Origin of the sequence: Streptomyces sp. NPDC060366 (genome assembly GCF_042725135.1) — a bacterium.
GTDB lineage: Bacteria > Actinomycetota > Actinomycetes > Streptomycetales > Streptomycetaceae > Streptomyces.
In genome coordinates this window covers 116,276-344,686 of the sequence record NZ_JBHXDC010000005.1, presented here as the reverse complement: position 1 = coordinate 344,686, position 228,411 = coordinate 116,276, and the positions used below count along the sequence as shown (strand labels likewise).

Genomic DNA, 228,411 nt, shown 5'->3' with positions numbered 1-228,411 from the left:
TTGGCGCCATGATCCCCATGGTATCGCGGCAAAGTTTCAACCGAAGGTTCAACGATACCGTTGAAGGCATGGTCACTGACAGCAAAGACATCGCCCGAGCCGTCGACGCCGCCGCCGTCATGAAACTGCTTCCGTCCCGGCCCCGGGTGCTCGCCCTCGGCGAGCCCACCCATGGTGTGGACGCTCCGCTCGACCTGCGCAACGAGCTCTTCCGGCAACTCGTCGAGCAGGAGGGCTACCGGACGATCGCGATCGAGAGCGACTGCCTGATGGGTCTGGTCGTGGACGACTACGTCACCTCGGGCACGGGCACCATCGACGAGGCCATGGAGCACGGGTTCAGCCACGAGTTCGGCGGTTCCGCGGCCAACCGGGAACTGGTGCGCTGGGCACGCGCGTACAACGAGGGCCGCCCCGCGTCCGAGCAGGTGCGCTTCGCCGGCTTCGACGGCCCGCTGGAGATCACCGGCGCTGCGAGCCCCCGGCAGGCCCTCACCGCACTCCACGGCTACCTGGCGGCCGAGGTGGACCCGGACCTGCTGCCCTGTACCGCGGAGACGCTCGAGCGCCTGCTCGGAGCCGACGACCGGTGGACCGATCCGGCCGCGATGATGGACCCGGCCGCATCCGCGGGGGAGTCGGCCGAGGCCTACGAGCTGCGGGTGCTCGCCGACGATCTGTGGTCGCTGTTCCACGAGCGGACGCCGCAGCTGATCAGGGCGACCTCACGGGAGGACTGGGACCGCGCGCGCCTGTACGGGCGAACCGCCCTCGGGCTGCTGCGCTACCACTTCTGGATGGCCGACACCTCACCGGGCCGTATGACGCGGCTGCTCGGCGTGCGGGACCAGATGATGGCCGACAACCTCCTCGCCCTCGCCGAGCGCGGCCCGGTGCTGGTCCACGCCCACAACGCCCATCTCCAGCGGGAGATGAGCTCGATGCGGATGGGCGACCTGCCGCTGGAGTGGTGGAGCGCCGGCGCGATCGTGAGCGCCCGACTGGGCGAGGAGTACGCCTTCCTGGCCATGGCCATCGGCACGATGCGGCACCAAGGGGTGGACACCCCGCCGTCGGACACCCTCGAAGGCGTCCTGTACGCGCTCCCCGAGGACCGCTTCCTCATTGATCCCGCCCGGCTGACCACCGCCCTCGGTGACACGCGCCCCGACCCTCGGGTGTCCCCCTACTTCGGCTACTTCCCACTCCATCCGGCGCATCTGCCCTCGATGGACGGGATCGTGTTCCTGAAGGACGTTCCGCAGGACACCCTCTAGTTCCGCAGGAAACCCTCTGGAGAAGGCCCGCGTCCGCCCGCCGTCAACGGCGGGCCCGACGCCGTCCGGACGTGGTGAGACGCGTCAACGACCGCCATATCCGGGCCGACATCGGTGTCGACGTCCTGGCCGGGGGCCGCCGGTGCCGGGCGGCGTCCGCCGGTGGCTCCGTGAGCGCCCACGGCGCGGCGGCGACGAGGGTTCCTCCGGCGACGGTCAGTAGGAGGCGGTGTCCGGGTGGCTCCGGCGATGAGGCGGAGGACGCCGCGGGCGCGGGGAACTTGGGAGACGCGGAGGAATTCGGCATGTCCTCAGACTCGTCGCGCCCCTCGGTGGGCGTCCAACACCTGGTCAGCGGCCACTCACGCAATTCGGTTGTGAATCTCCGCCGGTGGACGAGGATGGGCGGGTGCGTCACGACACCGACCCCCGACTCCTGCGAGCCTTCGTGGCCGTGGCGGAGGAACTGCACTTCACCCGCGCCGCCGCCCGGCTGTTCGTCGCGCAGCAGGCGCTCAGCCGCGACATCCGGCGCCTGGAGCGCGAATGGGGCAGGCCTCTGTTCCAGCGGGACACCAGACACGTCTCGCTCACCGCCGAGGGACAGCGGCTGCTGCCGACCGTCCGTCAGGTCCTGTCGGCTCACGCGGAGTTGGGCGAAGACCTGGACGCGGCGCCCGGCGCCGGGAGCGACCGGCCGCTGGTGGTCGATGTCGCCGCCCACGCCTCCACCGGTCCCCGCGTGCTGGAAGCGGCCCGAGTGGCCGCCCCCGGAGTGGAGTTCGTCCTACGGTTCCACAGCGGCCTGGCGCGGGCCGCGACGGAGATCGCGGACGGCAGGCTGGATGTCTCCTTCGGTACGGTCGCCGGGCTGCCGCCCGCCGTTCGGGCCGCTCTGGAACACCGGCTGATCCGCTACGACCGGGTGGCGGTGCTGCTGCCGCCCGACCACCGGCTCGCGGCCCTGCCCCGCGTGCCGCTGGCCGCGCTGTCCGGCGAGACCGTCTACGCGGCGGCGGGCAACGAGGACACCACCGAGTGGACGGATTACGCGCGCGCCCTCTTCGCGGGGCGCGGTATCGAGCCGGCCCCGTCGTTTCCCAAGCTCCAGGGCGAGTTGGAGTTCATCCGGGTGGTGCGCAAGAAGGGCTGGTCGGTACTGGCCAACGTCGAGTTCTCCGATGTGCCGGAGATGGCGCTGCGCCCCTTGACCGATCCGGTGCCTCTCGCCCCCGTGTCCATGGTCTGGCGCCGCGGCCTGCGGCACCCGGGGCTGACGGCCCTGGCCGACGCCGCGCGGGCCATCGGCGCCGCCGAGCGGTGGCTCGAACGGCCGTCGGACTCCTGGCTCCCCGAGGCCGACCTGCGTACGACGTCCGGCACCGGCGCGACCGCCCACTGACCCACTCACGCGTCCGGATCGGCGCCGAAGAGGCTGTCCCCGAAGGCGGCGGCGAAGGCCTGCGCGATCAGATCGGGCAGGTCGGACCGCCCGTCGTCCTCGGCCCAGCGCATCACGGCCATGTGCATCGCGGCCAGACAGGCACTCGCCGCCGCCTGGGTGCGGAACATGGTGTCGGGATCGCCGACCTCGTCCCCGAGACCGTCGACGATCGCCCGCTGAAGGACGTACTGGTTGTCCAGGTGCTTGGCCCGCAGGGCGGGCGTCGAGATCATGAGCCGGAGGCGGGCGAGCAGGAACCGCTCGTCCGCCGTCGGGTCGTCCCCGTTGCCGCCGCCGGTCAAGGTCGTGGCCGACTCGATGAGCGCGTCGCCGATCCGGCGGACCAGCGGCCGCGCTGTGGAGGACGCGGCGATCCGCTCGCCGACGATCCTGCCGTTCTGGTCGAAGAGGACCAGGTCCTCCTTCGTGGGGAAGTGCCGGTAGACGGTCATGGGCGAGACACCCGCGGCCTCGGCGACATCGGTCACGGCCGTGGCGTCGTAACCCCGCTCGGTGAAAAGCCGTACCGCGTGCGCCTGAATCATGCGCTGCGTCTCGGATCGTCGCTGCGCCCGCAAGGTTGAGTGCTGGTCGGTCACGTGGTAGACACTACCGCAGTGGTAGTGACTACCAGATTGGTAGTCGCTACCGGAATGGGGTGGTTGTCATGAGTGATGATCTGACCGGCAAAGCGGCTCTGGTGACGGGGGCGTCGCGAGGTATCGGGCAGGCGATCGCGGCCCGGCTGGCGGCGAAGGGGGCGACGGTCGTCGTGCACTTCGGCACGGACAAGGACGGTGCGACAGCGACGGTCGAGGCGATCGAACGCGATGGCGGGACCGCGTTCGCCGTGGGGGCGGAGCTGGGCGTGGACGACGATGTCGAGACACTCTTCGCGGGAGTCGAGGCGGGCCTCGCCGGACGACCGCTCGACATCCTCGTGAACAACGCGGCGGCCGTGCCCGCGGGCAGGCTGGGAGTCACGACGCGGGCGGAGTTCGACCACCTCTTCGCGGTGAACGTGCGGGCGCCGTACTTCATCATCCAGCGAGCGTTACCCCTGCTCCCCGACGGTGGCCGCATCATCACGCTCTCGTCCGTGGCGACCCGGATGGCCAACGCCACGCAGACGTCCTTCGCCATGACGAAGGGCGCGGTCGAGACGATGAGCATGACCTTGGCCAACGAGCTGGGGGTCCGGGGAATCACGGTGAACGCGGTCGCTCCCGGCGCCACCCTGACGGCGACGAACGGATCGTCCTTCGACGGGCCGGGTGTGCCCGAACTCATCACGGGACTGACGGCGCTCGACCGGCTGGGCGGCCCCGACGACGTGGCCGACGTGGTCGCGTTCCTCGCCTCCGACGCCGCACGCTGGATCACCGGCCAGGTCATCGACGCGACGGGCGGGCTGTTCCTCGGCCCCCGCGTCTGATCGGGGGCGGCCGAGCGGACCGCGCCGGGGTCAGTTCGGCGCGGTCGCGGTCAACTCCCGCTCGGCGAAGGCGCGGAAGGCGGTCGGCGGGCGGCCGGTCAGACGGTGGACCGTGTCGGTGGTGCGGTCCTCGGACCCCTCGGCGATCGCGCGGTCCAGGCCGGCGAGCATCGCGGCGAACTCGACGGGCATCGAGGACGCCAGGTGGTCGCGCATCTGCTCGTACGTCAGCTGCCGATGGGTGACCGCCCGGCCCGTGACCTCGGTTACGGCGTCGGCGATGTCGCCGTAACTCAGCGCCTGCGGGCCGGTGATGACCAGATCGGTGTTCGGGGCCCGGTCGTCGGTCAGCGCGTGTACGGCCACGGCGGCGATGTCGTCCGCGTCGACGAACGCCACCCGGCCCGCACCGGTGGCCGTCGACATGGTCCCGTCCGCCCGGATGCTCTGTGCGTGCGGGTGGTCGCCGGTGAAGTTCTGCATGAACCACGAGGGCCGAAGCACCGCCCATTCGTCGAACAGGCCGGGCAGGGCCTCGTGGACCAGACCCGTGGCCGGGCCGCCGGCTGGGATCGCCGATGAGCTGAGCAGCACCGCGCGGCGCACACCGGCCGTACGGGCCCGCTCGAGGAAGGGCAGCATGACGGCGGCCGGCTCCGAGGAGCCGATCGGCGGTATGAGATAGACCCGGTCCGTGCCGCTCAGGGCCTCGTCGAACGTCGTGGGGTCGGCCCAGTCGAACCGGACGGCCCGCGCGTCGGCCACGGCGGTGGCGCGTCGGCCGGCGGCCTTGACGAGGTGCCCGCCTGCGGCGAGTTGGGAGGCGACGCGGCTGCCGGTGGTACCGGTGGCCCCGATGACAAGGGTCGTGCCGGGAGTGGTCATCAGTGCCTCAGGCCTTTCCGGTGAAGTCGCTCGCGGGGTCCTGGACGGCGAGGGGGTTCCAGTAGTCGCGGTAGTGGGTGATGAGGCCGTTCTTGACCGTCACCACGGCGATATAGGTCATGTCGAAGGGCCCGCCGGTCTCCACCAGACGGCCCACCCCGCGCATCTCGACCACGATGGTCTCCGCGACGGTCGTCCGGTGGATCTCCAGGGAGGGGAAGTCGTGGAGGTCGATGTGGTCGGGGTATCCGCGCATGTACTCACCGACCGCCGCCTTGCCCTCCAGCCGCTTCGGCCAGCCCTCGGGCGCGAACGGGAACTCGAACACTCCGTCGTCGTCCCAGAGGTCGACCCAGGCGGGGATGTTTTTCTCCAGCAGCAGCCGCAGACCGTGGCGGTACAGGTCCGCCGGGGCCGTGTCCTTGTTGACCGTAGTCGTATCGGTGTTCGTCTTCGTCTTCGTCTTCGTGGCCATGAGCGCTCCGTCCAGTACGATGCGGACCGTGGGTCCGCTTCCTGTCGAACAATACGGACCCAGGGTCCGTTTCGCAACCGGAGGAGCCTCATGACCGACCGCAAGCCCCGTAAGGACGCGGCCCGCAACCGTGCCGCAGTCCTCGCGGCGGCCGACGACCTCTTCGCTAGCGGCGCGAATCCCGAGTCCGTCACCATGGCCGACATCGCCGTGGCGGCAGGCGTCGGCAAGGCGACCCTCTTCCGCGCCTTCGGCGACCGCACCGGCCTGATCCAGACGCTGTACCAAGCGCGGCTCGAACCGATCAGGGAGGCCGTCGAGGAGGGGCCGCCGCCGCTCGGACCCGGCACCCCGCCGCTCCAGCGCGTACCCGCCCTGCTCGACGCGGTCCTCTGCTTCAAGCTCGACAACCGTCATCTCGCCCTGGCGCTGGAGGAGACGGGCAGCGACAGCCCCTACCGGGCCGAGCACTACCGGCGGTGGCACGGCACGCTCCGAGCCGTACTCGAACAGGTCCCCGGTCTCACCGACGGCGCCTTCACCGCCCACGCGCTGCTCGCCGCCACCCGTGCCGACCTTGTCGAACACCTCTTCGGCGAACAGACGCCCCGCGAGCGGATGCGTGCGGACCTGGCGGCCTTCGCCGCCAGAGTCCTGGGCGACGGCGGCCGGGCGACTGCCTGAGCCGGCCGAGACAATGGCCTGGGCCGGGCGAACTCAGGGCCGGGGGCCGCCGAGGAGCCGTTCCATGGCGGCGGTGTCCTCGCTGAACGAGTCGCGCCGGCGGTGGGAGCCGCACCCCCGTACCAGCCGGGCGTAGTCGGAAGCCGCTCGTGCGACGCGTTCGCCCAGGACCGCGCCGTTCGTCTGCGAACCGAAGTCGTCGGTGGCGGCGTAGACACCACGCGACGAGACGATGGCGTGCAGATACGAGAACATCGGCCGCAGCGCGTGTTCGAGAACGAGGGAGTGCCGTTCGGTGCCGCCGGTGGCGCCCATGAGGATCGGCATGTCCGACAGCGTCTCCTCCGGGAGTACGTCGAAGAACGACTTGAACAGCCCGCTGAACGAGGCATTGAACGCGGGCGTGACCGCGATGACCGCGTCGGCGTCCGCGACCGTACCGAACGCCTCCTCCAGCGGCGGGGCGGGGAATCCGCTGAACATCGCGTCGATGATGGCGTGTCCCAGGGGGCGGAGTTCGACGAACGACGACTCGACCGTGACGCCGGCGGCGGCGAGTTCCGAACGCACCGACGCTTCGAGGCGGTTGGCGAGCATGCGCGTCGACGACGGCTCCCGCAGTCCGCCGGAGATGATCGTGAGTCTGGTCGTCACCGCGTTCAACTCCCCACTCCGTTCAGCACTTCTGTCAGCCTTCCGTCGGCCGCGGCTTCGCCGTCGCCGCTCTCGCGTCGCGTTCCCGCAGGAGCGACTGATGTGTGGGAGCCGCCGGCGCTTCGGGGGACCTGCCGACCGCGAACTCCTTACGGAGGACCGGCACCACCTCTTCGCCGAGCAGGTCCAGCTGTTCCAGCACCGTCTTGAGCGGCAGTCCCGCGTGGTCCAGGAGGAACAACTGGCGCTGGTAGTCCCCCGCGTACTCGCGGAAGCCCAGCGTCCTGTCGATCACCTGCTGGGGTGAGCCGACCGTCAGGGGCGTGAGCGAGCTGAACTCCTCCAGGGACGGCCCGTGCCCGTACACCGGCGCGTTGTCGAAGTAGGGCCGGAACTCGCGGACCGCGTCCTGGCTGTTCGGACGCATGAACACCTGCCCGCCGAGGCCGACGACGGCGGCCTCCGGTGATCCGTGCCCGTAGTGCGCGAAGCGCTGCCGGTACGTTTCCACCATCTTCCGGGTGTGCGACGAGGGCCAGAAGATGTGGTTCGCGAAGAACCCGTCCCCGTAGAAGGCGGCGAGTTCCGCGATCTCGGGCGTGCGGATGGAGCCGTGCCACACGAACGGCGGGATGCCGTCCAGCGGGCGGGGGGCGAGGGTGAAGCCCTGGAGGGGCGAGCGCAGTTTGCCCTCCCAGTCGACCACCTCCTCACGCCACAGACGCCGCAGCAGGTCGTAGTGCTCGACGGTCAGGGGGATGGCCTGACGGATGTCCTGGCCGAACCAGGGATAGACCGGCCCGGTGTTCCCTCGTCCCAGCATCAAATCGGTCCGGCCGCCGGACAGGTGTTGCAGGACGCTGAAGTCCTCGGCGATCTTGACGGGATCGTTCGTGGTGATGAGCGTGGTCGATGTCGACAGGATGATCCGCTCGGTCCGCGCGGCGATGTAGCCGAGCAGGGTCGTGGGTGACGACGGCACGAAGGGCGGATTGTGGTGCTCACCCGTCGCGAAGACGTCGAGGCCGACCTCCTCCACCTTCCGCGCGATGGTCACGGTGGCCTGGATACGTTCCGCCTCCGTAGGAGCACCACCGGTGGTCGGATCGGGGGTCACGTCACCCACGGTGAAGATTCCGAACTGCATCCCGGTCATGTCACTGATACCTCCCTGCTCACGCGGGGCGCCGCCCTGGATTTCCGAGGGGTTCCGGGCGTTCTCAGGTCGACAGCCGCCTTCATTGCGGCGCAAACCACCTCATTTCTACCCTGCTGGGTTCGCCTTGAATCCGGACACGGTTGCGCGGCGGAGGCCCGGCACGCCGTGGACACGCGCCGCACGGGTCACCACGCCGGGCCCGGGGTCAGGTGGTCGCCGGGGATGCCCGACTTCTCGGGGCGGTAGTAGTCCCTGATCCCCTCGGCCCAGGTGCCCACCGGGATCCGATCGCCGTCCACGGGCCCGAAAGCGTCGAACAGCGCCTCGATGCGCGGCCGTTCGAAGCCGATGGCGATCATCAGGGCCACGAAGGCGGGCCGGGTGACGAGACCGTCGCCCTCGGGGGCGCCGAGCGCGGCGAGTGCTTCGGCGAACTCGTCGATCGTCGCCTCGAACCGCTCAGGGGTCAGTACGCAGGCGGTGAACTCCTGGAGGCTGATCCGTCCGTCGCCGTTCGCGTCCAGCTCCGTGACCAGCGTCCGCCAGTACCGGCGCGAGGCTTCGACCATCGCGCGTGTCGCGGCGCCATCGGCCCAGGGCGCCACCGCGACGACCCGGCTCCCCAGCAGCTCGAAGTCCTCGGCCTCCAGCACTCCGTTCCCGTCGCTGTCGAGCAGGGAGAACACGAGCTGGACACGGTCGGTCGCCTCGACAGTACGCATGGCGGTCACCTCTTCTTTCCGGCCTTCCGGCGGTCGCCCCAGGGCGGGGGACCAGGTGCGCCTCACTATCCGGTCGGCGCGCGGGCCATGGCGTGGAAAGCCGGTCGAGTGCACCCGAAGGAAGGCATTCCGCCGGTCGGTGCATGAACCATCGCGATCTGGAAATCGAAGGCGCCCTCCGCCCGGGGCCGCCTTCCGCCCAGGACCGGCCTCCCTACATTCCATTTACGACGTTTTGCCGAGATAAGGAGGAAAATAACAGGAGTAGAGCTCATGGAGGCGAGTGATGACACGAACCCGCTACACGCAGGACCGCGGCCTGACCACACGCATGGTGACCACCATGTTCCTGATCGGTCTGCTGTACGTGGTCCTGGTCGGTGTGCTGCTGGCCGTACTGGGGAAGTTCTGGCCGATCATCCTGATCCTCGTCGTGGGGATGTTCGTCGCGCAGTTCTGGTTCAGCGACAAGATCGCGGCCTTCGGGATGGGAGCGCGCGAGGTCACCCCGGAACAGGCACCCGAACTGCACGGCGCCGTCGACCGCATCTGCGCACTGGCCGACATGCCCAAACCCAAGGTGGCCATCTCGAACAGTGACATCCCGAACGCCTTCGCCACCGGCCGGAGCGAACGCAGCGCACTGGTCTGCGCCACCACCGGCCTGCTCCGCAGACTGGAACCGGAGGAGCTGGAGGGCGTACTCGCCCACGAGATGTCGCACGTCGCGCACCGCGACGTCGCCGTGATGACCATCGCGTCCTTCCTGGGCGTGCTCGCGGGTCTGCTGACCCGCATCGCGCTCTACAGCGGACTGTCGAGGAGCGCCAGGGACTCCGGCCCCGCCGGTCTCGTGATCCTCCTGATCCCGCTGGTCAGCGCGGTGGTCTACGCGATCGGCTTCCTGCTGACGCGGCTGCTCTCCCGCTACCGCGAACTCTCCGCGGACCGGACGGCCGCACTGCTCACCGGACGGCCTTCGGCGCTCGCGTCGGCGCTCACCAAGGTGGACGGCCAGATGGCGCGGATCCCGACGGAGGACCTGCGGAAGGCGGAGCCGTACAACGCCTTCTACTTCGTGCCGGCGTTCGCCTCCAAGGGAAGCTTCGGCCGACTGCTCGCCTCCCACCCCACCCTCGAACAGCGGCTGGAGCAGCTGGCCCGGATGTCCGCCGACCTCGGCCGCCCGTGACCCCGGCACCGACCCCGCCCGACCGTCAATGTGAGGAGCTGGTCCCGTGGGCCTTCTCGACACCATCCTCGGCAGGAGCAAACCGGTCCGCCCCGACCTCGACCAGCTCTTCGCCCTCCCGTCCGCCGCACTCACCCTCCAGGCCGGGGCCGGCTACACACCCACCGGCCTCGGCTCGGTCTGTTTCGCCGGCGTCGAGGGCGGTGGCTTCGCCCGGATCAGACAGGACGTGCAGGAGCTGCTCGACGCGGACACCGGAGACGACAGCCATCCCGTGGAGTTCAGCCAGGACTCGTACGGGTACACCTGGCTGCTCGCGCGACAGGCGCCCGACGACACGGCCACGCTGGTCAACGATCTGCACGCGGTCAACACACTGCTCCAGGACGGCGGCTTCGGCCCGCAGCTCCTCTGCTCACTGATGAGCTTCCGCGACGCGGAACAGCGGCCACTCGCCCTCGTCTATCTCTACAAGCGCGGCACCTTCTACCCCTTCGCGCCGGGGCCCGGCGATGTCGAGAAGCGGGACAACCAGCGGGAGCTCCAGGTCAGAGCAGTTCTGGAGGACGATCTGCGGATCGAGAAGGATCTTGCCCGCTGGTTTCCCGTCTGGGGTGCGCCGGGTCTCTGACCGGCCCCGTTCCCAACCCCGTTCCCGGCCCCGTCTCCTGCTCCGTCCCCCGCTCCGTGTCCGTCGCCGTGAGCTTCGGCGCGATGGGTTCCGGCAGCGTACGGAACAGCAGCCAGCTCAGGACGGGCATCAGGATCAGCGGCGTCAGCGCGGTGCGCAGCGACGTCGCGTCGGCGAAGCGCCCGATCAGCGGGGCGGCCAGGCCGCCGATGCTGACCGTCAGCCCGAGGGTGACTCCGCTCGCGGTGCCGACGCGCGTCGGCAGATAGTCCTGGCCGAGGGTGACCTGAAGTGAGAACGGGACGTACAGGCCCGCGGAGGTCAGCGCCACGAACAGATAGATCGCCGGGCCGGGGACGAACACGATCCCCGCGACGGCGGGCACGCTGACGAGGTACGACCAGCGGGCGACCGCGACCCGGCCCCAGCGGTCCGCCAGCTTTCCACCCAGCACGGAGCCCACCGCGCCACCGAGATAGAGCACGAACAGCGCCGCGGTGCCCGCCGCCTCACTGCCGCCCGGACGTTCCTGCGCGTAGAGCGCGACGAAGGTGCCGAGGCCGACGAAGACGACGGACCGGCAGACCACGGCCAGCGACAGCTTGACGAACGAGACCGTGTCGTCGACCCCCGAGACCACCGCCGTGCCGGACCTATCACCCGCCGTCCTCGCCGGCGCGCGCAGGACGGGCAGGCACAGCACGCTCCCGACGAGTGCCGGCACCACGAGCAGCGGCGACAGACGCAGACCGCCGGAGGCGACGACGGCGGTGACCATGAGCGGCGCGGTGGCGAAGCCGAGATTGCCACCGAGGGAGAACCAGCCCATCGCGCTGTGACTGCCCCTGCTGGCGAGCCGTGCGACGCGGGCGGATTCGGGATGGTACGCGGCGACGCCGACACCGGACACCGCCACGAACACCAGCGTCAGGGCGTACGAACCGCTCAGACCGCTCAGCGCGATGCCCACCCCGCCGAGGATCGTGCCCACCGGCAGGAGCCAGGGCATCGCCCGCCGGTCGGTGAGCGCGCCGAAGACCGGCTGCACGACCGAGGACAGCAGCGACGCGGCGAGCACGATGCCCGAGACCGCCGCGTAGCTGTAGGCGCGCTCGGCGACGAAGTACGGCACGAGCGAGGCGACGGCACCCTGGTAGACATCCACACAGGCATGGCCGACCGACAGCAGGAGGATCGATCTGTTTCTGGGCACACCGTCATGGTCATCGCCGAGTGACATGTCGCGCTTCCGATAAACTGCCAATCAATGAAGGAAATCCGCCACCAGCCGGTGGCGCCGACCCGCACCCGGTGGCTCGCGCCCGGAGCCGCCATCGACGCCCACCGTCACGACGACCACCAGATCGTCTACGCGGGCCGGGGAGTCCTGGCCGTCACGACCGACGCGGGTACGTGGATCGCGCCGGGCACGCGCGCCATCTGGGTACCGGCCGGCACCGTCCACGCCCACCAGGCCCACGGCGAACTCGAACTGCGGCTGGTCGGCCTGCCCGCGAGCGACAACCCGCTCGGCCTGGACGAGCCGACCGTGCTGACCGTCGGGCCGCTCCTGCGTGAACTGATCCTCGCCCACACGCACACCCCGCACGACGACAGCCCCGAACGCGCGCGGCTACGGGCCGTGTTGCTCGACCAGTTGCGGGCCTCGCCCCAGCAGCCCCTGCACCTGCCGACCCCCACCGGCGCCCGGCTGACCGCGGTGTGCGAGATCCTGCGTACGAACCCGGCCGACGCCCGCACCCTGGCCGCGCTGGGCAGGGAGGTCGGCGCGAGCGACCGTACGCTCTCCCGCCTCTTCAAGGCCGACCTCGGCATGACCTTCCCGCAGTGGCGCACCCAACTGCGGCTCTACCACGCCTTGGTCCTGCTCGCCGAGAACACCCCGGTGACCACCGTGGCGCACCGGTGCGGCTGGTCGTCCGCCAGTTCGTTCATCGATGTCTTCCGCCGCACCTTCGGACACACCCCGGGAACACATCTGCCGTGACGGCGCGCCGGTAGGAGCGGGCCGATCGCGACACCCGATCGCGCCACCGGACGAAGGGCCCGCCCGAAAGGGTGAATCGGCCCGCGAACACGGCGTGTTCCCCCACCCGAGGCAGCACTGTGCGGAGGCGGGCCGACCAGCGCCGTCGCGGAAGAGAGCGGGTGGGAGTGGCACGAATGACGGGGCGCCGGCCGAATTCGCTGCGGGACCGGGCGCGTTACCGGTTCGACCGTACGCTGGCCCGCAGCACCGGCACCCTGATGGGCTGGCTGGTGATCACCTGCCTGGCCGTCGTCGTCCCGGTGAGCGCGGTGCTGGTCTGGACGGACCCCGGATCACCGCGGTCGCTGTCGGGCCGGCTGACCGCGGCGTGGCGGACGAGCGCGGAGACGCTGCGCCTGGGCGCGATCTCCGGTACGCCACTGCGCATGGTGCTCTCCGCCCTCCTCGGACTGGTCGCCCTGCTGTGCGTCTCGACACTCATCGGTGTGATCACGACGAGTCTGGCCGAGCGGATGGCCGAGTTGAGCCGTGGACGGTCCACGGTCCTGGAGCGGGGCCATGTCGTGGTGCTCGGCTGGTCGGACCAAGTGTGCACAGTGGTAAGCGAGTTGGTCGCCGCCCAGGCCGCGCACCGGCCGCGGGCGATCGTCCTGCTCGCCGACCGGGACAAGACCGAGATGGAGCGTGCGCTGGCCGCCCGGATCGCTCCGGCCGGACGCACCCGGCTCATCTGCCGCAGCGGTCCGGCGAGCGACCCCGCCGTACTCGCGCTGGTCAGCCCACGCGCGGCGAGCACCGTCCTGGTGCTGCCGTCCGGGGAACCGGCGGGCGACGCGGAGATCCTGCGAATCCTGCTGGCGCTGCGGGCGCTCCTCGGCGAGGGACCGGGCGGGCCGCCGGTGCTGGCCGCGGTGCACGACGACCGGTACCGCGCACCGGCCCGGCTGGCCGCCGGTCCGCGCGGCACGGTCCTGGAGACCGACACGTTCACGGCCCGGCTGATCGCGCAGTGCGTCGGCCGCCCCGGTCTCTCCCTGGTACTGCGCGACCTCCTCGACTTCGCGGGCGACGAGTTCCACCTCGCCGACGCGACCGCGTTCCACGGCGGTCCCTTCGGCGCGACACTCCTCGGACACGCCGAGTCCTGCGTGGTGGGACTGCTCAGCCCTCTGGGACGTACGTGGCTGAATCCGCCCGCCGACACCGTCGTCGCACCGGGGAGCCGTCTGATCGTCCTCGCCCGCGACGACCGCACGACACGGCCGGCGGATTGCGGGCACCTCGTCGACCCGTCGGTGATCGCCGGCGGCCGGCCACCGGCGGAGGCCGCCGCGCGTCTGCTGGTGCTCGGCTGGAACCGGCGGGCGCCCCTCGTCCTGGGGCAGTTACGGCGCACGGCCCGGCCGGGTTCCGTACTGGAAGTGATCACGGACCGGGCCGTGCCGGGACCGAGGCAGCCGGAGCCCGACCACGCCCCGGAGCTGGATCTCACGGAGCCCGACCACCTTCCGGGGCCCGATGCCGCCCGGCCGGTCGTGCGGTTCCGGACCGCAGCCCTGTCTCGGCCCGAGACGCTGCTCGGGCTCGACCTCGCCCCGTACGACGGACTGGTCGTCCTCGGCCCCGACCCGGCCGACGGGCCGGACCACCCCGACGACTGGACGCTGGTCGCCCTGCTGGCCCTGCGGCTGCTGGAGGAACGGACCGGACGGGAGCTTCGCGTCGTCAGCGAACTCACCGACGACCGCAACCGGCCCTTGGCCGCCGTCAACCCCGGCTCGGACGTCGTCGTCAGCGGAGAGCTGACCGGACTGCTCATGGCGCAGATCGCACAGAACCGTCATCTGGCCGCCGTGTTCGACGAGTTGTTCTCCGCCGAGGGCAGCACGATCTGTCTGCGGCCGGCCGGGACGTACGTCCGCCCGGGCAGCGAGGCCACCTTCGCCACGGTCGTGGCCGCGGCGCGCGACCGCGGCGAATGTGCCATCGGCTACCGCCGTCACGACCTGCGGACGGCGCCGCCGGACCACGGGGTCCGGCTCAACCCCCACAAGGGTGAGCGGCGCGAGTGGAGCGCCGAGGACCAGGTGGTCGTGGTCGCGAGGGACCCGATCGATCTGAGCGATCTGACCGGACTAACCGATCCGACCGGACCGGCCGAACCGATCGACCTGGCCGACGGCGGTGGGAAACACCGGCCGGAACGGCCGCCGCGACGTACGGACACCGAACCCCGATGACATCGTCGGCCGCACCCGTGCCCCGTGCCTCACTCATGACTCACCCGCCCGACGCCGCCCCGCCCAACCACAGCATCACCTTGCTGCTTCCGCTCGCCGCCGCGACGCCCAGGGCCTCGTCCGCCCGGTCCAGGTCGAAGCGGTGGCTGATGACGGGGGACACGTCGAGTCCGTCCCGCATCGCGAGCAGCGCGTCGTCGATCTCCTCGACGAAGCGGTACGAGCCGACCCAGGTGATCTCCCTGGTCACCAGGTCCCCGAGCACCGCGGGTACGGCCGTGCCGGGGAGGTTCCCGACCTGGACGAGGGTGCCGCCGCGCGCCGTCGCCCGCAGGACCGGCCCCAGCGCGGCCGGGGCGCCCGAGGCGTCGAAGGACAGCTCGACGTCCTCGGGCAGCTCGGCGCCCGTGGAGACGTCGACCGTCCGGTCCGCGCCCATGGCTCGGGCGACGGCGAGTGACGTCTCGGAGATGTCCGAGGCGATCACGCCGGCCGCCCCGCGATACTTCGCCGCCGCCACGACCAGCGCTCCGATCGGGCCCGCGCCATTGACCAGGACGGTCTTTCCCCGCAGGTCACCGGCGCGGTGTACGGCGTGCAGGGCCACGGCGAGGGGTTCGGCGAGGGCGCCGTGCTCGGTGGTGACCCCCTCGGGCAGCGGCCGTATCCGCGCCGCGCGGACCACCCGGTACTCACTGAACCCGCCGTCGGTGTGCGGGTCGAAGGCGGCCGACCCGAAGTACCGGACGCGTCGGTGGAGGTTCGTGCGACCGGCGATCCGGTCGGGCAGCCGGTCGTCACCGACCGGCTCCGCCGGGTGGACCGTCACCGGCTGACCCTCCGTCAGATCGGCGACGTCCGGACCGAGTTCGGCTATCCGCCCGGCGACCTCGTGGCCCAGTACCAGCGGGTGGGCGAGCGAGGCGGTCCCTGAAGCACCGTGCTTCCAGTACGCGACGTCGGAGCCGCAGATCCCGCCCCACTCCATGGCGACAAGGACCTCCCCGGCGCCGGGAACCGGCCGCGGGCGCTCGTCGATCCGCAGATCGCGTGCCCCGTGGACGACGACCGCCCTCATGCCGCGTCCTCCAGCCGTACCAGGTCGCGCCCGCGTGTCTCGGGTGCGAGCAGAGCCGACGTCAGCGTGATGAGTGAGTAGACGACGAGCATCGCGGCGATCGGCCACCAACTGCCCGTGACCGCGGTGAGCGACGCGGCGATGACCGGACCGATGGCGGTGGCGAGGATGCCGCCGATCTCCTTGGACAGGGCGAGCTGGGTGAACCTGGTCCGGGAGCCGAACAGTTCGGCCATCGTGACGCTCTCCAGCGAGAACAGCCCCAGGACACCGATGTTGAGGGCGAGGGCCATCCCCAGCATCAGGGCGGAGGTGTTGCCGGAGGTGATCAGCAGCATCATCGGGAAGGCGAGGACCATGGTCAGCAGCGTGAGCGCGACGTACATCGGGCGGCGGCCGAAGCGATCCCCGAGCAGACCCACCACCGGCACGGTGACGAAGCCCAGCAGCGAACCGTAGAGGATCGCGTCGGTGGGGACCGCCCGGCCGGCGTCCAGGTTCGTGGCGATGTAGCCGACGAGGAAGGTCTGGATGAGACCCGAGTTGCCCGCCTGACCGAACCGCAGCCCGAGGGAGAGGAAGAACGCCTTGCCCTTGCGCTGCCGGATCCCGGCCTCCAGTACGCTCTCCTGCTTCTCCTCCAGGGAGGCGCTGTCGAGAGCCGATTCGACCTCTTCACGTGACATGGCGACGCCGTCCACGACATCCGCCCGCTCCTCGAAGACCGGGCTCTCCTTGAGGTTCCCGCGCAGCCAGACCGCGAAGATCATCAGCGCGAAGCTCAGCAGGAACGGCAACCGCCAGCCCCACGAGAGCAGTTGCTCCTCGCTGAGCACGGCGAGCAGGATCGCCCAGAGGCCCGAGGCCGCCAGCGTGCCGGAGTTGGTGCCGAGCGACACCAGCGACGAGATCAGCCCCCGGCGCTTGGCGGGGGCGTACTCGGCGAGCATGACGGTGGCCCCGGCGATCTCGGCGCCTGCCCCGAATCCCTGGACGAGCCGCAGAACGACCAGCAGGATGGGGGCGAGGATGCCGATCGTCGCGTACGTGGGCAGTGCGCCGATCAGCGTGGTCGAGGCGCCCATCAGCAGGATGGTCAGGTACAGCACCTTCTTGCGGCCGATCCGGTCGCCCATGCGCCCGAAGTAGACGGCTCCGGCGAGCCGGGCCACGTATCCGACGCCGTAGGTCGCCATGGCGGCGATCAGGCCGATGGCGGGGCTGACGTCGGGGAAGAAGATCTTGTTGAAGACGATGGCGGCTGCCAGCGAGTAGAGCTGGAAGTCCATGAACTCCATCGCCGTGCCGAGCCAGCCGGATACGGCGGCTCTGGTGAGATCGCGCGTGGTGCGCTTCGCGGAGCCTGTCGGCTCGGCACGCGTGGTGTCCGTCATGGTGAACTCCGTTGTTCAGGGCTGTGCTTGTACGGCGCTGCCTCGGGCGGGTGGGGTCAGATATCGATGTGGCCGGCGCGCGGTGCGGGGATCCGGGCGGCGATGCCGGAGACGAGAGCGTCGTCCCCGGCCAGGTCGGCAGCTCCGACGACTCGGAGCAGCCGCCGGACGGTGTCATGGAGACTTGTCGTGCCCTGCCAGCAGTTGGCCAGGGCCGTCGCGGCGGGGTCCGTCGTACCGAACAGCTGGCCGCCGCCGTCGGCGGCGCGGGTGGCGTTCGCCCATGCGGCCAGGGCGAGTTCGAGGACCGGGGTGGGCGACGGGGACGCGCGCAGTGTCCGCAGGGCGTCGAACCATCGTTCGGGAATCTTCAACGACCCGTCGGATCCGATCTGTTGGAGCAGATGCCGGACAGCGGGGTTCCGGAACCGCTCGACGAGATCGTCCGCGTAACGCAGGGGATCGGGCCCGCCGGCGGGCAGCGTCGGCCCGACCTCCGAGCAGAAGGCCCGTACGAGCCGTTCGCCCCAGTCGGTCGCCAGGGCGTCGGCGACGGTCTCACATCCCGCCGCCGCACCCAGATACGCGAGGGCGGAGTGTGCTCCGTTGAGCAGCCGCAACTTCGTGAGCTGGTACGGGACGACATCGGGGACGAACAGCGCGCCGTCCAGCTCCCACGGCGGTCGCGGGCCGGCGAAGGAATCCTCCAGGACCCACTGCCGGTACGGCTCGCCGACGACGGGCACGCCGTCGCGAACGCCGAGCGCGGAGTCGGCGGTACGCCGGTCCGCGTCCGTCGTCGCGGGCACGATGCGGTCGACGACCGTCGCGGGAAAGGCGACCGAGGCCGTCATCCAGTCGAGTACGGCCGGCCGGTCGGGCCAGGACGACGCTTCGACGAAGCCCCGGACGACCGTCGCGAGCGCGGAGCCGTTCCCGGCCATGTTGTCGCAGGACAGGAGGGTGACCGGGGCTCCGCCGGAGCGCATCCGCAGGGCGAGTCCGGCGGCGATCCGCCCGACGACCGTGGTGAGTTCACCGGTCTCCCGCGCCGCCAGATCCGCGGCGATCTCCGGTGCCAGGGTGTCGAGTTCGCCGCTGCCAGGCCGCCGGTGGTGGCCCTTCTCGGTGATGGTCGTCGTCAGCACGGTGACTTCCGGGGAGGCGAGCAGGGCGTCGATCCGTCCGGCGTCCGGACGCATGCCGAGCGCTTCGGTGAGCGACCCGATCACCCGGGTGGCGGGTCCGTCGGGGCGGCGTTCGGTCAGCGAGTAGAGACAGTCCTGCGCGCGCATCGCCGTCACCACGGGCAGCGAGCGAGGGGCGACGGCGACGATCCCCCACGGTTCACCGGAGAGGGTCGAGGCGCGTTCGGTGTAGAGGGCCTGATGCGCCCGGTGGAAGGCTCCCAGCCCGAAGTGGACGATTCGGGGGCGGAGTTCACGGGGATCGACGGCCGGGCGCAGCTCGGGCGCGATCCGGCCGAGCGTGGCACGTCCCAGCAGCGGTGGATCCGTGCCCGAGGGTGGGGTCGGGGTCATCTCGTTCACCAGTCGTGCACCGACCCGTCGAGACGTCGGGCGACCGGCAGATAGCGGGCCTGGTACGGGAAGCGCTCCGCCGCCTTCTCGTCGTACGTGACCCCGAGGCCGGGCTCCTGGGACGGGTGCAGCATGCCGTCCGCGAAGGTGACTCCGCTGTGGAAGACCTCGGCGGTCTCCTCGGGGTGCCCCATGTACTCCTGGATGCCGAAGTTCGGTACGGCGATGTCCACATGCACCGCGGCGGCCATGGAGACAGGGGAGAGGTCCGTCGCCCCGTGGGAGCCGGTCCGTACCTGGTAGAGGGCGGCCAGGTCGAAGATACGGCGCAGATGGGTGATCCCGCCGGCGTGGACGACGGTGGTGCGTACGTAGTCGATGAGCTGCTCGGTGATCAGGTGCTGTACGTCCCAGATCGAGTTCAGCACCTCTCCCACCGCGATCGGCGTGGTCGTGTGCTGCCGGATGAGCCGGAACGCCTCCTGGTTCTCGGCGGGCGTCGGATCCTCCATCCAGTACAGCCGGCTGTCCTCGACGCTCCTGCCGAAGCGGGCCGCCTCGATGGGGGTGAGCCGGTGGTGCACGTCGTGCAGCAGATGGAATCCGAAGCCGAAACGCTCGCGGACGGCCTCCAGGTAGGTCGGCGCGAATCGCAGATACGCCTCGGTGTCCCAGGGCTGCTCGTCGGGCAGCGCGGTCGCGGCCGGTTCGTACACCTTGCCCTTGCGGACTCCGTAGCTGCCGCCGACACCGGGCACGGCGGCCTGCGCGCGTACCGCCTTGTAGCCGAGGTCGAGGAACCGGTCGACATCGTCGAGCAGGGACGGGATGTCCGTACCGCTGGCGTGCGAGTAGACCGTGACGCCGTCGCGCGAGCGTCCGCCGAGCAGCTGGTAGACGGGCAGACCGGCGGTCTTGCCCTTGATGTCCCACAGGGCCGTGTCGACGGCGGCGATCGCGGTCATGGTGACCGGGCCGCGCCGCCAGTACGCGCCTCGGTACAGGTACTGCCACATGTCCTCGATACGGGCGGGGTCCTTGCCGATCAGCAGGGGCACGAGGTGGTCCCGCAGATAGCTCGCCACGGCCAGTTCACGGCCGTTCAGCGTGGCGTCCCCGAGGCCGGTGACTCCGTCCGACGTGGTGATGCGCAGGGTGACGAAGGTCCGCCCGGGGGAGGCGACGAACACCTCTACGCGCTCGATCTTGCTCACAGGTCCACTCCGGTCCACCAGGTCCATTTCGGTTGCCTCGGTTCACTTCTTCGGACGATCCATACGGTGCCTGACAGGGCGGAAGCGGGCCCTCCACTGGTCGACACGACTGGTATACAAGCATCGGTCGCGAAGGGATGCAATACTTGTGTGGTGTCGACCGTGGTGAGGTGGACGCAGCCGTCGAACGGGAGGCATCGATGGGCGCGGCGCCCCGATACGATGAGCGCATGGCTCAATCGAACCGGCAGCGGACCAGTCGCCGTTCCGTCTACGCGACGCTGCGGCGCAAGGTTCTGACGCTTGAGTTCCCTCCGGGCGCGGCCCTGTCGGAGAACGAACTTGCCGCGTCGCTCGGGGTGAGCCGCACGCCGATCCGGGAGAGCCTGATCCTGCTTTCCGAGGAGGGCCTTGTGCAGGTCTTCCCGCAGGTGGGGTCCTTCGTCTCCCGCGTCGACCCGGCGAAGGTGGCGGACGCTCAATTCCTCAGGGAGGCCGTGGAGTTGGCCTCACTCGAAGACCTCCCCGCCGAGCCGGACCCTGATCTGGTCGACGAACTGCGCCAGAACCTGGAGGAGCAGCGGCGGCCCGGCCTCGGCCTGGAGGACTTCTTCGAGCTGGACGAGGCGTTCCATCAGGGGCTGCTGCGGCTGAGCGGCCACGGCAACGCCTGGGCGACCGTCGTCTCGGCCAAGGGGCATCTCGACCGCGCGCGGCGGCTCGGCCTCTACGACACCGCGTCGTCGTCCGGCTTCGCCGACCAGCACGTCGACATCCTCGACGCGGTTCTCGCGGGCGACGTCCCCCTGGCCCGTGCCGCCATGCGCGCCCATCTGCGGGCGGTGTTCGACGATGTCGAGCGCATCAGGGAGCGCTCACCCGAACTGTTCGCCACGGACTCCGGCGCGGTCCCGGTGCGGCGCAACATCGTCGTCTGGGAGTGACGCGCAGCGGGCACCGGACCGCCCCACCGACGGTGTCCGTGTCGGTGGGGCGCGGCTGTGCCGCGGGGATGTCGGCCCTGCCGGAGGAGGACGCGACCGCCACGGTCCCGGTCTCCGCCGCCTGAGCCGACCCGGCGCGGATCAGGCCGTGGCGCGCATGTGCGCCCGTGCCCATTCCTCGAAGCTGGTGAGCGGGATACCGAGGTCCCTCGCGAACTCGGGGCGGCCCGGCTGGGGGACCGCGTTCATCCACTCGTGCGTGGCGCCCATCGGCGGCATTCCGGCGGCCAGAGCCTCCTCCTCCGTCATGTCCGGAGCCGACAGGTGCGTGCCCAGGGCGCGGGACAGGACCTCGGCGATCTCCGTCATCGACAGGTGGTCGCTCGCCAGCTCCAGTTCGACGCGGTCGAACCGCTCCGGCGCGTCGACGGCCGCGGCCGCCGCCCTGCCGATGTCGTCCACCGCCACCAGGGACAGCCGGGTCTCCGGCTTCAGGACGCTCACCAGACCGCCCTCCACGCCGCGGGGGAGCAGGAACGCCATGGACGGGAGGAAGTTCTCCATGAACGTGCCCGGCTTGAGCAGCGTCCAGTGGTGGAAGCCGGCCTCGCGGACCCGGTCCTGGATCGCGCTCTTGGCTCCCAGGGTGGGCTCCATCGCGGCCCAGCGGCCTTCGGCCCAGCCGGGGGCCCGCGTGTGCTGCCCGGCGCCGGTGACCGATGTGTGCACGAACTGCCGCACTCCGGCCGCCTTCGCACCCTCGACGAGGTTCACGCCCTGGGTCACCTCCCCCTCGAAGTCGAAGCCGTCCTCGTTCATGGCCGGCATCTGTACGGAGAAGACGGCGCGAGCACCCTTGGCGGCCCGCACCACGGAGTCGCGGTCGTGCAGATCGCCGGTGACCAGTTCGGCGCCGAGCGCTTCGACGGCCCTGGCCCTTTCGGTGGACCGGTCGCGCACCAGCGCGCGGACGGGTACGCCCGCCGCGATCAGGGCGCGGGCGGTGGCGCCGCCCTGCCTGCCGGTGGCGCCTGTGACCAGGACGGGTGCGGAATCTGTGGACATGCGGATCCTCCGGGGGACGCCGGGAAACGAAACGGCGGGGCCCGCCGTTTCTATTCGGGTACGATACGGCGGGGCGCGCCATTTAACAAAGCCGGAGGTGACACCAGCCATGCCCGACCACCAGCGCGCCGACGCCCGGCGCAACTACACGCGCATCCTCGCCGTGGCCGAGGAGGAGGTCGCCGCCCACGGGGCCGACGCCTCCCTGGAACAGATCGCCCGCACCGCGGGGGTCGGCTCGGCCACCGTGCGCCGGCACTTTCCCACCCGCCGCGCCCTGCTCGAGGCGGTCTCGCGGAAACGGATCGAGGCCCTGAGCGACCGCGCCCACGATCTGACCGGCGCGGACGACAGCAGGGCCGCGCTGCTGGAATGGCTGGGCGACGTCGTCGCCTACTGTGCCTCCGCCCGCGGACTGGCGGCCACGCTCGCCTACGACGGGCCCCCGCCCGACCCGGTGCACGACAACGCCTGCTCGGCGGCGCTGGAAGAGGCGGGAGTCCCACTGCTCCGACGCGCCGCGCGGGACGGCGCCGTCGCGGCCGGCGTCACCGTCGCCGACCTGATCACACTCGCCGTCGGCATCGCGCTGGCCACGGAGCACCACCCCGACCCGGCCGCCCGGGCGGACCGTCTCTTCCGGCTGACCGTGGCGGGGCTGAGCCCGCAGAGGTGAACGAGTGCCGGCCGGACAGGGCCTAGGCCCCGTCCGGCGGATCTTCGGGGGCCCGGGGCGCCTGGCACGGCACCTCGCTGCGTTGTCGAATCATTCAAGTACGTCCAGTACGAGCACGATCCTCCGCCTTGCGATGTACCGCACCAGACGCCCCGGGCCGATCCCCGAAGATCCGCCGGACAGGGCCTAAGAGGCCCGGTCGGCCGTTCCCAGCCACTCGCGGTACTCCCGCGCCGTGGCCATCAGCCCGTCGAGCGCCTCCCTGGTGCGTACGAGGTCGGCGATGTGCTCGGAGAGCCTGTCGCGTTCCTGCTCCATCCGCACCAGCGCCGCGTCGGAGTTCTCCTCGCTGGGCGCGTCGACGCAGGGCAGCAGCGCCAGGATGGTGCTGCTGGAGAGGCCCGCCGCGTACAGCCGCTGGATGAACTCGACCCGCTCGACGTCGGCTTCCGTGTAGTGCCGCTGCCCGCTGGGGCTGCGGGTACTGGCGACCAGGTGCTGCTCCTCGTAGTAGCGCACGGATCTGACGCTGACTCCGGCGCGTGACGCGACTTCACCGATCCGCACGGGTCCTCCTGGCTGTGTCCTGCGTCACAGGGCTTGCCTCTGACATCGATGTGAGGTTTTAGCGTAGCCGCAGTGCCCGACGCCCGGGCAGTGCGGATCACGAAGGAGTCCTGACGTGACGACCCTGTTCACCAGTTACCAGCTCGGTGGCCTCACGCTGCCCAACCGTGTCGTCATGGCGCCGATGACCCGGGTCCGGGCCGCCGCCGGCGGACTGGCGACCCCGTCGATGGCGGCCTACTACGCCCAGCGGGCCACGGCCGGGCTGATCGTGAGCGAAGGAGTGCAGCCGAGCGCCATCGGTCAGTCCAACCCGGGTACTCCCGGACTCCACACCGATGAGCAGGTCGCCGCCTGGCGCCCCGTCACCGCCGCCGTCCACGCCAACGGCGGACGGATCTTCGCCCAGCTCATGCACGGCGGGCGGGTCTCGCACCCCGACACCATCGGCGAGCTGCCGGTCGGTCCGTCCGCCGTCCCCGCCGTCGGTGACGTGTTCACCCCGGCCGGGCCCCGGCCCGCCCCGACGCCGCGCGCGCTGGAGACCGCCGAGGTGTCCGACCACGCGCTGTCGTACGCGCGGGCCGCCCGCCGCGCCGTCGACGCCGGCTTCGACGGGGTGGAACTCCACGGCGCCAACGGCTATCTGATCTCGCAGTTCCTCTCCCCCAACGCCAACCTGCGCACCGACAGCTACGGAGGCCCGGTCGCCAACCGGATCCGCTTCGCCGTCGAGGCGGCGGCCGCCACCGCCGAGGCCATCGGCGCGCACCGGACCGGCATCCGGCTCTCACCGGGCGCCACCTTCTGGGGAGTCGAGGAGAGCGACGTCCCCGAGATGTACACCGCGCTGCTGACCGAGCTGGCCCGGCTCGACCTGGGTTACGTCCATATCGAGGCCACCACCGACGAAGACGTCCTGATCGCCCTGCGCCGGGCATGGCCGGGCACCCTCGTCATGAACCCCGTCTATCCCATGGGGCCGAAGCAGACCGGAAAGGACGACGCCGACCACTGGCTCGGGCTGGGCGCCGATCTCGTCAGCTTCGGCCGGGCCTTCATCGCCAATCCCGATCTGGTCGAACGGCTGCGCGGCGGACTGCCGATCGCCCCGGTCGACGAGGCCACCTACTACCAGGGCGGTGACCAGGGTTATCTGACCTACTCACCCCACGCGTACGCGGCCTGACGCCGAGCCGGCCGCCACCGGGCCCCGCGCCACCGGGCCCGGTCGCCCCGGTCGGCTCGTCGCGCTCAGTCGGACGTGACCGCCTCCCACAGCAGTTGGACCGGATGCCACGCGTCGCGCGCGGTGCCGTGGAAGATCTGCTGACGGCAGGACACCCCGGTGGCGACCACGACCGTGTCCGGCGGCTCCGCCTCGATCGCCGGGAAGAGCCGGTCCTCGCCGACCGTCATCGACACGTCGTAGTGCTCGGACTCGAAGCCGAACGACCCCGCCATCCCGCAGCACCCGGCGTCGAGTTCGACCACCGAGACACCCGGTATACGGCTCAGCAGCGCGACCGTCGCGGCCGTGCCCACCTCCGCCTTCTGGTGGCAGTGGCCGTGGTAGACGAGCGTGCGCCCGGCGAGCCAGGAGTCCTCACGCGGTCGCAGCCGCCCGTCGTCGATCGCTTCGACGAGCAACTCCTCGACCTGGCGCACCCTCCCGGCGATGTCCTTGACCGCGGGGTCGTCCGGCAGCAGGGACAGATGCTCGTCGCGCAGTGTCATCAGACACGAGGGCTCGCAGCCCACGACCGGCGAGCCGGCCTCGGTCGACGCGCTCAGGGTGTCCGCCAGATGACGGGCCTTGTCCTTCGCGTCGTCCACCAGTCCCTTGGAGAGGCTGGACCGGCCGCAGCAGACGCCGCTCTCCAGCCGCACGTCCCAACCCGCCCGCTCCAGAAGCTGGATGGCCGCCCGGCCGATGTCCGGCTCGGTGAACGTGGTGAAGGAGTCGGCGAGATAGGTGACCGTGCCCTGGGTGACCGCGTGGGTGGCGGGCGTACGGCGCCGGAACCAGCGCGACAGGTTGTGGCGCACGAAGACCGGCAGCGGTCGCGCCGGGGCGATGCCCACCGTACGGTCCATCAGCCGGCGCAACAGTGTGCTGCGCCCCGGCAGGTTGGACAGCGGCGCGGTCGCGGATCCCAGCCGGTTCAGCAGCCGGATCGAACCGAAGAGGCGGGAGCGCAACGGCACCCCGTGGCTGTCGTGGTAGTGCGAGAGCGCCTCGCTCTTGAGGGTCGCCATGTCGACACCGAGGGGGCATTCGCTCTTGCACGCCTTGCACATCAGGCACAGATCGAGGACCTCGTGCAGACGCTCGTCGCCGAGCGCGGCCCGCGGGTCGGGTTCGGACAGGGCCTTGACGAGGGCGGCGGCCCGGCCGCGGGTGGAGTCCTCCTCCTTACGAGTGGCCATGTACGAGGGGCACATGGTGCCGCTGCCGGCCTTGCGGCACAGACCGATGTTCATACAGCGGTCCGCCGCCGCGCGCATGGCGCCGCTGCCGCCGTCCTCGCCGTTGCCCGCCCCGTGCGCCGCTCCCGCGCCGATGACTTCGAAGGAGAGCCGGGTCCGCAGCGGCTCGGCGGGCGGCAGTGCCGCGTCCCGCAGGTTCTCCGTCATCGGCCGCGCGTCCACGATCTTGCCCGGGTTGAGCACGTCGTGCGGGTCGAACAACCGCTTGACCTGGCGCATCGCCTCGTACAACCGGTCTCCGAAGATCTCCCGGTTGAACTCGCTGCGGGCCAGTCCGTCGCCGTGTTCGCTGGAGTTCACCCCGCCGTACTCGGCGACCAGATCCTTGATCTCGACGGCGACGCTGCGCATCCTCACCACGTCCGCCGGGTCGGCGAGGTCGAGATACGGCCGGATGTGCAGACAGCCGACCGAGCAGTGGCCGTAGAAACCGGCCGTCATCCCGTGCCGGTCGAGGACTTCCTTGAACCTGCGGGTGTAGTCGGCGAGATGGATCGGATCGACCGCGGTGTCCTCGACGAACGCCAGCGGGCGCCGGGTGCCCTCACTGGCCGCCATCAGCAGACCGAGACCGGCCTTGCGGACCTTCAGCAGGGACGACTGCTGGGCCGGGGTGACCGCTCGCAGGGTGTGGTAGCCGTGTCCGTGCCGGGACCACAGCGTGGTGAGCCGCTTCAACTGCCCCAGCAGCTCGGCCTCGTCGTCACCGCTGAACGAGACGAAGAGCAGGGCCTCGGGCTCCCCGTTCAGCAGATCGCCGAGCGCCGCGTACTCGATCTTGCGGCGGGACAGGTCGAGGATCGTACGGTCCATCAGCTCCACGGCCGCCGGGTCGCAGGCCAGCGCGTCCTGTGTCGCGTCGATCGCTCCGGCCACGGAGGTGAAGTGGCCGACGGCGATCACCGTACGGCTCGGCTTGGGCACCAGATCGACCAGCGCACTGGTGGCGACGGCCAGCGTCCCCTCCGAGCCGACGACGAATTTGGCCAGGTCGAAGACGCTGTCCTCGCGCGCCAGCCGGTCCAGCCGGTAGCCGCAGGCCCGGCGCCAGTGGGCGGGGAAGCCCTCCGCGATGGCGGCCGCGTTGGCCCGTACGATCTTTGGCAGCTCGCGGTAGAGCGCGCCCTCCAGCGTGGACCGGGTTGCCCGGAGCGCGCGTTCGGCCTCGTCGACGCGGTCCAGCCGGACCCGGCTCGCGTCCGAGAGCACCACGTCGAGTTCGCGTACGTGGTCGATGGTCATGCCGTGGCGCACCGATCCGCTGCCGGCCGAGTTGTTGCCGATCATCCCGCCGATGGTGGCCCGGTTGCTGGTCGAGGTGTCCGGACCGAACATCAACCCCCACGGACTCGCGGCCCGGTTGAGCTGGTCCTGTACGACTCCGGACTCGACCAGCGCCGTACGGCTGTCGGCGTCCAGCTCCACGATGCGGTTCATGTGCCGGGACAGATCCAGGACCAGGCCGGGGCCGACGGTCTGGCCGGCCAGACTCGTCCCGGCGCCGCGCGGCACCACCGGCACCCCGTGGGCCGCGGCGGCGGCGACCGCCGCGGCGACGTCATCGGTGTGCCGGGGGAAGGCCACCCCGAGCGGGGTGATCGCGTACATGCTCGCGTCGCGGGCGAACAACTGCCGTGTGTAGTCGTCGAACCCGACCTCTCCCTCCAGATCCTTGACGAGGTCCCGCCGGAGTTCGCGGGCCAGCTCCTGGTTCCGCGCGCTGTCATGGGTGGGGCGCTCGCCCCTGGTGACGGTCATGCTCGGCAACCTCCTCGATGATCCGTGTTCACTCCGCGCCCAGGACGTCCAGCGCCGCTGTCAGCCCGCCGGGATCCACGCGTACGCCCGCCAGCTGAAGGCCCATCTGCACCCCGGCGAGGGTGCCCGCGAGAGTCAGGTCGTTGAAGTGCCCGAGGTGGCCGATCCGGAAGATCCGCCCCGCAAGCCTGCCGAGCCCGGCGCCCAGGGACATGTCGAACCGGTCGAGGATGATCTGCCGGACCTTGTCGGCGTCCACACCCTCGGGCACGAGGACCGCGGTGAGCGCGGACGAATGCTCCCGCTCGTCGGCGCACAGCACCTCAAGTCCCCATCCGCGCACGGCTGTTCGGGTGGCTGCCGCATGCCGGTCGTGCCGCGCGAACACCGCGGGCAGTCCCTCCGCCTCAAGCATCCGCAGTGCCTCGTCGAGCCCGTAGAGGAGGTTGGTGGCGGGGGTGTACGGGAAGAAGCCGCGGCTGTTCGCCTCGATGATGGGCCCCCAGTCCCAGTACGAGGTGCGCAGTCGCGAGGTGCGGGAAGCGGCGATGGCCTTCTCGCTGACCGCGTTGAAGCTCAGGCCCGGCGGCAGCATCAGCCCCTTCTGGGAGCCGGCCACCGTGACGTCGACGCCCCATTCGTCGTGCCGGTAGTCGATGGAGCCGAGCGAGGAGATGGTGTCGACGAGCAGCAGCGCCGGGTGTCCCGTCGCGTCCATCGCCTGCCTGATCTCGGCGACCCGGCTGGTGACGCCGGTCGATGTCTCGTTGTGCACGACGCAGACGGCTTTGACCGTACGGGCGGTGTCGGCCGCCAGGCGTTCGGCGACGGCCTCCGGGTCGGCGCCGTGCCGCCAGTCGCCCGGCACGAAGTCGACGTAGAGGCCGAGTTCGGTGGCCATGCGCTGCCAGAGCGTGGCGAAGTGGCCGGTCTCCACGTGCAGGACCCGGTCGCCGGTGCTGAGGGTGTTGACGAGTGCGGCCTCCCAGGCGCCGGTGCCGGAGCCGGGGAAGACCACGACGGGTCCGGTGGTGCCGAAGACCGGTCCGAGGCGGGTGAGCAAGTCCGTGGTGAACGCGGCGAATTCGGGACCTCGATGGTCCATCGTCGGCGCCGACATGGCGCGGAGCACCTGGTCGGGGACGTTTGTGGGGCCCGGGATCTGCAAGAAGTGCCGCCCGGTGCGAGTGGTCACGATGGCCAACCCCCTTGGTGTGCCACGATGTGGCACGATGTATCGTCTGATGGCACACGGACTATAAGAGCCGACCACTCGGGAGTCAACGGATGCAGAGCGTTCTCAACGCACTTCGGGTGCTGGAAGAGGTCTCCGCACGTCAGCCGGTGGGTGTCGCCGACCTCGCCCGCGCCCTCGACCTGCCCAAGAGTTCGGCGCAACGGGCGCTGCGCACGCTGGACACCGCGGGCTGGATCCGCCCGGCCGGCGGTGAGGTCACCCGCTGGGTCCTGACCACCAAGGCCCTCCAGGTCGGCCGCCGCGCCACCGGGGAGCTGAGCCTGCGCGACGTGGCCGTGCCGCTCATGGAGGATCTGCGCAGACGCACCGACGAGACGGTCCATCTGACCGTCCCGGACGGCGACAAGGTGGTGCTGATCGAGCGCCTGGAGACCTCGAAGGCGGTACGGATCATCCTGGCCCTGGGCATCCATCTGCCCATCCACGCCTCGGCGAACGGCAAGGCCGTACTCGCCGCTAGCCCGCCGGAGGTGATCGAGCGACAACTCGCCCAGGGGCTGGAGGAGTTCACCGACGCCACCGTCACCGACCGGGACGTGCTGCTCGCCGAGCTGGCGCGGATCCGTGAGCGTGGGTACGCGACCAACACCGGCGAATGGCGCTCCGACGTCTCCGCCGTCGCGGCCCCGGTCCTGGGCGAGTCCGGTACGCCGGTCGCGAGCATCAGCGTCAACATGCCGACCAGTCGGATGACCCCGGAGTCGACCGCCGCGCACGGAGCGCTCGTGAGCGAGACGGCGCGGCAGGTCAGCGCGGCGCTGGGCCACTCGCGCGAGTGGTGAACGGCCTTGTCCGGCAACGGACTTGAGTGACACGAGGCGGTCCGCGCGACGAGGGCCGGACCGTCTCGTTCCCGCCGTACGGGGAGGGTGCCGAGCTCCCTGTCCGCCGCGCCGTCCGTCGAGAGGGATTCCGGCAGGACCCTTGACGCCGCCGGAAAATCCCTTCAATACTCCCGACTGCGGAAATCGATTTCCGTCTGGCGGAATGATTCACCCATCCCTGGGCTTCTCCGGGACCCGGTCCGGGACCTGGGCGGAACGTTCACGCGCCGCCTCCATTCCGGCATCTCCGGTGCCGCGCGCACCTCCCGTGACGCGCCGACGCGCCCTGATGCAACGCGACATGCCCTTCGGTCGACGGCAAGGGAGCCCTCGTGTCAGATCAAGTCATCTCCATCATCGCCCTGGTACTGATCTTCGCCATCGCGACCTTCTCCTCGGTCCACCTCGGCGTGCTCGCCATCGTGGCGGCGTTCATCGTCGGCTCCACGGTGGTGAACGAGTCCACGGACGACATCTTCTCCGGCTTCCCCGGCGATCTGTTCGTCGTGCTGGTCGGCGTGACCCTGCTGTTCGGGATCGCGAAGAGCAACGGCACGGTCGACTGGCTCGTCAACGCGGCGGTGAAAGCGGTACGCGGCCGGATCGCCCTCATTCCCTGGGTCATGTTCCTGGTCACCGCGGTCCTCACGGCGGTCGGCGCGGTCACGCCTGCCGCGGTCGGGATCGTGGCGCCCATCGGACTCGGCTTCGCCGCCTCGTACGGCATAAGCCCCGTGCTCATGGGCCTGTTCATCGCCAACGGGGCCAGCGCCGGAGGCTTCTCGCCGATCGGTGTGTTCGGCAGCATCACCAACAACGTGGTCGAACGCAACGACCTCCCCGGCAACCCCGCGCTGCTGTTCACCGCCTCGTTCCTCTTCAACGTCGGCCTGTGCGTCATCATCTTCCTGATATTCGGCGGCCGGCAGTTGCTCGGGCGAATCGCGACGACGGGTGGGGACGGCGCCGACGACGGTACCGACGAGCGGAGCGGCGCGGCCGAAACGGCAGGCAAGGCCATCACCCCGCCGGAGCCCCCGAGTCTCGACCTCCCGCGCGCGCTGACCCTCCTCGGACTCCTCAGCCTGGTCGCCGGCGCACTCTTCTTCGACCTGGACGTGGGCCTGATGGCGCTCACCATCGCGGTGGTCCTGTCCCTGGTCGCGCCGCAGTCGGCCAAGGGCGCCGTGGACCGCTGCGCGTGGTCCACCGTGCTGCTGGTCTGCGGCATCGTCACCTACGTCAGCCAGATGGAACGCATGGGCACCATCGACTACCTCGGTGAGCGGGTCGCGGACATCCAGGCCCCGCTCCTCGGCGCCCTGCTGATCTGCCTGATCGGCGCCGTGGTGTCGGCCTTCGCCTCGACCACCGGCATGCTCGGGGCCCTGATCCCCCTGGCGGTACCGTTCCTGCTCACCGGCCAGGTGGGAGCCGTGGGGCTCATCACCGCTCTGGCGATATCCGCGTCGGTGGTGGACGCGTCGCCCTTCTCCACCAGCGGTGCGCTGGTCACCGCGAACACCCCCGCCGATCAGCGCGACTTGGTCTTCCGCCGGCTGATGACCTGGGGTCTCGGGATCGCCCTGGTCGGGCCCCTGGTCACCTGGGGCCTGTTCGTCGTCCCCGGCTCGCTCTGAGGCCGCCCGCCGGACAGGGCCGGTGGCCGGCTCCCACAGACGGCCACCGGCCCCTCGCGGATCACCACGAGGGGCCGGCGACTGCGAGGAGTCTTAGAACTGGTTACCGAAGACGATGATGGTGTTGAAGCTGTCCTCGATCCACGTGTTGACGATCTCGCTGTTCACGATGTTGGTGCCATCGTGCTCCCCGCCCCGCTCGCCGGCTGTGGCAGCACTCGCGCTGCCGAGGAGGGTGAGAGCGGCGAGCGCGGTGGCGGCGACTGTCGTACGGAGACGCATGAGTCTTTCCCTTTCTGCAGGGGTACTTCGGACTCTGCGTCTATACACATCGGGCGCCCCCCGATAACCGGGAGGTGGGGGAGACCACTCCGTTGCCGTGCAGTGTCCGGCCGAATGCACCACAGGGCCGCCGTCGAAATTAAGTCAGTCGCTTGCATTAGAAGATTGGGCGAGGTTCACTGATCACGAACGCGGAAGCCGACCACGAGGAGGCGGGATGGATCCCCCCGCGCGGAGTGCCGGTACGCTCGTGCCCGTGACAGGGAAGACCGGCCGTGGGGAACGGGCCGACGCGACGCGCGAGTTGATCCTCGTCACCGCGGAACGGCTGTTCGCCGAGCACGGAGTGTTCGCGGTCTCCAACCGCCAGGTCAGCGAAGCGGCCGGACAGGGCAACAACGCCGCGGTCGGCTACCACTTCGGTACGAAGACGGACCTCGTGCGGGCCATCGTCCGCAAGCATGCCCTGCCGGTCGAACAGCTCCGGCTGCGCATGGTCGCCGAGGCCGGCGATTCCTCCGACGTACGGGACTGGGTGGCCTGTCTGGTGCGCCCGATCACCGATCACCTTGCCGAGCTGGGCAGCCCCACCTGGTACGCCCGGTTCGCCGCACAGGTCATGACCGATCCGGGTCTGCGCGAGATCGTGGTCACCGACTCGCTCGACGCGTCCTCGCTCCACCGGATCATCCAGGGGCTCGACGAGTGCCTGCCCGATCTGCCCGCCGAAGTACGGGCGGAGCGCGGAGACATGGCCCGTCAGCTGATGGTGCACATGTGCGCCGAGCGGGAACGGGCCCTCGCGCTAGGGTCTGTCGTTCGGATCTTGCCGGGGTCGCGGTCCCTGGCAAGATCCGAACGACAGGCCCTAGGCGCCGCCACTCCGCGGTCGAGCTGGCGCGACGCCGGGACGGGCCTGATCGACGCGATCGTCGGGCTGTGGCTGGCCCCCGTCACCCGCCCCTGATCAGCACCCCCGCTTGATCACCTGAGGGGCCTCGTCCGCCGAGGTATCCCGCTCCCGGGCCGCCGCATGCCCTGCCACCCCTGCGCACCCCCACGTTCCTTCCCGAACCGCAGACGGAGGAGTTCCGACGATGAGAGCACCAGTGGGCCGTCCGCCACACACCACGGTCCGCGCCGCCACCGACGTGCTGGTGGTCGGCGCGTCGGCGGCCGGCCTGAGCACGGTCGAAGCACTACGACGCCTCGGCTGCACGGGGGCGGTGACGGTCGTCGGCGCGGAGACACACCAGCCGTACGACCGGCCACCGCTGTCGAAGCAGGTCCTCGCCGGTACCTGGCAGCCCGAACGGACCCAACTGCGTCCGGGGGAAGCCCTGTCGGCGCTGGACGCCGAGTTCGTCCTCGGCGACCCGGCGGTCGGCCTGGACGCCACGACCCGCACGGTGCGCACCGCGTCGGGGCGGACACTGCGCGCCGACGCGGTGGTCGTGGCCACCGGAACGCGCCCCAGAACCCTGCCGGGCCAAGCCTCGCTGGCCGGGGTCCACGTACTGCGCACACTCGACGACGCGATCGCGCTCCGCGCCGGCCTGCTGGGCGCGGCGCGGCTCGTGGTCGTGGGAGACGGCGTACTCGGCGCGGAGATCGCCGCCACCGCCCGCACCATGGGTCTGGACGTCACCGTCGTGGGACCTCAGCACGCGCTCATGGCGAACCAACTCGGCCACGGCGTCGCCGAGTTGCTCACCGAACTGCACACCGGGCGCGGGGTCCGCCCGCGACTCGGCTCCGGAGTGCGCGAGTTGGTCGGCAGCGGGGGCCGGGTCACCGGTGTACGTCTGGACGACGGAGAGCTGCTGCCCGCCGACCTCGTCGTGGTCGCGATCGGCGCCGAACCGGTGACCGGATGGCTCCACGACAGCGGCCTGCCGGTGGAAAACGGCCTTCTCTGCGACTCCCGTTGCCGCGCGGGCGAGGGCGTGTACGCCGTCGGGGACGTGGCGCGGTGGCATCACGAACAGCTCGGCGAGCCGCTGCGGCTGGAGAACCGCACCAACGCCTCCGAACAGGCCATGACCGTCGCCGCCAACATCCTCGGCGCCGACCGGGCGTACACACCGGTGCCGTACTTCTGGACGGACCAGTACGACACGAAGATCCAGGTGCACGGTGTCGTTCCCGCCGGCGCCGGCGCCGAGATGACCGTCGTGGACGGCGACCCGGCGACCGGACGGTTCGTCGCGCTGTACCGAAGTGCGGGCCTGGTCACCGGAGTTCTCGGCTGGAACATGCCCAAGCAGACCCGTCTGCGCCGGGGGGACGTCGCCGACGCGCTCGCCGGCGGACCTGCCCGGACCCCCGCCCTGCGCTGACAGCCACCCCGCCACACACACCTCAAAGCCCCCACACCACACCCCCCTTGGAGCTGACTCATGACCAGCACCGTCGAATCGGCCGGCGAGAGCCCGGCCGCAGTGCCGCACTTCCCGATGACCCGGGCGGCCGGCTGCCCGTTCGACCCGCCCCCGACCGCGGTCGCGCAGCAGAAGGAGGCCCCGCTCACCCGGGTCAGGCTCTGGGACGACAGCACCCCGTGGCTGGTGACCCGGTACGCCGAACAGCGCGCCCTGCTCGCCGACCCCCGGGTCAGCGCCGACATCAACAGGCCCGGCTACCCGCTTCAGGTGGCGCTCCCGCCCGGCGGCGGGTCCGCCAGCTTCGTACTGATGGACGACCCCGAGCACGCCCGTCTGCGGCGCATGGTGACCGCGCCCTTCGCCATCAAACGGGTGGCGGCGCTGCGCCCGGCCGTCCAGGGGATCGTCGACGAGCTGATCGACGACATGCTGGCCGGTCCCAAACCGGTCGACCTGGTCGACGCGTTCGCCCTGCCGGTGCCCTCGCTGGTCATCTGCGAACTGCTCGGAGTCCCTTACGCCGACCACGACTTCTTCCAGGACAACAGCAAGATCGTCATCAAGCGCGACGCCGAACCCGAGCAGCGAACGGGCGCCCAGCGCGCGCTCCTCGGCTATCTGGACGACCTCATGGGCAAGAAGCTCGCCGATCCCGCCGACGACCTGCTCTCCGGCCTCGCCGAGCGGGTGAGGTCGGGGGAGCTGACCCGTAACGAAGCGGCCCAGATGGGGGTGCTGCTGCTGATCGCCGGACACGAGACCACCGCGAACATGATCGCGCTCGGCACGCTCGCCCTGCTCGAACACCCGGCCCAACTGGAACTTCTGCGTGACTCCGACGATCCCAAGCTGGTCGCATCGGCGGTCGAGGAGCTGCTGCGCTACCTCAACATCGTCCACAACGGCCGGCGCCGGGTCGCGCTCGAAGACATCGACATCGCCGGTCGACACGTCCGCGCCGGCGAGGGTCTGATCATCGCCAACGACATCGGCAACCGCGACCCCGACGCCTTCCCGGATCCCGACCGCCTCGACATCGAGCGCGACGCCCGGCATCACGTGGCCTTCGGCTTCGGCGTCCACCAGTGCCTGGGCCAGCCACTGGCCCGGCTGGAACTCCAGGTCGTCTACAGCACCCTCTACCGCCGCATCCCCACCCTGCGGCTCGCGGCCGATATCGAGCGGGTTCCGTTCAAGCACGACGGCAACGTCTACGGGGTGTACGAACTGCCCGTCACCTGGTGACCGGTCCGCCCCCGCCTTCCTCCACCCGACTCCACACGCGGTCTCCCGCCCCCATCCGGCCCCGACCCGAGCCATCGGGCCCACCACGGCCGGCCCCCACCGAAGGAGCCTTCATGAAGATCACCCTCGACCAGGACAAGTGCGTCGCGTCCGGACAGTGCGTGGTCGCCGCGGCGGACGTGTTCGACCAGCGCGACGAGGACGGCATCGCCGTACTCCTCACGGCCGAGCCCTCGGCCGACCAGGCCACCGACACCCGCCACGCCGCGTCCGTCTGTCCGGCGCTCGCCATCCACATCCAGGAATGACTCTCCGTAAGCACCGGTGCGCGTGACGCGAAAGCGGGTCCGCGTAGTCGCGCGGTACCGGTCCGTGACCGTTCACCCGAACGGACCAGTCCGGGTGGTCGTGGGGGCAAGGGCGGCGGATTGTCGGCCCCATGCCGGAGTGGTCCGGAGAGCGGGCCACGTACTCGGCCGAGGAGGCTCTCATGGCTCAGACCGCGTCCCCTTCGGGGGCTCATCACACACCGTCCCGCAGCGGGCACGGTGGCCACACGTGGGCGACCGGCGGGGCGATGTTCGCGGGGGTGCTGCTGTTCGTGGACGGCGTCATGGCCGTTCTGAACGGCGTCGTCAGCATCGCGCGGGACAACGTGTACACGCTCAACGGCAGCTACACCTACCAGTTCACCCTGACCTCGTGGGGCTGGATCCATCTCGTCGTGGGCGCGCTCCTGGTCCTCACCGGGCTGGGCATCATGAGCGGCGCGCCCTGGGCGCGGGTGATCGGGGTGGGCATGGCCTCCGTGAGCATCGTCGCGAACTTCATGTGGCTGCCCTACCAGCCCGTCTGGGCGGTGATCGCCATCGCGATCGGCGTCTTCGTGATCTGGTCCCTGCTGACCGACCGCAGCAGGACGCCCGCCCGGTAGGCCCGTACGCCGAGCGGTCGGGCCCGCCCGGCCGTCCCGCCGTCCCGCCGCCGGTCAGGTGCGCGGGCGGCGGGCCTCGTCGGCCCGCTCCGCGTTCTTCTCCTTGATGCGTACCGATTCCTTGCGGACCTCGGCCTGGGTGGCGCGCTCGCGCCGCAGCCACGCGGGAAGCTCCTCCTTGAGCGCGTCGATCTGCTCCGTCGTGAGGGCCTCGGTGACGCCGCCGCGGGCGAGACCCGCGATGGAGACACCCAGCTTGGCCGCGACCACCGGCCGCGGATGCGGGCCTTCGCGCCGCAACTCCACCAGCCACTCGGGCGGATCGGCCTGGAGAGCGTTCAATTCGCCGCGCGAGACGACGCCCTCCTGGAAATCGGCGGGGGTGGCCTCGAGGTACACACCCAGTTTCTTCGCCGCCGTGGCGGGCTTCATGGTCTGGGTGGTCTGGTGCGACGTCATGGTGCCAAGAGTATCGAGCCGGTGCGGGGCTCCTGACCACGGCCGGTAGCCTGGCGGCGTGACAGGCTCGGAGGTACCCCTCGCGTCCCCCACGTTCCGCCTCGCGTACGTCCCGGGAGTGATCCCCGGCAAGTGGGTGCGGATCTGGAACGAGCGGCTGCCCGACATCCCGCTGACCCTCACCACGGTGTCGGCGGCCGAAGCGGCCGGCACGCTGCGCGCGGGCGGCGCGGACGCGGGATTCGTACGCCTGCCGGTCGACCGGACCGATCTCAGCGCGATCCCGCTCTACACCGAGACGACCGTCGTCCTCGTCCCGAAGGACCATCTCGTGGCCGCGGTCGACGAGGTGTCCGTCGCGGATCTCGCCGACGACATCGTGCTGCACCCCCTCGACGACACCCTCGACTGGGAGGGGCGCCTGCCCGGACGGCCCGCGAACGAGCGCCCCGCCACGACGGAGGACGCCGTCGAACTGGTCGCGGCGGGCATCGGCCTGCTCGTCGTCCCGCAGTCGCTCGCCCGGCTGCACCACCGCAAGGACCTCACCTACCGCCCGGTCTCCGACGCCCCCGAGTCGCGTGTCGCCCTGTCGTGGCCGGAGGAGCGGACCACCGACCTGGTCGAGGAGTTCATCGGGATCGTGCGCGGGCGCACCGTCAACAGCTCACGGGGCCGCCGCCCGGCCCCGGCGCAGGAACAGCAGGCATCGAAGGCCAAGCCGAAACCGAAGCCCGGACGTTCCGACTCGGGCGGCGCGCGGCGTAAGCCCGCCGCCGGAAAGTCGACGGGGAAGAATCCCCGCGGCGGCGGCGGTTCGGGCGGGGCGAAAAGCGGCAGGCGCGGCAAACCCGGCCGCCGCTCGTAGCCACTCGTACCGCCGTGAGCGGTTCCGGGCCGCCGGCGGAGTCAACCGGCCGACGGCTCGTCCCCTTCGACGAGCCGGGCGAGATTGTCCAGAGCCATGCGCTGACCGGTCTCGTTGTCCGCCGCCGGCACCGTGTCCGGGATCCCCTCGTGCAGCAGGACCACCTCCGTACCGCCGTCCACGTCGTTGAGCGTGGTCGTGATGGTCATGCCGCCGCGCAGCGTGGGATCGGGAGACTCGAACTCGAGGACCTCCACCACCCGTTCGTCCGGCACGAGCCGCTCGAAGTGCCCGTGGTACGTGTCGGTGTTCGCCGCCGACTTCCCGGTGTCCGTCGGCGCGTCGTAGATGAGTGAGACACGGAACCGCCCGCCCTCACGGCCGTCGAACTCGTGCACCTGACTGCTCATACCGGCGGGCACCCGCCATTTGGCGACCGCGTCCCCGTCCAGCAGGGCGCGGTAGACAACCGCGCGCGGGGCCCGTACGAGCCGGGAGACCTGGGTGGAGTACATGGAGGCCAACTTAGCGTCCCCTCACGGGCGTCGTACGCGCCCCGACGGACTGTCGCGCCCCGACGGGCCGTCCCAGGTCAGGGTGTTGCTCCGGTGGAGCTCGACGAGGAGCCAGCTGAGCGAGACCGCCGCCAGGAGGAAGTACGTGACGCGTCCGGTGACGCCGTCCCACAGCGCGTGCAGGGCGACCGCGAACACGAAGGTGACCATCAGCCGTACGGTGGCCGCCAGCGACCACCGCGCCGCCACGGCCGCCCACAGCGCTCCGCAGATGAGGCCGGTCCACGCCATGTGGGCGGCGGGTGAGGTCAGTCCGCGCAGGAACAGGGTCTCCTCGACGTCCCCGATGTTCCCCTGGGACGCCAGCAGCGCCGTGAAGGCGTACCCCATCGTCTCCAGCGCGGCGAACCCCATACCCGCCGCGACCCCGATGAGCAGCCCGTCCCCGACGTGCACGGTGCCGCGTCGCCACTGCCACACCAGGATCAGTACCGGGACGATGAGCTTGCACGACTCCTCGATCAGGCCGATGCCGATCAGGGACGACGTGCCCAGGCCGCGGAGCGTTTCGAACTCCAGCCGCCCGGCGGTCACGATCCCGACCACGCCGCCGAACAGCGCCGCGATCGCGAGTACGAAGGGCCCGATCCGCCACTCACCCGTACGACCGGCGACGAAGGTCAGAAAGGCGAGAGGGACGACGACCGCGCCCAACAGGATCATGGACGGTACGTAGTTGATGTTGCCGGTGTCGATGAGGGTGCTCTGTACGAGGAAGTAGAGCCCGAGCCCAATGGCCAGAACGGGCAGCCATGCCCACTTGCGCATGGTCGTCGGCATTCCACAGCACCTCGTTCTCGCTCGACGGCAGTGAAGCCACCGCAGCGTAAGCCGCACCGGGCCGTACGAGGACGCAGCGACCCGGCCGCGTCGCAGCGGCGCCGGATGACCGCGAGAGGCCGTCGGCGGTACCGGTGCCGAGCACCCGTCGGGCGTCGGCACCGGTCACGAGTCGCCTGTTACGGGATGCGGGCCACGCCCGCGTAGATGCCGCTCATCTCCGCGGTGGGGGCGTCCGTGTCCTTGAACCACGCGGGCGCCGTGACCAGTCCGGGGTCGACCAGTTCGAGACCGTCGAAGAAGCGGCCGACCCCGGCGTGGGTACGGAATCCCAGCCTGATCCCGCCCTTCGCGTACTCGGCGACGACCTTGTCCGACAGCTCCGGCACGAGGTCGGACGCGGCGTGCGACAGGACGAGATAGCTGCCCGACGGCAGCACGTCCACCAGGCTGGAGACGATGTCGTACGGGGCCTGGTCGTCCGGGACGAAGTGCATGAGCGCGATGAGGGACAGCGCGATCGGCCGGTCGAAGTCCAGGGTGGCGCGGGCGTGTCGCAGTATTTCCTGCGGCTTGCGCACATCGGCCTGGATGTAGTCGGTCGAGCCCGCGGGCGTGCTGACGAGCAGGGCCTCGGCGTGCCGCAGGACGATGGGATCGTTGTCGGCGTAGACGATCCGCGCGGTCGGCATGGACGCCTGGACGATCTGGTGGAGATTGGGCTCGGTGGGGATGCCGGTGCCGATGTCGAGGAACTGCGTGACACCGGCGCCGGACAGCCAGGCGGCGGCGCGGTGCATGAACGCCCGGTTCTGGCGGGCGCCGTCCTTGGACTCGGGCGGCAGTCTCTCGCCCACCAGACGGTCGACCTCGTAGTGGTCCTTGCCGCCGAGCAGCCAGTCGTAGACCCGCGCCGGGTGCGGCTTGCTGGTGTCCACCTGAGGTTTGGGCGTCCCTGCCGTCATACGAAGCTCCGATGCGTGCGTGGCGAGCGACGGGAGGCGACACGGCGTGTTCGGACGTCGTGGCCGGGATCCCCGGACGTCACCGGCCGTCCGGGGAAGTCTGCCACAGCGGCGGCGAGTTGATCACTCCGCGGTGACCGGCCCGGCGGTCGCCGGCGCCGGGCGAGCGACCACCTGACCCGGCGTCACTCACGCCATCGACAGACCCAGCCCGTAGTACGTGACGCGGTACTCGCCCACGTCCCCGGCCTCGGTACCGATCAGCAGGTCCTCGGGAGACGCCACGCCCATCGCGCGCGCGGCCGCCACGATCGTCTCGGCCAGCGCCTGGCCGGAGGGCTCGCCCGGACCGCCCGCGTCGATGCGCAGACGCGGGTGCCTGGCGTCCGGCCAGGGGCGGCCGGTCGTCGGGTACTCGGCCGCCGTGCCCCAGCCCAGCGACGCCGGGTCGACCTCCTCGTCCGCGAAGGAGGCGATCATCAGCCGGTCCCCGCAGTCGATGTCGAACAGGATCGGTGCGCCCTTCCCCTCGATACGGCCGTAGATCGGCATCCACATCGGGGTCCGGAGCGCGGTCGTCTCCGCCGGCAGCGTGGTCAGGAAGGCGGCGAGCGCCCTGGTCACCGTCTCCCAGCTGTGGGCCCGCCAGCCGCCGGGGAAGGTCAGGCCCCCGTTCGACGGGTCGGACCGGAAGCCGAAGAAGCCGGTTATCCCGTGCTCCTCGCCGTTCCCCTGGCGTACGAACCAGCTCTCCGCCGGATCGGTGGGCTGAAGGACCAGCTCGGGCCCCGTCTGCCCCGCGCGTAGTTCGAGCGTGTCCGTCTCACCGCGCCAGCGAAGGTACGGGGAGCCCCAACTCGCCACGGTGCCGAGGAACGGCGCGAGCCTGCCGTACACACCCATGATCGACGGCTGGCCGAGCGCCCCCGTCAGCTCGTCCTTGGCCAGCCGGAAAGCCTCCGCCTGGGAGGCGGCGTCCGGCGCGGTGTGCCGTACGGGGACGGCCAGTTCGACGTACGCCTCGCCGCTCACGTGGCGCTCCTCGTACTTCCCGACCGGGCGCAGCCGCGCGTCACCGGTGGAGCGTCCGGTGGCCACGGTGGGGCCGTCGCTCCAGCCCCAGCCGAGCCGGACGACCAGTGCCCGTGTGGCGTCCCGCGTCCAGCCGCCGGTGTCCGACGCGCGGAGGCGGACCGCCAGGGCCGCGAGGGTCTCGTCCGTTGCGCTCTGTGTTGGTGCGCTGCCCCGTTGTTCGGTCATGCGACAGATCTTGCCGTATACGCGGACCGATCTCCGCCCATGGTTGCGGAGTTGGAACATCGGTCACGGACCGGGCAGGGGGCCGGGCGTCAGCCGTTCATGAGGTCGGGGTCGGGGCCGGTGCGCTCGTTCCGGTTCAGGGCCGAGATCTCGGCGATGTCGGCCTCGCCCAGCTCGAAGTCGAACAGGGCGAAGTTCTCCTCGACGCGCTTGCGGGTCACGGACTTCGGGAAGACGATGTCGCCGCGCTGGATGTGCCAGCGGAGCGTGACCTGCGCGGGCGTCCGGCCGGCCTCGTTCGCGATACGGGTGATGATCGGGTCGTCCAGCACCCTGCCCTTGGCGATGGGGGACCAGGACTCGGTGGCGATGCCGTGCTCGGTGTCGAACGCCCTGACCTCGTCCTGGGTCAGATACGGATGCACCTCGACCTGGTTGACGGCGGGAACGACCACGGAGCCGGCCAGGAGGCGGCGCAGGTGGTTCGGCTGGAAGTTGGAGACACCGATGGCCCGCACCCGACCGGACCGGTAGATCTCCTCCAGCGCCTTCCAGGTCTCCACGAAGTCACCGACGTCGGGCAGCGGCCAGTGGATCAGGAAGAGATCGAGATGCTCCAGCCCGAGGTCCTCGAGGCTCTGGTCGAACGCGGCGTGCGCGGCGTCGGGCGCGTGGAAGGGGTTGTTCAGCTTGCTGGTGACGAAGATGTCGTCCCGGTTGAGCCCGCAGTCGCGGACCGCCTGGCCGACCTCCTTCTCGTTGCCGTACATCTGCGCTGTGTCGATGTGCCGGTAGCCGATCTCCAGCGCGGTCAGCGTCGCCTCCCGGGTGTCGGCCGGCGGGATCTGGAAGGTGCCGAAGCCGAGCTGGGGGATGTCCACGCCGTTGTTCAGCGTGATGTCGGGTACCGAGGTCATGGTGGCTCCTTTTCGTGCTGCCTCGACAGCAGCGAGGGGTCGGTCCACAGGGCCGCCTTCCCGATCGTATTGCCGGTAAAACAGCCTAATGCGGCAAATGCTCCAGCGGCCCGGAGTGCGGTCCGCGTCCGACGGCGCGTCAGCCGGCCGGGTTACGGCAGGGCGCCTTTCTTCTTACCAAGGGGTAACGCGAGCAACCTTCATCGAGCGCGACCCGTCATGCACGGCATGAAGATCTCATTTCTAATACACAACGCGTATGGGATAGGAGGGACGATCACCACCACGTTCAACTTGGCCCGCGCGCTGGCCGATCGGCACGATGTGGAGATCATCTCGGCTCTCCGGCACCGGGAGCGGCCGAACCTCACACCCGACCCGCGCGTGCGGCTGCGGCCCCTGGTGGATCTGCGGCACGAGAAGAACGACCCGCGGCATCTGACACCGGCGAAGATCTTCCCCTCGTCCGAGTACCGCTACCGGCAGTACAGCGCGCTCACCGACGAGCGCATCGGCGAGGCGCTGGCGTCGCTCGACGCCGACGTCGTCGTGGGCACCCGCCCCGGCCTCAACGTGCACCTGGCCCTCCAGGCCCCCGAGCGGACGGTGCGCGTCGGACAGGAACACCTCACGCTCAACAACCACCCGCCGCGCCTGCGCAACGCGCTGCGCCGGGTCTACCCGCGCCTGGACGCGATCACACCCGTGACGGAGGCCGACGCCGCCGCCTACCGGCGCAAGATGCGGCTGCCGGGCGTACGCGTGCAGGCGCTGCCCAACAGCGTCCCGGCCCCGACCCTCCCGCCGGCCGACGGCCGCGAGCGCGTCGTGATGGCCGCCGGACGGCTGGTGCCGGTGAAGCGGTTCGACCTGCTGATCGAGGCCTTCGCCGCGGTCGCCGCCGAGCGCCCCGACTGGCAACTGCGCATCTACGGCAAGGGCGAGGAGCAGGAGCGGCTGCGCGGGCTCATCGACCGGCTCGGCCTCTACAACAACGTTTTCCTGATGGGCGCCGTGACCCCGATGGAAGCCGAGTGGGTCAAGGGCTCGATCGGGGCGGCGACGTCCAACTTCGAGCCGTTCGGCATGACCATCGTCGAGGCGATGCGCTGCGGACTGCCCGTCGTGAGCACCGACTGCGAGTACGGCCCCGGCGAGATCATCACCCCCGGTGAGGACGGCCGGCTGGTCCCCGTCGGTGACCGGGACGCGCTGGCCGGCGCCCTGCTGGACCTCGTACGCGACGACGAACTGCGCCGCCGGATGGGGCGCACCGCGCTGGAGAACTCCCGTCGCTACGCCCCCGCCCCCGTCGTGGCCCAGGCCGAGCGGCTGTTCGAGGAACTGCTCGCGGCCCGCAACGAAGGCCGGCCACCGGCGCGCGGAACGGACCACGCCCTGGTGAGCGGCGGTTACGCGGCCAGGGACACCGCGCTCGTCGCGGCGAGCAGCGTTGTACGGACCGTACGGAAGGCTCGGCGATGAGCGGCGACAACGGCGGTACGAGCGGACCCGTGGAGAAGCCCCGCGCGGACACGGCCGTGGACGGCGAGGGGCGGTTCGTCGTACATGTGACGCTGCCGCTGCCCGCCTCCGCGCGGCCCCGGCTGCTGCTCCAACTGCGCCCGCCGAAGGGGCAGTCGAAGGAGCAGGCGGATCGGTGGGCGGAGGAGAGCGGCCGTGTCGTCGCGCTGGAGCCCGCGGGTCAGGACCGGTGGCGGGCCGTCCTGGAGGCGGCACCCGCCCTTGAGGAGGGCCGCTGGGACGCGTACGTCCTGGGCGCGCCGGGGGAGGAGCGCGTACCGCTGCTGCCCGGCCTGCGCGATCTGCGCGTGCTGGTGTCCGGTGCCGGCGACGGCCCGAGGACGCCGCTGGCGGTCCGGATCCCGTACGCCACCAAGGACGGCCGTCTCGCCGTACGGGCCTGGCTGCGGGCCACGCACGCGGAGGCCGGCCGCATCGACTTCTCGGGCGGCTCGATGACCGTGAGCGCGCGGCTGTTCGGCGCCCGGCTGGGGGAGGGCGCCGCGGTGTCGCTGCACCGACGTGGCCCGGACGGCGCCGAACGACGGATCGCGCTCCGGCCCGAGGGGGACCGGGACTTCGCGTTCACCGTCGACTACCGGGATCTCCTGGCGGACGGCGGACAGGCCGGGGCGGGTGCGGCGCCGGCGGTCTGGGACGTGTACGTCCGACCGGCCGCCGACGTGGCGCGGATCCGGGTGGCCCGGCTGCTGGACGACGTCGCGGACCGCAAGGCGGTCTTCGTCTACCCGGCCGCCGCACTCGGCGGGGTGACGGCGCGTCCGTACTACACGGTCGACAACGACCTCGCGGTGGAGGTCACCCCGACGACCGGTGGATGAACACGGCCGCGCGGCAGAGGTGTTGGCGCGCCGTCAGGACGCGGAGAAATTCGTCGCCCCCGCCCCTGGACGGCGGCGCGTCAGCCTGCGGCGCGCAGCGCCGTGGACACCAGGGTCTTGGCCTCCTCCTGCACCTCGGCGAGGTGTTCCGGGCCGCGGAAGCTCTCCGCGTACACCTTGTACACGTCCTCGGTGCCCGACGGACGCGCCGCGAACCAGGCGCTGTCCGTGCACACCTTCAGACCGCCGATCGCCGCGCCGTTGCCCGGCGCCTCGGTGAGGACGGCGGTGATGGGCTCGCCCGCCAGGGTGTCGGCGGTGACCTGGTCGGCCGACAGCTTCGCGAGGACCGCCTTCTCCTGCCGGGTCGCGGGGGCGTCCACGCGGGCGTAGGCCGGGTCGCCGAAACGGTCGGTGAGCGCCGCGTAGTGCTGCGACGGGGTGGAGCCCGTGACCGCGGTGATCTCGGAGGCCAGCAGGGCGAGCAGGATGCCGTCCTTGTCGGTCGTCCACACGCTCCCGTCACGACGCAGGAAGGACGCGCCGGCGCTTTCCTCGCCGCCGAAGCCCAGACTCCCGTCGTACAGACCGTCGACGAACCACTTGAATCCCACGGGCACTTCGACGAGCGTCCGGCCGAGGTCGGCGGCGACCCGGTCGATCATCGAGGAGGAGACCAGGGTCTTGCCGATCCCGGTACCGGCCGGCCACCCGTCGCGGTGCGCGTAGAGGTACTGGATGGCGACGGCCAGATAGTGGTTGGGATTCATCAGACCGCCGTCCGGCGTGACGATTCCGTGCCGGTCGGCGTCGGCGTCGTTGCCGGTGGCGATGGTGTATTCGTCGCGCCGCGCGATCAGCGAGGCCATGGCGTGCGGCGACGAGCAGTCCATCCGGATCTTGCCGTCCCAGTCCAGCGTCATGAACCGCCAGGTCGGGTCGGCGAGCGGGTTCACCACCGTGAGGTCGAGCCGGTGCCGTTCGGCGATACGGCCCCAGTACCCGACGGACGCGCCCCCGAGCGGGTCCGCGCCGATCCGGATCCCGGCCGCGCGGACCGCGTCCAGGTCCAGGACCGACGGCAGGTCCTCGACGTACCGGCCCAGGAAGTCGTGGCGCCCGGTGGTGTCGGCGGTCAGCGCCCGCGCGTACGGGATCCGGCGGACCTCCTTGAGACCCGCCTCGATCAGCGCGTTCGCGCGGTCCTGGATCCAGGAGGTGGCGTCCGATCCGGCCGGACCGCCGTTGGGCGGGTTGTACTTGAAGCCGCCGTCGGCAGGCGGGTTGTGCGACGGCGTGACGACGATGCCGTCGGCGAGGCCCGTGGTGCGGCCCCGGTTGTACGTCAGGATCGCGTGCGACACGGCGGGGGTGGGCGTGTAGCCGTCCTCGGAGTCGATCAGGACGGTGGCGCCGTTGGCGGCCAGCACCTCCAGCGCGGTGACCCGGGCGGGCTCGGACAGGGCGTGCGTGTCGGCGCCCAGGAACAGCGGCCCGTCGGTCCCCTGACGGGTCCGGTAGTCGCAGATGGCCTGGGTGGTGGCGGCGATGTGGTCCTCGTTGAACGCCGCCACGAGGGCGGAGCCGCGGTGGCCCGACGTACCGAAGGTGACCCGCTGCGCGGGCTCGGCCGGATCCGGGTGCAGCGCGTAATAGGCCGTCACCAGCCGCGCCACGTCCACCAGATCTCCGGGCTGCGCCGGCTGCCCGGCCCTCGCGTGCACCATCGGCGAACTCCAAATCGTGTCGGTCGACCGGGCCCTACGTAACCCTATGAGGTGAGGCCGCGCCAGTGGGCGCCGCGGTGGCCGCGCGCGGCCAGTGCTCCAGCAGGACATGGAGGGCTTCGACGGTCCGTTCCCAGGACGCCTGGACGTCACGGTCGGCCGCGAATCCGCCGTTGGCCTCCAGCGTGCTGAAGCCGTGGAAGGTGCTGCGCAGCAGCCGTACGGCATCGGTCAGGTCCGGCTCCGCCAGGCCGTACGCCCGGAGCATTCCGTACGTCAGCTCGACGGTGCGAAGAAACGCCGGGGGAGGGGGCGTCGGCACCGGATCGATCCGCAGCTGGGTGGCCGCGTACAGACCGGGGCGTTCCAGCGCGAACGCCCGGTAGGCGTCGGCGAACGCGGTGAGCGAGTCCCTGCCGGCCCGGCCCGCCACCGCGGCGCCGATGCGCTCGGCGAACTCGTCCACGGCCACCAGCGCGATCCTGGTCCGCAGGTCCGCCGCGTTCTTGAGGTGGGCGTAGAGGCTCGCGTCCTTCACGCCGAAGCGGCGGGCGAGCGCGGCCACCGTGACGTTCTCGAAGCCCACCTCGTCCGCCAGCTCGGCCGCCGCCTCGGTCAGCCGCTCGGCCGTCAGTCCCGCGCGCGCCATGGGCGCCATCTCCTGTGCCCGACCTCGTTCGACATGGCTCCAGCATACCTAGGAGAAATAATTGTTTGCCTAATACGATTAGGCACTGTTAGCTTCGGAACCATGAAAGCCGTGACCGAGCAGGACATCCGTACGTCGTTCGTCAATTGCTCCAAGGGGGAGGCGGCGCGACTTCCGCTGCCGCGCGACCTCGACCAGCGGCCCTGGGGCGATCTGGACTTCCTGGGCTGGCTCGATCTCTCGGCGCCCGACCGCGGCTATCTCGTCGCCGAAAGAGAAGGCGCACTCGTCGGCGTGACGCTGCGCTATCCCGCGCGTCGCCGCGGTTATCTGCATCGCAGCATGTGCTCCCTCTGTCTGACCACGCATCCGGGCGGCGGTGTGTCGCTGATGACAGCGCGGAAACGCGGCAAGGCGGGCCGGGAGGGGAATTCGATCGGGCTGTACATGTGCACCGATCTCGCGTGCTCCCTGTATCTGCGCGGAAAGAAAGCCGCGGCGCCCGGCAGTCGTATGGAGGAGAGCCTGACCGTGGAGCAGCAGATCGAGCGCACCCGGGCGAATCTCCACGCCTTCCTCGACCAGCTCGGTTCCTGAAGAGGACGATTCGCTCCGGAGGGATACGCTCGGGCGCGTCCGGACGTCGAAAGCGCACCTCGCAGGGGTGGAGCGCGGCGTCGTACGCAGAGGAGGAAGCCCGACGTGACCACTTCGACGCCCGGGGACGCCTCCTTCGACGTGGACCGCGCCCTTCAGGACGCCCTGGACCGGCTGACCATCGTGGCCAACGCGTCCGAGGCGCTGTCCAGCACGCTCGACCTGGAACAGGGGCTGCGCCGGCTGTGCAGGGTGCTGGTCCCCGCACTGGCCGACTGGTGCGCGATCGACCTGGTCGAGAACGAGGGGCAGTTGCGCCGCGCGGTGGTGGAGCACCGGGAGCCGGATGTGCTGCCCTCCGGATTTCTGGAGGCGCTGCTCCCGCGGGCCGACGAATCCTCCGAGGCCCCGCTGGCGCGGGCCCTGCGGGGAGCCGGGCCCCTGCGTCTCGCGGACTTCCCCGCCCCGGACGAGGGTGCCGACGCCCTGCACCGCGTCGAGCTGCGGACCTTCGAGCAACTGGGCGCGCACCGCGCCGTACTGGTCCCCCTGCGCGCCCGCCACCAGGTGCTCGGCGTGCTGACCCTGGTGCGCACCGACCCGGACGGACTCGACGACGACGACCGGCTGCCGCTGATCGAGGACCTGGCCCACCGCATCGCCATGGCCGTGGACAGCGCGCGCCTGCACGGTCAGATCGCCCACACGGCCGAACGGCTCCAGCGTTCCTTGCTGCCCGATCTGCCCCACGGCGGCCCGCTGGAGATCGCGGCACGGTACGACCCCGCGCGGGCGAGCGCGGAAGTGGGCGGCGACTGGTACGACGCGTTCCAGCTCCCCGACGGTGCCCTCAGCCTGATCATCGGCGACGTCACCGGCCACGACCTCAGGGCCGCGGTCGCCATGAGCCAGATGCGCAACATGCTGCGGGGCATCGCCTGCGACCGCAAGGAACCGCCGGGCAAGATCCTCGCCCGGCTGGACGCCGCGAACGAGATCCTCTATCCGGGACAGACCCTCACCTGTCTGTACGGCCTGCTCGCCAAGCCCGAACCGGACAGCCCCTGGGTCTTCGAGTACGCCGTGGCCGGGCACCCCGCCCCGCTGCTGATCACCCGCGACGGCGACACCCGCTTCCTGGAGGGCGGCCGGAGCATACTGCTCGGCGTGGTGCCCGAAACGATCCGCCCCGACGCCACCGAACCCCTGCCGCCGGGCTCGACGGTCCTGCTGTACACCGACGGGCTGATCGAGCGCCGCAGCGAGACCTTCGACGACGGCATGACACGGCTGCGCCGACACGCGGCCGCGCTGGCCCGCGCCCCGCTGGAGACCTTCTGCGACGAACTCGTCGTGGCCCTCGGTGACGCCGGTACGGACGACATCGCGATGATCGCGGTACGCATCCCGCCCGGCATCGAGCCGTACACCGCCACCGCCGAATGAGCGAAGGGCCGTCGGCCCGCCGAGGGATTTCCCCGTGATTCCCGCAAGGCTCCCGCCCGGATTCCTTCCGGATTCCCGCAGGGGTTTTCCAGGTTTTCCCGCGCCGGACGGAGACGGCGCGCGGTGAATGTTCCCGAGGACCGGTCCGGCCGACCGCCCTACGATTGCCGGGAAAGCAGCTCCCTTCCACGCCAGAAGGTGCACCGCATGACGAAACTCGGCCTCCCGGACGGAATCCAGGCCTGTCTGTTCGACCTCGACGGTGTCATCACCAAGACGGCCGTCGTCCACGCGGCCGCCTGGAAGGAGACATTCGACGAGTTCCTGCGAGAGCGCGGTGACGGGGAATTCCGCCCGTTCGACGCCGTCGCCGACTACAACCGGTACGTCGACGGCCTTCCCCGCGCCGACGGCGTACGCACCTTCCTCGCCTCGCGCGGCATCGAACTGCCCGAAGGCGCGCCCGACGACCCGCCCGACCGGGCCACCGTCCAGGGACTGGGCAACCGCAAGAACGACCGGCTGCTGAAGAGGATCAAGGCCGGCGGCGTCGACGCGTACGACGGTTCGCTGCGCTACATCAAGGCCGTCCGGGCGGCCGGGCTGCGTACCGCCGTGGTCTCCTCCAGCACCAACTGCCGCGACATCCTCAGGGCGATCGACGCCGAGGCCCTCTTCGACACCCGTGTCGACGGGGTCGTCGCGGCGGAGCGCGGACTGCCCGGCAAACCCGACCCCGCGCCCTTCCTCGCGGCGGCGGGCGACCTCGGCGTCGAGGCGTCGGCCGCCGCCGTGTTCGAGGACGCGCTGGCGGGCATGGAGGCGGGCCGGGCCGGACACTTCGGGTACGTCGTGGGCGTCGACCGGGTGGGCCAGGCCGACGCCCTGCGGTCCCACGGCGCGGACACGGTCGTCACCGATCTGGCCGACCTCGCCGACCGGGAGCCCCGCGCATGATCACCGACTCGATGTACGCGGTGGAGCCCTGGTCGCTCCGGGAGACGGAACTCAACCTCGACGTGCTCCCGCAGAGCGAGTCGGTCTTCGCCCTCTCCAACGGCCATATCGGTTGGCGCGGCAACCTGGACGAGGGCGAACCGCACGGTCTGCCCGGCTCCTACCTCAACGGCGTCCACGAACTGCATCCCCTGCCGTACGCCGAGGCCGGCTACGGCTACCCCGAGTCCGGCCAGACCGTCATCAACGTCACCAACGGCAAGATCATCCGCCTGCTGGTCGACGACGAGCCCTTCGACCTGCGCTACGGGCACCTGCGCTCCCACGAGCGGGTGCTCGACCTGCGCACCGGCCTGCTGCACCGCACCTGCGAGTGGACCTCACCGGCGGGCAGCACCGTACGGGTGCGCTCCACCCGCCTCGTGTCCTTCACCCAGCGCGCGGTCGCCGCCGTCTCCTACCGGGTCGAGGCGGTCGACACCGAGGTGCGCATCGTGATCCAGTCCGAGCTGGTGGCCAACGAGCAACTGCCCGGCGCGGCGGCCGATCCCCGCGCCGCCGTCGCGCTGGAGTCACCGCTGGAGGCGGAGGAGACCTTCGCCTCCGGAAACCGGCTGCGGCTGGTGCACCGCACACGCCACAGCGGTCTGCGCGTCGGCGCCGCGGCCGACCACGTAGTGTCCGGACCCGAGCCGACCACGACGGAGTGCGAGTCCGACGACGACATCGCCCGGCTCACCGTCACCTCCGTCCTGGCCCCGGGCAAGACCCTGCGCCTCGACAAGATCGTCGCGTACGGCTGGTCCAGCACCCGGTCGCTGCCCGCCGTCTCCGACCAGGTGGACGCCGCTCTCGCCGGTGCCGCGAGCATCGGCTGGAAGGGACTCGCCGACGAACAGCGCACCTACCTCGACGACTTCTGGCAGTGCGCCGACGTACAGGTGGACGGTGACGAGAAGATCCAGCAGGCCGTACGCTTCGCCCTCTTCCACGTACTCCAGGCCGGCGCCCGCGCCGAGCAACGGGGCATCCCCGCCAAGGGGTTGACCGGCTCCGGCTACGACGGGCACGCCTTCTGGGACACCGAGGCGTTCGTCCTGCCGCTGCTCACCTACACCTCACCCGACGCGGTGTCACAGGCGCTGCGCTGGCGCCAGAGCACCCTGTCGGCCGCGCGTGAGCGCGCCGAGCAACTCGGGCTGCGGGGAGCCGCGTTCCCCTGGCGGACCATCGACGGCTCGGAGTGCTCGGCGTACTGGCCGGCCGGCGCGGCGGCCTTCCATGTGAACGCCGGGATCGCCGACGCGGCCCTGGGCTATCTGTCCGCCACGCACGACGAGGAGTTCGAGCGTGACTGCGCCGTCGAACTGCTGGTGGAGACGGCGCGGCTGTGGAGGTCGCTCGGACACCACGACCACCACGGCGCCTTCCACATCGACGGTGTCACCGGCCCCGACGAGTACAGCGCCGTCGTGGACGACAACACGTACACGAATCTGATGGCCCGGACGAATCTGACGGCGGCGGCGGACATCGTGGAGCGCAACGCCGACGTCGCGGCCCGGCTCGGTGTGGACGACGAGGAGAGCGCGACATGGCGCGACGCGGCCGACGCCATGAACATCCCCTACAACAGTGAGCTGCGGGTCCATGAGCAGGACGCCGGATTCACCCGGCACCAGGTGTGGGACTTCGAGAACACCCGGCCCGACCAGTACCCGCTCCTGCTCCACTTCCCGTACTTCGACATCTACCGCAAGCAGGTCGTCAAACAGGCCGACCTGGTCCTGGCGATGGTCAAGTGCAGCTCGTACTTCGACGCCGATCACAAGGCGCGCAACTTCGCCTACTACGAACCCCTCACCGTCCGCGACTCCTCCCTGTCGGCCTGCTGCCAGGCGGTCATGGCCGCGGAGACGGGACATCTGCGCCTGGCCTACGACTATCTGACCGAGGCCGCGCTGATGGACCTGGAGGATCTGGAGCACAACACGCGGGACGGTCTCCACATCGCCTCGCTCGCGGGCGCCTGGATGGTGCTGGTGGTCGGCTTCGGCGGGATGAGGCACGGCTGGGACAGGCTGGATTTCTCGCCGAGGCTGCCGGAGGAGATCAGCCGGCTCGCGTTCACGATGCAGTTCCAGGGCCGCCACCTCCGTGTGGAGATCACCCCGACGACCGCCACGTACACCCTCCCGACCGGTGCCCCGCTGCGGATCCACCACTACGGCGACGCCCTCACCGTCCACGGCGGAGTCGCCGAGGCCCGCGCCATCCCCGCCGTCGTGACTCCGCCCACCCCGGAGTACCCGCCGGGGCGCCCGCCCAACGCGGCCCGGTACCGCCGCTGACCTCACACGACGCGCACCACGGCTCGCACCTTTCGCATGCCATGGCAAATGATGTGAAACTGGACGGCAGTGAGTGGCATGCGCCGGCCACCGGGCGCACGACCCGCGGGGCGAGGAAGAAGACGAGGCCCTGACGCTCAACGGCCTCGTCGACGCGGAGCGGTTCACCGGGCCCGGCCCCGCCGTCGCGGCGGGCCGAATGTCTGCGGCCGAGCGCCTGGGAGCGGCAGTTCTGAGGAGTTCTTCCATGGCCAAGGCAGTAGGAATCGATCTCGGTACCACCAACTCGGTGATCGCCGCGTGGGAGGGCGGCGAGGCGAGAGTGCTCCCCAACGCGGAGGGCACCCGCACCACACCCTCCGTGGTCGGATACACCGACTCGGGGGAGCGCCTGATCGGGCAACTCGCCCGGCGCCAGGCGATCCTCAATCCGAAGGGCACCATCTACTCGGCCAAGCGTTTCATAGGCCGCCACTACGACGAGATATCCGACGAGGCCAAGGCCGTCGCGTACGACGTGGTCGAGGGCGACGGCGGCGTCGCCCGTATCGACGTACGGGGAAAGCTGTACGCCCCCGAGGAGATCAGCGCGCTCGTGCTGCGCAAACTCGCCGACGACGCGGGGAAGTCCATGGGCGAACGGGTCACCGAAGCCGTCATCACCGTGCCCGCCTACTTCAACGACGCGCAGCGCACCGCCACCAAGGACGCCGGCCGGATCGCCGGCCTCGAAGTGCTCCGCATCATCAACGAGCCGACGGCCGCCGCGCTCGCGTACGGGATGGACAAGAAGCAGCACGAGACCGTGCTCGTCTTCGACCTCGGCGGCGGCACCTTCGACGTGAGCGTCCTCGACGTCGGGGACGGGGTGGTCGAGGTGCGTTCCACCGCCGGTGACAGCCACCTCGGCGGCGACGACTTCGACCGCCGTCTCGTGGATCACCTCGCCGACACCTTCCAGCGGGAGAACGGCATCGACCTGCGACAGGACCCGCAGGCTCTGCAACGGCTCTTCGAAGCCGCCGAGAAGGCCAAGACCGAACTCAGCTCGGTCAGCCAGACGCAGGTCAGCCTGCCCTTCGTCACCGCGGACGCCTCCGGCCCCAAGCATCTGACCGAGACGGTCATGCGGTCCACGTTCGAGCAGATCACCGCCGATCTCGTGGAGCGCTGTCTGGACCCCGTCCAGCAGGCGCTCGCCGACGCCAAGGTGAGCGACCAGGACATCGACGAGGTCATCCTGGTCGGCGGCTCCACCCGTATCCCCGCCGTACAGGCACTGGTCCGCCGGCTCACCGGCGGCAAGGACCCCAACATGAGCGTCAACCCCGACGAGGTCGTGGCGCTCGGCGCCGCGATCCAGGCGGGTGTCCTCAAGGGTGAGGTCAAGGACGTCCTGCTGCTCGACGTCACACCGCTCTCCCTCGGCGTCGAGACGCGCGGCGGCGTCATGACGAAGATCATCGAGCGGAACACCACGATCCCCGTCCGCCGCTCCGAAACGTTCTCCACCGCCGAGGACAACCAGCCGGCCGTGGACGTCGTGGTGGTGCAGGGCGAACGTGAACGGGCCGCGGACAACCGGGTGCTGGGCCGCTTCCAGCTCACCGACATCCGCCCCGCGCCCCGTGGCGAACCACAGATCGACGTCACCTTCGACATCGACGCCAACGGCATCCTCGACGTCACCGCGAAGGACAAGGCGACCGGCAGGGAACAGTCCATCACCATCAGCGAGGGCTCCAACCTCGACCCCTCCGAGGTCGAGCGGATGGTCGGCGAGGCCGAGAGCAACCGTGGCGAGGACCAGGCACTGCGCGAGGCCGTCGACGCGCGCAACGAACTCGACACCGTGGCCTACCAGGTGGAGCGGACCCTCACCGAACTCGGCGACTCCGCGCCCGAACACGAGAAGGCCCGCGCGGAGATGCTGGTCACCGACGCCCGCCAGGCCGTCAAGGACGAGTCGGATCCGGCCAGGGCCAGGTCGCTGACCTCCGAACTCCAGCAGGTGTACGCGGCGCTGGCCGCCCGCCGGGCCGGACCTGCGCCGGGCACGGGTGACGGAGGCGGACAGGAGCGCGGGACCGAGGAGGACTCGCGATCCCGCGACGCCGACGACGACGTCATCGACGCCGAATTCGACAAGAGCTGAAGCCGCCGCCATGACCAACTCCCCGGAACCGGTGGACGAACCGCCGTCCGCGGGCGGTACGCCGAACGAGCCCGGATCACCCGGCTCCTCCGGCCCGTCCACCGAAGCCACCGAGTCCCCCACGCCCGAGCCGGCCACGCCCGAGTCCGCCGAGCCGTCCGAGTCCTCGGAACTGCGGGACCGCTGGCGACGCGCCCTCGCCGACCTGGACAACCTCCGTAAACGCCATACGAAGGAGCTGCCACGGGAACGCGAGGCGGAACGCGCCCGCGTCTGCACCGAATGGCTGCCCGTGCTGGACAACCTCGAACTCGCCCTGACCCACGCCGAGTCCGGCTCCGACTCCGTCGTCCAGGGGGTCAAGGCCGTACGCGACCAGGCCGTCGACGTCCTCCACCGCCTCGGCTACCCCAGGGACGACGAGACCGGCGTCCCCTTCGACCCGGCCAGACACGAGGTCGTCAGTGTCGTGGACGATCCCGGCACCGAGCCGGGCACGGTCGTGAAGTGCCTGCGCCCCGGCTACGGCACCCCCGGCCACCAACTGCGCCCGATGGCCGCCGTCGTCAGCAAGCGGCAGGAGTGACGAGCCCATGGCAGTCGACCTCTACGAGGCCCTCGGCGTGCCGCGCACCGCGACCACCGAGGAGATCCAGCAGGCGTACCGCGCCCGCGCCCGGAAGTACCACCCGGACATCAACAGGGATCCCGGCGCCGAGGAACGCTTCAAGGAACTCAACGAGGCGTACAGCGTGCTTTCCGACCCGAAGACCCGCGCGCGCTACGACCGGTTCGGCGCCGACTTCCGCCAGATACCGGAGGATTACGACGCATACGACGCATACGGCGAACGCGTGGCGGCCGGAGCGGGCGCGGGCGGCGGCGGATGGCCCGGCGGCCGGACGGGCCCCGGCGGCGGGGGACGGGTGCGTCACGTCCGGGGGCACGGCGACGGCGGCGATCCCTTCGGCGGCTCCGAAGGCCCCGGCGGCATCGACTTCGAAGACCTCTTCGGCGGGATGTTCGGTGCCCGGGGGGCCCGAAGCCGGGTGCCCGGCGCCGACCAGGAGGCCGAACTGACCCTCACCGTCGAGGAGGCGTACCGCGGCGGCCACCGCACCGTCACCCTCGGCGGGCCCGACGGACAGCGGACGTACGACGTCAACATCCCGCGCGGCGTCACCGACGGGCAGCGGATCCGCCTCGCCGGACAGGGCGGCCGGGGCAGCGGCGACGCACCCGCGGGCGACCTCTATCTGAGGGTGCGCCTCGCACCCCACGACACCTTCCGCGTCCAGGGCCGCGACCTCTCCGTCCAACTGCCCCTCACCCCCTGGGAAGCCGCGCTCGGCGCGACCCTTCCCGTCCCCACACCACAGGGCACCGCCAAGGTCACCGTCCCGGCCGGTTCCTCCAGCGGACGCCGGCTCCGGCTGCGCGGCCAGGGCCTGCCCAACCCGCGCGGACCGGACGGCGACCTCTACGCCGAACTGCGGATCACGGTGCCGCCGCACCCCACCGACCGCGAGCGCGACCTCTTCGAACAGCTCGCCGGAGCCTCCGACTTCGACCCGAGGAGGACACCGTGACCACCCCACGGCGCACCGTCTACGCGCTGGTGCCGCTCCCCGGCCTCTCCCTGGAAACCGTCGCCCGCCGCTCGGGGCTGCACCCCGACGTCGTCCGCAAGTTCGTCGCCCTCGGACTGCTGGACGCCCGCCGGGAGGCGTCCGGCCGGCTCCGGTTCGCCCAGAGCGCCCCGCTCGACCTCGCCCGTCTGGAACGGCTCAGGGTCGGCCTCTGCCTCAACTACGCCTCGCTCGGAGTGGTGGTCGACCTCCTCGACCGCATCACCCGCCTCGAAACCGCGCTGCGCCGCAGCGGTACCGGGAGTGATCAGCAGACATGGACATGAACCGGCTCACCCAGAAGTCCCAGGAAGCCCTCCAGGACGCCCAGACCGTGGCCCTGCGGCTCGGGCAGAACGAGACCGACGGCGACCATCTGCTGCTGGCGCTCCTGGACCAGCGCGACGGACTCGTACCCCGTCTGCTGGACCAGGCGGGCGCCGACACCGCCGCGCTGCGCACCGACGTGGAGGCCGAACTCTCCCGCAGGCCCCGGACCACCGGCCCCGGAACGACCCCCGGCCAGGTCTTCGTCACCCAGCGCCTCAGCCGGCTGCTGGACGCAGCCGAACAGGAGGCGCACCGCCTGAAGGACGAGTACGTCTCCGTCGAACACCTCGTGCTCGCCCTCGTCGACGAGGGCTCCGCCACCCCCGCCGGCCGCCTCCTCAAGCAGCACGGCGTCACCACGGACGCCTTCCTGGCCGCGCTCACCCGGGTCCGCGGCAACCAGCGCGTCACCTCCGCGACTCCCGAAGGGGCCTACGAGGCCCTGGAGAAGTACGGCCGTGACCTGGTCGGCGAGGCGCGCGCGGGCACACTCGACCCGGTGATCGGCCGCGATGCCGAGATCCGCCGCGTCACCCAGATCCTCAGCCGTAAACGGAAGAACAACCCGGTCCTCATCGGGGACCCCGGCGTCGGCAAGACGGCCGTCGTGGAAGGGCTCGCCCAGCGCATCCTGCGCGGAGACGTCCCCGAAGGACTGCGCGACAAGACCGTCTTCTCCCTCGACATGGGGTCCCTGGTCGCCGGCGCCAAATACCGCGGTGAGTTCGAGGAACGCCTCAAGGCCGTACTGAACGAGGTCAAGGCCGCCGCCGGGCGCATCCTGCTCTTCGTGGACGAGCTCCACACCGTGGTCGGCGCCGGAGGCGGCCCCGAGGGGGCGATGGACGCGGGCAACATGCTCAAGCCCATGCTCGCCCGCGGCGAACTCCACATGATCGGCGCCACCACCCTGGACGAGTACCGCCGGCACATCGAGTCCGACGGCGCCCTCGAACGGCGCTTCCAGCAGGTGCTGGTGGACGAACCGAGCGTCGAGGACACCGTCTCCATCCTCCGCGGGCTGCGCGAGCGGCTGGAGGTCTTCCACGGCGTACGGATCCAGGACACCGCCCTGGTGGCGGCGGCCACCCTCAGCCACCGCTACATCTCCGACCGCTTCCTCCCGGACAAGGCCATCGACCTCGTGGACGAGGCCTGTGCCCGGCTGCGTACCGAGATCGACTCCATGCCCGCCGAACTGGACGAGATCACCCGCCGGGTCACCCGCCTGGAGATCGAGGAGGCCGCGCTCTCCAAGGAGCCGGACCCCGCCAGCCAGGTCCGGCTCGACGAACTGCGCCGCGAACTCGCCGATCTGCGCGGCGAGGCCGATGCCGCACAGGCGCAGTGGGAAGCCGAGCGCCAGGCGATCCGCCGGGTCCAGGACCTGCGCCAGGAGCTCGAACAGGCGCGGCGCGAGGCGGCGGAGGCCGAACGGAACTACGACCTCGACCGGGCCGCCGAACTGCGCTACGGCAGGACCGTCGACCTGGAACGCCGGCTCACCGCCGAGGAGGAACAACTCGCCGTCAAACAGGGCGAGTCCAGCCTGCTCCGGGAAGTGGTCACCGAGGACGAGATCGCCGAGATCGTGGCCGCCTGGACCGGCATTCCCGTGGCACGGCTCCAGGAGGGCGAGCGCGAGAAGCTGCTGCGCCTGGACGAGATACTCCAGGAGCGCGTCATCGGACAGGACGAGGCCGTCCGGCTGGTCGCCGACGCCATCATCCGGGCCCGCTCCGGTATCCGCGACCCGCGCAGGCCCATCGGGTCGTTCATCTTCCTGGGGCCGACCGGAGTGGGAAAGACCGAACTCGCCAAGACTCTCGCCGCGGCCCTCTTCGACTCCGAGGAGAACATGGTCCGCCTCGACATGAGCGAGTACCAGGAGCGGCACACGGTCAGCCGGCTCGTCGGCGCGCCTCCCGGCTACGTCGGGTACGAGGAGGGCGGCCAGCTCACCGAGGCCGTGCGCCGCAAGCCGTACTCCGTCGTCCTGTTCGACGAGATCGAGAAGGCGCACGCCGACGTCTTCAACACCCTGCTCCAGATCCTGGACGACGGCCGTATCACCGACGCCCAGGGCCGCACGGTCGACTTCCGCAACACGGTGATCATCATGACGTCCAACATCGGGTCGTCCCACCTGCTCGACGGCGCCACCGCCGACGGCGAGATCAGGCCCGACGCGCGCGAACTGGTGACGGCCGAGCTGCGCGGCCACTTCCGCCCCGAATTCCTCAACCGGGTCGACGACATCGTGCTCTTCAAGCCGCTCGGCCTCGACCAGATCGAGCGCATCGTGGAGCTCCAGTTCAACGAACTGCGCGAGCGTCTGGCCGAACGCCGCATCGGCGTCGACCTCACCCCGCACGCCCGCGAACTCATCGCCCACCAGGGCTTCGACCCCGTCTACGGCGCCAGGCCGCTGCGCCGCTACATCTCCCACGAGGTCGAGACCCTCATCGGCCGGGCGCTGCTGCGCGGGGACGTCGAGGACGGCGAGACGATCCTGGTCGACGCCCAGAACGGCGAACTGGTTGTGACGTTCGCGGGGAGCCGGCCGCGCGAGACCGCGGGCGTCTGAACGGCGGAGCCGCTCAGCCCGTGAAGTCCGGCGCGTAGACCCACTTGGTGGTCTCCGCGATCAGTGTCACGTCCGTGGACAGCACCCCGGTGATCGACCTGATCGACGCGATCAGGTCGAGCAGGTGCGCGTCGTCCCGCGCCATGACCTCCACGATGAGGTCGTACGCGCCCATGCCCGTCACCACGTAGTACGCCTCGTCCAGCTTCGACACGCTCTCCGCGACGCTCCGGGTCCGTGAGTCGCACCGGATCCCCACCATCGCCGAGCGGTGGAGACCGTGTGTGCCCGGGTGGGTCATGGTGCCCACCGCGACGATGCGCTCCGCGATGAGCCGGTTGAGCCGCTGGCGTGTGGCCGCGTGCGACAGCCCCACCGTCCGTGCCAGTTCGGCGACCGGCGTGCGCCCGTCCGCCTGGAGGATGCGGACCAGAGTCCGGTCCGTCTCGTCCAGGTCGGCGGGCCGAAGGCCGCTGAATTGTCCGTGTCGCACGGTGCTCCTCGGGTGTGGAAGGCCGTCGGGTCCGCTGGACCCGCCACTTTCGTCAGGAGATTACTCGACAGGACTCATTGACACCATATCGATCGTGGAGCTAGCTTCCTGCCATCACTTTGACGGTAGAGGTGCTCCATGGCAACGAAAATACAAGCTCTCCATGCGTCCACACTGATCGACGGGACAGGTGCCGACCCGGTCGACAACGCCGTTCTCGTGATCACCGACGGCGTCATCACCGCGGTAGGCACCGAGGCCGAGGTACAGGTGCCCGGCACGGCGGAACACGTCGATCTCCACGACGCGACCCTCGTCCCGGGCCTCATCGACTGTCACACCCATCTCGGCGGCACACAGAGTTCCGACTTCACCCAGTGGGTCATCGAGGACGATCTTCAGCAGGCCGTCGAGTCGACCGTCCAGATGCGCGAACTGATGGTCCACGGCGTCACCACCATCCGGGACATCTCCCGCAACGGGCTGCGCCTGAAGCGGGCCGTCAACGCCGGCAGACTGCCCGGACCACGGATCGTGGCCTGCGGCCCCGGCATCTCCCGTACCGGCGGCCACGGCGACGCGCACAACCTCCACTGCGACCTCGTCCAGCGCAGCCACCCCTGGGCACTGCTCGCGGACGGCCCCGAGGAGATCCGCAAGACCGTCCGGCTGCTGAACCGCATGGGCTCGGACGCCGTGAAGATCTGGGCCACCGGCGGCGGCATGTGGGACAAGGAGCTGGAGACCGACCAGCACTTCGACCTCGACGAACTTCGCGCGGTCGTCCGGGAGGCGCGTATGGTCGGCGCCCCGGTCCTCGCCCATGCCGAGTCCCTGGCGGCGACCAAGGACTGTCTGCGGGCCGGGGTCGCCACACTGGAGCACGGCGAGGAGCTGGACGAGGAGTGCATCGACATGATGCGCGACCAGGGCGTCGTCCACGTACCGACGCTTCAGCTGTTCCTCGGCCCGTGGTTCGACCACTACCCGCCGCCGCCGCGTCAGGGCCTGGAGTCGTACCGGGGCGAGACGATGGTCGAGAAGGAGAAGAACCGCGTGGCCGACAACTTCAACGCCTCCCGCACGGCCGGCGTACGCATCGCCGTGGGCAGCGACAGCTTCTCCAGCGAGACCGTCCCCTTCGGGATCTCCACCCTCACCGAGGTCAGGACGATGATCGAGACGGGCATGCCGCCCATGGACGCCCTCGTCGCCGCCACGCTCAACGGCGCACGCGCGCTACGGGTCGACGACGTCACAGGCTCACTGACCGTCGGCAAGAGCGCGGACGTGCTCGCGCTCGGACTGAACCCGCTCGACACCGCGAAGGCATACGGCCGGGAGCACATAGTCCGCGTCCAGCGCGGCACACAGGTCTGGGTCGACCGGACGGACGAGAGAACGCAGCTGCCCGCGGGGGAGGACCGTCATGGCGAACTTGTCTGACACACGCGCCGAGGGGCAGGACACGGGCCCCGGCGCCGAGCCCCGGCCGGTCCGCCTCGCCAACGCCGGGCTGACCACCAAGGACCTGGTCTTCTTCGTCGTGGCCGCCGCCGCGCCCCTGACGGTCATGGCCGGCGTGGTGCCGCTCGCGATCCGTACGGGCGGCGAGTCGGCCGCGTACGGCTACATCGTGCCCGGCGCGATCCTGCTGCTCTTCGCCGCCGGGTTCACCGCGATGAGCCCGATGATCAAGAACGCCGGTGCCTTCTACTCCTACATCGCGCGTGGTCTCGGCCGCCCGCTCGGCATCGGCTCCGCGCTGGTCGCGCTCGTGGCGTACAACGCGATGGCCGTCTGTCTGCTGGCCGGCTTCGCCTACTACACGGCGAACACCTTCTCGTCCCTCTTCGGCGTGGACGTCCCCTGGCAGCTGATCGCCGTCGTCGGCACGGCGGCGGTCGCGTTCCTCGGCTACTCCAAGGTCACGCTCGGCGCCCGCGTGCTCGGCATCGCCCTCGGGCTCGAACTGCTCGTGCTCGTCATCTACGAGGTGTTCGTGCTGGTGAAGGGCGGCGCGAGCGGCCCGACGGTCAGCGTCTTCGCACCGAGCCTGATCACCCACGACGGCTTCGGGGCGCTGCTGGTGCTGACCGCCGGCGGATTCATCGGCTTCGAGGCGACCGCGCTCTACGCGGAGGAGGTCCGCGACCCGGCCCGTACGATCCCGCGCGCCACCTATATCGCCATCGGCTTCCTCGCGGTCTTCTACACCTTCTCGGTGTGGTGCGTGTTCGTCGCGTACGGCTCCGACGGGGCGCTCGCGTTCGCCGGCGGTGACGACGTGGCGAACATGACGTTCGCCTCGATCACCCACTACGTCGGCGCGTGGGCCTCCGACTTCGGTCAGATCCTGCTCTGTACGAGCGCCTTCGCCGCCGCCCTCGCCTTCCACAACGCCGCGTCCCGCTACTTCTTCGCGCTCGGCCGGCAGGGCGTACTGCCCACCTCGTTCGGCAGGATCCACCGGCGGTCCGGCGCACCGGTCGGCGGCACGGTCGCACAGACCGCCGTCAACGCCCTGGTCCTCGGCCTGGCGATGGTCCTGGGCGCCGACCCGTACCTCGTGGTCTTCCTCTGGTCGGCCGCGCCCGGTGTGCTCGGCATCCTCGCGCTCGAAGCGCTCACCGCGCTCGCGGTGGTCTGCTTCTTCGCCAAGAACCTCCGCGGACACTCGCCCTGGCGCGTACTGGTGGCACCCGCCATTGCCGCCGTCGGCCTGGTGGTGCTGGTGTGGCTCTCGATCTCCCAGCTCGACCTCCTCACGGCCGCCGGCCCGGCCGTCAACTGGTCCCTGCTGCTGCCGCTTCCGGTGCTGTTCCTGGTCGGAGTGGGGATGGCCCTGCGCATCCGCCGCCGGGACCGGGCGCGCTACGAGTCGCTCGGCACGGAGGACGTCGAGGGCTGAGCCGCATGCCGGACCACGCGCGGGGCCACGGCCGTCCGATGCCCTGATTCGGCTGCGGGTGATCGTCAACTCCGGGCAGACTCTGCGTGATCAGGGCCGCCATGAGCACGACATGGATGACATGTGTGCCATGGCGGCCCGGCCCTACCCGCTCCCCACGGCGGGTTCGACCAGGAGGACGCAGTGAAGAAGAGTTGGCCCTCGGCCAAGCGGACACGTTCGCCGCGACGGCTCGGGAGGATCGCCCTCACGAGTTTCGTCGGAGCCGTAGCACTGGTGGTGGCCGCACCGGCCACCGCCCACGCCGACCCCCCACGGGCCCTGCCCGGCAACGCGGGCGGACAGGAGCAGACGTTCCAGCCCGCCTACGACTACGACGGTGACGGCTGCTACGCCAGCCCCGCCATCGGCCCCGACGGCACCATCGCCCCCGGCCTGGGCATGGGCGGTGACGTCAACGGCAACTGCCGTGACCTGTCGGACCTGGAGAACACCAACGGCTACTCGCGCGAGAAGTGCAACAACGGCTGGTGCGCGATCATGTACGCCTCCTACTTCGAGAAGGACCAGGTCTCGCTCGGCGGCGGCAGTGCCGGACACCGCCACGACTGGGAACACGTCGTGGTGTGGGTGCGGGACAACAACGTCGAGTACGTGTCGACCTCCGCCCACGGCGGTTTCTCGGTCCACAACCGGTCCCAGATCCAGTTCGACGGCACCCACGCCAAGATCGTCTACCACAAGGACGGCGGCAGCACGCACGCCTTCCGCGCCGCGAGCACCGGCGACGAGCCGCCGGAGAACCACAAGGGCACCTGGCAGTACCCGACGCTCGTCGGCTGGGAGGGCTACCCCGCCGGTCTGCGCGACAAGCTGAGCGGGGCCGACTTCGGCAGCGCCACGCTCGGGATCAAGGACAGCACGTTCAACTCGCATCTGGCCAAGGCGAAGCCGGCCGACATCCCGTTCGACCCGAACGCCTGACGGGCGGCGGGGCGGCGGTCGGTCCCGCGTGTACGTACGCGGGTCGCCGCCCCGCTGTTCCGGCGGTCGTCACCACCAGGTCGTGGTGGCCGCCGGTGCGTCGATCACCCGCGCCAGTCCCTTGACCACCTCGGACGCCATCACCGCCTGACCCGACGTCGAGAAGTGGATGCGGTCGGCGCTCAGCAGATCCGGCCGCGAGTTGAGCGGGTGGTCCCACATGTCGACGAGGACCACGTCGTGCTCCGCGGCCAGGGCCGAGGTGATCGCGTTGAGCGTGCGCACCCGCTGGGGGAAGTCGGGGAACGCCGACACGTCGAAGGCCCTGCCGAGGGTGAACGTCGTCAGCCGCGCCCCGGTCGCCGCCGCCCGCTCGAACACCCGCCGCGCCATACCCTCGATGACCTCGAAGTCGGGCTGCCGCCGGAACAAGTCGTTGGCCCCGCAGGAGATATGGAGCAGATCCGGGCCGAACGCGACGATCTCGTCCATCTGTTGGTCCAGCGTGTCGGATGTGGTGGCTCCGATCGTGCCGGTGTTCAGATACGCCAGCTCCGGACAGACACGGCGCAAGGTGTCGGCGACCCGGCTGCCCCACGGCAGGCTCGCGTAGCCGGGGCTCGGATCCCCGGTCCCGGCCGCCAGACTGTCGCCGGCCACCGCGAACCGTCGCCACGGGGCGCCGGTGAGAAGCCCCGCGGCGCGCGCCGGCGAGAGGCAGAGGGGGTCGGTCTCTTCGGTGAGGGTGTTCGCCGCTGTCGTCATGGCATAAAAGTACGATCGATCGTGCGTGCATTGCAAGGAGTCGGGATTACCGAAATGTCGGCGTGTCGCGGGCCGGAGGGCCGTCGAGATACGGGAAGTCCCGCTATTGGTACGGACCTTGACGCGGTCGGCTGGTGTCCCTACCGTGACGAGTCAGCTCCTGTGTTCACAAGCTCGTCCCCTGTTCGCATATGAGACCCCACACCTCTCCGCAGGAAGGCGCTTGCGATGCGTACCCGAAGGCTGCTCCCCACTCTCCTCGCCGTTGCCACGACGGCCGGCGTGCTCTCCGTGGCCGCCGCACCGGCCCACGCGGCGGTCATCAACGTGAAGACCGCCGCCGAACTGAAGGCGGCGCTCACCGCCGCACGCCCCGGAGACACCATCCAGCTCGCGGACGGCAACTACACCGGAAACTTCAAGGCGCTGGTCGCCGGCACCGCCAACTCCCGTATCACGCTCATCGGTTCGGAGAAGGCCGTACTCAACGCGGGCGGCGGGTACGTGCTGCACCTCAACGGAGCCTCGTACTGGACCGTCAAGGGCATCACCCTCACCGGCGCCCAGAAGGGGATCATGGCTGACGGTGCCGACGGCGTCGTCATCGACTCCGTCGTCGTGCACGACCTGGACATGGAAGGCGTCCACTTCCGCAAGACCAGCCGCGACGGAGTCATCAAGAACTCCCGGATCTACGACACCGGAAACGACGGCCGGGGCATGGGCGAAGGCGTGTACGTCGGCTCGGCCGGCGGCACCTCCGACAAGAGCGACAACGCGCAGATCATCGGCAACACGATCGGCCCCGACGTCGGCGGCGAGGCGATCGACATCAAGGAGGGCACCACCGGAGCGAAGATCATCGGGAACACCTTCGACGGCCGGGGGCTGACCGGTGCCAACTTCGACGACTCCTGGGTCGACGTGAAGGGCAACAACACGCTCGTCGAGAACAACACCGGGAAGAACACCACCAACAACGGCTTCGAGACCCACACGCAGCAGTCGGGCTGGGGCTGCGGCACCGTCTTCCGGGGCAACAAGTCGGACCTCACCGGCGCCACAGGCGACAAGCAGCTCGCCATCAACGTCACCGCCGACACGGCCGGTTGCCGGACGACGGTGCACTCGAACAACACGGTGACCGGCGGGCGCGGCCTGACGAACATCGCCATCACACCCTGACGACCGGCTCCGTCCCCGGTCGCCGGACAGGCTCGGTGATCCTGTCCGGCGACCGAGGACGGTCCGGCCACGGCCTCACCCGGCCGACGACGTCCCGGGTGGCACGTCGCACAGATCGTCCAGGACGAACGCCCCCGCCCCCTTCTGGAGCAGTCGCTCCGCCTCCAGTTGGCCGAGCAGACCGTCGAGTACCGCTTCGTCCAGCGGATTCTCCAGGAACTCCAGTACTGCCCGCTGGAAGGCGCCCCGCAGCGTCGACGGCATGGCATCGGACGCGTCGAGGCAGATCCGCTCGGCACCATTGAGCATCCGCCGTACTTCCTCCGATGCCGGGGTCGCACCCTTCGTTCCCCCCGTACCGGTCGGGAAGAACGGCTGCTCTCCCGCTTTCGCCGCCTCGCCCCATTCGTCCTGGGCATCCGACGAGGTGAGTTCGAGCACCAACTCCCACGCGGCGTCGCTCGGTTTGAACACCGCCGCCATGTCGCCCGAGACCTCGAACACGTTCTGGTCTGCGGGCAGCCCCTCGACGAAGTCGGAGGTCGGAGCGGGCATCACGTCGAGACCGTAGTGGCGGCGGACGAAGGCACCCTGATGCTCGCGTGTGCAGTCGCCCCTGTTCAGCAGCCCGGACTTGCCGCCGCCCAGACTCTCGAACGGTATGGTGATCGCTTCTTCGGCGTTCTCCACGTCGGTGGCGAGCACGGCGGCCCAGTCCTGCCACGCCCGTTTCACCCGCTTGTCGGTCCACCCCAGGGCGCCGGTGGCCCACCGCTCGTACACGTCGGGTCCCTCCCGTTGCAGCAGCAGGTCCTCGATCCAGTCCGTGCCCGGCCACCCCGACGTCGCGCCCGACGCCATACCCAGACACCACCTGGCGTCCTCGGCGGCCGCCTTCTCCTCGCCCGGTCTGCTCCATACGATGGACTTCAGATCCACCCGGACCGGGGCCCAGTACGCACGCTGCTCCATGTTCCCGTGCTTGTCCGGAACGGTGATACGCGGGGCCCAGGGCTCTATGGCCCGGCCCGCCACCTTCGGGGGCAGCGGCTGGGCGTCCCCGTCGCGCGCGTACTGGGCCAACTCGCCGGGGCCGTTGAGGATCGCCACGTCGGGCGGCGACTCCGTCCGCAACTGCGCGACCAGCGTCTCTCTCAGCGAGCGCGTGCCCTCGTACACATAGTTCCGGCCTTTCTGCCTGCCCATCTCCTTGAGCATCTTCTCGAACGGAATCGCCTCGCCGCCCGTCCACGGACCGAGCACCACCAGCGTCGGCTTCTCCTGCGCCACGCAGCCCGCCGACACGACAGCGGTCCCGGCGAGCAGGGCAAGCGCCAGCACCGAGCGCACGAGTCGGTACGGAGCCCTCATGGCGTCCTCCAAAGGATCCGCAGGTGTCTGCGGCCGTAGTGGAACAGTGTGAATCCCGACGCCACCGCGCCCACCGCCCCGACGGCCAGGGCGAGTTCGGCGGCCAGCGTCCACGCGCCCGGGTGCGTACCGCGCAGACCAGCGGCCAATTCCTCGTCCAGTACCTCGATCCGGGTACCGGCCTGTGCCGTCGGGCTCACCGCGGCCAGCGCGACGCCCGCCTCCGCCACCTTCCGCTGCGCGTGCTGCTGACCGGCGGCCCCGAGCACCAGTACGCCGAGTGCCAGCAGGACCGGCAGCGCGTACAGCGTCAGCAGCGGGCTGCGTACCCGTAGCTGTGCCAGGACGAAGTCGAGCGTGCCGACAACGGCGAACACGAAGACCAGCACGGCCAGCAGCGCGGCCCACGCCGTCACGGTGGAGAGTCCGGTCCAGCCCGACAGCTCCGCCGCGTCCGCTCTCAACTCCCCTTCGAGGGCCTTGATGCGGTTGAGGACGGCCGTGTCATCGGATGACTTGGGCGCGCCCAGCAGACTCGCGGCGTAGTCCAGTCCCGCCGTACGCAGTACCTCGCTGTCGTGGTGGCTGTCGGCCCAGCCGATCCAGTCGTCGTAGGCCACCACCAGCCCGGACACCACACGGACCTCCTGCTCCTGTTCGGCGCGCAGCGCCTTCGTCTGGGCCGCGTTGTTGAGGCTCTGCGCCGCCTCGGTCAGCAGCGACGGGTACTTCTCCCCGAGCCCGACGAGATCGGTCTGGATCAGCGGCCTTCCGCCGTCCCCGCGCAGCCGCAGCTTCGCCTCCCGGTGCGCCAGCTCCAACGACGTCCTGGCATGGGCCAGTTCGACCATCGCGGGGGCGTAGCGCTCACGCAACTGCTCCGTACGGCCGTTGAGGTCCAGATACGCCGTCCCGGCCAGCGCCAGGACGGTCAGTGCCAGCGCCGGGAGCAGCAGCATGCGGCTGAACAGGAACTGAGCCGTGTGCCGCCGCCGGCCCGCGGGCGTACGGCCCGAGGACCGGCGCCACATCGGCAGCCACACCGACCGCCATACGGCGGCCCCGGCCGACCTGCCCGCCGTCAGGGCGGACCGGAGCCGCGAACGTACGGCGAACCGGCTGCCCATCACCGCTCCCCGGTGAAGGCGTTCCAGCGGTCGTCGCCGATGCCCCCGGTGTCCGGCGCCTGCGACTGGTTCGCGGCCCGGCCGCCCAGCAGGCCCCGCAGCCGGCCGGGCCGCCAGCCCCGCAGCCTGCCCTGACGCCGCTCACCCCGGCTGTGGCTGAACGCGAACGGGCGGGTGCGGTACGCGTTGTCGAGCAGTGCTCTCTCCAGGGAGGTGTGCTCACGGAGCGCGGTGCGCGGCACCTGCTCGGAGAGCCGCTCGTAACCCACGCCCAGCTGCTCCCGCAGATCGTGTTCCGTGAGGGGGATCGGGATCTCCTTGTCCAGCGACTCACGGAGCGCGCGCAGCGGGTCCGGCTCCGGGGCCGTCGTGACCAGCCGGAGCAGCAGCTCCAACAGGTCGGTGCGCAGCCGCTCCTGGGCGTGACGGTCCGTCAGCCCCTCGTACCGGGCCAGCCGGTGGAGCGCCACGCACGCCTGCTTCGCCGCGTCCACACTCGGCGGGCCCCCTTCGGCCGAGAGGTCGGCGTGGATACGCACCATGCCGGTGCGGGCGGCCGTGCGGTGCCGCGAGTCGGGCGGGACGGCTTCCAGCCGGGCAAGGGCAGGTCCGCTGTCGCCGTCGGCCAGATGGATACGGGCCAGGCCGAAAGCGGCGCTGCCGAGCGCGTGGTTGCGTTTCCACACCGCGCCGTAGAAGACCATCGCCTCCTCCGGCCGGTCGAGGATCTCGTAGCAGTAGCCGAGCGCGAGCTTGGGCGCGTACTCGCCGGGAATCGCCGCATAGACCCCGTCGAAGGACCGGAGCGCCGACTCCACGTCGTCCGCGGCGAGCTGGAGCAGACCGCGGTGCCAGCGCAGTCGCCAGTCGTACTCGGCCAGGGAGCCGACGGCGGCCTCGGCCCGCTTCAACTCGGCCTTCGCGGACGCCAGTCCCGAGCCCGCGCCGGCCGGCTGGTAGCGGGCGGCCTCCAGATGGAGACGGCAGCGCAGGAGGGCCAGTTCGGGGGAGAGCTGCCAGTCGGCGCTGAGCTGGAGCAGACCGGCCGGATCGTCGTACGACGTGCGCCGCAACTCCTTCCAGTTGGGGTCCTGGCGGCTCGGTCTCGGTACGGGCAGGCCCACTGCCACCTCGGCGGGCCGAGGCGGCCTTATCGTCAGCGGCCGTTTGTCGTTGCCCCCGTGCCGCCACTGTTCGAGCGGCGGAGCCTTGCCGAGTTCGCCGTCGAGCGCGGTGGGCGCGGCGGAGAACAGCGGCGACGGCTCGAACGTCTCCTCGCCGAGGCGCAGCGAGCGCAGCTCCCGCAGCACGCCGTGCAGTTGGACCGCCATCTCCCGCGCGTCGGCGAACCGGTCCTCGGGGCGCGCCGCCTGCGCCCTGTTGAGGACGCGCAGGAGTGAGGTCGTACCGAGGTCGACGGGGTGGGCGGGGACCCGGTCGAGGAGTTCCCGCAGGACCGCTCCGACCGCGAACAGATCGGCCGCGACCGTCACTTCGGTGGACGTGCCGAGTTCGGGCGCCCGATAGGTGACCGGGCCCGCGTGCCCGATCTTCCGTACGCCCGCGACGTCGATGAGCTTGATGCCGCTGCCGCAGTGGATGACATTGGTGAGGGAGAGGTCGCCGTAGACGAAGCCCTCCTCGTCGTGCAGATAGCGGAGCGCGTCGAGGATCCGCAGGCCGTAGGCGGCGATGAACTCATGGACGCGATAGCCGTCGAACGGCGCCTCGTCGCGCGCGATCTGCTCGGCGACCCACTGGAGCGGTGCGCCGTCGGCGAACTCCATCACGATGAACCGGGCGTTGTTCGCGGGGTGTTCCGGCAGCTCGGGGCGGCCGGGATGCCGGGCGTAGTTGAACACCTTGATGATGGAGGGGTGGTTGAGACTCACCAGCCGCAGCAGTTCGAGGCGGGAGATCCGCCGGTCGGTCGCGTCGCCGGGGTCCCGTGCGCCCTTCAGTGCCACCGGGCGGTTCTCCAGCATCTGGTCGCGGGCGAGATACACCTGCCCGAAACTGCCCTCGCCGAGCAGTCCGACGACCTTGTACTGCTGGTGCAGCTCCTGGCCGCGTACGAGGCCGGACTCCGACTCCTTCGCCGCCTCCGCCTCGGGCTCGACGAACGTGTCGGGGTCCTCGACGGTGATGTGGGGCAGATCGGTGAGGCCGTCACCGGGTGGACTCACGACGTACTCGCCCGGTGCGTACGGGCGGTCGAGGAGCCTTACGGCGGATCCCGTCCGCTGGATGGCGTCCTCGACGTCGATGTCGAGCAGGAACAGGTCGTGGGCGAGGGCGGCGCTCTTGCGCGGGACCCCGCCGACCGTCCGCAACTCGGCGAGCCGCGTGGTCAGCCGGCGGTGGACCGGCCGCGGCGCGTCGGTGATGCGCCGGACACCGGGGTACGCGTTGAGCCTGCGGAATCTTCGCTCCAGCTCGGCGAGTACGTCGAGCCGCCCTGCGACGGCCGTCGTGCGGCGCTCGGCCCAGCCGTCGTCGAGCAGCGTGTCCACGACTTGTTCGAGCGACGGGGACGCCGGGTCGCGGAAGACGAGCAGCAGCCGGGTCTGACCGCTCTGCCGTAACGCCCTGAGGAGAGGTATCGCGGCCTCGCCGGTCGGGGCGGTCCGGTCGACGGAGAGGAACGCGGCGGCGATTGGCGGGCTGTCCCCGGCGATCCGGGCCAGCGCGCGGTCGTAGTCCTCGGGTCCGTCGTCTCCGTCGCCTCCGCCGTGTCCACCGGGTCTCTCCGATCGGGGAGACCCGGCCGGTCCCGTGAGTCCGATGCGTTCGGCGGTGAGCGCGATGAGCTGTCCGGCCGTCAAGTCCGTCGTGTCCACGGCGATGTCGATCGATCCGGCGGGCGGTTCGGAGGCGCCGGTCGTGCCCGTCGGCCGCGGATTGCGTTCGCGGTCGGCGAGGTTGAGCGTGGCGTGGATCGCCGACATGTCGTCATGACGGTCGTCGCGGGCGAAGATCACCTCCACCGGCTCCGTGGCGGCGCGCCGGCCGGCCGCCGGGTCGGCGCCGGAGACCGGATCCGAGACCGGGGCGGGGGCGTTGGCCGTGGCTGTCGTGCCCGTCATCGGAAGCGAGTCGATGAGCCAGTGGGTCACCTTGCGGCGCAGTCCGAGAGCGCGGGTCGAACCGCTTCCGGGCGGATCGCGCGGGATGGTCGGTGACAGGGCGGGAGGCCCCGTCACCTGCAACTCCTCCAGCTGTTCGGCCGGCGGGTGCCGCAGGACTGACAGATATCGCAGGATGGTGTCGGTCGGGATCATGTACGCGTGGCTGACCGCGACCGGGTAGTGCTCGGTCCCGAACTGGTGGACCAGGATGCCGAGCACCTTGCCCGATTCGGTGACCACACCGCTGCCGCTGTACCCGTGGCGTACCGCGTACGACCCGCCGTCCGGGTCGAGTTGGACCCACTCGGGATAGCGCGCGGGGCCGCCGAGCCCCATGAGACGGGCGTCGATGCGCTCGCCGCCGGGCAGCCGGTCCGTGTAGCCGACCGAGTGCACCGATGTGCCGCGCGAGGGGATACGGCGGTGCAGCACGGCGGTCTCCACCGGTGGCACGGTGGCCAGCCGCAGCAGGGCGATGTCGCCGCTGAACTGCGAGGTCGGCGGCGCGAGATGCTCGGGCAGCACCTCGGCGCGCAGCCGCAGGGGCGGGTTCGAAGGTGCTCCGGGGAACTCCGCGTACAGCGTGTCGACCGGCCGGAGCGGATCGCCACGGCGGCCCGATCCCCATGAACCGTCCGTCCTGCGACGGGGTTTGGCCAGCACCACATGGGCGCAGGTGAGCACCAGCCCACCCGGCAGCAGCACCCCGGCGCCGAGCGGCGGAGCGGTGCCGGTCTCGTCCTCGGCCAGCCGGACGCGCCAAGGGCCTTCCTGCGCGCTTGAGTTGGAAGTGGCTTCGGGCTCCCTCATACTGCACAACAATAACCACGGGGGGTGACAACGGGCCCCCGTTGCGTAACGAGGGGGTTGGAATGGTCGCGGGTGACGGACGTCGCGGACGGGGTGGGCACGACGGTGCGGAGACCGCCGGTCTCGCCGAGGTGATCGGCCGGATCCGCGAGGAGTTGGAAGAAGCTCAGCGCAACGGCCGGGAGAGCAGGCTCCAGTTCCGGGTGGAGCGCGTGCACGTCGAATTCGCCGTGCAGGTAAGGCGCGAGGGCACGGGCAAGGCGGGCCTGAACATCGGCGTCATCACGGCCGAGGCGGGCGGGACGGCGGCGAGCGAGAACTTGCACCGGATCGAGATCGAGCTGATGCCGCACGACAGGGACGAGCGCCCGGAAGGCCCGGGGATCAGCATCGGCGGCCAGAGGTAGCGCGCGTGAGCCCGCCGTCGGGTGCCGTACGGGGCGAGGGCCCGTACGACACCCGAGGACGGCAACGGCCGAGAGGTCAGCCGACCGCGTCCGGCTGCGACATCAGGACCGGCGTCGGCAGGATCACTTCCCGCTCGATGTGTCCGCTCTCCTGACCGCTCACCGACCATGTGCCGAGGGTGATTTCGGCCGTGATGCCGGGGCCGAAGCCCGCGATCACCCCCCGGGCGCCGTGCTCGGCGCCGCCGTCCTCGAAGAAGCGGTCCAGCGCGTCGAAGATGACGCCGCTGGCGATGTTGCCGCGCTCGGTGAGGGTCGCCCTGCTGTAGCGGAACATCTCCGCCGGCACGTCGAGGTAGTGGCAGAGGTCGTCCAGGATCCTGGGCCCGCCGGCGTGCACGATGTAGAAGTCGAGCCCGGAGACGTCCCAGTCGTGCGGCTCTGCCATCTCACGCATGGCGGGAGCGAGTACGGACATGGTGCCGGGCACACGCTTGTCGAGCATGAAGTGGAAGCCGGTGTCACGGACCGCGTAGGAGATCCAGTCCTCCGTGTCGGGCACCAGATGGGACCCGTTGCGCTCCAGGCGTACGCCGGTGCCGCCCTCGCCGCGGACCACCGCGGCGGCGACGGCGTCCCCGAAGAGGCCGTTGGAGAGCAGATTGCCCACCGCGAGGTCCGTCGGCTGATAGCACAGCGAGCAGAACTCACAGGCCACGATCAGCACGTTGGACTCCGGGTACGCGGAGCAGAAGTCATGCGCGCGGTTGATGGCCGCACCGCCGGCGGCGCACCCCAGCTGAGCGATCGGCAGCTGTCGGGTGTGCGATCCGAAGCCCATGTTGTTGATGAGCCACGCGGTCATGGAGGGCATCATGAAGCCCGTGCACGACACGTAGACGATCATGTCGATGTCCGGCGGCGTGAGTTCGGCGTGGGCCAGGGCCCGCTCCACGACCTCGGGCACCCTGGCCTTCGCCTCCTGCTCGTAGGCGTCGTTTCGGGCGGTGAAGCCGGGATGGCGAAGGGTCTCCTCGATGGGCCGCACCAGTCGTCTGGTGCGGACACCCGTGTTGCTGATCAGCCGCACGGCGAGGTCGAGTTGGGGGTGATCGGGATGCAGCGCCCGCGCCAGCTCCACGGTCTGTTCCATGGTGATGACGTGGTCGGGCACGGCGATGGCGGGTCTGCACAGAGTTGCCATGATCAGCTCCTTACCAGGTGACCGGCAGGGCGAGCGGGTATCGCCAGATCGAGACGGTGTTCCACCGCACCTCCTCCGCCGGTACGGCCAGACGAAGGTCGGGGAAACGGGTGAGCAGTGTGCCGATGGAGACCTGGAGCACCATGCGTGCCAGATGGGCGCCCAGACAGTGGTGGCTGCCCCATCCGAAGGTCATGTGCGGGGCGGGATCCTCGCGGTGGAAGTCGACCTCGTCCGGCCGCCCGTAGGCGAGTTCGTCGCGGTTGGCGGTCAGGTAGGACACATGCACCGTGTCGCCCGCCTTGATCACGACACCGTCGAAGTCGACGTCCTCCAAGGCCACGCGGGGGATGCCGACGCCCTGCCGGAAGGGGATGTGGCGCAGCAGCTCCTCGAGGGCCTGCGGCAGCAGTTCGGGCCGGGCACGCAGCTCCCCCGCCAACTCGGGCCGGGTCAGCAGCGTGTAGACGATGTTGCTGATGTTGTACGTCGTGGTGTCGTGGCCGGTGATCACCAGGAGCATGGCCAGCACGGTCAACTCGTCCTTGTCGAGCGTCTCGTCGCCGATGCGCGCGGTGGCGAGGGCACTGATCAGGTCCTCGCCGGGCGAGCGCCGGCGCTCCGCGGTCAGCTCGGAGAAGTAGGCCCGCAGCCACGCCTTCGCTTGGACGGCCGAATCCCGGTCGGCGGCGTTCATGGACATCATCTCCATGGCGCGCTGCCGCAGTTGGGGACGGTCCGCCTGCGGCACGTCCAGCAGTTCGCAGATGGTCAGCAGCGGCAGCCGGTCCGCCAGGTGGTCCGCGATGTCGGCCGGTGGGCCGCTCTCGGCCATGGCGTCCAGCAGCTCGTCCACGGCCCGCTGGGTCCAGGGGCGCAGCGCCTCCACCTGTGGTGTGGTGAAGGCCTTGTTGATCAGCCTGCGCACCCTGTTGAGCGCGGGCGGGTCCATGAGGTTGATCGACTCGGACTGCGCGATGGGCGCCGGAGTGATCCGGGGGAAGTCCCGTCCGATCAGGGCGGCTCGGCTGAAGCGGCGGTCCGAGGTGACGGTCTTCACGTCCTCGTACCGGGTCACCAGCCAGCACTCGCCCTCGCCGTACGGCATACGTACGCGGGTGACGGGTGCCTCGGTCCGCATCCGGGTCATGAAGGGGTCGGGTTCCAGGGCGTCGTCGTGGCGAAAGGGGCAGGTCTGTACTGAATCAACGCCGGTCATCACAGCACTCCCACAGCGAAGATGGTCACTTACGGTGACGTTGGGCAACCTTGAGTTCATTCCGCAACGGGGGAGCCGCCATGCGCGGAAAATGCCAACCTCACCTGTACGGGTAACTGGTGGCCCGGGGCACACGTCGCCGTCGCCGTGCGCCCACCTCGAAGGGAGGTGGCCGCACGTTCGGCCATATGCTTACGGCGCCTTTATGGCGCGCGAAGTCTCGCCGGGCGCGACGGAAGTGCCGCCGAACGCGCCGGAGCGTGGCGTCGGGGAGCTGGTCAGCCCACGCGCTCGCTCGTTCCGGTGGAGCGGCGGGCTGTCATGGTTCGGGAGGGCCCCATCGCGCCAGAACCTCTGTGGTCGGGCGTACCGGACGCCCTCAGGTCAGGACCGCGACGTGACGCCTACTCTCCTGCGAGCCGTCGGCGCCGCGGTCGGGTCTCCGTCAGCGGACGTCCACGTAGTCGCCCGTGGCCTTCTTCGGGGCCGTGGTGGTCGTACCGGCGAAGTTCCACCGCCAGTAACCGTCGGTAGCGGCCTTGACGGTCGTACGGAGGTTGCCGGTCCCGTCGGTCTTGAGGGTCTTGACGGTGGTGTAGGTGTCGCTGTTCTTCGGGCGGAACTGGAGCGTCACCGTCTGCCCGGTGTAGCCGGCGTAGCGGTAGGAGTCCCAGTTCGCGCGCGTCAGTTTGCCGGTGACCGTGATGGTGCGCCCCTTCGCGACCGGCTCGGGCGCGGCGTTGACCGTGAGCCTGGCGGCGCGCTGGAGCCGGAAGTCACCGGCGTGCCTCGTGTAGAGGGAGGCGCCGTCGTTGGTGTCCACCAGCGTGTCCACGTACCAGGCACCCGCGTTGGCGTTGCTGAGATCGAAACCCTCGTTGTACGGATCACGGCGCGGATCCACGGTGAATCCGGTGGTGCAGGCGGTGGCGCTCTCGCAGAAGGTGTCGGTCGTGTAGAAGCCGACGTTCGGCCCCAGCAGGTCGACATCGGCGAAGTGGAGCCCCGAGTCGTCGCTTCCGTGGACGGTGACGGTGAAGGTCTTGCGCTCGGTCGTGCCGACGACCACGTCCTTCCCGCCGTTGACGGTGACGCCCGTGATCACCGGGTCCGTGGGGACGGTGGAAGCGGAGGAGGGGACAGGGATGGTGTCGGCGAGTGCGGTCGGTGCGGTGAGCCCGCCCACCGCCGCGGCGAGGGTCAGGGCGACAACGGCGTGTCTGGTCATATCAGGTATGACCGTCGAAAGCGGCAAAGGTTGCGGACGTTCCGGCCGCTTCGCTCGCACACCTGCCCGAGGTGTCCAACGTATCTGTCGCACGGGGGAGATGGCGCCGGGGCGGATGACGGAAGCACCCGCCGGACGCTCTATCGTGTCCGCCATGTCCACCCCTGAACTGATCCGCATCGTCTCCCGCGACTCGCCGATGGCGCTCGCCCAGGTGGAACGTGTGCGCACCGAACTCAACGCACTCCACCCCGGCATCGCGACCGAGGTCGTCCCGGTCAAGACGACCGGCGACAAGTGGATGGGCGACCTCTCCCTGGTGGAAGGGAAGGGCGCCTTCACCAAGGAGGTCGACGCCGCGCTCCTCGCCGGACAGGCCGACCTCGCGGTGCACTGCGTCAAGGACGTGCCCGCGGACCGGCCGCTGCCCGCCGGGACGGTCTTCGCCGCCTTCCTCAAGCGCGACGACATCCGCGACGCCCTGATCCACCCCGCCGGACGCACCCTCGACGAGCTGCCGGCCGGCACCCGGGTCGGTACGTCGTCGGTCCGGCGCGTCGCCCAGCTCGCCGCCTCCCACCCGCAGCTCATCTGCGTACCGATGCGCGGAAACGCCAACCGCCGACTGGAGAAGCTCGCGGCGGGGGAGGCCGACGCGCTGCTGTTGGCCGCGGCGGGCCTGGAGCGCATCGGGCGCAGCGACGTCATCACCGAGATCCTGCCGGTGGACCTCATGTGCCCGCCCATCGGAGCCGGGATCCTCGCCCTCCAGTGCCGCGAGGACGACACCGACACCATCGACGCCGTCTCCGCGCTCGGCGACCGGGACACCTACAAGGAAGCCTCCGCCGAGCGGATGTTCCTGCACGTTCTCCAGGGCCACTGCAACAGCCCGATCGCCGGATTCGCGCACGCCGAGCGCAGCGGCGGCCTCTCCCTGCGCGCGAGGGTCTTCACCCCGGACGGCAAGACGGTCCTCAACGCGCACGAATGGGCCGGACCGCTCGACCCCGCCACCCTCGGTACGTCGGTCGCGGTGGCCCTGCTGCGGCAGGGAGCGCGCGAACTGATCGACTCCATCGCGCACTGAGGTCCGACAGATCCCCGGGTCCGGCCCAGGGTCCTGCTCCGGGTCTCGGCCCCGCGCCGTGTCCAACAGTTGACACAGCCGTCACACACCGACGGAATGTGGGGCCGACGAGCGCTGGTTTCCGCTGACATGACTGTGGGAGTAGCACTCAACGCGACGGAATCCGACAACCAGATCGACGCCACCGTACGGCTCGCCGAGGAGGCCGCGGCGGCGGGACTGCGGTCGGCCTGGTTCGGGCAGACCTTCGGCGCCGACTCGCCGCAACTCGCGGCCATCGTCGGGCGTGAGGTACCGGCCCTCCAGGTCGGTACGTCCGCCATCCCCGTCTTCGGACGGCACCCGCTCACCGTGGCGAGCCAGGCACTGACCGCGCAGGCGGCCACCCACGGCCGCTACCACCTCGGCCTGGCGCTCGGCACCAAACTCCTCACCGAGGGCGGCTACGGCATCCCGTTCGAACGGCCCGTCGCCCGACTGCGTGAATTCCTCACCGCCCTGCGGCAGTTGACCGAGACCGGCACCGCCGACTTCGAGGGCGAACTGCTCACCGCGCACACCCCCGTCCCCGCGCGCGTGCCGGGAGCCGACGCCGGCGTGCCGCTGCTCGTCGCCGCGATGGGACCGCAGGCGTTGCGTGCCAGCGGGGAGCTGGCGGACGGGATCCTGCCCTATCTCGCCGGGCCCCGCGCCCTGGCCGAGCACATCGTCCCGGCCGTCACCGCGGCGGCGGAGGCGGCCGGCCGGCCCGCGCCCCGGATCGTGGCGCTCGTACACGGTGTCGTCACCGACGACGTCGACGCGGTCCGCGAGAGGGCCACCGACGCGCTCGCGTTCTACGAGCAGATCCCGTCCTACGCCCGGGTCATAGAACTCTCCGGCGGCACACGCGCCGTCGACGTCGCAGTGATCGGCGACGAGCGGACGGTCTCCGCCGAGGTCCGTCGCTACCGGGACGCCGGGGCGACGGAAGTCGTTTTCTCCGGCACGGAGATCGCCGGGGACGCCGACCGGCGCCGCACCTGGGACCTGCTAGGCGGGCTCGCCGACTGACGGCCGCTCCGCCCTCACCACGGACAAAACCGCTGGTCAGGCCCCTGCCCGCAGCTCGGGCAGGGGCGTTGTCAGTGGTGGGCGGCAAGATGAGACGCATGACGACACCCGCAGCCGTTCTTGTCGACGCAGCCGCCTACGCCGTCGCGGTGGAGACCGCGACGAAGGCCGCCGCTGCCTACTACGCGTCGGGCGAGAGCGCTCTCGACGACGACGCCTACGACCGCATGGTGCGGGGCATAGCCGCCTACGAGGAAGCCCATCCGGACGAGATCTCGGCCGACTCGCCCAGCGGAAAGGTCGCGGGCGGCGCGGTGGTCGGGGACGTACCGCACACGGTGCCGATGCTGTCCCTGGACAACGTTTTCGGCGGAGACGAGTTCACCACCTGGGCCGCGTCCGTGGAGCGGCGGATCGGGCGGCCGGTCGAGCGCTGGAGCGTCGAGCCGAAGCTGGACGGTCTGGCCGTCGCCGCCCGGTACGAGACGGGTCGGCTGGCCCGGCTGATCACGCGCGGGGACGGGCTGGCGGGCGAGGACGTCTCGCACGCGATCGGGATGATCGCGGGCCTGCCCGACCGGCTCGCCGAGCCCGTCACGCTCGAAGTGCGGGGCGAAGTCCTCATGACCACCGAGCAGTTCGAGCAGGCCAACACGCTCCGTACGAGCCACGGCGGGACCCCGTTCGCCAATCCCCGCAGCGCCGCCGCCGGCAGCGTCCGGGCCAAGGACCGTCCGTACCAGGTGGAGATGACGTTCTTCGCGTACGCGGCCCTGCCCCTCACCGAGTCCGGCGACGACCTGGCCACCTCGCTCACCGGACTGCCGCACAGCGAGGTGCTCGCGCTCGTGGCGGGCCTCGGTGTGCTCACGACGGCGGGCACGACCGTTCCGCCCCGGACGGTGACCGACGCCGAGGCCGTGCGTGTGCGGGTGGAGGAGATCGGCGCGCTCCGCCCGGAGCTGCCGTTCGGCATCGACGGCATCGTCATCAAGGCCGACGCGGCGGCCGACCAACTGTCGGCGGGATCGGGCTCCCGCGCGCCCCGCTGGGCCATCGCCTGGAAGCTTCCGGCGGTCGAGAAGGTGACACGGCTGCTGGACGTGGAGTGGAACGTCGGCCGTACGGGCACCATCGCGCCCCGTGCCGTCCTGGAACCGGTCGAGATCGACGGGTCGACCGTCACCTACGCCACGCTCCACAACCCGAACGACATCACCCGCCGTGACCTGCGGATCGGCGACCACGTGATGGTGTACAAGGCGGGCGACATCATCCCCCGCGTGGAGGCGCCCGTGGCGCATCTGCGCACCGGGGACGAGAAGGCGATCGTGTTCCCCGAGGTGTGTCCGCAGTGCGGCTCCGACATCGACAAGTCGGAGCAGCGCTGGCGCTGTGTGCGGGGCCGTAACTGCCATGTCGTGGCGTCCATCTCGTACGCGGCGGGGCGCGACCAGTTCGACATCGAGGGCCTGGGCGCGACCCGCGTCGTCCAGCTCGTGGACTCGGGACTCATCGCGGACATCGGCGATCTGTTCACGCTCACCCGCGAGCAGATCCTCGGCCTCGACCGGATGGGCGAGACCAGCACGGACAATCTCCTGGCCGCGATCGAACGGGCCAAGGCGCAGCCGCTGTCCCGCGTGCTCGCCGCGCTCGGGGTGCGCGGCACCGGACGCTCCATGTCCCGCCGGATCGCACGCCACTTCGCGTCCATGGACGTGCTGTGCGCCGCGGACGCGGAGGCCATGCAGCGCGTCGACGGGATCGGTGTGGAGAAGGCTCCGACGATCGTGGCGGAACTGGCCGAGCTGGCGGACCTCATAGAGAAGCTGCGCGCCGCCGGGGTCAACATGACCGAGCCCGGCGCGACGCCGCCGTCCGACGACCCGACGGCCTCCGAGGACGGCGAATCGGCCGCGGAAGCCGGTCCGTTGGACGGAATGACCGTGGTGGTCACGGGCGCCATGACGGGACCGCTGGAGAATCTCTCACGCAACCAGATGAACGAACTGATCGAGCGGGCCGGCGGCAAGTCGTCCTCCAGCGTCTCCAAGCGCACCTCGCTCCTGGTCGCGGGGGAGAACGCCGGATCCAAGCGGGAGAAGGCCGAACAGCTCGGTACGCGCGTGATGGCGCCCGACGAGTTCGCGGAGCTGATCGCGTCGCTGCTCACCAGCGACGGAGACGGCGGCGACGATGGCGGCGGGACTGGCGGTGACACCGAAGCGGACCGGTGAGGGCGACGCCGTGCCGTCACTGGGGACTGATGGGGGACGGAGTGCCGGACAGGACCTAGTCCTGAATCGCCGAACGGCTGCACACGCAGCCCGTCCGGCGGGCATTTCAAGCCCGTCCGGCGATTGAGGACACCACCCACCGGCCGGGCCGGTGACCGGACACGTTCACCCGCTCCGGTCACCGCGCCCGGCGCCATCAGCTCGGCCCCGGGCCGAACCGGCGTTGGTAGGCCGACGGCGTCAGGCCGGTCTCGCGGCGGACGAGCGTACGCAGATTCGTCGCCGTGCCGAGCCCGCTGCGCCGCGCGACCAGCTCGAAGCGTGACTCGCCCCGCTCGATCAACCGGCAGGCGAGGGCCACCCGTTCACCGGTGAGCCACGCCAGCGGCGTCGTGCCGAGCTGGGCCTGGAAGCGGCGGTGCAGCGTCGCGGGACTGACCGACGCGCGCGCCGCGAGGTCGGCCACCGTGAGAGGGGCGTCCAGCCGCTCCTGCGCCCAGGCCAGGACGGGCGCCAGCGACTCGTCGGGCAGGTCGGGCACCGGACGCTCCACGAACTGCCTTTGCCCACCGTCCCGGTGGGCCGCGAAGACCAGCCGCCGACTGACGGAGTTGGCGATCTCGGCGCCGTGGTCACGGCGGACCACATGCAGTCCGAGGTCCAGCGCGGCGGCGCTCCCGGCCGCCGTCAGGATGTCGCCGTCGTCGACGAACAGCACGTCCGATTCGAGCCGTACGGAGGGGAAGCGCGCCCGGAAGGCATCCGCCCACTGCCAGTGCGCGGTGGCCCGGCGCCCGTCGAGCACCCCCGCCTCGGCCATGGTGAACGCCCCGCTGCAGAAGCCGACGAGGCGCGCGCCGCGCGCGTGGGCGCGGCGGACGGCGTCGAGTACGGCCGTGCGGCGGGGCACCTCGACGTCGGGCCGGTTGGGGACGATCAATGTGTCCGCCGTGTCGGCCACCGCCAGCTCGGCCACGCCCGTGAGCGTGAAGAACCCGTCCCGCATCAGGGTGCTCGGCTCGGGGGAGCAGAGGCGGAAGTCGTACAGTTCACGACCGATCTCGGGCCTGCGCAGGCCGAAGATCTCCGTCGCGCAGCCGAGTTCGAAGGGGTTGGAGTTCTCGTCCACGATCACGACGACCCGGTGGAGGCCGCGGTCGGGACCGTGCGAGGATTCTTGCGCCATATGCACTTACTAGCACTCACGTCGGATGCGCGGATCGGACGACCATGGGTCCATGAGCAGCGAACCCAACAGCCCCATCCCCCTCGACAAGGCGCTGGCCTCCTTCGACGCCCTGTGGAGCCCTCGTATCGTGACCCGCGTCAACGACTACGACGTGCGCGTCGCCAAGGTCGAGGGCGAGCATGTCTGGCACGTCCACGAGGACACGGACGAGTTCTTCCTGGTACTCGAAGGAGAGCTCCGCATCTCGTTGCGCGAGCCCGCGGGTGAGCGCACGGTCACGCTGCCGCGGGGCGCGGTCTTCACCGTTCCGCGCGGTACGGAGCACAAGCCGTACGCCCCGTCCCGCGCGGCGATCCTGATGTTCGAGCCGTCCGGGACGTCGACGGTCGGGGACCGGCACGACGAGGTCCCGGACCACGTCGACGCCACGACCGGACACGCGCTCGGCTCCTGACCGTGCCCCGCCTCGGCGCCGGAGGGGTGGTGTCAGCCCGTCCGGGGCCGGGGCCGAACGCCGGGCCGGACGTACGTCACGTCGAAGTCGGCCACCCAGAGCTCGCCGTCGTCCGACCGCTCCCAGCCGCCCGTGATCGTCTCGCCGTCCTCGTCGAAGGTGGCGGCGAACCGCTGGTGGAAGCCGGGTGCCGCGCGCCACTGCTTCCATACGCCGGCGGTCAGGCTCGTACGGTAGACACGCGCGACCCCCCGGCCGTCGGCGTACAGCGTCGTGAACTCGTCGGCCGTGTCGTCGTAGCCGGTGACCGTCGTCGTGGGGAAGGGCGCGTGTCCCTGCCACTCGGGCGGAAGCGCCGTCCCGGGCCCCGCGTCCGCGCGCTGGACCAGCAGGGTTCCGCCCTCCAGCCAGGCGAACTCGGTCCGGACCGGGCCCGCTCGGTGTCCGGCGGCCCACATGTCCCATTCGCCCACGAGACCGTCCAGCCTTCGCAGCGCGGTGTGGGGTGTCGGTCGGCGCATCGGATTCTCCTCTTCACCGTGCGGGGAGTGATCTCCCCCTGTCGGTAGTGACCCAGTGGTGACTCGGAAGTCTTCCCGGACTCATCGATCCGTGGGGCGATCCCTCGACCTCGGCGACGGTTGAGGTGGAAACAGACGTCAGTGGACGGTGGCCAGTGGCGTCGCAGCCCTCGTCGGCGTCGGGCGGCCCGGCCGCTTCGCACCACCGGTGCGTCGTCCGGCGTGAAGAGGACGGGCTCTACGCCTGGCCCGTCTCGAAGCGGCTGATACGGCCGTCGGTGACCGTGAAGGCCCAGCGCGTCCGCATCGTGCCGTACGTCGAGTTGGTGAACGCCGCTGTCAGGGCGCGGCCCTCGTCGGAGGCGGTCTCGACGTCCATCCGGCCGTCGGCGGAGAAGATCTCCTTGTCCACCCAGGCCGCGAGGTCACGTTCGCTTCCGTCGTCGGACATGGTGGCGTCCGGTGCCAGGACGGCGAAGAAGGCGTCCCGGTTCCCCCCGTTGATCGCCGAGATGAACGCGGCGACCGCCGGGTCTTCGGGGATGGCGCTCATGGGTGGTCCTCCTTGTGGTTTGCGGGTGGCGGCTGACCGGTGACCGGATCGTTGCCGGGCGAGCGGCGGCTCGCGGACGAGTGCGACGGACGAGTGCGACGGACGAGTGCGACGGGCGCGTGCGAGAGGCGAGTGGGACGGATTGGTGCGACGGGCAGTGTCATCATCACGCCTGCCGCGCCACCGCGCAGCCCGGCGGAACAGGCCCGTGCCGGGAGGGTGTACAGCCCACTTCCAACGATGTAAAAGATGCCTACGGGCCGCACCAGCACCGTCCTCGCCCGTATGACCGAGGAGGGCAATCGACCATGCACGCCTCGTACGTCCCGTACATCTCGCTGCGACGCCCCACCCCCACAGCCACCCGGCAACATCCGGCGGGCGCCCGCCGCGCGCGGAACCGCGTGACCGCCTGGCTCGGCGCACTGCTGCTCATGTGCGCGAGCCTGGTGGTGGCCGGCGGCCCCGCCGAGGCGAAGGCCGCCGCCTGGCAGCCCAAGCCGTCCCCCATGACCACCCCGTGGACCAACCAGGTCCCGGTCGACAACCCGCTGCCGGAGTATCCCCGCCCCCAGCTCACGCGCCCCGACTGGCTCAACCTCAACGGCATCTGGGATTTCGCGGTCACCGGTGCGAACGCCGGGCAGCCCGCCGCGTTCCCCGAGCAGATCAGGGTCCCGTTCGTCGCCGAGTCGGCCCTCTCCGGCATCCAGCGAAAAATCACCCAGGGCGACAAGCTCTGGTACAAGCGGAACTTCACCGTGCCGGCGAACTGGGACGGCCGCCGCGTCCAGCTGAACTTCGGGGCGAGCGACTGGCAGACCACGGTCTGGGTCAACGGCCGGCAGGCGGGCGCCGCCCACAGTGGCGGATTCGACGCCTTCTCCTACGACATCACGCCGCAGCTGACCACGGGCACCAACACCGTCGTCGTCTCCGTCTTCGATCCCTCCCAGACCGGCGGCCAGGCCGTGGGCAAACAGCGGATCAACGACGTCACGCCGCATCCCGGCGGAGGCATCTTCTACACGGCCGCCTCCGGAATCTGGCAGACCGTCTGGCTGGAGCCCACCGCCTCCGCCCACATCACCCGGCTCGACATGGTGCCCAGCCTCTCCGACAACACGCTGAAGGTCACTGTCCGGGGCGCAGGCATCTCCGGCCACACCGCCAGAGTGACGGTCTCCTCCGGCGGTACGACCGTGGTCACCGCTACCGGCCCCGTGAACAGCCAGTTCTCGGTGGCGATCCCGAACCCGCACCTCTGGACCCCCGAGGACCCGTTCCTCTACGACATCAGGACCGATCTGCTGTCGGGTACCGGTGGCACGACCGTCGACTCGGTCGGCAGCTACACCGGTATGCGCTCCATCTCCGTCGGCAAGGTGGGAGGCGTTCAACGCCCGCTGCTCAACGGCAAGTTCGTCTTCCAGACCGGCACGCTCGACCAGGGCTACTGGCCGGACGGCATCTATACCGCCCCCAGTGACGAGGCGCTGCGCTACGACCTCCAGAAGCACAAGGACCTCGGCTTCAACATGGTCCGCAAACACATCAAGGTGGAGCCGCAGCGCTGGTTCTACTGGGCCGACCGGCTCGGGCTGCTGGTGTGGCAGGACATGCCGTCGATGGACACCCGGACACCGGACAGCGCGGCGCGCGTGCAGTGGGAGGCGGAGTACGACCGGATCATCGACCAGCACCGCAGCTCGCCGTCCCTGGTCATGTGGGTCAACCAGAACGAGGGCTGGGGCCAGTACGACCAGGCCCGGATCGCGAACGAGGTCAAGGCGTACGACCCGTCCCGCCTCGTCAACAACATGAGCGGCGTCAACTGCTGCGGCTCCGTCGACGGCGGCAACGGTGACGTCATCGACAACCACATCTACGTCGGTCCCGGCACCACGACACCGACGGCCACCCGCGCTGCCGTCCTCGGCGAGTTCGGCGGGCTCGGCTGGAAGGTGCCGGGGCACGAGTGGTACCCGGGCGGCGGCTTCAGCTACGAGGACCAGGCGAGCGTCGCCGCGTTGAACAACCGCTTCGTCGGGCTCATCGACACCATCCGCGAGAACCAGATGCCCAGCGGTCTCTCCGCGTCCGTCTACACCGAGATCACCGACGTCGAGAACGAGGCCAACGGCCTGCTGACGTACGACCGGCAGGTGGTCAAGGTCGACGCGGCCCGCGTCAGGGCCGCCAACCTCGCCCTCGTCGACGCCTCACGCAACCCGCCGCCACCGGTCACACTGCCCACCGGCCAGAACAAGTCGCTACGGGTGACCACACCCGGCCACACCGGCAAGTACCTGCGCCACCAGGACGGACTCGCGTTCACCGCGCCCGTCGACGCGAACAGCGACAGCCTTCTGAAGAACGACGCCACCTGGAAGATCGTCCCCGGCCTCGCGGGCAGCGGCTGCTACTCCTTCGAGTCCCGCAACTACCCCGGCCAGTATCTGCGGCACCGCGAGTTCCGCGTGTACAAGGAGGCGGGTGACGGCTCGGCGCTCTTCCGGGCCGACGCCACGTTCTGCGCGCTGCCCGCCACCGGGGGAGTGCGGCTGGCCGCGTACAACATGCCCGGCGGCTATCTGCGGCACATCAACTCGGAGGTGTGGATGGCGACTCGGGGCGGTCCGCGCGCCTTCGACAACGCGGCGTCGTTCACGGAGGACACGACCTGGTCCGTCGACAACCCGTGGGCCGGGTGAGCGTGTGCGAGCATTCCGGTATGGATCTGCCGAACCTCGAACTTGCCGTGCGGCGACTGCGTGACGCCGAGGCGGCCATGGACGCCGCACGCGCCGATGTGGAGATCGAGGCGGTACTCGCCGTGCGCCGGGGCGAGGCCGTCGAAGACGTCTCGACGGCCTCGGGAATCACGCCGCACGACCTGCTGAGACTGGAGAAGACGGCGGACCGGCGTCCGGCCTGATCACCGGGCGGTCCGCACTCGCGGACCGCCCGGCGAATCCCTTCGTCGCAAGACGTGTGATTCGGCTGATTTGTCAGTCAAGACCCCCGACTGGTCGTACAGTTCTGCACACGGACTGTGGGTGGGACAGGCGGGGGTACCAGGGTGACGAGCGTCGTTTTCGTGCACGGCACGGGCGTCCGGATCGAGTCCTACGAAAAGTCGTTCACCCGGGTCTCCCGCGGCATGGCCCGGGCCCGGCCCGAGGCCGAGATGGTCCGTTGCTACTGGGGTGACACCTGCGGTGCTTCTCTGGGTCTGGACGGTGCGTCCATCCCCGTACGGGACAAGAACCGCGGCGTGCTCGACGAACCCCCGGCGGACGACCCCACGGCGCTCTGGGCCGTCCTGCTCGCCGCCCCGCTCGCCGAACTCCGGGCGTACGCGGCCGAAGCGGAGGCGGGCGGGACCGGTGCGGCCGGGTTCGTGCCGGGACAGCGGGACCCGTGGGAGGTCTTCGCGCAGAGGGTCCGGACGCTTCCCACCGAGAGCTTGGACGTGTCCCCCGACCTGGCCCCGTATCTCCACCAGGCCCTGGACCGGGTCGCGTCCGAACTCGTACTGCTCCCAGCCGGCTCGCCCCAGGACGGTGGCGTGAACGCGCTCACGGCCAGGGCGGTCACGGCCGTCGTCCTGAACCTGGCGGACGACGCCGAAGGGGACGACGATCCGCTGCCCGTGGACGGCGCGGAACGCGACGCCCTCGCCGAGCAGCTCGCCGAACTGCTCGGCGGCACCGACCGGGCCTTCGGCCGTGTCGGGACCTCGGCGAAGTGGCTCGGCGGCCAGGCACTTCAAATCCTGTTCTGGGACCACTCGGAGCTGGCCGTCAGATACCGCCGCGGTATGACCGGCAAGGCCGTCCCGGCGACCGGCGACATCCTGCGCTACCAGGCCCGTGGGGCCGAACTGCGCTCCCGTATCGCCGACACCGTGCGGCGTACCCGCGCCGCCGCCCCCGACCGCCCGGTGGTACTGATCGCTCACAGCCTCGGCGGCATCGCGTGCGTGGACCTCCTCGCCATGGAGCCCTCGCTGAAGGTGGATCTGCTGGTCACCGTCGGCTCGCAGGCGCCCTTCCTCTACGAGATGGACGCGTTGACCGGCCTGCGCCGCGGCGAGCCGCTGCCTGACTCCTTCCCCCGCTGGCTGAACGTCTACGACGAACGGGATCTGCTCGGATTCGTCGCCTCCAAGGTCTTCCCGGGCAGGGCCGTGGACCACCGCGTGGACACCCGTCAGCCGTTCCCCTGGTCCCACTCCGCGTACTTCGCCCACCGCAAGCTCTACGACTGGCTCGCCAAGGAGCTGCCGTGACGGCGCGCGGGCCCGACTGGAGCCGTACGCACGCGCTGGTCGTCGCGGTCGAGCAGTACGCGGAAGGCGGGGACTGGTGCCTGGACGGACCGGCACGGGACGCCGCGAACATGATCACCTGGCTCATGGGCCAGGGAGTGCCACGGGAGAACGTCCAACTGCTGGCGTCCCCCCGGCCGGAGAACAAGCACCTGCTCGAAGCGGTCGGGCTCGGCACGTACGACCAGGTCAACCAGACCACCGTCCGAAACCTGTTCAGACACAGGCTCGCCGCACTCGCCGGCGACTGGCTGTGGGTCTACTGGGCCGGTCACGGAGTTCAGGCCAAGGGCAGCCAGTGGAGTCTGCTCTACCCGGAGGCCCGGAGCAACGACCTGATCGGCCTTGACGCGGGAGACCTGGTGGACCTGCTCCAGTCGGACAGGCTCGACCCTCGCGACTTCCGAAGAGTCTCCGTGGTCATCGACGCGTGCCGGCAACCCCTGTCCGTACAGGCCCAGATGCACGCGGCCGATCCCGACCGGCTCCTGGGAACCACGACGTTCCAAAAGGCCCGACAGGTCTTCGCCATGCACGCCTGCGAACCAGGTGGACTGGCCAAGAACCGTGCGGGCGAAGGCCTGTTCACCCGTGTGCTGCTCGATGAGCTGGCCACGGAGGGCCGGAGCGACACCGGACCGGATCTCGAAGCGGTCTGGGGCCGGGTCAGGGACGAGTTCGAACGGCGGCGCGACGCCGGCACGGCTCAGCAGATCCCCACCGTGTCGGTACGCAACTGGGCAGGTGACAGCCACGAGTTCACCTTCGCCCCTCTGCCGCTCCTCGGCCCCGACGAGCAGCAGCTCTTCCTCGCTGTCACCGCGCTGATCGACTGCACTCCAGGAGCGGCCGCCGCCTGCGGGGCGCGGCTGGCCGAGGAACTCGGCGCCACACCCACCTCCGAGGACGCGCCGACGGCCCGTGATCTCGTCGGCCAGGCCCTCGGCACACACCACGGAATCACCACGCTGCTCCACGTCCTCGCCGAGTCGACCCGGGGCGGGACGTCCCTGGAGGACGCCCGCAGAGGAGCGCTGAAGACGCGCCCCGGCGAGTGGTTACTTCGCTCCGAGTACGACGAACTGGCAGAACTTCTGGGAGAGAACGAGTCCCCTCTCCTGGAGACCTTCGTGCGCGCGGCCCGCCACGAGCTGCCCGGGTTGCGTATCGACACCGACACCGTACAAACGGTCGTGGACGGTCTGGAACAGCTCCTGCCGCCCCGGCCGCCGAGCCCGCGCCAACTGCTGCGCGTGGTCGAACGGACCGCCGCCGCAGTCCCGGAGCCCGGCCGGGGCGCCTTACGGGCATGGTCGGACCGGTGCGCGGAACGCAGCGACACCCCCAGGGACGCCCTGCTCACCTGGCGCACGTACGCCGAGGAACGCGCGGACGCGATCAGCCCGGCCGCCACCCCTTTCGACCACCGCATCCAGATCCAGCTCTCCCCGCAGACCGGCACAGACCAGCGGCGTACCTACCAGGTGTGGTCGGCGCGCGCGGGCCGGAGCGCCACGTCCCTGGTCAAGGTGGACACACCGAGCCTCCCGGCGGAAATACGGCTCGGACTGGACCGGCTGCTGGTCGAGAACGGGCGGGTGCACGAGACACTCGTCGAGTTCTTCCTGCCGTACTCGGACCTCGACCTGGACGTGCACCGCTGGGGCATCACCAACGGCACCCCGCTGGAACACCCGTTGGGCGTGGACTATCCCGTGGTGGTGCGTCCCGCCGACGAGCGCCCGAACCCCGTCGTGCCCAACCACCGGCGGCGGTGGGACCGGGTCGCGGCGTCGACCACCCACGATCTGCACTGGCTCCCCGACGGCCTCGGCGAGGAACATCTGTACCGGACCCTGTCGGAGCGGGCGAGCGCCCCCGGTGTGGTCATGACCGTCCCGGCCCGCGCCCGCCCCCGCGCCCGGATGTTCGCGGTGTGTGTCTACAGCGGCATTCCGGTGCTGGTGTGGCATCGCGGCGAGGAGCTTCGGACCGTCACGAGCCAGCTCAAGTCGGTCCTCCGGGACGGTGAGTTGCCCTCGCTGCCGCACAGGCTCCGTGAGTTCCGCTGCGGCAGCGACCCCGCGGCGGACCGCCAGGGCAGACACCTCGCCATGCTCTGGGACGACCCGGACCTTCCTCTGCCGCGCCCACTCGCCCTGTCCGCCCCACTGTGAGGAGCATCGAATGACGACCGAAGGCTGGGGGGTGTTCCGCGGTGGCGGGAAACCTCACGACGTGACCTGGCCCGAGCCTCCGCCCTGGCGGCGTTTCGGCGACCGTGCGGCGCCCGAACCCGCCGAGGCACCGTTCCCGTACGTCATCGCCGACGGTGACCGTGACGTGGTCAACACCGCGCTGCATCTGCACCGGCCGCTGCTCGTCACCGGCAAGCCCGGCACGGGCAAATCCACGCTCGCGCGCGCCGTCGCCCGTGAACTGCGCCTCGGGGAAGTCCTGCACTGGCCGGTCAACAGCCGCACCACCCTCGCCGACGGCCTCTACCGGTACGACGCCGTGGGCCGCCTCCGTGACGCCTCCATGCAACGAGGCGAGGACGCCGAGCCGGACATCGGCGACTATCTGCGCCTCGGTGCGCTCGGCACCGCGCTGCTGCCCCACGACAAGCCACGCGTGCTGCTCATCGACGAACTCGACAAGGGCGACGTCGACCTCCCGAACGATCTCCTCACCGTCTTCGAAGAAGGCAGCTACGAGATCCCCGAGTTGTCCCGGCTGAAGGGCAGTACCGGGGTCCCCGTCCGTGTCACGGGTTCCGACGAGAAGGTCACCGTCACCGACGGCACGGTCGGCTGCCGTACCTTCCCCGTCGTCGTCATCACCAGCAACGGCGAACGGGAGTTCCCACCGGCCTTCCTCCGGCGCTGCGTACGCCTCGACATCAAGCAACCCAGCGAGGAACAGCTCCGCGAGATCGTCACCATGCACCTGGGCGCGCTCACCCCCGAAGCGGAACGCCTCATCACCGAGTTCCTCGACCTCCGGGACAACCGGGCGCTCGAACTCGCCACCGATCAACTGCTGAACGCCGTCCATCTGCGGTCGACCGGAGTGGCGATGAGCTACGAGACTCTCCACGAGACGGTCCTGCGCTCCCTGGACGAAGTGGGCGCGTAGATGATCCACCGGCTGAGGGCGGTTCTGGAGGACGCCGGAGTCGAGCTGTCCACCCATGAGTTGCTCGATGTCCTGTGGCTGGCCGCAAAGGTGACCGGCGGGCCCGGCGCCGGCCCGGCACCGGACGGCGAATCCGAACCGCCGGTGGAGACCGGATCGGGGACCGAGATCCTCCCGGTCCCCGACGACGACACCGCGACGGACGACGAGGAGACCTCACTCGAGCAGAAGGGCAAGGCACCCGCGGGGCTGTACGTCGCCGCCGGTCCACGGACCGGGACCTCCGTGACGCCCGCGCGGACCGTCGACATACGCGGCGTACGCGCCCTCCCCTCGCCACGTTCCCTGAGCCGGGCCCTGCGACCGCTGCGCCAACGCGTCCCTTCCCGACGACTGTTCCGGCTGGACGAGGCCGCCAGTGCCGACTGGATCGCCGAGACCGGTCTGCCGGACGCCGTGCTGCGCCCCGAACAGGAACGCTGGCTGAGCATCGCCCTGGTCGTGGACGACGGCCCGTCCATGGTGCTGTGGCGCCAGCTCGCCGCTGAGCTGCGCAGTGTGCTCGAACATCAGGGGACATTCCGTGAGGTCCGCACGTTCGGCCTGGACAGCTCCGAAGCGGAGAACCTGATCCTTCGCGCGCAGCCGTTCGCGCCCGGTGCTCCCCGGCGCTCGTACGGACACATGGCCGACCCGTCCGGGCGTACGGCGGTGCTTGTTCTCTCGGACGGCGTTGGTCCCGGCTGGGGCACCGGAGCCGTCCAGCGGCTGCTGGCGCACTGGGCGCGGCGCGCACCGGTGGCGGTGGTGCAACCGCTGCCGCCGCGCATGTGGCCCGAGTCGAGCATGCCCGCCGAACGTCTCCTGCTCCACACCGGCCGCCGCGCCGCGCCGAACCGGGCCCTGTCCGTGTCGCATCCGCTGCTGCCGCCGGGTCTCCGGCCGCCGTACAGCGGGGTGCCGATCCCCCTGCTGGAACTGACGGGGGAGCAGATGGGCGCGTGGGCGGGGCTCGTCGGGAATGAGAAGGGCAGCGCGGAGCTCCCGGTGATGTTCCTGCCGGCGCCTTCGCGATTGCCTCTGCCCGTGGCCGAGGCGCAGCTCTCACCGAGTCCTGAGGAACACGTCCGACCCGGTCCCGAGGAGCGTGTCCGCGGCTTCTACGAAGGTGCGTCCCCCGAGGGCCGGCGTCTTGCCGGTCGCCTCGCCTCCGTATTTCCCCTGACGCTGCCGGTGATGCGCCTGGTCCACCAGGCGAGCGGTGACCACTCCGTCAACTTTCACCCGGCTCAGCTCGCCGAAGTGTTCCTGGGCGGCCTGCTGAGCCAGCGGGACCACGCACCGGGGGAGTACGAGTTCCACTCTGGAGTGGCGGACCTCCTCCTCGACACGGTCCGCACGGACGAAGCCGTGGACACGGTGGACCTGGTGACCGCGTTCCTGAGGCAACGCCAGGGCGCGGGACCCGACTTCAGGGCCCGTGTCACCGGCGTGGGCGGGGGCGTGTCCACGGTCTCGGACCAGGCACGGCCGTTCGCGGCGGCCTCGCCGGAACTCCTGCACCGGCTGGGTCTGGCGCAGCCCGGGGAGACCGCACCGGAAGGCGGGGAGGGCACGTCCGGGTTGGTACGTGCCTCGGACCGTGTTCTGCCGCCGCTGATCCGGGTGCTGCGACGCTTCGAGGCGGACGAGAACTTGCCCGGCGCGGTGCGGTCGGAAGCTGCGACGGTCTTGGCGACAACGGATGAGAGGGATCCGCTGTCCGGTTGGAAGGGCGTATCCACAGTGCAGGAATTGGCCGTCCTGCTCGAGGCCGCCAACTTGCGAGGTGAGGTAGACCTACTGCGGACCGTCGTACGGGAACAGCTCGCCGGCCTCGTCGAAGAGGATCTGGAGACCCGCAATCTGCGAGGTCATCTGGCGCTGGCTCTGAATCGGCTGGGTGATCACGACGAAGCGGCTGAGCACTTGCGCCGAGTCGTGGAAGTCTCGGCGCGCGTCCATGGCGCGGAACACAACTACACACTCTTTGCCCGCGACTACCTTGCCAGCCTGCTGCAGAACGCGGGTCGGTACGAGGAAGCCGAGGCGGAGCGTCGGGATCTGGTGGAGCTGTATGCCCGACGAGAGAGTGCCGATCCGGAGTCGGTCCTGCAGGAGAGGCTGGCGCTGGGGCACGTTCTCAACAGTCAGGAGAGACACGAGGAGGCGCTGGCCCAGTTTCAGGTCGCCTACGAGGGCCGTCTGCAGGCTCTGGGCTCGGAGCATCTGGCGACCCTGAGGGCTCAGGAGTGGCTGGCCTTCGGGCTTGAGCGCGTCGGTCGGGCCGAGGAGGCCGAGGCCGAGTATCGAAGCGTTGTTGACAGCCGCGCTCGCTTGCGAGGTCCCGATAACCAAGAGGCGTTGTCCGCCCGGTCCGGTCTCACACGCGTCCTGCGAATTCTGGGCCGGCATGAAGAAGCAGAGCCAGAAGTGCGTGCACTGGTCGCTGCCTGTGTGTCCGTGCTGGGTCCGGATCACCCCACCACCATTTCCGGCCAGGAGGATCTTGCCCGACTGCTCAATGACCTTGAACGGTCGGCGGAGGCCGAGGCCGAGATGCGTCGAGTGGTTCACAGCAGCGTTCGGGTGTTCGGAAACCACCACGTGCGAACACTCCGGGTGCGGAGTGCTCGTGCCGCGTACTTGAACAACTTGAATCGGCATTCGGAAGCGGAGACGGAGTACCGCGCTGTCCTGGCGGGCAAAGAGCACTCCGCCAGTACCGAGCTCAGCAGTCTCAGCACGAGATACCAACTGGCCCATACACTCGGGTTTCTGAAACGGTACGACGAAGCGGGATCGGAGTACCGAAAGGTGGCCGATGACCGGGCCCGCATCCTCGGTGCAGACCACGCGACGGTGCTGTCCGCGTGCGGCGATTGGGCAAGGTGTGTCGGTGACGTGGGCCGCCACGACGAGGCCGAGGCCGAGTTTCTGCGCGTTCTGGAGACGCAGAGCCGCCTTCTTGGCGCTGACCACCAAGACACCCTGCTCACACGATTGAACCTCGCGGGATTCCTGAACGATCGCGGTCGGTCCGAAGAGGCCGAGAAGCAGTATCGGGTGCTACTGGACCGTTATACGGATTTGGAAGGTCCGGACGCCCGCAAGACGCTGACTGCCCGCCACCAACTGGGTTTCACACTCAACAAGTTGCGCCGGTTCGAGGAAGCGGAATCGGAGAACCGCGCCACGTGGGAATGCCGGAAGCGTGTGCTCGGCGATGAAGCCCACCTCACACTCTTGACTCGGCACAACCTCGCGGCCTCGCTGCGTGGCCTCGGGCGATACGACGAGGCGGAGGCCGAGTACGAGGCGGTGCTGGAGGTTTGGTCACGGGGTCCGGGCGGCGACGACGAGAGCACAGCGAGAACGCGCAGCGCGCTCGCCAGACTTCGCCAGGAGCGCGACGCGAACCGTCCGTAGCCGCGCCCGTCCGCAGCCGCCCCGTCCTGCGGCATTTGTTCAGTGTGCGAACGCAATCCTGCCTGACCATCAACGGCCTTGACTCCTCGGCCGGACCGCCCCTGGCGCCCCGTCGGCGCAGTAGCAGGTCACAGCTATTTGGATAGACTCTTGACAAATTATGATCCCGTTGCCAGCATGCAAAACTCTCGCGGGTTTCTCGCGAATGTTCGGTGCCGCATCACATGCCCTTGCACGGACGCACGGCTGCTCATCGGGTGACGGGACATCACCCGGTCGGCAGGTTCCTCCCTGAGTGAGACACGGTGGCGCGCTCGCCCGCGCTTCCGCCTGCCTCGCTCCCCTTGGATCAGGTAAGGAAGGAAGCTCGATGTCAGGACTCTCAGGACGGCCGCGCCCGAGACAGAAGTGGCTGAGGTGGCTCGCGGTGCTGGGTCTGGTGGTGGGTGGCGGCGCGATCAGCGTTCCCACCGCCGCCGCCCACCCCGGTCACCCCGGCCACGAGGCAGCACCCGCCGCCCCTGCCGCCATTCCGGCGGGCGACTATCAGCAGGTACAACTCGCGCTGGGCTCAGCCGAGTTGGGTGAGGCGATGTCACTCGCCGTACTGCCCGACCGGGCCGTCGTGCACACGGCGAGGGACGGAACGGTCCGCTACACGGACGCCGCCGGCAACACCAAGTCGGCGGGCAAGCTCGACGTCTACACCCATGACGAGGAAGGCCTCCAGGGGATAGCCGCCGACCCCAACTTCCAGAGCAACCGGTATCTGTACCTGTACTACTCGCCCAAGCTCAACACGCCGGGCGGCGACGCGCCCGTCACCGGCAGCGCCGCGGCCTTCGAGCCGTGGAAGGGCCATCTCAACCTCTCGCGCTTCACGCTCAAGGCCGACAACACACTCGACCTGGCCAGCGAGAAGGTCGTGCTCGAAGTCCCCAACGACCGCGGCCAGTGCTGCCACGTCGGCGGTGACATCGACTTCGACGCGCAGGGCAACCTCTACCTGACCACGGGCGACGACACGAACCCGTTCGAGTCCTCGGGCTACTCGCCCATCGACGAACGCACCGACCGCAACCCGCAGTTCGACGCTCAGCGCTCCTCCGGTAACACCAACGACCTGCGTGGCAAGGTCCTGCGGATCAAGCCGACCGCGGCCGGCGGTTACACCGTGCCCTCCGGCAACCTCTTCGCCCCCGGCACCGCGCGGACCCGCCCCGAGATCTACGCGATGGGCTTCCGCAACCCGTTCCGGATGTCCGTCGACAAGGCCACCGGCATCGTCTACCTCGGCGACTACGGCCCGGACGCCGGAGTCACCAACGCGAGCCGGGGCCCCAGCGGCCAGGTCGAGTTCAACCGCATCACCGGACCCGGCAACTACGGCTGGCCGTACTGCACCGGCACGAACACGGCTGCCGAGACGTACAGCGAGTTCACCTTCCCGAGCGGCCCGTCCGCGGCCAAGTACAACTGCGCCGCGCCCGCGAACAATTCGTTCCGCAACACCGGGCTGGCGACCCTGCCCGCCGCCAAGTCGAGCTGGATCAAGTACGGCGGCGACGCGGGCTCCCCGCCCGAGTTCGGCGGCGGCTCCGAGTCGCCCATGGGCGGCCCCGTGTACCGCTACGACCCCAACCTCAACTCCAGCGTGAAGTTCCCGCAGTCGCTCGACGGCCGCTTCTTCGCCGGTGAGTACGGCCGCAAGTGGATCAAGGCCATCGAGGTCAAGTCCGACGGCACTCCGGGCGTCATCGAGGCATTCCCGTGGACCGGTACGCAGGTCATGGACCAGGCGTTCGGCCCCGACGGGGCGTTGTACGTCCTCGACTACGGCACCGGCGGCAACAACCAGGCCCTCTACCGCGTCGAGTACCTCGCGGGCGCCAACCGCAACCCGGTCGCCAAGGCGGCCGCGGACAAGGTGTCCGGACCCACCCCGCTGACCGTCGCGTTCTCCTCGGCAGGCAGCGCGGACCCCGAGGGCAAGGCCCTCACGTACTCGTGGAACTTCGGCGACGGCACCACCTCCACGGCCGCCAACCCCAGCCACACCTACACCACCAACGGAACCTTCCGGCCGACGCTGACCGTGCGGGACCCGGAAGGACTGACCGGTACGGCGAGCCTGGTCGTCACGGCGGGCAACACCGCGCCGACCGTGACCCTCCAGACCCCCAAGGACGGCCAGCTGTTCTCCTTCGGTGACACCGTGCCCTTCCAGGTCACCGTCAGCGACCCGGAGGACGGGACCATCGACTGCTCCAAGGTCAAGGTCACCTATCTGCTCGGCCACGACGAGCACCGGCACCAGATCACCCAGGCCACCGGCTGCTCCGGCAACCTGAACGTGCCTGCCGACGGCGAGCACGACAGCGCGGCCAACATCTACGGAGTCTTCGACGCCGAGTACACCGACGGCGCCGGACTGACCACGCACAGCGCCCGTATCCTCCAGCCCCGGCACCGGCAGGCCGAGCACTTCGGCGCACAGTCCGGCATCCAGGTCGCCGCGCACGGCAACGCCGAGGGCGGCAGCACCGTCGGCTTCACCGACAACAACGACTGGGTCTCCTTCAAGCCGTACAACGTCTCCAACGCCACCCGGTTCACCGCACGGGTCGCCTCCGGCGGCGTCGGCGGCACCCTGGAGGTACGCGCCGGATCCGCGACCGGCACGCTGCTCAGCTCGGTGGCCGTGGCCCCGACCGGCGGCTGGGAGAACTTCGTCGACGTATCGGCGAACGTCGCCAACGCACCGGCCGCGTCGACGGAGTTGTTCCTGGTCTTCAAGGGCGTGACCGGCCAGGGCAATCTCTTCGACGTCGATGCCTTCACCTTCACCACCGGCAGCGGCGGCTCGAGCCAGACCGTCGAGGGCGAGTCCTTCAGCTCGGGACAGGGGGTCCAGGCCGCCGACCACGCTCCGGCGAGCGGCGGCAAGACCCTCGGCTACATCGAGAACGGCGACTGGGCGGGGTACGCCTCCGTCCCGACGGCCGGGACCAAGACCTTCTCCGCGAAGGTCTCCTCGGCCGGCGCCGGCGGTACCGTGACGATCCGCTCGGGCTCCGCCACCGGCGCCGTCCTCGGCACCGTCGCAGTCCCCAACACCGGTGGCTGGGAGACCTTCCAGAACGTCTCCACCGCGCTGACCGGTACCGGATCGTCCGGGGCGCTGTTCCTCACCTTCACCGGTGGGGCCGGCTCCCTGTTCGACATCGACACCCTCACTCTCACCAAGTGACGCGAGTCAAGGAGACGATGATGCTCCGTCAGCTCCGCACGCTGCCGAAGACCGCCGCGGCGGCCTTCGCCCTCACCCTCGGCCTCGCCGCGTCACTCCTGGCACCGGCCACGGCGGCCCAGGCCGCCGATCCCGCGTACAAGGTCCTCGTCTTCTCCAAGACGGCGGGCTTCCGTCACGACTCCATCCCGGTCGGCACCCAGACCATCCGCGACCTCGGCGCGGCCAACAACTTCACCGTCACCGCCACCGAGGACAGCAACGCCTTCACCCCGTCGAACCTGGCCGGCTTCAAGGCCGTCGTCTTCCTCTCCACGACCGGCGACGTGCTGAATGCCAGTCAGCAGTCAGCGCTCCAGGGGTACGTGGACGGTGGCGGCGGCTACTTCGGCGTCCACGCGGCGGCCGACACCGAGTACGAGTGGCCGCAGTACGAACAGCTCGTCGGCGCCTGGTTCAAGAGCCACCCGGCGACCCAGCGGGCCACGGTGAAGACCGAGGACCGGTCGCACGCGGCCACCTCCCACCTGGGCCAGACCTGGTCCCGTACGGACGAGTGGTACAACTACCGCACCAATCCCCGCCCGCAGGTCCGCGTCCTCCAGAGCCTGGACGAGTCCAGCTACAGCGGCGGGGAGATGAGCGGCGACCACCCGATCACCTGGTGCCACCCGCAGGGCAACGGCCGGTCCTTCTACACCGGACTCGGCCACACCCAGGAGTCGTACGCCGACCCCGCGTTCCGCTCCCTGCTGCTCGGCGGCATCCGTTACGCGGCGGGCTTCGCCAAGGCCGACTGCCGTGCGGAGACCGGCTACACCACGCTCTACAACGGTTCGACCACCGGCTGGTCCCAGGCCGGACCGGGCAGCTTCACCAACACCGACGCCACGCTGAACGCGCAGGGCGGCATGGGCCTGTACTGGTACCGGGCGAAGGAGTACGCCTCGTACTCCCTCAAGCTGGACTGGCGCATGGCCGGGGACGACAACTCCGGTGTCTTCGTGGGCTTCCCGGCCTCCGACGACGTCAACACGTCGGTGAACCAGGGCTACGAGATCCAGATCGACGCCACCGACGCGGCCGACCGGACCACCGGGTCCGTCTACGGCTTCAAGGCGGCGGACATCGCGGCACGCGACAACGCCCTCAATCCTCCGGGGAGTTGGAACACCTACGAGATCCGGGTGGAGGGGGAGCGGCTCCAGGTCTTCCTCAACGGCGTACGGATCAACGACTTCACCAACACCGACCCGGTGCGGTCCCTGAAGCAGGGGCACATCGGGATCCAGAACCACGGCACCGGTGACGACGTGTCCTTCCGCAACATCCGGATCAAGGAGCTGGGCGGTACCACACCGCCCCAGTCGGCCACCTACGAAGGGGAGTCCTACACATCCGGGCAGGGAGTCCAGCCCGCCGACCACGCCCCGGCGAGCGGCGGCCGGACCCTCGGCTACATCGAGAACGGCGACTGGGCCGGCTACTCCCAGGCGTCCCTCACCGGTGCGAAGACCTTCTCCGCGAAGGTCTCGTCGGCCGGTGCCGGAGGTACCGTGACGATCCGCTCGGGCTCGGCGACCGGACCGGTCCTCGGCACGGTCGCGGTGCCGAACACCGGTGGCTGGGAGACCTTCCGTACCGTGTCCACCGCACTGTCGGGCACACCCACCGGACCGGTGTTCCTCAGCTTCACCGGTGGGGCCGGCTCCCTGTTCGACATCGACACCTTCACCGTCGGGACATAGCGTTCGCACCGACGGCTCCGACTGACGGGCCGTAAGCGACCTGCGGTACGGCCGAGTTGGCCCCGGGGGATCCGATCTCCTGGGGCCGACCTATTTTTGTGCATGGCTTCCGTCAACGGCGTTGACGCGTCGTACTTCGTACGTCATATATGAGACATGACCTTTACGCCCACCCCGATACCGTCCCGCACCCAGTACGTGCTGGAGGCGATCAAGCACGCCATCCTCACGGCGCGGCTCCCACCGGGACAGGCGCTGGTCGAAGCCGAACTCGCCGCCCAGTTCGGCGTGTCCAAGACCCCCGTACGCGAAGCGCTCAAGACGCTCGCCGGCACCGGACTCGTCGTCATGAGCCAGTACAAGGGCGCCGTCGTACGGCATGTCGACGCGGCCATGGCGCGGGAGGTGTACGACGTACGCCTGCTGCTCGAACCGGAGGCGCTGCGCCGCTCGGTGAGCCGGCGGGCCGGGCTCGACGCGGCCCAGGAGGCCCTGGACCGGGCCGAGTCGGCGGCCGACCGGGCGGACAGGTCGCTCGCCAACCGCGACTTCCACCGGGCGCTCTATCTGCCCTGCGGCAACCCGCTCCTCGCCCGGATGCTGGACGAGATCCGCGACCAGGCCGCCCTCGTGTCCACCGTGGCGTGGGCGGCCGTCCCGACCTGGGAACGGGAGGCGGCCGAGCACCGCGAGATCCTGCGGCTCGCGGTCGCCGGGGACGCGACGGCCGCCGGGGACGCGCTGCACCACCACATCGCCTCGTTCGTGCGCCGAGCCTTCCCCGAGGAGGCGCCGCCCGTCAGTCCCGCGGACGTATCCGACGGCGGCGGTGGACCCGTGCCTCCCAGGGGGCGAGCGTGAGCGTCGTGCCGAGCGGACCGGACTCCGGGACGTTACCGATCAGCAGCTCGGCGTCCCGCCAGCCGTCGTCCGGCAGCTCGACCTCGGCCACCTCCGCGGTGAAGTTGCCGAGGACCAGCAGCTCGGTCGCCGTACCGTCCGCCGCCGCCAGCCGTCGCGTGAAGGCGTACACCCGTGGGTCGTTGGGCAGCAGCATGGTGAAGTCACCGTGCGCCACGGCCGGTTCGGAGTGCCGGAGCGCGATCAGCCGGCGGTAGTGGTGGAAGACGGACGACGGATCCTCGTACGCCGCCGCCGCGTTGACCTCGGTGTGGTTCGGATGGACCGGGATCCACGGGGTGCCGGTGGTGAACCCGGCGTGCGGGGAGGCGTCCCACTGCATGGGCGTACGGGCGTTGTCACGTCCCATCGCCCGCAGCCCCGCCAGGACACGCGCCGGGTCGGCGCCCCCGTCGACCGCCTCCGCGTAGTGGTTGAGGGATTCGATGTCGCGGAAGTCGTCGATGGAGGTGAACGGGGCGTTGGTCATGCCCAGTTCCTCGCCCTGGTAGACGTACGGCGTGCCTCGGTGCAGATGCAGGACGGTGGCGAGCATCGTCGCGGACCTGACCCGGTGGCCGGGCCCGTCGTCGCCGAAGCGGGAGACGACACGCGGCTGGTCGTGGTTGTTCCAGTAGAGGCTGTTCCAGCCCTTCTCGCCGAGGGCGTCCTGCCAGCGGCCGAGGGACGCCTTCAGATCGAGCAGCTTCAGCGGCCGTACGTCGAACTTGCCGTCGCCGTGGTCGAGTCCGACGTGCTCGAACTGGAAGACCATGTCCACCTCGGCGCGCGCCGGATCGGTGAAGAGTCTGGCCTCCTCGACGGTGACGCCCGGCATCTCGCCCACGGTGAGCAGCCGTTCGGGGCGCCCCGCGAAGACCTCGCGGTGCATCTCCTGGAGGAATTCGTGGATGCGCGGCCCCGCGCCGTGGTGGGTGCGGTCGGCCAGCGCCGGGTCCTTCGAGATCAGGTTGATGACATCCATCCGGAAGCCGTCGACGCCCCGGTCGAGCCACCAGTTCATCATCCGGTGGACGGCCGCGCGGACCTCGGGATTCTCCCAGTTGAGATCGGGCTGCTTCCGGGAGAAGAGGTGCAGGTAGTACGCGTCGCCGGGCTCGTCGTACTCCCAGGCGGGGCCGGAGAAGAAGGAGCGCCAGTTGTTGGGCTCGGCGCCCGGGGTGCCGGGTTCGGCGCCGTCCCGGCCGGGCCGCCACCAGTACCAGTCGCGCCTGGGGCTGTCCGGTCCCTGCCGTGACTCGGTGAACCACGGGTGTTCGTCGGAGGTGTGGTTGACGACGAGGTCCATGACCAGCCTCATGGAGCGCGCGTGGACGGCGGCGAGCAGGTCGTCGAAATCCGCGAGCGTGCCGAAGGCCGGATCGATGTCCTGGTAGTCGCTGATGTCGTAGCCGTTGTCGTCCTGCGGGGAGGGGTACACCGGCGACAGCCACAGGACGTCGACGCCTAGGGCGGCGAGATGGTCCAGCCGGCCGATGATGCCGCGCAGGTCCCCGACGCCGTCGCCGTCGGAGTCGGCGAAGCTGCGCGGATAGATCTGGTACACGACGGCGGACTTCCACCAGGCGTCCGGGGAAGGGGAGTTGCTGCTCATGTGCCTGAACCTCGTGTGATCGCGGACCGGTGGCGGTGGCGGTGGCGGTGGTCAGAGTCTGCGCGCCTCCACGAGCACGAGACGTTCCGGGAAGAGTGTGGGCGCCCGTACCCCGGCGACCGCCAGCATCCGGCCCGTCAGCTCCACGCCCGCCGGGCGCTCCCACCAGAGGGGATCGGACCGGTGGGGTCCCTCGGGCCGGTCGCCGGGCCGGCGGGGCCGAACCTGGTAGCGGGCGTCCGGGTCGAGTCCGGGCAGCCGTACGGGGCCCGCCGGGGACATCACGCTCGTCGCCGTCTGGACGAGGGCGTACAGCGCGTGCGAGCGGTCGGCCGCCACCACGCCGTGCACCCCCAGCGCCGGATCGGGATGGTCGCCGCGGACCACCGTGCCGGTGTGCAGCAGCGGTCGCAGTTCCTTGTACGCGGCTACCCACTCGGCGAGCCGGGCGCGCTCGCCCGCGTCGGCCGCGGTGAGATCCCACTCGATGCCGAAGTGCCCGAAGAGGGCGGTCCCGGCCCGGAAGTCGAGGGTGTGGGCGCGTCCGGTGGTGTGCGCGACGGGCGAGCCGACATGGGTCCCGAGCAGCTCCGGCGGCAGCAACAGCCCTGTCCAGCACTGTATTTGCTGCCGTTCCAGCGCGTCGATGCAGTCGCTGGTCCAGACGCGGTCGGTGCGCTCCAGGATGCCGAGGTCGACCCTGCCTCCGCCGGACGAGCAGGACTCGATCTCCAGACCGGGGTGCCGGGCGCGCAGCTCGTCCAGCAGCCGGTACGCCGCGGCCGTCTGCCTGTGCACACCGGCGGCGCCCGTCGGACTGTGTCCGGCCTCGACCAGATCCCGGTTGTGATCCCACTTGAGGTAGTCGATGTCGTACTCGCCCACCAGCGCGTCGAGCCGTTCCAGCAGATAGTCGTAGGCTCCGGCGTGGCCGAGGTCGAGCACCTGCTGCTGACGGGACTCGGGCGGGAGCCGCCCGCCCGTCGCGAGGATCCACTCGGGGTGCGCGCGGGCGAGATCGGAGTCGGGATTGACCATCTCGGGCTCGACCCACAGCCCGAACTCCAGTCCCAGAGAACGGACATGGCCGACCAGCGGCCCCAGCCCCTCGGGCCAGACGGTCTCGTCCACGTACCAGTCGCCGAGTCCCGCGCGGTCGTGCCTGCGGCCCTTGAACCACCCGTCGTCCAGGACGAACCGCTCGGCGCCCACCTCGGCGGCGGCGTCCGCCAGCGCCTTGAGCGTGTCGATGTCCTGCTGGAAGTAGACGGCCTCCCAGGTGTTGAGGGTGACCGGCCGGGGCCGTCGTGGATGGCGGGTCCTGGCGCGCAGGTGCTGGTGGAAGCGCCCGGCCAGCTCGTCGAGTCCGCGGCCGTACGATCCGACGAGCCACGGGCTCGTGTACGACTGGCCCCCGGCCAGCAGGACTTCGCCCGAGAGCAGGGTCTCGCCGCCGCCGAGCAGTGACACCCCGGCGGGGGTGCGTTCGGCGAGGGTGCGGTGGTTGCCGCTCCAGGCCACGTGCACGCCCCAGACCTCGCCCGTACGGAAACCGAAACCGCTCTCGCCCGCGAGATGCAGCAGCGTCGCGTCGGTGCCCGTGCGGCCCCTGCGGTTCTCCCTGAGGTGCGTACCCAGCGTGAACTCGTGCCGCTGCGGGCTGCGTTCGCGCAGATGCCGGCCGGTGAGGTCGAGGAGTTCGGTGGCGTGGGCGGGCACGGGGAGGGCGAGCAGCAGACCGTCGAGGGTGTACGGCCGCTCGCCGGTGTCGCGGTTGGTGACGGTGGCACGCTGCCGCACGAGCCCGGAGGCGGTCAGCTCGATCTCCAACACCAGGCCCAGACGCGCGTGTTCGTCAACGGCGTCGACGGTGATCTGGTGCGCCTGGAGAAGGTCGGGCGTACGCACGGTACGGATGGAGCGGACGGTGAAGGCCGCCGAGAAGTCGGCGCCGTCGCGGTGGCCGGTGAGACCCGGCGTACCGAGCCAGCCCGCCGAGTGCTCCGGCAGGAGCGAGAGCGGGACGGGCAGGTCGAGGGTGTTGGTCATCTGCCGGGCGGCGCTCGCGGTGGCCAGCTCGGCGAGTTCGGCGGGCCCGGTCCCGCCGGGGTTTCCGAGGTCGTCGCCCCAGTGGACCACCCGGGGCAGCCGGTCACCGGTGCAGTTGAGGACCAGGCTGGTACCGGCGGCACGCAGGTGGAGGTAGTCACGGGAGTGACCGGTGGGCATATGGGCTCCTCGGGTCGTCCATCGTCCATCGGTGCCGGTGGGGCCTCTGTGTCGTCGCGCTGTGGTCCCTTAGTTTCGCGGCGGAAGTTTCTGCCCGTCAATAGGTCTCCCTCACGTCATGCGTATGGCGAAAATCCGCCCATCGGGCCATGTTTGTTTCCGGTATGGAAGTAAACGGAGTGGACTGGCAGGATGGCCGGAACAGTTGTCGGGCGGACTCCCCGCGGAAGGCACTCCCTTGCACGTGACTCCAGCGCCGTGGACCCCCCTCTCGGGAGCTACCCACGCCGTCGCCCTGGAAGTGCTGCTCCACGGCCCACTGTCCCGCAGTGAACTCGCCCGCCGGCTCGACCTGTCCGCGGGCAGCCTCACCCGGCTGGCGAAGCCGCTCCTGGACAGCGGGCTCCTCGTCGAGGCGGGTACCGGCCAAGAGCCGCGCGCGGGTCACGAGTCGCGGGCCGGCCGGCCCACGCGCCCGCTCGACGTCGTCGCCGACGCGCACCACTTCATCGGCGTCAAGATCACCCACGAGGACGCGCACGCGGTACTGACCACGCTCCGCGCCGAGGTCGTCGCCTCGGCGCGGGCCGACCTGCCGGGCCGCGACCCGGCCTCGGTCGTCGCCGTCCTGCGCTCACTGACGGCCGGACTCGTCGCCGAACTCGCCCCGGAAACACCGCACATCACCGCCGCCGGCGTCAGCCTGGGCGGTCGAGTGGCCGACCGCGCCACGGTCGTCGAGGCGCCGTTCCTGGAGTGGGACGACGCCGTGCCGCTCGGGGCCATGCTCTCCGACGCGCTCGGGATGCCCACGGCCGTCGACAACGACCTGCTCGCGCTCACCCGCGCCGAGCACTGGTTCGGCGCCGCACGCGGCCGGGACCGGTTCGCGGTCCTCACCGTCGGGGCCGGTATCGGCTACGGACTCGTCGTGCACGACCGCGTCGTGGACAGCCCGGACGCTGGGGTCGGCCTCCTCGGACACTTCCCGCTCGATCCCCTGGGGCCCCTGTGCCCACGAGGACATCGCGGCTGCGCCACCGCCGTGCTGTCGATGGCCTCCGTGTCCGCCGCCGCGTCGGTCGGACTGCGGCGGGAGGTCGGTTACGACGAGTGCCTCGATCTGGCGGCGGCCGGCGACCCGGTGGCCCGGCCGCTGGTCATGGCCTCCGGACGGGCGCTGGGCCGGCTGATCGCCGCCGTCGCGAACCTGACCCTCACCACGGAGATCGTCCTGACCGGCGAGGGGGTACGGCTCGCGGAGGTGGCCCGTGAGGCGCTGCGTGAGGGCCTCGCGCACGACCGGGATCCGCGCGCGGAGGAAGTCGCGCTCGACGTACGGCCGGTGGACTTCGCCCTGTGGGCACGCGGCGCGGCGGTGACGGCCATCCAGGCGTACGTACTGGGGAGCTGAGCCTCCCGGTCGGACTTGAGTCTCCCGTAGGGGGAGACAGGAGGGTGAGGTCATGGACGGCGACGCGCTCCACCCGATCGGCGAACTGGCCCGGCGCACCGGGCTGACGGTCAAGACCATCAGGTTTTACTCCGACCGCGGGATCGTGCCGCCGGCCGGCCGCAGCCCGGCCGGCTACCGCCTCTACGGCTCCGACGCCGTGGCACGCCTGGCCCTCGTACGGACGCTGCGCGAACTGGGACTGGACCTTCCCACGATCCGCGAGGTCGTGGACCGGAAGATCCCGCTGCCCGACGTCGCCGCGGCGCACGCCGAGGCGCTGGCCGTACAGATCCGCGTGCTGCGCCTGCGGTACGCGGTGCTGATGGCGGTGGCCAGACGCGGATCCACACCTGAGGAGACGGAACTCATGCACAAGCTGGCCGGACTCTCCGAGGACGAACGGCGCCGCCTCGTCGGCGACTTCCTCGACGCCGTCTTCGGCGCCCTGGGCGCTGCCCCCGCCTCGGCGGGTGTCATGCGCTCGATGACTCCCGAGCTGCCCGACAGTCCCGAGCCCGAACAGCTCGACGCCTGGCTGGAGTTGGCGGAGCTGTCCCAGGACCCGGACTTCCGCGCCGCCGTGCGGCGGCTGGTCGAGGACGACGCGGCGGACCGCGCAGCGCCGGGCGTCGCGGGCCGGGCGGGACTTCGCGGACACGCCCCGGGCGGCGGAGTGCCGCGCCGTGACCCGGTCGCCGTGGTACGCGACGCGGCCGGCCCGGCGGTGGCGGCCGGTGTCGACCCGGACTCACCGCGGGCCGATCCGGTCGTCACCTCGGTCACCGCCCACTACGCCGACGTTCTCGGCCGCCCCGACGACACCGCCCTCCGGCACCGGCTGCTCGCACGGCTCGTGGCGGCGGGCGACCCGCGCAGGGAGCGTTACCTCCAACTCCTCGCCGTCATCAACGGATGGCAGGCCCCGGAGAGCCTGACGCCGGTGCTCGACTGGTTCACCCGGGCGCTGCGTGCCCGGACACCGGCCGTCACCACTGGTACGGCAGATACTTTCCGTCGAGCGTGATCACCACGCGGTCACCGGCGGGGTCGGGCACGCGCCGGACGTCGAGGCGGAAGTTGATGGCACTCATGATGCCGTCGCCGCACTGCTCGTGGATCAGTTCCTTGATGGTCGGACCGTAGACCTGGACGACCTCGTACAGCCGGTAGATCGTCGGATCGACCGGTACGGCCGCGTCCAACGCGCCACGTGACGGCTGGAGTTGGAAGGCGAGCGCGGCATCGTCCCCGAGTTCGAGGAGGGCCGCGGCCGTGGTGGCCTCGTCATTCCCCATCGGATGCTGTCCGAGCAGAGCGGCCGTGGTCCAGGCGAGTGGTTTGCCCACGGCCTCGGCCAGTTGGGCCCAGGTGATCCCTGTCCTCACCTTCGCCTGGCGCACGGCTTCGGCGGCTTCGTGCTTGCTGAGCATCTGCCTCTCCATTCCCGGACTGCGGCCCCTGGTGGCACGCGGCCAAAGCATAGGAGACGGGGGAGGGATGTCGGGGGCGTGCGGGACGGGAGAGAAAGGCGCGGCCGTCTGCGCGACGGGGTCACGTCGCGCAGACGCGTGACCGGCCGCTCACGCCAGTGACGTGCGCGCCTTGCGCAGCCCGAAAAGCTGGATGTCGGCGAATCCCAGCACCGCCACCGCCTGGACCACGATCATCACCGTGCCCAGCCCGGTCGGATCGAGCCAGCCGGCGGCGGCCATGACGGCACTGAGCGCGAACCACGCCAGATTGCTGCCGATCACCGCCCAGACCGCCTTTCGGTCAGGGGCCGACGCGGAACCGACCCGTGCCACGAAGAGCGCGTAGAGCACCAGGAACGCCCCGATCCCGGCGAGGAAGGCGACGGGCAGGCCCAGTACCGAGTCGAGCGCGGCGCAGCCGATCAGCGCGGCCGCCCCCACCGCTCCGGTCGCCACGGCGTCGAGCCGCAGCGCCAGGCGCAGCAGACCGGTGTCGCCGCGCACGACCGTGGAATCGGTGGGCGCGGAGGTACGGGGCGGGGCGGGGACACCGAACGAATCCGACGAACTCATGGGTTCCTCCTCGGGGAAGCGGCTTGACCCCCCTGATGGTTCTCGAAGTCGCCGACCTGGTCGATTACCCGGGAGGTAATGGGCGGCAGGGAGTCGAGGAACGCGCCGAGCACGGCGTCGAACTCCGCCCGCCGCTCCAGGTTGGGCATGTGCCCGGCGCCCTCGACGACGGCGAGCGTCGCGTCCGGTATCCCGTCGCTCATCACCCGCGCGTCGGCGACCGGGGTGAACTCGTCCTCGCTGCCCACCACGACGAGCGCCGGTACCGTGACACGCGCCAACATGCTGACGTAGTCGGGCCGTTCGGCCCGGCCGCGCAGCGCCGCCGCCGCGCCCTCGGGCGGTGCGCCGCGCATCATGTCCCGTACGTGCCCGGCCACCGCGGGCAGGGCCTCGACGTTGTGCGGCGCCACCATCTTGGTCAGCACCTCATCCGCGTACGGGCCCATGCCCTCGCGCAGCAGCCGGTCGGCCATCGTGTTGCGCGCCACCTTGCCCTGCTCCGTCTCGGCGGCGGCGAAGGTGTCGGCCAGCACCAGGGCGCGGACCCGATCGGGGAACAGCCGGTAGAACTCCAGCACGATCTGGCCGCCCATGGACAGTCCGCCCAGCACCACCCTGTCGACGTCCAGCCGGTCGAGCAGGGCGGCGATGTCCCACGCGAAAGTGGTGAGTGTCGTCTTGCCGGGCAGGACGGTGGACCCGCCGTAGCCGCGCAGATCCGGGGCGATCACCCGTCGTCCGGGGCCGGCGAACGTCTCGATCTGGGGGCGCCACATCGAGCGGTCGAACGGGTGGCCGTGCACGAGGACCAGGACCTCCTCGCTGTTTTCGCCCCCGCCCCCTCTCCCGCCCGCTTTCCCGCCCGCGTCGTCGTACGTGACGGTGATGTCGTGCAGCGTCATGGTGCTCATGTGCGTGTCCTTCGTCCTTCGTCCGTCGCTCGGCCCGGATGCTCGACTCGGTGCGGTCCCGCTTGCTTTCTCGATGCTAAGTGGTGCAATATCTCGATGCAATATTGAAATTGATCTCGGTGCAATGTTGCAATGTCGTACCGCCGCAGGCGGCAGCGGAAGGGATCGTCATGGAGGACTACCGGCTGATCGCGGACCAGCTCGCGGCCGACATCCGGGCCGGCCGGCTGCGTCCCGGCGAGCGGCTGCCACCGCAACGCCGGTTCGCCCGGAGCCGTGACATCGCCGACTCCACGGCGGCCAGGGTCTACGGCGAGCTGATCCGGCGCGGACTCGCCGTCGGCGAGGTGGGCCGGGGGACCTTCGTGCGCGCCGCCCCGCCCGGACCGCAGCCGATGCTCACGGAGCCCAGCGAGGCCAGGGTCGATCTGGAGGTCAACTTCCCCGTACTGCCCGAGCAGGCGGAAATGCTCGCCGCCGGCATGGCGCGCCTCCAGCGCCCCGACGTGCTCGCCGCGAGTCTGCGACCGCTCGGCGGATCCGGGGCCGCCGCCGCCCGCGAGGCCGCCGCGCTCCTCCTCGCGCGCGCCGGCTGGACGCCGGAACCGGAGCGGATCCTCTTCGCGGGCAACGGCCGCCAGGCGATCGCGGCGGCACTCGCGGCCTGTGTTCCGGCCGGGGAACGGCTCGGTGTGGAGGAGTACACCTACCCCGTCGTCAAGGGCATCGCCGCCCACCTCGCCATCACCCTCGTCCCGCTCGCCATGGACGAGGACGGACTCCTGCCCGAAGCCCTCGCTGACGCCCCGCCGCTGCGGGCCGTCTATCTGCAACCCACGCTCCACAACCCGCTGGGGATGACGATTCCGCCCCACCGCAGGGCTCAACTCGTGGAAACGATGCGGGCGTTGGACCTGCACGTTATTGAGGACGCCATCTACGGATTCCTCCGCGACGACGTGCCTCCGCTCGCCACCCTCGCCCCCGAACGCACCATCGTCCTGGACAGCATGTCCAAGCGGCTCGCGCCCGGCCTGACGCTCGGCTTCGCCGTGGCCCCGCCCGCGTTCGAACAACGGCTGGCCTCCGCCCTGCGCTCGGGCGCCTGGTCGGCGGGCCGGTTCGCCCTCGACGCCGCGACGCAGTGGATGGCCGACGGCACCGCCGCCACCATCGGCAGGGCCAAGCGCGCCGACGCGGTGGAGCGTCAGCGGATCAGGGCCGAGAGCCTGACCGGCTTCACCGTGCGCGCCGATCCCCGGGGCTACCACTGCTGGTGGGAGCTGCCCGACCACTGGCGCGCCGAGACCTTCGTCGCGGCCGCCGCCCGTCTCGGTATCGCCATCGCGCCAGGCGCCGCGTTCACCGTCGGCACCGGCCGCGCCCCGAACGCCGTCCGGCTCGCCCTCGGCACCCCCTCCCACCGCACCCTCTCCGACGCCCTCGACCTACTCGCCGGCCTGGCGCGCGGCACACCCGAGGACGCCGCGCCCGAATGACCTCCGGCGCACCGGCCGCCGCCACGGAGCGTGGGTCCCGTACGGGCCAACCCCACGCGCGACACCCCCGGAACAGCGCTGGAATGGGCGGGTGACCGCACCCCCCGACGACTGCCTCGCGCGCAACGACTGGATCTGCGGCGCCTATCTCACCAGCCGTCGGGGGATCCTCTGGGATGCCGTACTCCAGCACCTCCAACTGACGGCCGTCGCCGTCCTCATCGGGCTCGCGCTCGCCGTACCGCTCGCGGTCGCGGCCCGGCGATGGCGCTGGGCGTCGGCCCCGGTACTCGGCAGCACCAACGTGCTCTACACGATCCCGTCGCTCGCGATGTTCTCGCTGCTGCTGCCGGTGTACGGGCTGTCCGCGTCGCTCGTCGTCGCCGGGCTCGTCCTCTACTCGCTCACCCTGCTCGTACGGAACATCCTGGCCGGGCTGCGCGCCGTCCCCGAAGAGACCCGGCAGGCGGCGCGCGGCATGGGATACGGCCCGGTCAGACTGCTGCTCGCCGTCGAGATGCCGCTGGCGCTGCCCGCCGCCATGGCGGGCCTGCGCATCGCCACCGTCTCGGCCGTCTCCCTCGTCACCATCGGCGCGATCGTCGGCCACGGCGGACTCGGCAATCTCATCTACGCCGGGATGAACACCTTCTTCAAGGCGCAGGTACTCACCGCGTCCGTCCTCTGCGTGATCATCGCGATCCTCGCCGACCTCCTGCTGCTCGCGATCCAGCGGGTGCTCACGCCCTGGACGAGGCGGCCGGGGGAGCGAAGCGCGTGAACACCCTCACCGATGCCTGGTCCTGGCTCACCCGCGCTTCCCACTGGTCCGGCTCCGACGGCATCTGGAACCGCCTCGGCGAACATCTCTTCCTCACCGTCGTCTGCCTGCTCATCAGCTGCGCCGTCGCGCTTCCCGTCGCACTCGTCCTCGGCCATCTCGGCAAGGGCGGTGCGCTGGCCGTCAACATCTCCAACGTCGGCCGGGCCGTCCCCACCTTCGCCGTACTGGTCCTGCTGCTCCTCACCCCGATCGGGCAGCACGGTCAGTGGCCGACGATCATCGCGCTCGTCCTCTTCGCCGTCCCACCGCTGCTGACCAACGCCTACGTGGGGATGCGCGGTGTGGACCCCGATGTCGTACAGGCGGCGCGAGGAATGGGCATGACGGGCAGTCAACTGCTGCGCCAGGTCGAACTGCCCCTGGCGGCACCGCTGATCCTCACCGGCGTACGGATCGCGGCCGTCCAACTCGTGGCCACCGCGACGATCGCCGCGCTGGTGGGAGGCGGCGGACTCGGCAGGATCATCACCGCGGGGTTCAATCTGGCGTCCACGCCGATGGTCGTCGCGGGCGCCGTGCTCGTCGCGGTGTTCGCGCTCCTGGTCGAAACGGTCTTCGAGGTGGCACAGCGGCTGGCCCCGCGATGGGTGAGAGGCGACACCGGATGAGCCCGCACCGGACGGCCTTCAACGCTCCCGTCGCGCCGACCGTCGCCGCGCTCCTCGCGCTGACCGCGACCGCCGCGGCCTGCGCCACCGGACCGTCCCTGGAGAACCAGGGCACGGTCACCGCGTCACCCGGCGACAGCAAGGACCTGACCATCGGATCCGCCGGCTTCACCGAGAGCGACCTGCTCGCCCGGATGTACGCGATCCTCCTCGGCCGGGCGGGCTACCGCACCCGGATCCTCTCCGTCACCAACCGCGAGCTCTACGAACCCGCCCTGGAGAGCGGCCAGATCGACGTCGTGCCGGAGTACGCCGCCACCTTCGCCGACTGGCTGAACGCCAAGGCCAACGGCGCCGGCGCGAAGACCGTCGGCTCCCCGGACCTGGACACCACGATGAAGGCGCTGCGCGAACTGGCCGCGAAGCGCGGGCTCGACGTGCTGAAGCCGGGCCGCGCCGTCGACCAGAACGCGTACGCGGTCAGCGCCGCGTACGCGAGGAAGCACCGGCTCAGGACGCTCACCGACCTCGGGCGCGCCAAGCTCTCCGTACGGCTGGCCGCGGGCGACGAGTGCGTGCGACGCCCTTACTGCGCACCGGGGTTGAAGAAGACGTACGGCATCCGTATCACCTCAATCGACCCCAAGGGCGTGGGCACCACACCGTCCAAGCGGGCCGTGCAGAGCGGGCAGGACCAGATGGTGGTCACCACGACCACCGACGGGACGCTCGCCGAATTCGGGCTCGTCGTCCTCACCGACGACAAGCACCTCCAGAACGCCGACCACATCGTGCCCGTCGTCAACCGGTCCCGGGCGGGCGGCGAGCGCGTACGCAACGCGCTCGACAAGCTCAACACCGTGCTGACGACCGAGGATCTGGCGTCGATGAACGAGCAGGTCGACAGCTGGCGGCGGCTGCCGGAGGACGTCGCCGAGAACTATCTCAAGAGGGAGAGACTGATTCCCGCCGGGTGAGGTCCTGCTGAGCCGTCAGGCCGTCAGACGACTTGGCAGCCAGCCCAGTTGGACCTCCTCCTGGTACGCCTGACCCCCCTCGTGGCCGTTGAACTCGTACACCTCGATCGTCCGGTCCTCGTGCGGATAGACGTTGAAGGCCCCGAACACCGTCGACGGCGGACAGGTCTGGTCCTCCAGAGCCGCCGAGAACAGCGCTGGCGCCCGGCCCCGCGCCGCGAAATGCACCCCGTCGAAGTAGCTCAGCGTCCGCCGGACCTGCTCGCCCCGGCGGCGGTAGGTGTTGAGGTACTTGCCCACCTCGCGGTACGGGTCCCTGTCGGTGAGCGTCGTCGCCCGTGGGAAGTCGCAGAGGAACGGCACATCGGGGGAGATCGCCACCAGGTCCGGTATCAGCCCTGCCACGGCCAGCGTGATCCCGCCGCCCTGACTGCGGCCGATCGCGGCCGTGCGGGAGGCGTCGGCGAGCGGATGCGAGCGGGCGGCCTCCACCGCGCGGACCGCGTCCGTGAAGACGCGGCGGTAGTAGAACTCGTACGGATCCTCGATGCCCCGGGTCAGGAAACCGGGGAACGCCGACGCGCTGCCCACCGGGTCGGGGGTGTCGCCGCCGCCCCACGCCGCTCCCTGCCCCCGTGTGTCCATCACGAAGTACGCGAAGCCGGCGGACGCCCAGAGCAGCCGGGCGAACGGCATTCCGCGCCCGCCGCCGTAACCGACGAACTCGACCACCACGGGCAGCGGTTCACGCGTCCCGGCAGGCACGACGAACCAGCCCTTGACCGGGTGGCCGCCGAAGCCGGCGAAGGTCACGTCGTACACCTCCACGGTCGACAGCCCCGTCGCGACAGGTTCGAAGCGGGCGTCCAGATCGTGGGTGCGGGCCTCGGCGAGTGTCGTCGCCCAGAAGGCGTCGAAGTCGGCCGGTTCCACGGACCGGCTGCGGTAGCTCCGTAGCTCGTCGAGGGGCAGATCGAACAGGGCCATGTGCGGGATCACCTCTGGTTTCGCGGGCGGACGATCACACCGTACGGCCCGCCTGACGGTCGCAGAAGGGCCGAAGGAAAGGCGGAGCGGAGCCGGGGAGACTCCCGAGGCGAGTCGGAAGGGTGTGCGAAAGAAGTCCTGCTCGATCTATTGACCGGCGCCGCCCGAAGGTCCACAGTACTCGCTAATGCGCATTACTAATACGCATTAACGATCCGGAGGAACACGGTGGAGGAACCCAGGAAGCGGGCCCGGCCGGGCCGGACCCCCGCACCCGCGGGCCGGACGTCACGGCCGCGCCAGGCCGAGGTCGCCAGACTCGCCGGGGTCTCGCAAGCCACGGTCTCGCTGGTGCTCGGGGCGCGGAAGCAGGGCGCCACGATCTCCGAGGAGACCCGGCGCAAGGTGCTCGACGCGGTACGGATCCTCGGATACGTCCCCGACCCGGCGGCGAGCCGGCTGGCCGCCGCGCGCAACAACCTGCTCGGGGTCTTCAGCTTCACGTCCACCTTCCCGACCGACGTGCAGCACTCGTACTACCCGTTCCTCGTCGGCGTCGAGCAGGAAGCGGCGGCACGCGGCTACGACCTGGTGCTCTTCACCGGCTCCAGCACGGGCGGCGCGGGGGCCGCCGGACCGCACGCCCTGGGCCGTGTACGGCTCGCCGACGGCTGCCTCTTCCTCGGCCGCCACGCGCCCGCCGACGAACTGCTGCGGCTGGTCGCCGACGGTTTCCCCGTGGTCCACCTCGGCCGCCGGGACGAGCTGGAGGGGCTGGCCTGGGTCGGCGCCGACTACGTCAGCGCCAGCCAGGAGGTCGTCGCGCACCTCGCCGCGCTCGGCCACCGGCGGATCGTGCTCGTACGGGAGGACGACGACGCCCCCGCGTCCACCGACCGTGAGCACGGCTTCCTCAAGGGACTGGAGGAGGCGGGGCTGCCCGGCGGCCCGGACGCCGTCTTCCGCTCCGCCGACCCGGAGCACGACCTCACCGCCGCACGGCTGCGCGGCTGGCTCGACGACGGCGTGACCGCGTTCGTCGCCGAGGAGACCGACACCGGCGACGCCTGGCGCGCGCTGCACGGCGCCGCGCACTTCGTCGGCATCGACTGCCCGCGCGACGCCTCGCTCGCCCTGCTCGGCAGCCCGCCGCCGGATCTGTCGGACGGGCCGACGCCCACCGGATTCGACATCCCCCGCCCGCAGTTGGGCGCCGCCGCCGTGCGGATGCTCGCCGCGCTGGTCGCGGGGGAGCAGGCCACGGAACCGCTCGTGGCCTGCGCCTTCAGGCCCGGCACGACGGCGGGACCACCACCCGCCCACCCCTGACCCGACCGCACCAAGAACCACACAGCAATTCAAGGAGACCCGTGACATCCGCACCCGACATCCTCATCGTGGGCTCCGGGCTCGGCGGCGTGGCCGCCGCCCTCGCCGCCTGCCGTGCCGGACGCACCGTCGTCCTCACCGAGGAGACGGACTGGATCGGCGGCCAGCTCACCTCCCAGGCCGTCCCGCCGGACGAGCACCCGTGGGTCGAGCAGTTCGGCACCACCGCCTCGTACCGCACCCTGCGCGAGTCCATCAGGGACCACTACCGACAGTGGTACCCGCTGCGCTCCGAGGCGCTGGCCCTCACCGACCTCAACCCGGGCGCGGGCCGCGTCAGCAAGCTCTGCCACGAACCGCGCGTCGCCCTCGCGGTGATGGAGGCGATGCTCGCCCAGCACCGCTCGTCCGGCCGGCTCACGCTCCTGACCGAGCACCGCCCGGTCGCCGCCGAGGCGGGCGACGACGACACCGTACGGTCCGTCACGCTCACCGATCTGCGCGACGGCAGCCGCCGTACGATCGGCGCCCGTTACGTCATCGACGCGACCGAGACCGGTGAACTGCTCGAACTCGCCGGTGTCGAGCACGCGATCGGCGCCGAGGCACGGAGCGAGTTCGACGAGCCGCACGCCCCCGACGAGGCACAGCCCCTCAACCAGCAAGGCATCACGGTGTGTTTCGCGCTCTCCCACCACGAGGGCGAGGACCACACCATCGAGCGACCGGCCGACTACGACTTCTGGCGCACCTACCAGCCGGACTTCTGGCCCGGACCGCTGCTCGGTTTCCTCGCGCCGGACCCCCGCACCCTGGAGGCCGTACCGCGCACCTTCGTCCCCAACCCGGACCTCGACCCGCTCGACGTCACCGCCGACCAGTCCGCCGACGCGGGCGACAAGGAACTGTTCGGCTTCCGCCGGATCCTCGCCCGCAAGCTGCACCGGCCCGGCGCGTTCGACTCCGACATCACGCTCGTCAACTGGCCCCTGAACGACTACTGGCTGAAGCCCCTGATCGGGGACGGCGAGGAGACGTCGGCCGCCGCGCTCGCCGAGGCACGGCAACTGTCGCTGTCGGTCCTGTACTGGCTCCAGACCGAGGCGCCGCGCGCCGACGGCGGCAAGGGATTCCCCGGGCTGCGGCTGCGTCCCGACGTCACCGGCACGTCCGACGGGCTGGCGAAGGCGCCGTACGTACGCGAGTCGCGCCGTATCAAGGCGGTCACCACCGTCACCGAGCACGACGTCGCGATCGACATCGTCGGACCCTACGGCGGCACCCGCTACCGGGACTCCGTCGGCGTCGGCAACTACCGCATCGACCTGCACCCCTCGACGGGCGGCGACAACTACATCGACATCGGTTCGGTGCCCTTCGAGATCCCCCTCGGCGCGCTCGTGCCGCGCCGCGTCCGCAATCTGCTGCCCGCCGGAAAGAACATCGGCACCACCCACATCACCAACGGCTGCTACCGGCTCCACCCGGTGGAATGGAACATCGGCGAGGTCGCGGGCGCACTGGCCGCGCACTGCGTCGCCGAGGGCGTCGAACCGCACCAGGTCCAGGCCGAGGACAAGCGGTTCGACCAATTCGCCCGGCTGCTCGACCGCGAAGGAGTTCAGCGCCACTGGCCGGACGTACGCGGCTACTGAGACCGCACGACACACCCCTCGACACACGTATCGAGAGAACGACAACGGCGGCGGACAGCCGGGCAGGAGCAGCTCCACCTGCCCCGCCCGGCCTCACCGCCCGCGCCATGCCCACCCTGCACAAGGAGGTGCCCAAGCCATGAACACCCACCGCATCCGCGTCGGCATCGACGTGGGCGGAACCTTCACCGACGCCGTGGCCGTAGACGCCACGACCCTGCGACTTCTGGGGCAGGTGAAGGTCCCCACCAGCCACCATCACGAGGACGGCGTCGCCCACGGCATCGTCGAAGCTCTCGACCGCCTGCTGGAGCAGACCGGACACGCCCCGAAGGACGTGGCCTTCCTGGCCCACGGCACGACCCAGGCTACCAACGCCCTGCTGGAGGGCGACGTCGCCACCGTCGGTCTGATCGGCATCGGCGCCGGTCCGAGCGCCGCGTTCACCCGTAGGCTCGCCGCTTTCCGGAAGCTCGAACTCACCCCCGGCAAGCGGCTTCCCCTCGCCTACGCCCATGTCGCCGACCCGGACGACGCGCCCGCCGTACGCGCCGCCGTCGACGCGGTCGTCCAAGAAGGCGCCCAAGTCGTTGTCACCAGCCAGCCGTTCAGCGTCGACCGCCCCGAGGGCGAGGACGCGGTCGTCGCCGCGGCCAGGGAGCGGGGGCTGCCCACCACCGCCGCGCACGAGATCACCTCGCTCTACGGGCTCCACAAGCGCACCCGGACCGCCGTCGTGAACGCCGCGATCCTGCCCCGCATGCTCGCCACGGCCGACCTCGTCGACGCCTCCATCATCAAGGCGGGCGTGAGCGCGCCGCTGATGGTGATGCGCTGCGACGGGGGAGTGATGTCGCTGGACGAGATGCGGCGCAGGCCGCTGCTCACCGTGCTGTCCGGTCCGGCGGCGGGTGTCGCCGGGGCGCTCATGCAGGAGCGCATCAGCGAGGGCCTGTTCCTGGAGACCGGCGGCACGTCCACCGACATCAGTGTCGTACGGCGCGGCAAGGTCGCCGTCCGGCACGCCACCATCCTCGGCAAGACGTCGTACCTGTCGGCGCTCGACGTACGGACCGTCGGTGTCGGCGGCGGCTCCATGGTCCGGATCGGCGGGGGCAAGGTCACCGGCGCCGGACCGCGCAGCGCGCACATCGCCGGGCTGCCGTACGCCTGTTACGCGACACTCGACGACCTGCGGGACGCGAAGGTCACCACGATCCGGCCCATGGACGACGACCCCGCCGACTACGCGGTGCTCGACGCCGCCGGCGGACGCTTCGCGATCACCATGACGTGCGCGGCCAACGCGCTCGGCCGGGTCCCCGAAGGGGACTTCGCGCACTGCGACCCGGCCGTGGCGAAGGCCGCGATCGAGCCCCTGGCGGCGACACTCGGCACGGACGTCGCCACGGCGGCGGCCCGCGTCCTCGACGCCGGCACCGACCAGGTGAAGTCCGTGGTCGACGCGATGATCCGCGACTACCGCATCGACAAGGACACCGCCGTACTCGTCGGCGGCGGCGGAGGCGCGGCAGCCGTCACCCCGCACCTCGCGGCCGTCTCCGGCCAGGAGGGCAGGATCGCCCGTCACAACGAGGTCATCAGCCCCATCGGTGTCGCCCTCGCTCTCATCCGCGAGCAGGTCGAACGCATCATCCCCGGCGCCGGGCAGGAACAGATCCTCGCCGTACGGGCCGAGGCCGAGGCCGCCGTCGTCGCACAGGGCGCCGCCGCCGACGGTGTCGAGGTGGAGGTCACCGTCGACCCGCAGACCAGCACCGTGCGGGCCGTCGCGACCGGCGCCACCGAGCTGCGGACACAGGACCGCGCCCACCGGGCGGATGACGCCGACCGGCTGCGCGCCGCCGCCGACAGCCTCAAGACCGACCCGGCGTCGGTGCGCGTGCTCGCGGGCACCCCCGCGCACACCGTGTACGGCACCGATGTGCACCGGCGGTTCCGCGCGGACCGTCACCCGGTACGGGTCGTGGACGCCGACGGGGTCGTACGGCTCCACGCGCCGGACGCCCATGTCGAGATCACGACCGTCGGCCGGGCGCCCGAAGTCCTCGCCGGGCTGGTGAAGGAGGCCACGTCGTACGGCGACGGCGGTGTCCGCGCCCCCGCTCTGCGGCTCCTCCTCGGCTCCCGGATCGCCGACCTCTCCGGCGTACTCGACCCGCAGCCCCTGCTGGCGCTCGCCCGCAGCGAACTGCGCGCACGCGCCGCCGACGAACCGGTCGTCGCCGTCCTGGAGGTGCGGTCATGACCGCCTCCCTGCTCGACCGCACCCCGCGGCGGACGCTCGAAGAACTCGACGCGCTCGTGGCGACCGACGACATCGAGTTCGGCGTCCGGCTGCTCGCGAACACCCCCACGCACGAGGGCCGCGACCCGGAGCGGCTGCGCCGATGGGCGCGTACCGCCGACGAGTTCGGCGCCGCGCTCGCTCTCGGACCCGAGCCCATCGCCGGCACGGCCCGCGTCGTGGAGAGCGGCGACGGCCTGGCGAAGGGCCTCCTCGCCCGCTACACCTCCCGGCCGGTCCCGACCGTCGAACTGTTCACCGACACCCTGGCCCTCGCCGAGGAGTTGATCGACCGCCTCGGCTGGCGCCACTGGTATCCCGCCGGTTCGGTACGGGCGGCGGCGATCGCCCACGAGGCCGTGCACGAACAGCTCCACCACGGCCCGGCGAAGGCGGCCCTGAAACGGTCACTCGACCATGTCGTGCTGCGCGCGGGACGCCACCGCCTCTACGGCCATGTCGCGGGCGCCGACGAGATCGCCGCCCACGCCTACGCCCGCACCGTCTGCGGCCTCGGCCGCAGCCCGCTCATGCTGACGGCCGCCCTCGCCGCCGTGGCCGAACCGCAGCACGGGGCCCCGCACAGGCCCCCGCACGGAAGAAAGAAGTAACGCCATGGGCGTCGTCATCCTTCTTGTCATGGCGGCCGGTGTCGCCGCGATGCTCACCCGCAGACTCCCCACCGCCTTCGCCCTCGTCATCCTGGCCGTCGCCATCGCCTTCCTCGCGGGCGCACCGCTGACCGGCGAGAACAGCGTCCTGGGCACGGTCATCCAGGAGGGCGCGCCGGCCCTCGCCGCCACGATGATCGCGATCCTGCTGGGCTCCTGGCTCGGCAAACTCCTCGACGAGACCGGCATCGCGGGCACCCTCGTCCGCAAGATCGTCGAGTTCGGCGGCGACCGCCCGGTCGTGGTCGCCCTCGGAGTCCTCGGTGTCTCCACCCTCGTCGGTACGGTCACGGGCTCGGCACCCGCCGCGATGCTCGCCGGCATCATCGGCATCCCCGCCATGGTCGCCGTCGGCATCCCCAAGGTCACCGCCGCCGGCACGATCCTGATGGGCATCGCCGCGGGCATGCCCTTCGAACTGCCCATCTGGCAGTTCTTCTCGACCGCGCTCGAACTGCCCGTCGACACGGTGCGCGGCTTCATGCTGAAGCTGTTCCCGTTCGCGCTGGCCGCCGCCGTCCTCTTCGTCCTCATCGAGACGCGGCGACGCGGCGTCGAACACGCGTGGTCGCTCAAGTCCGCGTCCGCGAAGCCCACTTCACGCCGCAAGCAGCTCGGCGACGCACCGTGGTACGCGCTGCTCACCCCGCTCGTACCGCTGGTACTCGCCCTCGGCTTCGAGATCCCGATCCTGCCGTCGATGCTGGCCGGTGTCCTGTACGCGCTGTTCACCACTACCCGGCCGGGCGAGATGAACAAGCGGCTGCTGCGCACCCTGTACGGCGGCTTCGAGATCGCGGCGGCGCCGATCGTACTGTTCATCGCCATCGGCATCCTGCTCGCCGCGGTGAAGCTGCCCGGCGCGGTGGAGGCGCTGGAGCCGTTGATCAAGGCGGTCAGCCCGCAGAACCCGGTGCTGTTCGTCGTGGTCTTCACCCTGCTCGTGCCGCTCTGCCTCTACCGGGGGCCGCTGAACGTCTTCGGCCTCGGCGCCGGAATCGCCGGTGTCCTCATCGCCGCCGGCATCTACCCGGCCGTCGCGGTTCTGGGGCTTGCCACCTCGTACAACCAGGTCTTCGGTGTGTCGGACCCGACCAGCACCCAGACCGTATGGAGCGCCCAGTACGCGGGGGTCACACCGCAGCAGGTGATGCTGCGGACCCTGCCGTACGTCTGGGCCGTCGCCCTGGGCGGATTCTGCGTCACCGCCGCCACCTATCTGTGATCTCTCACTCCCGGGACGGAGAACGACATGACACAGCACGACATGAGTCAGTACGGCGACAACGGGCCGCGGCACGCGGGCGATGAGCCGCGGAACCCCGGCCGGCGGATATTCCTGCGCGCGGCGGCGGCCACCGCCGCGGTGGCGTCCGGAGTGGCGGCCACCGGCGCCGCGGCGGGCAGCGTGGCCGCGGCGCCCGTCGGAGCCGCCCCCGCCCCCGCTCTGGCGGCGGCGCCCGGCGGATTCCCGAACTACCGTTATCTGAAGACCCTTCTGACGCCGTCTCAGCTCAAGTACAACCCCACCGGCGAGATCATCTTCCCGTGCATCCGGGGCGTCTACGACAAGCTGGCCAATCCGCTGGGCCGTTACTACCTCTACTACGGTCCGCACGACGCGCCCGGCGGTATCTGCCTGGCCTACGGCGACTCGCTGGAAGGGCCGTTCACCGAGTACACCGCCAACCCGATCGTCTCCAACAACTGGCAGCCGCACTACAAGGTCAGCCACGTCGCCTCGCCGCACGTCATCTGGCGGGCGGACCTCAAGGAGCTGTGGCTCTACTTCCACGGCGAGAACGGCACGACCCGCCTCGCCCGTTCCAAGGACGGGATCACCTTCACGTACGACAAGGTGGTCCTCACCACCGCGATGATGCCCGCGGGCAGCACCGAGACCTCGTACGCCCGCGTGTTCCCGCACGAACTGCCCTCGCGCGGCGCGCACTACGTGATGCTCTTCATGCTCAACAACACGTCCAACCACCGTGACATCGCCTGGGGTTGGTCGAGCGACGGCCGCAACTGGACGTTCGACCAGACGCCGCTCGTCCGTCACTCCGACGTCGGCGCGAACAACATCGGCGGCCCACACCTGCTGAGCCGAAACGGCAGCACGTACGTCGTCTACAACACCAGCAAGGAGAACGGCGGCAATCTGCTGATCACCGAGATCGGCAACGACTTCAGCCGCCGCAACCATCTCGGCCTCTTCTACGACTCGGCCAACAGCGCGCCCGACAACGGGCGCAGCGCCGCACCCTCCTTCGGTACCGACCGGGGGGTGCCGTACATGGTCTATGAGGCGGGCGAACGGCTCCAGGGCTCGATCGCCGTGGCGCGCGGCTGACCCACCGTCGCCGGGCGGGGTACGTCCCACGTACCCCGCCCGGCGGTCCGGGCAGGTCCTACGCGTCCGCCACCGAGTCGAACTCGACCTCGCCGCGCGCGATCCCGTGCGCGTCCGCGTCGACCGACCGGCGCAGCGCCTCGTGCAGCTTCGCCGGCGTCAGCACACCCGCGAACCGTGAACCGTCCACCACCGCCACCCACCCCGCGTCATGCTGAAGCATCTCGCTGAACGCCCGCTTCAGCGGCGCCCCGACCGGCACCCAGGCCTCCATACGGCGCGCCGTGTCACCCACCGTGCCGCGCCCGCCCGCGCACTCCAGCGCCTCCGCCGACACCCAGCCGTGCAGCTCGCCCCCGCCGTTGAGCACCACCGCCCAGCGCGCGCCCCCCTCGCGCAGCCGCTCCGCCGCGTCCGCCGCCGGCTCGTGGAGCCGCGCCACCGGCGGCTGTTCCAGGTCGGCCGCCTCGATCGTGGTGACCGACAGCCGTTTCAGCCCCCGGTCGGCGCCGACGAACTCGGCGACGTACGGGGTGGCCGGTCTGCCGAGCACGGCGGCCGGGGTGTCGTACTGCTCGACACGCCCCTGCCCGTACACCGCGATGCGATTGCCCATCCGCACCGCCTCCTCGATGTCGTGCGTGACCATGAGCACCGTCTTGCGGACGGTCGCCTGAAGCTTCAGGAACTCGTTCTGGAGGCGCTCGCGCACCACCGGGTCCACCGCGCCGAACGGCTCGTCCATCAGCAGCACCGGCGGATCGGCGGCCAGCGCGCGTGCCACACCCACCCGCTGGCGCTGCCCGCCCGACAACTGCGCCGGGTAACGCGGCCCGTACAGCTTCGGGTCGAGCCCCACCAGATCCAGCAGCTCGGCGGCCCGTTCGCGCGCCTTCGCCCGCTTCCAGCCGATCAGGGCGGGCACCGTCGCGGTGTTGTCCAGAACGGTGCGGTGCGGAAAGAGCCCCACCTGCTGGATGACATAGCCGATACGGCGGCGCAGCCTCACCGGGTCCACCGTGGAGATGTCGTCCCCGGCCACGAGGATGCGCCCCGAGGTCGGCTCGATCAGCCGGTTCACCATCATCATCGTGGTTGTCTTGCCGCAGCCGGACGGGCCGACCAGGGTCACCAGCTCGCCTTCGCCGACCTCGAAGGACAGGTCGTCGACGGCTGCCGTACCGTCCGGGTAGACCTTGCTCACCCGCTCGAACCGGATCATGCGCTCACGCTAGAAGCGAGCGGGGACGTTCGCACACGGGCCGCGGCTGAACGGTCGCGCACCGAATCAGGAGGACCTTTGACCAGCTACCGCCAGCCCGGCGTCACCCTCACCGACCACCACTTCTCGGTCCCGCTCGACCACGCGAACCCCTCGGGGGAGCGCCTGGAGCTGTACGGCCGCGAGGCCGTGGCCACCGCGAAGGCCGACGCCGACCTGCCGTGGCTCGTCTATCTGGAAGGCGGACCCGGCTTCGGTGCCCGCCGCTTCATCGGCCGGCAGGCATGGCTCGGGCGTGCGCTGGAGGACTTCCGGGTGCTCCACCTCGACCAGCGCGGCACCGGCCTCTCCACGCCCGCCAACCGCCAGACGCTCCCCGCGCGCGGCGACGCCCGGCAACAGGCCGACTACCTCGCCCACTTCAGGTCCGACAACATCGTGCGGGACTGCGAGGTCGTCAGGTCCCAGCTCACCGGCGGCGCCCCGTGGACCCTGCTCGGCCAGAGCTTCGGCGGCTTCTGCGCCGTCCGCTATCTCTCCGCCGCGCCCGAGGGCCTGCGTGCCGTACTGATCACCGGCGGTCTGCCCACGCTCGACGGCGGGCCCGACGACGTCTACCGCGCCGCCTATCCGCGCATCGAACTCAAGGTCGCCGCCCACTACGCCCGCTATCCGCAGGACGTCGAACAGGCCCGGCGGATCGTCGGACACATCGCCGAGCACCACCCCGTCCTGCCGAACGGCTACACCCTCACGCCCGAGGCGTTCCAGTCCCTCGGCATCCTCCTCGGCGTCGGCGACGGCACCCACCAACTGCACTACCTGCTGGAGAACGCCTTCGTCACCACCCCCGGCGGCCACGAACTCTCCGACACCTTCCAGGAGAACGTCGCCGCCCAGCTCTCGTTCGCCGGACACCCGCTGTACGCACTCGTCCACGAGGCGATCTACGCCCAGGACGACCGGCCCACCGCCTGGTCGGCCGAGCGGGTACGCGCGGAGTTCCCCCGCTTCGACGCGGCGCGGACCCTGGCAGGTGACACGCCGCTGCTGTTCACCGGCGAGTCCATCCACCCCTGGCACTTCACCGCCGACCCGGCGCTGCGCCCGCTGCGCGAGACGGCTGAGCTGCTGGCCGCCCGCAAGGACTGGCCCGCGCTGTACGACCCCGACCGGCTGGCCGCCAACGAGGTCCCGGTCGCCGCCGCCGTCTACCACGACGACATGTACGTCGACACCGCCCACAGCCTCGAGACGGCACGCGGTATCCGGGGGCTGCGCACCTGGGTCACCGACGAGTACGAGCACGACGGCGTCCGCGCCTCGGGCCCACGGGTCCTCGACCGGCTGCTGGCACTGGCGCGCGACGAGATCTGACAAGGTCCGCTCTTGAGGGCAACGACTCGATCCGATGCTCGGTGAGGGCCGGGCTCGCCTGTATCGCGTTAGGTTCGAGGCCATGATCATGCGAATACGCGGTGTCGTCCTGCCCGAGCGCGAGGAACGCACGTTCTGGGTCGACGGAGAGCGGTTGCGAACCGAGCCGCCTGCCAGGGCGGCGGCCGAACAGGTGGAGACCGTGGTGAACGGCGGATGGCTGCTGCCGGGTCTCGTCGACGTCCACACGCATCCCGGGACGGAGAGCCCGGACGACCGGTTCGACGAGACGCTGTTGCGCAAGCATCTGTCGGCGCACCGGGACGCGGGTGTGCTGTTGGTGCGCACTCCGGGAACCGCGCAGCGGATGCCCGGCTGGGTCGACAGGGAGCCCGACCTGCCGCGGGTGCGCTCGGCGGGGAGGTGGCTGGCGACGCCCGGTCGGTTCTTTCCCGGTGCGGGCCGGGATGTCGGTGAGGACGAACTGGCAGGGGCAGCGGTCGAGGAGGCCACAGCCGCGTCGGGCTGGTGCAAGGTCATCGGTGACTGGAAGTGGGACGAGCCGGCAGTCCCGTTGGATGTGCTGAAGGCGACCGTGGCGGCGGTGCACTCCGTCGGTGGGCGGGTCGCCGTTCACTGCCAGACCGCCGAGGGCTCGCGGAACGCCGTTCTGGCCGGGGCGGACAGCCTCGAACACGGGATGCACCTCGATCCGGCGCTCCTGGACCTGATGGCCGGGCAGGGGACCGCATACGTACCGACACTCTCGGCGTTCGCCGAGAGTGCCGATGTCTGGCGAGGCCGAGAATCGAGCACGCGGCGCTCGAACTGGCTCGACGGCTGGCAGGGGATGAACGACAACGTGCGACTGGCACACGAGGCGGGCGTCACCGTCCTCGCCGGCACGGACACCTTTCCCTGCGGCACGGTCGCCGCGGAGTCCCAACGGCTGCTGCGGGCGGGGCTGCCGGCCGAGGAAGCAATCGGTGCCGCCTCGTGGACGGCACGGGACTGGCTCGGGCTGCCCGGTCTCATCGACGGGGCGCCCGCTGACCTTGTCGCGTACGGCCAGGACCCAACCGCGGAGCCCGGGGTCCTCGGGCAACCGAAGCGAGTGATTCTCCGGGGCCGGACGGTGCGCTGACACCAACTCCGTTTGGTCCGGGCGGCCAGGTCAGGAGGCTGATGCGCACTGTCGGCCGGCACGTACAGCGCATAGGCTCCCTGCCTTATGAAGGTTCTGATCTCTGTGGACATGGAGGGCATCTCGGGGATCGTGCATCCCGCCGAGACGAATCCGGAACGCTACGACTACGAGCGAGGCCGCGCGCTGATGACGGCCGAGGCGAACGCCGTGATCGCGGGCGTCCTGGACGCCGAGCCCGCGGCCGAGGTCTGGGTCGCCGACGCGCACGGGCCTTTCCGTAACCTGCTGCCGGAGGAACTGGACCGGCGGGCCCGGCTGGTTCGCGGAAAACCCCGCCCCATGGGCATGCTCGGTGGGCTCGACGAGCACACCGACGCGGTGATGTTCGTCGGCTACCACGCCCGAGCCGGCGGCGGCCCGGCCGTGCTGGCACACACCATGAGCGACGCGATCCTGGACGTACGCGTAGACGGACGTTCCCTGGGCGAGATCGGTCTCAACGCCGCCATGGCCGGGCATTCGGGCGTGCCGGTCGTGCTGCTCAGTGGCGATGACACCGCCTGTGCCGAACTGAGCGATCTGGTGCCCTCGGCCGTCACCGTCGCGGTCAAACAAGCCCTCGGTCAGGCCGCCGCCGTGGCACTGCATCCTGAGGAAGCCCGAGAGCGTCTGCGCCGGGCGGCCGCCGTGGCTGTCGAGCAGCGGGCGCGGGTCGCGCCGCTCGCCCTCGCCGGACCGCTCGAGGTCGAGGTCGACCTCTACGGCCCCTACATGGTTGACCTGGCAGTACTCGTGCCGGGTGTCTCGCGCGCCGAGGGTGGCCGGACGGTCACCTTCACCGCAGCCGACTTCGCCGACGCCTACCGGCTGGTCCTGCTGCTCGTACAGCTCGCGAGCATCAAGCCCGGCTAGCCGGACGCGCTCACGAGCCGCATGATCGCCGCGGGCTACCGGGGCCTCCGTACGGAGAACTCGTTGCCGTCGGGGTCGAGCAGCAGCGCCTGGACGCCGTCGCTCTCGCCGACGTCGTTGCGCGTCGCGCCGAGCGAGATCAGGCGGTCGACCTCCGCCTCCCAGGAGGCATCGGCATCGGCGTCGGCGGGGACCGTCAGCTCGAAGTACAGCCTGTTCGTGCCCGTCTTCGGCGCCACCGGAGGACCTCCCCACGTGATCTTCGTACCGCCGTCCGGTGACTGGATCGCGGTCTCCTGGTCCTGGTCCCAGACCAGCGGCCATCGCAGCGCCTCGCTCCAGAAGTAACCGACCTCCTGCGTACCGTCGCAGGCCAGCGCTCCGATGAAGCCGGTGTCGGCGAGGAACTTGTTGCCCGCCTCGATCACGCAGAACTCGTTGCCGTCCGGATCGGCGAGCACCACATGCCCCTCTTCCGGGAGTTGGCCCACGTCGATGTGTTTCCCGCCGAATTCCAGCGCCCTGGCCACCGTCCGCCGCTGATCCTCCGGGGATGTGCTCGTCAGGTCGAAGTGCGCCCGGTTCTGGCCGGTCCTCGGCTCCTGGCTCGGCAGGAAGCGGATGCGAAACCCGGCGGTATCAGGAGGCAGGATCGCGACGTCGTCCTCCGGACCCTCGGCCAACTCCCAGCCCAGGACACCGGACCAGAACCGCGCGAGGCCCGACGGCCGGGTCGCGTTGAAGCAGATCGCGAACAGTTGACTGGCCATACCCCGTGCATCTCCGATCCACCGGCGGTCGACAGCGCGCCTCGCCCTCCCCGCGGGCGCAGCCTAAGGGCGGCCGTGCGGCGCCCGCATCCGAGTTTCCGTCGCGGAGAGCCCCGGTCCTCCACACGATGACGATCGTGCGCAACGGCACCGTCGTCCGCCGGCGTCAGCTGACCGGGGCCGGACAGGACCTAATCTGCGGGCATGACTGATTCGACCGACCAGCTCGCCCCCATGCCCGCCGACTGGCGGCGCGCCCTCGCCGTGGTCGCGCACCCCGACGACCTGGAGTACGGCTGCTCGGCCGCCGTCGCCGTCTGGACCGACGAGGGGCGTGAGGTCACCTATCTCCTCGCCACCCGGGGCGAGGCGGGGATCGACACGATCGACCCCGTCTCCGCGGCCCCGCTGCGCGAGCGGGAGCAGCGGGCGAGCGCGGCCGTCGTCGGTGTGTCCGAGGTGGTCTTCCTGGACCACAAGGACGGTGTGATCGAGGAAGGGCTCGCGCTGCGCCGGGACATCGCGGCGGCGATCCGCCGCTACCGCCCCGAACTCGTCATCACCCTCAACCACCGTGACACCTGGGGCGGCACCGCCTGGAACACCCCGGACCACCGCGCCGTCGGGCGCGCCACGCTCGACGCCGCCGGTGACGCGGGGAACCGGTGGATCTTCCCCGAACTGGCGGATCAGGGGCTCGAGCCATGGGACGGGGTGCGCTGGGTGGCCGTCGCGGGCTCCACCACCCCGACGCACGCGGTCGACGCGGCGGCCGGGCTGGAACGCTCCGTACAGTCGCTGCTCGAACACCGCACCTATATCGAGGTGCTGACGGACGAGGACCCCGAGGCGTACTGCCGTACGTTCCTCACGGCCAACGCGCGGACAGTGGCCGCGCGCTTCGGCGGCCGGCCCGCGGTGTCCTTCGAGGTCTTCGGCCGCTGACCCGGCGCCCCACGAGTTGCCTTTCATCTGGTTTTGGTGGTTTCGCAGCACGGTGAGCGCATAGCTCCCGTGATGTGGTTGCCCGATGGAGAGACGGGTGCGGCGGAGAAGGACCGGCGACATGGACGAGGGGTACTCCCGAATCCAGCAGTACCCCTGGTTGCCCCCGGTGCTGCTCGTCGGTTCCGTCGGCCTCGAACTGGTGACCCCCAAGATCGTCAGCGGCGCCGCGCTCATCGCCGTCGCCGCCATGGCGGCGGCCATCAGCGGCACGTTCCGCTACACCCTGCTGATCGTGGCCGTCGGCATCGGACTCACCAGCGTCTCCGCGATCCAGAGTCACCACGGCTACGCGTCCGCGACCGTGCAGCTGTTGGAAATCGTGATCGCCTCGGCTCTCGCGCTGGCCGTCCGGCGCATGCTCGACAGCCAGAGCGCGAAGTTCTCCCGTGTCAGATCCACCGCCGAGCAACTGCAGCGGGCCGTGCTGCCACCGCTACCCAAGATCATCGGCCCGATGTCCGTGGCCTGCCGTTACGAGGCGGCGGACGCCGTCGCCCGGATCGGCGGCGACCTCTACGCCGTGCAGGAGACACCCTTCGGTCTGCGGCTGCTCATCGCCGACGTACGTGGCAAGGGCCTCGGCGCGGTCTCCGCCGTCTCCATCATCGTCGGCGCGTTCCGTGAACGCGCCGAGTCCGAGACCGGACTGGTGGGGCTCGCGGAACGGCTCGACCGCGCCGTGGCCCGGTCCGCCGAGCAGTACGCCGACCCGTTCGGCGTCGACGCCGCCGAGGCGTTCGCCACCGCACTCCTGGTCGAGATCGACCCGCGCGGCACCACACTGCGGCTGCTGAACTGCGGCCATCCCGCCCCCTATCTCGTACGGAACGGCGAGGTGCGTCAACTGGACACCGGCCAGGCGACACCCCCGCTGGGAATGCGGAACCTCGCACCCGGCATCGGCGGTACCCGCTCGTACGACTTCCCCGCCGGCGCCACCCTGCTCTGCGTCACGGACGGGGTGACGGAGGCCCGGAACGCGGCCGGGACCTTCTACGACCCCCGCAGCGAACTGAGGCCGGGCCCGGACGGGGACCCGGAGCGGCTGATCGGGGCCCTGTTCTCGTCGATCGGCCGGTGGACGAAGGGCGGACGCGACGACGACACGGCGGTGCTCGCCGTCGCACGTCACGACGCCGACGAGTCTGTTCCCACAGAGCAAGCGACCGCTTAGTATGCCTAGGAGCGCGTACCGACCCTCATCTGTGGAGGCCCCCGAATGCAGGCATGGCGAGTGCACCGGAACGGTGAGCCGGGCGAGGTGATGCGGCTGGAGGAGGTGGACCGGCCGACACCGGGTGACGGTCAACTCCTGCTGAAGGTCCTCGCGGCGGACATCAACTTCCCTGACGCCCTGCTCTGCCGGGGTCAGTACCAGGTGCGCCCACCGCTGCCCTTCACACCCGGCGTCGAGGTCTGCGGCGAGACGGGGGACGGGCGGCGCGTCATCGCGACCCCGGCGCTGCCCGACGGCGGACTCGCCGAGTACGTCGTCGCCGACGAGGCCGCGGTGCTTCCCGCGCCCGAGGCGCTCGACGACGCCGAGGCGGCGGCCCTGCACATCGGCTACCAGACCGGCTGGTTCGGACTGCACCGCAGGGCGCGTCTCCAGGCGGGCGAGACGCTGCTCGTGCACGCCGCCGCCGGCGGCGTCGGCAGCGCGGCCGTCCAGCTCGGCAAGGCGGCCGGTGCCACCGTCATCGGCGTGGCCGGCGGACGGAACAAGGTGCGTGTGGCCGAGGAGTTGGGCTGCGACCATGTCATCGACCGGCGCACCGACGACATCGTCACCGCCGTGAAGGACCTCACCGGCGGGCGCGGCGCGGACGTCGTCTACGACCCGGTCGGTGGCGACGCGTACACCAAGTCCGCCAAGTGCGTGGCCTTCGAGGGCCGCATCCTCGTCATCGGCTTCGCGAGCGGCACCATCCCGGCCCCCGCCCTCAACCACGCGCTGGTGAAGAACTACTCGATCGTCGGGCTGCACTGGGGCCTGTACAACCAGAAGGACCCCGCCGCGATCCTCCGCTGCCACCAGGAACTGACGGAACTCGCCGCCAAGGGCGTCGTCAAGCCGCTCATCAGCGAGCGGGTGCCGATGGCGGACGCCGCGTCGGCCGTTCAGCGCGTGGCCGACGGCACCACCACCGGCCGGCTGGTCGTGATCCCCGACCTGGCCACGGCATCGGGGGCGAGCGCCCGGTGACCGCGCCGGACGCGGCCGATCTGCGCCGCCGTACCGAGGACCTGCTCGCCGCGCACCCGCCGGCCGACACGGCACCGACCGACTTCCTGAAGGCCCGCTTCGACGCCGGACTCGCCTGGGTGCACTTCCCGGCCGGTCTCGGCGGACTCGACGCCCCGCGCTCACTCCAGTCGGTCGTCGACGCCGAACTGGCCGCCGCGGACGCCCCCGACAACGACCCGCGCCGAATCGGCATCGGCCTGGGAATGGCCGCGCCCACCATCCTCGCGTACGGCACCGACGAGCAGAAGCGCCGGTTCCTGCGGCCCCTGTGGGTCGGTGACGAAGTCTGGTGCCAGCTTTTCAGCGAACCGGGGGCCGGGTCCGACCTCGCCGCGCTCGCGACCCGCGCCGTACGCGACGAAACCGGCGAACACGCCGGCGAGCGGAGTGGCGCCGGCGACTGGATCGTCAACGGGCAGAAGGTGTGGACCTCCAGCGCCCATCTCGCCCGCTGGGCCATCCTGATAGCCCGCACCGACCCCAACCTGCCCAAGCACCGGGGCATCAGCTACTTCATCTGCGACATGACCGACCCCGGCGTCGAAGTCCGGCCGCTGCGCCAGATAACCGGCGAGGCCGAGTTCAACGAGGTGTTCCTCACCGACGTCCGGATCCCCGACGCCCACCGGCTCGGCCCGGTCGGCGACGGCTGGAAGGTCGCGCGGACCACCCTCATGAACGAGCGCGTCTCGATCGGCGGCGCCCGACTCCCGCGCGAGGGCGGCATGATCGGCCCGGTCTCCCGGACCTGGCGCGAGCGCCCCGAACTGCGCACCCACGAACTCCACCAGCGTCTCCTCACGCTCTGGGTGGAGGCCGAAGTCGCACGGCTGACCGGTGAACGCCTGCGCCAGCAGCTCGCGGTGGGCAGGCCGGGCCCCGAAGGCTCGGGCCTGAAGCTCTCCTTCGCCCGGCTCAACCAGGAGATCAGCGGACTGGAAGTCGAACTCCTCGGCGACGAGGGCCTGTTGTACGACGACTGGACGATGCGGCGGCCCGAACTCGTCGACTTCACCGGCCGCGAGGCGGGTTACCGCTATCTGCGCTCGAAGGGCAACTCCATCGAGGGCGGTACGAGCGAGGTACTGCTCAACATCGTCGCCGAACGCGTCCTCGGGCTGCCCGCCGAGCCGCGCGACGACAAGGACGTCGCATGGAAGGACCTCGCCCGATGAGCACGGTGGACGACATAAACACTGACGTGGACGTGGACGTGGACGTGGACGTGGATGCGGGGACCGGGTCGGTCGGGGCCGTGCCCGACCTGCTGTACTCCGAGCAGGAGGACGACCTGCGCGCCGCCGTACGGTCGCTGCTCACCGACCGCGCCGATCTCCCCGCCGCGCTCGCCCGCGCGGAATCGGGCGCGCCCTACGACACCGCGCTCTGGACGTCGCTCGCCGCCGGGATCGGCGCGGCCGGGCTGCTCGTCCCCGAGACTCTCGGCGGCCAGGGCGCGAGCCACCGCGAGGCGGCAGTCGTGCTGGAGGAGCTGGGCCGGGCGGTCACACCCGCGCCGTACCTGACCAGTTCCGTGATCGCGACGCAGACGCTGCTCGCCCTGAACCCGCGGAGCACGCGCAGTGCCGAGAGTGCGGCTGTCGGCGAACTGCTCGGCGCGCTGGCCGGGGGCCGTACGGTCGCCGTGCTCGCCGTACCGCTCTCCACCGGGCCGGACGCCCCGCTCCCCACCGCCACCGCGAGCCGCGGCATCAGGGCCGTCGCCGATGCCACGATCGCCGATGTCCTGCTCGTCCTGGGCGACGACGGGCTGTACGCGGTCGAGACGTCGGCGCCCGGCGTCACCGCCCGCCCGGGAACCCCGCTCGACCTCACGCGCCCGCTCGCCACCGTCACCGTGGACTCCGCCGCCCTCGCCGCCGGGACGCGACTCGCTGACGCGGGCAAGGGCGCCGCGGAGGCCGCCGTACGCCGTGGACTGCTCGCGGGCGCCGGACTGCTCGCCTCAGAGCAACTCGGGCTCGCGGAATGGTGCTTGGAGGAGACGGTGCGGCACACCCGCGAACGGCACCAGTTCAACCGGCCCATCGGCTCGTTCCAGGCGCTCAAGCACCGGATGGCGCACCTCTGGCTGGAGGTCGTATCGGCCCGCGCCGCCGCCCGGAGCGCCGCCGACGCGCTGGCCACCGACAGCCCCGACGCGCCGCTCGCCGTGGCGGTCGCCCAGGCGTACTGCGGCCGGGTCGCCGTGCACGCGGCCGAGGAGTGCGTCCAGCTCCACGGCGGCATCGGCATGACGTGGGAGCATCCCGCGCATCTGTATCTCAAGCGCGCCAAGTCCGGTGAGATCGCGCTGGGTTCGACCGGATCGCACCGCGAGAGACTCGCGACCCTGACCGGTCTGGCCGCGCCCGGCGCCCCCGCGCCGTAGTTCCGGCCGCCGGTCGGCGACATATGACCTGGACAAGCACCCCTTTACATACTGTTTAATTGCGAGTCGTTCGCAATAACGTTTGATCTTCAGTAGGGGTGTGGAATCCATGACCGCCCGTTCGATACGCGGCACGGCCGCGGCGGCGCTGGCCGGTTCGCTGGCCTTTGCCGCCGCGGCCTGCTCGAACCCGGACAGCGGCTCCGGCCCCGACGGCGGGGACCAGGAGTCCGCGGTCGTCGGGATCGCCTACGAGCCGGACAGCCTCAGCCCGCTGCTCGGCTACGGCAAGGACGGCAACTCCAAGCTCTTCGACGGACTGCTCGCGGTCGACGGCGACATGAACCTGAAGCCCGCCCTCGCCGCCGCGCTTCCCGAGGTCGGCGCGGGCGGTACGACCTACACCTACCGGCTGCGCGACGACGTGAAGTTCAGCGACGGCAAGCCCTTCAGCGCCGCGGACGTCGTCTTCACCTACCGCACCATCCTGGACGCGAAGACCAACAACCCGTCCAAGACCGAGCTGGCGGCGATCAAGGACGTCACGGCCGAGGGCGAGGACACCGTCGTCTTCACCCTCAAGTACCCCTACGCGCCCTTCGCCCAGCGGACCGTGCTGCCCATCGCGCCGGAGCATCTGGCGGGCAAGCAGGACGTCAACACCGGCCCGTTCACCACCAAGCCCGTCGGCACGGGGCCCTATCTCCTCACCAACTGGTCCAAGGGCGAGAAGATCAGCTTCAAGGCCAATCCGGACTACTGGAACGGCGCGCCGAAGGTGAAGAGGTTCACCATGGCGATCATCAAGGACGACGACGTCCGCGCCACCCGGCTGCGCGCCGGAGACCTCGACGGCGCGATCCTGCCGCCCAACCTCGCCAAGGGCTTCGAGAACGACAAGGGCCGGCGGACCTACTCCGCCACGTCGTACGACTACCGCACCGTCACCCTCCCGACCCACAACGAGGTCGCGGGCGACAACGCCGTACGCCGCGCGCTCGACGTCGCCGTCGACCGCGACACCATGGTCGACAAGATCCTCGACGGCGCGGGCAGGGCCGCCTACGGCCCGGTCCCCACCGACAGCGAGTGGTTCACCAAGGGCACCGAGCGTGCGCACGACCTCGCGAAGGCCAAGGGGATCCTCGACGAGGCGGGCTGGAAGGCCGGCCGGGACGGCGTCCGTACGAAGGACGGCGTACGCGCGACCTTCCCCCTCTGGTACCTGACCGGCGACAAACTCCGTCAGGACCACGCCCTCGCCTACGCCTCCGACGCCAAGAAGGCCGGCATCGACATCAAGACCCAGGCCGGCACCTGGGAGGTCATCGAACCGCGGATGAGGACGGACGCGGTCCTGGCCGGCGGCGGAGCCCCCGGTGACCCGGACTTCGACCAGTTCAGCCTGCTCAACTCCGGCCTCGCGGGCGACGGCTTCAACAACATGGCCTGGTACGACAATCCGGCCGTCGACAAGGCCCTCGACGCCGGTCGCGAGAGCGGGGACAAGCCGGCCCGCAAGGCCGCGTACGACACCGTCCAGCGTGAGCTGGCGAAGGACCCCGGCTACACCTTCCTCACCCACATCGACCATGTGTACGTCGTGAACGACACCTGGGGCACCCTCACAACCCAGGTCGAACCGCACGACCACGGCCTCGCGTCCGGCCCGTGGTGGAACGTCGAGAAGTGGGCCCGTACACCGTGAACCGACGCCTCCCGTGGGGGGCGATGGCCCGGATGACGGGGCGGCGGCTGCTGTTCGCCGCCCCCGTCCTGCTGGTCGTCACCTTCGGCGTCTTCGCCGTCGCCGCCGCCTCACCGTTCGACCCCGTCAAGGCGTACGCCGGCACCGCCGGGCTCAGCGCCTCGCAGGAGACCCTCGACCAACTGCGCGCCAACCTCGGCGTCGACCGGCCGCTCGTCGCACGCTGGTGGGAGTGGCTGACATCGGCCCTCACCGGCGATCTCGGCGACTCCAGCGTCATGCGCAGACCGGTCGCCGACGTGATCACCGAACGCCTCGGCTGGTCCGTGCTCCTGGCCACCACCGCCTTCGTCCTCGCGATCCTGCTCGGCACGGCGCTCGGTGTGGCCGCGGCCCGGCGCCCCGGCGGCTGGCTCGACCGCTGCGTCAGCTCGGCGGCCTACACCCTGGAGGCCGCGCCCGCCTTCTGGCTCGGACTCCTCGCCATCTGGTTCTTCGCCCTGCGGCTCGGTGTCCTGCCGGCCGGCGGGCTCACCGACTCCGGGAGCGACACCGTCACCTTCGGCCAGGTCGCCTCGCACCTGGTGCTGCCCGCGGCCGTGCTCGGCGTCTCGCAGATGCCGTGGTTCTACCTCTACGTACGACAAGGGGTCGCCGACGCCCTGGAGGAGGACCCCGTCCGCGGGGCGCGCGCCCGCGGACTGAGCGAACGCACCGTACTGCTCGGCCACGCCTGGCGCTCCGGCATGCTGCCGATGCTCACCCTCATCGGCTCCCGCGTCCCCGAACTCATCACCGGCGCGCTCCTCATCGAGACCGTCTTCAGCTGGCCGGGGATCGCGGCGGCCACCGTCGAGGCGGCGACCTCCGTGGACTTCCCGCTGCTGGCCGCGCTCACCGTGCTCGCCACGGCCGCCGTGCTCCTCGGCAACCTGCTCTCCGACCTGCTGTACGGACTCGCCGACCCGAGGGTGGGCTTCGATGGCTGACACCACCACGCGCACCACTCACCCGGAGAACGCGCCCAAGGCGGCGAGCGACCCGCGGTGGCGCTCACGCGGGCGCAGCCGCCGCTCGACCAGGAGCGTCCGCGCGCTCACCTCGGCCGTCGTCGTCACCGCCGTGGCCCTGGCCGTCCTCATCGTCCCGCCGGTCGTGCAGCTCGACGAACAGGCCGTCGACCTCGCGCTCAAACTCCAACCGCCTTCCCTCGCCCACCCGTTCGGCACCGACGACGTCGGCCGCGATCTGCTCCTGCGCTGTGTGTACGGGCTCCGCGTCTCGCTCCTCGTCGGACTGGTCGCCGCCCTCGTGGCCACCGTCATCGGCACGGCCGTGGGCGCCGCCGCCGCGGCCTTCGGCGGCTGGACCGACCGCGTCGTCATGCGTCTCGTCGACACCTTCTCCTCGGTGCCGCACCTGCTCCTCGGTATCTTCATCGTCGCGATGTTCCGGCCCGGCGTCTGGCCGGTTATCGTGTCGGTCGCCCTGACCCACTGGCTCTCCACCGCCCGGATCGTCCGCTCCGAGGTCCTGTCGCTGCGCTCGCGCCCGTACGTGGACGCCGCGGTCTCCGGCGGCTCCTCACGGTGGCGGATCACGGTGCGCCATCTGCTGCCGGGGGTCCTGCCGCAGGCGGGTCTCGCCGCCGTGCTGATGGTCCCGCACGCCATGTGGCACGAGTCGGCTCTCTCCTTCCTCGGTCTCGGGCTGCCCAGCCACCAGGCGAGCCTCGGCAATCTCGTGCAGACGGCGCGCGGTTCGCTGCTCGCGGGCGACTGGTGGCCGACGCTCTTCCCCGGACTGTTCCTGATCGTCCCGACGCTCGCCATCGCCGGCCTCGCCGGGGTGTGGCGGGAACGGATCAATCCGCGCCGCCGATCGGAGCTGATGCTGTGACCACGCCCTCGACACCTACGCCCGGTCCGGTGGCCGAGACGGCCCCCGTGCTGTCGGTGCGGGGTCTCGGCGTCCGCTTCCGGATGCGCGGCGGACGGCACATCGCCGCCGTCACCGACGCCACCTTCGACCTCGCCGCGGGGGAGTGCCTCGCGCTCGTCGGCGAGAGCGGCTGCGGCAAATCGGTCCTCGCGTCGGCGCTGCTCGGCCTGCTGCCGGGCAACGCGCAGACCACCGGAGCCGCCCTGCTCACCGGGCCGGACCCGGCGGCGCCCACCGATCTGCTCGCCGCCGACGAACGGATCCTGGCCCGTACCGTACGCGGCCGGCGTATCGGCCTCGTACCGCAGAGCCCCGCCGCGCACCTCACCCCCGTACGCACCGTGCGGTCCCAACTCGTCGAAGTGCTGCGCGAGTTGACGGGCGCCCGTGGCCCGGCGCTCGCCAAGGCCGCCGAGAGCGCCGCCGGACGGGCGGCCTTCCCCGCCGACCATCTCGACCGCTACCCGCACGAACTCTCCGGCGGTCTCGCGCAGCGCGCCGCGACGGCGCTCGCGCTCATCGGGGACGCCACCCTGCTGCTGGCGGACGAACCGACCACCGGACTCGACCGCGAACTGGTCGACCGCACGGCCGACGAACTGCGACGCCACACCGACGACGGCCGCGCCCTGCTGATGATCACCCACGATCTGGCGGCGGCCGAGCGGATCGCCGACCGCGTCGCCGTCATGTACGCGGGCCGGATCGTCGAACTCAGCCCCGCGGCAGGCTTCTTCGGCAGCCGGGGCCCGCGTCACCCCTACGCCCGCGGTCTGCTCGACGCGCTGCCCGAACGGGAGTTCACCGCCATCCCCGGTATGCCGCCCGAGCTGGGCGACCTCCCCGACGGCTGCGCCTTCGCCGCCCGTTGCACCCGGGCCAGCGACATCTGCGCCGGCCTGCCGGCCCTGACACCGGGGCCCGGCTCGTCCGTCGCCTGCCACCACGCCGAGGAGCGCGTCGATGCTTGAACTCCTCGGGATCACCGCCGGATACGAGCGCGGCGCCCCCGTCGTCAGGGGCGCGTCGGTCACCGTCGCGCCCGGCGAGTCGGTCGGTCTCCTCGGGCCCAGCGGCTGCGGCAAGTCCACTCTCGCCCGCGTCGCCGCCCTGCTGCACCGGCCCGACGCCGGCACGGTCACCCTCGACGGCGAGCGCGTCACCGGCTGGCGCCACCGCGCGCCGAAGGCGCGGCGCACCGCGATCGGCGTGGTCTTCCAGCAGCCCCGGCTGTCGGCCGACCCCCGGCTGCGGCTGCGCGACCTGATCGCCGAGCCGCTGCGCGCCAACGGCCGACGGGACGAAGTCGGTGACCGGGTCGGGGAGTTGGCCGGCACCGTCGGGCTCACCGACGACCTGCTCGGCCGCAGACCGCACGAGGTCAGCGACGGCCAGCTCCAACGCGCCTGTCTGGCCCGCGCGCTGGTGCTGCGCCCGCGCTGGCTGGTCTGCGACGAGATGACCGCGATGCTCGACGCGTCTACCACGGCCGCGCTGGTCACGGTGGTCGAGGAGTACCGGCGCGCGGAGGGCGCCGGACTGCTGGCCGTCGGCCACGACCGGGTGCTGCTGGAGCGCTGGTGCGACCGTACGGTGCGCTGGCCGGAGATCGCCGAGCCTGTCTGAATCACAGCCGTCGGGTCGTGGAACTCTTCGTAAGAGCCTGCCCCTTGAGGCGGTCGGCGGCGGATACTCGGCGAGTCGTCCGCCCCACACACCTCGGAGGCATCATGGCCCTCACCACCCGTCGCAGAGCGGTGACCACCATCGCCGCCGCGTTCGCCGGAGCAGTCGCCGTCCCCTCGTACGCGCGGGCGACGGAGCGCGGCGGCGGCCCCGCGCCGCTGCGCCGTGCCCACGCGCACAACGACTACCTGCACGAGCGGCCCCTCCACGACGCGCTGTCGCACCGCTTCACCAGCGTCGAGGCCGATATCTTCCTGGTCGACGGCGAGTTGCTGGTCGCCCACGAGCCCGAAACGCTCGACCCCACACGTACGCTCCGCTCGCTCTACCTCGACCCGCTGCGCGACCGCGTGCGGGCCAACGGCGGGGCCGTGTACCGGGGCCACCACCGGCCGGTGCAGCTGCTCATCGACATCAAGACGGACGGCGCCGCCGCCTACCTGGAGCTCCATCGCCAACTGCGCGCTTACCGCTCGATGCTGAGCACCTACTCCCACGGCGCGGTACGGCACGGGGCCGTCACCCCGGTCATCTCCGGTGACCGCGCCGCCCGCGTCCCGATGGAGGCACAGCGGGTTCGCCACGCCTTCTACGACGGCCGTCTCGATGACCTCGGCAGCACGGCACGCGCCTCGTTCATCCCGCTCATCAGCAGCAACTGGACAACGAGCTTCACCTGGCAGGGAGTCGGCACGTTCCCCGCCACTGAGCGCACCGAGCTGCACCGCATCGTCCGCACCGCCCACCGGCGGGGGCAGCGGGTGAGGTTCTGGGCGACCCCCGACCTCGCCGGGCCCGCCCGCGACGCCGTCTGGACCGAGCTGCTCGACGCCGGCGTCGACCACGTCAACACCGACGACCTCGCCGGCCTGGAGCGCTTCCTGACCGCGAACGACCGGTAGTCAACCCGTACGGCCTACACGCCAGTTGCACGAACAGCCCCTCCGCTCCGCCAGACTGACGGCCGAATGCCGCAATTCCGGCGCGGCGGAGGAGGTTGGCGATGGCCATTTCGATCTCACTGGTCCTGCTTCTGTTGCTACTCACCGTGATCTTCGTGCGCAACGGCGGACTCAAGATGGGGCACGCGATCGTCTGCGTGCTGCTCGGGTTCTTCCTCGCGGGCACGAGCATGGCCCCCACGATCCAGGACGGGATCAACTCCACGGCGAACGTGGTGAGCAGCCTCCAGCCGTGAGGGCCGGTGCCTCAGACCAGCCGTGAGCGGATCAGGAACCGCACCCCTTCCGGCGCCTCCAGAGAGAAACCGCTGCCGCGTCCCTCCACGACGTCCACGATCAACCGGGTGTGCCGCCATGCCTCGTACTGGCTCACCGACATCCAGAACGGCACCGGCTCCGTGACGCCCTCGACCTCCAGGGACTGGAGCAGTACGTCCGAGTTCCCCGTACGGAACTCACCGTCCTGGTAGCACATGGGCGCGCTGCCGTCGCAGCAGCCGCCCGACTGGTGGAACATCAGCGGTCCGTGGTCCGCCCGCAGTCGCCGTATCAGATCGGCGGCGGCGGGCGTCACCTCCACGCGCGCGGTCTCCTCTTGGCTCATACCGCCAGTGAACCGGACGCAACGTTGCATGAAGGTTGCGTGCATGACGGGGTGCCCCCTGAAATGCCATCAGATAATTTATGGCGAGGTATTCCGCAGGGTGTCGAGTGGTGCTATTTATATATAGTCCATGACCCCACTCATCGGAGAAGAATTCGTGCGCTCAAAAAGACCACTCATCGCCGCGCTTCTGGCAATGGTCGTAGCCGCAACCGTCGCCCCCACAGCGAGCGCGGCCCCGAAGGCGGACGGTAAGTACGTCGCCATCGGCGACTCCTACGCGGTCGCTCCCGGTACGCGTACCTACGACAACCCCGACGACCCGTGCCGGCGCGGTCCGCTGACCTACCCGCGGCTCTGGGCCGCCCAGCACCCGTCCGTCGGTTTCGTCGAGGCCTCGTGCTCCGGCGCGACCACGGCCGATGTCGCCAGCACCCAGATACCGCAGCTGACCGCGGACACCACGCTGGTAACGGTGCAGGTCGGAGGCAACGACGTCGGTTTCGTCGATGTCCTGACCAACTGCATCCTGACGATCGACGACGATGACTGCATCGCCGGCGTCGAGCTCGCGAAGCAGGCCGCCCAGGGCGCGCTGTCTCCCGCGCTCGCGCAGACCTACGGCGCGGTGCGGGCCGCCGCCCCGTCGGCCAAGGTCGTCGTCGTGGGCTACCCGCGCCTCTACAAGATCGGTGGTTCCTGCGGAATCCTCGGTCTCAGCGACGCGGAGCGTTCGGCCATGAATTCAGCGGCCGACGTACTGAACGACATTATGGCGAGCCGCGCCGCCGAGGCCGGATTCACCTTCCTGGACCCGCGTCCCGCATTCGATCAGCACGCGCTCTGCTCGGGCGGTTCGGAATGGGTGACGAGTCTGGAGTGGGACAAGATCAACGAGTCCTACCACCCGAATGTGGAAGGACACAGGGACGGATATCTCGCGTCCCTGAACGCCATTACCGGCTGACCCGATCGCACTGATCGAGAACGCTGAGAACGGCTGAGAAAAGTGAGGGCATTCCGCTCGAAGGCGGAATGCCCTCACCGCGTTTCACCGATTCACCGGCACCGGCTCCCCGGCCGGTCCGCCGACACCGGCGACCTCGGAGACGCCCGCCACCTCGGAGACATCCGCGTCGTCGCCGACCAGCATCTGGGAGGCGGCGAGTTCGCGGTACAGCACATCCGCCTCGACCAGCTCCTCGTGAGTCCCCGTGCCACGGACCCGGCCGTGTTCGAGCACCACGATCTGCTCCGCACCCGTCACCGTCGAGAGCCGGTGCGCGATCAGGATCACGGTGCAGCGCCGCGCCGCCTGCTCGACCGCCTCGCGCAGCGCCCGCTCGTTGTTGGCGTCGAGCTGCGCCGTCGCCTCGTCCAGCAGCAGCACCTCGGGACCGCGCAGCAGGGCGCGCGCGATCGCGAGTCGCTGCCGTTCACCGCCCGACAGCGCGACGCCCCGGCTGCCGACCTCCGTGCGCAGCCCGTCGGGCAGCCGCTCGATCAGTGAGTCGAGCCGCGTCAGCCGCAGGACCTCCGCCACTTCCTCGTCCGACACCTCCGACGCCGCGTACGTGAGGTTGTCCTCGATCGTGCCCGCCATGACGGGCGACTCCTGCTCGACGTAGGCGATCCGGCGGCGTACCTCGGCGCGGGGCAGCGTCGCGATGTCCACACCGCCGATCAGGATCCGGCCGGCCGCCGGCTCGTAGAACCGCTGGAGCAGGGCGAACATCGTGGTCTTTCCCGCTCCCGACAGACCCACCAGCGCGCTCTGGGTGCCGCCGCGCACCGTGTACGAGACGCCGCGCAGCGCGGGCGAGCGGTCCGGGTAGGCGAAGTGGACGTCCCTGAACTCGACCGGCGGCGCGTCCTTCCCGTCCCAACGGCCCACCCCCGCACGCCCGTCGACGCCGCCGTCGGAATCGCCGTCGACGTCGTCCTCGATCGGCATCCGCCCGACCTGTTCGATACGCCCCACGGCGCCCAGCCCCTGCTGAAGCATTCCGAGCCCCGCGACCAGCGAACCGATCGGACTCGCCAGATAGAACACGTACAGCAGGAACGCGATGAGCGCCGACGCCTCCAGACTTCCCGAGGCGACCAGCGCGCCGCCCACCCCGAGCACGGCGAGGAACGCTGCCTGGATGGAGACGCCGGACAACACCTTCACCATCGCCACGTACCGCGCGCCGGTCAGCCCCGCGCGGTACGCGCCGTCGACCGCCTCTCCCGCACGCGCCGTCTCCCGGCCCTCGGCGCCGTTGGCCTTCACGGTCCTGGCCGCGCCCAGCGCCCGGTCGAGCGCCGCGCCGACGGACCCGATCGACTCCTGCGAGCGGGCGACCGCCTCACGGATCCGCGGCAGGATGAGCACCATCACCAGCGTGACGGCGAGCAGCACCCCCACGGTCACTCCGAGCAGCCCCAGATGCACCAGCCCCATCAGGACAATGGCCCCCAGGATGCTGAGCACACCGTTGGCGACCATCACCAGACCCTCGGTCGCGGCGTTCTGCACGAGGGTGCTGTCGGAGGTGACGCGGGAGATGAGATCACCCGGCGCGCGGCGGTCGAGTTCGGGCACCCGCAGCCGGATCAGCCGGAACACCAGGTCCCGGCGGATCTGCCGGACCACCCGCTCCGAGGTGCGCTGCTGCCACCAGGACTGGAGCCCGGTGAGCACCGCGCCGATGACGACCAGCGCGGCCAGGAGCAGCACGGGCCCCATGACTCCGTCGCCGTCGGCCAGTCCGTCCAGTACGTGCTGCGCCACCAGCGGCTGTACGAGACCGGCACCGCTCGCCGCCAGCAGGAGGAGCAGGGTGGCGCACAGTACGAGCCGGTGCGGCCGGGCGTAACCGAGCAGGACCCGCAGTGGAGTTGTGCCTGACGTTCCGTCAGTAGTGCTCACCTCACCGGCGGGTTCGGTGGGGGAGTCGGTGGGGGCGGAAGCCGATGTCATGGGGGGTCCCGTGGTAGCGGTGGGGGAGTTCGGCGGGGAAGGGGTCTCAGCCGGACGCGGGAACGGGGGTGTGCCGTGCCGCGATCCGTTCGAGGTGATCGGCGGCGGCGGACCGGCCGCCGGCCGCGCGCAGCGAGCGGCCGATGGACTCGGCGACGGCCCGGTGGCCGCCGGCGTCGTCCAGCACGGTCTCGATCGCCGCCCCGAGCCGGGCGGCGTCCACGCGGCGGAAGCGGACGCGCACACCGGCGCCCGCGTCGACGACCTGCCCCGCGACGATGGGCTGGTCGTCGCGGATCGGGGCGAGCACCAGCGGCAGACCGTGCCACAGCGTCTCGCACACCGTGTTGTGCCCGGCATGGCACACGACGGCGTCGGCCCGTGCCAGCAGGTCGAGTTGAGGCACGTGCGGGCGCACGATCACACCGGACGGTACGGCTTTGAGGGTGTGGCCGGGATCGACCACGACCCCCTGCACCCGGTCGCCGAGGGCGTCGAGCGCGGTCACCGCCTCGGTGAGGAAGCGTCCCCCGGCATCCGCGTTGGCCGTGCCGAGCGAGACGAGAACGAGGCGACGGGCCGGATCGAGACGTTCCCACGGAAAGTCCGAACTCCCCGCTCGCGGGGCGACGGCCGGACCGACCAGATGGACGTGCTCGCTCGGCAACGGCTTGTCGCCGACCAGCTCCCGTCCCGTGAACGCGATCACGCCGTGCGGCGAGAAGCGCGGATCGCCCGTCGCCGACGGATCGCCGACGCGCGCCCGCAGACCGCCGAGGAGTTCGGCCAGCCAGGCGGCCACCTTGGGCAACTCCGCCAGCGGGTCGATGAGTTCGGCCGACGTGCTCGCGGAGGTGACATGCACGATCCCGCGCCGTTCGGCGACCAGCGCGCCCGCGACGGCGTGCTGGTCGGTGAACACGGCGTCGGGCCGGAACGCGTCGATCGCCGCGTCGACGCCCGGCGCCATCAGGTCACCGAGCGGGATGAAGAACTTCTCCCAGAGGTGCTGGAAGGCGGCGGGCCCCGCTAGGCCCGGCGGCCGGCTCAGCCCACTGTCCGGCATGGCGCACTCGAACACCTCGGCCCGCGGGCCCGCGAGCGCCCGGATCTGGTCGCCGTAGCCGGCCCACGCCACCTCGTGGCCCCGGTGGGTCAGTTCGTCGGCGACGGCGGCCAGCGGGTTGGTGTGCCCGACCAGCGGGGGGACGACGAACAGGAACCGTGTCACCGCACGGCCTCGGCCAGGGTGTGTTCCCGCACCCACCGCAGGATCAGTTCCTGGGTCTCCTCGGTGCGCTCGACCAGCACCGAGTGGCCCTGCTCGGCCAGGACCACGGTGCGGCACGACATCAACTTGGCCTCCAGGTCCGGCACTTGGGCGCTCAGCCCGGACTCGTCGCCGAAGATCGCCAGCACCGGGCAGCCGTTCAGTGCGTCGAGGCCGTCGTCGATGACCCGCCCGGCCGGCACGTCCTCGGCCAGGGTGGTCGTGGCCAGGATGCGGCTCGCTCCCCGGGAGAGCCGGGCGGTGTGCGCGCCGTGGTTCGCCGAGATCCAGCCGATGACCTCCTCGCGGGCGAGCTGGTTCTTCGCGTCGGTGAGCCCGTCGGCCATGTGCCGGGTCCACTCGGCGACCGGCGGCTCCGACTCGATCATCGTGACGGTGGCGACCCGGTCGGGATGCCAGGCGGCGAACGCGGTCGCGATCGTGCCGCCGAAGGAGTTGCCGACCACATGGACCCGGCGCGTCTCGCCGAGCGCGTCGAGCACGCCGACGAGATCCCCGACGAACGATTCGAGCCGGTAACCCGTGGGCGGCCGGTCACTGCGGCCGTGGCCCCGCAGGTCGTACATGATCACGTCGATGCCCGCCGCCGCGAACGCCGGGCCGAGCGTGAAGTAGTAGCTGGCCAGGCTGTCCGTGAGCAGGCCGTGGACGAACACCACGACCGGCGGTTCGCCGCCGTCGGCCGGCGGGTTCGCCGCGGGCAGCCGCTGGACGTGGGTGGTGATCTCACCGGTGTGTATCTTCGCCATCGGATCAGACCTGCCCGTCGGCGTGCAGGGAGGCGGCGACGTAGTCGATCAGCTCGCCGACCGTGAGCGCGATGATCTCCTCCAGGTCCAGGTCGGCGATGAACAGGGCGAGGTTGACCCGGTCGCCGTAGTGCTCGCGCAGCGAACCTGCCAGCGTCACCAGGTCGATGCTCTCCAGTTCGAGATCGTCGTGGAAGGTGGTCTCGCGCGTGATCTCGGCGTCGTCGAGGCCGTCCTCCTCCAGCATGGTCCGCAGCATCGCGGTGATGTCGCTCTGCACGGCCGCCGCCGTGCCCGCGATCGTTTCGGTGGTCATGTCCGATCTCCTGTCTGGTCTGTCTCGTTGCGCTCGGTCGTCGTCCAGGCGACGACGTACTGCCGATCCGGCAGCCCCGGCGGATTGGCTGTCTGTTCCACACGCACCTCGTAGAGCCGTCCCCCGGCCATCACACGCACGCGCCTCTCGTCGGCGGCCACCACCCGGAACTCCGCAGGGCGGCCCCGCAGACCCGTGCCGCGCGCCTTGGCGACGGCTTCCTTCGCGGTCCAGAACCGGGTGAACCACAGCGCGCCGCTGCCCGGTGACCGCGCCACCAGACCGTCGAGCAGGGCGAGTTCGGTGGTGTCGCACGAGGTCTCGACCGTGGCGCGCGGCCGGTCGGCGATCTCCTCGACGTCGATGCCGCAGATCCCGCGCGCGGCGACGGCCACCCCCGTCTCGCGGCGGTGCGCGATCGAGACCGTCAGCTCGCCCAGCTCACGGCCGTGTACACCCTCGGCCAGCGGGCGCCCCGTCTTGTCGTTACGTACGGCGATCTCGGCCGGATAGATCTCGCCCGCGCCCTCCCGCCACAGCAGCCCGCGCACCGCGTCCTTGGCCGCGATGCGTCCCAGGAGCCACTGGCGCCGGTGCACCGGCGGGAGTTCGTCGTAACGGGCCCGCTCGGCGCTGCCGAGCATGTTGCGCATGATCAGCTCGCGCGTCGCGAGATCCGGCCAGCGCTCGTGGACGATCGTCCAGCCGCCCCGCCGCTCCGCGGACAGGGTGTTGTCGCCCGGGAAACGGTCCACCGCGCGGATGTTGGCGTCGGTGTCGAAACGCCGGTCCTGCCAGCCCGTGAACTCCGCCCACACCGCGCCGTTCTGACCGATCAGCTGCATGTCGGCGGTGAGCGTGAGGTCGGTGACCTCGGTGATACGGATCAGACAGGTCAGCCGCTCGCCCGGCCTCGGGTGCGGCCCGTGGAAGCGGATGTGCTCCATACGGACCGGGAAGACGGTCGTGCGCTCGGTGAGCGTCGCCATGATCCAGTAGCCGAGCAGCTGACCGACGTTGTCGAGCAGTGCGCCCGGCGCCTCGGGTGTGGTCAGCACACCGCGTACCCAACGGTCGCCCACGGCGGTCAGCTCGCTGACACCCTGGAAGCGCGGTCCGTGGAACATCCACCGCTCGTCGTAGAGCTGCCGGGCCGTCAGGCCGGGCACCCGTTCGACGGCCGTGTCCACCGGCCACGGCGCGGGCGGCGCGGGATGCGCTGCGGCCAGCTCGACCACGGCGCGCGAGTAGCCCGTGAGGGACACCTCGACCCGGTCCGCCGCCAACTGCCTTACCTCCACAGGCACATCGACGGCGGGCATCGCCTCGATCCACTTCAGCAGGCGTACGTCGTGGACCGCGACCGCCCGTATGCCGGGTACGACGCGTTCGGCGATCTCCATCAGATGGCCGATGACGGTGGTGGCGGGGACGATCGGCCAGCGGTCGCCCTCGTCGGGCCAGCCCGGACGCTGCCGGAAGAAGCAGTGGTCGAGGAGGTACGGCATCTCGGCGACGTCCACGCGCAGGGCGGTGGGTACGGCGGGGGGAGCCGGGGCCGGTGCGGGCGGGGGCGCGGCGAGTGACGCCGCCGTCGCCGAAATCGCCCGCCGTGCGCGACGTGCCGCGATCAGCTCGTCCGCGACGGCCGCCGTGTCGTTCATCAGCGCCGACAGCTCGGCGGCGATCGGGAACCCGGCGCCGTCCCGGCCGAGCGCTTCCAGCCGTGCGAGCGCGCTGCCGTCGTCCAGGGAGCGAGCGGCCGGGGGATGACCGATGCTGTCGGCGAGCAGCTTCCTGGCCTGCTCGGGCAGCGACACCAGCGCCCCGCCGAGGTCGAGCCGTACGCCGGGCCGGGTACGTCCGGCGCTCGCCGGAGCGACGGCCGCGGTGGCGACGGCACCGGACCCGAGCAGCGGACCGGCGTCCGGCGCCGCGCCCTCCACCCACAGCGCGGTGACGACCCGGCGCAACTGCGCCAGACCGTCGCGCGCCGAGGAGTGCGCGGAGACGACCAGCCGGTCCTTGCCCGCCAGCGTGTCGTCGATCAGCGAGCCGAGCTGACCGGCGCCGAGCTGGATGAACGCGCGGTGCCCCGCGTCGTGCATCGCGGTGATCAACTGCCGGAACCGCACCGGTTCGAGCAGATGCCGGACGAACAACTCCCGTACCGCCGCCGGGTCCCGGGGATAGCGCGCGGCGGTCGTCGCCGACCAGACCGGCGTGGACTGCGGATGCAGCGTGTACGTCTCCGCGGCACGCCTGATCGGGTCGAGGTACGGGGCGAGCATCGGGGTGTGGAAGCCGGAACGGAACGGCAGCACCTGCCCGATCACGCCAGCGGTCCGGAACCGGTGGACCAGTTCGCCGACCGCGTCCTCGGGACCGCAGATCATCGACTGGTTCGGCGCGTTGTCGTGCGACAGCACGACGTCGCTCCGGCCCGCCAGTTCGGCGAGCACCCGGTCGGCGGGCATCCCGAGCACGGCGAAGGCCGCACCGGGCACGCGCAGCGCGTCCGGGTCGAAACCCGCGAGGAACGTGTCGACCTCGTCGGCGGCGTGGATCCCGCCGCAGGCCATGGCCGTCCACTCGCCGACGCTGTGCCCCGCGACCGAGTCCGGCACCACCGACAGCCGGCGCAGGGCCGTGTCGAGGAGCCGTCCGAGCTGGAACACCGCCGCGCCGTGCCGGCCCACGTCGCCGACCCTGGCGTCGTGCCCCGGCGACCACGTCAGCCCGAACCGCTCGGCCAGGGAGTCCACCTGGGCCTCGAACTCGGCTTCGAGACCGGGGAAGACGAACGCGGTCGTGCCGCCGCCGGGCCCGAGCAGCGGACGCGGGCTGAACCACACGTCGCTGCGCCCGCGCCAGGCCGCGCCCTTGGTGACCGCCTTCCTGGCCAGCTTCAGCCTGCGAGCCGTCGGGTCGACGATGCCCAGCCTGACCGGCCCGTCGGCGGTGGCGCGCTCGTCGAGACCGGCCGCCAGGACCGTCGAGTCGTCCGCGTCCAGCAGCGCCGCGAGCGTCGCCCGGTCGGGAGCCGCGAGCCGTAGCACCCGCTCCGGTTCGGTGACCGTCGCCGTCGCCCGCGCAGTACGCCCGCCGACCGCCACACTCCCGCCGGCCGGGGCCGACGCGGAGACGGCCGGCGCCGCCTGCTCCAGCACGACGTGCGCGTTGATGCCGCCGAAACCGAACGCGTTGACACCCGCCCGCCTCGGCGCGCCCGTCGCCGGGTCCTCCCACGGCGCGGACCGCGCCAGCGGGGCGAACCTCGTCGCCTCCAGCGCCGGATTCGGGTCCTCGCAGTGCAGCGTCGGCGGCAGCACCCCGTGATGGAGCGCGAGCGCCGCCTTGATCAGACCCGCGACACCGGCCGCCGGCATCGTGTGGCCGATCATCGACTTCACCGACCCGATCGCGGCACGCGCGCCCACGGCGGGGCCGAACACCTCGGCCAGGGTGGTCAGTTCGGCCCGGTCACCGGCCGGGGTCGCCGTACCGTGCGCCTCCAGCAGACCGATCGCGTCGGCCGCGCGCGGGTCGAGACCCGCCGCGTCCCACGCCTGCCGTACGGCACGGACCTGCCCACCGGGATCGGGGTTGAACAGACTGGCCGAACGGCCGTCGCTGGCCACGCCGGTACCGGAGACCACCGCGTACACCCGGTCGCCGTCGCGCTCCGCGTCCGCCAGCCGCTTGAGCACCACGATGCCCGTGCCCTCGCCGATGAGCACACCGTCCGCGCCCTGGTGCAGCGGGCGGATCCGCTCGCTCGGCGACAGCGCGCCGAGCTGGCTGAACACACTCCACAGCGTGATGTCGTGGCAGTGGTGCACCCCGCCCGCGAGCATCACGTCGCAGCGGCCACTGGCCAGTTCACGAACCGCGTGGTCGACGGCCACCAGCGACGAGGCGCACGCGGCGTCGACCGTGTACGCGGGGCCGCGCAGGTCGAGCCGGTTGGCCACCCGCGACGCGGCCAGGTTCGGCACCAGTCCGATCGCCGACTCCGGCTGCTCCGGGCCGAGTTGACCGGCGAACGCCGACCGCACCTCCTCCAGCCGGTCGTCGCCGAGTTCCGGCGCCAGCTCGCGCAGGGTGCGCACCAACTGGTTGGCCGTACGCACCCGTTGGTCGAGCCTGACCAGACCCGGCGTCAGATAGCCGCCCCTGCCCAGCACGATTCCCGCCCGCTGCCGGTCCGCCGGCAGCACCGGCTCGCCACCGGCGTCGGCGATCGACTGGTGGGCCACGTCCAGCGCGATCAGCTGGTCGGGCTCCGTCCCGGCGACCGATGTCGGCATGATGCCGAACCGCGTCACGTCGAACTCGGCGCTCTGGTCCACGAATCCGCCCCGGCGGCAGTACACCCGGTCGCTGCGCGGGGGCCCGCCGGGCGCGTAGAACTCCTCGTCCCAACGGCCCGCGGGGACTTCGGTGATCGAGTCGACGCCGTTGACGATGTTGTGCCAGTAGCTCTCCAGAGTGTTGGCGCCGGGGAAGTACACAGCCATGCCGACGACGGCGACCGGTGTCCGGGAGTCCACCGGTGTCACCAGCCCGACGCGGTGTAGACGGCCGCGTGCACCTGGGGCGCGCCCCAGGCGAGTTCGCGCAGCAGACTCAGGGGCCCCTCCTCGGGGTCGATGAGCTTGATCCCGCGTGCGGCGTACGAACGCATCAGCGCGGGGGTGACCATGCCGCCGTTGGTCTCGGCGGCGGCCCACGGGCCCCAGTGCACGGTCAGACCGCGCCGGTCGTCCGTCGACCAGCGGCGGCCCAGCTCCTCCAGCGCGTCGTTGGCCGCCGCGTAGTCGGACTGACCGCGGTTGCCGAGCGCCGCGGCGATGCTGCCGAACAGCACGGCGAAACGCGGGCCGCGCGGCAGTACGTCCACCGCGTCGAGCACGGCGCGCGCGCCGTCGACCTTCGTGGAGAACACCCGGCCGAAGGACTCCGCCGACTTCTCGGCCAGCAGCTTGTCCTCGATGACCCCGGCCGCGTACACGAGACCGTCGAGCCGGCCGTGCTCGGCGTAGATGTCCTTGACCGTGGCCCGTACGACCTCCGTGTCGAGCACGTCCACGCAGTGGTAGCGCACCTCGCTCCCGAGCGCCCGCAGGGCCTCGACGGTGGCGCGCACCTCGCGTTCCGCGAGGACCGCCCCGACCAGGCGTTCCACCTCGCCGGGATTGGTCAGACCGGTGGCCAGGAAGGCCGCCCGCAGACCGTCACGGTCGGCGGCTCCGGCCGTTGCCGGGTCCTCCGCCGGCGCGGGCACCGGGGTCCTGCCCATGAGTTCGATACGGCACCGGCTCGCCGAGGCGATCGTGCGGGCGAAGCGCGCGGTGATCCCGCGCGCGCCGCCGACCAGCAGGACGACCGACTCACGGTCGAGCCCCGCGGCCTCCGCCTCGGCCTGGCCCTCGCCCGCGGGGCCCGCGCCGGTGGCGGCGAGCGCGCCGAGATCGGTCGGGGTCAGCCGCAGCGCGCGCCGCTTGCCGCCGTCGTTGAGGACGACCGGTTCCCGGTCGGTGGCGGCCAGTTCGAGGACGACGGCGTCGGACACCGCGTCGGCGGTCGCGTCGGCCGCCACCTCGACGAGGGTCGTCTTCATGTCGGGGTACTCACGGGCGACACTGCGGAAGAAACCGCGCAGACCGCTGGCCGCGCCCTCGGTCCTGCGCTCGACCGCGACGAGCGTGCCCGGCGCGCCCGCGAGCGCCGCCTGGAACAGCGGGAGAGCCTCGGGGAGCGGCGGCTCCGCCGCGTCCAGGGTGCCCAGGAAGACGACGGCGTCGGCGGTCGCCGTCGGCAGTTCACCGGCCGGTACGAGCGTGGGCGAGGCACCGGCCGCGCGCAGCCGCTCGGCCAGCGCGGGCGCCGACTCGCCGCCGCCGAGCAGCAGTACCGAGGCCCCGGCGGCGATCGTGCCGGTCACCTCGTCCAACTGGGCCTCGGTGAACTCCAGTCGCTGCGGCGCCAGGATCTCCGCCTCGGCCGTGTTGTCGTCCGCCGGGACCGTCTCCACCACCGCCGGGACGTCGGCGGCGGCCGACGCGTCGGAGCCGGTGAGCCGTTCGACGAGCAGGCCGGTGATTCCGGCGGCGGTGCGCGCCGTGCTGAGACCGTCCAGTTCGCCGCTCGCGTCGACGGGCAGGCCGAGGCGTACGGCCAGTTCACCGGCGATCTCGGCGCGCTTGATCGAGTCGACGCTGAGGTCCGCCTCCAGATCGAGCTCGGGCTCGATCATCTCGACCGGGTAGCCGGTGCGGTCCGCCACCACGGTCAGTACGGCGGCGAGCACCGACTCCGGGTCCGTCGGCGAGGTGGCCGCGCCGGCCTCCGCGACGGTAGCGGTCGCGGGCTCGGCGCCGTTGACGGTGCTGGGGCCCGCCGCCGCGGTGGGGGACACGGCGGCGGGCAGTGTGAGGACCGACGGTGCGGTCGGTGCGGCGACAGCCGCGGGCTGCCAGGTGACGGGAGCCGGGGCCGAGACGGCGGCCACCGCTCCCGGGCCACCGAGGTAGGTCATCAGGACGTCGCGCTGGGCGGCGACCAGGTCGCGGCTGGTGCGCAGGAACTCGGCGACGAGAGCGTCCGGTGCGCTGTGGGGGGCGTGGGGGGAGTGGTTCTCCGGCACGATCAGCTCCGTAACGGGTCGGGCGGGGTGCAGGGCGTGGGGGGGAATGGTTCCGTCGGCGAGACGGACGAGCTGGCCGTCCACGGTCCAGCCGGGGCTCCGCTCGGCGACGGCCGTCTCCGGATCGACCGCGTCCCGGCCCCGGAAGAGCCTGCCGGTGCGGACATCGGCCCCGCTGACGGCGAGTTGGGCCAGGGCGGTGAGGAAACCGGACAGTCCGCCGCCCCGCCCCCCGTCGAGCGGAATCGTGCGGTGGGGACGGTCACCGAGGACGGCCGAGACCAGACGGCTCAGCACACGGCCCGGCCCGACCTCGGCGAAGACCCGGGCACCGGCCGCGTACATGGCCTCGATCTGCTCGGCGAACCTGACCGGCGAGCCGATCTGGGCGGCGAGCCCGGCACGTACCCCGGCGGGGTCCGTCGGATAGGGCTCGGCCGTGCGGTTGGCCCACACGTCGAACGCGGGCGGATAGACGGTCAGTTCGCCGAGCCGCTCGGCGAAGGCGTCGCCCGCGCCGGCCAGCAGCGGACTGTGGAAGGCGCACGCCACCTGGAGCGGTTTGACGGAGTGTCCGGCGTCCCGCAGCCGCGCGACCGCCGCGGTCACCTGCTCGGTCGGCCCCGAAATGACCGTCTGGGTGGGCGAGTTACGGTTCGCGGCCACCACCTCACCGGCGAGACCGGCCAGCCTCAGCACCTCGTCGACCTGTTCGGGCGACGCGGTGACGGCGGCCATCGTGCCGGGGTCGCCGCCCGCCGTCCGGCCCAGGATCGCCTCGGCGCGCTCGGCGCTCGCCGTGATGACGTCTCGCGGGGAGAGCGCCCCGGCCACCCCGAGCGCGACCAGTTCGCCGTAGCTGTGCCCCGCCGCCATGGCCGGACGCACGCCGACGGAGGCGAGCAACTCGGCGGCGGCGAGTTCGACCACGCCGAGCGCGGGCTGGGCGACGGCAGTGTCGGTGATACGGGCCAGCTGGCCCGCCTTGCCCTGCTCGCCGAAGGCGGCCGGCGGGTGGAGGACATCGGCCCAGCGCGCGCCGAGCTGGAGATAGCGCTGCAACTCGGGGAAGGCGACGAAGAGTTCGGCGAGCATCCCCGGACGCTGGCTGCCCTGACCGGGGAACAGGAAGGCCAGTTTCCCCTCACCGATGTCGGCCGACTGCGCAACCTCAGCCCTCTGAGCCGTCTCGGCCGCTTGAGCCGTCTTGGTCGTCTCGGCGTTCTCGGCCGAGTGGATCCCCGCCTCGGGCGCGTGTTCCCCCTCGGCAGCGCGGCGCAGCAGTTCGGGCAGTTCGGCGAGGCTGTCCGCCACCACGGCGATCCATACGCGCTCGCCACGCACCGCGGCCCGGTCGCTTCGCTGTGCGGCGCTACGCGCGTAGTCGCGCAGCCTCCACCGGCCACCCTTGGCGAGGAGGTCCTGAAGGGCCCGGACCGACCGTCGGGCGGCCTCGGCGTCCAGCCCCCGGAACGTGAAGAGTTCGGCCGGCCAGGCGTCGAGGGAGTGCGCGGGTGGAGCCTGGGTGTACGCGCGTAGAACGGCGTGGAAGTTGGTGCCGCCGAATCCGAAGGCGCTCACTCCCGCGACACGCTCCGCCGGCTCCACCGCCCACGGCGTCGCCGTCGTGTGGAAGACGAACGGGCTGCTCTCCGACTTCCAGGCGGAGTTGGGCTCCTTCAGATGCAGGGTCGGCGGCTTCACACCGTGGTACAGCGCCAGCGTCACCTTGATCAGTCCGGCCAGGCCCGCGGCGCACTTGGTGTGCCCGATCTGGGACTTGACGGAGCCGACCGCGCAACTGGCCACCTGTGCACCGGCCTCGGTGAACACGTCGGTCAGCGTGCCGAGTTCGGTACGGTCCCCGACGACCGTCCCCGTGCCGTGGGCCTCGACCAGCCCCACATCGGCGGGCGAGACACCGGCGTTGCGGTAGGCGCGGGTGAGGGCGGCGTGCTGGCCCTCCGGGCGGGGCGCGGTCAGACCGAGCGCGCGGCCGTCGCTCGCGCTGCCAACCCCGTCGATCACGGCGTACACCCGGTCACCGTCGCGCTCCGCGTCCGCGAGGCGCTTGAGCACCACGCAGGCCACACCCTCGCCGAGCGCGATGCCGTCGGCGGCGGCGTCGAAGGTGGCCGAGCGGCCGGTGGGGGAGAGCGCGTGGACGGACGAGAACAGCAGATAGTCGTTGATGCCGTTGTGCAGGTCGGCGCCGCCGCACAGCACCATGTCGCTGGTGCCCGCGACGAGTTCCTTGCAGGCGACGTCCACGGCGGTGAGCGAGGAGGCGCACGCGGCGTCGACGGTGTAGTTGGCACCGCCGAGGTCGAGCCGGTTGGCGACCCGTCCCGCGATGACGTTGGCCAGCATCCCGGGGAAGGAGTCCTCGGTGAGCCGGGGCAGTTGCTCGTCGAGCGCGGGCGGGATCGTGCCGATGTAGCCGGGCAGCACCGTACGCAGCGTTGTCGCGTTGGACAGGTCGCTGCCCGCCTCGGCGCCGAACACCACCGACGTACGGGCGTGGTCGGTGCCCTTCGCGTCGTACCCCGCGTCGACGAGCGCGCGTCGCGCGGCCTCCAGCGCGAGGAGCTGAACCGGTTCGACCGCGGCGAGCGAGGCCGGCGGAATGCCGTAGCGCAGCGGGTCGAACGGGATCTCCGGCAGGAAGCCGCCCCAGCGTGAGGGGGTGCGCTCGCCGTCGCCGTCGGGCGAGTAGTAGCGCTCCTGGTCCCAGCGCTGGGCCGGGACCTCAGTGACGCAGTCCTTGCCCGCGAGGATGTTGGCCCAGAAGTCCGCCAGGTCGGGTGCGCCCGGGAACATGCCCGCCATGCCGACCACGGCGACCCGCAGCGGCTCGGGAGCCGGCCGCTCGTCCGTGGCGCCGATGCCGAGCGGACCGCGCAGTTCGCCGGCCCTGACGCGCAGCCGGGCCGCCGCGCCCTCGGTCACCGATGCGTGCAGCGCGGCGACGGTGGTCACCGCGTCCCGCAGGACCACGACCTCGCCGGCCATGAACATGCCCTCTTCGGCCTGCCGGGTCTCGTCCACGGCGAGCAGGTCGTCGCCGACGCGCTCGATCCCCTTGCTGGCGAGCCGCAGCCGGCCGACGTTGAACCGCTCCAGGCGTTCCCAGATCTCCCGGTCGGGCACGCCCTGTTCGCGCAGTTCGTCCTTGAGGGCGGCGAAGTCCTCGCTGATGGCGCTGCGCGCGCACCGGGTGGCATGACCCGGCGCGGTCTCCAGCAGATCGGTGCGCTCGGCGTCGAGGATCCGGCGCTGGAAGAGCGGCTGGATGGCGCCGCCGCGTACCGCCTCCTCGGTGAAGAGGTAGGCCGTGCCCATCAGAACGCCGAACGCGACACCGGCCCGGGTCAGTGGGGCCGCCAGCGCGGCGGCCATCGCGGCCGACCGCTCGTCGTGGATGCCACCGGCGAAGAGGACGGTCAGTTCGGCGGCCTTGTCGCCGGTCCTGTCCCCGGTCTCGGCGAGGAATTCGAGCAGGACCTCGGTCTGCGCCTCCCACAGCGGGAAGCTGTTGCGCGGCCCGACATGGCCGCCGCACTCGGCGCCCTCGAAGATGAACCGGCGCGCGCCCGCCGCCAGGAACTGCCGCAGCAGACCGGGGGACGGCACATGCAGGAAGGTCGTGATGCCCTCCGCCTCCAGCGCGGCGGCCTGGGCCGGCCTGCCGCCGGCGACGATCGCGTGCGTGGGCCTGAGCTCCCGTACGACGTCGAGCTGCGCGGCCTTGATCTCCTCGTCGGCGAAACCGAGTATCCCGACGCCCCATTTGGCGTCGCCGAGCGCGTCGCGGGTGCGCCGCAGCATCGAGCGGGTCCGGTCGGCGTTCGCCAGGGCGAGCGCCAGGAACGGCAGACCGCCGTCGGCCGCGACCGCCGCCGCGAAGGCGGGCTCGTCGCTGACGCGCGTCATCGGCCCCTGGGCGATGGGCAGTCGGGTGCCGAGCGCGCGCGCTCCGGCCGACCCGGCGGCCAGCGCGGCGGCCGGCGCGTCGTCGCCGAAGGCGTCCGCCATGGCGGCCCCGATGCCGCGTACGGCCTCGGCCACCGTGCTCCAGCGATCGGCGAAGGAGGCGGCGAGGAAGGCGTCCTGGCCGAGGGGGACGAACTGGGTACGGAGATCGTCCGTACCGATCCGGGCGGCGAACTCGGCCTGATCCGAGGGGAGTTCGGGCGCACCGGGGCCACGTCGGCGCAGCACGCGCGTCCCGTGGTGAAGCACGGTCTCCGAGCCGTCGAGCCCGGCCAGCACCCCGGCGAGTTCGGTCGGCAGCCCCGCCTCGTCGAACAGCGCGAGCTGCGTGTCGAGCACGACACCGGCCGCGCCGCCGGCGACGGTCGCCGCGGCGGTGTGCGGTCCGATGCCGCCACAGGCCCAGACGGGCAGATCCAGAGCCGGTTCGGCGAGCACCTGCTGGAGCAGGACGAAGGTGCTCAGCTCGCCCGCGCGTCCGCCACTCTCCGAGCCGCGCACGATCAGCCCGGACGCACCGGCCTCGGCGGCGCTCAACGCCTCCGCCAGACAAGTGACTTCGACCAGGACGCGGAGGCCGGCGAACTCGGCGGGCGACCGCGCGGGGTCGGCGAGGAGCACCGTGTCCACGAGTTCGGGCAGCTCACCGGCGGTCGCGGAACAGCCTTCGCGTACACGGACGCCGAACGGCATGGACGACCAGCGGGAGGTCCGGTCGAGCAGGTCGACCACCTCGCGGGGGTCCTCGACCGGCAGTTCGAGGACACCGGTCGCGCCGGCCGCGGCGGCCGCGGCTGTCAGTCGTGGGGACGGCCGTTGAAGAGGGTTGATCACGATGACCGAATGCGGCAGGGAAAAGTCGTTGGACCAGGAAGGTCCTGGAGTCCGCATGAACTCTCCAGTTGCGGGGGGCAGTTGTGGGGATTGGCAGTTAAGTAGCCGCGCTTCCCCAGAGTCAACCGATCGCAGAGAGTGACCGTCCCCATTTGTCGAACATCTGTGCGACTTTGGCGCGCGGTGGATTCGGGCAGACGGGGGGTTGGGGGGCGTTTTTCATGTGCGTCATCCGTGGATCATGTCGTTGATATCGACCTGACATGCTCGCGGAACGTTCACAGCGGATCCGCGCCCGAAGCTGTGCTTCAGATCACAATAACTTTCTCGATGGGTGTCCGGTTCCGGCCTTATGGCTACGCAGCGTGATGGATCTCCGGCGAGTCGGCCCGATGACCTTGATGAGTCGGTTTCGGCAGTTCAGCGGCGTGAAATGGCCGGTTGCGGCGCTTCTGGAAACCTTCTTTCGCAGCGTTTCGACGCTCAATGTCCACGGAGAGACGAAAGATTGGCGACGGAGCGCAGCCGGGAACCGTCCCGCCGCGCCGTCGCGAGGCAACGCGCCGCCCGTGACCTCACGTTCTTCCGCTCCCGCGCGTCTACGTACCGAAGGCGAACGCGGTACGAGAAGGAGGCCGGGACCATGAGCACGGACACGGACACGGACGCAGGCGCGAGGGTGGGCGCGGCTGCGGGCAGCCGAACGGACGTCCGTCACGCGGTCGTCGAGACGCCGCTCGGCGGGCTGATCGTAGTGGCGTCGGGCGGCGCGATCACCGGGCTGTACTTCCCGCACCACTGGTACATGCCCTCCGAGGCGAGCCTGGGCAGGCGCGTCGACGCCCGCGAGGACACCCTGATCACACAGGCCGCGACCCAGCTCGGTGAGTACCTGGACGGCGAGCGGACCGCGTTCGACCTGCCGACACGGACGAACGGGGACGCGTTCCAGGAGCGGGTCTGGGCGATGCTCCGGGAGATCCCGTTCGGCGAGACCACCACGTACGGCGAACTCGCCGAGCGGCTCGGGAACAAGGCACTCGCGCAGTCCGTGGGCCAGGCGGTCGGCCACAACCCGATCTCCATCATCGTGGCCTGCCACCGGGTGGTCGGCAGCAACGGCAAACTCACGGGCTTCGCCGGCGGACTCGAGCGCAAACAGCGCCTCCTGGAGATCGAGGAGCCGCAGGCCGTGAAGGAGGCCAGGCTCTTCTGAGCTCGGCTCACCGTGCGCCGGACCTCACGTTCCGCAGGGCCCGGACGTCTACAGAATGATGGACATGAAGAAGCCTTTCGAGCGGGTGGTCGAGGAGCACGCGGACACCGTGCTCCGCGTGTGCCGGGCGGTGGTCGGCGTCCAGGACGCCGACGACGCCTGGTCGGAGACGTTCCTCGCGGCGATGCGCGCATATCCGGATCTGCCGGACGACGCCAACGTGGAGGCGTGGCTCGTGACGATCGCCCACCGCAAGGCCATCGACCTCACACGCGCCGGGCAGCGGCACGCGGTCCCCGTGGCTGACCTGCCCGAGCGGCCGTCGACCGTCGGACTGCCGGGCGGGACCGACCACGACCTGTGGCGAGCCGTCAGGGAACTCCCCGGGAAACAGCGGCAGGCGGTGGCGTACCACCACTTCGCCGGACTGCCCTACCGGGAGGTCGCGGAGATTGTCGGCGGCACCCCGGAAGCGGCACGGCGCGCCGCCTCCGACGGAATCAAGGCGCTCAGAACCACCCTCTCGGCCCCGGACCGGGCCGCCTCCGAAGAAGCGCACGCCAGCGCGGACACCAGCGCGGACACCAGCGCGGCACCGACGCGCGCGACCGGCCCGAGCCCCGTCAGAACGCGAAGCCGAAAGGAGCGACACCGTGAAGAACACCACCGGTGACCAGGACCTCTCCACCCTCCTCGCCCGCGCAGCAGCGGACCCCGAGACCCTCGCCCGGCTGCACACCAGGCTGGAGGACGCGGCGGGCCGCGAAGGCCTGCTGGACGTCGCGTACACCGTCGTCGACAGCCCCGTCGGCCGCCTGCTGCTCGCCTCGACCGAGAAGGGCCTCGTCCGCGTGGCCTTCCACAACCAGGACCACGACCAGGTCCTCGACACCCTCGCCACGACACTGAGCCCGCGGGTGCTGCGCGCCCCCAAGCGACTCGATGACGTGGCCCGCGAACTCGACCAGTACTTCGCCGGCACGCGCAGGACGTTCGACCTGCCCCTCGACCTCTCGCTGTCGCACGGGTTCCGGCAGTTGGTGCAGCGTCACCTCCCGGAGATCGCCTACGGACGCACGCAGAGCTACGCCGAGGTCGCGCGTCTCGTCGGCAACCCGAAGGCGGTCCGCGCCGTCGGCACGGCCTGCGCGACCAACCCGCTCCCCGTCGTCGTCCCCTGCCACCGCGTGCTGCGCAGCGACGGAACGCTCGGGGGTTACGCGGGCGGTCCCGCCGCCAAGTCCGTCCTCCTGGACCTGGAGGCCGCGGCCTGACTCGCCGGCGAGAGAGCCGCGCGGCCGGCTCCCTGGCCGAGATCGGCCACGAGATTGGCCGGACCCGGCCACCCGCTTGGCCGGGTCCGGCCGAATGGCGTCTTTCGGACTGACACATCCCGCCCGACCCCTCCAGAATGGCAGGCGCATGACATGCCATGACCGGGAAATCGGGGAGGGAACATGAGTCCGCACCGCATCGAGAGACCGTTCCGAAGATGGCTCCGCACAGCCGCGCCCGCCGTCGCGGCACTGACGCTGCTGCTCGGCTGGTTCGCCGCCACCGGATCGACGGCGTACGCGCAGGAGTCGAGCGCCCCGGCCGCCGTCGCCGCCCCAACAGAGGGGACCGGCAGGGCCGTCGAGGTCCGTGGCGGCAATGTCATCTACAGCAGTAGCGGCACCCGCTGCACCGTCGGCTTCAACGCCCGCACCAGCGCCACCTTCTTCGGCCTGGTGTCCGGGCGCTGCGCCCAGGGCGCCTCCAACTGGTACGCGGACGCGGCCCTGACGGTGTTCGTCGGCACCACCGCCGGATCGAGTTTCCCGGGCAACGACTACGCCATCGTCCGCTACGTCAACAGCTCGACGGTGGCCTTCCCCGGTGAGGTCGCACTCGGCGGCGGCAGCAACCAGGACATCACCGGCGCCGCGAACCCGACGGTCGGTCAGTCCCTCTGCCATGTCGGCCGGACGACCGGGGTCCGCTGCGGCACCGTCACGGGCGTGAACGTCACGGTCAACTACCCCGAGGGCTCCGTGAGCGGACTCTTCAGGTCCAACATCTGCTCCGAGCCGGGTGACGTGGGCGGCCCCGCGTTCTCCGGAACCACCGCACTGGGCATCATCGTCGCCTCGTCCGGAAACTGCTCGTCGGGCGGCGTCACCTACTACCAGCCGGTCGTCGAGTGGCTGTCGGTCTACGGCCTGTCCCTCTACTAGGTCGGCCCAGGTCTACCGCGGGCGGCGGCGATCGGTGTCGCGTACGAGCGCCGGGCGCTTGTTGTCGAACTGCCAGTCCGGCACCAGATACCGCATCGCCGTCGCGTCGTCCCGGGCCCCCAGCCCGAGGCTCCGGTACAGCTCGTGCGCTTCCTCCACCCGCTCCATGTCGAGGTCGACACCCAGCCCCGGCCGGTCCGGCACCTCCAGCATGCCGTCCTTGATCTCGAACGGCCGGGCCGTGAGCCGCTGGCCGTCCTGCCAGATCCAGTGCGTGTCGATCGCCGTGATGTCGCCCGGAGCGGCGGCCGCGACATGCGTGAACATCGCCAGCGAGACGTCGAAGTGGTTGTTGGAGTGCGACCCCCAGGTCAGCCCCCACGCCTCGCAGAGCTGCGCCACCCGCACCGAACCGTTCATCGTCCAGAAGTGCGGGTCCGCCAGCGGGATGTCGATCGCGTCGGCGCGTACGGCGTGCCCGAGTTGCCGCCAGTCCGTGGCGATCATGTTCGTCGCGGTACGCAGCCCGGTCGCGCGGCGGAATTCGGCCATGGTCTCCCGGCCCGAGTAGCCGTCCTCCGCACCGCACGGGTCTTCCGCGTACGCGAGGACGTCGCGCAACTCGCGGCCCAGCGCCACGGCTTCGGCGAGCGGCCAGGCACCGTTCGGGTCCAGGGTGATCCGCGCCTCCGGGAATCGCTCGGCCAGCGCCCGTACCGCCCGCGCCTCCTCGTGCCCCGGCAGCACACCGCCCTTGAGCTTGAAGTCCTGGAAGCCGTACCGCTGTTGAGCCGCCTCGGCGAGCGCGACGATCGCCTCCGGGGTCAGCGCCTGCTCGTCGCGCAGCCTCAGCCAGTCGTCCCGCGCGTCACTCCCGTCGCGGTACGCCAGGTCGGTACGCCCCCGGTCACCCACGTAGAAGAGATAGCCGAGAACGGGCACCCTGTCGCGCTGCCGCCCCTCGCCCAGCAGCGCGCTCAGGGGCAGCCCGAGGTGCTGGCCGAGCAGGTCGAGCAGCGCCGATTCGAGCGCGGTGACCGCGTGCACCGTGACCCGCAGATCGAAGGTCTGGGTGCCGCGCCCCGCCGTGTCCCGTTCGCCGAAGCGCTCACGCACCGCCCGCAGTACGGCGTGGTGGTCGCCGACCGACCGCCCCACGACCAGGTCGCGTGACTCCTCCAGCGTCGTCCGGATGCCCTCACCGCCCGGCACCTCACCGACGCCGGTGCGCCCCTCGGAGTCGGTCAGGACGACCAGATTGCGGGTGAAGTGGGGAGCGTGCGCGCCGCTGAGATTGAGCAGCATGCTGTCCTGCCCGGCGACGGGTACGACGCGGACGGAGACGACCTGCGGCGGGTGTGCACCGGGTGCGGGGGCGCTCAATGGGAGTCCTTCCGGATCGGTGCGGGATGCGGCTCTCGCTACCGAGGAAGCTAGGACGCCTACGGATACAGGTCAAACACTTGTTTCGTATGCTGCGATACCGAAATTGAATCGGACGTCGGGCCCGGCCGCTCACATATGCCGGAGCAGGGCGTGCAGCGCCGGATTGTCGTTGCTGGTGCGCCAGGTGAGCGACAGTTCGACCGGCGCCGGGGCCGCCAGTCGTACGTCCCTGAAGACCACGCCCGCGTAACGCAGTTGGGTGGCCGCCTCCGGGACCAGCGCGATGCCCCAGCCGCCGTTGACCAGGGCGAGGATGCTGTGGACCTGGCTCAGATACTGGCTGAACGTGGGGGCGATCCCCGCGGCCCGGAAGACGCTGATCAGCAGCTCGTGGAAGTAGCGGGACTCCTGGGTGGAGTACATCAGCACGTCCTGCCGGTCGAACGCGGCGATGTCGAGCTCGCCCTCGCCCTCGGCGAGCGGATGGCTCGCGGGCAGCGCGGCCACGAGCCGTTCCTGTGCGGCGGGCCGGGAGCTCAGCTCCGGGCTGCTCACCGGAGGCCGTACCAGCCCCAGGTCCAGGCTGGACTCGGTCAGCGCGTCGAGCTGATCGCCGGTGACCATCTCGCGCAGGACGATCTCCACCCCGGGCATGACCGCACGGGCGGTGTCGAGGACCTTGCCGAGCATGGAGTACGCGCCGGCGGCGGTGAAACCGATGGCGATCGCGCCCGCCTCACCGGTGGACACCTGGCGTACGGCGAGCGTGGCCTGTTCCGTCTGCCGCAGGATGCGGCGCGCCTCGTGCAGGAACGCGCGGCCGGCGGGCGTCAGCCGTACGGAACGGTTGGTGCGGTCGAAGAGCTGGACCCGCAGCGTCGCCTCGAGGAGCTGGATCTGGCGGCTGAGCGGCGGCTGGGTCATCTGAAGGCGCTCGGCGGCCCGCCCGAAGTGCAGTTCCTCGGCGACGGCGACGAAGTTGGTCAGCTGGACGAGTGTGAACAATGATGCTCTCCCGGTATTGATGGATTCGAATGCGGCGCTGGGTGAGAATCGTTTCGCGATCCTAGCCCCGGACCCGGCTCACACCCACCGCCGGTCGACAAGACCGTCCTCAGGAGATGCCCATGACAGTCCGCCCGCCCGTACCGCCGTTCGACCGTGCCGCCGCCCTGACGAAGGTGCAGGCCGCCGAAGACGCCTGGAACACCCGCGACCCCGAGCGCGTCGCCGGCGCGTACACGGTCGATTCCGTCTGGCGCAACCGCGACACCTTCGTCACCGGCCGCCCGGCGATCGTCGAGTTCCTGAGCGCCAAGTGGTCGCGCGAGCTGGACTACGCGCTCCGTAAGAACCTGTGGGCGTTCGACGGCGACCGGATCGCGGTGCGGTTCCAGTACGAGTGCCGCGACAGCGGAGGGCAGTGGTGGCGCAGCTACGGCAACGAGCTGTGGGAGTTCGACGGGAACGGGCTGATGCGGCGCCGCGAGGCGAGCATCAACGACCTGCGGATCGACGAGTCCGAGCGGCGGGTGTTCGGCCCGCGTCCGGAGAGCGAGCACGGGGTCGAGTTCCCGATCCGGTGATCGATGATCCGGTGACTCGCCGACCGGTGATCCGGTGCGTACGGCCGCGCTACGCCGCGCGGGTGGCGATCCCCGGGTACGAGAGCACCAGTCCGGCCTCGTCGTAGACCAGCCGGCAGCGGAAGTCGAAGACCGGGGCCGAGTAGTCGTAGCACTGCCGCGCCCCCTCGTCGGCGGTGCGCCGGTATTCCTGGTCCAGCCGCTCGACGGACAGGTCGAGCGCGCGTACGTACGCGGCCGGCGCCGCCGTCAGCGTCCCGACGGGCAGCCGGAAGCGGTGCACGGGAAGGGCGTTGGTCATCGCCGACGACTCCAGATCGACATCGAGACACCCGTCGAGATGCGGCGCCGGCGCCCCGTCCACCCGCCAGCGGCCCGTGCCGTCGGCCTGGAGCACGGTCGAGCGCGTTCCGGCCTCGGACCGGCAGGCGACGACGGCCCGGCGCGTCACCCAGTCGGCGTCCAGGGTGATGTCGTAGTCCACCGTCCAGGTCCGGCCGTCCTCGACAGCGGTGGTGCACCCGACGATATGCAGCCAGTCCTGCCCGTGCGGTGCGTGCTGGTCCCGCCGCACGTCGCCCGAGCGACGGAAATAGACGACCTCGAAGCCCTGCCGCGCGTGCTCGTGCGCCCATGCCGCGGTCGCCGGCGGTGGTACGAAGGTGCTCATCCCCGTACGGTTTCATGGCCCGCCCGCCCGCGGGAGGCGGACGCGCTCATCAGCTCGACGTGCCGTCAGATGCCGCGGCCGGTAACGAAGTTCACGATCTCTCTGAGCCCGGGGGAGTAGCCGTCGGTGGTGTCGACCTCGATCCACGGCGCGTCGACCGCCACCCGGTCGAATCCGTCGTGGCTCCGGGCGTGTGCCGCCGGATCGAGCGGCGCCGCGGGTTCGTGCGCCGCGCGTACGGGATCCTCCTCGGCCCGGCGCAGCCGCCGCGCCAGCGCCACCTCCGCGTCGACCGAACAGTGCACGATCCGGATCTCGGCCCCGTCCCGCAGACCCTCCAGACCGGGCCGCCACAAGCGGTCCTGGAAGGCGGCCTCCGCGACCGTCGTCACCCCGGCGCCGAGCAGCAGTTCGAGCACGCCGAAGAACGCGGGCAGTGTGCGGAGGTTCAACGCGTCGCCGAGGTCCGGTGTGAAGCCGGGCGTGGCGTGGACCATGCCTTCCTTGATCTCGTCCCGGCAGACGGCGGGGCAGCCCACGGCGCGTGCGATCTCGTGCGCGAGCGTGGTCTTGCCGGCGCCCGGAGGCCCGCTGACCACGATCAGCGTCGGTTTCGAGCCCAGGGCCGTGTTGGTGTTCGCGTTCGCCACGCATCCATTGTGAAGGGATGTCCGGCGGAGGTCCGCCGGGCCGACCGGGACCGTCCGCTCGCCGCCGTCCCCGGCCCTCCGTGGCGCGCGGGTTGGTGTCGGACAGCTGCCGGACAATCCCCGCGCACGCCATGGCGGTCCCGGCACTGTCAGAATGTCCGCATGATCGTGAGACTCGCGCGGGAGCGGGATCTGCCCGGCTTCATCGGCCTCGCGGCCCAGGTGGAGCACTGGTTCGGGCCGATGGTCGACGATCCCGGCTTCAGCGCCGCCGTGGTCGAGCACATCCGTGGCTCCGAGGCCCTCGTCGCCGTCGGCCCGGACGCCGCCCCGGATTCGGCCCCGGAACTGCCTCTGCTCGGTGGCCTGTTGGTCGGGTCCGACGCCCCGACCTTCCATATCCACTGGCTCGTCGTCTCGCGGCAGGCGCGTGGACAGGGGGTCGGCGCCGCCCTGATGGCCGACGCGATGAAGAGGTACGTCACGGGTCCCGGAACCGTCGAGGTGGTCACCTTCGGAGCCGACCATCCCGGCGCCGTCGACAGCGGCGCCCGCGTCTTCTACGAGCGGCTGGGCTTCACCCCCGCCGAGGTGACCGATCCCGGCCCGGAGGGCGGCTCACGACAGATCTACCGACTGGCCGTCAGCTGACCGAAGTGGCTTGAACGGACCGATGCGGCACGGCAGTTGATGGACTCGCGGGCGGAGGGCGAGTCGTCGGGCGCATGCTCGCGGTGACATAATCCGGCGCATGACATCTGGCACCCCCAAGCCTCAGATCGACACCAGCAAGCCGCACCCCGCCCGGCTCTACGACTACTTCCTGGGCGGCAAGGACAACTACCCGGTCGACCGGGAGTTGGCGGAGAAGCTGGCCAAGGGAGCGCAGCGGGGCGCGCAGATCAACCGGGAGTTCATGCACCGTGCCGTCGCCTGGGCGGCCAGGAGCGGGTTCGACCAGTTCCTCGACATCGGCACCGGCATACCCACCCAGCCCAACCTGCACCAGATCGTGCAGAAGATCGTCCCGTCCGCACGGATCGTCTACGCGGACAACGACCCGGTCGTGCTCCGGCACGCCGAGGCCCTGCTGATCAGCACGGACGAAGGGGCGACGGACTACGTCGAGACCGACGTACGCCGGCCGCGAGATGTCCTCGAACACGCCCGCCGTTTCCTGGACTTCGACCGGCCCGTCGCGCTGTCACTCGTCGCGGTGCTGCACTTCCTCGGGGACGACGACGATCCGTACGGCGTCACCCGGACCCTCGTCGACGCCCTGCCGTCCGGCAGCCTCCTGGTGATCTCGCACGGCACCGCCGACTTCCTCGACCCCGAACAGGCGAAGAAGGTCACCGGCACCTACCGGTCCGGCGGTATCACCCTGCGGCCCCGCACCCGGGCCGAGGTCGAGCGGTTCTTCGACGGGCTGGACCTGGTGGAGCCCGGTCTCGTCCGCGCCCCCGAGTGGTACAAGGACACACCCGCGCCGGCGAACGAGGAGAGCGGCTTCTACGTCGCGGCCGCGCGCGTACGGTAGGCCCCCGCCGGCCCCCCGCCCCGCCAACGCCCGAGCCCCCTCAGCCGCCTGACGTCGCGCCCGCGTTCCGTACCCGCAGCTCCCGGAGCTCGTAGAGTCCGACGCACGCGGCCAGCACCGCCACGCACCCGGTGAAGATCAGCCCCGAGACCCGCAGGCTCACCAGCAGCGTCAGCGCGCCGATCCCGATCACCGGCAATGAGATGCCGACGTACGCGACGACGAAGAACGTCGAGATCGTGCCGCCACGCGACTCCTGCGGCGCCGCCGCGCCGATGACCGTGATGGCGGCGCGGAACGCCAGGCCCTGCCCCAGCCCGGCGCAGATCACGCCGATCACCAGCAGTGCCAGCGACTCCACGAACAGGGAAGCGCCCACCAGTACGACCCCCGCCACCAGCACCAGGCTGCCGCCCGGCAGCGCCCTGGCCGCGCCCACCCGGCCCATCAGGGACTGGCCGACGGTGGAGGCCAGGAAGACCGAGAATACGACGGCGCCCGCCACGGCCAGATTGGGCTCGTCCAGAGTCGTCGCGACGAACGTGGGCGACACCGCCGTGCACAGTCCCAGCAGCGCGAAGCCGGCGAACGCGGCCAGCGCCGCCGGTGCGAAGATCCCGCGCACCTGCGGTGGCACCGTCAGCCCCCGCGGATGGAATCTCGGCCGCCGCGTCCGGTGCTCGACCGGCTCCGGCAGGAACCATGTCAGGACCATGCCCACGATCGCGAGCCCCAGAGCCGTGGCGAACGGCAGTCGCAGCGGCAGCGGCGCGTACTCCGCGAGGAGCCCCGCGAGCAGCGGGCCGCATCCGAGACCACCCATGTTCGCCGCCGTGGCGGCCAGCCCCGCGCGTGCCTCACGGCCCGGGGGCGCCAGGTCCATCACGGTCGCGGTGGCGGCGCCGCTGAACAGTCCGGCGGCGAAGCCCGACAGGAGGCGTCCTGCGAACAGCAGGGGCAGCCCACCCTCCGACAGGAAGCACACCGCGCTGGCGACGGAGAGCCCGAGCCCGATGAAGAGGACGGGCCGACGGCCGACCTGGTCCGAGAAGTCGCCCGCCAGCAGCAGCACGGCGATGACTCCGAACGCGTAGACGGCGAAGACCACCGTCACCATGAACTCGGAGAAGCCGAGTTCCTCGCGGTAGAGCCCGTACAACGGGGTGGGCAGCGTCGTACCCAGCATGCCGATCGCGAAGACGACCGCGGCGCCGAGATAGCCGACTGAGAACCCTCGGGTGGTGCGCTGCGGCATGGGCGCTGAGTCCTCACTGGGTGAAACGGTCCATTCCTCCCCATATCCTCGGTGTGGCGGCACGGCGTGTCCAACGAAGGTCACGTCGCCGTGAACGCCAGCGACACGTTGTGGCCCCCGAAGCCGAAGGAATTGGCGACCCCCGCCGTCCAGGCGCCCCGGCGCGGACCGCCGGAGACGACGTCCAGGTCGATCGCCGGGTCGAGCGTGTCCAGGTTCCTGGTGGCCGGCACCGTCCCGTCCCGCAGCGCGAGCACCGTCGCCATCGCCCCCAAGGCCCCGGAAGCCCCGAGCAGATGGCCCGTCATCGACTTGGTCGCGGTGACGGCCGGGTGCCTGCCGACGGCCTCGGCGACGGCGTCCGCCTCCGCCACGTCACCCTGCGGGGTCGACGTCGCGTGCGCGTGCACGAGTCCGACGTCGCGCGGGGAGAGGCCGCCCGACCTCAGGGCCGTACGGATGGCCCGCACCTGCCCCGTGGTGTCCGATGCGGTGATGTGCCGACCGCTGGAGGTCACCCCGGCGCCGACGAGCGCCCCGTGGGCGCGGGCGCCGCGCGAGCGGGCGAACTCCGCGCGCTCCAACACCAGTACGGCGGCGCCCTCGCCCAGGACGAAGCCGTCACGTGCCGCGTCGAAGGGGCGCGACGCCCCCGCCGGATCGTCGTTGGCCGTGGACAGCGCCATCATCCGCGCGAACCCCGCCAGCGGCAGCCCGTGCAGACACGCCTCCGCGCCGCCCGCCACGACCACGTCGGCGCGGCCGAGCCGGATCAGATCGAGCCCCATGGCGACGGCCTCCGCCCCGGACGCGCACGCGCTCACCGGCGTGTGCGCCCCGCCGAGTGCCCCCAGATCGATGCTCACCCATGCCGCGGGCCCGTTGGCCATCAGCATGGGGACGGTGTGCGGCGAGACCTTGCGCGGCCCGGACCGCTCCAGGATGTCGTCCTGGCCGAGCAGGGACAGTACGCCTCCGACGCCCGTCCCGATCACGACCGCGACCCGCTCCGGATCGGCCTCCGGACGCGCCGCGTCGGCCCATGCCTCGCGGGCGGCGACCAGCGCGGCCTGCTCGCACCGGTCCAGCCGGCGGGCCTCGGTCCGCGCCAGCGCCGTCGCCGGGTCCACCCGCAGCCGGGCCGCCAGGCGGACGGGCAGCCCGGCCGCCCAGTCGTCGTCGAGTACGCCGACCCCGTTCTCCCCGGCCAGCATGGCGGCCCATGTGGTCGCCACGTCACCACCCAGCGGCGTGGTCGCCCCGAGGCCGGTCACCCATACCTCCGTGTCCGGCACGCCCCCTTCGTCCGCCCGTCCATCCGCCCGCCCATCCGTCCGTCCGTCGGTCATCGCGTCGGTCATCGGTCCAGCTCTCCTCGCGTCGCCTTCATGATCGGAACCGTAGCCAACCAACCGTCTGGTCGGCAATGTAGAGTTCCGCCATGCCCCGTACCGATCAACTGGTAGGAACCCGCGCCCGGCTGCTGGCCGCCGCCCGCGACGAATTCGCCGCCCACGGCATGGGCGGCGCACGCGTCGGCCGGATCGCCGAGCAGGCGGGTGTCAGCAAGGAACGGATCTACGGCTACTTCGGCAGCAAGGAGAAGTTGTTCGCCGCCGTCATCTCCGAGGCCCTGACCGAGCACGCCGAACTGCTGGGGCCACCGTCCGGCGATCCGGCCGAGTACGCCGGCCGGATCTACGACCTGCACCGGCGCAACCCTCAACTGCTGCGCCTGATGATGTGGGAGGCCCTGCACTACGACCGGGGCGGACTCCCCAACGAGCAGCCGCGCACCGCCCACTACCGGGACATGGTCAAGACCCTCTCCGACGCCCTGGGCACCGAGTCCGAGAGCGAGGCGGCGAGCACGCTCCTCGCACTCATCGGTCTCGCGATCCTGCCGACCGCGTTCCCGCAGATCACCCGCCTGATCCTGGGCCCGGCCGCCGACACCGACGCCGAACCCCGTGCTGCTGACGCCGACGCCGATCTGCGGGCCCATATCGTCCAGTTGGCGCGCCGGATGACTTCGTCCTGAGGGCGGGCACCGATGCCGGGATACACGCCCATCGGGTGAATCGTATGTTTTAGATGCGATTTCTTAATATTCGCCCCGTGGCGTGTCCCGTCGGCCCGGTAGCCACCGCCAGGCAGCGTTGGGCCATGACACAGACCAAGGCCGTCGCGACCGGCCTGCGAGAGACGAGCCGCCCGGCCCGGGACCGGACGGCCGACGTCGGTCTCCTCTGGCTGGCGGTCGTCGCGAGCGTGTACACGATCGTTCAACTCGTCTTCGTCGTACCGGGATCCGGGCTCGGCTGGGACGAGACCGTGTACACCAGCCAAGTCAGCCGCGCCGCCTCCGACACCGCGTTCTTCAGCGCCCCCCGCGCGCGGGGCATCACCTTCCTCATCGCGCCGGTGACCTCGCTCACCTCCTCCATCGAGGTGCTCCGCGTCTATCTGGCGCTGCTCTCCGGCGCCGGACTCTTCCTCGCCCTCTGGGTGTGGCGACGCCTGCTCCCCGCATCCGTACTCGCCCTCGCCGGCGCCCTGTTCGCCGGACTGTGGATCACCGTCTACTACGGGCCGCAGGTCATGCCGAACCTCTGGGTCGCCCTCGGCTGCCTCTGCGCCGTCGGCCTCTTCCTTCGGGCCGCACGCGACCGGACCGACCGTACGGCCCTCATCGGGCTCGGCGTCGCGGTGGCCTTCGTCGCGCTCATGCGCCCCACCGACGCCTTCTGGCTCACCGCGCCGATGGCCCTCATCGCGCTCGCCGTCCGGCGATGGCGCCGGTGGGCCCTCCTGGCGGCGCTCGCCGCGGGCGGGGCCGTCGGCTGCGCGGAGTGGATCATCGAGGCGTACGTCAGTTACGGCGGTCTCTTCACGCGGCTCGCGCGGGCCAGCGAGATCCAGGGCCATCTGGGCTGGAATCTCGTCTTCGGCGACCATATGCGCTCGCTCGACGGACGGTTGCTCTGCCGTCCCTGTGATGTCCGTTGGCGGCGGCCGGCCACCGCGATCTGGTGGTTCGCCCTCCCGCTGCTCACCCTCGGCGGAGTACTGGTCGCCGCACGCCTGCGGCGGCTGCCGCTCGTACTGGTGCCGACCCTGGTCGGTCTGTCGATGGCCGCGCAGTACCTGCTCCTGATCGGATACGCCGCGCCGCGTTTCCTGCTCCCCGTCTACGCGCTCCTCGCACTGCCCACCGCGCTGTTCCTGACCTGGCTCGTCAGGACCGCGCGGCCCCGCGGACCGCTTGTGGTCCTGCTCGTGGCGGCGGCGGTCGCACATCTTTGGGTCCAGGGGTCCGTCGTCGCCGACCGGGCCGAGCGCAGCCGTGTCGACCGGGGCAAGTTCGACCGGATCGCCGCCGAGTTCACACGTCAGGGCGTCACGCCGCCATGTGTGGTCAGCGGTACGGAGGCCATCAGGGTCGCCTTCCGGATCGGTTGCGCCTCGCGGCAGACCGGCGGTCACGACGGAAGCATCACCCCCGGTGAACTCGTGGCAGCGGCGCGCGAGAAGCCGGTGGCTTTCGTCGTGGCGGGACGGGCAGGGCCCCCGGCGTACGCGCGCGACTGGCGGGTCGAGCGGATCCCGGACCTGCCGGGCCTGCGCAACTGCCGTGTGTATCTGTCCCCGTCCGCCCGGGCCGAACCGGGCGTCTGACGGGCGCGGCCGGGCCGTGGTGCGTGCGCGCCACGGCCCGGCCGCGAACTCTCGGACCGTCTTCCGCCGCCTGAGCGGGCACCGATGAGTTTCTCCGTGACCGGAGGTCTGTAGTAAGCGTTTGAGAACCAGAACACGGACCACCTAGGAGAGCTTCGATGCGCACCCTGATCAGCACCGCTTTCGTCTCGCTCGACGGCGTCGTGGAAGCCCCGGGCGGCGAGCCCGGTTACCGGAACTCGGGCTGGACCTTCAAGGACGTCGAGTTCGTCCCGGAGGCATACGAGATCAAGGGCCGGGAGCAGGAGGAGGCCACGGCCATGCTGCTGGGCCGCACCAGCTACGAGGCGTTCAGCCCGGTCTGGCCCGGCATGGAGGAGTTCTCCTCGTACAAGGTGATGCCGAAGTACGTCGTCTCCACCACCCTCACCGACGACGAACTGGTGACGGACTGGGGCCCGACCGCGATCCTGAGATCGCTCGACGAGGTCGCAAAGCTCAAGGAGACCGAGGGCGGCCCGATCATCATCCACGGCAGCGCCGCCCTCAACCGGAGCCTCTCGGACGCCGGTCTGATCGACCGATACCACCTGCTCGTCTTCCCGCTCCTGCTCGGCGCGGGCAAGCGGCTGTTCAGCGAGACGGACAACGACACCAAGAAGCTGCGGCTCGTCGAGCACGAGGTGTACCCCAATGGTCTTCAGAAGAACGTGTTCGACGTGATCCGCTGACGGCGCTCCGGCCGGGCCGTCCGCGTGATCGGCGCGGGCTCAGTCCTTCCCGCGAGCCCGCTGGAAGCGGTCCCGGCCCTCGGACAGTTCCACGAGCGGGTCCGGGTAGTCGTACCGGGCCCGCTCGCGCCCCGGAAGCTTCCACGGCTCGTGGACGGCCGCGCCCGCCAGCCCGTTCAGCTCGGGCACCCATCGGCGTACGTAGCGGCCGTCCGGGTCGTAACGCTTGCCCTGGATCACCGGGTTGAGCACCCGGTTGGGGCGCGAGTCCGTGCCCGTACCCGCCATCCACTGCCAGTTGAGCTGATTGTTGGCGATGTCGCCGTCCACCAGCAGCTCCAGGAAATGGCGCGCGCCGATCCGCCAGTCCACGTACAGCGTCTTGGTGAGGAAGCTCGCGGTCAGCAGCCTGCCCCGGTTGTGCATCCACCCCTCGTGGAGCAGCTGGCGCATCGCGGCGTCCACCACCGGATAGCCGGTACGGCCCGCCTTCCACGCCTCGATCTCCTCGCCGGCGGACTCCACGGACCGCCAACGGTCGTGCTTGGTGCGGTAGTCGGCCGACGAGGCGTCGGGGCGGGCCGCCAGCACCTGGTGGTGGAAGTCCCGCCAGCACAACTGCCGTACGAACGCCTCGGCGCCCCCACCGCCCGCCCGGCGCGCCCGCTGGACGAGCTCGGTGGGGGAGAGGGAGCCGAAGTGCAGATGCGGCGAGAGCCGAGAGGTGACGTCACCGGCCAGGTCGTCGTGACCGCTCTCGTACGTCGCGAGCCCGCCGCGCTTCCAGGCGGCGAAGCGTTTACGGCCCGCGCTCTCGCCTCCCTCGGCGAGACCCTCCGAGACACCCGAGGTGTCCGCGCGCGCCGGTACGCGGTCGGAGCCGACCCCTGCCGGGACCCGTACCGTCCGGGGCGCGGCGAGCACGTCGCGCAGACGTTCCCGCGACCAGTGGCGGAAGTAGGGGGTGAAGACCGCGAAGTGATCCGAGCCGGCCGGTGTGACGGCGCCCGGCGGGAGCGCCGTGAGCGTGGCGTCGTGGACGTGCAGCCGACGGCCGTCGGACTCCAGCGCGAGACGCAGCCGTTCCTCGCGCCGCTGGGCGTAGCGGCTGACTCCGCCGGCCGTCCGCACCTCGTCCGCGCCGGTCTCGGCCGCGACCTCGAGGGTCTGGGCCACGACATCGCCCGTACGCACGACGAGCCGGCCGCCGCGCGCACGGAGCCCGGCGTCGAGATCGGTCAGACAGTCGGCGAGGAACGCACGCCGGTTGGGGGCGGCGAACCCGGCCGACACGATCGCCTCGTCGAGCACGAACAGCGGCACCACCTCGTCGGCGCCGGTGACGGCCGCGTGCAGGGTGGGGTTGTCGTGCAAACGCAGGTCGCTGGTGAACAGGACGACCGAGACGGTCATGGAGCCACTTCCCCTCGTACGGACCACTCGTGCCCGTATCTCTGTCTGCTCAAGGCGTCAGCATGCGGTGCGGGCACCACCCACCCCGCCATCGGGTCGGCCGGTTCACCCGAAGAGACGCACCGCTGACGGGTTGTCCGGCGTGTGGCTCATGATCATGGTGGACTGAGGCGTCATCAGCCGCGCCGGGGACCGCACGTCCGAACTCCGCTTCCGATCCGAATGAACGGTGCACCCGGCCGTCCGGCGCGAGGAGAGGAGACGCGATGCGCGGCAGTGAGACGGGGCCACCCTTCTCGGGAGGACGACAGCGGGTCGCGCGGCCCCTCGGGAGCGGCCGATGAGGACACTCGACGGACCCACCGACCACGTCGTCGTGGTCGGCGCCGGACTCGCCGGGCTCTCCGCGGCCCTGCATCTTCTCGGCGCCGGACGCGCCGTCACGGTCGTCGACCGGGGTACCCGGCCCGGCGGCCGGGCCGGTCGCCTGGAGCGCGGCGGCTATCACATGGACACCGGCCCCACCGTCCTCACCATGCCCGACCTCGTCGAGGAGGCCTTCGCCGCCGTCGGCGACAAGCTCGCCGACCGGCTCGACCTCATCCCCCTGCACCCCGCCTACCGGGCGCGGTTCGCCGACGGCAGCGCGCTCGACGTCCACACCGGCGCCGACGCGATGGCCGCCGAGGTCGAACGCTTCGCGGGATCCCGCGAAGCGCACGGCTACCGGCGGCTGCGCCACTGGCTGGAGAAGCTGTACGCGGTACAGACCCGCCGCTTCATCGACGCCAACTTCGACTCGCCGCTGTCCCTTCTCCACCCCGACCTCGTACGCCTCGCGGCGCTCGGCGGCTTCGGCCGCCTCGACGCCCGCATCGGGTCGTTCATCGCGGACGAACGCCTGCGCAGGGTCTTCTCCTTCCAGGCCCTGTACGCCGGAATCCCGCCCGCCAAGGCCCTGGCCGCGTACGCCGTCATCGCCTACATGGACACCGTCGCCGGGGTCTGCTTCCCGCGCGGCGGCATGCACGCCCTGCCCCGCGCCATGGCCGACGCGGCGGCGGACGCGGGCGCCGACTTCCGCTACGGCCACGACGTCACACGCCTGGAGCGGTCGGGCGGTGGATCCGGCGGGGGAGCGGGAGGAGGATCCGGCGACCGGATCACGGCCGTCATCACCGGCCACGGCGACGACCAGGTACGCATCCCCTGCGACGCGGTCGTCCTCACGCCCGACCTGCCCGTCACCTACAGGCTGCTCGGCCGCCCGCCACGCCGCCCGGTGCCGCTGCGGTTCTCGCCGTCCGCCGTGATCCTGCATGTCGGCACCGACCGCACCTGGCCGGGACTCGGCCACCACACCATCTCGTTCGGACACGCCTGGAAGCGCACGTTCCGGGAACTGACGCACACCGGGAGCCTCATGAGCGACCCGTCCCTGCTCATCACCCGTCCCACGGCCACCGACCCCGGCCTCGCCCCGCCCGGCCGCCACCTGCACTACATCCTGGCGCCCTGCCCCAACACCCGCATCGGGCCCGGCGTCCAGGAGTGGGCGGACCTCGGCCCCCGCTACCGCGACAGCCTCCTCACCGAGCTCGAACGCCGGGGGCTGGACGGACTCGGCGCCGCCATCGAGGAGGAGTGCCTCGTCACCCCCGCCGACTGGGCCGCCGAGGGACACGCGGCGGGGACCCCGTTCTCCGCCGCCCACACGTTCGCGCAGACCGGCCCCTTCCGCCCGCGCAATCTGGTGCGCGGCACCACGAACGCGGTGCTCGCCGGATGCGGCACCACCCCCGGAGTGGGCGTCCCCACCGTGCTGATCTCCGGCAAGCTCGCCGCCGCCCGCGTCACCGGTTCCGGTACCGGGGCGGCCGTCCGTGTACCGAAAGGACGGCGCGCATGACCGACCGTGAACTCGACGCCGCCGGCATCGGCGACCCGTATCTGCGCGTCGCCTACGCCCGGTGCCGCCGGCTCAACGCCCGGCACGGCAAGACCTACTTCCTCGCCACCCGCCTCCTGCCCGTCGAACGGCGCCCCGCCGTCCACGCGCTCTACGGCTTCGCCCGCTGGGCCGACGACATCGTCGACGACCTCGACAGACCCGCCACCACCGCCGAGCGCGCGGACCAACTCGACGCGCTTCAGGCGCGGTTGGCGGACGGGCTCCGCTCGGGCCGCAGCCGCGAACCCGTGATCAGGGCGCTCGCCCACACGGCGACGACGTACGGCATCGACCACCGGCTGTTCCGCGACTTCCTGACGGCCATGCGCAGCGACCTCACGGTCACGGACTACGCCACCTACGACGATCTGCGCCGCTACATGCACGGCTCGGCAGCCGTGATCGGCCTCCAGATGCTGCCCGTTCTCGGCACCGTCGTCCCGCGCGAGGTGGCCGCCCCGCACGCCGCCTCGCTCGGCGTCGCCTTCCAACTGACCAACTTCGTCAGGGACGTCGGCGAAGACCTCGACCGCGGCCGGGTCTACCTCCCCGCCGATCTGCTCGCCGCGCACGGGGTCGACCGCGAACTGCTGGAGTGGAGCCGTACCACCGGCGCGCGGGACCCCCGGATCACCGCCGCGCTGAAGGCCGCCGTCGACCTGACCCGAGGCGTCTACCGGCGGGCGGCGCCCGGCATCCGGATGCTCGACCCGGTGTCCCGCCCCTGTATCCGCGCCGCGTTCGTCCTGTACGGCGGGATCCTCGACGCCGTCGCCGACGAGGGGTACGCAGTGCTGCACCGCCGCGCCGTCGTACGGCGCCGGCGGCGGGCGGCCGTCGCCGTCGACGGGCTGGTACGGGTGGCGGCGGCCCGGACCCGAGCCGCCGCGCGCGAGGGGGTGGCATGAGCGCCGACGACGACGGCACGCGGGCACGTACGCCCGGCGACGGTGGGTGGCGCGGCCGGTATCCGTTGCGGCTGCGCCGGGGGGCCGTCAACTGGGCCGATCAGAAGCCGAGTTGGCGCGAGGCCCGACCGGCGCTCATCGCGGGGGCGCTGAAGCGGGCGCTCGCCGGGCCGTCGGGCAACTGGTACGTGATCGGCGCCGCCCGCGACGTACGGCCCGGCCGCCCGCTCGGACGTAGGGTCGCGGGCGTCGAACTGGTCCTGTGGCGCGACGAGTCGGGTCGCCTGGTGGCCGGCCCCGGCGCCTGCCCCCACCTCGGCGCGCCGCTCAAGGACGGCCGGGTGCACTGCGGCACGCTCATCTGCCGCTGGCACGGACTGGCCCTGGACGGCGGGCCGTTCGCGGGCTGGGAGCCCATCCCGGCCTACGACGACGGGGTGTTGGCGTGGGTACGGCTCGACCGGGCGGGCGGCGAGAGCCCGTCGGACCGGCCGGTCGTCCCGCCCCGGCCCGAGTCGGCCGGGTCCGTGGACGCCGTCTACACCGGCTTCGGGGTGTGTGAGCCGCAGGACGTGGTGGCCAACCGGCTCGACCCCTGGCACGGCGCCTGGCTCCACCCGTACTCGTTCGTGGATCTCACGGTCCTGTCGACGCCGGGAGACGGAGACGACGCCGGTGCGGGCGACGGCTTCGCCGTGGACGTGTCCTTCAAGGTGGCCGGGCGGGCCGTGGTGCCCGTCCGCGCGGTCTTCACGGCGCCCGGACCGCGCACGGTCGTCATGCGCATCACCGAGGGCGAGGGCCGGGGCTCCGTCGTGGAGACCCACGCCACCCCGGTCGGCCACGACGACCGCGGCCGGCCGCGGACGGCCGTCGTCGAGGCGGTCGTCGCGGCGTCCGACCGCCCGGGGTTCGCCGCGGCACGGGCCGCCGCCCCCGCGCTGCGCCCACTGATGCGCGCCGTCTCCGGCCGCCTGTGGCGCGACGACCTCGCCTACGCGGAACGCCGCTGGCACCTGCGCAGCACGGGTCGGTTCCCCGGCTAGGGTCTGTCGTTTGGATCAGGCCGGGTCAGGGAGTGCCCGCGGCGCCGGCGGCTGATGTCCGCGTTGGTGCGTGCGGTCGCGAGGCGGAGGAGGGAGACAACGCGGAGCGTTGGCGACCGACGACAACGCGGCGGGCGTGCGTGCCAGACCCCGCGAGCCCGGCAAGATCCGAACGACAGGCCCTAGGTCGCCGACCTGGTCGCTCCTCCAGGCCGTCCGGCGTTCGAGGACGACCCGCCCCTATAGGTATCCGTACTCATGTCCCGTGCCGACGCGCCCGGCAGGGTGTGCCGTATGAGCGACCTGCCCATCGCGCCTCCGGCCTTCGATCCCTCCGACTCCTCGGTGAGGCCTCCCGTGGGGCGGGGCGCCGACGTGGGGGTCTCGTGCGGGCTCGTCCTTCTTGAGCTGATCGCGCTGGCCGTGATCGTCGTCCTGTGGCCGTTCTTCGATCATTTCGACCTGGATCCCGCCACGAGCATCGAATCGCACTCCCTCTGGCGCTATCTGCCCGCCCTCGGCGGAGTCGGCGTACTGGCGTTCGTGGCCGCGGTGATCGCCTCCCGCGCGCGGGCCACGGTCACCGCGGTGAGTCAGGGCGCGATGGCCGTCCTCATCGTCTTCGCCTTCGTTGCAGGAGCCGCGCTGCAATCCCACCAGGACGAGAAGGACCGTCCCGTCCCCGCCCCGAGCGGGCCCGTGGGCTGCCGCAGCGGCGGCGACAACAGCGAGTGCGCGCGATACGGCGGATGACCGGTCAGGCGCTGCGCCGCGCCAGCCGCACGAGCGCCCGCAGCCCCGCCGACCGGCCCCTGTCCGGCACGGTCCACAGCGTCTGACCGCGTACGCCCCACCGCTCCAGCAGCGCGTTGGCGGCCAGAAAGCCCGTGGTCGCGGCGCGTTCCATGAGCGCCACCGGGAGATCCGTACGGACCACGTCGCCCGCCACCACGACGTCCGGGTCGGGCGTGCGGACCGTGGGGCGGTCACCGTAGCCACCCACCGGGAACAGCGGACAGTCCGACCGCCACTCGTGCCGCGCATCGACGGTTCTCGCGGACCGCGTCTCCGGATACACCCGGTGCAACTGCTCGACCAGCAGCCGCTGTTGGGCGGCCCGGTCGGCGCCGGGGGCGACGGCGTACGCGTGCAGCTCGACCACCGAGCCGCCGGTCCTGGCCGCCCACCGCGCCGCCTCGCCCTCCCACCGGTCCAGCACGCTCACGTTGTCGAGCCCGCCGAAACCGCTGGTCCCGAGGAAACCGGGCCGGTCCGCCGCCACCGGACAGTCCAGCCACAGCCGCGACACCAGGAACGGCGGGGCGTCGCGCAGCCTGCCGATCCGGGCCCGCCACCCCCGATCGCACAACTCAGCCGATTCGGCGACCACTTGGCGCAGCCCGCCGCTGTCCAGCGCGAGCACCACCGCGTCGTACCGCCGCGGCCGCCCGTCCGCCGCCACCGTCAGACCACCGCCGGGCGCCGGGGCCACCTCGTCCACCGCCGTACCGGTGCGCAACCCGACCCCGAGCCCCGTGAGATAGGAGCCGAGCGGCTCCCACAGAGCGGCCGGGAAGGGCTCGTCCGGCACATCGAACAGCAACCCCTCGCTCGACCCGAGGAAGTAGATGTGGAACATCAACACCAGTTCGGCGGCGGACAGTTCACCCGGATCGGAGAAGAAGCTGCGGGAGAACACCTCGAACGCCAGATGCCGCGCCGCCTCGGGAAAGCGGATCCCGGACAGGAAGTCCTCGGCGCTGACCCCGTCCAACTCCTCGTACACCCGCGGCACTCGCACATCGAGGAGGGGCAGCGCGGCCCTCGGATCCATTCTTGCCAGATCGCGCAGGCCGAAGCTGGGGCTGAGCGCGACGAATCCCAGCGCGCTCCACGGCGGTGTGCGGGGGACGCGCGCGAAGCTGTCGTACAGTTCCCGACCGCCGCCGTGGCGCAGCGGATAGTCCGGCAGCCCGGAGAGCATGCCGAGGCCGGGATCGGCACGCCGGAGCAGACCCCGGAGGTTGTAGTACTGCCGGAAGAAGGCGTGGAAACCCCGGCTCATGGTGGCCGTCGAACCGTCCGCCAGCGTGACGGGCCATCCCGCCAGGCGCCCGCCGAGACCCTGTTCACGCTCGTACAGCGTGACGCCCACCCCGCGCTCCGCGAGCCCGGTGGCGGCGGCGAGTCCCGCGATGCCGCCCCCGACGACCGCCACGTCCGGTGCGGCGCCGCCGCCGAACCGGTCGCGCCCCGGCGCCGGTCGGACCACCCGGGCGCGGCGATCCCGGCCCCGGCGCGGAGCACGGCCCCCGTCCGTCCGGTCCCCGGCCGTCACCGCGCGTCCCCGCTCTCCGCCACGCGCCTGCCCACGAAGGTGTGCGCGATGCCCGTCTGCCAGCCCGGCATCGGCAGCACCCGGACGCCCCCGAACCCGGCGCGCCGCAGCCGGTCACCGAACGCCGGCGCGGTGTCGAACTCGACCACGCTGCGCCACAGATGGCGGTAGAGGTCCGCGTCACCGGCGAGCCGCCCCGCGGGCAGCACGACGCCCTTGCAGACCGCCGTCCAGACCGCGCGGTCCACGGCGCGCCCGCCGAGCGCGTACTCGTGCACCCCGATCCGGCCGCCCGGCGCCAGCAGGGACCGTACGAGAGCGAGCGCCCGGTCCGGGGCGGTGAGGTTCCGGAAGAGGTACGCGGCGAAGGCGCCGTCGAACGGACCGGTGACACCCGACTCCGCCAGCCGCTCCACGGGCGCGTGGACGAACGAGACGCTCCCCGGCCACGACTTGGTGGCCGCTCGCTCCAACATCCCGGCCGACGCGTCCACGGCGACGATCTCGGCGTGCGGGGCGGCGGCCAGCAGAGCGGCAGTCGACGCGCCCGTTCCGCAGCCCAGGTCCAGCAGCCGCAGTCCGGCGCCGCCACGGGGCGGTCGCAAGCGCCGGGCGGAGCGCCTGAGGTGCGCGTGATAGCCGGGGTTGACCGCGACCAGCCGGTCGTAGGCGAGTGCGGCATGGTCGAACGCGGCAGACAGCTCCGCGTCGTGCAGGAGCGTCATCCGACGGCCCTCCCTCTCGGTGCCCGGCGGGGCAGCCAAGGCAGTTCGGCGACGGTACGCAGCATCGGCCCGACAGGGGTGCGCAGGCCGATCAGGAAGTCCTCGTACGGGCGGGTGTCACCGTCGAGGAAACGGAGCAGCCGCTCCATCGGTACGTGCCGGAACAGCCCCTCGAAGAACTCGGCGCCCTCGACCCGGCCGCTGTCCAGCCCCCGCAGCAGCACCGCGTCCATCGCCCCGGCCCGCGCCGGGTAGGCGGGTGGCGGCTCGGGCACCTGTCCGCCGAAGTACGCGGCGGCGACGGCGCGGGTCTGTCGCTGCACGGCGGCGAAGGTGTAGCCGGTCGACGGCCGGGTGGCGCCGCCGGCGGTCCCGATACGGAACACCGAACGGCCCGAGCGGCGCGGGAAGCGGCCGTCGGTCATCGGGATGACCCCCTGCTCGGTCGCGGTCACCTCGAAGGGGCCCAGCCCCAGCACCCCCTGGGTGTAGCGCGCGAGCGCCCGCTCGTAGCCCGCGTCGTCCAGTACCGTGCGGGAGAACTCGGTGTACTCGACCAGCGCCTCATGGGCGGTCGTCGGCAGGACGTACCCGAACGACAGCCCGTGCGCGGGCTGCGGAGTCCGGAAATCCATCAGATCGGCGATCCGGGGATCGAACACCGGCCGCTCGGTCCGCACGAACCAGCCTCGGAAGTGCTGGAGCAGTGTCGTCCGCGCGGACGGCAGGACGCGTGGCGGACGCGAGTCGAACACCCAGCGGGCCCGCAGCGTCAGTTCACTTCCGTCGGCGGCGACGCCCGTCACCTCGGCGCCCGACGCAACGTCGTTGATCCGGTCGATCCGCGCCGTCACGCGGCGCGGCGCCCCGGGCCCGTCGAGCCGATCGGCCAGCAGCGCCTCGAACGACCGGGACCGCAGCATCTTGTAGCGGAACGGAGCGGGCCGCCCCACGCTCACGGCCCCGTCCCGCCCCCGTACGCGCAGGGACTCCCACGACGCGCTCAGCGCGCCGTCGAAGTCGCCGGGGGACGCCTCCCAGAAACACCAGGTCCGCTCAGGCGGTCTGAGCGGACCGGCGGGGGCGTCGATCAGCGTCACGTCGGGCACCGGGTGACCGGGGGGAGGGATACGGAGCCGGTACGCGAGCGAGAGACCGGCGGCGCCCGCGCCGACGACGATCACGTCCGTCCCTCGCACCGCCGCTCCTCGCGCCGCCGCCTTCTCATGTCTCCGCGTCAGCATCGCGCATCGGCGGCCGACTTGGCCGCAGGCGGCGCGGGGCGAGGGAAGGTGTTACGAGGCGGGCGGCAACGTCAGGTCGGTGCAGCCGTGTTGCTCGGCTCTGCGTTCGGCGAACGTGGCGAGGGCGTCCCTGGCGAACTCGTCCACCGAACCGTCGATGTGCACGTACTGCGTGGGATCGACCCGGAACAGGGCCCGGGGACCGTCGCCGGGGCACTTCGCGGACGCCCAGTAGGAGCCCTTGGCACCGCCCGCACCGCGCTTGAACGTGCCGACGTCGGGGTCGTCCGGGCGCAGGCGCTGCGCGAACGGACCGAACGCCGCCTCGAACTCGAACAGATGCACGGCCTCCGCCTTCGTCTCGCCCAGTACGCAGCGCTCCAGAGGCGCGGTCCCGCTCGCCGGGGCGTCCTGGATCCAGTGGACATAGTCCTGGTCGTGCAGCCGGATCCCCGCGCAGGTGCCCTTCGGGGCATAGGGGGACGTGCGCTCCGCCGGGGCGGGCAGCCGCGGGATGCGGCCGCCGGCCTTCGCGTCGCAGTCCCACTCCTCGGCCGCGTTGACCGCGGTCGCGGCCACGAGCTCGGCGATTCCGCGAGCCCGCTCGGAGTCGCTCGCGTCGTACATGTCGTCCAGATCGTCCACGTTACCGTCGTCCGCTGTCACGAAGACCGCCCCGGCCTTGTTCTCGCAGCTCAGGACGACCGCCGTGTTGACGAGATCGGTGTAGCCGCGCCAGCCGCCGCCCAGCGGGATCGGCGGTGAGTCACCCGACACCTCGTCCAGCCTGTCGAAGGCGTCGTTCCCGTCGAAGGACTTGAGCGTCGAGTCGGGGACCCGGGCGATGGTGAGGTCGAAGCCCGCCACCGTGCACGAGTCCCAGTCCCCCCCGGAGCCTCCCGCGCGGTAGTCGGCCGACAGGCGTGACCCGTCCATCCCGGTGTACCCGGCGGACTCCTCGTACGGGATCAGCCCTTCGCAGAACGACTTCAGGCTCTCCTCGTACCGCCAGCCCTTGCCGGTGTCGCTCATGCGGTACCACCCGTAGCCGCCGCCGATCGCGAGTATCAGCACCAGCACTATGTACGGGGTCCAGGGGCGTATCACCTTCACCGGCTGACCTTCATCTCTGTGTTTCCCTCTGCTCGAAGTGGTGGATAGGGACGGGCGCCTACTCCGGGGCCGGCGCCAGGCGCCCGCCGCGCAGCGCGCCGTGCCGGTGCAGGGCCTTCACCGCGTACGTGGAACAGCTCGGGGTGCAGGGGCAGCACGGCGGCCGCCCAGGGCTGATCTCCGCCCGGTAGTGGCGCACCGCGGCGGATGATACGTGTGGGCCCCTGACCTCCCCGAAGTCGCCCCGGAGGATGCCCGATTCGTCGGCGCGGACGTCAGGGCCGGCGGTCGTGACGGGCGGGCACTCAGGACGGACAGGCGTCCGCGTCCGCACCGCGGTACGTGCGGTAGACGGGCGCCGGGTCACGCCCGCCCGGCCGCCGCGGATGCTCGACGACGGGCACGGGCTTGCAGACGGCCCACTGGTCGTTCGCGTCCGGCCCCTCGAAGCCGTACGTCCCGGCGGCGCCCACCAGACACGAGTTGCACGTCCTGCCGGAAACGCTGGGGATGACCAGCGTGTGATAGACGTCGTCCTTCGACGGCAGATACGCGGCCCCCGGCGTCCGGGTGTCGTCCTCGTTGATCTCGGTGAACGTACGGTCCACGGCGTCGGCGAGCAGCGTGAAGGCGTCGTGGTACATGACCGCGTAGCCGTCGTCGAGCGGCTTGACGCCCAACTCGTGTTCCTCGTCCAGTTCGTGGAAGCCGTCGAGGAACCGGCCCAGCGCCTTCTTCGGCTCGGCCCCCTCGGCCCACCACTGGGGATCGACGGCGGACGCGTCGACGATCGTGGCCCGCGCCTCCTCCAGCCACCGGGTGGGCGCGTCCACGGTCAGGGTGGGCTCCAGCCCTATGCCGACCTTCAGGATGCGCAGCTCCGAGGTGCGCCCGCAGGTGCCTTCCTGTGCGAGGCGCGCGAGGAAGGCGGGCAGGTCCTGGTCGCGGCCGGCGAAGAAGACCGTGTCGGACTTCTCGTTGCAGATCTTCTGTACGGCGTCGGTGAACCGCTGCGGAATGCCCTGTGCCGTTCCGGAGGAACCGATGAAGTTGGAGCTGTGGTCCGACAGGTCGTACGTGTCGTTGAAGTGCCGCTCGAACACGGCGCGCAGATTCTTCGAGTAGACGTCCTCGTCGCGGTTGTCCCAGACGAGGAACCCCTTGCGGTCCGCCGGGTTCCTGTCGAGGTAGAGCTTCAGCGCGCGGGCGAACTGGTCGTTGTTCGGTGAGGTCTTGAAGAAGTACGTGGAGTTCATGTCGGCCGAGGTGATGACCGGGCCGACGGTGGGGATCTTGAGCTTGGTCAGCGCCCTGATGGTGTCCCGTGTCTCCGGTGTGCTGCTCGGAATGCCGGTCACCCCCACCAGCGGTCTGCTGGTGTCCTTCGAGAGTTCGGCGAGCCGGTCGACGACGGGCTCCCACGCGTCCAGGTTCCGGCCGTCGGGAGCCATGAGCAACTGGTAGCGCGGTCCGCCGAAGCTGTTCGCCTGCCGCTGCGCCGTCAGGGCGCCCGCGAGTCCCCGGCGGATCATGTCCGTGGTCATCGCGCTGTGCTCGTCCGCGGTGAAGGGCATCATCAACGCGATCCGTACGTACGGGATCCTGGGCCCGCTCGACGGGTCCTCCCAGCCCTTCCGTACGCGGGCGTTCTCGTCCGCGACCGCCCGGATGAGGCTCGCGATCTCCGGGTCGGCCTCGAAGACACCCTCGGTGACACCCACGCAGTCACCGCCGATCTCCTCCAGATCGTCACCGCACGGGCCGGGACCCCGCAGGAGACCGACCACGAGCGCGATCACGGCGGCGGTCAGCGCCAGGAGACCGAGGACGGCGAGCCACTCGACCGGACCCCACTCGCGGGGGTGACGACGGAACAGACGGACCAGCATGCTTCCTCCTCACTCGCCGGGGATGGGCAACGGGCGCTTCTTGCGGGCCGCGACGGGCCAGCTACGGGCCGCCTGGCCCAGTACGGCGTGCCAGGACCGATGCCGCGGTGAGAGGAACGCCAGCTCCTCGCCGACCGCCTTGCACATATCGGGGTCCGGCTCGGCGTGCGGCTCCGACACATGCCACAGGGCGTGCAGCAGCCGGTTGACGCAGCGCTCGATCTCGTCCAGCTCCGCGTACCGGCCGTCGTGCGCGCCGAGCGCGACCTGTGTCCGTTCGTCGGTCCAGTCCCCGGCCGGCGGTGTCGGTGGTGTCGGCGCCGTCGCCGCGTACCGCAGGCACAACACCCAGTGCGCCGCGGCCTGTTCGTCCTGCTCCGACTGGAACTCCTCGGCCAGCGCCGCGACGACCGTCTCGGCGTTCCCGGCCGCGAGCGTGTGCCGCAGCGCGTCCGCCTCCCCGCTCTCGCCGCGCTGGGCGTGGTGTATCCGCAGGAAGCGGTGGATCTCCTGCCACCCCCGGCCGTCGTCCGTCCCGCGCGACGTACGCCGCGCCTCGTGCACCAGCAGGGTCTGTAGCAGCATGTCGGCGACCAGCGGCTCGTCCGGGCTGGTGAGCCGCTGCCACTGCTGGTCCTCCAGATAGTCGGTGGCCGAGTTGGCGGGCAGCTGGTCGGGCCCCTGGAAACGCAGATGGGCCGCCAGGGCCTCCGCCGCCGTGCTGTCACGGGCGAGGGAGAGCAGCGTCAGCCGGTCGCGCTGGCGCCGGTCCGGCAGCAGCCGCTCAAGAAGCACCTCGGTGACCGCGCGACCCTCCTTCGTGGTCAGTTCGAGCAGCCCCCGAGGCTCCACGCCGACGCCTCTCCCGGTGGCGTCCAGGACCGCCGCGCACAGCACGGTGGTCGCCGCGGGATGCCCGCCGGTCAGCGAGTGCACGGCGGAGGCCAGATACGGATGCAGCGGCCGGGCCGGCCGGTTCGGCACCAGCAGCGGCAGGATGTCGTCCCGGCTCAGCGGGGCGAGCGGCACGGCGAGCAGGCCCGCGGACGGCGCGCGGCCCCGTCGCTCCCAGCCGGAGGACCGCACCACATCGACGAGCTCCCGCCGGATCGCGGTGTCCTCGTCCTCCGGCAGTTCACCGAGCCGGGTGGCCACGACGACAAGCTCCTCGTGGTCGGCGCGTTCGGGCAGCGCGCGGTTCTTCAGGAGCAGATCGAGGAAGGTCCGGCCCGCCGCGTGGTGGGCGTCGTCGAGCAGCACCAGCGGCCACGGCTCCCGGTTCCACCGCTGGAGCCGTCCGTAGGAGGCGGCGATGTCGTGCAGGAAGGCCGCCATCAGACTCTGCTCGGCGAAATCCCGGTAGTCACCGCCCTGTTGGAACCACTCGCCGAGCAGCGGCAACGGATCCTGGCCGTCCGCGCCGGGCGGGAAACGGCGCCCGTACCACTCGCGGGCGGAACCCGGACCGTACCGTTCGGTGTACTCCGCCACCACCGCGCCCGTGACCGCCTCGCCGCCCCGCTCCCCTTCCCGCTCCCGCCCCGCGCCGTCGCCCGCCGGGTCTTTCAGCCGGCCCTCGACGGCGGTGGCCCAGCTGTGCCGCAGCGTGTCCTCGTCCCCCTCGGCGAGTCGGCAGGCCAGCAGCAGCCGGGCGTGCAGCAGGCATGTCGCGTCCCGCTGCTCCGAGTTGTCGCGCTCCCAGCCGGAGACAGCGAGGAGCCCGGGCGTCAGGACCGGGAAACGCCGCCGCAGGTCGGGCGCGAGAGCACACACCAGCTCCGCCAGGGTCCCGACGAGGGTCGACGCGGTGGCGGCCGAGCCGTCGTCCGGGGCGTACGGCAGGGCGCCCGACTCGGTCGGCACGACCCTGACGTGGGCCAGCGGAAGCCGGTCCCGGTAGTGCGCCGCCAGGTCGGCCAGGACGGCGCTGCGCCCCATGCCGTGATGGCCCGTCACCAGGACCACGGGCAGATCGCCGTGGTGTTCCCGGGGCGTACGGGACCTCTCGTCGTACGTCAGACCGGTGAGCCGGGGGACGAGCGAGCGCAGCAGCGGATCCCGGCCGTGGAGGGGGGACGTGTCCGAGGAGCGCATCTGGCCGCGTCACGCACCCTTCGTCCGTCGCCGTTCCCCGAGACACAACCGTCGATTTCCCTACCAATGAAGCCTGGAATCAACGAACTTACCGGTCGGGTAAGCGCTCTCGCCAGGCCGACACCACACTCTGTCACCCGGTTGTGACAGGTGGGACCGGTCGGCGTACGTGTCCGGGGGCCGCGTCAGGGGTGCGGATGGATGTCGAGTTCGACGCTCTCGGGAAGCGCGTCCGCCCCGCGGATCTCACCCGCGTAACTGAGCCGGACCAGCCGTAGCCGGCGCAGCCCGGCCAGTGAACCCAGGTCCAGCTCCGAGACCTGCGACAGATGAATCTCCTCAAGTCCCGGCAGGCGCCTGGCGATTCGCCGAAGCGGTACCGCCGCGCCCGGCCTGGCCCGCACCGTCAGATGGGTGACCTGCGGGATCTCCGTACGCGGCGCGAACAGCAGCATGCTGAGCTGCTGCGGCGACAGGGTCAGCCGCCGCAGATTCGGCAACTCGCCCAGCAGGGAACCCCATTCGTCGGGGGTCACGCGATCGCTCGCGTCCTGGAGCCGCAACTCCTCCAGCCCCCGGCAGTGCACGATTCCCGCGAGCTGCGCGGCGGCCGGCGGCAGGGACAGCAGCCGCAGCTCGGCGGCGCGCGGCAGATCGGTCAGACCTCGCCACGGCACCTCCGGCCCCACCAGCAGCCCTTCGAGGCTCGCGCAGTCCGACAGCTTCAGCAGCGGCTCGAACTGGGGGAGATCCCGCAGCTCAAGCCGCCGCAGGCGCGGCAGCCGGGTCAGCGGCGTCGGATCCTTCACGTTCCGGCACCCCTGGAGCGCCAGTGTCTCCAGCTCGGGATAGACGGACAGCAGCTCCAGGTCGTCCAGTTGGAGCGTGTTGTGCAGCCTCAGCTCACGCAGCCGACGCGGGTTGAGCGCGGTGCGGATCTCCTCGGGGCTGAAGTCGCCGTGCAGACCCACGCGTTGATAGCCGGACATGGTGCGCAGGGCGTCCAGCTCCGCGTGCGAGCGCACCGTTACCGTTTCGTCCGGCGTGGTCTCCAGAAGCGGCCGTACGATTTCCTCCGCGTACACCAGTGTGTCGAACCGGTCCCAGTGGTCGAGGAGTTGGGCCCGCACGGCGGACTGGGTCGTCTCGAGGAACTCACGGAGCCGGGGGATCGCCGCGTCCCCGCCGATCTGGCATATCGCGTGGACGGTCGCCAGCTCCTCGTCACCCTCCAGATCCTTCGCCCGGGGCAGCAGACCGAGCAGCAGCGGACCGGTCTGGGCCAGCGATCTCGCCTCGCGCAGACTGCGCGGCGGGAGCATCCGCGCCGCGCGGTCCTCGATCGCCTCACGCACCGTCGGCTCCAGCCGGGTGGCCTGTTCGAGGGAGGCGAGGGCGAGGAGACGTAACCGCGCCTGCACCGCCGCGTCCTTCTCCCGGTCGCCCCGTTCCCGCAGACGGGTCAGCAGGTCGGCGCGTTCCTGGTGTCTTGCCTGTGCGACGGCCATCTGAACCACGTCCTCCCACTGGTCCAAGTGTGCGTTGTTCACCAGCATGCCCGTGTCGCGTTCCTCCAGCACCGCACGGGCCCCCAGGAAGTCCTGAAAGGTCCGGTGGATGAAGCTCACCGCACCCGCGGCGGGCTCCCGCAGCAGGCCCGAGCGGTCCAGAAGGTGCTGGAGTGCCTCTTCCGGCGTACCGACCTCCGCCAGGCGCGGTACGGAGGGCTGGAGCCGGCGCACCACGTCCACCGCGTCCGTCATCTCCAGCTGGGTCCGCTCGTTGCGCAGCAGCCAGTACGCCAGCCGCTGGAGCGGCTCCGTCGCCGACTTCTGGTCCAGCTCCGGGCGGTGGCCGCGACCGTACACCTCGCGCTCCAGGTCGCGCCGCTCCAGCAGCATGGACAGCGCCGCCTCGTACAGGGACGCGCGGCCCTGCGGCAGGAAGCCGCGGCGCTCCCGGTGCAGGGCGCACATCAGCGCGCACATCAGCGGGTTGGTCGCCAGCCGGCTCAACTCGGGGCTGCTGCGCAGCGACAGCGTCAGCGACTCGCCCAGTTCTTCCGTGGCCCTGGCCGCCGTGTGCCAGCGCCGGATGAACTGCCGCATGTCGGCCGGGCGCATCGCGCTGAGCGTGTACTCCTGAAAACCCTCACGCGCGAGCCACTGCCGGTCGAGGGCCGAGGGCCGTGAGGTCAGCAGCCACAGATTGCCCGGGAAGACGGAGATCAGCTTCTTCAGCCAGGCCCTGGCGCGGACCCGTTCGGCCTTGGGAATCTCGTCGGCGCCGTCGATCAGCAGCACGCCGCGCCCGTGCCGCAACACCCGCGCCGCCCATCCGTCGGGCTCGGTGCCCACCAGCGGACAGCGGATCCAGCGCAGGAAGTCCTCGGGCATGGGCAGTTCGGCGTCCTTGCGCACCAGCGCGCGCAGCGGCAGTACGAACGGCACGCGCCCGTACAGCTGTGGCAGCCCGCCGGGCACCCGGTCCTGCTGCGCCGTGGTGAGGGCCAGCCACTGGACGAGCGTCGTCTTGCCGGTGCCGGCGACCCCGCGCAGCAGGACGCGCTCATGAGAGGCGAGAAGTGCCTCGGCCGGGCCGCCGGCGCGCTCCGCCTCCGAGTCCCGGTCCCCGCCCGGCTCGCCGCTCACCACGGGCAGCGGATCGGTGCCGCTCCGGTACGGCATGGCCTCCAGGCTCAGGTACGCGGACTCCAACGGCCAGTCCTGGCCGTCCGGTTCGCGCAGGTCGACGCCGTAGATCGTGAGCCGGCCGTGGCTCTCGACGACATAGCGCGCGTACGCCTCCTCGAACTCGGTGTCCTGGCGGCTGATGTCGGGCAGCCGCTCCAGCAGCCGGTCCAACTTCTCGCTCTGCTCGCGCAGTTCACGGCTCTGCTCGATCTGGGCGCGGGCCGCGAAGCCCGGCTGCCGGCTGAAGAGACGCACGAGATGCACACAGGCCGTCTCCAGAAGACGGTCGTGGAAGCGGGCGGCGTCGTCGCTGAGGAGGCGTCGGGTGTCGGGGCCCGCGCGCCTGGACAGCTCCGCCGCCAGCCGTTCGGGTCCGAGCGCGAAGGCGTGCACGTCGTCCATGTCGAGATCGCCGAGGGCGTGCAGGGTACGGGTCAGGGCCTGGCCGACGGCGTCGTGCTCGTCGGCGCCGACCGGCGGATCGTGAGGTCCGGCGGCACTTACGGCGCGGCGCACCAACTCGCGGGCGAGCTTGTGCAGATCGTCCTCGGTGAGGGTGCGGTGCTCCCTGGTGAAGGCCACCAGTCGGCGGATCGGGATCGGCCGGCCGCCGAACTCCGCCTCGGGCACCTTGTTGGCCGGTAACAGCAGCCGTTTCAGCACCGGCACGACCACCGCGGACGCGATCCGCAGCCCCACCACGCCGCCGTCCACAGCAGCCCCCTCCCTCACCCGCGTCGCCCCGCCCCCGTGCGGGGCCGGTGCGACCGTACGGGACCCGCGCGGGCCGCCGTACCCCGCCTCAGAGTAGCGGCGAAGGACCCGCCGGGGTCAGGGCTCACAGAGGTCGCGCGACGCTCGCGCGCCGTCGCACTCCCCGCGCGAACCGCCCCACGGCGTTCGCCCCGGCGACACGGACGCCGAGTCCGCAGTGGGCGGCGCCCCGAAGCCGGCCGTACCGGCCCCGGGGCACCGTGGGAGCCACGAACGCCGGTCCGGTGGCCGTGGGGGGTCCCGGCGTCCGCGACTGGCTCATGGCTGGTCCTGCGCATCAGGCGGTCGGCGTCGCCTGATCGGACAAACAGTAGGGACCGGTCCGGGCCCAGTCGCAGGGCCTCTGGGCCCACTCGCGGGCCCAGCGGAGGGAAGGGCCCCCCGTTCGGGCGGCGTTTGGCCCCGATTCGGGCGTCTTGGGTGTGGGAACGGGGGTGGGGCGGCGGGCCGCGGGCGATCCGCGTACCGCGTCGGCGCGCAGTACCGTGGAGTACACGAGGGCCGCCGGGCGCCCCCACGAGGGAGGACCGGGCCCCGGAACGTCGTAGGTGAAGAGGTGCTCCGTATGGACTCGGATCGTGCTGAGCGTCTGACGGCGGAGCTGCGCTCCCGCGGCGTCATGGCGCACATGGTGCACGCGGGTGTCTACGAGTTCGGTATCCGGGTCGTCCTCGACGACAGGATCGAGGCGCTCTGGGACATGGACGGGGCGGCGGGGCTCGACGCGGAGATCGTCAACGAGGGGGCCCTGATCGGGTTCGTCCCGCATGTGCCGGGGTCGGAGGACTTCAGCGAAGAGCAGCTCGTGAACTGCATCGCCACCACGAACTACGCCTTGGACACTCTCCAGCGACCCGCCGACCGTACCGAGGGGCGGACGGCACCCGTCCGCTCGCCGGACGAGCCGCCGCAGGCGACACCGCCGGCCCTGCGACGGCAGCGGCGAGCCCACTGGATCAGGCGGGGCAGACGCTGACTGAGGCGGGGGAGCGGGGACGACAAGGGCGGTGACAAGGCCGGCGGCGCGCACGCCACCGGAACCTCCGGGCGTCACTCCCACCCCCGAAGGGGACGTTCCGCCAGACTTGCCGCATGTCGGGCACTCACGGTAAGAACTCGAACACCAAGAGCAGGCGGAGTGCGGCGGTACCGGGCAGCAAGCCCCTTCGCGAACTCGACGCCCAGCAACTGCGCGTGCTGCGCAGTGTGGGACGCGAATGGCGGCGGGTGTCGGCGGAACCCGAGGTATGGCGGCGCGCGCTGCCGGTCGATCCGGATCTGGGGAGCCTCCCCACACCGGCCCAGATCACGCCGGCCCGCTTCGGGCGGGTCGTCCGTGTCTCCCCGTTCAGCCCGACGCCGTCGGGCACCGCGCCGTCCCCGGCCGCTCCCGCCGGCACGCCGGACGAGGGGCCACCGGCTCCCGTCGCCGAACCCCGTCCCGTCGCGGGGTCCCGCCCCAGCACCGAACCCCGCCCCGTCGACCGGCCCCGATCCGTCTACCGGCTGCGACGCCTGCTGCTCGGGCCGGCGCTGGCGAGCACCGCCCTCGCCCGCGAGCGAATGCGCAAACTGGTCGCGCTGCCCGTCCTGTCCGCCGACGCGCTCTCCTCCGTCGCGTACGGACCGGAGGCCATGCTCGCCGTCCTGGTCCTCGCGGGCACCGCCGGACTCGGGTACTCGATCCCCATCGCGGCCACCATCGTGTTCCTGATGCTGGCCATCGGCGTCTCGTACCGGCAGACCATCCGGGCCTATCCGCGCGGCGGCGGCTCCTACATCGTCGCCAGCGACAACCTGGGGCTCTTTCCGGGGCTGACGGCCGCCGCCGGACTGATGACGGACTACATCCTCACCGTGGCGGTGTCCATCTCCGCCGGCGTCGCCGCCATCACCTCGGCCCTGCCGTCACTCGCCTCCTCGACCGTACTGATCGGCGTCCTCGCCATCCTCGTCCTCCTCGCCTGCAACCTGCGCGGGATCCGGCAGGCCGGCGCGATCTTCGCCGCGCCGACGTACGCCTTCGTCATCGCGATGCTGGCGCTGATTGCCGCCGGCCTCGCCGACGCGGCCGACCGCGACTTCCAACCCGTGCCCCACCCGCCCGTCAACGCCACGGAAGCGCTCGGCATCCTCCTCGTGATGCGGGCCTTCGCCTCCGGCGCGACGGCGATGACCGGCATCGAGGCGATCTCGAACGCGGTACCGGCGTTCAAGCCCGTCGAGTGGCGCAACGCCCGCACCACACTGAGCTGGATGGTCGGCCTCCTCGTCGTCCTGTTCGCCGGCATCATCGCCCTCGTCCACTTCAGCGGGATCCTGCCGCGGTCCCAGGAGACGGTGCTCTCCCAGCTCGCCCACCGCAGCTTCGGCTCGGGCCCGATGTACGTCTACACGCAGGCGGCCACCGCGGCCGTACTGCTCCTCGCGGCCAACACCGCCTTCAACGACTTTCCGCGCGTGCTGTCCCTGCTGGCCCGCGACGACCACGCGCCCCGTCTCTTCGCGCGGATGGGCGACCGGCTCGCCTTCAGCAACGGCATCATCCTGCTGTCGGTCGCGGCGGGGCTGGTGTACGTGGCGTTCGACGGCCGCACGGCGGCACTCATCCCGCTGTACGCGGTCGGCGTCTTCCTCGCCTTCACGCTGTCGCAGGCCGGAATGGTGGTCCACTGGTGGCGCCTGAGGAACCGTCACTGGCGCAAGAGCCTGCTGTTCAACGCGACGGGCAGTCTGCTCTCCGCGATCGTCCTCATCACGGCCGGCATCACCAAGTTCACCGAAGGCGCCTGGGTCGCGCTCGTCGCCGTCGGGCTGTTCCTCGTCGTCACGACGCGCATCCGGCGCCACTACGACACCGTCGCCGCGGCGCTGCGCCTCCAACGGCACGCGATCGAACTGCCGCATCACACCATCACGCCGCGCGCCGTCGTCCCGCCCAGACGCGTCGAGGGTGTCGACGGTTCGCCGGCCTCGCGCGAGCCGCGGGACGCGCGGGCCTTCGACGAGGCGGAGCGGGCGGAGGGAGGGGAGGGAGCGGAAGAGGCGGAGGAAGTGCCCGAGGAGATCCGGCATCTCTCCCTCGTACCGATCCAGACGCTGGACCGAGCCGGTATGCGCGCCCTCGCGTACGCCGCCTCGCTCCAGCAGCCCGTCCTGGTCATCCACGTCAGCACCGGCGTCGCGGAAGCCGAACGCTTCCGCGACCAGTGGCTGTTGTGGGGCGACCACCTGCCCCTCCAGGAGCTCGTCTCTCCCTATCGCGCCGTCATCGCCCCCCTCGTCAATTACATCGAGGCCCTGCACCGCCAGCGGCCCGACCTCACTCTCACCGTGATCCTTCCGGAGATCGTGGTGAGCCAACGGCGCTACAGCGCGCTGCACAGCCGGACCGCTCCCCGACTGCGCCGGGCGCTGCGCCCCCTGCGCAAGGTCGTCGTCACCACGGTCCCGTTCCATGTCTGACGGCGGCCCGATCCCTTTGATATGTTCCCGATGTGAACAAAAGGGGAGTGGACGGCAGCGCGGGGGACGCGGACTACGGTGCCATCGGCGGTGGGTACTCGGACCACCGGCGCCCCGACGAGCGGATCGCCGCACGGATCAACGAGGCGCTCGGGCTCTCGCGGACGGTCGTCAACGTCGGCGCGGGGGCCGGTTCGTACGAGGCGGCCGACCTGGAGGTGACCGCGGTCGAGCCGTCGGCGTCCATGCGGGCGCAGCGGCCGGCGCATCGTCCGGCCGCCGTCGACGCGGTGGCGGAGGACCTGCCGTTCGGGGACGACACCTTCGACGCGGCGATGGCCACGTTCAGCATCCACCAGTGGAGCGACTTCGAGGCCGGGCTCCGTGAGATGCGCCGCGTGGCGCGCGGGCCGGTGGTGGTGCTGACCTGCGACCCGGATCTGGTACGGGAGTTCTGGCTGTACGAGTACGCGCCGGCGGTCCTGGACACCGAGGCCCGGCGCTATCCGTCGATCGAGACCATCGCCCGGACACTGGACGGTCAGGTGTCGGTCCGGCCGGTGCCGATCCCGGCGGACTGCACGGACGGATTCAACGAGGCGTACTACGCGCGCCCCGAGCGACTGCTCGACCCCCGGGCCCGGCAGGCGTGTTCGGCCTGGAGCTTCGTCGAGGCGGAGGAGCGCGAGCGGTACGCCGAGGCGCTCCGGCGCGATCTTGAATCGGGCGCCTGGGACCGGCGCCACGGCTCGCTCCGCCAACAACCCAGCCTGCTGGGGTCGTTGGTCCTCATCCGCGCGATCCCGTCCTAGCGGTCGTCGCCGTCGTCGCCCACACCGGCATCAACGCCAACGCGAACATGGGAGTGATTTTGAACGAGGACGGGCGGAGCATCCGGGAACTGCTGCGGGGGCTGGAGGTGTTCGCCGGCGCGCTGCCCGATTTCGATCCAGAGGCGACACCGTCCGAGCCGGTCGGCCTGTTCACCGCGTGGCTCTCCGAGGCGCTCGCCGCCGGGGTGAGGGAACCGCACGCCATGACGCTGTCGACGGTGGACGAGGCCGGTGACCCCCAGGCCCGGGTGCTGATCCTTAAGAACGTCGACCGGTCGGGCTGGCAGTTCGCCGTCCACGGGGCCAGTCCCAAGGGACGGCAAGTGGCGGCGCGGCCGAGCGCGGCACTCACCTTCTACTGGCCGCTCCAGGGGCGCCAGATCCGGGTACGGGGAGCGGTGACACCGGAGTCCGCCGAACGCTCGGCGGCCGACTTCCTGGCCCGTTCCCCCGGCGCCCGCGCCGAGGCACTGCTGGGCCGGCAGAGCCGGCACCTGGGTGACCTGGAGGAACGCGACCTCGCGATGGCCGCGTCCCTCGAACGCCTCGACAGGGAGCCTGACTTGGTCGCGGACGAGTGGCGCCTGTACACGCTGGTGCCCACGGACGTGGAGTTCTGGCAGGGCGACAAAGGGCGCAGTCACACGCGGCTGCGCTACGAACGCACCGAGTCGGAATCGGGGCCGGGCTGGCGGAAACATCTGCTGTGGCCGTAAGGCGCGTGCCCCTTGCCCGCCGGGCCGGCCCCGTCGCGCCTCTGCCGGTGCGGGTGCCGGATATTCGGTTGCTCCGCGCCGCGCGGCCGGTTTTCATGGCCGAGGACATGGCGGCAGACGACAAAGGCGGTGTGCACCGGATGGGTACGACCCGGTTGGAACCGATCTCGTGATCGAGGTTGGTTCATCTCGACGCTGATTTTCGAACAGTCACTCAGCGAGGCGAACTCCCTCGACGCGAGACGGACAAGCGACCCGGTTGTCCTTCCCCGCGTCACCCGAGGAGTCCTGCACAGCATGCCCCGCGACAACATCTCCCGCACCAAGAGATCCGGATCCCGCAACACCTCACGGCGGGCGCGTACGGAAGCGCGCGCCGAGTCCTTCCGGTGCCTCCAGTGCGGGCTCGACGTCCCCATGAGCGCGCCCGGTACCGATCACCGCAACCACTGTCCGAACTGCCTGTGGAGCCGTCATCTCGATGACACCCCCGGCGACCGGCAGGCGGACTGCGGTGCCCGGATGGAACCGCTCGCCATTTCCGTGCGCGGCGACGGCGAGTGGGTCCTCGTCCACCGCTGCACGCACTGCGGAGTGATCCACGCCAACCGCACGGCGGGCGACGACAACGCCCTGCCGCTGACCCGGCTGGCCGTGCGCCCACTGGCCCAACCACCGTTCCCCTTCGAACGGTTGAACGGGCTGTAGCTGTAGCGCGGTCGAACGCGCCGGACGGGCTGATCCCCAGCCCGTCCGGCGCGTTCCGCGCTCTCGCCCCCTCTATGCGGCGCTCTCGTCGTGGGAGTCGAGGAACCTCCCCAGTTCACCGACGAGTTGGGGGACGGGTGCGGTGCCGTCCAGCAGCAGTCGCGCGTGCCGAGCCGTCGGCTCGACGTGACGCTCGTGCGCGGCACGGCCGTGGGCGAGGTAACCCAGGAGCCCGGGGCCGGGATCCTCGCTCGCGCGCAGCCTGCGCAGCGTCTTCCTCGCCAGCCGGATGTCGGCGGGCACGTCCAGGTACGCCGTCCACCGGGCCCGGTCGCGAACGTAGGGGAGCGTCAGGGCGAACGTGCCTTCCACGACGACGAGTCGGCCCATTCCGATCGCCGCGCCGATCGCCTCCTCCACGCGTGCGCGGTCGATCGCGGCGGGGTCACCGAAGTCGACGGTCATACCCTCCCCGTCGAAGACGGGCACGCACGGGGCGCGCGCGGTGTCGAGGTGGAAGCAGGCGTCGAGGTGTACGACCGCTGTCGCGGGACGTGCCGCCGCCAGCGCGGCGGCGAGCGTCGATTTCCCGGAGCCCGCGCCGCCCGCCAGGGCCAGCAGAAGCGGGGATGTGTGCGGCACGTGCCTCTCGATCCGTGCGGAAATCGTGCGGGTGAACGTGGGGGAAAGACGTGCGAGGGAATACGGATGATGCGACCGGCAGTTGTCGGCTACCGTCTTCCAAGTCCGGGCGACTAGAGGTGGATTCGCCTCAGTATTCGAAGTTCGGATCCGGACCGCAGAATTTCACAGACAGCATCTCCCGGTGCGTGGGCCGCGGCTACTTCTCAGGGTGAAATCACGCCGCACGCCGTCTTGATCTCGGGGGAACATCGGCATCGGAGCGCCCGGTGCGCAGGCGACGGATACTTCTTTCTCTCAAAAAGGGGACCCGGGTTCGAATCCCGGCGGTCCGGCTCCGGCCGGACTGTGGTGCAGCGGCCCAGCATCCATGTCTCCGTCGCCGACTCCGATCTCGGGCGCCCCGATGCTGTTCCTTCGTCCACCCGCGCGGACGGGCCCGCTCAACGGACCGGGTGCGCCGGTGGCACCAGCGCGCGGAGCAGAGGTTGCTCAGCCACAGCAGCGGTTCGGACCTCGCCAGACGGAGCCGCTCCAGCCCTTCGACGGGGCTGATGGACGAAGGTGAGGAGCAGCAGCCGCCGGGCTCGCCGCCTCCGCCGTCGACCGGGATTACGCGCGCGGCGTACGGCCGCTGCCCAGCGTCGCCAGGAACGACCCCGGTTTCGCGGCGACGTACTGGCGCGGCCGGATCTGGGCGCCGATGGCGTACCTCGCCGTACAAGGTCTGCGGCGCTACGAGCTGACCGAGCTGAGCGGGCCGGTGGTGAGTGCGCTGTTGAGGCTGTTTCTCGACGAATGGCGGGAGCACGGCCACGTCAGGGAGAACTATCCGGCCTTCGACGGGGAGAATCTGACGGCTCTGCAGAAGCGCTCGGACGGACTGATGGCATGGGGCGGTCTCCTCGCGTATCTCGCCTTCGGCGAACTGGCCGACGCGCGGCCCGACGGCTGGCGGTTCGCCCACCCCGGCGAGCCCGTCGACCTGTGCGACCTGCCGCTCGGCGACGGCCGCCTCGACGTACGGGCGACCGGCCGGCTCACCGTCGGCCTGGACGGGCGCGTTCTGCTGGACATGGCGCCGGGTGTCGTCGTGCGGGGCTACCGGCTGACCGACGAAGTCGTCACCGGAACCGCCGAGGGCACCGGCGACCTGCTGGTCACACCACCGGGCGGCGGCCCGCCGGTGACGTTGGACGTACGGGGCGCCCCCCGGCGCTTCGCCGTCGGCCCCGACGGACGACGGGCCGGGGACGGGGCGCGCGAGAGGAGGGACGGCGGCACGGATACGGGAGACACGGGCGGCACGGGCAGTACAGGTGAGATACGGGAGGGGACCGGCATATGAGCGCGGAGACGGCGGCATCCACGGACATCCTCGTGGTCGGGGGCCTCGGCGGCGTGGCCGCCGCGCTCGCCGCCCTCGACCGGGGGCGCACGGTCCTGCTCACCGAGGAGACCGACTGGATCGGCGGCCGGCTCACCAGCCAGGGCGTACCGCCCGACGAGCACGCCTGGATGGAGCAGTTCGGCGCCACCCGCACCTACCGCGCGCTGTGCGAGGCGATCCGCGACCACTACCGGAGGTGGTACCCGCTGACGGAGGAGGCGAGGAGGCGCCGGTATCTCAATCCGGGCGAGGGGCGGGTGAGCGCGCTGTGCCACGAGCCCAGGGTCGCCGCCGCCGTACTCGGTGCCATGGTCGCGCCGTACGTGGCGGCCGGCCGGCTGCGGATCTGCAAGAACATTGGCACTACCCACATCACCAATGGCTGTTACCGGCTGCACCCCGTCGACTGGAACATCGGCGAGGCGGCCGGCTCGCTCGCGGCGTACTGCCTCGACAACCACCTCGAAGACGGGCAGGTGTACGAGGACGGTCAGCGGCTGAGCGACTTCCAGGACGAACTCACGCGCGCCGGGGTCGAACTGGCCCGGCCCGAGGTCAAGGGGTACTGATGAGCCCTCAGAACACTTTCGCCGAGGGGGAGGGGCAGGCCGACGGCCGCAAGTTGCTGTCAGGGGTCATGGTCCCGCTGGTCACCCCCATGGACCGGCCCGGACGACCGTCGGCCCCGGCCGCCGACGCCCTGCTCGTTGGCCTCGCGGCGGCCGGGGCGCACGGTCTCATGCTGTTCGGCAGCAACGGCGAGGGCCCGCTGCTGCCCACGGCGCGGCTGGCGGACTTCGCGATCGAGGTGGCCGGGCGCTGGCGTGAACTGACCGATGCAGGACCGGTGTTGGTCAATGTCACGGCACCCGGCACCGCCGAGGCACTGGCGCGGGCGGAGGCGGTCCTGCCCGCCGCGCCCGACGCCCTGGTGCTCAGCCCGCCCCTCTACTACCACCACAGGCACGACGAGATCGTCACCCACTACACCGCCACGGCCGGGTTCGGCGTCCCGGTCGTCGCCTACAACGCCCCTCGCTACAGCAATCCGCTGACACCCGCCCTGCTCGACGAACTCGCCGACCTGGCACACCTCGTGGGCATCAAGGACAGCTCGGGCGACCTCGCGCTGTTCCGCCACGCACTCGCGGCGGCCCGCCGGCGCGACGACTTCGGCGTCAGCCAGGGCGCCGAAAGCCAGGCACTCGACGCACTGCGGCTCGGCGCCGACGGAGTGGTCCCCGGAGTGGCCAATCTGGCGCCTTCGCTGGCCGTCGAGCTGTTCCGGGCGCATCGCGACGGACGGGACGACGACGCGCGGCGCGCCCAACTGCTGATCGACGAGGTGCTGGTGCTGCACACGGTGCGACCCGGTGTGCCGGCGGTCAAGGCCGTCCTGGCCGAACGCGGACTGTGCCCGCTGCATGTCGCCGCGCCCTTCACACCCTGCTCCGAGGCGGAGCGCCACGCGCTGTTCGCCCTGCTGGCACCGCTGGACGCGCATCTCATACGCGCCTGATCCGTACGCGCGCCCCGATCCGCAGGGCGCCCGACCGCGTACGTGTCTGATCTGCACGCCTGCACGCCCGCACGAAGCCCGCACGGTCGCAAGCCCGAGAGTTCGCCCGCGCCGGTTCCGTCCCCCGCGTACCGCCCGAAAGGGGTGGCCCACCATGTCCGACTCCGGACCGAAGTACACCGCCGGCGGTCCCGGTCGCCCCCGCGCCTCCGGCGCCCACGAGGGGCGCGACACCGACCGGGTGCTGTTCAGCCGCCCCGATTCACCGGTGAGGACCAATATGACGGTGTCGGTCAGTTACGACGAGGGCATCTCGTACCGGTACTCGCGGGTCATCAACCAACGCCGCTCCTTCTACTCCGACCTCGCCCGGCAGTCCGACGGCACCATCGTGCTTCTCTACGGCTGCGACGGCGACCTGCCGAGCGCTCCGCGCCGGGTCAACGTCGCCCGCTTCTCGCTCGACTGGCTCACCCGCGGCCGCGACAGCCTGCGGCGTGGCCCCCGCCACGTCGAGACCGTGGTCGCGCTCGCGGACACGGACCGCAGGGTCACGGGCGCCACGGTGGACACCGTCGCCGATCCGCTCGCGCGTCGTGGCGAGCGGATCGTGCTCACCCCGGAACAGGCGGGCGGCGCGGCCGAGTTCAGCTTCAAGGTGCCCCGAACCGGCGACTACGAGATGCTGCTGCGCTACCACCGTTCGGTGGCCGGCGCGCTGGCCACGGTCACGGTGAAGGGCTCCAGGCTGCCCGCCTTCGTCATCGACACCACGGCGCAGTCGGCGGACGGCTACGACCTGGCCCGTATCGGCACCGCCCGGCTGCGCGCCGGACGGCACACGATGCGGTGCGCGGTGACGGGCACCGGCAGGGGCGGGGGCACGCTGCTCGGCCTCGACTCGCTCAGCCTGGTCGAGGCGCCGGGCTCCGCCGACGTACACCGGGAAGTGGTCGTGGACAACGACCGGCTGGGTTTCGCGGTCGTCATGGGCAGTTGGCCGACGGCGGCCGCGGACCCCGGCCACTGGTCCGGCAACTACCGTGCGGCGCCCGCCGGTTCGGGCGAGCGGGTGGTGCGCTGGCGCCCGGCGGTGCCGCAGGACGGCGAGTACGAGATCCAGGCGTCCTACGCACCGGGCGCCAACCGCGCGGGCAACGCCCCGTACACCGTGGTCCACGCGCACGGCACCGACACCGTCCGGATCGACCAGCGACTGCCGGGAGCAACCGAGCCACGGGGCGGTTCATGGGTCTCGCTCGGCATCTACCGGCTGCGGGCCGGTCTCGGGACGTCGGTCGAGCTCAGCAACGACGCGGACGGAACGGTGGTCGCCGACGCCGTCAGACTGCTGGGGCCGCGAACCTGACACCGGGCCTTGGGCCCCGTCCGTCCGGGGACTCCTTCACGTCGACACCTCGGCCCGTGCCGCCGCGAGGAGCGCGTCGGAGAGCGGATCGCCGCTGACCGCGCGGGCCAGGATCAGCGCCCCGACCATCGTGCTGAGGCGTACCAGGCCGTCGTCACCGTCACCGTCACCGTCATCGTTGTCGTCGTCCGTGGCCATCCGCTGCGCGAACGCCCGGACCCCTTCGACGTAGGTGTGCCGCGCCGCACTGCCGGCGGCGCCGCGCGCCATGTCGACGGCCAGACCCGCGGTGGGACAGCCGCCCGCCATGTCGTCGCGGTGCTCGGGGGAGAGGTAGTGGGCGATGAAGGCGCGGCGCGCGGCTTCCGGATCGACGCCGGGGTCGGTGCCTCCGTCACCGCCTCCGCCTACGCCTACGCCTCCGTCACGGTCGTCGGCTGCCGGCCGGGCGGCGAGCTGTTCGTCGACGCCGTCGAACGCGCAGGCGGTGGCCTCGTCCACGAGGGCTTCCTTGGAGTCGAAATGCTTGTAGAAGCCGCCGTGGGTGAGACCGGCCGCTTTCATCAGGTCGGCGACGCTGACTCCGTCGGTGCCCTGTTCACGGAAGAGCCGGGAGGCGGTGTCGACGATGCGACGGCGGTTCTCCCGCGCCTGTTCCTTCGATACGCGGCCCATGGCCACCTCCCTGGATAAATGTTCGATGACATCTATCGTACGCCTCCGGTCTTCCGTTTTTAGATTATGGATGTAATCTAAAATCCTGGCAGCGACCGGCGAGAGGTCGTACGCCTCCTACACAGGGGATGAGGATCATGGAACTGAACAACGCGGTAGCGGTCGTCACCGGCGCCAACCGAGGGCTGGGCCGACGGATCGCCGAACAACTGCTGGAGCGCGGCGCCAAGGTGTACGCGGGAGCCCGCCGCCCCGAGACGGTCGACCTGCCCGGCGCCGTACCGCTGCGTCTGGACATCACCGACCCGGAGTCGGTCCGCGCCGCCGCGGCCGCCGCCCCCGACGCCACACTCCTGGTCAACAACGCCGGCATCTCCACCCTCACGCCGCTGGTGTCGGGCGAACTCGACCGGATCCGCCTGGAGATGGACACCCACTTCTACGGAACGCTTCAGGTGACCCGCGCCTTCGCGCCCGTCATCGAGGGCAACGGTGGTGGCTCGATCCTGAACATCCTCTCCGTGCTGTCGTGGATCCACCCGGCCGGTTACGGCGCCTACAGCGCGGGCAAGGCGGCGGCCTGGTCGCTGACGGACTCGATTCGCGAGGAGCTGGAACCGCGCGGCATCCGGGTGTCCGCCCTGCACGTGGGCTACATGGACACCGACATGGCCGAGTACGTCGACCCGGCCCAGAAGACCGACCCGGCCTCCGTCGCGGCCCAGGCCCTGGAAGGGCTGGAGAAGGGCGCTCCGGAGATCCTGGCCGACGATCTGACCCGCCAGGTCAAGCAGGGGTTGGGCGTGCTGACCGGCTGACCTCTGGGCAGGTCGGTGACGGGGGCCGGCGACCGGGCCGGCGGCGACCGAAAGGTCAGGCGTCCATGGGCTCGGCGTAGTGCCGGAACTCCGTGCGGTCCCGATGCATGCCCCAGAGAGTGTCGGCGAGCACGGACGGGTCCTTGCGGGGATCGCCGGCGGTGATCGCGCCGGGGATGATGAGCTGCGCCGCGTGGATGTGCTCGTCGGCGAGGACGTCGTGCAGCATCCGGGCGTAGGCGCTCTCGGCCGCGAAGGCGATCGAGGTGCCGGCGCGGTCGGGGTGCGGCTGGACGGCGCTGCCGCCGTTGATGAACAGCAGGGTGCCGCGGCCGAGGGAGCGCATACCGGGAAGCACCTGGCCGACGGCCGTCATCGGTCCGACCACGGAGAACGCCAGCGGGCCCTCGATGTCGGCCGGGGAGGTCTCCAGGACCGGCTTCATGTAGTCCTGGTGCGGGATGGGGCTGTACTGGAGGACCTCGACGGGGCCGAGGGCGGAGGCGGCGGACTCCAGGGCGGCGGAGAGGGACGCCGGGTCGGTGACGTCGGCGGCGAAACCGCGCGCGTTCACGCCCTCACCGCCGAGGTCGCCGGCGAGGGCGTCGACGTGGTCCTTGGTACGGGACAGCAGGGCGACGTCGAAGCCTTCGCGCCCGAAGCGCCGTGCCACGGCGCCGCCCAGACCTGTGCCGGCTCCGACGATGGCGATGGTGGTCATATGGGTTCCTTGTCGTGAGAGCCGGGGTCGTGAGAGCCGGGGTCGGGGGGCGACGCGGTGGCGCGATTCGGCGGTGTCACCGAGGGACGAGCCTGAGGGTCGCGGCGCGGGCGGTGTCGGCCACCAGCGGGCGCACGTAAGTGTCGCTGTAGCGGCCGTACTTGCCGTGGTACGCGGCGTCCAGCCGGTCGTTGAGAGCCGAGTCGGTCTCCTCGACGAAGGTGACGTCCTTGTCCACGCCGCCGGAGCGGATATGCCCCGCGTGCTGGGCGGTGGCGGCGCGGAACCACGTACCACCGCGGCCGTGGAAGGCGCGCACGAGCAGATCGTCGCCGTCGCGGACCACCCAGACGGTCGTCGGTTCGCCCTGAGTGTCGTCGCGGCGCAGAGGCGCGAGCTCAAGTTCGTCGGCGTGTTCGATCCGGTTCAGTTCGTCCTGCGTCCAGGTGGCCATGGCACGGTCTCCTTCGCGACGGTCTCGGAGTGACGACTCGCTCGACGCCACACTGGCCACCATGACCCGACGCGCGCGCCGCAACGAGCCGGGGGAGTTCCGCGAGGCCCGCGGGACCGGGCTGAGCCCGTGGACAGGGCCGTGGCCAGGCATCGGAGCCGGTGTTCGCCGTCCCGGCGCGAATGCTCCATCCGGATGACGGAGAGGCGCCTCTACGCGCGCGGGGCTGCCTCCGGAATCGCGAGGCACCTCTACGGGCGCGAGGCACCTCCGGAGATGCGAGGCGGGGACGCACCTCCACAGGCGGGACGCACCTTCAGAGGCGCGGCCACGGCCTTCCGCCGAGCCGTTCGATGTCGGTGTTGAAGCGCTTCAGATACGCGGCGAACGCGGCGATGTCCTCCTCCGGCCAGTCCGCCATGACCCGGTCCAGCGACCGCACGATGCCCGCCCGCTCCTTGTCGAGTACGCGCGCGCCCTCGTCCGTGATGCGGAATTTGCGGGCCATGCCACCGTCGGGGTCCGGGATGCGCTCCACGAGCCCCGCGCGCATCGCCGCGGCCGTCTGCCGGTTCAGGGTGGAGGCGTCGAGCCCGAAGGCGTCGCTGAGTTCGCCGATCGACATCGGCCCCTGGAGCCGGATACGGCTGAGCAGGATGTAGGCGCTGCGCTCCAGTACGGCGTCCTTGTTGCGACCGCCTCTCTGATTCAAGAACGTGTGGCGGCTGAGCAGCATCTGCTCGTACTCGACCTCGTGCGTGGCCCCGACCATGCCTGTGTCGCCTCCTGCCTCTCTCGCCGGGCCATTGTCGCACCACGTCCGAACGGCCCGGACATCATCGTTCATGAGTATGCAGCATGCATGTAAAGTGCTTGATGCATGCGATATGTATGATGCACACGCTTCTTCCGAATCAGACAGCCCTAGGAGTCCCTCTTCATGGACGCCCCACAGCCCACGTCCCGCTCGGGCGGTGTGGTCGCCACGCTGGCACTCGCCGGCACGACGGCCGCGATCATGCAGACACTGGTCACCCCGCTGCTCGCCGATCTGCCCAAGATCCTCAACACCTCGGCCTCGAACGCCACTTGGGTGATCACGACGACGCTCCTGGTGGCGGCCGTCTGCGTGCCGGTCGTGGGCCGTCTGGGCGATCTGCTCGGCAAGCGCCGCATGCTTCTCGTCTGCTCGGTACCGCTGATCGCGGGCTCCGTGGTGTGCGCCCTGTCGTCCTCCGTCCTCCCGATGATCATCGGGCGCGGCCTTCAGGGCATGGGTATGGGCATGGTGCCGCTGGGCATCGCCCTGCTGCGTGACGTCGTTCCCACGGAGAAGCTCAGCTCGTCCATCGCTCTGGTCAGCGCCTCCATGGGAATCGGTGGCGGTCTCGGCCTGCCGATCGCCGCGGCGGTCGCCCAGTACGCGAACTGGCGCGTTCTCTTCTGGGGCTCCGCCGTACTCGCCACGGTCATCGCCGTGCTGATCTGGTTCCTGATCCCGACCGTGCCGGCCGGCGCGAAGGGGCAGCGGTTCGACGGGATCGGCGCGTTCACCCTCGGTGCCGGTCTGGTCAGTCTGCTGCTCGCGATCTCCAAGGGCGCCGACTGGGGCTGGGGTTCGGGCACCACACTCGGCCTGTTCGTCGCCGCCGTCGTGCTCCTGGTCGGCTGGGGCGCCTGGGAACTCCGTACGACCGACCCGCTGGTCGACCTGCGCACCACGGCCCGTCCCCGGGTCCTGCTGACCAACATCGCCTCGATCTTCGTCGGCTTCGCGATGTACGCGAGCATGCTGGTGATGCCGCAGCTGCTCCAGTTCCCGGAGGCCACCGGCTACGGCCTGGGCCAGTCGATACTCGCCTCCGGTCTGTGGATGGCGCCCGGCGGCGTGATGATGATGATCGTCTCGCCGCTCGGCGGCAAGCTGACCAACGCGTACGGCCCGAAACTCACGCTCCTCAGCGGAGTCCTGGTCATCGCGGCGGGCTACGGGCTCTCACTCGCGCTGATGGGGTCCGCCTGGGGAATCATGCTGGCCATCATGGTGATCAACAGCGGTGTGGGCCTTGCCTACGGCTCGATGCCCGCGCTCATCATGAGTTCCGTACCGCTGTCCGAGACCGCCGCCGCGAACAGCTTCAACGCCCTCATGCGCTCGCTCGGCACCTCCGTCGGCGCCGCGGTGATCGGTGTGGTCCTCTCGCAGATGACGACCGACATCGGCGGCTTCAGCATCACTTCCGAGAGCGGATTCCGCACCGGCCTGGTCATCGGCTGTGCCGTCGCGCTGGTCTCCGCCGCGATCGCGGCCGTCATCCCGGCGGTACGGAACATCGCGGGGGCCACGGAGAAGACCCACCTCGTCACCGAGTCGGAGAAGTCCACGGTCCAGGCGTGAACGCGCCGGGCCCGCGCGCCGAGTTGGGCCCGGCGCGCAATCCCGGGGTCCATGTCGGGAGTGGGTCGGTGTTGTGGTTTTCTTGTGTGTCCAGCGAGTCCGGCCGGGATCGAGCCGGAAGCGCGAGTGGCACCAAGAACCGCTACGGGTCGGCCTGTTGCCGGCCGGCGACACCAAAAGGGGATTGTCATGTCGAACGTCACGGTGAAGGCCGCCACCAACGCCAGACGCTACGCCGGCACCTGGACCGACACCCTTGTCACGGCGATGAAGCGTCGCGGTGACAAGGGTCAGGGCGCGGTCGAGTACGTGGGTGTCATCGTGCTGGTGGCGCTGATCATCGCCGCGATCGTCGGCTCGGACGTGGACAGCGCGATCGCCGACGGTCTCACCAACACCGTCGGAGAGATCCTCGGCGAGTGATCGCACTCCTACTGGATGCTGTGGCCGTGGGGGTGTCCGGGGTCGGCGGGGCAGGCGAAGATGTTGAGCTCGCCCCAGCGGCCCACCGTGACCTCGGTGGGCGTGGCGAACCGGTGCGGGGGCAGTCCGCGTTCCTCCAGCGGCTGCCAACTGCCGCTGCCGCCGTCCCACTCCGAACTGTCGATGGTCAGCAGCAGTTCCATCGGCGTCGCGCAGGCCGAGCACTTCATGATGTGGGCGTCTGTCAGATGCCAGGACGCGAAACCGCCGGCCCGCCAGCCGGGTGGGATGGAGAGGTCGTACTGATACATCGGCGGCTCCGCCGCCTCCCCGTCCCTGTCCTCGGCCTCCTCCTCTTCCTCGAACGCGTCTTCCCGTGCGTAGATCCGCTCGCGCAGCTCCTCGGGCAGAAGACCGGCGAACGGATACGTGACCACCTGTTCGGGAGACAGGACGCACGGCTCCGCCACGTATCCCGCGTAGCCGACGACCTGCGGCAGCGGTGGCGACTCCAGCACCTCGCCGACCTCCCACGACCGGCGCCAGCGCAGATCGAGCGACATGCCGTACCCGGTCTTGCCGTGCGCGTCGAAGGGGCACCAGAACACCTGAAGCAGATCGCAGTCGCCCGGCCCGGCCAACAGGTCGGGTATGTCCCGGCGGTACAGCTGGGCGACGCCGATCATCGGAATCGGATCCGCCTCCCCGATCCCCACCACCCGGTGCTTGCGTTCCAGTTCCTCCAGCAGCAGCCGTTCCTCGTCCGTGGGCCCCGTCCTCGCCTCGCGGGCCCACGCCTCGGCCAGCACCCGCCGCTCCCGGTGAATGTCCGAGGGGCGCCGGCCCCGCCCGCGCTTGTGGGCCTCGGTGCACACCGGCCACGCCTCGTCCACGGGCCAAAGAAGCGGCCCGCCCACGGAACTGTCCACCGCGGTGGGGCTGCCGGGCCGCGGGTGCAGCCGGGTGGTCGTACCTCGGTGGCCGGCCAACTCGGGAAAGAGCGCCTCGACATCGAGCGGTCGTGGCGGCGTGGTCCTGGTCATGAACGCGACCCTAGACGGCTGGTTGACGACGAAGGAGCCCGGGGGAGGGGCGGGGGAACCGTCACGCACGCCAAGGCCGCCAACGCCCAGAGGAGGGGTACGGACATCGCCCAGGGCGCCGAGGCCGCGTACACCAGTGCTGCCGAGGCCGCGCCCGCGGCGAGGGTGACGAGCCGGGCCAGGGAACCCAGGTCCGCGAGGCCGATGTTCTCGGGGCCGGTGGCGCGGGCTACCAGGCGGGTGAGGATGCCGGTGAAGTACGTACCCGGCCCGGCGGCCGCGCCCGCGCCGGCCAGCGCGGCGGACTGCACCCCCATGGCGGCCGCGACCGCGACGAGCACCACGTCGCGCCACGGCTGCGCTGGCGCCCCGTCGGCCGCGCCCCAGCCGGCGGCGACGGCGGCCAGAAGTGCGACCTCGGCGGCGAGCCAGCCCACGACCGCACGCGGCCAGCGGGTCCCCGGCTCCTCCGGTCGCCGCCGGGTGAACGGCGCCACGACCGCGACCCCCGCCACGTAACCCGCCAACGCCAGCAGCGGGGCGGCCGGTCCGCCCTCGTCGCCGGTGCCTGTGAAGGACAGACCCAGCAGCACGAGATTGCCCGTCATCACCCCCGCGAAGACCCGCCCCAGTGCGATGAACGCCAGCACGTCCACCGCGCCCGAAGCACCGGCGAACAGAATCAGCGCGGCCCACTGGGCACGCCCCGGACGCACCGGTTCGGTCGGCGACAACGCCGTCACCCCCTCCGCGCCCGCTGTGGCCGCTGTCTGAGGAGGTCACCAATACGGCGCCGAGGCACGCCCCGCACCACGCCGAGCCGATGCCGCCGACCCGCTCACCCGTCCGGCGGCACGCGCCTTCGGCGATCCGCCGGACACGACCTAGGGTCTGTCGTTTGGATCAGGCCGGATCAGGGAGCGGGGTCTGGTGCGTGCGGTCGCAAGGCGGAGGAGGGAGACAACGCGGAGCGTTGGCGACCGACGACAACGCGGCGGGCGTGCGTGCCAGGGACCGCGAGCCCGGCAAGATCCGAACGACAGGCCCTAGCCGTCCTTGGGTTCCTCGGCGTTGCGCCAGATTGTGAGGTCGACGGTGACGTAGGTACTCGCGTCGTTCGCGCCCGACTTGCCGCGGTAGGTCACCACCGCGACATGACCCGCGTCGCTGAGCAGACAGAACTGCGTTCCGTTGCTGAGCTGGTCGAGGCCGATCTGCTCGGCGTAACGCGACTCCGTGCGGCAGGTCTCCAGGGTGCCCTTCTGCGAGTTGTTCAGCAGGATGAGCTTTCCGTTGGCTGTGCCGATCGCGGTGTCGCTCGGGGACGACTCGTAGTGCACGTAATAGAGATCCGCGTCGCCGTAGGCCACGTCGTCACCCTCGGCCGGGCGGGGCGGACTGTCGGCGAGCATGATCTCGTAGCTGTGCGTGATGTCGATGCCCTTGTACGAGACCGGCTTCGGGTCCTTGCGCTTCTCTCCGCCCGAGGAGTTGTCGCCGCCGCTCGAACCGCTGCTGCTGCCGGCGGAGTTGGCCCCGCTGCCCTTGTCCTCGCCGGACCCGTCCGGCAGCAGGGAGCCGATGACCCCCAGGATCACCAGCGTGCCCACGATCGCCCCGGTGACGATCAACCCGGTGCGCTTCGGCTTGGGCTGCGCGGGAGGCACGTACGGAGCGTGGATGACCGGCGGCGGGGTGTGGTAACCGGGCGGCGGGGTCTGATACCCGGGCGCCGGGGTCTGGTGCGTCTGGTAACCGGGCGGCGGGGTCTGGTACCCGGGCGCCGGGGTGTGGTAGCCCTGCGTCGGGTGGCCGGGCAGCGGCGGCGGGGGGCCGGGAACCCCCGGCGCGCTCTGCGCCGGCGCGGCGGGCGTGGCGAACCCCGTCGGCGCGTACGGGTTCACCGTGCCCGGTGCCGGAGGCTGCCCAGGCGCCGGATTGTGCGGGGAGAACTGGGTCGGCGTCGGCGCGGCGGCGGGCTGCGGCGGCGGGGTCTTCGCCGGTTCGGGCAGCCGCAGCCGCTCGGTGATCGATCCGGCGACCGCCTGCGGCAGCCAGTCCTCGCCCTGGCGCAGCGCGTCGGGCGACAGTTCGTGGCACAGCTCGATGATCTCCGTCAGACTCGGCCGCTCCTCCGGGGCGCGCGTCAGACAGCGCTTCACCAGGGGCAGCAACTCCGGAGGCACCCGGCTGAGATCGGGATCCTCGTGCACGATCCGGTAGAGCACCGCGTGCGAGGACCCTTCGCCGTACGCGGGCGAACCGATCGCCGCGAAGGCCGCGATCTGCCCGAGGGCGAAGATGTCGGTCGCCGGGCTGACCGTACCGGCCGCCGCCTGCTCGGGCGCCATGAACGCCGGGGTGCCCACGCTGACGCCGGTGCCGGTCAGCGCGGTGGTGTCGGCCGCCCTGGCGATACCGAAGTCGATCACGCGGGGGCCGTCGGAGGCGAGGAGTACGTTGGCGGGCTTCAGGTCGCGGTGGATGATGCCCGCGCCATGGATCACGTGCAGCGCCTCGGCGACGCCGACGGTCAGCAACAGCACACTGCGCAGCGGGAGTCCACCGTGCTGGGCGACCGCGTTCGCGAGAGAGGGCCCCGGCACATAGGCGGTGGCGAGCCACGGCTGCGAGCCGTCGGTGTCGGAGTCGATGACCGGCGCGGTGTACAGACCCTGCACCCGCTGCGCGGCGTGCACCTCCTGCTTGAACCGCCGACGGAACTCGGGGTCCTCGCTGAACTCGGGCCGGATCACCTTGAGCGCGATGGGTCGCCCGCCCGGCGTGTAGGAGAGATACACCTTGCCCATGCCACCCGTGCCGAGCACGGCGGCCAGGCGATAACCGCCGACGACAGCCGGGTCGCCCTCCCCGAGCGGTTTGAAAAGGTTGGCGGAAGGTGTGTCGGTCATGGTGAGTCATCCCCTGTATACGGCAGTTCGGTCCCTGCCGAAGCCCCGAAGTCAAGGGGGAGCGTACCGACTTTCCTCCCGCACCCTCACCCGCCAGGCGCAACAACCCTGCAACAACCCCAGGCCAGGGCGGGCAGGCTCGGGCTCTTCGCGCATTGCCAGGAGTCTGCCTGTCGCCTACCTTTGCAGCGTGCATCTGGATGTAAGGCTGGTTACGCGCATTCACGTCGACCTTCTGCGGTCGGCCAGCGCGCTCTGTCTCTGACACCGCCCGAAGCGTAGACGCGCTCTCTCCGCGCTCACGCCGATGCCAGTTCCCCCTTCCCTCTTCTCTCCTCCTCCCACTTTCACCGGGCTCCGCCGTGAGCTGAACGGCGTGGGCTGAACGCGGTGGGCCGACGCCCGCCGTTCTCCGCCCGCCCTTCTCGCCCGCCCCTCTCGCCCGTCGTACGCGGCCGTTGGCCTTCGCGCGTCGCCGGCCGACGCGGCGACCCCGATTCATCACTCCAGAAAGGCACCGCCTTCCATGGGCTACCGAGCTGCCGACGACCGCTACGAGAGACTGCCGTACCGCCGCGCCGGGAACAGCGGTCTCGACCTCCCCGCACTCTCCCTCGGCCTGTGGCAGAAGTTCGGCGACGACCACCCGTTCGACACCCAACGGGACATCGTGCTGCACGCGTTCGATCTGGGGATCACCCATTTCGACATCGCCAACCGCTACGGTCCGCCGTTCCGCGCCGCGGAGAAGTTCTTCGGACGGGTCCTCAAGAGCGACCTGGCGCCGTACCGCGACGAGATCCTGATCTCGACCAAGGCCGGCAACCCGGTCGGCGACAGCCCCTACCTCCGGGGAGGCTCGCGCAAGTCGCTCCTGGCGTCGCTCGACCACAGCCTGCGCGACCTCGGCGTCAGTTACGTCGACGTGTTCTACTCGCACCGGCCGGACCCCACGACTCCGCTGGAGGAGACCGTCGGGGCCCTGGTCAGCGCGGTCGAGCAGGGCAAGGCGCTCTACGTGGGCATCTCGAACTACTCCCGCGACCAGGCCCACGACGCGGCCGAGTTGCTGCGCCGCGCGAACGTCCCGCTGCTGTCGCACCAGCCGCGCTACTCCATCTTCGACCGGCGGCCCGAGACCGAGGGCCTGCTGGACGTGGCGGCCGAGGACGGCACCGGCCTCATCGTGTACTCGCCGCTGGCCCAGGGCCTGCTCACCGACAAGTACCTGGACGGGACCGTACCCGCGGACGCCCGCGCCGCGACCAGCGCCTTCCTCTCGCCCGACGACATCAGCGAGGTCTACCGCGAGCGGGCCACCGCCCTGAACGACCTCGCCCGCAAGCGCGGCCAGTCACTGGCCCAACTGGCGTTGCAGTGGGTGCTCCGCCGGCCGGAGGTCACCAGCGCGCTCATCGGGGCGAGTTCGACCTGGCAGCTCGACCACAACGTGCAGGCGACGGAGTTCCCGCCGCTGACGGACGAGGAGTTGGCGCTGATCGACGAGTACGGCGTCCACGGGACCGGCCTTCGTCCCCCGCGCCGTGGCTGACGCCGCGCCCACGGAGCCCGCGTCCGTACCCCTCGCGGCAGGCGGAGCAGCCGCAGACCACCTCACCGGGCGGGGTCGCCCCGCCCGGCAGCGAATCGGAGTCCTCACATGAGCCAAGAATTCCTCTGGTACATCCCCAACACGGTCGAGCCCGGTCATCGTGGTGACGACACGACCGACGGCTGGGGCACGCTGGGCTTCTCCACCGAGATCGCGCTGGCCGCCGAGGCGCACGGTTGGGGCGGGGCGCTCATCGGTACGGGATGGGGCCGGCCGGACACCTTCACCGTGGCCACGGCACTGGCCGCCCGCACCACCACGTTCCAGCCGCTCGTGGCGATACGGCCCGGCTACTGGCAGCCCGCGCACTTCGCCAGTGCCGCGGCCACGCTCGACCGGCTCAGCGGCGGACGCCTGCTGGTCAACATCGTCAGCGGCCTCGACAACGCGGCGGCGTACGGCGACGGAGAGAGCGACCCTGCCCGCCGCTACGACCGCACTCGCGAGTTCCTCCAGGTCGTGCGCCGGCTGTGGACCGAGGAGAACGTCACCTTCCGGGGCGAGTTCTTCGGTGTCGAGGACTCGACGGTGAGCCCGCGACCGTTCGGCGCAGAGAACGGCCGGACCCCGAGGCTCTACTTCGGCGGTGCCTCCGCGGCGGCCGAGGCGGTCTCGGCCACCGAGGCCGATGTCCAGCTCTTCTGGGGGGAACCGCTCGACGGCGTGGCCGAGCGGATCGACCGCCTGAAGAAGCTGAGCGAGTCCCTCGGCCGTACACACGCGCCGCTGGAGTTCGGCCTGCGCATCACGACCCTGGTCCGTGACACGACCGAGGAGGCATGGCACGACGCCGAGGCGAAAGTGGCCAAACTGGCGGGTTCCCGCGCCGACTCGACGTTCACCGACCAGCGTCGCCGAGCCGTCGGCCAGCAGCGGCTCTACGACCTCGCCGAGCGCGGCGAGGTGCTGGACTCCTGCCTCTACACCGCCCCCGGCCGGGTCGGCGGCGGGGGCGCGGGGACGACCTGGCTGGTCGGCTCCCCGGACGACGTCGCCGCCGCGCTGCGCAAGTACGGCGAACTCGGCATCACCCACTTCGTACTCTCCGACACCCCGTACAAACCGGAGGTCGCCCGGATCGGAGACCAACTCCTCAGCCGGCTGCGGGAACCGGACCCCGCGCCACCGGCCGGGGTCGGCGACACTGTGAGTACGCCGGGGTAGGGGCCCGGCCCGTCGATGGGGGTTCGATGGACGATGCCGTGGTGTTGCGCGAGGTGTGGACCGGCAAGGTCCGGTCGCTCGTCTGGGACGGGGAGGATCTCCTGGACCCGGTGGGCGGCTGGCGCCGCTGGTCGCCCGACGGGAAGGAACACCCGCGCCGGCGGCGGGGGTACGGCAGGGCGTACGACCGCGCCGTCACCTCGCCGTCCGGCCGGTGGACCGTGGTGTACGCCGAGCGGGGCACCCGGGGGGTGCTGCTCGACGGACGGCGGGTGGTCCGTGAGATCCGCCGGGACGACCACCGGGCCGGCCAGTTCGACTACCCCGTCTGCCTGGGGATGCTCGCCGACGGCCGGGAAGTGCTCGTGCACTGCCCCGAGCGTTACGCCCGGCTGGAGGTCGAGGACGTCGCCACCGGCGAACGTCTGACCACGGGAGAGCGCGATTCGGTCGGTGTGTTCCACTCACGGCCGGCGGTCAGCCCGGGCGGGCGGTGGCTCGTATCGGCAGGCTGGGTGTGGACACCGGCGGGGGTCGCCGCGGTACGACCTGCCCCGCGCGCTGACGGACGCCACGTTGCTGGACGGACGAGGTGTCCTGTCCTACTGGCCGATGATCGACGCCGAGGCCGACTCGGTCTGCTGGCTCGACGGCGACCGGCTGGCGGTGGTGACCGGCGAGCACGGCGGGGAGCCGGACGAGGACGATGAGGACGATGACCTGGAGCTGGGGCAGCACCAGCTCGGAGTGTGGTCGTTCCCCACCGGGAAGTGGCTGCACCGCCACGATCTCCCCGGGCCGATCGGCACCATTCTCGCCTGCGGCGAGAAGATCCTCGCGCTGTACGGCCACCCGCGCCTGTTCGACATCCGAACCGGTGAACTGGTGTCGCAGTGGCCGGAGTTGGCGATGTCACGGCGAGAGGGTTCGTACGGCGTGAACGAGCCGACACCCGTCGCCGCCGTCCACCCGGACGGCACCCGGGTGGCGCTCGCCGTCCCGCGAGGCATCGCCGTCATCCGCGTCACCTGATCACCGCCACCGCCACCGTCGTCGGCAGGGCCCAGGGCCGATCATGAAGGAATCCTCATCCTGGCTTCATGCCGGCGACGACCCCGGTCGCCAGGATGGGGCCCATGGCCTTCTCACCTCGTCTGGCAGCCCTGGCGGCCGTCGTCGCCGTCCCGCTCGGCATCGCCGCGACCAGTTACGCTATGACCGACAGTCCCGAGGCGCCCAAGGTGCCCCCCGGCGTACAGCTCGACACCTCGCCGAGCGATACGCGGAGCGGCACACCGGACGACCGAGGGAGCACCGGACCCACGGCTTCGCCAACCGGCACGCCGACGGGCCCGCCCACCGGTTCGCCCGGCGAGACACCTGGCGACGCCGTCGTACCGGGTCCGTCGGCCGCCGACGGTGACGATGACGATGACGACGACTTCGGTGATGACGGTTGACGTTCCGAGGATCTCCGCGCGGGTGCGGATCCTGCTCTGGCTGCTGGTGGTGATGACCATCGCCCTCGGGGCCGTGGCCGTCACCGTCCGTTCGATCCTCCACCGGGACGTGGAACACCGCATAAGCCAGCTGCTGTCACAGGAGACCGGCGAGTTCGCCAACTTCGTCGACCAGGGCGTCGACCCGGACACCGGCCGCAGTTTCGGCGATCCGCGCAGACTGCTCCAGACCTTTCTGCAACGGCAGTACGCCGACCCGGACGAGGAACTGCTGGGCCTGCCCCGCTCCTCCACGAACGGCCGCGATGTCATCCGGCAGCGCCGTGACTTCCCCGACCACATAGCCCTGTGGCGGGACGGCCGGGCGCTGTCCCGGATCATCGCCTCCAAGGACTCCTCCGGCACACTGCACCGTTCGCAGGGAGAGCTGCGCTGGGCCAAGGTCACCATCCGGCCGCTGGGCGACGATCCTCCCGGCGCCTTCGTCGTCGCCTTCCACGCGGACCGTGAGCGGGCCGTCGCCGACAAGACCTTCTGGACGCTGATCGTCCTTTCGGGCATGGCGCTGGTGCTGGTGAGCGGTATCGGCTGGGCGGTCGCCGGTCACATCCTGGCGCCCGTGCGCGTCGTACGGAAAACGGCCGCGGAGCTGACCGAGCGGGATCTCACCCGTCGTATCCCCGTGGAGGGGCGGGACGACATCGCGGCGCTCGCCGAGACGTTCAACGGCATGCTCGACCGGCTTGAGCAGGCGTTCGCCGCGCAGCGGGTGTTCGTGGACGACGCGGGGCACGAACTCCGCACACCCATCACGATCGTGCGCGGGCACCTTGAACTCATGGGCGACGATCCGGCCGACCGCGAGGAGACGATACGTCTGGTCACGGACGAACTCGACCGGATGAGCCGGATCGTCGAGGACCTGCTCCTGCTCGCCAAGGCCGAGCGGCCCGACTTCGTACGGCCGGAACCGGTCCAGCTCGCGGAGCTGACCGCGGACGTCTTCGTCAAGGTGCGGACGCTGGGGGAGCGGGAGTGGCTGCTCGACGGAGTCGCCGACCGCGAGGCACCGCTGGACCCGCAGCGAATCACCCAGGCGATGGTCCAGCTCGCCCAGAACGCGGTCCAGCACACGGTGCCCGGCCAGCGCATACGCGTCGGCTCGCAGGCGCACGGTGACCGCATCGAGCTGTACGTCGCAGACAACGGACCCGGTATCCCTCCGCAGGACGCCGAGGTGATCTTCGAGAGGTTCCGGCGCGGCACCGCCCGCCGGGGCGCCCGCACCAGCGGCGCCGGACTCGGACTGGCCATCGTCAAGGCGATCGCGGAAGGCCACCACGGCCGGGTCGAACTGCGCCGTACCGACGGCGGCGGCGCCACCTTCGTACTCATCCTGGAGACGGGCTCATGAATCGCATTCTGATCGCCGAGGACGAGGCACGGATCGCCTCCTTCGTGGAGAAGGGGCTCCGGGCCAACGGCTTCACCACCGTCGTCGCCGACGACGGCGACTCCGCACTGCACCACGCCGTGTCCGGCGGATTCGACCTGGTGCTTCTCGACATCGGCCTGCCGGGGCGGGACGGATTCACCGTCCTGCGGGAGATGCGCGAGGCACGCGTCACGCTGCCCGTCATCGTGCTGACGGCCAGGGACTCCGTACGCGACACCGTGGCCGGACTCGAAGGCGGCGCCGACGACTGGATGACGAAGCCCTTCCGCTTCGAGGAACTGCTTGCCAGGGTCCGGCTGCGCCTGCGTACCGCGGCGCGGGCGCCGGAGGTCACCATGCTGCGCAGCGGCAGCCTCAGCCTCGACCTGAGGACGCGGCGGGCACGGGCCGACGAGCGGACCGTGGATCTGACGGCCCGTGAGTTCGTGCTGCTGGAGATGTTCCTGCGCCATCCCGGCCAGGTGCTGTCGCGCGAACAGATCCTCTCCCACGTCTGGGGCTACGACTTCGACCCCGGATCGAACATCGTGGACGTCTATGTCCGGGCCCTGCGGCGGAAGTTGGGTGCCGAGCGGCTGGAGACTATTCGGGGCATGGGCTACCGCATGCCCTGAACGGGCCTCCTGCTCAGAGGGCACCTGGGTACCGCTGCTCATGCGTCGCGAAATACCGCACGCCTACCGTCACGGGCGTGTTCAAGTCCCCGCAGGCGGAGTCCGGGCTGTCGGTCGCCGCAGTCGCCGCGGGCAACTTCGCGCTGAACGTGTGGAACGGCGCGCCGTATCCGTCGACCGACCCCGACACGGTCGCTCAACGGCTCAAGGACCGGTCCGACGAGGTGTACGACTGCTTCGCCCTTCCCGGCAAGTACCCCGCGGAATCGGGCAGGTCGCCACCGGCGCCTGCTACCACCGGGGGCTGAGCGGTTTCACCCACATCGACCGGGCGCGGAGCGACGTCCTCGGCTTTCGAAGATCCGGAAGGCGGCGACCAGGTCGACGTCCGGTGGAACGACTCGACCACGACTCTGTTCATCAGCGTCTACGCCCCGTGCGGGCAGGTCCCCGACGAGTTCGTGGAGTACGACTGGTCCGAGGCCGACCGGCACCCGAGAGGCGGCCGGGGGACCGGGGAGTCGTGACCACGGCGCATCCGCCGGCCGTGGGGTGCGGCTCGTCAGATGAAGCGTCTTTCACCCAAGGCTCATTCGGACCTCACGGCCCGCCCCCAGGCTGATCGTCGTGCCCCTCACTCTCCGACAGACCGTCAGCCTCGGCGCCGTTCTCGGTCTCTGTGCCCTGCTCGTCCTGCCCGGCGCCCTCTCCGGCCTCGGCGGTGACGCGCGGCTCACGCTCGTCGTCTTCACCCTCGCCACGTACACCTGGATCGCCACCTCGGTGGACGACACCTATGTCGCGCTCGGCGCCGGACTCGCGCTGACGACGACCGGGGTGATCAGCAGCGAAACGCTCTTCGCCACCCTCGGTGACGAGACGGTGTGGCTGCTGATCTGCGCGTTCGTCCTGGCCGCCGCCGTCACCAAGACCGGACTCGCGGGCCGCGCCGCCGCGTTCCTGGTCGGCGGGGCCGGCACGGTACGGCAGTTGGTACATCTGACCACCGCCGGGCTGGTCGTCACCGCCTTCGCCGTGCCCGCGACCTCCGGCCGCGCCGCCCTCGCCCTGCCGGTCTTCCTCGCTCTCGCCAAGGCGCTCGCCGACCGGACCCGCCTGGTGGTGATGCTGGCCCTCCTCTTCCCGACGGTGATCCTGCTCTCCGCCGTCGCCACGCTGATCGGCGCGGGCGCCCATCTGATCACCGTCAGCGTGCTGTGGGAGCAGACGGGGGAAGACCTGGGCTTCGTCACCTGGCTGATCCTCGGGCTGCCGCTCGCCGTGGTCTCCTCCCATCTGGCCGCCGAACTGGTGCTCCTGACGACGACCCGCCGGGCCGACCGGAAGGGGCCTGTCCGGATCACCACCAAGCAGATCCAGGAGCACTCGGACTCCCCGGTGGAAGGGCCCCTCACCCCGCCGGAGGCACGGTGCCTGCTCCTGCTGGGCACCGTGGTGCTGCTGTGGTGCAGCGAACCGCTGCACGGGGTGTCGCCCGCGCTGGTCGCGCTCATCGGCGCCGTCGTCGCCGCGTCGCCGGCACTGGGCACCGTGGGCCTCAAGGACGGTCTGCGGACGGTGCCCTGGCCACTGCTCCTGTTCATGGCCGCCACCATGGCGATGGGCATAGCACTCTCCGAATCGGGGGCGGCCGACTGGCTCGTGGGCTGGGTGCCCGGTGGTTCGTCGATGCCGCCGTGGATGTTCCTCGCCGGTGTGGTCGTGATCAGTACGGCGGCCCACCTGGCGCTCCAGTCCCGTTCCGCCAGGTCCTCCGTACTGGTCCCGCTGGTGGTCGCCGCCGCCATCGCCGCCGGCGTCAACCCGGTCGCCGCCGCGTTCGCCTCCACCGCCGCCGCCGGTTTCTGCCACACTCTGCCCGCCTCCGCCAAGCCCGTCGCGCTCTTCGCCGACCTGCCGGGCACACCCACGTACACCCCCCGCGATCTGCTACGGCTCTCGGCCGTGCTCGCGCCTCTCACCGCGGCCCTCGTGCTGCTCTTCGCCCTCGCCGTCTGGCCACTGCTCGGCGTGCCCGTCCATCTGGAGACCCAGCCATGAGCTACCGCATCGTCATCGCCCCCAGTGGGTTCAAGGAATCCCTCTCCGCGGCTCAGGTGGCCGAGTCCATCGCCGAAGGCGTCCTGCGGGTGATCCCCGACGCCGACATCGATCTGATCCCCCTGGTCGACGGGGGAGAGGGGACGGCGGAGGCGCTGGCCCTCGCCGGCGGCGGCCGGCTGGTGCCGTGCACCGCGACCGGTCCGGTCGGGCGGCCCGTCTCCACCCACTTCGCGCTGCTCGGCGAGAACGGTCCCGGTCCCGTCACCGCCGTCGTGGAGATGGCCGCGGTCGCCGGTCTCTCCCTCGTACCCGCCGATCTGCGCGATCCGGGGAGCACCACCACGTACGGCGTGGGCGAGCTGATCCGCGCCGCCCTGGACCGGGGGGCGCGGCGCGTGCTCGTGGGCTGCGGGGACTCCGGCACGTCGGACGGCGGCGCCGGAGCGCTCCAGGCGCTGGGCGCCCGGCTGACGGACCACCACGGCCGCGAACTCGCGCCGGGCGGCGCGGCGCTCGGGGAACTGGTCCGCGTCGACACGTCGGGGCTCGACCGGCGCCTCGCCGCCACGGAACTCCTCGTGGCCTGCAACCCCTTCAACGTGCTGTGCGGTGCGCAGGGCGTGGCGCGTGTGTTCGGACCGCAGAAAGGCGCGAGTCCGGCCGATGTGGAGGTGCTGTCGGCGGCCCTGGAGCGCTGGGCGACGGTCCTCACCCGCGATCTGTCACCGCGGATCGATCTGCGGACGGCCCCCGGCACCGGCGCCTCCGGCGGTCTGGGCGCCGGACTCGCCGCGGTGGGCGCGCGGCTTCTGCCCCGCTTCGAAGTCCTGCTCGACCGCCTCGACCTGGACGCCAGACTGGCGCGGGCCGATCTGGTGATCACGGCCGAGGGGGCGCTGGACCACCAGACGGTACGCGGGAAGATCCCCGCCGAGGTGGCGAGCAGGGCCCACGCCGCCGGGGTCCCGGTGTTCGTGCTGGCGGGCACGATCGGGCCGGGCGCGCACATGGTGCGGGCGATCGGCGTCGACGCGTACAGCGCGATCCTGCCGGCTCCGATGTCGCTGCCCGAAGCCATCGAGGGGAGCCGCGAGATCCTCGCCGATGCCACGGAACGCTCCCTGCGGATCGTGGCGCTGGGCACCCGGATGGCCGTCCGGGCGGCGTGAGCGGTTCCCCGGCGACCCGCCGCCTCTCGTCGTGGACCAGTCGTGGAACGCCCGGGGCGACGGCGGCGGGAGTCGGCGCTCAGCTGTCCTGAAGCACCCCGAGGACATTGCCGTCGGGGTCGGTGAAGGTCGCCACCAGGCGACCGCCACCGACGTCGTGCGCGGGCTCCTTCACCGTGGCGCCCGCGGCGGTCACCTCGGCCAGCTTCGCCTCGATGTCCGGGACGTGCCAGTAGGTCACCGGAGAGGCCATGTCCTGCGGCCCGCCGCGCGGTACCAGTCCGATGTGCTGACCGGCCGCGTCGAATCCGACGTAGTAGGGCGCGTCGGCCACCGGCTCCACGCCGAGCAGGGCGGCATAGACGGCCTTGGCCTTCGCCAGGTCGGACACGGGGTGCAGGACGATCTTGATTCCCTGGGTGGACGAATCGGTCATGGCAGGTCGCTCCTGAGGTCGTGGATCGCGGTCTCTTTTGGGGCACTCTGTCCGGTGATCCCCATGTCGATCACGCTAGTCCGGCTCGCCGACCCGTGCTTCTCCGATCCTGACCGGTCCGCTCGCGACCGCGATGATCGTGCCGTGCGAGCACTCGTCGCCGAAGGCCGAATCCCTTCCCGGACGGTCACCGGGATCCCGCCGCCGGATGTCGGCCCCGGACGACAGCCTGCCCGCCGACGCGGGGGAGGCGGCGGAACGCCTCATACGGCCCGGACTCGCCGGACCAGGCCGCCGGACACCGGTGTGGGGCCGGGGTCGCTGTCCCCGTCCCCGTGGAGCAGTACCCACTCGTCCAGGTCGCGTGCCGCTTCCAGTGGCTCCTCCGCCAGATAGGCCCGCCACCAACTCGCCTCGCCACGCGGTCCGTTGGATCCTTCCCGGAAGCAGACCTCGGCCACCGCGAAGCGGTTCCGCGCGGCCTGGGCCGATACGCCGAGGGTGTCGCCGACGAGTTGCCAGTCGGCGCCGCCCACTCGCTCGAACACGGCGGCGGCCTCGAAGAACCGCCGTGCGGCGCCGAGTACGTGCGCCGCGTGGGCGAGCGTCGAGCCCGCGGAGCGGGTGGTGCCGTCGGGGCTCAGTTCGTGCTCGCCGATCGGGACGGCCGCGCGTGCGAGGTCGGCCAGTTCGTACGCGGCGAAGGCCATCTCCAGTCTGGCTCGCGTCGCGTCCGTGTACGGCGCCGCCGGGTCGCCTTCCGCCATGTCGGTCAGCCTCGCAGGAAGTAGAGGACGGTCATGGTGACGGCGATGCCCAGGATGATGCCGCGCAGCAGCCGGGCCGGCAGTCGGCGAGCGAGGTGGGCGCCGGCGAAGCCGCCGATCACCGCGCCGACCAGCATGGCCACGAGCACGCCCGGAGTGCGCAGCGCGTCCGACGCGACGAGGAACAGCGCGGCCGAGCTGAGATTGAGGGCCGCGATCTGTGCGATCCGCATCGGATTGCCCGCCGCGGTGTCGAGGCCGAGGCCGATGCTCCAGAAGGCCAGCATCATGATGCCTACGGCACCGCCGAAGTATCCGCCGTACACGGCGACGAGGAACTGGGCGACCAGGACGGTGCGGGGGCTCAGGGTGACCGAGTCGCCCGCACCGGTTGCCGTGGTGCTCCCGGTGCTCAGGGCGCGGGAGACGGGACGGCCGAAAGCGAGGAGCACCGTGGCGAAAGCAAGCAGCCACGGCACCGCCGCGCCGAACGACGCCGACGGAAGTGTCAGCAACAGGCCCGCTCCGAGTGCGCCGCCGACCACACTCGTCGTTGTCAGCGCCGACGTGGACGTCCCCCCGACGGGGGCCAGTTCGCGCCGGTAGACCCATGCACCGGCCAGCGCCCCCGGCACGAGCGCGATGGTCGATGACGCGTTCGCCGTCACCGGGGACAGCCCGGTCGCGACCAGGGCGGGCAGTGCCACGAACGTACCCCCGCCGCCCACGGCGTTCAGCGTTCCGGCGACGACGCCGACCAACAGGACAAGCGATATCTCGGGCACCCGTCGAGCATCACTCCGTGCCCGCTGGGTGCACAATGCGTCATTGCTGTACCCAGCCTAAGGCTGTGCCATAGGCTGGGCCGGTGCGCTACGACCTGGACGACCTACGGCTCTTCCTCGGCATCATGGCGGAGGGCTCCATCACGGGAGGCGCCCGCCGGATGCATCTGAGTCTGCCCTCGGCCAGCGCCAGAGTGCGCGCGCTGGAGCACAACGCGGGTGTGGAACTGCTGATCCGCGGCCGGCGCGGCGTACGGCCCACTCCGGCGGGGACGACACTGGCCCGTCACGCGCGGGATGTCCTCGCCCAGACGGCGCGGCTCGAAGGCGCGGTCGCGAGCTACACCCGGTCCCCGGTCGCCCCGCTGACCCTGTACTGCGGCGGCTCCGCCATCCAGGGATTCGTGCCGCAGGCACTCGTCTCGTTCCTCCGCGCGCATCCGGACGTCGATGTCAGGGTCTTCGAGAGCCGCACCCCGCAGACCGTGCGGATGCTGGCCGACGGCGAGGCGGACCTGGGGATCGTCATCGACGACGAAGAGGCCCGCGACAGCGGCCTCACCATGCGACCCCTCGGCGACGACTCCCTCGTCGTGATCGGCCAGGCCGGCGGAATCCTCGCCGGACGCACCGGGCTGACGTACAGCGAGGTCGCCGAACACCCTCTCGTCGGCCTCGACGCCGACTCCTCGCTCCGACGCTGGATCGAGAAGAACCTCGGCCCGCACGCCCCGGTGGTGCGCTACCGCACCACGGTCGCCGGCCTCGACATCCTCATCGCCCTCGCCGCCGCCGGGGTGGGGCTCGCCGTCGTACCGCGCCGCGCCGTCGACCCCGGCCGGACACTCGACGTGTGCGAGCTGCTGGAGCCCTGGTCACGCCGTCTCCACCTGCTGGCCTGGGGTGCGAAGGCGGACACCTCACCGACAGGCGCGGTCACGGCCACGTCCGCGCTCGCCGAACATCTGCGCCGGGCGGCACTCTCCGACCCGGCCGACCACGGTGGGCACGACGACAGAGCCATGGAAAAGGGCGCCTGACGGGCGGAGCCCGTCAGGCGCCCTGGCTCTCGACCGACCATGACGGGACCGGCGGTGGCCGTGTAGCCGGCCGGGGTGGACCTGGAACGGGCCCTGTCGCTACGAGGCCGGGTCGGTCAGGGATCGGGCGAAGTGGGCGAGCGTCCGGAAGTCGTCCTCGCGCAGACCGATCCGGGGATCGACGTGGTGCAGCAGCCCCGGCCCGCGATGGTGGGTGCTCACGTACTCCTCGTCCAGGGCGCTCTGTTCGTCGTCCACCCAGGCGAAGGGGCGGCCATCCGCGTACTCCACCAGGGGGACGGTCTTCCAGTGGACTCCGTCGGGGCGCTCCCGGAACAAGGCGTCGCCGAAGTCGACGAAGGGGAGTTCGGGCAGGCCGAGCACCGGGCCGATCCATCGGTTGGCGTCGTCCATCCAAGTGGTGGCCCAGCACAGGTCGTAGCCGAGCCGCAGCAGGGCCCGCCCGTGATCCGGGTTGAGCCAGACCCGCAGGGGGCGCAGCCGGGACGAGAACCCTCGGGGTTCGTCCGAGCTTCCCCGGTTCCAGGGCACTCGGAGCGTGGTGTAGCCGTCGGGCCGCCTCTCCGGCTGGGCCGCGTACGGATTCAGTGGCCCGTCGACGTCGAGGAACAGCAGTGGGCGGTTCACGGTCGGAAGCGTAGCCGCGCCGATCGCTCCGGAGCCGACACGAAGGCAGGCACGGCAGGCGCGGCAGGCGCTGCGGGCACGGCGGCGGGGCCACGGAGAGAAACCTCTCCGTGGCCCCGAACCCGCCTGAGTGCCGGTCTAGAAGTAGTGCTTGCGCCCGCCGACCGCGCGGCCGGTCGCGCCGAGAATCCACAGGACCGCGCCGGCCACGACGAGTACGCCGCCGACCGTCGTCAGCAGGGAGAGGCCGACAAGCATGCCGATAATGAGCAGAATGAGACCGAGGACAATCATGGCTGTTCCCTAACTATTGGATGTATTGATGGCGTGCGGACCTCGCCTGCGCGGCGGCGCCGCCCCTGGCCCGCGAGCTCGTCAGCTCCGGCCCGGTGGCCCGTGAGCTCGTCAGCTCGGGCCTGGTGAGATCTGTGACGGCCGCGTGATCGCCGCCGTCGGTTCCTGTTCGTTCGGTGTTGGTTCGGTGTCGTTCGACCATCGTGGGCCCTGCCTTCGGGCACCAATGCATGCTCGGTTCGTCTGCTTCGCGCGACAGTGGCGGGCTCGGGCGCCTGACCTGCCGGAAGGGCGGGGAGAAGCCGGGGCGGGCCGGGTGTCCGGGAGGGCGATATCCTCCGGTCCATGCCGACACCTGACCCTTCTGCCCACCGGGGCCTCCTCACCGAGCGCATCGCCCGTCAGCTGGAGCACGACATCCGGTCGGGGGACATCGCCGTCGGCACGAAGCTGCCCTCCGAGCGGGAGCTGGCCGCCCAGTTCGGGTCCAGCAGGAACGTCGTGCGCGAGGTGCTGCGGCGGCTGGAGGCCCAGCATCTGATCGAGGTGGCCCCGGGGCGGGGTTCCTTCGTGCTGGAGCAGAGTTCCGGCCAGGCCAGGGGTTACGACGCCCTGTACCGGGCCGGCCGGCCGACCGTACGGCAGCTCATCGAGGCCCGGCTCCCGCTGGAGGTCGAGACGGTGCGGCTCGCGACAGAGCGGGCGAGCGCCGAGGACATCGAGATCATGCGGACCGCCGTGAACGCGCTGGAGTCGTCGACCGACGTCGTCATCAAGGCGCAGGCGGACATGGAGTTCCACGACGCCGTCGCGACCGCCAGTGGCAATCCCGTGCTGCGGATCATGCTGTCCTCGATCAGCGGGATGATGTTCGAGATGATGCTCCGCTCGAACTCCGATCCGTCGATCGCCGAGCCCGGGGTCCCGCACCACCCGGAGATCTTCGCGGCCATCGAGGCCCGCGACGTCGAGCTGGCCTGCGAGCGGATGCGGTCCCATCTCATGCTCGGGCTGCGTACCTACGGTGCGGATCTCGATATTCCGGTCAACGTCATGGCCCAGCACCACATCGACGCGCTGCTGGCCGAGTCGGAGGGGCGCCGGGGCGGGAACCGGTCCGAGCCGTCGGCGCCGGGCGGCGGCGGTCCTCGCTAGTCCTCCACCCGACCTCGCCCCGTACCCGAACCGGCACACCCGACGACCGCCGACGCGCGCCCCCACGCCCCCTCACCGTCGCTTTCCCGTCTCCCGCGGGAGGGGGTGGCCGGATTTCGTCACTCCTGTTAATCTCCCCTGCATTCGGTTGAACTGGTCCTACCAGTTGGACCAGAGAGCCGGAGATCGAGAGAGACGAGGACAAGGATGTCCACGAGCCGCCAGTCCCTCAGCCGCCGTTCCTTCGGCCGGCTGGCCGCCGGCGTCACGGGTGCGGCAGGTCTCGGGGCGCTCGGCGCCTGCGCGCCCCCGCGCGGGAAACCGTCCGCGAGCACCCCGTTGCGGATCATGGCGATCAATCACGTGTGGTCGCAGGCGATCCAGCGCCGTACCGAGGAGTTCGAGGACCGTATCGGCCGCCGGGTCTCCATTACGATGCTCACCGCCGACCAGCTCGCCAGCAGCTACAACGTGAAGCTCAACGCCTCCGGCACGGACGTCGACGTCATGATGGTCCGTGCCCTCCAGGAGCAACTGGTCTTCGCGCACAACGGCTGGCTGGCCGATCTGACCGACCGGGTGGAGCGCGACAAGGACTTCGCCTGGGGCGATTTCCAGCCGGCACCGCGCAACGCGTCGGTGACCGCCGGGAAAGTGCTCAGCGTGCCGGTCGTCACCGAGCGCCCGGCGCTCTACTACCGCAAGGACCTCGTCGAGGACCTCGGCGGACCGCCCAAGACCCTCGACGCGCTCATGGACGCGTCGCTCGAACTCGCGGACCGGAAGAAGAACTTCTTCGGCTACGTCGGGCGCGGCCAGCGCAACGGCGCCGTCTCGCAGTGGTCGAGCTTCCTCTACTCGTACGGCGGGGACTTCGTCGTGGACGGCAAGTCCGCCATCGCGAGCCCGGAAGCCCTCGCCGCGTACTCGCTCTACGGAAAGCTGCTCGCGAAGGCGGGCCCGCCGGGCGCGACCAACATGAGCCTCGAACAGGCCATGCCGATCTTCGCGCAGGGCAAGGCCGCCTTCTACATCGACGCCGACGCGATCTACAGCAGCTTCCTCGACCCGAAGATCTCGACGGTCCGCGAGAAGGTCGGCTTCGCCCCCTTCCCCGCCGGACCCGCCGGTGCCCGGCCGCACAACATCCCGTCCTGGAGCCTCGGCATCAGCAAGTTCTCGCGGCTGCGCGACGAGTCCTGGGAGTTCATCCGCTGGGCGTCGAGCCCGGAGATGGTCGCCGCGATCCAGGCCGACGGGATACCCGGCGCCCGCGCCTCCGCGTGGAACGACCCGAAGACCCTCGCCGCCTTCCCGCCTGAACTGGCCGAAACCATGCGCGTCAACGCGGAGCGCGGGGTCGGCTACGACCGGCCACGGGTCCTCCAGGTGAGCCGGGCCAGGGACATCATCGGCCGGCCACTGGTCGCCGGCATCCTCGGCGAGCCGGTCGAACCGGTCGTCCGTGACGCGAACGCGGAGTTCGCGGATTTCCTCGTCCGCGACAACCGCCACAGGGAGAACTGATGTCCCGGACCGACGTCTCCGAGGCCCGGCCGGCCGCCCTGGCCCCCCGGCCGACACGTACCCGCCCGCCCCGCACCTTCGAACAGGCCAACCGGCGGCTGAAATGGACGATGCTCGCGCCCGCGCTGATCTTCGTCGGCGCCATGATCATCTTTCCGCTGGTCTTCACCCTCAACCTGAGCTTCACCGACGCCTTCGGGGCGGTGAACGCGGGCAAGAAGAACGTGGGCCTGAGCAACTTCACCGACGCGCTCGGGGACACCCGCCGCTTCTGGCCCGCCGCCCGCCGCACGGTGATCTTCACCATCGGCGCGGTCGCCCTGGAGACGGTGCTGGGCCTCGCCCTCGCGATGCTCATGCGCAAGGCCTTCCGGGGCATGCGCTGGGTGCGCACCGTCCTGATCATCCCGCTGCTCACGACACCGGTCGCGATCGGCATCCTCTGGCTGCTGATCCTCGACCCGACCAACGGCATCGCCAACCACCTGCTGTCCTCGGTCGGTCTGCCCCGCCAGGAATTCCTCGGCTCGGTCGGGCAGTCACTGCCCACCCTCATGCTCATCGACGTGTGGCAGTGGACACCGATGATGACCCTGCTCCTGCTCGCCGGGCTCACGACACTGCCCCAGGAGCCCGAGGAGGCGGCCCTCGTCGACGGGGCGAGCGCCTGGCAGCGCTTCCGCTACGTGATCCTGCCGATGCTCGGCCCGACGCTCGCGACCGCCCTCGTCCTACGGGCTGTGGACGCGCTGAAGACCTTCGACATCCTCTACGCCACCAAGGGCGCCGGCGGCGGCTCCGACTTCGAGGCGGAGACCCTCAACGTCTACGCGTACGGACTGACCTTCGACTACCAGGAGTACGGACTCGCCGCCGCCGTCCTCGTCCTGTTCACGCTGTTCATCATCGGTGTCGTGGTGCTGCTCCGCCGCCGTGCCGGAAGGGATGCCGCATGAGTGCCGTCGTTTCTCCCTCCGCGGGGCGCACCGCGCCACCCTCGTCCACACCTGTGCCGAGCGGGCGCAACAGGCGGCGCCTGTACGGCTCGTGGCTGCGCGGGATCGCGATCGGCATCGTCACCCTGATCTTCGCGCTCCCCGTGATCTGGATGTTCGCCGCGGCCTTCAAGACCAACGTCCAGGTCACCGACCCCACCGTGGGCCTGTGGTTCACACCCACGCTCGACAACTTCCGCAGCATCGTCGAAGCGGGCCAGATCGTCCGTTCGATGGGCAACTCCCTGCTCGTCGGAGTCGTTTCGACGGTCCTGTCGGCAGTGATCGCGGTGCCGGCGGCCTGGGCGGTGGGCCGCTTCCGGATGTTCCGTACCGGCTCGCTGATCCTCGTCGCCCGTATCGTCCCCGCCATCTCCCTGCTCGTGCCCTGGTACTACCTGTTCGCGCAGGCCGGGCTGGTGGGCTCCTACACCGTGCTGATCCTCAGCCACATGTTCGTCTCGGTGCCGCTCATCATGTGGATCATGATCAGCTTCTTCGCGGGGCTGCCGGTCGAACTGGAGGAGGCCGCCCGCACCGACGGGCTCTCCGCCTTCGGCGCCTTCTGGCGGATCGCACTGCCACTGGCCGCGCCCGGCACGGCGACCGCCTCACTGCTCGCCTTCGTCTTCAGCTGGAACAACTTCATGTTCGCGCTCGTCTTCGCCGACGACGACACACAGACCGTTCCGGTGACGCTGTTCAACTTCATCTCCTACGCCAGCACGGACTGGGGCGGTCTGATGGCCGCCGCGACCCTCATCACGGTGCCTGTCGTACTGGCCGCCGTCCTGGGGCAGAAATACCTGGTGGCCGGACTGACTTCCGGAGCCACGAAGGGCTGAGACCTTTCGGATCCGGCCACTTCGCCTCCCATTTTGTCCAGCCCGTACTCGTACAGCCGTCCCGTGGCGGCTCGGAAAGAGCGAACACCATGAAGATCGTCGACGCGAAGGTCGTCGTCACCAGCCCCGGCCGGAACTTCGTCACCCTGAAGATCACGACGGACGACGGGCTCACCGGACTCGGCGACGCGACGCTCAACGGCCGGGAACTCTCGGTCGTGAGCTACCTCCGCGACCACGTCGTCCCCCTCCTCACCGGCCTCGACCCGCACAGGATCGAGGACATCTGGCAGTCGCTGTACCGCGGCGCGTACTGGCGGCGCGGCCCGGTCACGATGGCCGCGATCGCGGCGGTGGACGTCGCCCTGTGGGACATCAAGGCCAAGGCGGCCGGACTGCCCCTGTACCAACTGCTGGGCGGCGCGAGCCGGGAGCGGGTGGGCACCTACGGGCACGCGAGCGGACGGGATCTGCCGGAGCTTTTCGACTCGATACGGGAGAGGCTGGAGCGGGGCTACCCAGCCATCCGCGTGCAGACCGGTGTACCGGGCCTCAAGACCGTGTACGGCGTGGGCGGTTCCGCCGCCGGAGCCGACACGGACGCCACGCCCGCGCATCCGCGTCCGGTCGTCGAGGACTGGGACACCGCCGCGTATCTGCGCCACCTGCCCTCCGTCTTCGAGGCCGTACGGTCGGAGTTCGGCGCCGAGCTGCCCCTGCTGCACGACGCGCACCACCGCCTCACCCCGATCCAGGCGGCCCGGCTCGGCAAGGACCTGGAGCCGTACCGGCTGTTCTGGCTGGAGGACTGCACCCCCGCCGAGAACCAGGAAGCGCTGCGCCTGGTGCGCCGGCACACCACGACCCCGCTCGCCATCGGTGAGGTCTTCAACACGGTGCACGACTACCAGACCCTGGTCACCGAGCAGTTGATCGACTACGTACGCTCGGCGGTCACCCACTTCGGCGGGGTCTCGCCACTCAGGAAACTCTTCGACTTCGCCGCGCAGTACCAGATCAAGAGCGCCATCCACGGCCCGGAGGACATCTCCCCGGTCGGTATGGCCGCCGCCATTCACCTCGACCTCGCCGTGCACAACTTCGGCATCCAGGAGTACTCGGGCCACACCCCGCTCACCGAGCGGGTGTTCCGCCACGCGTACACCTTCACCGACGGCCATCTGCACCCGGGCGAGGCCCCCGGCATCGGCGTCGAACTGGACGAGGACCTGGCCGCCGCCCATCCGTACGACCCGGCCTACCTGCCGGTCAACCGGCTCCAGGACGGGACCGTCCACGACTGGTGAGACGGGTGGGTCCGGGCCGACCGGCCGCACGAGCGGTCGGCCCGGCGGGGGGGGGGGGGCGGGGGGCCGGCGGGGCCCCCCCCCCCCCCGCCCCCCCCACCGCGGGGGCCGGCGGACC

At 71.1% G+C, this 228,411-nt stretch carries 197 protein-coding genes and 2 pseudogenes (1 of these 199 running past the window's edge); 119 read left to right on the top strand and 80 right to left on the bottom strand.

Features of this window, described 5'->3' with window-relative positions; all coding sequences use genetic code 11:
• Nucleotides 1-10: the beginning of a TioE family transcriptional regulator gene (locus ACFWHU_RS16380; protein WP_387225340.1), read on the bottom strand. Its footprint begins 785 nt before the window's first position; only the first 10 of its 795 coding nucleotides appear in the window; it begins with the start codon at nt 8-10; its stop codon lies beyond the left edge, outside the window.
• A gap of 58 nt (nt 11-68) precedes the next feature.
• Between ACFWHU_RS16380 and ACFWHU_RS16375 the strand changes: the two genes are divergently transcribed.
• Together ACFWHU_RS16375 and ACFWHU_RS16370 are read left to right on the top strand one after the other, a co-directional pair.
• Nucleotides 69-1,277, top strand: coding sequence for an erythromycin esterase family protein (locus ACFWHU_RS16375; protein ID WP_387225339.1), 1,209 nt, complete (start codon nt 69-71; stop codon nt 1,275-1,277).
• A gap of 409 nt (nt 1,278-1,686) precedes the next feature.
• Entirely contained in the window at nt 1,687-2,679 is a 993-nt protein-coding gene (locus ACFWHU_RS16370; RefSeq protein WP_387225338.1) for a LysR family transcriptional regulator, read from the top strand.
• A gap of 5 nt (nt 2,680-2,684) precedes the next feature.
• Here the strand turns inward: ACFWHU_RS16370 and ACFWHU_RS16365 are convergent, their stop codons facing one another.
• Nucleotides 2,685-3,320, bottom strand: a complete 636-nt coding sequence (locus tag ACFWHU_RS16365) for a TetR/AcrR family transcriptional regulator (protein ID WP_385792549.1) — start codon at nt 3,318-3,320, stop codon at nt 2,685-2,687.
• Nucleotides 3,321-3,388: 68 nt separating this feature from the next.
• Here ACFWHU_RS16365 and ACFWHU_RS16360 point away from each other — a divergent pair, with 68 nt between their 5' ends.
• Nucleotides 3,389-4,156 carry an SDR family oxidoreductase gene (locus ACFWHU_RS16360; RefSeq protein WP_385792548.1) on the top strand — a complete coding sequence of 256 codons (768 nt, stop codon included), beginning with the start codon at nt 3,389-3,391 and terminating at the stop codon, nt 4,154-4,156.
• A 30-nt stretch (nt 4,157-4,186) separates the two neighbouring features.
• Here ACFWHU_RS16360 and ACFWHU_RS16355 read toward each other — a convergent pair whose 3' ends face one another.
• Nucleotides 4,187-5,041: an NAD(P)H-binding protein gene (locus tag ACFWHU_RS16355; protein WP_387225337.1), complete on the bottom strand. Its 855-nt coding sequence runs from the start codon at nt 5,039-5,041 to the stop codon at nt 4,187-4,189.
• 7 nt (nt 5,042-5,048) lie between these two features.
• Nucleotides 5,049-5,516, bottom strand: a complete 468-nt coding sequence (locus ACFWHU_RS16350) for a nuclear transport factor 2 family protein (protein ID WP_387225336.1) — start codon at nt 5,514-5,516, stop codon at nt 5,049-5,051.
• A gap of 90 nt (nt 5,517-5,606) precedes the next feature.
• On the opposite strand from ACFWHU_RS16350, the gene ACFWHU_RS16345 reads away from it, so the two are divergent.
• Nucleotides 5,607-6,200 carry a TetR/AcrR family transcriptional regulator gene (locus tag ACFWHU_RS16345; RefSeq protein WP_387225335.1) on the top strand — a complete coding sequence of 198 codons (594 nt, stop codon included), beginning with the start codon at nt 5,607-5,609 and terminating at the stop codon, nt 6,198-6,200.
• Between the two features lie 33 nt (nt 6,201-6,233).
• Here the strand turns inward: ACFWHU_RS16345 and ACFWHU_RS16340 are convergent, their stop codons facing one another.
• The 3 genes from ACFWHU_RS16340 to ACFWHU_RS16330 all read right to left on the bottom strand — a co-directional run bounded on the left by ACFWHU_RS16340 (nt 6,234) and on the right by ACFWHU_RS16330 (nt 8,735).
• Entirely contained in the window at nt 6,234-6,854 is a 621-nt protein-coding gene (locus ACFWHU_RS16340) for a CE1759 family FMN reductase (RefSeq protein ID WP_387225334.1), read from the bottom strand.
• Between the two features lie 34 nt (nt 6,855-6,888).
• Nucleotides 6,889-8,001 (bottom strand): LLM class flavin-dependent oxidoreductase, encoded by a 1,113-nt coding sequence (locus ACFWHU_RS16335; RefSeq protein ID WP_387225404.1) that lies wholly within the window; start codon nt 7,999-8,001, stop codon nt 6,889-6,891.
• A gap of 197 nt (nt 8,002-8,198) precedes the next feature.
• Nucleotides 8,199-8,735, bottom strand: coding sequence for an EF-hand domain-containing protein (locus ACFWHU_RS16330; protein ID WP_385792543.1), 537 nt, complete (start codon nt 8,733-8,735; stop codon nt 8,199-8,201).
• Nucleotides 8,736-9,021: 286 nt separating this feature from the next.
• On the opposite strand from ACFWHU_RS16330, the gene htpX reads away from it, so the two are divergent.
• Nucleotides 9,022-9,927, top strand: a complete 906-nt coding sequence (htpX, locus tag ACFWHU_RS16325) for a zinc metalloprotease HtpX (RefSeq protein ID WP_387225333.1) — start codon at nt 9,022-9,024, stop codon at nt 9,925-9,927.
• A gap of 46 nt (nt 9,928-9,973) precedes the next feature.
• The gene (locus tag ACFWHU_RS16320; protein ID WP_387225332.1) at nt 9,974-10,558 is read left to right on the top strand and encodes a hypothetical protein; all 585 of its coding nucleotides are present in this window, start codon (nt 9,974-9,976) and stop codon (nt 10,556-10,558) included.
• On the opposite strand, the gene ACFWHU_RS16315 is transcribed toward ACFWHU_RS16320, so the two are convergent.
• Nucleotides 10,476-11,771, bottom strand: a complete 1,296-nt coding sequence (locus ACFWHU_RS16315; RefSeq protein WP_387225331.1) for an MFS transporter — start codon at nt 11,769-11,771, stop codon at nt 10,476-10,478. The two genes, ACFWHU_RS16320 and ACFWHU_RS16315, sit on opposite strands and share 83 nt — an antisense overlap.
• A 54-nt stretch (nt 11,772-11,825) precedes the next feature.
• Between ACFWHU_RS16315 and ACFWHU_RS16310 the strand changes: the two genes are divergently transcribed.
• Entirely contained in the window at nt 11,826-12,566 is a 741-nt protein-coding gene (locus tag ACFWHU_RS16310; protein WP_387225330.1) for an AraC family transcriptional regulator, read from the top strand.
• 176 nt (nt 12,567-12,742) lie between these two features.
• Entirely contained in the window at nt 12,743-14,809 is a 2,067-nt protein-coding gene (locus ACFWHU_RS16305; RefSeq protein ID WP_387225329.1) for an NAD-binding lipoprotein, read from the top strand.
• Nucleotides 14,810-14,849: 40 nt separating this feature from the next.
• Here ACFWHU_RS16305 and ACFWHU_RS16300 read toward each other — a convergent pair whose 3' ends face one another.
• The 4 genes from ACFWHU_RS16300 to manD (ACFWHU_RS16285) are packed head-to-tail and all read right to left on the bottom strand — an operon-like array spanning nt 14,850 to nt 20,063.
• On the bottom strand, nt 14,850-15,887 hold the full coding sequence (locus ACFWHU_RS16300) for an L-idonate 5-dehydrogenase (RefSeq protein WP_387225328.1): 1,038 nt from the start codon (nt 15,885-15,887) through the stop codon (nt 14,850-14,852).
• On the bottom strand, nt 15,884-17,281 hold the full coding sequence (locus ACFWHU_RS16295; protein ID WP_387225327.1) for an MFS transporter: 1,398 nt from the start codon (nt 17,279-17,281) through the stop codon (nt 15,884-15,886). Before ACFWHU_RS16295 ends, ACFWHU_RS16300 begins: the two co-directional genes overlap by 4 nt.
• A 56-nt stretch (nt 17,282-17,337) precedes the next feature.
• On the bottom strand, nt 17,338-18,822 hold the full coding sequence (locus tag ACFWHU_RS16290) for a mannitol dehydrogenase family protein (RefSeq protein ID WP_385792537.1): 1,485 nt from the start codon (nt 18,820-18,822) through the stop codon (nt 17,338-17,340).
• A 5-nt stretch (nt 18,823-18,827) separates the two neighbouring features.
• Complete coding sequence (manD, locus tag ACFWHU_RS16285) at nt 18,828-20,063, bottom strand: D-mannonate dehydratase ManD (protein WP_385792536.1); 1,236 nt, start codon at nt 20,061-20,063, stop codon at nt 18,828-18,830.
• 203 nt (nt 20,064-20,266) lie between these two features.
• Between manD (ACFWHU_RS16285) and ACFWHU_RS16280 the strand changes: the two genes are divergently transcribed.
• Nucleotides 20,267-20,980: a GntR family transcriptional regulator gene (locus ACFWHU_RS16280; protein WP_385792535.1), complete on the top strand. Its 714-nt coding sequence runs from the start codon at nt 20,267-20,269 to the stop codon at nt 20,978-20,980.
• Nucleotides 20,981-21,121: 141 nt separating this feature from the next.
• Here ACFWHU_RS16280 and ACFWHU_RS16275 read toward each other — a convergent pair whose 3' ends face one another.
• Nucleotides 21,122-22,045, bottom strand: coding sequence for an NmrA family NAD(P)-binding protein (locus ACFWHU_RS16275; RefSeq protein ID WP_387225326.1), 924 nt, complete (start codon nt 22,043-22,045; stop codon nt 21,122-21,124).
• Nucleotides 22,046-22,154: 109 nt separating this feature from the next.
• On the opposite strand from ACFWHU_RS16275, the gene ACFWHU_RS16270 reads away from it, so the two are divergent.
• Nucleotides 22,155-22,721, top strand: a complete 567-nt coding sequence (locus ACFWHU_RS16270) for a TetR/AcrR family transcriptional regulator (protein ID WP_387225325.1) — start codon at nt 22,155-22,157, stop codon at nt 22,719-22,721.
• 186 nt (nt 22,722-22,907) lie between these two features.
• Here ACFWHU_RS16270 and ACFWHU_RS16265 read toward each other — a convergent pair whose 3' ends face one another.
• Nucleotides 22,908-23,288, bottom strand: coding sequence for a MerR family transcriptional regulator (locus tag ACFWHU_RS16265; protein WP_387225324.1), 381 nt, complete (start codon nt 23,286-23,288; stop codon nt 22,908-22,910).
• A gap of 115 nt (nt 23,289-23,403) precedes the next feature.
• Between ACFWHU_RS16265 and ACFWHU_RS16260 the strand changes: the two genes are divergently transcribed.
• Entirely contained in the window at nt 23,404-24,477 is a 1,074-nt protein-coding gene (locus ACFWHU_RS16260; protein WP_387225323.1) for an alkene reductase, read from the top strand.
• Between the two features lie 65 nt (nt 24,478-24,542).
• Here ACFWHU_RS16260 and ACFWHU_RS16255 read toward each other — a convergent pair whose 3' ends face one another.
• Complete coding sequence (locus tag ACFWHU_RS16255) at nt 24,543-27,536, bottom strand: FAD-binding and (Fe-S)-binding domain-containing protein (protein ID WP_387225322.1); 2,994 nt, start codon at nt 27,534-27,536, stop codon at nt 24,543-24,545.
• Between the two features lie 28 nt (nt 27,537-27,564).
• A complete protein-coding gene (locus ACFWHU_RS16250) occupies nt 27,565-28,731 on the bottom strand; it encodes a pyridoxal-phosphate-dependent aminotransferase family protein (RefSeq protein ID WP_387225321.1) in 1,167 nt (388 codons plus the stop codon).
• A 92-nt stretch (nt 28,732-28,823) separates the two neighbouring features.
• Between ACFWHU_RS16250 and ACFWHU_RS16245 the strand changes: the two genes are divergently transcribed.
• Entirely contained in the window at nt 28,824-29,576 is a 753-nt protein-coding gene (locus ACFWHU_RS16245) for an IclR family transcriptional regulator (protein ID WP_387225320.1), read from the top strand.
• A 374-nt stretch (nt 29,577-29,950) separates the two neighbouring features.
• Nucleotides 29,951-31,258 (top strand): SLC13 family permease, encoded by a 1,308-nt coding sequence (locus ACFWHU_RS16240; RefSeq protein ID WP_387225319.1) that lies wholly within the window; start codon nt 29,951-29,953, stop codon nt 31,256-31,258.
• A 93-nt stretch (nt 31,259-31,351) separates the two neighbouring features.
• On the opposite strand, the gene ACFWHU_RS16235 is transcribed toward ACFWHU_RS16240, so the two are convergent.
• Nucleotides 31,352-31,540, bottom strand: coding sequence for a hypothetical protein (locus ACFWHU_RS16235; RefSeq protein WP_385792526.1), 189 nt, complete (start codon nt 31,538-31,540; stop codon nt 31,352-31,354).
• A 256-nt stretch (nt 31,541-31,796) separates the two neighbouring features.
• Here ACFWHU_RS16235 and ACFWHU_RS16230 point away from each other — a divergent pair, with 256 nt between their 5' ends.
• The 5 genes from ACFWHU_RS16230 to ACFWHU_RS16210 all read left to right on the top strand — a co-directional run bounded on the left by ACFWHU_RS16230 (nt 31,797) and on the right by ACFWHU_RS16210 (nt 36,103).
• Nucleotides 31,797-32,507, top strand: coding sequence for a TetR/AcrR family transcriptional regulator (locus tag ACFWHU_RS16230; protein WP_387225318.1), 711 nt, complete (start codon nt 31,797-31,799; stop codon nt 32,505-32,507).
• A gap of 130 nt (nt 32,508-32,637) precedes the next feature.
• A complete protein-coding gene (locus ACFWHU_RS16225) occupies nt 32,638-33,879 on the top strand; it encodes an NAD(P)/FAD-dependent oxidoreductase (RefSeq protein WP_387225317.1) in 1,242 nt (413 codons plus the stop codon).
• 60 nt (nt 33,880-33,939) lie between these two features.
• Nucleotides 33,940-35,169, top strand: a complete 1,230-nt coding sequence (locus ACFWHU_RS16220; protein ID WP_387225316.1) for a cytochrome P450 — start codon at nt 33,940-33,942, stop codon at nt 35,167-35,169.
• Between the two features lie 113 nt (nt 35,170-35,282).
• Nucleotides 35,283-35,477 carry a ferredoxin gene (locus tag ACFWHU_RS16215; RefSeq protein WP_387225315.1) on the top strand — a complete coding sequence of 65 codons (195 nt, stop codon included), beginning with the start codon at nt 35,283-35,285 and terminating at the stop codon, nt 35,475-35,477.
• Nucleotides 35,478-35,659: 182 nt separating this feature from the next.
• The gene (locus ACFWHU_RS16210) at nt 35,660-36,103 is read left to right on the top strand and encodes a hypothetical protein (RefSeq protein WP_385798729.1); all 444 of its coding nucleotides are present in this window, start codon (nt 35,660-35,662) and stop codon (nt 36,101-36,103) included.
• 54 nt (nt 36,104-36,157) lie between these two features.
• On the opposite strand, the gene ACFWHU_RS16205 is transcribed toward ACFWHU_RS16210, so the two are convergent.
• Nucleotides 36,158-36,562 carry a DUF5997 family protein gene (locus ACFWHU_RS16205; protein WP_385798731.1) on the bottom strand — a complete coding sequence of 135 codons (405 nt, stop codon included), beginning with the start codon at nt 36,560-36,562 and terminating at the stop codon, nt 36,158-36,160.
• A 58-nt stretch (nt 36,563-36,620) separates the two neighbouring features.
• Between ACFWHU_RS16205 and ACFWHU_RS16200 the strand changes: the two genes are divergently transcribed.
• Nucleotides 36,621-37,430, top strand: a complete 810-nt coding sequence (locus ACFWHU_RS16200; RefSeq protein WP_387225314.1) for a LysR family substrate-binding domain-containing protein — start codon at nt 36,621-36,623, stop codon at nt 37,428-37,430.
• Between the two features lie 41 nt (nt 37,431-37,471).
• On the opposite strand, the gene ACFWHU_RS16195 is transcribed toward ACFWHU_RS16200, so the two are convergent.
• The 5 genes from ACFWHU_RS16195 to ACFWHU_RS16175 form a co-directional block, all read right to left on the bottom strand.
• Entirely contained in the window at nt 37,472-37,945 is a 474-nt protein-coding gene (locus ACFWHU_RS16195; protein ID WP_385798735.1) for an SRPBCC family protein, read from the bottom strand.
• Between the two features lie 21 nt (nt 37,946-37,966).
• Nucleotides 37,967-38,785 carry a PrsW family intramembrane metalloprotease gene (locus tag ACFWHU_RS16190; protein ID WP_387225313.1) on the bottom strand — a complete coding sequence of 273 codons (819 nt, stop codon included), beginning with the start codon at nt 38,783-38,785 and terminating at the stop codon, nt 37,967-37,969.
• Between the two features lie 179 nt (nt 38,786-38,964).
• Complete coding sequence (locus ACFWHU_RS16185; protein ID WP_385798739.1) at nt 38,965-39,750, bottom strand: SAM-dependent methyltransferase; 786 nt, start codon at nt 39,748-39,750, stop codon at nt 38,965-38,967.
• 189 nt (nt 39,751-39,939) lie between these two features.
• Nucleotides 39,940-41,010 carry a hypothetical protein gene (locus tag ACFWHU_RS16180; protein WP_387225312.1) on the bottom strand — a complete coding sequence of 357 codons (1,071 nt, stop codon included), beginning with the start codon at nt 41,008-41,010 and terminating at the stop codon, nt 39,940-39,942.
• Nucleotides 41,011-41,099: 89 nt separating this feature from the next.
• Nucleotides 41,100-41,927, bottom strand: a complete 828-nt coding sequence (locus ACFWHU_RS16175; RefSeq protein WP_387225311.1) for an aldo/keto reductase — start codon at nt 41,925-41,927, stop codon at nt 41,100-41,102.
• A 228-nt stretch (nt 41,928-42,155) separates the two neighbouring features.
• Between ACFWHU_RS16175 and ACFWHU_RS16170 the strand changes: the two genes are divergently transcribed.
• The gene (locus tag ACFWHU_RS16170) at nt 42,156-43,412 is read left to right on the top strand and encodes a glycosyltransferase family 4 protein (protein WP_385798745.1); all 1,257 of its coding nucleotides are present in this window, start codon (nt 42,156-42,158) and stop codon (nt 43,410-43,412) included.
• Nucleotides 43,409-44,293 (top strand): hypothetical protein, encoded by an 885-nt coding sequence (locus tag ACFWHU_RS16165; protein WP_385798747.1) that lies wholly within the window; start codon nt 43,409-43,411, stop codon nt 44,291-44,293. The genes ACFWHU_RS16170 and ACFWHU_RS16165 overlap by 4 nt, the downstream gene beginning before the upstream one ends.
• A gap of 80 nt (nt 44,294-44,373) precedes the next feature.
• Here the strand turns inward: ACFWHU_RS16165 and pgm are convergent, their stop codons facing one another.
• Entirely contained in the window at nt 44,374-46,020 is a 1,647-nt protein-coding gene (gene pgm, locus ACFWHU_RS16160) for a phosphoglucomutase (alpha-D-glucose-1,6-bisphosphate-dependent) (protein WP_387225310.1), read from the bottom strand.
• Between the two features lie 34 nt (nt 46,021-46,054).
• Entirely contained in the window at nt 46,055-46,669 is a 615-nt protein-coding gene (locus tag ACFWHU_RS16155) for a TetR/AcrR family transcriptional regulator (protein WP_385798751.1), read from the bottom strand.
• A 102-nt stretch (nt 46,670-46,771) separates the two neighbouring features.
• On the opposite strand from ACFWHU_RS16155, the gene ACFWHU_RS16150 reads away from it, so the two are divergent.
• From ACFWHU_RS16150 to clpB, 9 genes are all read left to right on the top strand, one after another.
• Complete coding sequence (locus ACFWHU_RS16150; protein ID WP_387225309.1) at nt 46,772-47,266, top strand: FBP domain-containing protein; 495 nt, start codon at nt 46,772-46,774, stop codon at nt 47,264-47,266.
• Nucleotides 47,267-47,371: 105 nt separating this feature from the next.
• Nucleotides 47,372-48,712, top strand: coding sequence for a PP2C family protein-serine/threonine phosphatase (locus tag ACFWHU_RS16145; protein WP_385798755.1), 1,341 nt, complete (start codon nt 47,372-47,374; stop codon nt 48,710-48,712).
• Nucleotides 48,713-48,919: 207 nt separating this feature from the next.
• The gene (locus ACFWHU_RS16140) at nt 48,920-49,669 is read left to right on the top strand and encodes an HAD family hydrolase (protein WP_387225308.1); all 750 of its coding nucleotides are present in this window, start codon (nt 48,920-48,922) and stop codon (nt 49,667-49,669) included.
• Nucleotides 49,666-52,020, top strand: a complete 2,355-nt coding sequence (locus tag ACFWHU_RS16135) for a glycoside hydrolase family 65 protein (protein WP_385798759.1) — start codon at nt 49,666-49,668, stop codon at nt 52,018-52,020. The genes ACFWHU_RS16140 and ACFWHU_RS16135 overlap by 4 nt, the downstream gene beginning before the upstream one ends.
• Nucleotides 52,021-52,267: 247 nt before the next feature.
• A complete protein-coding gene (gene dnaK, locus ACFWHU_RS16130; protein WP_387225307.1) occupies nt 52,268-54,175 on the top strand; it encodes a molecular chaperone DnaK in 1,908 nt (635 codons plus the stop codon).
• Between the two features lie 10 nt (nt 54,176-54,185).
• Nucleotides 54,186-54,761 carry a nucleotide exchange factor GrpE gene (locus ACFWHU_RS16125; RefSeq protein WP_387225306.1) on the top strand — a complete coding sequence of 192 codons (576 nt, stop codon included), beginning with the start codon at nt 54,186-54,188 and terminating at the stop codon, nt 54,759-54,761.
• A gap of 7 nt (nt 54,762-54,768) precedes the next feature.
• Complete coding sequence (locus ACFWHU_RS16120) at nt 54,769-55,764, top strand: DnaJ C-terminal domain-containing protein (protein ID WP_387225305.1); 996 nt, start codon at nt 54,769-54,771, stop codon at nt 55,762-55,764.
• The gene (locus tag ACFWHU_RS16115; protein WP_387225304.1) at nt 55,761-56,090 is read left to right on the top strand and encodes a chaperone modulator CbpM; all 330 of its coding nucleotides are present in this window, start codon (nt 55,761-55,763) and stop codon (nt 56,088-56,090) included. The genes ACFWHU_RS16120 and ACFWHU_RS16115 overlap by 4 nt, the downstream gene beginning before the upstream one ends.
• Entirely contained in the window at nt 56,081-58,720 is a 2,640-nt protein-coding gene (clpB, locus tag ACFWHU_RS16110; RefSeq protein WP_387225303.1) for an ATP-dependent chaperone ClpB, read from the top strand. The genes ACFWHU_RS16115 and clpB overlap by 10 nt, the downstream gene beginning before the upstream one ends.
• Before the next feature lie 13 nt (nt 58,721-58,733).
• Here the strand turns inward: clpB and ACFWHU_RS16105 are convergent, their stop codons facing one another.
• Nucleotides 58,734-59,213: an Lrp/AsnC family transcriptional regulator gene (locus tag ACFWHU_RS16105; RefSeq protein ID WP_159392378.1), complete on the bottom strand. Its 480-nt coding sequence runs from the start codon at nt 59,211-59,213 to the stop codon at nt 58,734-58,736.
• 138 nt (nt 59,214-59,351) lie between these two features.
• Here ACFWHU_RS16105 and ACFWHU_RS16100 point away from each other — a divergent pair, with 138 nt between their 5' ends.
• From ACFWHU_RS16100 to ACFWHU_RS16090, 3 genes are all read left to right on the top strand, one after another.
• Nucleotides 59,352-60,659 carry an amidohydrolase family protein gene (locus ACFWHU_RS16100; RefSeq protein ID WP_385798772.1) on the top strand — a complete coding sequence of 436 codons (1,308 nt, stop codon included), beginning with the start codon at nt 59,352-59,354 and terminating at the stop codon, nt 60,657-60,659.
• The gene (locus ACFWHU_RS16095) at nt 60,643-62,124 is read left to right on the top strand and encodes an APC family permease (protein ID WP_387225302.1); all 1,482 of its coding nucleotides are present in this window, start codon (nt 60,643-60,645) and stop codon (nt 62,122-62,124) included. Before ACFWHU_RS16100 ends, ACFWHU_RS16095 begins: the two co-directional genes overlap by 17 nt.
• 183 nt (nt 62,125-62,307) lie before the next feature.
• Nucleotides 62,308-63,108 carry an NPP1 family protein gene (locus ACFWHU_RS16090; protein ID WP_385798776.1) on the top strand — a complete coding sequence of 267 codons (801 nt, stop codon included), beginning with the start codon at nt 62,308-62,310 and terminating at the stop codon, nt 63,106-63,108.
• 69 nt (nt 63,109-63,177) lie between these two features.
• Here ACFWHU_RS16090 and ACFWHU_RS16085 read toward each other — a convergent pair whose 3' ends face one another.
• Nucleotides 63,178-63,873 carry an SGNH/GDSL hydrolase family protein gene (locus ACFWHU_RS16085; RefSeq protein WP_387225301.1) on the bottom strand — a complete coding sequence of 232 codons (696 nt, stop codon included), beginning with the start codon at nt 63,871-63,873 and terminating at the stop codon, nt 63,178-63,180.
• Between the two features lie 228 nt (nt 63,874-64,101).
• Between ACFWHU_RS16085 and ACFWHU_RS16080 the strand changes: the two genes are divergently transcribed.
• Nucleotides 64,102-65,058, top strand: coding sequence for a right-handed parallel beta-helix repeat-containing protein (locus ACFWHU_RS16080; RefSeq protein WP_387225300.1), 957 nt, complete (start codon nt 64,102-64,104; stop codon nt 65,056-65,058).
• A 75-nt stretch (nt 65,059-65,133) separates the two neighbouring features.
• Here ACFWHU_RS16080 and ACFWHU_RS16075 read toward each other — a convergent pair whose 3' ends face one another.
• From ACFWHU_RS16075 to ACFWHU_RS16065, 3 genes are read right to left on the bottom strand one after another with little or no spacing between them, the layout of a single operon-like run.
• Nucleotides 65,134-66,429, bottom strand: a complete 1,296-nt coding sequence (locus ACFWHU_RS16075) for an extracellular solute-binding protein (protein WP_387225299.1) — start codon at nt 66,427-66,429, stop codon at nt 65,134-65,136.
• The gene (locus ACFWHU_RS16070) at nt 66,426-67,556 is read right to left on the bottom strand and encodes a hypothetical protein (RefSeq protein WP_387225298.1); all 1,131 of its coding nucleotides are present in this window, start codon (nt 67,554-67,556) and stop codon (nt 66,426-66,428) included. The genes ACFWHU_RS16075 and ACFWHU_RS16070 overlap by 4 nt, the downstream gene beginning before the upstream one ends.
• Nucleotides 67,556-71,494, bottom strand: coding sequence for a tetratricopeptide repeat protein (locus tag ACFWHU_RS16065; RefSeq protein WP_387225297.1), 3,939 nt, complete (start codon nt 71,492-71,494; stop codon nt 67,556-67,558). Before ACFWHU_RS16065 ends, ACFWHU_RS16070 begins: the two co-directional genes overlap by 1 nt.
• Nucleotides 71,495-71,556: 62 nt before the next feature.
• Here ACFWHU_RS16065 and ACFWHU_RS16060 point away from each other — a divergent pair, with 62 nt between their 5' ends.
• Nucleotides 71,557-71,901 (top strand): trypco2 family protein, encoded by a 345-nt coding sequence (locus ACFWHU_RS16060; RefSeq protein WP_385798788.1) that lies wholly within the window; start codon nt 71,557-71,559, stop codon nt 71,899-71,901.
• Nucleotides 71,902-71,977: 76 nt separating this feature from the next.
• On the opposite strand, the gene ACFWHU_RS16055 is transcribed toward ACFWHU_RS16060, so the two are convergent.
• The 3 genes from ACFWHU_RS16055 to ACFWHU_RS16045 all read right to left on the bottom strand — a co-directional run bounded on the left by ACFWHU_RS16055 (nt 71,978) and on the right by ACFWHU_RS16045 (nt 75,552).
• Complete coding sequence (locus ACFWHU_RS16055) at nt 71,978-73,105, bottom strand: type III polyketide synthase (protein ID WP_385798789.1); 1,128 nt, start codon at nt 73,103-73,105, stop codon at nt 71,978-71,980.
• A 10-nt stretch (nt 73,106-73,115) separates the two neighbouring features.
• Nucleotides 73,116-74,324, bottom strand: a complete 1,209-nt coding sequence (locus tag ACFWHU_RS16050; RefSeq protein WP_387225296.1) for a cytochrome P450 — start codon at nt 74,322-74,324, stop codon at nt 73,116-73,118.
• 445 nt (nt 74,325-74,769) lie between these two features.
• Nucleotides 74,770-75,552, bottom strand: coding sequence for a calcium-binding protein (locus ACFWHU_RS16045; RefSeq protein WP_387225295.1), 783 nt, complete (start codon nt 75,550-75,552; stop codon nt 74,770-74,772).
• Between the two features lie 154 nt (nt 75,553-75,706).
• On the opposite strand from ACFWHU_RS16045, the gene hemC reads away from it, so the two are divergent.
• The 3 genes from hemC to ligA all read left to right on the top strand — a co-directional run bounded on the left by hemC (nt 75,707) and on the right by ligA (nt 79,935).
• On the top strand, nt 75,707-76,642 hold the full coding sequence (hemC, locus tag ACFWHU_RS16040) for a hydroxymethylbilane synthase (protein WP_385798792.1): 936 nt from the start codon (nt 75,707-75,709) through the stop codon (nt 76,640-76,642).
• Between the two features lie 129 nt (nt 76,643-76,771).
• On the top strand, nt 76,772-77,695 hold the full coding sequence (locus ACFWHU_RS16035) for an LLM class F420-dependent oxidoreductase (protein WP_387225294.1): 924 nt from the start codon (nt 76,772-76,774) through the stop codon (nt 77,693-77,695).
• A gap of 89 nt (nt 77,696-77,784) precedes the next feature.
• On the top strand, nt 77,785-79,935 hold the full coding sequence (gene ligA / locus ACFWHU_RS16030; protein ID WP_387225293.1) for an NAD-dependent DNA ligase LigA: 2,151 nt from the start codon (nt 77,785-77,787) through the stop codon (nt 79,933-79,935).
• A gap of 196 nt (nt 79,936-80,131) precedes the next feature.
• Here ligA and ACFWHU_RS16025 read toward each other — a convergent pair whose 3' ends face one another.
• A complete protein-coding gene (locus ACFWHU_RS16025) occupies nt 80,132-81,121 on the bottom strand; it encodes a GlxA family transcriptional regulator (protein ID WP_385798796.1) in 990 nt (329 codons plus the stop codon).
• A gap of 52 nt (nt 81,122-81,173) precedes the next feature.
• Here ACFWHU_RS16025 and ACFWHU_RS16020 point away from each other — a divergent pair, with 52 nt between their 5' ends.
• Entirely contained in the window at nt 81,174-81,578 is a 405-nt protein-coding gene (locus ACFWHU_RS16020) for a cupin domain-containing protein (protein WP_385798798.1), read from the top strand.
• A gap of 32 nt (nt 81,579-81,610) precedes the next feature.
• Here the strand turns inward: ACFWHU_RS16020 and ACFWHU_RS16015 are convergent, their stop codons facing one another.
• Both ACFWHU_RS16015 and ACFWHU_RS16010 read right to left on the bottom strand, forming a co-directional pair.
• Nucleotides 81,611-82,099 (bottom strand): hypothetical protein, encoded by a 489-nt coding sequence (locus ACFWHU_RS16015; protein WP_385798800.1) that lies wholly within the window; start codon nt 82,097-82,099, stop codon nt 81,611-81,613.
• Nucleotides 82,100-82,337: 238 nt separating this feature from the next.
• Entirely contained in the window at nt 82,338-82,652 is a 315-nt protein-coding gene (locus ACFWHU_RS16010; RefSeq protein ID WP_387225292.1) for a nuclear transport factor 2 family protein, read from the bottom strand.
• A gap of 434 nt (nt 82,653-83,086) precedes the next feature.
• Here ACFWHU_RS16010 and ACFWHU_RS16005 point away from each other — a divergent pair, with 434 nt between their 5' ends.
• The 9 genes from ACFWHU_RS16005 to ACFWHU_RS15965 all read left to right on the top strand — a co-directional run bounded on the left by ACFWHU_RS16005 (nt 83,087) and on the right by ACFWHU_RS15965 (nt 99,450).
• The gene (locus ACFWHU_RS16005; RefSeq protein WP_387225403.1) at nt 83,087-85,366 is read left to right on the top strand and encodes an AbfB domain-containing protein; all 2,280 of its coding nucleotides are present in this window, start codon (nt 83,087-83,089) and stop codon (nt 85,364-85,366) included.
• A gap of 20 nt (nt 85,367-85,386) precedes the next feature.
• Entirely contained in the window at nt 85,387-85,590 is a 204-nt protein-coding gene (locus ACFWHU_RS16000) for a hypothetical protein (RefSeq protein ID WP_385798803.1), read from the top strand.
• A 144-nt stretch (nt 85,591-85,734) separates the two neighbouring features.
• A complete protein-coding gene (locus ACFWHU_RS15995; protein WP_387225291.1) occupies nt 85,735-86,946 on the top strand; it encodes a hypothetical protein in 1,212 nt (403 codons plus the stop codon).
• Nucleotides 86,943-89,162, top strand: a complete 2,220-nt coding sequence (locus tag ACFWHU_RS15990) for a caspase family protein (RefSeq protein WP_387225290.1) — start codon at nt 86,943-86,945, stop codon at nt 89,160-89,162. The genes ACFWHU_RS15995 and ACFWHU_RS15990 overlap by 4 nt, the downstream gene beginning before the upstream one ends.
• 10 nt (nt 89,163-89,172) lie before the next feature.
• Nucleotides 89,173-90,123 (top strand): AAA family ATPase, encoded by a 951-nt coding sequence (locus tag ACFWHU_RS15985; protein ID WP_385798808.1) that lies wholly within the window; start codon nt 89,173-89,175, stop codon nt 90,121-90,123.
• Complete coding sequence (locus ACFWHU_RS15980; RefSeq protein ID WP_387225289.1) at nt 90,124-93,591, top strand: SAV_2336 N-terminal domain-related protein; 3,468 nt, start codon at nt 90,124-90,126, stop codon at nt 93,589-93,591. It abuts the gene before it with no gap.
• A gap of 370 nt (nt 93,592-93,961) precedes the next feature.
• A complete protein-coding gene (locus tag ACFWHU_RS15975; RefSeq protein WP_387225288.1) occupies nt 93,962-96,841 on the top strand; it encodes a carbohydrate-binding protein in 2,880 nt (959 codons plus the stop codon).
• 20 nt (nt 96,842-96,861) lie between these two features.
• Nucleotides 96,862-98,589 (top strand): ThuA domain-containing protein, encoded by a 1,728-nt coding sequence (locus ACFWHU_RS15970; RefSeq protein ID WP_387225402.1) that lies wholly within the window; start codon nt 96,862-96,864, stop codon nt 98,587-98,589.
• A 156-nt stretch (nt 98,590-98,745) separates the two neighbouring features.
• Entirely contained in the window at nt 98,746-99,450 is a 705-nt protein-coding gene (locus ACFWHU_RS15965) for a GntR family transcriptional regulator (protein ID WP_385798814.1), read from the top strand.
• Here the strand turns inward: ACFWHU_RS15965 and ACFWHU_RS15960 are convergent.
• Together ACFWHU_RS15960 and ACFWHU_RS15955 are read right to left on the bottom strand one after the other, a co-directional pair.
• Nucleotides 99,389-101,104, bottom strand: coding sequence for an alpha-glucosidase (locus ACFWHU_RS15960; protein ID WP_387225287.1), 1,716 nt, complete (start codon nt 101,102-101,104; stop codon nt 99,389-99,391). The two genes, ACFWHU_RS15965 and ACFWHU_RS15960, sit on opposite strands and share 62 nt — an antisense overlap.
• 51 nt (nt 101,105-101,155) lie before the next feature.
• On the bottom strand, nt 101,156-103,333 hold the full coding sequence (locus tag ACFWHU_RS15955) for an alpha-galactosidase (RefSeq protein WP_387225286.1): 2,178 nt from the start codon (nt 103,331-103,333) through the stop codon (nt 101,156-101,158).
• A gap of 244 nt (nt 103,334-103,577) precedes the next feature.
• Between ACFWHU_RS15955 and ACFWHU_RS15950 the strand changes: the two genes are divergently transcribed.
• Both ACFWHU_RS15950 and ACFWHU_RS15945 read left to right on the top strand, forming a co-directional pair.
• Nucleotides 103,578-104,747: an ROK family protein gene (locus tag ACFWHU_RS15950; protein ID WP_387225285.1), complete on the top strand. Its 1,170-nt coding sequence runs from the start codon at nt 103,578-103,580 to the stop codon at nt 104,745-104,747.
• Between the two features lie 52 nt (nt 104,748-104,799).
• Nucleotides 104,800-105,813, top strand: a complete 1,014-nt coding sequence (locus tag ACFWHU_RS15945) for a MerR family transcriptional regulator (protein ID WP_385798821.1) — start codon at nt 104,800-104,802, stop codon at nt 105,811-105,813.
• On the opposite strand, the gene cynS is transcribed toward ACFWHU_RS15945, so the two are convergent.
• From cynS to ACFWHU_RS15930, 3 genes are all read right to left on the bottom strand, one after another.
• A complete protein-coding gene (cynS, locus tag ACFWHU_RS15940; RefSeq protein WP_387225284.1) occupies nt 105,776-106,219 on the bottom strand; it encodes a cyanase in 444 nt (147 codons plus the stop codon). The genes ACFWHU_RS15945 and cynS overlap by 38 nt on opposite strands.
• Nucleotides 106,220-106,369: 150 nt before the next feature.
• Nucleotides 106,370-106,834 (bottom strand): hypothetical protein, encoded by a 465-nt coding sequence (locus tag ACFWHU_RS15935; RefSeq protein WP_387225283.1) that lies wholly within the window; start codon nt 106,832-106,834, stop codon nt 106,370-106,372.
• Nucleotides 106,831-107,748: an alpha/beta fold hydrolase gene (locus tag ACFWHU_RS15930; protein WP_387225282.1), complete on the bottom strand. Its 918-nt coding sequence runs from the start codon at nt 107,746-107,748 to the stop codon at nt 106,831-106,833. The genes ACFWHU_RS15935 and ACFWHU_RS15930 overlap by 4 nt, the downstream gene beginning before the upstream one ends.
• A gap of 170 nt (nt 107,749-107,918) precedes the next feature.
• On the opposite strand from ACFWHU_RS15930, the gene ACFWHU_RS15925 reads away from it, so the two are divergent.
• The 4 genes from ACFWHU_RS15925 (at nt 107,919) to ACFWHU_RS15910 (ending at nt 111,676) form a co-directional block, all read left to right on the top strand.
• Complete coding sequence (locus ACFWHU_RS15925; RefSeq protein ID WP_387225281.1) at nt 107,919-109,247, top strand: PLP-dependent aminotransferase family protein; 1,329 nt, start codon at nt 107,919-107,921, stop codon at nt 109,245-109,247.
• A 91-nt stretch (nt 109,248-109,338) separates the two neighbouring features.
• The gene (locus ACFWHU_RS15920) at nt 109,339-110,028 is read left to right on the top strand and encodes an ABC transporter permease (RefSeq protein ID WP_387225280.1); all 690 of its coding nucleotides are present in this window, start codon (nt 109,339-109,341) and stop codon (nt 110,026-110,028) included.
• Nucleotides 110,025-110,699, top strand: coding sequence for an ABC transporter permease (locus ACFWHU_RS15915; protein ID WP_387225279.1), 675 nt, complete (start codon nt 110,025-110,027; stop codon nt 110,697-110,699). The genes ACFWHU_RS15920 and ACFWHU_RS15915 overlap by 4 nt, the downstream gene beginning before the upstream one ends.
• Nucleotides 110,696-111,676 carry an ABC transporter substrate-binding protein gene (locus tag ACFWHU_RS15910; RefSeq protein ID WP_387225278.1) on the top strand — a complete coding sequence of 327 codons (981 nt, stop codon included), beginning with the start codon at nt 110,696-110,698 and terminating at the stop codon, nt 111,674-111,676. Before ACFWHU_RS15915 ends, ACFWHU_RS15910 begins: the two co-directional genes overlap by 4 nt.
• A 15-nt stretch (nt 111,677-111,691) precedes the next feature.
• On the opposite strand, the gene ACFWHU_RS15905 is transcribed toward ACFWHU_RS15910, so the two are convergent.
• Complete coding sequence (locus tag ACFWHU_RS15905) at nt 111,692-112,663, bottom strand: acetylxylan esterase (RefSeq protein WP_387225277.1); 972 nt, start codon at nt 112,661-112,663, stop codon at nt 111,692-111,694.
• 228 nt (nt 112,664-112,891) lie between these two features.
• On the opposite strand from ACFWHU_RS15905, the gene ACFWHU_RS15900 reads away from it, so the two are divergent.
• The 6 genes from ACFWHU_RS15900 to ACFWHU_RS15875 all read left to right on the top strand — a co-directional run bounded on the left by ACFWHU_RS15900 (nt 112,892) and on the right by ACFWHU_RS15875 (nt 120,979).
• Nucleotides 112,892-113,992 carry a LacI family DNA-binding transcriptional regulator gene (locus tag ACFWHU_RS15900; RefSeq protein ID WP_385798838.1) on the top strand — a complete coding sequence of 367 codons (1,101 nt, stop codon included), beginning with the start codon at nt 112,892-112,894 and terminating at the stop codon, nt 113,990-113,992.
• 41 nt (nt 113,993-114,033) lie between these two features.
• Nucleotides 114,034-115,647 (top strand): FAD-dependent oxidoreductase, encoded by a 1,614-nt coding sequence (locus ACFWHU_RS15895; protein WP_387225276.1) that lies wholly within the window; start codon nt 114,034-114,036, stop codon nt 115,645-115,647.
• Nucleotides 115,648-115,786: 139 nt separating this feature from the next.
• On the top strand, nt 115,787-117,916 hold the full coding sequence (locus tag ACFWHU_RS15890) for a hydantoinase/oxoprolinase family protein (RefSeq protein WP_385798842.1): 2,130 nt from the start codon (nt 115,787-115,789) through the stop codon (nt 117,914-117,916).
• A complete protein-coding gene (locus ACFWHU_RS15885; protein WP_385798843.1) occupies nt 117,913-118,566 on the top strand; it encodes a hypothetical protein in 654 nt (217 codons plus the stop codon). The genes ACFWHU_RS15890 and ACFWHU_RS15885 overlap by 4 nt, the downstream gene beginning before the upstream one ends.
• Before the next feature lie 4 nt (nt 118,567-118,570).
• Nucleotides 118,571-119,851, top strand: a complete 1,281-nt coding sequence (locus tag ACFWHU_RS15880) for a transporter (RefSeq protein ID WP_385798845.1) — start codon at nt 118,571-118,573, stop codon at nt 119,849-119,851.
• Between the two features lie 42 nt (nt 119,852-119,893).
• Nucleotides 119,894-120,979: a hypothetical protein gene (locus ACFWHU_RS15875; RefSeq protein WP_387225401.1), complete on the top strand. Its 1,086-nt coding sequence runs from the start codon at nt 119,894-119,896 to the stop codon at nt 120,977-120,979.
• Nucleotides 120,980-121,037: 58 nt separating this feature from the next.
• Here ACFWHU_RS15875 and ACFWHU_RS15870 read toward each other — a convergent pair whose 3' ends face one another.
• Entirely contained in the window at nt 121,038-122,201 is a 1,164-nt protein-coding gene (locus ACFWHU_RS15870; protein ID WP_387225275.1) for a betaine/proline/choline family ABC transporter ATP-binding protein, read from the bottom strand.
• A 78-nt stretch (nt 122,202-122,279) separates the two neighbouring features.
• Here ACFWHU_RS15870 and ACFWHU_RS15865 point away from each other — a divergent pair, with 78 nt between their 5' ends.
• The 3 genes from ACFWHU_RS15865 (at nt 122,280) to ACFWHU_RS15855 (ending at nt 125,637) form a co-directional block, all read left to right on the top strand.
• Nucleotides 122,280-123,578 carry an alpha/beta fold hydrolase gene (locus ACFWHU_RS15865; protein WP_387225274.1) on the top strand — a complete coding sequence of 433 codons (1,299 nt, stop codon included), beginning with the start codon at nt 122,280-122,282 and terminating at the stop codon, nt 123,576-123,578.
• A gap of 82 nt (nt 123,579-123,660) precedes the next feature.
• Nucleotides 123,661-124,722 (top strand): amidohydrolase family protein, encoded by a 1,062-nt coding sequence (locus ACFWHU_RS15860; RefSeq protein WP_387225273.1) that lies wholly within the window; start codon nt 123,661-123,663, stop codon nt 124,720-124,722.
• A gap of 87 nt (nt 124,723-124,809) precedes the next feature.
• Nucleotides 124,810-125,637: a M55 family metallopeptidase gene (locus ACFWHU_RS15855; protein WP_387225272.1), complete on the top strand. Its 828-nt coding sequence runs from the start codon at nt 124,810-124,812 to the stop codon at nt 125,635-125,637.
• A 35-nt stretch (nt 125,638-125,672) separates the two neighbouring features.
• Here ACFWHU_RS15855 and ACFWHU_RS15850 read toward each other — a convergent pair whose 3' ends face one another.
• On the bottom strand, nt 125,673-126,407 hold the full coding sequence (locus ACFWHU_RS15850; RefSeq protein ID WP_387225271.1) for a VOC family protein: 735 nt from the start codon (nt 126,405-126,407) through the stop codon (nt 125,673-125,675).
• 204 nt (nt 126,408-126,611) lie between these two features.
• Here ACFWHU_RS15850 and ACFWHU_RS15845 point away from each other — a divergent pair, with 204 nt between their 5' ends.
• The 12 genes from ACFWHU_RS15845 to ACFWHU_RS15790 all read left to right on the top strand — a co-directional run bounded on the left by ACFWHU_RS15845 (nt 126,612) and on the right by ACFWHU_RS15790 (nt 138,588).
• Entirely contained in the window at nt 126,612-127,352 is a 741-nt protein-coding gene (locus ACFWHU_RS15845) for a PIG-L deacetylase family protein (protein ID WP_387225270.1), read from the top strand.
• 121 nt (nt 127,353-127,473) lie between these two features.
• Complete coding sequence (locus tag ACFWHU_RS15840) at nt 127,474-128,589, top strand: PP2C family protein-serine/threonine phosphatase (RefSeq protein WP_387225269.1); 1,116 nt, start codon at nt 127,474-127,476, stop codon at nt 128,587-128,589.
• Between the two features lie 45 nt (nt 128,590-128,634).
• The gene (locus ACFWHU_RS15835; RefSeq protein WP_387225268.1) at nt 128,635-129,621 is read left to right on the top strand and encodes an NADPH:quinone oxidoreductase family protein; all 987 of its coding nucleotides are present in this window, start codon (nt 128,635-128,637) and stop codon (nt 129,619-129,621) included.
• Nucleotides 129,618-130,838 (top strand): acyl-CoA dehydrogenase family protein, encoded by a 1,221-nt coding sequence (locus tag ACFWHU_RS15830; RefSeq protein ID WP_387225267.1) that lies wholly within the window; start codon nt 129,618-129,620, stop codon nt 130,836-130,838. The genes ACFWHU_RS15835 and ACFWHU_RS15830 overlap by 4 nt, the downstream gene beginning before the upstream one ends.
• Nucleotides 130,835-132,055: an acyl-CoA dehydrogenase family protein gene (locus tag ACFWHU_RS15825; protein WP_387225266.1), complete on the top strand. Its 1,221-nt coding sequence runs from the start codon at nt 130,835-130,837 to the stop codon at nt 132,053-132,055. The genes ACFWHU_RS15830 and ACFWHU_RS15825 overlap by 4 nt, the downstream gene beginning before the upstream one ends.
• A gap of 109 nt (nt 132,056-132,164) precedes the next feature.
• On the top strand, nt 132,165-133,763 hold the full coding sequence (locus ACFWHU_RS15820; RefSeq protein WP_387225265.1) for an ABC transporter substrate-binding protein: 1,599 nt from the start codon (nt 132,165-132,167) through the stop codon (nt 133,761-133,763).
• Between the two features lie 23 nt (nt 133,764-133,786).
• Nucleotides 133,787-134,752, top strand: a complete 966-nt coding sequence (locus ACFWHU_RS15815; RefSeq protein WP_385798920.1) for an ABC transporter permease — start codon at nt 133,787-133,789, stop codon at nt 134,750-134,752.
• Nucleotides 134,745-135,662: an ABC transporter permease gene (locus ACFWHU_RS15810; RefSeq protein ID WP_385798865.1), complete on the top strand. Its 918-nt coding sequence runs from the start codon at nt 134,745-134,747 to the stop codon at nt 135,660-135,662. The genes ACFWHU_RS15815 and ACFWHU_RS15810 overlap by 8 nt, the downstream gene beginning before the upstream one ends.
• Nucleotides 135,663-135,745: 83 nt before the next feature.
• On the top strand, nt 135,746-136,675 hold the full coding sequence (locus tag ACFWHU_RS15805; protein ID WP_387225400.1) for an ABC transporter ATP-binding protein: 930 nt from the start codon (nt 135,746-135,748) through the stop codon (nt 136,673-136,675).
• Complete coding sequence (locus ACFWHU_RS15800; RefSeq protein ID WP_387225264.1) at nt 136,668-137,330, top strand: ABC transporter ATP-binding protein; 663 nt, start codon at nt 136,668-136,670, stop codon at nt 137,328-137,330. The genes ACFWHU_RS15805 and ACFWHU_RS15800 overlap by 8 nt, the downstream gene beginning before the upstream one ends.
• A 104-nt stretch (nt 137,331-137,434) precedes the next feature.
• Nucleotides 137,435-138,292: a phosphatidylinositol-specific phospholipase C/glycerophosphodiester phosphodiesterase family protein gene (locus tag ACFWHU_RS15795; RefSeq protein ID WP_387225263.1), complete on the top strand. Its 858-nt coding sequence runs from the start codon at nt 137,435-137,437 to the stop codon at nt 138,290-138,292.
• 101 nt (nt 138,293-138,393) lie between these two features.
• The gene (locus ACFWHU_RS15790) at nt 138,394-138,588 is read left to right on the top strand and encodes a hypothetical protein (protein WP_078073688.1); all 195 of its coding nucleotides are present in this window, start codon (nt 138,394-138,396) and stop codon (nt 138,586-138,588) included.
• A gap of 11 nt (nt 138,589-138,599) precedes the next feature.
• Here ACFWHU_RS15790 and ACFWHU_RS15785 read toward each other — a convergent pair whose 3' ends face one another.
• Nucleotides 138,600-138,956 (bottom strand): DUF779 domain-containing protein, encoded by a 357-nt coding sequence (locus ACFWHU_RS15785; RefSeq protein WP_385798872.1) that lies wholly within the window; start codon nt 138,954-138,956, stop codon nt 138,600-138,602.
• Between the two features lie 196 nt (nt 138,957-139,152).
• Here ACFWHU_RS15785 and ACFWHU_RS15780 point away from each other — a divergent pair, with 196 nt between their 5' ends.
• Nucleotides 139,153-139,923: an SGNH/GDSL hydrolase family protein gene (locus tag ACFWHU_RS15780; RefSeq protein WP_385798874.1), complete on the top strand. Its 771-nt coding sequence runs from the start codon at nt 139,153-139,155 to the stop codon at nt 139,921-139,923.
• An 84-nt stretch (nt 139,924-140,007) separates the two neighbouring features.
• On the opposite strand, the gene ACFWHU_RS15775 is transcribed toward ACFWHU_RS15780, so the two are convergent.
• The 6 genes from ACFWHU_RS15775 to ACFWHU_RS15750 are packed head-to-tail and all read right to left on the bottom strand — an operon-like array spanning nt 140,008 to nt 155,810.
• The gene (locus tag ACFWHU_RS15775) at nt 140,008-141,921 is read right to left on the bottom strand and encodes an ABC transporter ATP-binding protein (protein WP_387225262.1); all 1,914 of its coding nucleotides are present in this window, start codon (nt 141,919-141,921) and stop codon (nt 140,008-140,010) included.
• 46 nt (nt 141,922-141,967) lie between these two features.
• Nucleotides 141,968-143,152: a glycosyltransferase gene (locus ACFWHU_RS15770; protein WP_387225261.1), complete on the bottom strand. Its 1,185-nt coding sequence runs from the start codon at nt 143,150-143,152 to the stop codon at nt 141,968-141,970.
• Nucleotides 143,149-143,961 (bottom strand): alpha/beta fold hydrolase, encoded by an 813-nt coding sequence (locus ACFWHU_RS15765; protein ID WP_385798880.1) that lies wholly within the window; start codon nt 143,959-143,961, stop codon nt 143,149-143,151. Before ACFWHU_RS15765 ends, ACFWHU_RS15770 begins: the two co-directional genes overlap by 4 nt.
• A gap of 4 nt (nt 143,962-143,965) precedes the next feature.
• Nucleotides 143,966-144,277, bottom strand: coding sequence for an acyl carrier protein (locus ACFWHU_RS15760; protein ID WP_078073682.1), 312 nt, complete (start codon nt 144,275-144,277; stop codon nt 143,966-143,968).
• Nucleotides 144,274-148,839 carry a beta-ketoacyl synthase N-terminal-like domain-containing protein gene (locus tag ACFWHU_RS15755; protein ID WP_387225260.1) on the bottom strand — a complete coding sequence of 1,522 codons (4,566 nt, stop codon included), beginning with the start codon at nt 148,837-148,839 and terminating at the stop codon, nt 144,274-144,276. Before ACFWHU_RS15755 ends, ACFWHU_RS15760 begins: the two co-directional genes overlap by 4 nt.
• Entirely contained in the window at nt 148,836-155,810 is a 6,975-nt protein-coding gene (locus ACFWHU_RS15750; RefSeq protein WP_387225259.1) for an SDR family oxidoreductase, read from the bottom strand. The genes ACFWHU_RS15755 and ACFWHU_RS15750 overlap by 4 nt, the downstream gene beginning before the upstream one ends.
• A gap of 586 nt (nt 155,811-156,396) precedes the next feature.
• Here ACFWHU_RS15750 and ACFWHU_RS15745 point away from each other — a divergent pair.
• The 4 genes from ACFWHU_RS15745 (at nt 156,397) to ACFWHU_RS15730 (ending at nt 159,185) form a co-directional block, all read left to right on the top strand.
• On the top strand, nt 156,397-156,969 hold the full coding sequence (locus ACFWHU_RS15745; protein ID WP_387225258.1) for a methylated-DNA--[protein]-cysteine S-methyltransferase: 573 nt from the start codon (nt 156,397-156,399) through the stop codon (nt 156,967-156,969).
• Between the two features lie 64 nt (nt 156,970-157,033).
• On the top strand, nt 157,034-157,642 hold the full coding sequence (locus ACFWHU_RS15740) for an RNA polymerase sigma factor (RefSeq protein WP_387225257.1): 609 nt from the start codon (nt 157,034-157,036) through the stop codon (nt 157,640-157,642).
• The gene (locus ACFWHU_RS15735; RefSeq protein ID WP_387225256.1) at nt 157,623-158,243 is read left to right on the top strand and encodes a methylated-DNA--[protein]-cysteine S-methyltransferase; all 621 of its coding nucleotides are present in this window, start codon (nt 157,623-157,625) and stop codon (nt 158,241-158,243) included. The genes ACFWHU_RS15740 and ACFWHU_RS15735 overlap by 20 nt, the downstream gene beginning before the upstream one ends.
• Nucleotides 158,244-158,426: 183 nt before the next feature.
• The gene (locus ACFWHU_RS15730; protein ID WP_387225255.1) at nt 158,427-159,185 is read left to right on the top strand and encodes a S1 family peptidase; all 759 of its coding nucleotides are present in this window, start codon (nt 158,427-158,429) and stop codon (nt 159,183-159,185) included.
• A gap of 12 nt (nt 159,186-159,197) precedes the next feature.
• Here the strand turns inward: ACFWHU_RS15730 and ACFWHU_RS15725 are convergent, their stop codons facing one another.
• Both ACFWHU_RS15725 and ACFWHU_RS15720 read right to left on the bottom strand, forming a co-directional pair.
• Entirely contained in the window at nt 159,198-160,490 is a 1,293-nt protein-coding gene (locus ACFWHU_RS15725; protein ID WP_385798924.1) for an enolase C-terminal domain-like protein, read from the bottom strand.
• Between the two features lie 210 nt (nt 160,491-160,700).
• Nucleotides 160,701-161,576 carry a LysR substrate-binding domain-containing protein gene (locus ACFWHU_RS15720; RefSeq protein WP_387225254.1) on the bottom strand — a complete coding sequence of 292 codons (876 nt, stop codon included), beginning with the start codon at nt 161,574-161,576 and terminating at the stop codon, nt 160,701-160,703.
• A 122-nt stretch (nt 161,577-161,698) separates the two neighbouring features.
• Between ACFWHU_RS15720 and ACFWHU_RS15715 the strand changes: the two genes are divergently transcribed.
• The gene (locus ACFWHU_RS15715; RefSeq protein WP_385798897.1) at nt 161,699-162,157 is read left to right on the top strand and encodes a nuclear transport factor 2 family protein; all 459 of its coding nucleotides are present in this window, start codon (nt 161,699-161,701) and stop codon (nt 162,155-162,157) included.
• 49 nt (nt 162,158-162,206) lie between these two features.
• Here ACFWHU_RS15715 and ACFWHU_RS15710 read toward each other — a convergent pair whose 3' ends face one another.
• Nucleotides 162,207-162,827 carry a putative glycolipid-binding domain-containing protein gene (locus ACFWHU_RS15710; protein WP_387225253.1) on the bottom strand — a complete coding sequence of 207 codons (621 nt, stop codon included), beginning with the start codon at nt 162,825-162,827 and terminating at the stop codon, nt 162,207-162,209.
• A 65-nt stretch (nt 162,828-162,892) separates the two neighbouring features.
• Nucleotides 162,893-163,477 (bottom strand): AAA family ATPase, encoded by a 585-nt coding sequence (locus ACFWHU_RS15705; RefSeq protein WP_387225252.1) that lies wholly within the window; start codon nt 163,475-163,477, stop codon nt 162,893-162,895.
• Between the two features lie 162 nt (nt 163,478-163,639).
• On the opposite strand from ACFWHU_RS15705, the gene ACFWHU_RS15700 reads away from it, so the two are divergent.
• Nucleotides 163,640-164,128: a GNAT family N-acetyltransferase gene (locus ACFWHU_RS15700; protein ID WP_387225251.1), complete on the top strand. Its 489-nt coding sequence runs from the start codon at nt 163,640-163,642 to the stop codon at nt 164,126-164,128.
• A gap of 100 nt (nt 164,129-164,228) precedes the next feature.
• A complete protein-coding gene (locus tag ACFWHU_RS15695) occupies nt 164,229-165,017 on the top strand; it encodes an SAM-dependent methyltransferase (protein ID WP_385798905.1) in 789 nt (262 codons plus the stop codon).
• 40 nt (nt 165,018-165,057) lie between these two features.
• Here ACFWHU_RS15695 and ACFWHU_RS15690 read toward each other — a convergent pair whose 3' ends face one another.
• Nucleotides 165,058-166,272, bottom strand: a complete 1,215-nt coding sequence (locus ACFWHU_RS15690; RefSeq protein ID WP_385798906.1) for an MFS transporter — start codon at nt 166,270-166,272, stop codon at nt 165,058-165,060.
• Nucleotides 166,273-166,352: 80 nt separating this feature from the next.
• Nucleotides 166,353-167,633, bottom strand: coding sequence for a beta-ketoacyl-[acyl-carrier-protein] synthase family protein (locus tag ACFWHU_RS15685; RefSeq protein WP_387225250.1), 1,281 nt, complete (start codon nt 167,631-167,633; stop codon nt 166,353-166,355).
• An 80-nt stretch (nt 167,634-167,713) separates the two neighbouring features.
• Here ACFWHU_RS15685 and ACFWHU_RS15680 point away from each other — a divergent pair, with 80 nt between their 5' ends.
• The 3 genes from ACFWHU_RS15680 to ACFWHU_RS15670 all read left to right on the top strand — a co-directional run bounded on the left by ACFWHU_RS15680 (nt 167,714) and on the right by ACFWHU_RS15670 (nt 170,681).
• Nucleotides 167,714-168,313 (top strand): TetR/AcrR family transcriptional regulator, encoded by a 600-nt coding sequence (locus ACFWHU_RS15680; protein WP_387225249.1) that lies wholly within the window; start codon nt 167,714-167,716, stop codon nt 168,311-168,313.
• Between the two features lie 125 nt (nt 168,314-168,438).
• The gene (locus ACFWHU_RS15675) at nt 168,439-169,950 is read left to right on the top strand and encodes a hypothetical protein (RefSeq protein WP_387225248.1); all 1,512 of its coding nucleotides are present in this window, start codon (nt 168,439-168,441) and stop codon (nt 169,948-169,950) included.
• Between the two features lie 158 nt (nt 169,951-170,108).
• The gene (locus ACFWHU_RS15670) at nt 170,109-170,681 is read left to right on the top strand and encodes a dihydrofolate reductase family protein (RefSeq protein WP_385803301.1); all 573 of its coding nucleotides are present in this window, start codon (nt 170,109-170,111) and stop codon (nt 170,679-170,681) included.
• A 39-nt stretch (nt 170,682-170,720) separates the two neighbouring features.
• Here ACFWHU_RS15670 and ACFWHU_RS15665 read toward each other — a convergent pair whose 3' ends face one another.
• On the bottom strand, nt 170,721-172,094 hold the full coding sequence (locus ACFWHU_RS15665; RefSeq protein WP_387225247.1) for a cryptochrome/photolyase family protein: 1,374 nt from the start codon (nt 172,092-172,094) through the stop codon (nt 170,721-170,723).
• Nucleotides 172,095-172,434: 340 nt separating this feature from the next.
• Between ACFWHU_RS15665 and crtI the strand changes: the two genes are divergently transcribed.
• From crtI to ACFWHU_RS15645, 4 genes are all read left to right on the top strand, one after another.
• The gene (gene crtI, locus ACFWHU_RS15660; RefSeq protein ID WP_385803297.1) at nt 172,435-174,003 is read left to right on the top strand and encodes a phytoene desaturase family protein; all 1,569 of its coding nucleotides are present in this window, start codon (nt 172,435-172,437) and stop codon (nt 174,001-174,003) included.
• Nucleotides 174,000-174,953 (top strand): phytoene/squalene synthase family protein, encoded by a 954-nt coding sequence (locus ACFWHU_RS15655; protein WP_387225246.1) that lies wholly within the window; start codon nt 174,000-174,002, stop codon nt 174,951-174,953. Before crtI ends, ACFWHU_RS15655 begins: the two co-directional genes overlap by 4 nt.
• Nucleotides 174,950-175,999, top strand: a complete 1,050-nt coding sequence (locus ACFWHU_RS15650; RefSeq protein ID WP_387225245.1) for a DUF5914 domain-containing protein — start codon at nt 174,950-174,952, stop codon at nt 175,997-175,999. The genes ACFWHU_RS15655 and ACFWHU_RS15650 overlap by 4 nt, the downstream gene beginning before the upstream one ends.
• 294 nt (nt 176,000-176,293) lie before the next feature.
• Nucleotides 176,294-176,752 carry a DUF6234 family protein gene (locus ACFWHU_RS15645; RefSeq protein ID WP_387225244.1) on the top strand — a complete coding sequence of 153 codons (459 nt, stop codon included), beginning with the start codon at nt 176,294-176,296 and terminating at the stop codon, nt 176,750-176,752.
• Between the two features lie 4 nt (nt 176,753-176,756).
• Here ACFWHU_RS15645 and ACFWHU_RS15640 read toward each other — a convergent pair whose 3' ends face one another.
• The 8 genes from ACFWHU_RS15640 to ACFWHU_RS15605 form a co-directional block, all read right to left on the bottom strand.
• Nucleotides 176,757-178,271 carry an FAD-dependent oxidoreductase gene (locus tag ACFWHU_RS15640; protein WP_387225243.1) on the bottom strand — a complete coding sequence of 505 codons (1,515 nt, stop codon included), beginning with the start codon at nt 178,269-178,271 and terminating at the stop codon, nt 176,757-176,759.
• Nucleotides 178,272-178,333: 62 nt separating this feature from the next.
• Entirely contained in the window at nt 178,334-179,062 is a 729-nt protein-coding gene (locus ACFWHU_RS15635) for a class I SAM-dependent methyltransferase (protein ID WP_387225242.1), read from the bottom strand.
• Nucleotides 179,059-180,261, bottom strand: a complete 1,203-nt coding sequence (locus tag ACFWHU_RS15630; RefSeq protein WP_387225241.1) for a lycopene cyclase family protein — start codon at nt 180,259-180,261, stop codon at nt 179,059-179,061. Before ACFWHU_RS15630 ends, ACFWHU_RS15635 begins: the two co-directional genes overlap by 4 nt.
• Before the next feature lie 96 nt (nt 180,262-180,357).
• A complete protein-coding gene (locus ACFWHU_RS15625; RefSeq protein WP_387225240.1) occupies nt 180,358-181,419 on the bottom strand; it encodes a hypothetical protein in 1,062 nt (353 codons plus the stop codon).
• 58 nt (nt 181,420-181,477) lie between these two features.
• Nucleotides 181,478-181,618 (bottom strand): membrane protein insertion efficiency factor YidD, encoded by a 141-nt coding sequence (gene yidD, locus ACFWHU_RS15620; RefSeq protein WP_387225239.1) that lies wholly within the window; start codon nt 181,616-181,618, stop codon nt 181,478-181,480.
• 106 nt (nt 181,619-181,724) lie between these two features.
• Entirely contained in the window at nt 181,725-183,308 is a 1,584-nt protein-coding gene (locus tag ACFWHU_RS15615) for an ABC transporter substrate-binding protein (protein ID WP_387225238.1), read from the bottom strand.
• Between the two features lie 9 nt (nt 183,309-183,317).
• Nucleotides 183,318-185,402: an ATP-binding protein gene (locus tag ACFWHU_RS15610; protein ID WP_387225237.1), complete on the bottom strand. Its 2,085-nt coding sequence runs from the start codon at nt 185,400-185,402 to the stop codon at nt 183,318-183,320.
• A gap of 185 nt (nt 185,403-185,587) precedes the next feature.
• Nucleotides 185,588-188,809, bottom strand: a complete 3,222-nt coding sequence (locus tag ACFWHU_RS15605) for an NACHT domain-containing protein (protein WP_387225236.1) — start codon at nt 188,807-188,809, stop codon at nt 185,588-185,590.
• Between the two features lie 625 nt (nt 188,810-189,434).
• Between ACFWHU_RS15605 and ACFWHU_RS15600 the strand changes: the two genes are divergently transcribed.
• From ACFWHU_RS15600 to ACFWHU_RS15580, 5 genes are all read left to right on the top strand, one after another.
• Entirely contained in the window at nt 189,435-189,845 is a 411-nt protein-coding gene (locus ACFWHU_RS15600) for a hypothetical protein (protein ID WP_385803280.1), read from the top strand.
• Nucleotides 189,846-189,961: 116 nt separating this feature from the next.
• Complete coding sequence (locus ACFWHU_RS15595) at nt 189,962-192,334, top strand: amino acid permease (RefSeq protein ID WP_387225235.1); 2,373 nt, start codon at nt 189,962-189,964, stop codon at nt 192,332-192,334.
• A 32-nt stretch (nt 192,335-192,366) separates the two neighbouring features.
• The gene (locus ACFWHU_RS15590) at nt 192,367-193,146 is read left to right on the top strand and encodes a class I SAM-dependent methyltransferase (RefSeq protein ID WP_387225234.1); all 780 of its coding nucleotides are present in this window, start codon (nt 192,367-192,369) and stop codon (nt 193,144-193,146) included.
• A gap of 59 nt (nt 193,147-193,205) precedes the next feature.
• On the top strand, nt 193,206-193,883 hold the full coding sequence (locus ACFWHU_RS15585; RefSeq protein ID WP_387225233.1) for a pyridoxal 5'-phosphate synthase: 678 nt from the start codon (nt 193,206-193,208) through the stop codon (nt 193,881-193,883).
• 297 nt (nt 193,884-194,180) lie between these two features.
• The gene (locus ACFWHU_RS15580; RefSeq protein WP_385803272.1) at nt 194,181-194,591 is read left to right on the top strand and encodes an RNHCP domain-containing protein; all 411 of its coding nucleotides are present in this window, start codon (nt 194,181-194,183) and stop codon (nt 194,589-194,591) included.
• Nucleotides 194,592-194,663: 72 nt separating this feature from the next.
• Here ACFWHU_RS15580 and ACFWHU_RS15575 read toward each other — a convergent pair whose 3' ends face one another.
• The gene (locus ACFWHU_RS15575) at nt 194,664-195,233 is read right to left on the bottom strand and encodes a hypothetical protein (protein WP_387225232.1); all 570 of its coding nucleotides are present in this window, start codon (nt 195,231-195,233) and stop codon (nt 194,664-194,666) included.
• Nucleotides 195,234-195,834: 601 nt separating this feature from the next.
• On the opposite strand from ACFWHU_RS15575, the pseudogene ACFWHU_RS15570 reads away from it, so the two are divergent.
• From ACFWHU_RS15570 to ACFWHU_RS15550, 5 genes and pseudogenes are all read left to right on the top strand, one after another.
• A pseudogene (locus ACFWHU_RS15570) lies at nt 195,835-196,581 on the top strand (hypothetical protein); the annotation flags it as partial.
• Nucleotides 196,578-196,970: pseudogene (locus tag ACFWHU_RS15565) on the top strand (FAD-dependent oxidoreductase); the annotation flags it as partial. The pseudogenes ACFWHU_RS15570 and ACFWHU_RS15565, both read left to right, overlap by 4 nt.
• On the top strand, nt 196,947-197,192 hold the full coding sequence (locus ACFWHU_RS15560; protein ID WP_387225399.1) for an FAD-dependent oxidoreductase: 246 nt from the start codon (nt 196,947-196,949) through the stop codon (nt 197,190-197,192). The pseudogene ACFWHU_RS15565 and the gene ACFWHU_RS15560, both read left to right, overlap by 24 nt.
• Nucleotides 197,192-198,142 (top strand): dihydrodipicolinate synthase family protein, encoded by a 951-nt coding sequence (locus ACFWHU_RS15555; RefSeq protein ID WP_387225231.1) that lies wholly within the window; start codon nt 197,192-197,194, stop codon nt 198,140-198,142. The genes ACFWHU_RS15560 and ACFWHU_RS15555 overlap by 1 nt, the downstream gene beginning before the upstream one ends.
• 154 nt (nt 198,143-198,296) lie before the next feature.
• Complete coding sequence (locus ACFWHU_RS15550; protein WP_387225230.1) at nt 198,297-199,511, top strand: hypothetical protein; 1,215 nt, start codon at nt 198,297-198,299, stop codon at nt 199,509-199,511.
• Between the two features lie 36 nt (nt 199,512-199,547).
• Here the strand turns inward: ACFWHU_RS15550 and ACFWHU_RS15545 are convergent, their stop codons facing one another.
• On the bottom strand, nt 199,548-200,186 hold the full coding sequence (locus tag ACFWHU_RS15545) for a TetR family transcriptional regulator (RefSeq protein ID WP_387225229.1): 639 nt from the start codon (nt 200,184-200,186) through the stop codon (nt 199,548-199,550).
• 137 nt (nt 200,187-200,323) lie between these two features.
• Here ACFWHU_RS15545 and ACFWHU_RS15540 point away from each other — a divergent pair, with 137 nt between their 5' ends.
• Nucleotides 200,324-201,004, top strand: a complete 681-nt coding sequence (locus ACFWHU_RS15540; protein WP_385803262.1) for an SDR family oxidoreductase — start codon at nt 200,324-200,326, stop codon at nt 201,002-201,004.
• Between the two features lie 55 nt (nt 201,005-201,059).
• Here ACFWHU_RS15540 and ACFWHU_RS15535 read toward each other — a convergent pair whose 3' ends face one another.
• From ACFWHU_RS15535 to ACFWHU_RS15525, 3 genes are all read right to left on the bottom strand, one after another.
• Nucleotides 201,060-201,725, bottom strand: coding sequence for an SDR family NAD(P)-dependent oxidoreductase (locus tag ACFWHU_RS15535; protein ID WP_385803260.1), 666 nt, complete (start codon nt 201,723-201,725; stop codon nt 201,060-201,062).
• A 76-nt stretch (nt 201,726-201,801) separates the two neighbouring features.
• Complete coding sequence (locus ACFWHU_RS15530; protein ID WP_385803258.1) at nt 201,802-202,179, bottom strand: DUF2255 family protein; 378 nt, start codon at nt 202,177-202,179, stop codon at nt 201,802-201,804.
• 316 nt (nt 202,180-202,495) lie between these two features.
• Complete coding sequence (locus ACFWHU_RS15525) at nt 202,496-202,951, bottom strand: MarR family winged helix-turn-helix transcriptional regulator (protein WP_387225228.1); 456 nt, start codon at nt 202,949-202,951, stop codon at nt 202,496-202,498.
• A 168-nt stretch (nt 202,952-203,119) separates the two neighbouring features.
• On the opposite strand from ACFWHU_RS15525, the gene ACFWHU_RS15520 reads away from it, so the two are divergent.
• Together ACFWHU_RS15520 and ACFWHU_RS15515 are read left to right on the top strand one after the other, a co-directional pair.
• Nucleotides 203,120-204,577, top strand: coding sequence for an MFS transporter (locus tag ACFWHU_RS15520; RefSeq protein WP_385803254.1), 1,458 nt, complete (start codon nt 203,120-203,122; stop codon nt 204,575-204,577).
• Nucleotides 204,578-204,766: 189 nt separating this feature from the next.
• Nucleotides 204,767-205,000: a hypothetical protein gene (locus ACFWHU_RS15515; protein WP_387225226.1), complete on the top strand. Its 234-nt coding sequence runs from the start codon at nt 204,767-204,769 to the stop codon at nt 204,998-205,000.
• 8 nt (nt 205,001-205,008) lie between these two features.
• Here the strand turns inward: ACFWHU_RS15515 and ACFWHU_RS15510 are convergent, their stop codons facing one another.
• The 3 genes from ACFWHU_RS15510 to ACFWHU_RS15500 all read right to left on the bottom strand — a co-directional run bounded on the left by ACFWHU_RS15510 (nt 205,009) and on the right by ACFWHU_RS15500 (nt 208,955).
• Nucleotides 205,009-206,043, bottom strand: a complete 1,035-nt coding sequence (locus ACFWHU_RS15510) for a hypothetical protein (protein ID WP_387225225.1) — start codon at nt 206,041-206,043, stop codon at nt 205,009-205,011.
• Nucleotides 206,040-206,777 carry a YoaK family protein gene (locus ACFWHU_RS15505; protein WP_387225223.1) on the bottom strand — a complete coding sequence of 246 codons (738 nt, stop codon included), beginning with the start codon at nt 206,775-206,777 and terminating at the stop codon, nt 206,040-206,042. Before ACFWHU_RS15505 ends, ACFWHU_RS15510 begins: the two co-directional genes overlap by 4 nt.
• Before the next feature lie 312 nt (nt 206,778-207,089).
• Nucleotides 207,090-208,955 carry a serine/threonine-protein kinase gene (locus ACFWHU_RS15500; protein WP_387225221.1) on the bottom strand — a complete coding sequence of 622 codons (1,866 nt, stop codon included), beginning with the start codon at nt 208,953-208,955 and terminating at the stop codon, nt 207,090-207,092.
• On the opposite strand from ACFWHU_RS15500, the gene ACFWHU_RS15495 reads away from it, so the two are divergent.
• The 10 genes from ACFWHU_RS15495 to ACFWHU_RS15450 all read left to right on the top strand — a co-directional run bounded on the left by ACFWHU_RS15495 (nt 208,954) and on the right by ACFWHU_RS15450 (nt 218,494).
• Complete coding sequence (locus tag ACFWHU_RS15495) at nt 208,954-209,220, top strand: putative leader peptide (protein WP_385803244.1); 267 nt, start codon at nt 208,954-208,956, stop codon at nt 209,218-209,220. The genes ACFWHU_RS15500 and ACFWHU_RS15495 overlap by 2 nt on opposite strands.
• A gap of 261 nt (nt 209,221-209,481) precedes the next feature.
• A complete protein-coding gene (locus ACFWHU_RS15490; RefSeq protein WP_387225220.1) occupies nt 209,482-210,507 on the top strand; it encodes an aldo/keto reductase in 1,026 nt (341 codons plus the stop codon).
• 108 nt (nt 210,508-210,615) lie between these two features.
• Nucleotides 210,616-211,731, top strand: a complete 1,116-nt coding sequence (locus ACFWHU_RS15485) for an LLM class flavin-dependent oxidoreductase (RefSeq protein WP_387225219.1) — start codon at nt 210,616-210,618, stop codon at nt 211,729-211,731.
• A gap of 576 nt (nt 211,732-212,307) precedes the next feature.
• Complete coding sequence (locus ACFWHU_RS15480; protein ID WP_387225217.1) at nt 212,308-212,763, top strand: hypothetical protein; 456 nt, start codon at nt 212,308-212,310, stop codon at nt 212,761-212,763.
• A 104-nt stretch (nt 212,764-212,867) separates the two neighbouring features.
• Nucleotides 212,868-213,191: a small hydrophilic protein gene (locus tag ACFWHU_RS15475; RefSeq protein ID WP_385803236.1), complete on the top strand. Its 324-nt coding sequence runs from the start codon at nt 212,868-212,870 to the stop codon at nt 213,189-213,191.
• Nucleotides 213,163-214,605, top strand: a complete 1,443-nt coding sequence (locus ACFWHU_RS15470) for an ATP-binding protein (protein WP_387225216.1) — start codon at nt 213,163-213,165, stop codon at nt 214,603-214,605. The genes ACFWHU_RS15475 and ACFWHU_RS15470 overlap by 29 nt, the downstream gene beginning before the upstream one ends.
• Nucleotides 214,602-215,261 (top strand): response regulator transcription factor, encoded by a 660-nt coding sequence (locus tag ACFWHU_RS15465; RefSeq protein WP_078073629.1) that lies wholly within the window; start codon nt 214,602-214,604, stop codon nt 215,259-215,261. Before ACFWHU_RS15470 ends, ACFWHU_RS15465 begins: the two co-directional genes overlap by 4 nt.
• Nucleotides 215,262-215,338: 77 nt before the next feature.
• Entirely contained in the window at nt 215,339-215,569 is a 231-nt protein-coding gene (locus ACFWHU_RS15460; protein ID WP_387225215.1) for a hypothetical protein, read from the top strand.
• 319 nt (nt 215,570-215,888) lie between these two features.
• Nucleotides 215,889-217,322 (top strand): SLC13 family permease, encoded by a 1,434-nt coding sequence (locus tag ACFWHU_RS15455; RefSeq protein WP_387225213.1) that lies wholly within the window; start codon nt 215,889-215,891, stop codon nt 217,320-217,322.
• Nucleotides 217,319-218,494 (top strand): glycerate kinase, encoded by a 1,176-nt coding sequence (locus tag ACFWHU_RS15450; RefSeq protein ID WP_385803229.1) that lies wholly within the window; start codon nt 217,319-217,321, stop codon nt 218,492-218,494. Before ACFWHU_RS15455 ends, ACFWHU_RS15450 begins: the two co-directional genes overlap by 4 nt.
• Nucleotides 218,495-218,573: 79 nt before the next feature.
• Here ACFWHU_RS15450 and ACFWHU_RS15445 read toward each other — a convergent pair whose 3' ends face one another.
• From ACFWHU_RS15445 to ACFWHU_RS15430, 4 genes are all read right to left on the bottom strand, one after another.
• A complete protein-coding gene (locus tag ACFWHU_RS15445; RefSeq protein ID WP_387225212.1) occupies nt 218,574-218,930 on the bottom strand; it encodes a VOC family protein in 357 nt (118 codons plus the stop codon).
• A gap of 75 nt (nt 218,931-219,005) precedes the next feature.
• Nucleotides 219,006-219,197: a hypothetical protein gene (locus ACFWHU_RS15440; RefSeq protein WP_387225211.1), complete on the bottom strand. Its 192-nt coding sequence runs from the start codon at nt 219,195-219,197 to the stop codon at nt 219,006-219,008.
• Entirely contained in the window at nt 219,194-219,697 is a 504-nt protein-coding gene (locus ACFWHU_RS15435; protein ID WP_387225210.1) for a hypothetical protein, read from the bottom strand. Before ACFWHU_RS15435 ends, ACFWHU_RS15440 begins: the two co-directional genes overlap by 4 nt.
• A gap of 5 nt (nt 219,698-219,702) precedes the next feature.
• Nucleotides 219,703-220,482, bottom strand: coding sequence for a sulfite exporter TauE/SafE family protein (locus ACFWHU_RS15430; protein WP_387225209.1), 780 nt, complete (start codon nt 220,480-220,482; stop codon nt 219,703-219,705).
• Between the two features lie 83 nt (nt 220,483-220,565).
• On the opposite strand from ACFWHU_RS15430, the gene ACFWHU_RS15425 reads away from it, so the two are divergent.
• Nucleotides 220,566-221,522 (top strand): LysR family transcriptional regulator, encoded by a 957-nt coding sequence (locus ACFWHU_RS15425; RefSeq protein ID WP_387225208.1) that lies wholly within the window; start codon nt 220,566-220,568, stop codon nt 221,520-221,522.
• Nucleotides 221,523-221,621: 99 nt separating this feature from the next.
• Here the strand turns inward: ACFWHU_RS15425 and ACFWHU_RS15420 are convergent, their stop codons facing one another.
• Entirely contained in the window at nt 221,622-222,170 is a 549-nt protein-coding gene (locus ACFWHU_RS15420) for a hypothetical protein (RefSeq protein ID WP_387225207.1), read from the bottom strand.
• 138 nt (nt 222,171-222,308) lie between these two features.
• On the bottom strand, nt 222,309-222,464 hold the full coding sequence (locus tag ACFWHU_RS15415; protein WP_385804735.1) for a hypothetical protein: 156 nt from the start codon (nt 222,462-222,464) through the stop codon (nt 222,309-222,311).
• Between the two features lie 345 nt (nt 222,465-222,809).
• Here ACFWHU_RS15415 and ACFWHU_RS15410 point away from each other — a divergent pair, with 345 nt between their 5' ends.
• The 5 genes from ACFWHU_RS15410 (at nt 222,810) to manD (ACFWHU_RS15390) (ending at nt 228,293) form a co-directional block, all read left to right on the top strand.
• Nucleotides 222,810-223,619 (top strand): FadR/GntR family transcriptional regulator, encoded by an 810-nt coding sequence (locus tag ACFWHU_RS15410; protein WP_387225206.1) that lies wholly within the window; start codon nt 222,810-222,812, stop codon nt 223,617-223,619.
• Nucleotides 223,620-223,826: 207 nt separating this feature from the next.
• Entirely contained in the window at nt 223,827-225,146 is a 1,320-nt protein-coding gene (locus ACFWHU_RS15405) for an ABC transporter substrate-binding protein (protein WP_385804732.1), read from the top strand.
• Entirely contained in the window at nt 225,146-226,102 is a 957-nt protein-coding gene (locus ACFWHU_RS15400; protein WP_387225205.1) for a carbohydrate ABC transporter permease, read from the top strand. Before ACFWHU_RS15405 ends, ACFWHU_RS15400 begins: the two co-directional genes overlap by 1 nt.
• The gene (locus tag ACFWHU_RS15395) at nt 226,099-226,986 is read left to right on the top strand and encodes a carbohydrate ABC transporter permease (protein WP_385804730.1); all 888 of its coding nucleotides are present in this window, start codon (nt 226,099-226,101) and stop codon (nt 226,984-226,986) included. The genes ACFWHU_RS15400 and ACFWHU_RS15395 overlap by 4 nt, the downstream gene beginning before the upstream one ends.
• 89 nt (nt 226,987-227,075) lie before the next feature.
• Nucleotides 227,076-228,293, top strand: a complete 1,218-nt coding sequence (gene manD / locus ACFWHU_RS15390; RefSeq protein ID WP_387225203.1) for a D-mannonate dehydratase ManD — start codon at nt 227,076-227,078, stop codon at nt 228,291-228,293.
• The last annotated feature ends 118 nt before the right edge of the window (nt 228,294-228,411 follow it).

What these genes read in the sequence shown, in the direction of transcription:
- ACFWHU_RS16375 (WP_387225339.1), top strand. Translation starts at nt 69, where the DNA reads ATGGTCACTGACAGCAAAGACATCGCCCGAGCCGTCGACGCCGCCGCC.
- ACFWHU_RS16360 (WP_385792548.1), top strand. Translation starts at nt 3,389, where the DNA reads ATGAGTGATGATCTGACCGGCAAAGCGGCTCTGGTGACGGGGGCGTCG.
- ACFWHU_RS16355 (WP_387225337.1), bottom strand. Translation starts at nt 5,041, where the DNA reads ATGACCACTCCCGGCACGACCCTTGTCATCGGGGCCACCGGTACCACC.
- ACFWHU_RS16350 (WP_387225336.1), bottom strand. Translation starts at nt 5,516, where the DNA reads ATGGCCACGAAGACGAAGACGAAGACGAACACCGATACGACTACGGTC.
- ACFWHU_RS16345 (WP_387225335.1), top strand. Translation starts at nt 5,607, where the DNA reads ATGACCGACCGCAAGCCCCGTAAGGACGCGGCCCGCAACCGTGCCGCA.
- ACFWHU_RS16335 (WP_387225404.1), bottom strand. Translation starts at nt 8,001, where the DNA reads ATGCAGTTCGGAATCTTCACCGTGGGTGACGTGACCCCCGATCCGACC.
- ACFWHU_RS16330 (WP_385792543.1), bottom strand. Translation starts at nt 8,735, where the DNA reads ATGCGTACTGTCGAGGCGACCGACCGTGTCCAGCTCGTGTTCTCCCTG.
- htpX (WP_387225333.1), top strand. Translation starts at nt 9,022, where the DNA reads ATGACACGAACCCGCTACACGCAGGACCGCGGCCTGACCACACGCATG.
- ACFWHU_RS16310 (WP_387225330.1), top strand. Translation starts at nt 11,826, where the DNA reads ATGAAGGAAATCCGCCACCAGCCGGTGGCGCCGACCCGCACCCGGTGG.
- ACFWHU_RS16305 (WP_387225329.1), top strand. Translation starts at nt 12,743, where the DNA reads ATGACGGGGCGCCGGCCGAATTCGCTGCGGGACCGGGCGCGTTACCGG.
- ACFWHU_RS16300 (WP_387225328.1), bottom strand. Translation starts at nt 15,887, where the DNA reads ATGAGGGCGGTCGTCGTCCACGGGGCACGCGATCTGCGGATCGACGAG.
- ACFWHU_RS16295 (WP_387225327.1), bottom strand. Translation starts at nt 17,281, where the DNA reads ATGACGGACACCACGCGTGCCGAGCCGACAGGCTCCGCGAAGCGCACC.
- ACFWHU_RS16290 (WP_385792537.1), bottom strand. Translation starts at nt 18,822, where the DNA reads ATGACCCCGACCCCACCCTCGGGCACGGATCCACCGCTGCTGGGACGT.
- manD (WP_385792536.1), bottom strand. Translation starts at nt 20,063, where the DNA reads ATGGACCTGGTGGACCGGAGTGGACCTGTGAGCAAGATCGAGCGCGTA.
- ACFWHU_RS16280 (WP_385792535.1), top strand. Translation starts at nt 20,267, where the DNA reads ATGGCTCAATCGAACCGGCAGCGGACCAGTCGCCGTTCCGTCTACGCG.
- ACFWHU_RS16275 (WP_387225326.1), bottom strand. Translation starts at nt 22,045, where the DNA reads ATGTCCACAGATTCCGCACCCGTCCTGGTCACAGGCGCCACCGGCAGG.
- ACFWHU_RS16270 (WP_387225325.1), top strand. Translation starts at nt 22,155, where the DNA reads ATGCCCGACCACCAGCGCGCCGACGCCCGGCGCAACTACACGCGCATC.
- ACFWHU_RS16255 (WP_387225322.1), bottom strand. Translation starts at nt 27,536, where the DNA reads ATGACCGTCACCAGGGGCGAGCGCCCCACCCATGACAGCGCGCGGAAC.
- ACFWHU_RS16245 (WP_387225320.1), top strand. Translation starts at nt 28,824, where the DNA reads ATGCAGAGCGTTCTCAACGCACTTCGGGTGCTGGAAGAGGTCTCCGCA.
- ACFWHU_RS16235 (WP_385792526.1), bottom strand. Translation starts at nt 31,540, where the DNA reads ATGCGTCTCCGTACGACAGTCGCCGCCACCGCGCTCGCCGCTCTCACC.
- ACFWHU_RS16225 (WP_387225317.1), top strand. Translation starts at nt 32,638, where the DNA reads ATGAGAGCACCAGTGGGCCGTCCGCCACACACCACGGTCCGCGCCGCC.
- ACFWHU_RS16220 (WP_387225316.1), top strand. Translation starts at nt 33,940, where the DNA reads ATGACCAGCACCGTCGAATCGGCCGGCGAGAGCCCGGCCGCAGTGCCG.
- ACFWHU_RS16215 (WP_387225315.1), top strand. Translation starts at nt 35,283, where the DNA reads ATGAAGATCACCCTCGACCAGGACAAGTGCGTCGCGTCCGGACAGTGC.
- ACFWHU_RS16210 (WP_385798729.1), top strand. Translation starts at nt 35,660, where the DNA reads ATGGCTCAGACCGCGTCCCCTTCGGGGGCTCATCACACACCGTCCCGC.
- ACFWHU_RS16205 (WP_385798731.1), bottom strand. Translation starts at nt 36,562, where the DNA reads ATGACGTCGCACCAGACCACCCAGACCATGAAGCCCGCCACGGCGGCG.
- ACFWHU_RS16195 (WP_385798735.1), bottom strand. Translation starts at nt 37,945, where the DNA reads ATGTACTCCACCCAGGTCTCCCGGCTCGTACGGGCCCCGCGCGCGGTT.
- ACFWHU_RS16190 (WP_387225313.1), bottom strand. Translation starts at nt 38,785, where the DNA reads ATGCCGACGACCATGCGCAAGTGGGCATGGCTGCCCGTTCTGGCCATT.
- ACFWHU_RS16185 (WP_385798739.1), bottom strand. Translation starts at nt 39,750, where the DNA reads ATGACGGCAGGGACGCCCAAACCTCAGGTGGACACCAGCAAGCCGCAC.
- ACFWHU_RS16180 (WP_387225312.1), bottom strand. Translation starts at nt 41,010, where the DNA reads ATGACCGAACAACGGGGCAGCGCACCAACACAGAGCGCAACGGACGAG.
- ACFWHU_RS16175 (WP_387225311.1), bottom strand. Translation starts at nt 41,927, where the DNA reads ATGACCTCGGTACCCGACATCACGCTGAACAACGGCGTGGACATCCCC.
- ACFWHU_RS16170 (WP_385798745.1), top strand. Translation starts at nt 42,156, where the DNA reads ATGAAGATCTCATTTCTAATACACAACGCGTATGGGATAGGAGGGACG.
- ACFWHU_RS16165 (WP_385798747.1), top strand. Translation starts at nt 43,409, where the DNA reads ATGAGCGGCGACAACGGCGGTACGAGCGGACCCGTGGAGAAGCCCCGC.
- pgm (WP_387225310.1), bottom strand. Translation starts at nt 46,020, where the DNA reads ATGGTGCACGCGAGGGCCGGGCAGCCGGCGCAGCCCGGAGATCTGGTG.
- ACFWHU_RS16155 (WP_385798751.1), bottom strand. Translation starts at nt 46,669, where the DNA reads ATGGCGCGCGCGGGACTGACGGCCGAGCGGCTGACCGAGGCGGCGGCC.
- ACFWHU_RS16150 (WP_387225309.1), top strand. Translation starts at nt 46,772, where the DNA reads ATGAAAGCCGTGACCGAGCAGGACATCCGTACGTCGTTCGTCAATTGC.
- ACFWHU_RS16140 (WP_387225308.1), top strand. Translation starts at nt 48,920, where the DNA reads ATGACGAAACTCGGCCTCCCGGACGGAATCCAGGCCTGTCTGTTCGAC.
- ACFWHU_RS16135 (WP_385798759.1), top strand. Translation starts at nt 49,666, where the DNA reads ATGATCACCGACTCGATGTACGCGGTGGAGCCCTGGTCGCTCCGGGAG.
- dnaK (WP_387225307.1), top strand. Translation starts at nt 52,268, where the DNA reads ATGGCCAAGGCAGTAGGAATCGATCTCGGTACCACCAACTCGGTGATC.
- ACFWHU_RS16125 (WP_387225306.1), top strand. Translation starts at nt 54,186, where the DNA reads ATGACCAACTCCCCGGAACCGGTGGACGAACCGCCGTCCGCGGGCGGT.
- ACFWHU_RS16120 (WP_387225305.1), top strand. Translation starts at nt 54,769, where the DNA reads ATGGCAGTCGACCTCTACGAGGCCCTCGGCGTGCCGCGCACCGCGACC.
- clpB (WP_387225303.1), top strand. Translation starts at nt 56,081, where the DNA reads ATGGACATGAACCGGCTCACCCAGAAGTCCCAGGAAGCCCTCCAGGAC.
- ACFWHU_RS16100 (WP_385798772.1), top strand. Translation starts at nt 59,352, where the DNA reads ATGGCAACGAAAATACAAGCTCTCCATGCGTCCACACTGATCGACGGG.
- ACFWHU_RS16095 (WP_387225302.1), top strand. Translation starts at nt 60,643, where the DNA reads ATGGCGAACTTGTCTGACACACGCGCCGAGGGGCAGGACACGGGCCCC.
- ACFWHU_RS16085 (WP_387225301.1), bottom strand. Translation starts at nt 63,873, where the DNA reads ATGACGACAGCGGCGAACACCCTCACCGAAGAGACCGACCCCCTCTGC.
- ACFWHU_RS16080 (WP_387225300.1), top strand. Translation starts at nt 64,102, where the DNA reads ATGCGTACCCGAAGGCTGCTCCCCACTCTCCTCGCCGTTGCCACGACG.
- ACFWHU_RS16075 (WP_387225299.1), bottom strand. Translation starts at nt 66,429, where the DNA reads ATGAGGGCTCCGTACCGACTCGTGCGCTCGGTGCTGGCGCTTGCCCTG.
- ACFWHU_RS16070 (WP_387225298.1), bottom strand. Translation starts at nt 67,556, where the DNA reads ATGGGCAGCCGGTTCGCCGTACGTTCGCGGCTCCGGTCCGCCCTGACG.
- ACFWHU_RS16065 (WP_387225297.1), bottom strand. Translation starts at nt 71,494, where the DNA reads ATGAGGGAGCCCGAAGCCACTTCCAACTCAAGCGCGCAGGAAGGCCCT.
- ACFWHU_RS16060 (WP_385798788.1), top strand. Translation starts at nt 71,557, where the DNA reads ATGGTCGCGGGTGACGGACGTCGCGGACGGGGTGGGCACGACGGTGCG.
- ACFWHU_RS16055 (WP_385798789.1), bottom strand. Translation starts at nt 73,105, where the DNA reads ATGGCAACTCTGTGCAGACCCGCCATCGCCGTGCCCGACCACGTCATC.
- ACFWHU_RS16050 (WP_387225296.1), bottom strand. Translation starts at nt 74,324, where the DNA reads ATGACCGGCGTTGATTCAGTACAGACCTGCCCCTTTCGCCACGACGAC.
- ACFWHU_RS16045 (WP_387225295.1), bottom strand. Translation starts at nt 75,552, where the DNA reads ATGACCAGACACGCCGTTGTCGCCCTGACCCTCGCCGCGGCGGTGGGC.
- hemC (WP_385798792.1), top strand. Translation starts at nt 75,707, where the DNA reads ATGTCCACCCCTGAACTGATCCGCATCGTCTCCCGCGACTCGCCGATG.
- ACFWHU_RS16035 (WP_387225294.1), top strand. Translation starts at nt 76,772, where the DNA reads ATGACTGTGGGAGTAGCACTCAACGCGACGGAATCCGACAACCAGATC.
- ligA (WP_387225293.1), top strand. Translation starts at nt 77,785, where the DNA reads ATGAGACGCATGACGACACCCGCAGCCGTTCTTGTCGACGCAGCCGCC.
- ACFWHU_RS16025 (WP_385798796.1), bottom strand. Translation starts at nt 81,121, where the DNA reads ATGGCGCAAGAATCCTCGCACGGTCCCGACCGCGGCCTCCACCGGGTC.
- ACFWHU_RS16020 (WP_385798798.1), top strand. Translation starts at nt 81,174, where the DNA reads ATGAGCAGCGAACCCAACAGCCCCATCCCCCTCGACAAGGCGCTGGCC.
- ACFWHU_RS16015 (WP_385798800.1), bottom strand. Translation starts at nt 82,099, where the DNA reads ATGCGCCGACCGACACCCCACACCGCGCTGCGAAGGCTGGACGGTCTC.
- ACFWHU_RS16010 (WP_387225292.1), bottom strand. Translation starts at nt 82,652, where the DNA reads ATGAGCGCCATCCCCGAAGACCCGGCGGTCGCCGCGTTCATCTCGGCG.
- ACFWHU_RS16005 (WP_387225403.1), top strand. Translation starts at nt 83,087, where the DNA reads ATGTGCGCGAGCCTGGTGGTGGCCGGCGGCCCCGCCGAGGCGAAGGCC.
- ACFWHU_RS16000 (WP_385798803.1), top strand. Translation starts at nt 85,387, where the DNA reads ATGGATCTGCCGAACCTCGAACTTGCCGTGCGGCGACTGCGTGACGCC.
- ACFWHU_RS15985 (WP_385798808.1), top strand. Translation starts at nt 89,173, where the DNA reads ATGACGACCGAAGGCTGGGGGGTGTTCCGCGGTGGCGGGAAACCTCAC.
- ACFWHU_RS15980 (WP_387225289.1), top strand. Translation starts at nt 90,124, where the DNA reads ATGATCCACCGGCTGAGGGCGGTTCTGGAGGACGCCGGAGTCGAGCTG.
- ACFWHU_RS15975 (WP_387225288.1), top strand. Translation starts at nt 93,962, where the DNA reads ATGTCAGGACTCTCAGGACGGCCGCGCCCGAGACAGAAGTGGCTGAGG.
- ACFWHU_RS15970 (WP_387225402.1), top strand. Translation starts at nt 96,862, where the DNA reads ATGCTCCGTCAGCTCCGCACGCTGCCGAAGACCGCCGCGGCGGCCTTC.
- ACFWHU_RS15965 (WP_385798814.1), top strand. Translation starts at nt 98,746, where the DNA reads ATGACCTTTACGCCCACCCCGATACCGTCCCGCACCCAGTACGTGCTG.
- ACFWHU_RS15960 (WP_387225287.1), bottom strand. Translation starts at nt 101,104, where the DNA reads ATGAGCAGCAACTCCCCTTCCCCGGACGCCTGGTGGAAGTCCGCCGTC.
- ACFWHU_RS15955 (WP_387225286.1), bottom strand. Translation starts at nt 103,333, where the DNA reads ATGCCCACCGGTCACTCCCGTGACTACCTCCACCTGCGTGCCGCCGGT.
- ACFWHU_RS15945 (WP_385798821.1), top strand. Translation starts at nt 104,800, where the DNA reads ATGGACGGCGACGCGCTCCACCCGATCGGCGAACTGGCCCGGCGCACC.
- cynS (WP_387225284.1), bottom strand. Translation starts at nt 106,219, where the DNA reads ATGCTCAGCAAGCACGAAGCCGCCGAAGCCGTGCGCCAGGCGAAGGTG.
- ACFWHU_RS15935 (WP_387225283.1), bottom strand. Translation starts at nt 106,834, where the DNA reads ATGAGTTCGTCGGATTCGTTCGGTGTCCCCGCCCCGCCCCGTACCTCC.
- ACFWHU_RS15930 (WP_387225282.1), bottom strand. Translation starts at nt 107,748, where the DNA reads ATGAGCACCATGACGCTGCACGACATCACCGTCACGTACGACGACGCG.
- ACFWHU_RS15925 (WP_387225281.1), top strand. Translation starts at nt 107,919, where the DNA reads ATGGAGGACTACCGGCTGATCGCGGACCAGCTCGCGGCCGACATCCGG.
- ACFWHU_RS15910 (WP_387225278.1), top strand. Translation starts at nt 110,696, where the DNA reads ATGAGCCCGCACCGGACGGCCTTCAACGCTCCCGTCGCGCCGACCGTC.
- ACFWHU_RS15905 (WP_387225277.1), bottom strand. Translation starts at nt 112,663, where the DNA reads ATGGCCCTGTTCGATCTGCCCCTCGACGAGCTACGGAGCTACCGCAGC.
- ACFWHU_RS15890 (WP_385798842.1), top strand. Translation starts at nt 115,787, where the DNA reads ATGAACACCCACCGCATCCGCGTCGGCATCGACGTGGGCGGAACCTTC.
- ACFWHU_RS15885 (WP_385798843.1), top strand. Translation starts at nt 117,913, where the DNA reads ATGACCGCCTCCCTGCTCGACCGCACCCCGCGGCGGACGCTCGAAGAA.
- ACFWHU_RS15880 (WP_385798845.1), top strand. Translation starts at nt 118,571, where the DNA reads ATGGGCGTCGTCATCCTTCTTGTCATGGCGGCCGGTGTCGCCGCGATG.
- ACFWHU_RS15875 (WP_387225401.1), top strand. Translation starts at nt 119,894, where the DNA reads ATGAGTCAGTACGGCGACAACGGGCCGCGGCACGCGGGCGATGAGCCG.
- ACFWHU_RS15870 (WP_387225275.1), bottom strand. Translation starts at nt 122,201, where the DNA reads ATGATCCGGTTCGAGCGGGTGAGCAAGGTCTACCCGGACGGTACGGCA.
- ACFWHU_RS15860 (WP_387225273.1), top strand. Translation starts at nt 123,661, where the DNA reads ATGATCATGCGAATACGCGGTGTCGTCCTGCCCGAGCGCGAGGAACGC.
- ACFWHU_RS15855 (WP_387225272.1), top strand. Translation starts at nt 124,810, where the DNA reads ATGAAGGTTCTGATCTCTGTGGACATGGAGGGCATCTCGGGGATCGTG.
- ACFWHU_RS15850 (WP_387225271.1), bottom strand. Translation starts at nt 126,407, where the DNA reads ATGGCCAGTCAACTGTTCGCGATCTGCTTCAACGCGACCCGGCCGTCG.
- ACFWHU_RS15845 (WP_387225270.1), top strand. Translation starts at nt 126,612, where the DNA reads ATGACTGATTCGACCGACCAGCTCGCCCCCATGCCCGCCGACTGGCGG.
- ACFWHU_RS15840 (WP_387225269.1), top strand. Translation starts at nt 127,474, where the DNA reads ATGGACGAGGGGTACTCCCGAATCCAGCAGTACCCCTGGTTGCCCCCG.
- ACFWHU_RS15835 (WP_387225268.1), top strand. Translation starts at nt 128,635, where the DNA reads ATGCAGGCATGGCGAGTGCACCGGAACGGTGAGCCGGGCGAGGTGATG.
- ACFWHU_RS15825 (WP_387225266.1), top strand. Translation starts at nt 130,835, where the DNA reads ATGAGCACGGTGGACGACATAAACACTGACGTGGACGTGGACGTGGAC.
- ACFWHU_RS15820 (WP_387225265.1), top strand. Translation starts at nt 132,165, where the DNA reads ATGACCGCCCGTTCGATACGCGGCACGGCCGCGGCGGCGCTGGCCGGT.
- ACFWHU_RS15815 (WP_385798920.1), top strand. Translation starts at nt 133,787, where the DNA reads ATGGCCCGGATGACGGGGCGGCGGCTGCTGTTCGCCGCCCCCGTCCTG.
- ACFWHU_RS15810 (WP_385798865.1), top strand. Translation starts at nt 134,745, where the DNA reads ATGGCTGACACCACCACGCGCACCACTCACCCGGAGAACGCGCCCAAG.
- ACFWHU_RS15805 (WP_387225400.1), top strand. Translation starts at nt 135,746, where the DNA reads ATGCGCGGCGGACGGCACATCGCCGCCGTCACCGACGCCACCTTCGAC.
- ACFWHU_RS15800 (WP_387225264.1), top strand. Translation starts at nt 136,668, where the DNA reads ATGCTTGAACTCCTCGGGATCACCGCCGGATACGAGCGCGGCGCCCCC.
- ACFWHU_RS15795 (WP_387225263.1), top strand. Translation starts at nt 137,435, where the DNA reads ATGGCCCTCACCACCCGTCGCAGAGCGGTGACCACCATCGCCGCCGCG.
- ACFWHU_RS15790 (WP_078073688.1), top strand. Translation starts at nt 138,394, where the DNA reads ATGGCCATTTCGATCTCACTGGTCCTGCTTCTGTTGCTACTCACCGTG.
- ACFWHU_RS15785 (WP_385798872.1), bottom strand. Translation starts at nt 138,956, where the DNA reads ATGAGCCAAGAGGAGACCGCGCGCGTGGAGGTGACGCCCGCCGCCGCC.
- ACFWHU_RS15780 (WP_385798874.1), top strand. Translation starts at nt 139,153, where the DNA reads ATGGTCGTAGCCGCAACCGTCGCCCCCACAGCGAGCGCGGCCCCGAAG.
- ACFWHU_RS15775 (WP_387225262.1), bottom strand. Translation starts at nt 141,921, where the DNA reads ATGACATCGGCTTCCGCCCCCACCGACTCCCCCACCGAACCCGCCGGT.
- ACFWHU_RS15765 (WP_385798880.1), bottom strand. Translation starts at nt 143,961, where the DNA reads ATGGCGAAGATACACACCGGTGAGATCACCACCCACGTCCAGCGGCTG.
- ACFWHU_RS15760 (WP_078073682.1), bottom strand. Translation starts at nt 144,277, where the DNA reads ATGACCACCGAAACGATCGCGGGCACGGCGGCGGCCGTGCAGAGCGAC.
- ACFWHU_RS15750 (WP_387225259.1), bottom strand. Translation starts at nt 155,810, where the DNA reads ATGCGGACTCCAGGACCTTCCTGGTCCAACGACTTTTCCCTGCCGCAT.
- ACFWHU_RS15745 (WP_387225258.1), top strand. Translation starts at nt 156,397, where the DNA reads ATGAGCACGGACACGGACACGGACGCAGGCGCGAGGGTGGGCGCGGCT.
- ACFWHU_RS15740 (WP_387225257.1), top strand. Translation starts at nt 157,034, where the DNA reads ATGAAGAAGCCTTTCGAGCGGGTGGTCGAGGAGCACGCGGACACCGTG.
- ACFWHU_RS15730 (WP_387225255.1), top strand. Translation starts at nt 158,427, where the DNA reads ATGAGTCCGCACCGCATCGAGAGACCGTTCCGAAGATGGCTCCGCACA.
- ACFWHU_RS15725 (WP_385798924.1), bottom strand. Translation starts at nt 160,490, where the DNA reads ATGCTGCTCAATCTCAGCGGCGCGCACGCTCCCCACTTCACCCGCAAT.
- ACFWHU_RS15715 (WP_385798897.1), top strand. Translation starts at nt 161,699, where the DNA reads ATGACAGTCCGCCCGCCCGTACCGCCGTTCGACCGTGCCGCCGCCCTG.
- ACFWHU_RS15710 (WP_387225253.1), bottom strand. Translation starts at nt 162,827, where the DNA reads ATGAGCACCTTCGTACCACCGCCGGCGACCGCGGCATGGGCGCACGAG.
- ACFWHU_RS15700 (WP_387225251.1), top strand. Translation starts at nt 163,640, where the DNA reads ATGATCGTGAGACTCGCGCGGGAGCGGGATCTGCCCGGCTTCATCGGC.
- ACFWHU_RS15695 (WP_385798905.1), top strand. Translation starts at nt 164,229, where the DNA reads ATGACATCTGGCACCCCCAAGCCTCAGATCGACACCAGCAAGCCGCAC.
- ACFWHU_RS15690 (WP_385798906.1), bottom strand. Translation starts at nt 166,272, where the DNA reads ATGCCGCAGCGCACCACCCGAGGGTTCTCAGTCGGCTATCTCGGCGCC.
- ACFWHU_RS15685 (WP_387225250.1), bottom strand. Translation starts at nt 167,633, where the DNA reads ATGACCGACGCGATGACCGACGGACGGACGGATGGGCGGGCGGATGGA.
- ACFWHU_RS15680 (WP_387225249.1), top strand. Translation starts at nt 167,714, where the DNA reads ATGCCCCGTACCGATCAACTGGTAGGAACCCGCGCCCGGCTGCTGGCC.
- ACFWHU_RS15675 (WP_387225248.1), top strand. Translation starts at nt 168,439, where the DNA reads ATGACACAGACCAAGGCCGTCGCGACCGGCCTGCGAGAGACGAGCCGC.
- ACFWHU_RS15670 (WP_385803301.1), top strand. Translation starts at nt 170,109, where the DNA reads ATGCGCACCCTGATCAGCACCGCTTTCGTCTCGCTCGACGGCGTCGTG.
- ACFWHU_RS15665 (WP_387225247.1), bottom strand. Translation starts at nt 172,094, where the DNA reads ATGACCGTCTCGGTCGTCCTGTTCACCAGCGACCTGCGTTTGCACGAC.
- crtI (WP_385803297.1), top strand. Translation starts at nt 172,435, where the DNA reads ATGAGGACACTCGACGGACCCACCGACCACGTCGTCGTGGTCGGCGCC.
- ACFWHU_RS15655 (WP_387225246.1), top strand. Translation starts at nt 174,000, where the DNA reads ATGACCGACCGTGAACTCGACGCCGCCGGCATCGGCGACCCGTATCTG.
- ACFWHU_RS15650 (WP_387225245.1), top strand. Translation starts at nt 174,950, where the DNA reads ATGAGCGCCGACGACGACGGCACGCGGGCACGTACGCCCGGCGACGGT.
- ACFWHU_RS15645 (WP_387225244.1), top strand. Translation starts at nt 176,294, where the DNA reads ATGAGCGACCTGCCCATCGCGCCTCCGGCCTTCGATCCCTCCGACTCC.
- ACFWHU_RS15635 (WP_387225242.1), bottom strand. Translation starts at nt 179,062, where the DNA reads ATGACGCTCCTGCACGACGCGGAGCTGTCTGCCGCGTTCGACCATGCC.
- ACFWHU_RS15615 (WP_387225238.1), bottom strand. Translation starts at nt 183,308, where the DNA reads ATGCTGGTCCGTCTGTTCCGTCGTCACCCCCGCGAGTGGGGTCCGGTC.
- ACFWHU_RS15610 (WP_387225237.1), bottom strand. Translation starts at nt 185,402, where the DNA reads ATGCGCTCCTCGGACACGTCCCCCCTCCACGGCCGGGATCCGCTGCTG.
- ACFWHU_RS15600 (WP_385803280.1), top strand. Translation starts at nt 189,435, where the DNA reads ATGGACTCGGATCGTGCTGAGCGTCTGACGGCGGAGCTGCGCTCCCGC.
- ACFWHU_RS15595 (WP_387225235.1), top strand. Translation starts at nt 189,962, where the DNA reads ATGTCGGGCACTCACGGTAAGAACTCGAACACCAAGAGCAGGCGGAGT.
- ACFWHU_RS15580 (WP_385803272.1), top strand. Translation starts at nt 194,181, where the DNA reads ATGCCCCGCGACAACATCTCCCGCACCAAGAGATCCGGATCCCGCAAC.
- ACFWHU_RS15555 (WP_387225231.1), top strand. Translation starts at nt 197,192, where the DNA reads ATGAGCCCTCAGAACACTTTCGCCGAGGGGGAGGGGCAGGCCGACGGC.
- ACFWHU_RS15550 (WP_387225230.1), top strand. Translation starts at nt 198,297, where the DNA reads ATGTCCGACTCCGGACCGAAGTACACCGCCGGCGGTCCCGGTCGCCCC.
- ACFWHU_RS15545 (WP_387225229.1), bottom strand. Translation starts at nt 200,186, where the DNA reads ATGGGCCGCGTATCGAAGGAACAGGCGCGGGAGAACCGCCGTCGCATC.
- ACFWHU_RS15540 (WP_385803262.1), top strand. Translation starts at nt 200,324, where the DNA reads ATGGAACTGAACAACGCGGTAGCGGTCGTCACCGGCGCCAACCGAGGG.
- ACFWHU_RS15535 (WP_385803260.1), bottom strand. Translation starts at nt 201,725, where the DNA reads ATGACCACCATCGCCATCGTCGGAGCCGGCACAGGTCTGGGCGGCGCC.
- ACFWHU_RS15530 (WP_385803258.1), bottom strand. Translation starts at nt 202,179, where the DNA reads ATGGCCACCTGGACGCAGGACGAACTGAACCGGATCGAACACGCCGAC.
- ACFWHU_RS15525 (WP_387225228.1), bottom strand. Translation starts at nt 202,951, where the DNA reads ATGGTCGGGGCCACGCACGAGGTCGAGTACGAGCAGATGCTGCTCAGC.
- ACFWHU_RS15520 (WP_385803254.1), top strand. Translation starts at nt 203,120, where the DNA reads ATGGACGCCCCACAGCCCACGTCCCGCTCGGGCGGTGTGGTCGCCACG.
- ACFWHU_RS15515 (WP_387225226.1), top strand. Translation starts at nt 204,767, where the DNA reads ATGTCGAACGTCACGGTGAAGGCCGCCACCAACGCCAGACGCTACGCC.
- ACFWHU_RS15510 (WP_387225225.1), bottom strand. Translation starts at nt 206,043, where the DNA reads ATGACCAGGACCACGCCGCCACGACCGCTCGATGTCGAGGCGCTCTTT.
- ACFWHU_RS15495 (WP_385803244.1), top strand. Translation starts at nt 208,954, where the DNA reads ATGGTGAGTCATCCCCTGTATACGGCAGTTCGGTCCCTGCCGAAGCCC.
- ACFWHU_RS15500 (WP_387225221.1), bottom strand. Translation starts at nt 208,955, where the DNA reads ATGACCGACACACCTTCCGCCAACCTTTTCAAACCGCTCGGGGAGGGC.
- ACFWHU_RS15490 (WP_387225220.1), top strand. Translation starts at nt 209,482, where the DNA reads ATGGGCTACCGAGCTGCCGACGACCGCTACGAGAGACTGCCGTACCGC.
- ACFWHU_RS15485 (WP_387225219.1), top strand. Translation starts at nt 210,616, where the DNA reads ATGAGCCAAGAATTCCTCTGGTACATCCCCAACACGGTCGAGCCCGGT.
- ACFWHU_RS15475 (WP_385803236.1), top strand. Translation starts at nt 212,868, where the DNA reads ATGGCCTTCTCACCTCGTCTGGCAGCCCTGGCGGCCGTCGTCGCCGTC.
- ACFWHU_RS15470 (WP_387225216.1), top strand. Translation starts at nt 213,163, where the DNA reads ATGACGACGACTTCGGTGATGACGGTTGACGTTCCGAGGATCTCCGCG.
- ACFWHU_RS15465 (WP_078073629.1), top strand. Translation starts at nt 214,602, where the DNA reads ATGAATCGCATTCTGATCGCCGAGGACGAGGCACGGATCGCCTCCTTC.
- ACFWHU_RS15450 (WP_385803229.1), top strand. Translation starts at nt 217,319, where the DNA reads ATGAGCTACCGCATCGTCATCGCCCCCAGTGGGTTCAAGGAATCCCTC.
- ACFWHU_RS15445 (WP_387225212.1), bottom strand. Translation starts at nt 218,930, where the DNA reads ATGACCGATTCGTCCACCCAGGGAATCAAGATCGTCCTGCACCCCGTG.
- ACFWHU_RS15440 (WP_387225211.1), bottom strand. Translation starts at nt 219,197, where the DNA reads ATGAGGCGTTCCGCCGCCTCCCCCGCGTCGGCGGGCAGGCTGTCGTCC.
- ACFWHU_RS15435 (WP_387225210.1), bottom strand. Translation starts at nt 219,697, where the DNA reads ATGGCGGAAGGCGACCCGGCGGCGCCGTACACGGACGCGACGCGAGCC.
- ACFWHU_RS15415 (WP_385804735.1), bottom strand. Translation starts at nt 222,464, where the DNA reads ATGATTGTCCTCGGTCTCATTCTGCTCATTATCGGCATGCTTGTCGGC.
- ACFWHU_RS15410 (WP_387225206.1), top strand. Translation starts at nt 222,810, where the DNA reads ATGCCGACACCTGACCCTTCTGCCCACCGGGGCCTCCTCACCGAGCGC.
- ACFWHU_RS15405 (WP_385804732.1), top strand. Translation starts at nt 223,827, where the DNA reads ATGTCCACGAGCCGCCAGTCCCTCAGCCGCCGTTCCTTCGGCCGGCTG.
- ACFWHU_RS15400 (WP_387225205.1), top strand. Translation starts at nt 225,146, where the DNA reads ATGTCCCGGACCGACGTCTCCGAGGCCCGGCCGGCCGCCCTGGCCCCC.
- ACFWHU_RS15395 (WP_385804730.1), top strand. Translation starts at nt 226,099, where the DNA reads ATGAGTGCCGTCGTTTCTCCCTCCGCGGGGCGCACCGCGCCACCCTCG.
- manD (WP_387225203.1), top strand. Translation starts at nt 227,076, where the DNA reads ATGAAGATCGTCGACGCGAAGGTCGTCGTCACCAGCCCCGGCCGGAAC.